Raw genomic sequence first — 167,407 nt, forward strand, 5'->3', positions numbered from 1 at the left:
CGAAGCGGGCAAAGGCCTGCTTCCGGCATCCAGATGTGCTCGAAGTCACGCGCGATCGGAGCTTGGCTGTGGCGATTCTGGAACGGATCGCCAACTTTGCCGTTTCCTGGGATGTTTCATCCTGTGACGGAGAACGCTCGCATGTCGCGCATCTTGTCCCTCGCCCTCGCGGGCACCACCGCCATCGGTCTCTCGGCCGGTTCCTTCACGGCCGCTCAGGCCGCACCGATGCCGGCGCTCAGCGCCGCTCAGGTCGGCGGCGGCGCGACCGTCGAGACCGTCCGCTATCGCGGCGGCTACGGCCGCGGCTATTACGGTGGCTACCGTCGCGGCCCCGGCGTCGGCGGTGCACTCGCGGCCGGTGCGGCCCTCGGCATCATCGGCGGCGCCATCGCGGCCAGCCAGGCCCCGCGCTACGGCTACTACGATCGCGGCTACGTGGGCACGGGTTACGGCTATGGCTACGGCGCACCCGCCTACGGGTACTACGCGGCCCCGTCCTACGGTTACGGGTACGGCTACCCGGCCTACGGCTACGGCTACTGAGGTCGCGGATCCCGGGCGCCGGCGCGCCCGGGTCCACCTTCCGAATTCCCGTCGACGGTCGAATCCGTCGGCGGGAATTTTCGTTTCGGCGTGGTAGGTCATCGGTCCGGGACGATGCCGCGCAGTGGGATGCGACGCCGATGACCGAGACGGACAGCGAGACGACGCATCTCGATCTCACCGGATTGAAGTGCCCCTTGCCGGCCCTGCGGACCCGCAAGGCCCTTCGCCGGATGTCGCCCGGCCAGGTCCTGGTCGTGACCTGCACCGATCCGATGGCGGTGATCGACATTCCGCACCTCGTGCGCGAAATGGGCGACATCCTCGTCGGACAGGAGCGCGGTCCCGACCGCCTGATCTTAACGATCCGCAGAAGCCTCACAATCCCGGGAACCGTTGCCGAAAACACGCGCTCCACGCCTCATTGATGCGCCAACCCCCTGTTAGGGCCGCACATCCGGTCGCCGCTGTCTCGGCGATCCGACGGGGGAGAGCAGTATGGCGCCGATTATCCGCGGCACCCGGATCGTGCATGACGGCTGGAGCCGGTTTCTCGTCGCGGAAGTGACGATGGCCGACGGCACACGCCTGGCGCGCGAGATCGAGGATCACGGACGGGCCGCCGCGGTACTGCCCTACGATCCGACGCGCCGGGTCGCCCTGCTGGTCGAGCAGTTTCGGACGCCGGCATTCTATGCCGCCGGGGTCACGTCCGTGCTCGAGGCTCCGGCCGGCCTTCTCGACGAATCGGAGCCCGAGGACGGGGCGCGCCGCGAGGCCTACGAGGAGACCGGGGTCCGCCTCGGCGCCCTCGAAGCCGTCGCCTGCGGCTGGAGCATGCCCGGGATCTCGACCGAGCAGATGGACCTGTTCCTCGCCCCCTACGAGGCACATGACCGGGTCGGACCCGGCGGCGGCCTGATCGGGGAGCACGAGGACATCACCGTCCGGGAGATGCCCCTCGGTGAACTCGCGGCCATGACGGATCGGGGCGAGGTCACCGACATCAAGACCCTGGCACTGATCCTCGCCCTCCGGGTGCGCCACCCGCACCTGTTCGCCACAGCCTGACCGGTGCGAAGGCCTCAGGGGGTGTCGGGCGCACGCCGTGCGTTCGAGGCGGGGCGGGGCGGGGTCGGATGCGGGCGCGGTCGGGTTTTCCGGCCCAGGGACCGGCGCAGGACGATGCCGAACAGGCCCCAGGAGCGCACGAAGTAGCGGCGGAATAGCCGGTGCGGGGCATGCCAGAACCGGAAGAACCATTCGAGGCCGACGCGCTGTATCAGGGCCGGCGCGCGGGGTACCAGCCCGGCCGCGACGTTGAGGGCTTCGCCGACCGCCAAGACCACCGGGCTGCCGAGCCTTGTCCCTTGGCGGTCGACCCAGATCTCCGAGCGCGGCGCACCGACGCCGAGGACGAGCAGCGTGGTGCCGTGGGTCCGCACCGCGGCGCAGAGGTCCGCGCTGTAGGCGTCGTCGTTCTCGAATCCGAAGGGCGGCACCGTGAAGGCGATCGATGCCCTCGGCGCGCCTTCGGAAACCAGGCGTTCGGTCAGGTGCAAGCCGACCGCTTCGGTGGAGCAGACGAGAAAGATCTGCCGGCCGGCCGGCCAGGGGTCGGCGAAGGCCGCCGCGATGAGGTCGTGGCCGGTCACCCTCTGCACCGTCGCGCCGCCACAGAGCCGCGCCATCCAGACGAGGGGCATGCCGTCCAGCGTATGGGCGACGGCGCCGTCATAGGCTTTTCGGAACGCCGCGTTCTCCGACAACGTGACGATGTGGTCGAGGTTGGCGGTGACGATCAGGCGCGGGCGCGTCGCGGGCTGCCGCACCGAGGTCGCGAGGATGTCGGCGGCCGTTCCGGGTGTGAACGTGATGTCGAACAAGCGAAGGCTCATGTCATCACCTGTGTGGCTCGTCGCGCGCCAGCCGGGCGAGGCGGAGCTCGAAACCCGGAGCCGCTCTGTTTCGGCTCGGCAGGAGTCTGCCCGGGAGCGGTTTGGGAAGATCGATCGAAGGTCTCGGGGCGAACGAAGGGGCTGTCAGGCATCGACGGCTCGGAAGCTGCGCGCGCCGGTCGACACGCTCGGCCGGAGACGCTGGGCGACGCGGCGGTCGCGACGGGCTCCGAGCCAGAGGGCGGCACCCGCACCGAGGCCGAGGCCGAGCAGCAGCGCGAGGGGCAGCACCAGCTTCGGGGAGGGCGGCCAGGTCCGGGTCCGCGGCGGCGTCGCCGTGGAGATGACGCGCACGTTGGAGCTGTTCAGCCGCTCCTGCTCGTTGGTCTCACGCGACCGGCGAAGGAAGGCCTCGTAGATCGACCGGCGTGCCTCGAGCTCCCGCTCGAGCTCGCGCAGGCCGACATTGGCGCGATCGTTTCCGGCCGTCTCGGTCTTGGCCCGGTCCAGACTCCGGCGAACGGCGGCCTCGCCGGCGACGGCGCGGTCGTAATCCTTCTGCGAGGTGTCGATGATGCGCTCCTTCTCGCGCTGGATCAGGCGCTGGAGGTCGCGCTGCTGGGCGTATTGGTCGGCCATGGCGGGATGGCGGTCGCCGAGCCGGGCCGCGAGTTCGGCGGTGTTGCGTGACAGCGTCGCGTATTGCTGCCGCAGGTTCTGCATCTCGAGGGATTGCAGCATCTCCGGCAGCGCGGTCCCGGCCTCGCCGGTGCGCATGTGGCGTGCCTGGTCCAGGCGCGCCTTCGCCTCCGCCGTCTTCAGGGTGGCGGTGACGAGTTGCTGGTTCAGATCGCTGAGCTGCTGGTCGCTGAGGAGGCGCCCGCTCGAGGTCACGAGTTTGTTCGTCACCCGGTACTGCAGGACTTTGCGCTCGGCCTCCTCGACCGCCTGACGCAGGGTCGTGAGGCGGCCGGTCAGGGCCTCCGAGGCCCGGCGCGCGGCGTCGGTGCGCGCCGCCGCGTCCTCGGCGAAATAGGCATCCGCGATGGCGTTGGCGATCCGGGCCGACTTTTCCGGGTCCTTGGTCTGGACGTAGACGTCGATGACGAAGGTCCGTTCGGCCCGCCGCACGCCGAGCTTCAGGCGAAGGTTGTCGAGGGCGAGGTTGACCGGATCGCGGCTCGCCGGCGGCGGGTCCATGCCGAGGAGCGCCTTGATGCGCAGGACCAGCGGGTTGGTCGACGGTTCGGGGACGAACTCGTCGTCCTGGGTCAGGTCCAGCCGTTCGATCACGCGCCGCAGGACGTTGTCGGACTGCATCACCCGCGTCTGGCTCTCCGCGATCGAGACGCCGCTGTCGGCCTGAGGCTGGCGATTGCTGAGGTCGTTGGCGATCACGGGAAGATCGGCCGGATCGACGAGGATCTGGGTGACTGCGGTGTAGGTCGGGGTCATCGCGCCGAGAAGTAAGACCGCGAGGACGACGGCCGCGAAGCCGCCGAGCAGGATCACGCCCGTGCCGCGCCAGAGGCGACGCAGGATCAAGCCGCCGTCGAGACCCTCTCGGCCCTTCGTCTCGATGATCACCGGCTCACCGTGGACCGGGCTTCCGAAGTCGAACATCTGTCTCGTCTCCCGACCTGGTCGCTGCCCCCGGCGGTTCTGTCTTGCCGCCGTGAGGCATCCCGTCCCATTTCAGCTTCGATCTGTGTCAGGGCGGGACAGACGCTTCATGGCACACCACCGATCTCGTCCCATGCGCAGTTCACGTGCCAGCGGGCTTCCGGTCGGGGGCGTTTCAAAGACGGACATCCACGTTGTTCCCGTAGAGGCCAGGATTCGAAAAGATATTGGAAAGATTAGGCCTACGGACAGGTTGAGATCTGCGTAGTCGGGCCGACTCGGATCGCTTCCCTGTGCACAACTCCTTCCGGATTCAGTCTGGCCCACCACTCCGGGGTGGCATGACCCTGTCCCGCGCCGCCTCATAGGCGGACGGTCCGACCGCGAGGAAACTCGCGAAACATGTCGCGTCGCCGGCGGCGAGACGGTTCCAGCGTGCGACGTTGACGCGCGAGGCACCCGGTACGGCCGTGAAGGCGGAACTACGAATCCACGATAGGATCGAGGCCGCGGACCCGTCGGGATCGGACGGTTCGATGTGCAGCCCCGAGCCGGCCAGGACCTCGGAGAAGACGGGCCCGCGCGGTGCCGCGACGGGGAGTCCGCCGTGCTGCGCTTCGAGCAGCGGCAGCCCGAGCCCTTCCGCCTTCGACGTCGAGAGGAGGAGGTGGCATCGGGCCGCGAGATTGCGGATCGCCCCATCGTCCAGGTAGCCATGCAGGGTCAGGAAGGGCGGCGGCGCAGCCAGGAAGGCGTGGTCGCCCCACCCGACACGGCCCACCAGGTGGAGTTCCGCCTGGACGCCCATTCCGTTCAGGGCCGCGACGATCGCGATCGACGCGGGGTAGTCCTTTCGCGGCTCGACGGTCCCGATGCAGAGGAGTCGGAGCGGTTCACCGGGATCGTGGATCCGGAGCGGTGGCAGGTCGGCGAGACCGAACACGTCGTGAACGGTGGGCCTGAGCAGGGCCACCAGCGCCTCGCGGGCACAGAGTGCGCGCACCGCTTCGCCGGTGGTGACCGAGTTGACGAGGAAGTAGCGTCCGTAGCGCAGGGCGAAGGCGAAGCTCGGCGCCATGTAGAGGCGGCTCCGCCAGTTGAGGTCCTGCGGCCGCGTCAGCAGGAAGGTGTCGTGGACATAGGTGATGCAGTGCCGGCGCCGCAGGACCGCGAGGGGACTCGGCGGAAACCCGGGAAACACGAACAGCGCCGAGGGATCTCGCAGGGCACGCAGCGGCAGGCCGATATGCTGGGCCGCGATCATCCCGGCGATGCCCTTCGCGCGGATCGCGGTGACGGCGTGCGGAGACAGGGTCTCGGGCGTGAACAGGTCGAGGGCGACGCGCTCGATCCCGGTGACGTGCCGGCGCAGATGCGTATGGTCGAGGTAGATGTGCCGTGGTGCGGTCGCGCGGCCGGTCATCGGGCGTCCCACCCCAGGCGCGTCCGGGTCACGGCCGCCGCGTAGAGCAGGCCGCGCAGCCATCGCGGCATGTCCCGACCGACGACGGCATGCTTGGCCCGGCGGGCGAAGCGAATGATCCCTGAGGCATCGCTCGGGATCAGGCCCGTCCGCCCCGGCGCCCGGTCCAGCGCCATGGCGAAGGCGGACAGCATCTCCGGTGCGAAGCGGATGCGTCGGGCAACCGTCGACGGTTGCAGCAGGCCCTGTGCGACGAGCACGTCGTTCAGGCGCATCGCGGCGGCGGCAGGACTGTTGCGGCTTTCCAGGGCGATCCGCCCGAGGGTGCCGAGCCGTCGGCGCTCGGGGGCGTCCGCGAGCAGGTCCAGCAACGCCGCCTCCAGCGCGCCGGGCTCGGTCGCCACGAGGCGGCCGGAGATCCCGTCGATCACCGCCGTCGCCAGTCCGGTCGCCCGGTAAGCGACGGTCGGGGTTCCGCAGAGGCCGGCTTCCACGGGCGTCTGGCCGAACGTCTCCTGGCGGCTCGCCGTGACATAGAGATCGCAGGCGCCGTACCAGGCGGCCAAGGTCTCCTCGTCCACGATGGACCCGGCCGCGATCAGGTTCGGGATTCCAAGGGAGGCCGGATCATCGAGACGTCCCACGGCGACGAAGCGAAGCCCCGGCCGGGCGATCCGGCGAAGGGTTTCGGTGAGTTCGGCCGTCCCTTTGCCGGGCGCATCCGCGATGACCGCAGCGAACAGGACGAGGGTCTCGTCGAGGGGCAGGCCGAGGGTGCGGCGCAGAGCTTCGCGCGGTTGAAGCCGGAACACACTGGTGGGGAAGGCGAGATCGATGCGGGCGACCGCCGTCCCGCGCGGTGACAGGGCACGCGCTGCCGCCTCGGTCCACTCGGATGCGGCGAGCAGGACCGGGCCGTCGGGACCGGCCAGGACCGCCCGCTTTTCCGCGAAGATTTCGGCGATCCGGCGAGACGCGAGCTGCGGATAGGCATCGGGCGTCGGGCAACGGGCGTCGCAACCCTCCGCGATGATCGGGCATCCATCGGGCGAGGCGCAGCGCCCCGTGACGGGGAACAGGTCGTGCAGCATGGCGGCGACGGGCACGGCACGTCCGAGGCGATGCAGGATCGTGGTGCGACGGGTCGCTCCGTGGAGATTGCCGGCCAGGACCAGATCGTAGCCGCCCTGTACCAAGGCTTCTTCCGTCCGTGGAAACGCCTCGACCCACTCCGCCGCGGCCGGCGGCGATTCTGCCGAGAGGCGATGCTCATCGACGCGATGGCCCGCCAGAACCAGGGCATCGGTCAGGCGTCGGTGGGCGATGCCGGCTCCGCCGATGTTGCCCCTGTCGGTCAGGCTGGCCACCGAGAGACCGGCCGGCATCGGCGGTGCGGCCCGGCCGGGCTGGTACTGCAGGAGAATCGGCCGGCCGACGCGGGCGAGCGTCGCGTCCTGGCCGACGAGCCGGGGCCAGAGCGCGGCGACGGGGTGGTCGGCCATGGGATCGAGACCGCCGGCGCGCTGGACGCAGGCACGCGCCAGCAGGACTTCGCCTCCGGTGAAGGGGGCCAGTGAACCGTCCGGCGGATCGGGATCGATCAGCCTTCCCGGCGCCGCCGCGGGCGCATCGAGGCCGAAGGGGGCGGTGTCGAAGACGACGCGCAGGCCGACGATCAGATCGGCCCCGCTGAGAACCCGCTGCAGGGCGAGGGCCGCCAGGGCATCGGGGGCCAGGAGATCGCCCGGGCGGAGCAGGATCAGGCCGTCGCAGCCCTCGTCCGAGACGATGGCGGCGAGCGAGGCCGTCGCGTCGATTCGCGAGATCAGGTCATGACGGAGGTTTGGATAGCCTTGGGCCGCGACGGAGGCGCGGGTGGCGGCGAGTTCGTCGGAGGCGCCCTCGACGAGCGTGAGGACCCGCAAGCACGGCCAGGAACGGCCCGGCAAAGGTTGGGCGGGCAGGACGGACGCTGCACGTTGGAACGGCCACGCGGCGATTCCGTGGGCGCGCGGTCCGAAGCGGTCCGCCGCCCGAACGGTGCCGGGGTTCGCGCCGGAGCTGTCGGGTGGTTCCGTCACACTGCGCCGATCATCGCTCACGCATGCGCCGCCGAAACCATCGGGGGCTCGTTGGGCCGAGGATGCGGTGGAGAGTTGAATCTTCCGTGAGCGCAAAGCCGGATCTCGGCGAGCATCGATCCGGCCCGCCTCACGAAGGTCGTCGCCCGCTCGCGCAGGTCCGGGTGGCTGACGCTGAAGATGGAAGTGGTCTTGCCGACAAGAATGCCGGCCGAAGGACCGTTCGCGCGCATCGGCATCGGACACATCCGGCCAGCATACGCCAGCGGGGATGGACGCGATCGTCTCTGAGGATCTCGGGAAAAGGCGAAGCCTTGGGAAATCAAACTGGTCGGAGTGGCAGGATTTGAACCTGCGACCCCCACGTCCCGAACGTGGGTACGTTCGGTGTCCGTCCCCGCGGGGGTTTCGGTTTCCCCTCTACACCGCGACTGGTTTCGCATTCGTTCATTCACGTTCATGCGCCGCAATCCGTGGCCGTCGGGACCAAACCTGTGGCCGACATGTGGCCCGAGAACGTTTGTGGACCGCCGCCGTGACAGTGCCAAGGCCCCTCCGCACCCGCCCGGGCTTGCCCTTGGGCTCCGACGGCGCGAGGTTCGGTGCATGCCTGATCGTCCCGGCCGCCCCGGTGAACGCGTTGCCGACCTCTACCCCATCGAGGACGGCCCCGGATCCGGGCGCCTCGTCGAGCTCACCGTGCGCGTGCTCGTGGGGACCGAGCGGTCGACCGTCATCGTGGCCGACCCGGTGACGGGGAGGGCCCTTGCCCACCAGGTCGTCCCGCACGGGGCGGAGGCTGACACGGCGGCCGCCGCGGTTGCGTCCCTAGTGGAGGACAGGATCGCAGGGGGAGCGCCGAGATGGCTGATACGACCGAAGCCCGCCCGTCCCGAGAGGAGCGCCTCGCGCGGCTGTCCCCCGAGGACCGCGCCGCCGTCGAGGTCTGGAGCCTCGGCCGCCGGGCACGGGACCTGGCCGCCGCCGGGGATCCGGACGCGCCCGCGGCGGAGGCGGCCTTCTGGGAGGCGGAGGCCGCCGCGATCGAGGCCGAGATCCTGATGCGGCGGGTCAACGTCGAGGACCTGAAGGCCCGGTACCCGGTGCTCGCCCGGGACGCCGAGGTCACCGTCGGCGTGGGCTGGCAGCCGATCCTGGAAGCCCTGTTCGATCGGCTCGCCGGCATGAGCGTCGTCGTCCCCCTCGTCCGGGAGAAGTTCGGCGGGCTCGACGCCAAGTTCTACCCGGTCGGTGCCTGGGTCCATGCGGAGTTCGACGCCATGGACGGGATCAAGGAACCGGTTAGGGAGGCGGCGCTTCGGACCTGCGAGGCCTGCGGGGCGCCGGGCACCATGCGGCGGGACGGCCGGTGGCGGACCCGGTGCGATCGGCATGCCGCCATGTGAAACCAGATTAAGACGGATCGCCGTTTCTGTCTTAATCCGGTTTCAAATGGGAGAGCCCCTCCGGCCTACTGTTGCTGGGCTACCCAAAGGTTGTCAGTGGGACGGGGGTATCTGACAGCGCTGAAGGCATTTGATGGCAGTTCCCTGTCAAATCAGGCTTTGCAGCGGATATGAGAGCATTGACGCGGACGCCTCGACGGCGATGCGGGCGGCTCAGGCCGCCGCCACAACCGGAAGCTCTTCGAGCCGGGTCGTGTACCGGGGGGAGCGCATCTCGAACTTTGTCGACCAGTCCCGCTTGGGCGCAAACCCTGCCGTGCCTGGTACGACCGCTCCCCGTCCGAAGCGGCGATTGCAGGCGTCGAGCGCCTCCATAAGAGCCGCGCCCATCTCGCGGTCGATCTGTCCTAGGCCGGGCATGGCTCGCTGCGACGAGACGAGAGGCGCCAAGTCGGTCGTCACGACCCCGGCCTTGGAATAGCGGTACCCGTCCCGCCACGTCTTCCGGACGCCGTGGGTCGCGGCCTTCACGAGCGCGAGCGAGTCGTTGGTCGCTTCCGGCAACGTGACGACGGTCGAGACCGAGCGCTGTGGCCGGCCCCGGTCGTGCTCCGAGGTGTGAAAGAAGACCGTGACGTGGTTGGTCGCCAACCCTTCGCGCCGGAGCTTCTCGCCGAGCCTGGACGCATGCGTCGCCACGGCCTGCTCCATGGTGGCCCGGTCCTCGACCCGTTCCGAGAAGGACCGGGTGACCGCGCAGCCCTTCCGGGTCGCCGCCAACGTCTCCAGGTCGAGGCAGGCCGTCCCGCGCAGCTCGTGCACAAGGCGCTCGCCCACGACAGTCATGGCCATGCGGGCGGCGCGCGGGTCGAGGTCGCGCACGTCCGCGGCGCTGTCGCATCCCAGCGCCTCCAGGCGCCGGGCGTTCGCCGGGCCCACCCCCCAGATGTCGGCCACCGGCACCCGGATGATCCAATGGTCGTACTGCTCGGGATCGGTCAGGTCGCACACGCCCCCCAGCGCGGGATTTTTTTTCGCGATGTGGTTGGCGAGCTTCGCGAGGGTCTTCGTGGAGCCGATCCCGACGCAGGTGGGGATCCCCGTCCAGGCCCTGACGGTCTCGCGCATGTCTCGGCAGAGGATCGCCCGCTCGGCAGGGCGCACATCCGAGATGTCCAAAAAACTCTCGTCGATGGAGTAGATTTCGATGCGGGGGGAGAACCCCTGGTAGACGGCGTTCACCCGGGCGGACATGTCGCCGTAGAGGGCGTAGTTCGAGGAGTAGACCCGCACGCCCTTCTGCCGGCACATGTGGCGGATCTTGAACCACGGCTCGCCCATGCCGATGCCGAGCGCCTTGGCCTCGTTGGTCCGGGCGATGGCGCAGCCGTCGTTGTTCGACAGCACGATCACCGGCAGCTTCGCCAGGCGCGCATCGAAGACCCGCTCGCACGAGCAGTAGAAGCTGTTGCCGTCCGAGAGGGCGTAGGCCCGGGCGCTCATTCCGAGCGGCGCCTCGGGCTCACCGAGCTGGAGACCACGCCCCAGACCTCGATGACGGCGTCGGGCGAGAGCCGGAACTCCGGGAAGCGCGGGTTGGCGAAATGCAGGGTCACCCGGGGGCCCTGGCGCTTCCAGACCTTGAAGGAGCGCTCGCCGTCGATGTCGACCACGACGACGTCGCCGTTGCGCGGGGTCAGCGAGCGGTCGACGACGGCGAGATCCCCGTCGTGCAGGCGGGCCAGCAGCATGCTGTCTCCGGCCACGCGCACCAGGAAGGTCGCCGGCCGGCTCACGATCAGCAGGCGCTGGAGGTCGATCTCCTCCTCGATGAAATCGTCGGCCGGGCTGGGGAAGCCGGCCCGCACGGGCGTCGCCAGGAGGGGGACCGGCATGGGGAAGCCGATAACGACGTCGTAGACCTGCATGCCCGCGCTCCGCGAATCCTTCGGAACAAAAGCAGAACACATTGGCCGGGTTCCGCACAAGCGGCCACGCTTGCGGCGACGGAAATAGGGGGCAACCTATGGACGGACCCTGGAACGGTCTACGTCACCCGGAGGGAGCCGTGCGCGTGTCCCGTGATACGGACCCACCCCGCACGCAGGCAGGCTCGGCGCCGCTCCATCGTGTCAAAGAAGACACACGAAGCGGGCGACGACCCGGGACGTACCGGTACGCTTAACCTAAGCGCCAACCCGCACGTCGAGCGCGCTGGCTGAAGCTTTCCAACGGGGGTATGCTAATCAGCGTATTCGTGAACGGCAAGGCATCATCCATGACCCCGGCGACCTTCGGGTCTTACATCGTCAGCCAACGCAAGGCGAAGGGCATAAGCCAGAAGGACCTTGCGGCCCGCATCGCGCGGGAGGAGGACGGCAAGCCCATTTCCGCGCAATACCTGAACGACATCGAGCGGGATCGCCGCAATCCCACTTCCGACCACATCATCACCCAGTTCGCGACCGCGCTGGACGTCTCGCCGGAGTACCTTTTCTATCTGGCCGGAACCCTGCCGAAGTATGCGCGCGATGCGGGCGTCAGTCCCGAGACGGCCACCCAGATCATCAGCGCGTTCAGGAAAAGCGGCGGGTAGGGGAGCGGCCATGGTGATGATGGTGCCGGACGAGACGAGGCGGTTCCGCAGGCGGCCGCACTTCAGGCAGGAGGAGATCGATCGCGAATGCGAGACGCTCGTGGCCGGTTTCCTCATGCGCCACAGGGGCAAGGTCGAGTACCCGATCTCGACCGATGACCTGACCGTGCTCATCGAGCAGCATGTCGACGTGTTGGACGTCTACGCCGACCTCACGCCGGACGGACACGACGTCGAGGGGGTGACCCGCTTCAAGAGCGGCGCGATCCCCGACATCGAGATCTCCAAGCCCCTGTCGACCGATACCCGCCGCGAGAACCGGTACAGGACGACGCTGGCGCACGAGCTTGGGCATGTCCGTCTCCACGACGGGCTTTTCCAGGCGGCCTTCACTCCCGGCGACATGTTCGAACATGCCCGCGAGCATCGCCTGGTCTGCAAGCGCGATACGATGCTCGATGCGCCGAAAGGCGACTGGCTCGAATGGCAGGCCTGCTACGCCTCGGGCAGCTACCTCATGCCCGTCGGCGCGATCCGGGGCCTGCTCGCACCCATCCTCGCCGCCCAGGACGCCCTGGCGCCGTACCAGGTCGGCGAGGGCGTATCCGATGCGATGATCGAGGCGCTGCGGGCTCGTTTCCAGGTCTCAAGGGACGCGGCACGCGTGCGCCTCCTGAAGCTGAACTACATCAGTTCCACGCCCAGGGTCCCGACGCTTTTCGGCTGACCCCGTTCGTTCGAACGGGGCTGTTGACTCCTTCCTCAGACCCGAACTACGCTGATCAGCATATCGGCGATTCGGCATAGCGAGATGCGGTCGTCGGAGCGGCGCGCCCCGATAGCGGCGGGCCTGGCCCCTCGTACCGAAAGAACGACATGAACCGCATGACGCCGAACTTCGAGACCGATCCCCTTGCGGAACCGCTCGATGCCCTCCTCATCGATATCGCCGTGCGCGTGCAGCTTCCGCCGGGATTGCACGAAAAGGCGTGCGGACGCGGCGAATCGGTCTGCAAGCACATGGAACGCGACGGGAGCTCCCTGAAGGACCGGGTCCGGCGCTTCTATCCGCAGGGGTCGATGGCCATCGACGCCACCATCTCCACGCGAGGGACGGACGAGGAGTACGACCTCGACTACGTCGCGGAACTCGACGTCCACCACGAGGCTCCCCCCGGGGCGGTCCTCGACCTCGTCCACGCGGCCCTGCGCGACTACCCGACCTCCAAACCGGTCGAGCGTCAGACCCGGTGCGTCACGGTCTTCTTCGCCGACGGCATGCACGTCGACGTCACCCCATCCTCGCTCCTGCCGCATGGGGCGGAACGGGAAAGCCACATTTTCCATAGCAGTCCCGACAGGCCCTCGCACGAAGGGCGGCACGTGCCGATGAACGCCTACGGGTTCGGCGGCTGGTACAACCAGCTCACGCCCGTCGAACGTCGCTTCGCCGATGCCGTCAACCGGCGGATCTACGAGGCCGCCGGCATCGAGATCCGTGCCGACGCCCAGTTCGACGAGGTCCCAGGCCAAGTGCCGCTGATCGTCAAAAGCGTGACCACCGTCGCGCTCCAGTTGCTCAAGAGGCATCGCAACGTAATCTACGCGGGCTTCGAGGGCCGCATCCCGCCGTCGGTGATGCTGAGCTGCATCGCCGGCCATTCGGCGAGCCCCGGCACACCGCTTTCCGACATAGTGATCCGGCTGTGCCGCACGATCGCGCGGATGATCCACGCCGCCTCGGCCAGGCGGGAGAAGGTCTCGGTCGTGAACCCCGTCTATGCCGACGACCGGTTCACCGATCGCTGGCCCGAGAACCTCGGGCAGCAGGACGGATACGCCGCACATCTCACCAGGCTCGCCGACGGTCTGGAAGCCATCCGCCGGGGGGCCTCCCTGGAGGATGCGCAGGATTGGCTGCGCCTTCAATTCGGGGACTCCGTCGTCTCCCGATCGATGAAGGCGTTCAACCTGCGGCTCGGCAGCGGCATCCGCCACTCCGCGCAGGCCTACACGCCCCGCGGCGCCCTCTACGTGCCGAGCGCACCCCGCATCATCGGAGCCGGGGCGGCTTCCGCTTCGATGCCGGCCGCGGCGCGCGCCCATACCTTCATGGGGGACCTCCGGCGGTGAAAGGCTTCCCGAGCATCGCCGACCAGGCCGCCGCTATGCTGCGGCTCTGGCCCTCCTTCCGCATGCACCGGATCGACGATCGGTCCGCGACTTGGAGCGGGCCGATGCGACCCCTCATGGCGCGCTACGAGATCGAGGTCCTCTACAGGGTTCCCCTCATCGTCGAGAGGTTCGCTCTCCTGCGCCAGCAGCCGAGGGTGCGTGTCGTCTCGCCGGAACTCAGGCGTCGGAACGGCGACCCCGAGGGAAAACTGCCCCACGTCTATTGGGACGCCCGGGACAATCCGAGCCTGTGCCTGTTCGACTTCGAGACCTCCCAGTGGACGCCCTTCGACCTGATCGCCGAGACGACGTTGCGTTGGTCCGTGGATTGGCTGGTTTGCTACGAGGGATGGAGAGCGACCGGCGAATGGACCGGCGGCGGACGTCACCTCCAACTCGCACGGGCAGGGAACTGACATGACTTACGTTCCGCCCCGGCGTTCCGACGACACCCACCAAGGCCGCCGGATCCGCCAACCATGGCCCGCCGACAGGCCCTTCCGCATCCTCTCGATCGATGGCGGGGGGATCTGCGGCATCCTTCCGGCCTCGGTCCTGGCCGAACTCGAACACCGCTTCCTCGGCGGCAGGTCGATCGCCGGCCATTTCGACATGATCGCCGGAACGAGCACCGGCGGCATCATCGCCCTTGGCCTCGCCCATGGCCGGACGGCCGGCGACGTGCGCGACATCTACGTCGAACGTGGATCGAACATCTTCCCGCCACCCACCCGGGTCGGCCGCATCGTGCGATCGCTGCGGCGAACCCATCGCTACGCATACGACCGCGCGCCGCTGGAGGAGGAGCTGCTCCGGATCTTCGGCGACGCCCCCTTCGGCGATGCACGGACGAGACTTTGCATCCCCTCGTTCGAAGGTCGGCATGGGGAGCCATGGATCTTCAAGACGCCGCATCATCCGGATTACCGGAAGGACCGCTTCGAACGCATGGTGAAGGTCGGCCTCTCGACCGCCGCCGCCCCAACCTACTTCGAGGCGCTTCCGAACAACGGCTACGTGATGGTCGACGGCGGTCTTTGGGCCAATAACCCGGTCATGAACGCGCTCGTCGACGCGCTCGCGTGCTACGATGTCGGGCGAGGCCAGATCGAGATCCTCAGCCTCGGCTGCGGCGAGACGGCGTTCACGGTCGACCAGGCGAAGGCGCGGGGCGGCCTCTTCCAGTGGAAGGGGGTCATCCTCGCGGCGATGCGGGCGCAGTCCCACAACGCCCTCGGCCAGGCCGGCCTCCTCGTCGGCAAGGACCGGGTCATGCGGATCGATGCGCCCGAGAGCTCGAACGCGATCGCCCTGGACGATCATCGCCGGGCCACCGCGGAGCTTCCGGCCATGGCCCGATCCCTCGTCGAGGCGTCGGGCCGCGAGATCGCGAGGGTCTTCCTCGGCGACGAGGCGGCTCCCTATACCCCCTGTCCCCTCCCTCTCTAGGAGGGCCCCCGGCCGAGGGTCGGCCATTCCGGGTCCGCGCGTCACGATGCGGGCGGTCGGCCATCCGGCAGGTCCAGCCGCCCGCGCAGCCGTCCCATCTCCGCCTCCGCCACGCCGAGCCGAGCCGGACCGGGCCGGGCCGGGCCGGGCCAGGGCCTCGTCCGACGCCCGCATCCGCGCGGCAATCGTTTCCCGCTGCCGGAATTAGAAAAGGCGGACCGAGCATTCAGGTTGGTGGTTGTCACGATCATGAAGGGCAGGCGAACAAGGCAGGGGAAGCGGTAGGATACGGGCGGAACCCCCGCGCGCTTCCGGCTGCGGCCGGACCCACCACCCATGCCGAAGTCGCCTCGCTCCTCGAGCGTGGACGGGCCAATGGATGAGACCGCGTTGCGCCTCCGGGCCTTTTTCGACCTGCACCGGGAGTGGCCCGAAACCGGTCAGGATCCAGCCGCGCACACCCGCAGGTCCGCATACCGGGCGAAGGCCTATGCCTGCCGGATGTTGATGCGACGGACGGCGCCGCAGGACGTGGGACGGGGCGACGACCTTTCGCGGGCGTGCCCGCAGCGCCTATGGCATGGGTTCACCAACGACGGGCGAACCTCGTCGTCGACCGTCGTCAGATTCTGATCTGGGACCCGATCTCCACGGCGCGGTCGACCGGGATGCGGAAATAGCGCGACGCGTCCGTGGCCGCCTGTGCCATCGCGATGTAGATCCGGTCCTGCCAGACCGGCATCCCGGTCTCCGACGACGCCACCAGGACGCGCCGGGTCAGGAAGTAGGATAGCTCGCCCCTGTCCAGGCCGGCCTGCGCCAACGCCGCCGGAAGGTCGGGGAGTTCCATGAACCCGAACCGGACGCTGGCCCGGCTGACGGTCTCAGACAACTGCTCGACCCGGACGCGCTCCCCGCCGACGATGCGCGGCGTATCCTCCGTCACGACCGTCACGATGATGTTCTCCGCGTGAAGTACGCGGTTGTGCCTTACGTTGTGCAGCAGGGCGCCGGGCGTGTCGCCGAGCGTGCCGGTCAGGAAGACGGCCGTTCCAGGCACGCGCTGGATCGTCCCGTTCGTGGCCGTCCCGATGAAGTCGGAGAGGGGGAGACGGTCGCGGTGGATCTCCCTGGTGATGAAGAGGGAGCCGGTGCGCCACGTCCACATCATCGTCACGAGCACAGCACCCACCAGCAGGGGAAGCCAGCCCCCGTCGAGGAGCTTGAGGGCGTTGCCCGTCAGGAACACGCCCTCGATGAGCAGGAACGGCGCCAGGACCAAGGCCGCGACCGCCGGCGACCACTTCCACGCCTTCCACGCCACGACGAAGACCAGCGCCGTCGTGATGACCATGTTGCCGGTGACCGCGATCCCGTAGGCCGCAGCCAGTGCGGTGGAGGACTTGAACAGCACCACCAGGAAGACGACCGCCACGAGCAGCCACCAATTCACCTGCGGGATGTAGATCTGGCCCCTCTCAGTCTCGGAGGTACGCAGGACCCGCATGCGCGGCAGCAGCCCCAGCTGCATCGCCTGCTGGGTGATGGAGAACGCCCCCGTGATGACCGCCTGGCTCGCGATGACGGTGGCCATCGTGGCCAGCAGCACCATCGGGACCAGGGCCCAGGATGGGTAGAGCAGGAAGAATGGGTTCTCCATGTTCTCCGGGTGGGCGAGCAGCATGGCGCCCTGTCCGAGGTAGTTGAGGGCGAGGGCCGGAAAGACGAGGCCGAACCATGCCGTCCGGATCGGCCCTCCGCCGAAATGGCCCATGTCCGCGTACAGCGCCTCTGCGCCGGTGACGGCGAGGAACACGGCGCCGAGGACCAGCAGGCTCGCGCTTCCGTGGCCTAGGAGGAAGCTCACGCCGTACGCCGGATTGAAGGCATGGAGGATGCCGGGTTCGCCGGCGAGATGGATCAAGCCGCCAACCGCCATGGCAAGGAACCAAAGGGCCGTGATGGGGCCAAAGAACGTGGCAACCCGGGCGGTCCCATGGCTCTGGACGACGAAGACGCCGATCAGGATGGCCAGGCTGAGTGGCAGCACGAAGGGTTCGAAGGTCGGCGTGACGAGCTTCAGGCCCTCGACCGCGGACAGGACGGAGATGGCCGGGGTGATGATGGCGTCGCCGTAGAACAAGGCTGCGCCGGCCATGCCGATCAGGATGACGGCCCCGCCCTGGTGGCCAAGTGCGCGTTGCGCCAGGGCGACGAGGGACAGCGTGCCGCCCTCGCCGTCGTTGTCCGCCCGCAGGACGATCAGCACGTACTTGACGGTCACGATGAGGATCAGCGCCCACAGGATCAGCGAGATCACGCCCAGGATGATCTCGCGGGTCAGCGCATGGTGCCCTGCGCCACCGGTGGCCGCATGGAGCGACTCCTTCAGAGCGTAGAGCGGGCTGGTGCCGATGTCGCCGTAGACCACCCCGACGGAACCGAGGGTGAGGGTCCAAAAGCCGGCTCCCGGCGCATGTCCAGTCCCGGCCTCCGATGGCCTCGGCGATGGGACGGGGGTCGTGACGCTGGTGGGCATGGGTCGTGTCCCTTGGCTTGGCCACCGGTCATCACCGCGGCCCGGCTATAACGGCCAAGCCTCCAGGATTGTTCGTCGCCCGCGCAAGCGCCGTCGCCCTGGCGGTCGAACCGAAATCCTTATGCGAATGTCCATCGGTCCATCTCGATCCCTTATGCGGGTTCGAGGATGTTCGCCTGCCTTATCCGCGGCGCAGGGTCGAACCATCTCCATGAACGTCTTCGTACGACGCCAAGCCCCGACGGAGCCGCTGCCGTCCCGGCAAGAGGCGCCACGTGACGAACGCCATTCCTTCGACCGGCAACCGACGCGGGACCGACTTCGCAACATCCGCTCGCAGTGCCGTACCTGCGGCGTGCGCTTCCACGGCTTCCACCTCGGCAACGACGGCGTCGTCCAGGCTGACCGCTCCGTATGGAGGGCGGCCTGTCCGAGATCCGTGCAAGCCGAGTGCCCCGTCGGCTGCCCGGAGCTTCGCCAGGCATTGCGCCGATCGACCCTGATTTCGGAATGAGCCGACGTCGGCTGTTTCCGCCGGGAATACCGAGGAAGGCGACGCGGCGGGTCATGGTCCCGGCGATCCTGATGAGATCCTTATAAGATCGCCCTCTCGTCCCTCTCGAACCCTAATGCGGTTCCGGGCCACATCAAGGTCATGAGCGCGACCGGTCATGGCACCGGTCCGCCGAACCGAAACGGACGCACCATGCTCGATCTGACCTTCATCGCCGTGGGGCTCGCCTTCTTCGGCCTGGCCGCCGGCTACGCCGCCCTTTGCGAACGCCTCTGAGGGACCTGCCATGACCCTCGACCTCACCCTCGGCGCCCTCGTGACCCTCGGGCTGCTCGGCTACCTAACCTACGCCCTCGTCCGCCCCGAGCGGTTCTGAAGGAACACCTCCCATGACCCTCAACGGCTGGTTCCAGATCGCGCTGTTCTGCGCGGTCGTCGTCGCGCTCGCACGCCCCCTCGGCGGCTACATGACCCGCGTGTTCACGGGTGAGCGAACCCTCCTGTCTCCCGTCCTCGCGCCCGTCGAGCGTGGGCTCTACCGCGTCGCCGGCATCAACGCCTCGCAGGAGCAGCACTGGCTGGCCTACGCCCTGACCATGCTGACCTTCCACGTCCTCGGCTTCCTCGCCCTGTACGGGCTTCTGCGCTTCCAGGCGGTGCTGCCGTTCAATCCGGACGGGCAGTCGGCGGTCGCGCCCGACCTCGCCTTCAACACGTCGACGAGCTTCGTCACCAACACCAACTGGCAGTCCTACGGCGGCGAGACGACGATGTCGTACCTCACCCAGATGCTGGGGCTGACCCACCAGAACTTCCTGTCGGCGGCCACCGGCATCGCGCTCGCCGTCGCCCTCGTGCGCGGCTTCTCCCGGGCCTCGGCCAAGACCGTGGGCTCGTTCTGGGTCGATCTGACCCGGACCACCCTCTACGTGCTGCTGCCGCTCTGCATGGTGCTGACCCTGTTCTACGTCTGGCAGGGCATTCCGCAGACGCTCGGCGGTGCCGTCGAGGCGACGACCCTGGAAGGCGCCAAGCAGACCCTGGCGGTCGGCCCGGTGGCGAGCCAGGTCGCGATCAAGATGCTCGGCACCAACGGCGGTGGCTTCTTCAACGTCAACGCCGCGCACCCGTTCGAGAACCCGACCACGCTGTCGAACTTCGTCCAGATGGTCTCGATCTTCGCCATCGGCGCGGCGATGACCAACGTCTTCGGCCGCATGGTCGGCGACGAGCGCCAGGGCTGGGCCATCCTGTCCGCCATGGGCGTGCTGTTCCTCGCCGGAACCGCGGTGGTCTATTGGGCTGAGAGCGCAGGCAGTCCCGTCCTCAATTCCTTCAGCCTCACCGGGGGAAACATGGAGGGCAAGGAGGTCCGCTTCGGCATCGTCGCGTCCGCCCTGTTCGCGGCGGTGACCACGGCGGCGTCCTGCGGCGCGGTCAATGCCATGCACGACAGCTTCACGGCGCTCGGCGGCATGATCCCGATGATCAACATGCAGCTCGGCGAGATCATCGTCGGCGGCGTCGGCGCCGGCCTCTACGGCATCCTGGTCTTCGTCATCGTGACGATCTTCGTGGCCGGGCTGATGGTCGGCCGGACCCCCGAGTATCTCGGCAAGAAGATCGAGGGCCGCGAGGTCAAGATGGCGATGCTCGCCATCCTATGCCTGCCGCTGATAATGCTCGGCTTCACCGCGCTGGCCACCGTGGTCGCCGCCGGCCTCGCCGGGCCCGCCAACGCCGGCCCGCACGGCTTCTCGGAGATCCTCTACGCCTTCACCTCGGCGGCGGCCAACAACGGCTCAGCCTTCGGCGGGCTCACGGCGAACACGGCTTTCTACAACACGACGCTGGGTATCGGCATGCTCTTCGGGCGGTTCTTCGTGATCGTCCCGGCGCTCGCCATCGCGGGGTCGTTGGCGGCCAAGAAGACGGTTCCGGCCTCCGCGGGGACGTTCCCGACCCACGGCGGCCTGTTCGTCGGGCTCCTCGTCGGCGTGATCCTCATCGTCGGCGGACTGACGTTCTTCCCCACCCTGGCCCTCGGGCCGATCGTCGAGCACCTCGCCGGCGGCCTTGGTCAGACCTTCGCGGCGGGAGGCTGAGATGCAACTCGCCATGCTGCCATCCCGCAACCGCGCCGCGATGCGGCGCGCCCTGGCCCGTCACAGGCCGCGGTCCCAGCCCTGGAGCCGGATCGAGCGCAACCGAAAGGACATTCGGCTTTCGGACGTCATCCTCGCCATGCTCGGCCTGGCCATGCTCGGCGCCCTCGGCCTGATGGCCGGGGTCGCCCTCGTCGGCGATGCGCTCGCACCTTGAACCCCGCTCCACGGCGCGGGACCGCGCCGACCCTGAAGACGTCTTCCAATCGGACACCCGCAATGGCCCGCCCAAATTCCACCAGCCTGTTCAGCGCCGCTCTCGTCGGTCCGGCGCTCATCGGCGCCCTGACCAAGCTCGACCCACGCAAGATGATCAAGAACCCGGTCATGTTCGTGGTCGAGGTCGTGGCCGCGCTGACCACCGTCCTGTTCATCCGTGACGTAGCGACCGGCGGGGCGAACCTCGCCTTCTCCGGCCAGATCATCCTCTGGCTGTGGTTCACCGTGCTGTTCGCCAACTTCGCCGAGGCCATCGCCGAGGGACGCGGCAAGGCCCAGGCCGACAGCCTCCGGCGCACCCGCACCGAGACCATGGCCAAGCGCCTGAAGGGCGCCGGCCGGGAGTTCGAGACCATCCCCGGCAACGACCTCAAGGTCGGCGACGTGGTGCTGGTCGAGGCCGGCGACATCATCCCGTCGGACGGCGAGGTGATCCTCGGCGTCGCCTCGGTCAACGAGGCCGCAATCACGGGTGAATCAGCACCGGTGATCCGGGAATCCGGCGGCGACCGCTCGGCGGTCACCGGTGGCACCCAGGTGCTCTCCGACGAGATCCGGGTGCGGATCACCGCCGCCGCCGGCTCGACCTTCGTCGACCGGATGATCGCCCTGGTGGAGGGTGCCTCGCGACAGAAGACCCCGAACGAGATCGCGCTCAACATCCTGCTCGCGGGCCTGACCATCATCTTCGTCTTCGCCGTCGCCTCGATCCCGAGCTTCGCCTCCTATGCCGGCGGATCGATCCCGCTCATCGTGCTCGTCGCACTGTTCGTCACCCTGATCCCCACCACCATCGGGGCGCTCCTGTCCGCCATCGGCATCGCCGGCATGGACCGCCTTGTGCGCTTCAACGTCCTTGCCATGTCGGGGCGCGCCGTCGAGGCGGCTGGCGACGTCGATACCCTGCTGCTGGATAAGACCGGCACGATCACGCTGGGCAACCGGCAGGCCATCGAGTTCCGTCCCGTCCGCGGCGTATCCGAGCAGGACCTCGCCGACGCCGCCCAGTTGGCATCGCTGGCCGACGAGACCCCGGAGGGTCGCTCCATCGTGGTGCTGGCCAAGGAGAAGTACGGCATCCGCGCCCGCGACATGGGAAGCCTCAACGCCACCTTCGTGCCGTTCACCGCCCAGACCCGGATGAGCGGCGTCGACCTCGACGGTTCCTCCATCCGCAAGGGCGCCGTCGATTCCATCATCGCGTCGGTGAGCCAGCAGCCGATGGCCACACGCGGATCGAGCGCGGCCCTGGCCTACAGCCCCGGCGTCGCCGACGAGGCCGTGCGCGAGATCCAGTCCATTGCCGAGGACGTGGCCAAGGCGGGCGGCACCCCGCTCGCCGTGACGCGGGACGGCCGGCTTCTCGGCGTCGTCTACCTCAAGGACATCGTGAAGGGCGGCATACGCGAGCGCTTCGCGGAGCTGCGCCAGATGGGCATCCGTACGGTGATGATCACCGGCGACAACCCCATGACCGCCGCCGCCATCGCGGCGGAGGCCGGCGTCGACGACTTCCTCGCCCAGGCCACCCCGGAGGACAAGCTCGCGCTGATCCGCAAGGAGCAGTCCCAGGGCAAGCTCGTCGCCATGTGCGGCGACGGCACCAACGACGCCCCGGCGCTGGCCCAGGCCGATGTCGGTGTCGCGATGAACACCGGCACGGTGGCGGCCCGCGAGGCCGGCAACATGGTCGACCTCGACAGCGACCCGACAAAGCTCATCGAGATCGTCGGCATCGGCAAGCAGCTCCTGATGACCCGCGGGGCACTGACCACCTTCTCCATCGCCAACGACGTGGCCAAGTATTTCGCCATCATCCCGGCCATGTTCCTGGTGCTCTACCCGCAGCTCCAGGCCCTCAACGTCATGGGCCTCGCCTCGCCCGAGAGCGCGATCCTCTCGGCCATCATCTTCAACGCCCTCATCATCGTCGTCCTGATCCCGCTGGCGCTGAAGGGCGTGTCCTACCGGGCGGTCGGCGCCGGGGCGCTGCTGCGCCGGAACCTCCTGATCTACGGGCTCGGCGGCATCCTCGTGCCCTTCGTCGGCATCAAGGCGATCGACCTCGCGGTCACCGCCCTGCACCTCGTCTGAGCCGTCCCCGCCGATCACCTCTTGGAGCATCGCCATGTTGAACCAGCTTCGCCCCGCCTTCGTCCTTCTGATCGCCCTGACGGCGATGACGGGCCTCGCCTACCCCCTCGCGATGACCGGCATCGCGGGGGCGATCTTCCCGGCCAAGGCCGCCGGCAGCCTGATCGAGCGCGACGGCAAAGTCGTCGGCTCCAGCCTGATCGGGCAGTCCTTCACGCAAGACGGATACTTCCACGGTCGTCCCTCGGCCACGAGCGCCGCCGATCCGGCCGACGCCACCAAGACCGTGCCGTCGCCCTACAACGCAGCGAACTCATCTGGCTCCAACCTCGGGCCGACGAGCGCGGCCCTGGCCGAGCGGGTCAAAGGCGACCTCGACGCCCTGAAGGCCGAGAACCCTAGTGCCACCGTGCCGGTCGACCTCGTGACGGCGAGCGGCTCGGGCCTCGATCCCGACATCTCGCCCGAGGCAGCCCTGTTCCAGGTTCCCCGGGTCGCCAAAGCGCGCAATCTGCCCGAGGATCGGGTGCGCTCCCTGGTGGGGGCCCAGGTCCAGGGTCGCTTCCTCGGTATCCTCGGAGAGCCCCGCGTGAACGTGCTCGCCCTGAACCTCGCCTTGGACGGTTCAGACTCGAAGTAAGCCAGCCTCATGACAGGCCGCCCCATGCCGACGCCCCTGCGCGAACCCGACCGTCCCTCGCCCGACGCCCTGCTGCAGGCCGCGCGTCGGGAGGAAGGCGGACGGGGTCGCCTCAAGATCTTCCTCGGGGCGGCCCCGGGGGTTGGCAAGACATACGAGATGCTCACCGTCGGCCGGGCGAGGCTGAAGGCCGGCACCGACGTGGTCGTCGGTGTGGTCGAGACCCACGGGCGCGCCGAGACCCTGGCGCTCGTCGAGGGGTTCGAGGTGCTCGGCCGGCGCTCGGTCGCGTACCACGGCACGGCGCTCGACGAGATGGACCTCGACGGATTGCTGGCCCGAAGGCCCGCCCTGGCGCTCGTGGACGAGCTCGCCCACACCAACGCGCCGGGCTCGCGCCACCCCAAGCGCTACCAGGACGTCGAGGAACTGCTGGACGCCGGCATCGACGTCTACACCACCCTCAACATCCAGCACGTCGAGAGTCTGAATGATGTCGTCGCGCAGATCACCCGCATCCGGGTGCGCGAGACCGTGCCCGACGGCGTCCTCGACCGGGCGGACGACATCGAGGTGGTGGACCTCAACCCGGACGACCTGATCCAGCGCCTGCGCGACGGCAAGGTCTACGTGAAGGGCAACGCCGAGCGCGCGCTCAAGCACTACTTTTCGCGGGGCAACCTGACGGCCCTGCGCGAACTCGCGTTACGCCGCACCGCCGACCGGGTCGACGACGAGCTCCTGAGCCACATGCGGGCCAACGCCATCGCGGGCCCGTGGGGCGCCGGCGAGCGCGTCCTGGTATGCGTCAGCGAGGATCCCCGCTCCGCCGGCCTCGTGCGCCATGCCAAGCGGCTCGCCGACCGGCTGCACGCGCCCTGGACCGCCATCACGGTCGAGGGTCCCCGCAGCCTGTCACTCGACGAGGCCGCCCGCGACCGCATCGCCGACACCCTCCGCCTCGCCGACCGCCTCGGCGGCGATGCCGTCACGCTTCCGGGCGGTCGACGCGTCGCCGACGACATCCTTGCCTACGCCCGTTCGACCAACGTCAACCACATCATCCTCGGCAAGGCCGACCGGTCGAAGCTGTTCGAGCTCCTCAACGGCTCGGTGGTGCACGACATCGTCCGGCACTCGGGCAACATCAGCATCCACGTCATCACCGGCGAAGCGGCGAAGGCCGATCCGGTCCCCCCGAAGACGGTCGCCACGGCTCCGGCCAAGCCGCCCTTCGCACCAGTGCCCTACGTCGTCGGTGTCCTCGCCACCGCCGTGGCCCTCGGGCTCGCCCTCTTGGTCGAACCGTATCTCGGCGTCGAGAACGCCGATCTCATCCTTCTCACCGCCATCGTCGCCGTCGCCGTACGGTTCGGCCTGGGACCGTCGCTGGCCGTCGTCGTCATCGCCTCGCTCTCCTACAACTTCTTCTTCCTGCCGCCGGTCTACACCCTCACCATCGCCGACCCGACCAACGTCGCCGCGTTCCTGCTGTTCACGGTGGTCGCCGTGGCGGTCTCGAACCTCGCGTCGCGGTCCCGCCGCGAGGCGGTGGTCTCGCATGGCCGGGCCCGGGCCACGGAACGCCTCTACGGCTTCAGCCGCAAGCTCTCCGGCTGCGGCACCCTCGACGACGTACTCTGGGCGACCTCCGCCCAGGTCGCCGCCATGCTTCGGGTCCGGGTTGTCGTCCTTCTCCCCGATCAGGGAGCGGTCTCCGTCCGGGCCGGCTTCCCACCCGAGGACACCCTCGACGCGGCCGACCTCGGCGCGGCCAAGTGGGCCTTCGACAACGAGCGACCCGCCGGCAGGGGCGCCGACACCCTGCCCGGCGCCAAGCGGCTGTTCCTGCCGATGCGGACGGGGCGCGGCATCGTCGGCGTGATCGGCCTCGACGCCGACGGCACGGGTCCCATCCTCTCGCCCGAGGACCGCCGCCTGTTCGACGCGCTCGCCGACATGGCGGCGCTCGCCGTCGAGCGGGTCCGGCTGGTGGAGGATCTCGACCGGGCCGAGCGCGCCGCCGAGACCGACCGCCTGCGCCAGGCCCTGCTCACCTCGATCAGCCACGACCTGCGCACCCCGCTGTCCTCGGTGCTGGGTGCGGCCACCACCCTGCGCGACCTCGACGAGGCGCTGCCCCGCGACGCCAAGGCCGAGCTGCTCGCCACCATCATCGCGGAATCGGAGCGGCTCAACCGCTTCATCGTCAACCTCCTCGACATGACCCGGCTGGAGGCGGGAGCGGTCGCGGCGAGCCTGACCCCGCAGGACGTCGGCGAGACCGTCGACACCGCCCTGCGCCGCTTAGGCTCCATCCTCGCCGGCCATCAGGTCGTGCTCGATCTTCCGGCCACCCTGCCGGCCCTGCGCCTCGATCCCGTCCTGTTCGAACAGGTCCTGGTCAACCTCCTCGACAACGCCGCCAAGTACGCTCCCGAGGGCTCGACCGTCACCGTCAGGGGCGCGGTCGAGCCCGGACAGGTCCGCCTCCAGATCCTCGACGAGGGCGACGGCGTGCCGGTGGCCGACGTGGAGCGCGTGTTCGACAAGTTCTACCGGGTCCGCAAGTCCGACAGTGTCCGGGCCGGGACGGGCCTCGGCCTCGCCATCGCCCGCGGCTTCATCGAGGCCATGGGCGGCACCCTGACCGCCGGCAACCGCCACGACCGCCTCGGCGCCGTCTTCACCATCATCCTGCCCGTCCCGGTTCCGGGACGCGGCGAAGCGGATATCGCCGCATGACCATGAACATCCTCGTCATCGACGACGAGCCGCCGATCAGGAAGCTCCTGCGCATGGGCTTGGCCACCCAGGGTTACGAGATCTTCGAGGCGCCGGACGCCCGCACCGCCCTCGATGTCCTGTCCCGCGAGACGGTCGACCTGACCATCCTCGACCTCGGGCTGCCGGACATGCGCGGGCACGACCTGTTGCGCCTCATCCGCATGGATTTTCGCGACCTGCCGGTGGTGGTCCTGTCGAGCCGCGACGACGAGGCTGGCAAGGTCGAGGCGCTCGACCTCGGGGCCGACGACTACGTCACCAAGCCCTTCGGTATGGGTGAGCTCCTGGCCCGTATCCGCGCGGCCCTGCGCCACCAACTCGCGGTCCAGGGCGAGCGAGCCCTGTTCGAGGTCGACGGCCTCAGCGTCGACCTGGTGCGCCGCCTCGTCCGGGTCCGCGGCACCGAGGTGAAGCTGACCCCACGCGAGTACGACTTCCTGCGCGTGCTGATCCAGCATGCCGGCAAGGCGCTGACACACGCCCAGCTCATGAGCGCGGTGTCGACCTCGTCCGACCCGCAATACCTGCGCGTCTACATGCGCCAGCTTCGCCTCAAGCTGGAAGAAGACCCCGAGCGCCCGCGCATCCTCCTGACCGAGACCGGCGTCGGCTATCGCCTACGTGCCCCCGAGGACGAGGCCCGGGCTTGATGGCGGGTTTAGCCGTGCATGAAGGCGAACCCTTCGAGATCCTTCCGGACCCGGGCGCTTGAGCGAGCCCCTCGACCCATACCGCAGTCCCGCGACCGAGCCGACCCGAATGACCATCGACGAGATCCTATCGCCCGACCAAGTCTCCGTCGGGGTCCGTGCGGCGAGCAAGGCCGCGCTCCTGGACGACCTGGCGCGCCGGGCCGCCCAGGCGCTCGGTCTCGATGCCGCGTCGCTGCGGACGGCGCTGGAGAAGCGCGAGGGCCTCGGTTCGACCGGGGTCGGGGACGGCATTGCGCTGCCGCACGCCCGGCTGGAGAGCGTCAGGCACCCGTTCGGATGCCTGGTACGCATGCGCGATGCGGTGGACTTCGACGCCATCGACGAACGGCCGGTGGACCTCGTCTTCCTTCTGCTGCTTCCGACCGATGCGCAGGGCTCGCAACCCAACGCTCTGGCCTGCGTCGCCCGCCGGATGCGGGATTCCAAGACGGTGGCGGCGATGCGGGGAGCCCGCGATGCCGGGGCGCTGTTCGCGACTATGAGGGGCAGCCGGACGTCACCGTGACGGCCTACAGGCTGTCGATCCAACGACACTGGATGCTGTGCACCCTGACCGTCCAGGATGGGTGGGAAGCAGCTTGGCTGCTTTCGGTCGCAAGACGTTCTTAAGCGGACCTAAGATGACCTGCCGACTCCGGATGGACGGTCCAACCCATCGCAGGGTCGAAGTTCGTTGAAGTGGGATGCCGACATCATCAGAGGCGATGCGACCGGCACGAAAGCGCTCTGCCTCGGGAGACAGCGTGATTCACGATTGCAAAGCCCCGGTCACGCGACATCTCGTGCTGGTCCGGCATGGCCAGAGCGTAGCCAACCGATCCGGCCTGTTCACGGGATTGCTGGACTCGCCCTTGACCGAGCAGGGCCGGATGGAAGCCGAGGCAGCCGGGCGGCGTTTGGCCGAGCGCAGCTGGCGCTTTTCCGCAGCCTTCACCTCGACGCTGACGCGGGCCGTCGTGAGCGGCCGGCTTATTCTCGATGCGCTCGGGCAACCCGGATTGGTCCCCCAACGCTTCGCCGCGCTCGACGAGCGAGACTACGGCGACCTCAGCGGGCTCGACAAGATCGCCGCCGATGCGCGCTGGGGGGCGGAGCGGATCGAGACCTGGCGCCGCTCCTACGCCGAGGCGCCGCCGAACGGTGAGAGCCTTCGCGATACCGTCGCCCGCATCGTGCCATGCTACCTCCGAACCATCCAGCCGGCGGTCATGGGCGGAGACGTGCTCGTCGTTGCCCACGGCAATTGCCTGCGGGCGCTTGTCATGGCGCTTGAAGACCTGAGCCCCGCGGAGGTCGAGCACCTCGAACTCGCGACGGGCTCCGTCAGGATCTATGAGCTTGCTGCGGACACGGCGATCAAGGCCCGTTGGATCGACGGGTGAATCCGCCTGTCGGCCCCACAAAATGGGTCTCCGCAAACTCTGAAGGGGTCATCATTCCATCTATTTCAGTGATGGGAAACATCTAATCATTCCGTTGGAGTGAATGAACGGGACCTGGGATCCTCCGGCATCACATCGGAGCCATCCATGTCCGCGCCCAGACTTTTCTCCCACTCTCGTTCGACGCGTGCCTTAGCCGGCACGAGAGCCATCCTTCCGGGACTGGGCCTCTGTGTGGCGGTCACCGCCGCAGCGATCGGCTTCGAAGCCGTCGAGACGCACCTGTTCGGTCGCGCTTGGCTCGAAGCCTTGGTGCTGGCGATCCTGCTCGGGAGCGCGATCCGCACCGCCTGGACCCCGTCGCAGCGTTTCTTTCCCGGCATCGCTTTCGGGGCCAAGACCGTGCTGGAGATCGCGGTCGTACTGCTCGGCGCGTCGCTCAGCCTCGCGACGATCCTCGCCGCCGGACCGGGCCTGCTCTTCGGCATCGCGGGCGTCGTCGTCGTGGCGATCCTGTCGAGTTACGGCATCGGCCGAGCGCTCGGGCTGCATCCGCGCATGGCGATCCTCGTGGCCTGCGGGAACTCGATCTGCGGCAACTCGGCGATCGCGGCCACGGCACCGGTGATCGGCGCCGATGGCGAGGACGTCGCCGCCTCCATCGCCTTCACCGCGGTGCTGGGCGTGCTGGTGGTGCTCGGCCTGCCGCTGCTGGTGCCGCTGCTCGGTCTGTCGCCGATGCAGTACGGCGTGCTCGCCGGCCTCACCGTCTACGCTGTTCCGCAGGTCCTCGCCGCCACCGCGCCGGTCGCGGCGCTCAGCGTCCAGGTCGGAACCCTGGTGAAGCTCGTCCGGGTGCTGATGCTAGGCCCGGTCGTCCTGATGCTCTCGCTCGGCGCAAGCCGGCTGCGCGAGGAGACCGACGAGGCCGCCCCCGGCGTCACCGCCGGCGACCGCCCTGCTCGCGCCGGCCTCGCGATCCACCGCCTGGTGCCGTGGTTCATCCTCGCCTTCCTGGCGCTCGCGGGCCTTCGCTCGGCCGGGCTGGTCCCGCAGGTCGCGCTCGCGCCGATGTCGGAGACTGCCAACGTGATGACCGTGGTTTCGATGGCGGCGCTCGGTCTCGGGGTCGATGTGCGCAGCGTCGCTAAGGCCGGAGCACGGGTGACCCTGGCGGTGGTCGCCTCGCTCGTCGCACTCGGCGCCGTCAGCCTCGGTCTGATCCGCGTGCTGGGCCTCGCTTGAACCGATCGGATGCGCCCGAGGCCCGGTCAGGCCCCGGCGAGGCAGGGCGAGACGAAGAGCTCCCCGCGATAGGCCCCGCGCAACGTGCGCACGGACACGATCAGCCAGAGTAGGGTCAGCAGGCCGACGAGGCCCGCTCCGAGCCAGGCGAACCCGCTGAGTGCCGTCACTTCGCCGATCCGCAGGGTGGCCAGGGCATAGACGCCGAGCGGGAAGATGTAGCCCCACCAGCCGAGGTTGAACGGAACGCCGGCGCGTAGGTAGCGCACGGTGACGGCGAGCGAGAGCAGAAACCACCAGGCGCCGTAGCCCCAGAGGATCAGCGCGCCGATCAGGCCCGTGATCCTGAGGATCTCGGGCGCGCCGGCAAAACCGCCTGCCGCGAGGATCGGGCCACCGGCCTGCCCCAGCACGAGCAGGCCGAGCGCCCCGGTTCCGAGCGGACCGAGGGAGAGCCAGCTCGATGCGGCCATCTCACGCGGTGGCAAGTTGTGCAGCGCCATGCGCAGCACCAGGATCGCCAGGATGCTCAGCGCCAGCGGGACCGAGACGCCCCAGAGTACGAAGCTCGTGACGATGACGGCGAGTTGTTGGCTCTCGCCGCTCAAGGCTGGAGCGAGCAGGCCACCGGAGACGGCGACGACCTCGGCTGTCACCACTGGCAGCAGCCATACGGCCGTCATCTGGTCGATGCGGTGCTCCTGACGGGTGAACATCAGGTAGGGGATCGCGACAGCACAGATCAGAGCGAGCGCCACGTCGAACCACCACAGCGGCAGTGCGATTCGGACGGTCTCTGCGCCGAGATAGGGCGGACCGAATATCAGCAGCCCGTTCAGAAGCGTCGCCAGTGCCATCGGGATCGCCCCGAAGAACATCGACACCGTCGAGTGTCCGAAGATCCGTCGGGCGCCGTCGAAGTAGAAGATCCAGCGCGCGCCGTAGACCAAGCAGAAGGTGGCGAAGAGCACGACGGAGGCGAGCCAGAGCCCGAGCGGCACAGGGGCCAGCAGGGCATGCGTCGCTGGCAGACGGTCGAGGGTCAAGGCGACCACGCCAGTGCCCATCACCACGGTGAACCAGTTCGGCGTGAATTGTCGGACCACGTCCCGCGGATGCTGGAGGCGCGAGAGCGGCTTTAGGCCTGTGCTGATCGCCAGCAGACTGGATTCGGACACGGGGCGCTCTTGGGCTTCGGAGGGTCAACGCACCGGCTCTAGCACGACCCCGCATCGCGCGCCGCCGCGATAGACAGCAACTCGCAAGCGGCGCTTAATCATCAAAACAATCGATTAAAACTAGCTAATCAAACCATTAGTACGAATGGTTTCCGGCCGCTACCTTCTTGTCATCACGAACCGGCGTGACGACCCCACCAGAAGGATATCGACCATGACCCGTACGATCGCCGCCGTCGCCCTCGCCGCCTCCGCGCTTGTCGGCATGACGGGCCTCTCGCAGGCCCAGGGCCTCCGCGCTCCGCAGGTCCGCTTCATCACCAGCCCATCCGCACCGATCTACGGCGACGCCGATGGCGCCAACGCCAAGAACCCGGCACTCCCGGCCTACGCCCGTGGCCGAGGCCAGGAGACCGGCGGCCCGGCGCGGGAACTGATCGGACGCTGACAGCGCCCCCTTGGCCGCCGGGCATCCGTCCGGCGGCGCGTGAAGCCTTCGACCACCCGAATGGCAGGGAGATCCGTCATGACCCGACCCACCATCGAGACCACCGACGAGGCCTAGCAGGGCGAGACCAGCGGTCATATGCGCTGGGTCCTATTCTGGACGGTCGCCCTGACTGTCGCCGCCGTCGGCACCGCTTGGCTGACGATCATCTGATCCGGCCGCCCGCCATTGATCGGAGATCGGAGATCTTCGGATGATCGCAATCGGAGATCGTTGAGATCTCGAACGATCATTGGATGGAATAATCGTCTCGCCGTAGCATCTCCTTCACGGAGAAGACGCCTCTTTGCCGGGATGCCTTGGATCGATGACCCGAGTTTCCGGCGGCGAGACCGAACCGTCTCGACCGACGCCAATGCCGTCCGCCGACGGCGACACCGAGATCTAGCGACCGGCCGACGCGGCCCAACAAACGATTCCAGGGAGACATCATGCGCCATCTGCACGAACCGTTGAACCGCCGCCTCGTCCTGGGTGGCCTAGGGGTCGGCAGCCTCGCCGCCGCCATGCCGGCCTGGGCCGCGGGCTCGGTGAAGCTTCCGCTGCCCGGCGGCCCGGACGAGCGGGCGCTGACCACCGCCTTTCCGGGCAAAGGCGAGATGATCCTCCAGCGCACCCATCCGCCGCTGCTGGAGACGCCGTTCTCGGTGTTCGACGAGGGCGTGTTCACGCCCAACGACCGCTTCTACGTGCGCTGGCACTGGGCCTCGATCCCGACCGAAGTCGATGCCGGCACCTTCCGGCTCAAGGTCCACGGCCACGTCGATAAGGAACTCTCGCTCTCGCTCGACGCCATCGCCGGCCTGCCGCGCTTCGAGATCGCCGCGGTGAACCAGTGCTCGGGCAATTCACGCGGGCTGTTCGAGCCGCGGGTGCCCGGGGCGCAATGGGCCAACGGCTCGATGGGCAACGCCCGCTGGACCGGGGTGCGCCTCAAGGACGTGCTCGAAAAGGCCGGGGTGAAGGCCGGTGCCGTGCAGGTGCGCTTCAACGGCCTCGACGAGCCGGTCGTCGACGACGCGCCGGACTTCAAGAAGTCCCTCGATCTCGACCACGCCAACAATGGTGAGGTGATGATCGCCTACGCGATGAACGGCGAGCAGCTCCCGTTGCTCAACGGTTTCCCGCTCCGCCTCGTGGTGCCGGGCTGGTACTCGACCTACTGGGTCAAGATGCTGTCCGACATCGAGGTGCTGGACAAGCCCGACGAGCAATACTGGATGAAGACCGCCTACCGCATTCCGGACGTGCCGGGCGCCAACATCAAACCAGGCCAGACCGGCTTCAAGACGGTGCCGATCAACAGGATGGTGCCGCGCTCGTTCATCACCAATTTGCAGGACGACGCCAAGGTGGCAGCCGGAACGCCGGTGGCCATCCGCGGCATCGCTTTCGGCGGCGATTGCGGGGTAAAGGCGGTCGAGTTCTCCAGAGACGGCGGGGCGACGTGGTTTCCGGCGCAACTCGGCGCGGACGAGGGCCCCTACAGCTTCCGCCGCTTCGACGGCAGCCTGCCGGCGCTGGCCGCCGGCACCCATGCGGTTAAGGTCCGCTGCACCAATACCAACGGCGTCGCCCAGGGCATGGACCAGGTCTGGAACGCCAACGGCTTCATGCAGAACGGCATAGAGACCGTGTCCTTCCAGGCCGCTTGAGGAGACCAGCCATGAACCCGATCCGCCCTGCGGCCCTCATCGCCGCGCTCGCCTTGTCTCCTCTGGTGGCGCTCGCCGCCCCGGCCCCCGAGCCGATGCGCTTCACCTCGCAATCCATTGCGATGCCGACCTCCGACCGGATCTTCCCCGACGGGCCGGGGGCCGAGGCCGTCAACAACAACTGCCTTGCCTGCCACTCGGCCGGGATGGTGCTGACCCAGCCCAAGCTCACCAAGGCGCAGTGGACCGAGACCGTGAACAAGATGGTTCACGTCTACAAGGCGCCGGTCGATCAGGCCGACGTGCAGACCATCATCGATTACCTCACGGCGTTGAAGCCGACGCCCTGAACCCCCGATTCCCGAGGCCGCCGCGCTTTTTTCGCCGGCCTCGGGGAATAGACCGCGCCTTCCGGCGTCTCCTCAGGGCGATGCACGGCCGGCCCGGCCTTGCACGACGGATTTCCGATTTCGAACCAGCCCTCACGGCAGGCCCCGGCCGCCGAACGAGCGCGCATGCCCGAGAGACACGCTTCATGACCCATATCCGCACCAGCCTGCGCGCCCTCGTCGCCGGAGCCGCCTTGCTCCTCGCCCAGGGCCAGCCCGGGTTCGCCGCCGGTTTCGACGGGGCGATCAAGAACAACGCGCTGGCGCTGAACGCCGCCGGTACGGTCGCCGCTGTGTCGAACAGCGAAGAGAGCGCCGTCATCGTCTACGACGTCGCCAAGGGCACGGTGCTGCGCCGCCTCGACGGCTTCGTGACCCCGCGCAACATCGTGTTCGCGCCGGACGGCGCCCGCTTCTACGTCTCCGACAGCGGCACCGGCCGGATCACGGTCTACGAGACCGCCACCGGCAAGGAAGCCGGCGTTCTCGCCGCGGGCCCCGGCGCGTTCGGCACGGTGCTCTCGGCCGACGGGACCAAGCTCTACGTCAATAACGAGGCCGCGAGCACGCTGACCGTGTTCGACACCAGGACCATGCTCGCCGAGGCTGTGATCCCCGGCTTCGCGCAGCCGCGCCAGGGCGTGAAGTTGTCGCCGGACGGCAAGACCGTGTTCGTGACGAACTTCCTCGGCGACAAGATCACGTTGGTCGATACCGCCACCAACAAGATCACCGGCGAGATCGCCGGGTTCGACAAGCTGCGCGCCATCTCGATCACCAAGGACGGTAAGACGCTGTTTGCCGCCAACAGCGGCCGCAACACGATCGGCGTGGTCGATGTCGCCGCCCGTAAGGTCACGTCCGAGGTGGCGGTGGGCAAGGACCCCTACGGCGCCGCGCTGACCCCGGACGGGCGCTTCGTCTATTCGGGCAATCTCAAGGACAACTCCTTGTCGGTGATCGACACCGGCACCCTCAAGGTCGTCGCCACGGTGACCGGCCTGAACGAGCCGCGCCAGGCGATCGCGTTCTCGGCCGACAACGCCCACGCCTACGTCCTCAACCGCGACCTTAGCGTCGCCGTGGTGGACCGGGCGAAGAACGCGGTCATCTCGACCATGAAGCCCTGAGGCGTCGCGCGCCGGGTGCCTTCTCGGCTCCCGGCGCGTTCCCGATGTCGACACGTCACGAACGCAGGACAAAGACCCCATGCTCGGCCTGTTCCAGCGCAAGGACCGCCTCATCGTCCACGGAAAGGCGCCCTACAACGCCGAGCCGCCGCTCGATCGCCTGCGCGCGGCCTTCCTGACTGATCAGGCCGACTTCTACGTCCGCAGCCACGGTGACATCCCGGACCTCGACGCCGACAGCTACCGCCTGATTATCGACGGGATGGTCGCGACGTCGCTCGACCTCTCGCTCGCCGATCTCAAGGAACGCTTCGCGCCCGTCACCGTCACGGCGGTGATGCAATGCGCCGGCAACCGCCGGGCCGACATGCTAGCGGTGGCGCCGGTCTCCGGCGACCCGTGGGCGCCCGGCGCCATCGGCAACGCGGAATGGACCGGCGTGCGCCTCGCCGAGGTGCTGCGCGCGGCCGGCCTCGACGCGGGGGGCGCACGTCACGTCGCCTTCGAGAGCCACGACCGGATCGCCCATACGGACACGCGCTTCGGCGCCTCGATCCCGCTCGCCAAGGCTCTCGCCCCCGAGACGCTGCTCGCCTTCGCGATGAACGGCGAGCTTCTCGCCCCCGAGCACGGTCACCCGCTGCGTGTTGTGGTGCCGGGCTTTGCCGGCATCCGCAGCCCGAAATGGCTCGCCCGCATCACGGTGCAGGATCACCCCTCCAACAACCCGATGCAGGCCGACGACTACAAGCTGTTTCCGCCCGACGTGACCGCCGAGACCGCGGACCCCGCCCACGGCATCACCATCGAGGCGATGCCGCTCAACAGCGCGATCTGCGAGCCCGCCCGCGGCGCGGCGTTGAAGGCCGGCCGGCACGCGATCCGCGGCTACGCCATCGCCAGTGACCGCGCGGTCGCCCGCGTCGATGTCTCGACGGATGGCGGTCGCAGCTGGGCGCAGGCCCGGATCGACCGCGACGCCGACGCACCCTACGCCTGGACGTTCTGGGAGATCGAGCGCGAGCTGACGACCGGCGAGCACGAACTCGCGGTACGGGCCTGGGATTCCGCCGGCCAGACCCAGCCTGCGGCGCCGGACGACACCTGGAACTACAAGGGCTACCTCAGCGCCGCCTGGCACCGGGTGCGGGTAACGGTGGCCTGACCGTCACGCCCAGAGCAGGGCGGTGGCAGCGAGGCCCGAGATCGCGATGAGCAGGGCCGCAACCCCGACGGTGAGGATGCGCGGCATCATCGGGATCTCGGCATGAGCGAGTCGCGCCCGGATCGCTCGGTCCCGCCATGCGGCGCCGGCGAACGAGGCGAGCGCACAGGCGATCAGCGTGAGCGACAGCACCTTCAGTGGCCAGACCGCCAGCACCTCTCGCAGGAAGCGCTGCGCGGCCAGGCCGACGCCGAGGAAGGCGAGCCCGGTGCGAAGCCACGCCACGAAGGTGCGCTCGGCTGCCAGCACCGTGCGGTCCTCGGCGAGCCTGACCCGCGGGTCGTCGGGGGGAACGGGTTTCGCGGGCTCGCTCATTCGGCATCCGCCGTTGCGATCAAATCGAGCAGCGCGTCGGCGGCCCGGCTGCGGTAGCGCTCCTTGTGGCGCAGTACCCGGAACGGCCGGCTCGGCAGGGCGAACGCCGCCCGTACCAGGGTCCCGGCTCGAAGCGCTGCGGCGACCACGGTCTCGGACAGCACGGCGGCCCCGCCCCCGGCCTCGACGGCGGCGCGGACCGCCTCGTTCGAGGGCAATTCGAGTGTGACTTGGAGTTGAGCCGCAGCGAGGCCGGCCGCACCCAGCGCCGCCTCAAAGGCCGAGCGGGTTCCCGATCCCCCCTCGCGCAGCACCCAGTCGGCCCCGGCGAGGTCCTTGGGTTCAAGGGCGGTCGCTCCGGCGAAGGGATGGCCTGGGGCGACCACGAGGACGAGCTGGTCATGAGCAATGGTGGTGCTCGCGAGCGTCGGGTCGTCCAGCGCCCCCTCGACGAAGCCGAGTTCGGCCTGCCCGGCGCGGACCGCATCGGCAGCGTCGGTGGTGTTGCCCACCGCCAGCCGGATGGCGATCTCAGGGTAGGCCCGGCGGAAGGCGACAAGGTGGCGCGGCAGCCAGTCGCTGGCGATGGTCTGGCTGGCGTAGAGGGCCAGCGTCCCGCGTCGCATGCCGCTGAGGTCGGCGAGCACCAGCTCGGCGGCCTCGGCCCGGGCGAGCACCGCGCGGGCCTCGACGAGGAACACGCGTCCCGCCTCGGTCAGCTCGATCCCGCGGCCGACCCGATGGAACAGCTTGGTCGCGTGTCGTCCCTCGATATTGGCGATCGCCGTGCTGACCGCCGACTGCACGAGGTTCAGCGCCTCGGCAGCCCGGGTTACGTGCTGCCGCTCGGCCACCGCCACGAAGATGCGGAGTTGGTCGAGGGTCATGGTTGCCGCGGCGGAACCGGCAATCCACGGACCTGCGCGTCAACCGCCTGCGCGACGGTCAAAAGCCGCGCTTCGTCGGTGCGACCGGTGACGACGTAGGACATGCCGCCATCGACCCAGGAGAAGGCGGCGACGTCGCCCTCGCGGGCGAAGCGGAACACCGTGCGGCCATCCGCATCGCCTACGCGGCTGTAGAGCGTCAGCCGGGTGCCGTGATCGTCATCGTACATCAGCATCGCGGCGGATTCGGAACCCGCCGGCAGCAGCCGGCCCCCCATCAGGCGGAAGCCGTAGGCCGTGAGGTCGGGGGTGGTCACCGCCCGGCCGAGGCGCTTCGAGAGCCACGTCACGAGGTGTGGCTTCTCATCGGCGCGCACCTCCACTGGATGCACCGCCTCGACCACGTAGGTGCGGAAGGCCGCCACCGCGTCGTCGGTCGCCGGCTCGGTTCGCGCGAGCGTGACCGTGGGTACCTGCCGCGCGGCATGGCCGAACCAGCCGGCGGCACCGCCAACCGCGAGGCAGAGCACGGCCGCAGCCGCGACCGGAAGCCAGCGCCCGGTTATCGGGCGATGTCGCGAGCGGATGTTGGCCACCCGGAGCCGCGCCGGGATCGCCTCCTCGGCGATCGGCGCGAGGCGGGCACGCAAGCGCTCGCGCAGGGCGCGATCCGCCGAGACCTCGGCCGCCCGCGCGGGGTTTCCCCTGAGCCATGCCTCGACCAGTGCCTGCCGCTCCGGTTCGAGACGACCGTCGATCAGGCCGTGCAGGTCGTCCTCGCCGACCGGGCGTGGATCCCCGCTCATTTCACCCTCCTCAACAAGCCGGTTCGGCCCGTTTCCAGAAAACTTCGCATCCGCTCCCGGGCTCGGCTTAACCGCGACATCACCGTGCCCAGCGGTACTCCGAGCACCTGCGCCGCTTCCGCATAAGACAGATCCTCGACCGCGACGAGCAGTAGCACTGAGCGCTGCTCCTCGGGCAGGGCGTCGAGTCCGGTGAGCACGTCGCGTGCCCCCATAACGGCCTCGGGGTCGGCACCCGGATCGGGCACCTGCTCCAAAGCCTCAGCGCCGACATCGATGCCGCGCCGGCCCCGGCGTCGAACAGTGCCGAGGAACAGGTTGCGCTCGATCGTGAACAGCCAGGCTCGCAGGTCGCCGTCGCGGCGACGTCCGGACCAGCCGGACAACGCCCGCTCCAGGGTGTCCTGGACGAGGTCATCCGCCGCTTCGCGGTCCCGCAACAGTGCGACTGCGTAGCGCCGCAACGCTGGGATCTGCGGTTCGATGAGGGCGGCGATCTCGTCCACGAGGCTTTACCGATCAGGGCTTGGCGATGTGCCACGCGTCGTTGAGGAATCCGTCGCCGGTGATGTCGCCGGGCTTCGTATCCTTGGCGAAGGTGTAGAGCGGCTTGCCCTTGTAGGCCCACTGCATCGTCCCGTCGTCCCGCGTCACCATCGTCCAGTCGCCACTAGCAGCCGAGCCGGAGGCGGCCATCAGTGCCGGCCAGTTGGCGGCGCAGGGGCCGTTGCACATCGACTTGCCGCCCATGTCCTTGTCGAAGGTGTAGAGGGTCATGCTCTTGGAATCGACGAGCGCCGGCCCCTTGGCAGTCTCGGCCGTCATCGCAGGCGCAGCGGCCTGGGCGGCGACGGCGGAGAAGGCGAAGGCCGCAAAGGCAGCGCGGATCAGCATGGTGTGCATGAGTGAGGTCTCCGGCGGTCGACCATGACCGCATCGGGAGAGATGCCGAACGGGCGCGTCTATTCCACTGACACACGAAAAAGATTGGTGACGTCAGCGTGACCGCCGACTCGTCCTCAACCACGGCATACGGCCGTCACCCAGGAGCAGTCAGAGGAATGATGCGGCGGCGTCACCACTCTGAAAGGCGGAGATCCGAGATCATGCCCTCGCACGGCGAGATCGACTGCAACGTCTGCTTTCAAGAGATACGTTGGCTTGCTCTTACGGCGTAGTTGGGTCGATTTCCGCCGTGTTGATGGGGTGGTGCCAACAATCAAATTGCTTCGAGCGGGCCCTTGCTTCGTAACACTCAGGTTCCGCGTGGTCCCAGCAGGATGACCGCGGCACCAATAAGACAGATCGCGGCGCCGCCGACGTCCCATCGGTCGGGCCGATGTCCCTCGGCCAGCCATGGCCACAGGATCGACGAGACGATGTAGACGCCGCCGTAGGCTGCGTATGCGCGTCCCGCGCTCTCGACGAGGGTCGGCAGGTAGGCGAAAAGGTCAAGCGAAGCCTTTCCAGGCGTCAGCCACCACGGCGAGCGTTCGAGGCGTAGCCAAGCCCAGAAGGCGAAGCATCCGGCAATCTCGGCGACGGCTGCGCCGACATAGGCGATAAGTGTCATCTCGCCGGCATCCGGTGCCCCGCGTCCACGGTCAAGCCTGGTTTAGAAGCGACCGGCCGGTCAGACGAGATCGAGGGAAACCGTCCCGAGATCCCCGAAGGATGCGCGGACGTTCTGGCCCGGGACGATCCGCACGAGGCCGGCGCAACTCCCCGTCGTGACGACCTCGCCGGCTTCCAGGCGGCGCTCGCGGCCGGCCAGCCACTGTGCCGTCCAGGCCACGGCGCCGATGGGTGCGCCGAGCGTATCCGACCCCCGGCCCCGGGTGACGGCATGGCCATCGAGGTCGATACGGACCTCTGCCGAGGCGAGGTCGACGGGACGTCCATCCCGCACCCAGGGCCCGAGCACATGGACGGCTTCGAGCCCAAGGTCGGCCGTGGCCGTCAACGCGTTCAGTGGGATGCCGTGGGGGACGCGACGTCCGACGATATGCAGTTCGAGATGGCACGCGAGGCAGGCATCGGCCGCCTCGTGCTCTCCGGTCGGACCTTCCAATACCTCTCCCAGGGGGTGCGCGAGGACGAAGCAGTATCTGGCCCCGACCCCGATGATCCCCCGCGGGAGGAGGAAGGCTGAGCCGTCGTCCAGAAGCGCTCCGCGACGCAGGGGGGTGATCACCCGTTCCGTGCATCCCAGGGGCTTGGCGGTCACCGGGCTGGTGGCGCACAGCGCGTAGCCGACGTGGCCGTCCGCCAGGATGCGCAACGTCGCCTCCCGGAAGTCCTCGGCCTCGTCCATTCCGGCCAGACGGTGGAGGCCTACGTCGAGGCTCTCACCGCCTGAGCGATGGGCCGACGCGGCGCTTTCGGCGATCCGCTCGATCTTGTCCCGTGTCAACGTCATGGCGCCCGGCTGCGGGCGAGCGTCACGCCCTGGTGGTGCCGCTGCCGGATCGGATGCCGTCGCATCTGACCATCCCTCCGGTGGCGGCCGTGCTCCTGCGCAACGAAACGGTGGATCAGCGCCATCACCGGCAATCCAATGCAGAGCGTCGCAACGGTGGCGGAGGCGGAGAGGCCCAGCCCCCAACCGGTGACAACCCAAAGGATGAAGGCGTACCCCGTCATGACGAACCGTGCGACGAGGCGGCGGGCATGGCGTGCCCGCAATCGTCGGGCCGCGTAACCCATCCTAGATCCTAAGCTCGATGCGGTCCGTCGCGATGACGACGGCGTCCGGTCGATGGCCAGTGAGGTCGACCGCGTAGTGGAGCGCATCATGCCGGGTGCGGAACAGGCCCCCGCCCAGGCCATGGACCTCCATGGCGACCCAGCGACCCTGGGGGTCCTGGCCGACGATGAACCGCATCGATTGGGATTGGACCGCCTCGGAGACGATGGTGGCGACCGGGATGGTGACGGGCATGGAACGACTGGGGTTCGCGCGATCCATCGGTGGACCGCCTCCTTAAGCTGGACCCAGGCGCATAACGGTTCGAGCGGGAGCCCCGGGCTTCGGCATAAGTGTCCCATCAGGATTTTCGTCGAAACGCGGATGGGGCGCCAAACTCACTCGCATCGGGGCCTGCGGCGGCCCACCTTTGCCTGGAAGGCAGAAGGCCGCGTGGGGGGATGTGCACTTGAGCGGAAAGCGTTCGCCGGCCTGGCGCGTGGCGTGGTTCTGCGCGCCGATCCTGGCATTGGCCGTCGCCGGCCTCGCCTATGCCTACCTGACGCACCCGACCACGCTCGTCGTCGCGGTCGCCCCCAACGGCGGCACCGAGCCGGCGCTGATGCGCGCCTACGCCGAGGCGCTGTCGAGGAGCAAGGCATCCATCCGGCTGAAGCTCGTTCCTTTCGGCGGGGTCCGCGAAAGTGCCGAGGCGCTGCGGGACGGCAAGGCCGACCTCGCTGTGGTCCGGCCGGACGTGTCGATGCCGCGAAACGGGCTCACGCTGGCGGTCCTACGCGAGCAGGCCACCCTGGTGGCCGCGCCCCGACGGGTCGGCATCGCGGATTTCGCAGCCCTCGCCGGAAAGAGGCTTGCCGTGTTGGCACCCCGCAAGGCGGACCATGCCCTGGTGCGGGGGCTCGTGGAGCGGCATGGACTGGAACTTCGGGACGGCGGTCCGGAGGGGGACGCATCGGCGAAGGCGGTCTCCCTGGTGCCGGTGGAGGAAGCCGAGCTTGCGACGGCCTTCGCCGCCGGGCGTATCGACGCCGTGATCCTTCTGACAACCCCGACCTCGGCGGCCGCCCAGCGCATCGTCGATCTCGTCCGCGACGCGGATCCCGACCACGAGGCGGCGCTGTTCGGGATCTCCAATGTCCCTGCCGCCCTTGCGAGGATGCCACTGCTCCAGTCGGTCACCGTCCCGGCCGGCCTCTTCGACGGCGACCCGCGCATGCCGGCCGATGACATCGTGACGGTGGGATCGTCCTATCGCCTGATGGCCCGCTCGACCCTGTCCCGGACCGTCGCCGCCGAAGCCACCCAGCACCTCTTCGAGATGCGTACCCTGCTCGCGGAAACGACCCCCGCCGCCAACGACGTCCTGCACCCGGCGTACGACACGACCGTCGGCGCCACCAGCGCGCGGCTGCCCATCCACCCGGGCGCCATCGACTATTACGAGCGTGAGCAGGAGAGCTTCATCGAGCGTTACGAGAGCTGGATCTACCTCGTGGCGATCTTCGGCGGCGGCCTCGGCTCGGTGGCGGCGTGGCTCCGCCAGCGGGTGGGACGCATCCGGCGTGAGCGCATCGAGGTCGCGACCCTACGATTGCTGGAAATCCGCTCCAGCGCCCGCGGTGAGACCGGGCCGGCGAAGCTTGAGGCCATGGCGGCCGAGACGGACGACTTGGCCGCCAGCATCGCCCGGCATGCGATGAGGCGGACGACGGAGCCGCGGACGCTTGCGGGCGCGACCCTGGCGGTGGATGCGGCGCGATCGACCATCGCGAGGCGGCTCGGACGACGAGGGCCGGAGGGGGCGACCGCCCCCCTCGATGGATTTTCAACGGAAGGTCGAGACGGAGGGGAGCGATGACGATTACGAACGAGGTTCGCTTCGAGCGGAAACGCGAGCGGGCCTACGAGCCTTGGGACCTCACCCACAGGCCCGAAGGGCTCGACATGCTGTTTTGGCTTCTCGCGAAGAGGGAACTCGGGGCGGCGGGAATGGACACGACCGAACGAGGCGGGCCATCGCGGGCCCATCACGAAGGAAACGCGGCATGAGCCTTGGTGCGACGACCTTGGACGGGACGGGCACCGCCCGATCGCCGTCGACATCCGTCGGGCATCTCATTCCCGAGGGTCCGCCGGCCGCCACCGGCGGTGGAGAGGTCCCGGGCGTCGTGGCCTCCGGGGTCTACGCCGGCGGACGCCGGATCGCGGACATCCGGATCGACGAGGCCGGGGAATGGTCGCGCCGGCCCGATCACGTCGTCTGGATCGGCCTCTACCAACCCTCGATGGAGCTCCTCGAACAGGTGCAGGCCCAGTTCGGGCTGCATCGGCTCGCCATCGAGGATGCCAGGCACGCCCACCAGCGTCCCAAGGTCGAGCGATACGGCGACGGCCTTTTCGTGGTGGTGCGGACCGCCCAGCTCGTTGAGGGACGCATCGCGCTCGGAGAGACCCAGATCTTCGTCGGACGAGGCTACATCGTCACCGTCCGCCACGGCGCCTCGGCTTCGTACGCGTCCGTGAGGGAGAAGACGGAGTCCTGCCCCAGGCAGCTCGCCCACGGGGAGGACTACATCCTCCATGCGGTGCTCGACTTCATCGTCGACAACTACCGGCCGGTCATGGAGACGGTCATGGCCGAGGTGGAGGCCATCGAGGACCGCGTCCTCAAGCGCGAGCTCCTCCCGGCCGAGGTGGAGCGCCTCTACCTGCTCCGACGCGACCTGCTGCGCCTGCGTTCCGCCGTGGTCCCGCTGGTGGAGGTCTGCCGCAAGCTCGAACACGGCGACATGGTCGCCATCGACGAGGAGATGCAGCCCCTGTTCCGGGACGTCTCCGACCACCTGCGGGGCGTTCAGGAAGAGATCGACGCGATGCGCGAGGTGCTCGCCTTCGCATTCGAGGCGAGCCTGATGCTGGGACAGGCCCAGCAGACGGTCATCACCCGGCGGCTCGCGGCCTGGGCGGCCATCCTGGCGGTCCCGACGGCCATCGCCGGCATCTACGGCATGAACTTCGAGGTCATGCCCGAACTGAAGTGGCGCTACGGCTACTTCGTCGTGCTCGGCGGCATCTTCACCGCCTGCGCCGTCCTGTACTGGCGGTTTCGTAAGAACGGCTGGCTGTGATGGGGTTCGGCACCGCGGATCGGCCATAGGGCTGCCGGGCGGAAGGGCGGCCGGCCATCGCCTTCCATGGTCCGGCCACCGCACGTTCGGGCCTTGTCGACGTCGCGTCCCAGGGAGACGACTAAGGCGGGTCTCGCCGAAGGCCTCCGGGGGCATGCGCGCCATCCGTGTCCGGCGCCGGCCTCAGTAGCGGATGGTGGCGCGCAGACCGAAGACGGCCGCGTTCCCGATCCGGGCTCCGGTCGGGTCGCGTGGGTTGGCCACCCCACCGTTCGGCCGGAACACATACTGGAAGTCCGGCTGCAGCGTCACGCCGGGTCCGAGCACCGCCTGGTAGGTCGCCTCCAGCACCGCCTCGCTGCTGCGCCGCGGTCCGGGGACTCCGCCCAGGAGAATGGCATCGGTGTCGAGGCCGCGCGCTCCGTCCGAGATCTTGCTGAGAGCGAAGGCGACGCCGATGGTGTCGTCGGAGCGCCCCGGGAACAGGCCTTTGTAGCCGATGCCGGCATCGAAGTAGACGTCGAGCAGGTTGCGGTCCGTCGGCGAGGACGACACGCGCACGAACACGCTGGCGCCGTCGTTCGGGTCGTCGGGCTCACGGTAGATCGTCTGGTCGATCATCCCGTAGATGCCGTTGTTGCCACGGAATCGCCGGGCGATGCCGGAGCTGGCGGGATCGGCCAGGGGCCGGCCTTCACGGTCGTCGCGCAGGCCGTCGAAGCGGCCGAAATGATACCAGCCGCCGAGCGTGACTGTGCCGGGCTCAAGGTTGTCGTCCGCCTCAAGGCCGTAGGCGTAGGCCGCCTCGGCGATCACCAGGGCAGGGTCGTTCGTCCGGAAGTTCGTGCCCGTGCGGTTGCGGCGCTGCGGGTCCGGGTCGTTGTCTTCCCGTGCCGCGCCGGAGGGATCGCCGTTGTAGACGCCCGCCTGCAGGGAGAGGTTCTTGTTCGGCACGTACTTGGCCCGGACGCCCGGCGTCGCCAGCGGGTAGATCGGGCCGCCGCTCGGCAGGATGACCGCCATGATGTTGGGCCATCCGAAGGTCGAGTTGACGAACAGCGTGCCGGTCTGGCTCACCGCGAACTCCGTGTCGCTGGCAAGCTGGCCGATGCGCAGGCTGAGCTGGTCGTCGAACAGCTTCTGCTCGAACCAGAGCTCGTACAGGCGCGAGGACGGCAGGGCCTCGATGGCGCTGACGGTGATGAAGTTGTTGACGTAGTAGCGCGACAGGCCCGTGCCGTGGATCTGGAACAGGTTCGCGTGGAAGCTCGCGCCCTGCCAGCCCAGAAGCCTGTCGAGGTCGGCGTCGAACTGGAAGTCCAGTCGCCCCTCGTAGATGCCGCCGCGGCGCGAGCCGCCGGTGACGTTTCCGAAGCTCTCGCCGATGAAGGTCAGGCTGTAGGAGATGCCCTTCCCCTGGAGGAAGCTGCGCATCCCATAGGGGTCACCATAGGATCCGAGTTGGTCCTGGATCGACGTCGTCAGGTTGGCCGAGGGCTTGGCGGAGGTGTCGGGCTGGGCGACCGAGGTTTGCGGATCGCCGCCCGCGCCACGCAGGTTGCGCAGGAACGGCGTTTCACGCGCGATCCGCGCCGCGTCACCGATGAGGTCCTGACCGGAAACGGCCTGGGAACCCATCGCAAGGGCGAGCCCGATGAGAAGGCGGCGATGGTAGCGTCGCAAGGAACCCGGCATCCTCCGCAAGCCTTCGGGGTTACCTGGCGCCCGTTCAGGTTTCGGAGGCGTCGGCGCCGCCGTCATGGGACGCATGTTCCACGCCGGACCGGTTATGGACCAACGAAGGCGGTCGCGATATGGGCCGGGCGAAAGGCGGCGTGGCTTCCGGACGGGAGGATCCCGCGTCGGGGTTTCGCCCGCGTCGGGGCGCATCCGTGCGTTTCCCCACCTGGATCAATCCTCGACGGATCCCATCAATTCACCGGTGACCAGCAACGTCGCGGCGATGGCGGAGCGCAGCTCGGCGATGCCCCGACCATGGGGCGACGTCCCTTGGCCCGGTTCATCGAACGCGGCGCAGGCTTCCGACAAGCGGACGAAGCCCATGAGGCCGGCCTCCGACTTCAGGCGGTGGATCGATGCCAGTCCCGCCGGCGATAGGAGCGAGGCATCCCCCAGCCCGGCCAGCATCATGACGAGGGATCGCAGCATCAGGAGCAGCGAACGGGTTCGGTCGCCCCCCAGGAGGGCCGTGACCTGTCCATGGATCGTCGGATCGAAGACGAGCGGGCCATCCGCTGCGGCATGTCCGTGATTGTGTCCGGGCATGGGTCACCGCGCATCGCAAGGTGGGTGGAGGCCCGCCCGGACGGCCTTTTGCCGCTCGCTGGAACCGGCCTCTTCCCACCCCGGTCCGGAGGACGCGTCCGGTACCACCGGCGAGGCGATCGGCCCATCCGTGGGCACCAGGCCCGGCGGCAGGGCCGGAGCGTCGGGCCCGGGGTAGGGACCGAGGCCGGCGGCGACCGGGGAATGTGGGATCGGGATGTGGACCATGGCGCTTCGGTTCGTTCGCATCGATGACCGCCATCGTCCACGGACGGACCCGCGCCGTCACCTCGTCCGGATGGGCGGCCCGATAGGCCGCACGGCCTAGCGAGCGATCCGGGACGCCCTCGGACGACCGAGGTTGGCGCCGCCCCAGGCGGCGGCCGCGGAGCGGTTCGGCACGCCCAGAACCCGGAGCAAGGTTGCCACGTGGATCTTCACCGTACCTTCCCCGAGGACGAGCGTGCGCGCGATCTCCTTGTTCGATCGGCCCGACACGATGAGGTCGAGGACCTGGCGCTGGCGCGGGGTCAGGTTCGCCATGGCGTCGGGGCGCCCCGCGATCCGGGCGGGGTCGCCGGGGAACGCCCCTCCCTCCCCGGTGCCCACATGCGTGACGAAGGAGGGCACGTAGACGAACCCGTCGAGCACCATGCGAAGCGCTTCGGCCAAGGCCTCGACGGTCGGCCCCTTCGGGACGAAGCCGTGGACGCCGGCCCGCAAGGCCATGAAGACGTCCTCGCGACGCGTCGAGCCCGACACGACGACGGTCAGGACCTCCGGATGGCATTCCCGGACCGCGGAGAGGCTTTCGGCACCCGCCATGCCCGGCATCGCCAGGTCGAACAGGGCGAACCGCACCATCGGCCTTTCGGCAAGGGCTTCCAGCGCCTCGTCGAGCGAGCCGGTCTCATGCACCGCCTCGAAGCCGAGCCGCGTCGTCAGGACGGCCGCCAGCGCGATCCGGAAGAAAGGGTCGTCGTCGGCGATGACGGCTTGCCCGGGAGATGACATCGGTTCCCCCGTACGCTGTCCGGTTGGGATGCGGGCGGCCCGGAGCCGCGACGATAGTCCGGATGGCCTATTCGCGGCATGATACCAGCTCGACCGGACTAATGGCCATGCGGCGAGGACTTCGTAGCATCGAATACGCATCACGGATCCGGGATTTCCCCGGGCCGCGGCGTGCCGAGCCGGAGACGCCTTCCATGAGCCAGCGTGCCAGACCCGCCGTCGTCGTCGTGGCCGAGGACGACCCGGTCGCCCGCAGCCTCGTGGTCGCGGAACTCGCCAGGGCGGGCTACCTGGCGATGCCGCACGGGGACGGGTTGTCGGCCCTGGAGTACCTCGCCCTTGGAGAACGGGCGGACGCCCTCGTCACCGACGTGCACATGCCCGGCTCCATCGACGGCCTCTTCCTGGCGGTCGAGGCGCGGGCGCAGCGCCCGTACCTGCCCGTCCTCTACATGTCGGCGCGGGCCCTCAGGGTGCAATCGATGGTGCCCGGGTCCCGCTTCCTGCCGAAGCCCTACCCGGTGGGCGGCCTCGTCGGCATGCTCCGGATCGCGATGGGCGCATCGGCCGCCCGGATGATGGCGGAGACCTGGTCGCTGCATGCCGAGATCGAGCGCAGGTTCGTCGTGACCGACGACGGCTGGATGGAGGCCGCGACCGGCTGGCGCCAACTCACCGACGGGATCCTCGGCGAACTCCACGGCATCAAGGTACGCGTGCGCCGGGCCGGCGAGCGCGCGTGGCTCACGGTGAAGGGACCGCGGGAAGGCATGCGGCGCTCGGAGTTCGAGTACGAGATCCCGTCGGCGCAGGCCGAGGTGCTTCTCGGCTCCGGGCTCGCGGGCGAACCGGTCGTCAAGGTCCGCCACCTCGTTCCCCATGGCGGCGTGACCTGGGAGGTGGACGTGTACGAGGGGCGTCTCGCCGGTCTCGTCCTCGCCGAGGTCGAGCTGCGCGACGAGGCGCAGGAACTCGACCTGCCGCCGTGGGTCGGACGCGAGGTCACCGGCGACCCGCGTTTCGGCCGGAAGGGCCTGAGGTCCCTGTCCTGGCAACGCGCCTGAGGGTGCGCGGGATATCGCGAGGACTTCCGTGCCCGTAACGCGTAGGGGACAAGGCGCGACCGGACGGATATCGGAACGCGTCCGGCGGGAGCCGGGCCTTCGGGGGATGAAGTTGATGACCGGGTCCGCGACGCCGCAGGCAGACGACACGGACGCGCCGGGTTCCACCTGGCATCCCGGCATGCGGACCGCGAGCCCGGCACCGGGCGTCGCCTTGGTTGCGCTGGTCGTCCTGGGCCTCGTCCTGGCTTGCGCGACCGCGGCCTGGAAGGAGGCGAGCAACGCCAGGGTCACCGCGGAGCGGCTGGACGTGGCCGTGCTCCGGGTGGCATCGGTGATCTCCGAACGCATGGCGAAGTACGAATACGGGCTCCGCGGCGCGCGGGGAGCCATCGTGGCCGCCGGCGAGGACGGGATCACACGGGGCCGCTTCAGGGACTACAGCCTGACCCGCGACATCGACCGCGAGTTCCCCGGGACCCGCGGCTTCGGCTTCATCCGCCGCGTCGATCCCGCACGGGAGGCCGCGTTCCTGGAAGCCGCGCGCCGCGACGGCGCACCGGACTTCGCCCTCCGCCAGATCACCCCGCACCCCGGCGAGCGCTACGTGATCCAGTACCTGGAGCCCGTGGAGCCCAACCGTCCCGCCATCGGCCTCGACGTCGCCTCCGAGGACCATCGCAGGGGCGCGGCGCTCGCCGCGATGGAGACCGGCCAGGCCACGCTGACCGCGCCCATCACCCTGGTGCAGGCCAGCGGCTTGCGCGAGCGAGGTCTCCTGCTCTACCTCCCGATCGCCCGGATGGACCCGAGGGGGGCGACGGTCGCCGAACGACGGGCCCGGACGATCGGATGGGCCTATGCGCCCCTCGTCATCGACGAGGTACTCGCCGGCCTGGACCTGAACCTCGTCGAGCTGGACCTGGCGATCTCGGACGCGACGCCCGAGGCGCTTACCCGGTTCTACGGCACGGGCGACGCGCTCGCCTCGGTCGACCCGGCCCTGGTCCGGCGCAGGACCGTCGCGGTGTTCGGGCGATCCTGGGACCTGGAGGTCCGGGCGCTGCCCCCGTTCGTATCCGGGCTGAACCTGACCTCACCGGCCACCGCCGGCGGCACCGTCCTGGTCGCCATGCTGATGTTCGCCGGCATCGCCCATCTCCGGTTGACCGGACGTCGGCGCGAGGTTCTCGCCGGGGTCGAGAGGAGCCGCCTGGCGGCCATCGTCGAGAACGCGGAGGACGCCATCGTCGGCAAGACGCTCGACGGGACCGTCACGGACTGGAACCCGGCGGCCGAGCGCCTCTTCGGCTTCACGGCCCCCGAGGCCATCGGACGCAACGCACGTGACCTCGTCGTGCCGCCGCACCTGCGGGCGGAGGAGCGCGAAACCCTGGATCGCGTGCGTCTCGGGAAGCCGGTCGCCCCGCTGTCCACGTTGCGGCTCCATCGCGACGGCAATGCCGTACCCGTCCTCGTCACGGTCTCGCCGATCCGTTCCCCGCGCGGGGAGACCGTCGGCGTCGCCACCGTCATCCGGGACATCGGCGCCCAACTCGCCGCGGAGGAGGAGATCCGCACGCTCAACGCGTCCCTGGAACGCCAGGTCGCGGAACGGACCTCGCAACTCCGGGCCGCCTCGGCCTGGCAGGACGCGATCCTCCGGCATGCCGGATACGCGGTCATCGCGACCGATCTGGACGGGACGATCAGCCTGTTCAACCCGGCGGCGGAACGGATGCTCGGCTATGCGGCCGGCGAACTCGTCGGAACCGCGACGCCCGGACTGTTCCACGACCCGCGCGAGGTCGCTGATCGCGCGGCCGAACTGTCCGCCGCCCTCGGGGAGCGGGTGGAGCCCGGCTTCGAGGTCTTCGTCGCCCGTGCCCGGCGAGGCATGCCGGAGACGGCGGAGTGGACCTACGTCACCAAGGCCGGGGAGCGACATCCCGTGCTCCTCAACGTCAGCCTGCTGAGGACGGCCGACGGCCGGGACCTCGGCTACCTGGGCATCGCGATGGACCTGTCCGAGCGGCGCCGCCACGAGGCCGAGATGAAGGCGGCCAACGCCGGCACCTGGAGCTACGACGTCGCGACCGGCCTCGTCCGTCTCTCCGCCGAATGCGCCCGCCAGCACGGCCTGCCGGACGCGGAGACCGAGATCGACGTGGAGCGCGGCTGGCGCCCGCTGGCGCACCCGGCCGACGTCGGGCACGTCCTCGCCGACCTCGGCGCGGCCGTCGAGACCGGCGGGAGCTACACGACCGAGTTCCGCATCCCGCTCCCCAACGGTGGCCTGCGCTGGATCTCGGCCATGGGTCGCGTCGAGACCGACGCCGACGGCAGGACGTCGAAGGTCCTCGGCCTGACGCTGGACGTGACGCCGCGCAAGCTCGCGGAGATCGCGCTGGGCGAAGCCAAGGCGCAGGCGGAGGCCGCGCGCTCCGATGCCGAGAGGGCCAACCAGGCCAAAACCGACTTCCTCGCCTCGATGAGCCACGAGATCCGTACGCCCCTCAACGCCATCATCGGCTTCACCGACCTGATGCTGGCATCGGACCGGCTCGCCCCAGACCTGCACCGGCACGCCGACCTCGTGCGCGCGTCCGGCGCGGCGCTCCTCGCCATCGTCAACGACATCCTCGACTTCTCCAAGGTCGAGGCCGGCGCGGTCGAGCTCGCTCCGAGGCCCTTCGCGCTGTCGAGCCTCCTGGATGCCTGCACGTCCATCGTCCGGGCACAGGCCGAGACCAAGGGCCTGCAACTCCGGACGAGCCTCGGCCCGGACCTGCCCGGTTGGGTTCTGGGCGACGAGGGCCGCCTGCGGCAGGTGCTGCTGAACCTGCTCAACAATGCCGTGAAGTTCACCAAGGCCGGCTCCGTCACCCTCGACGTGAGTTCGGAACCGGCGGGGCCGGCGGAGCGGGTGCTCCGCCTGCGGGTGACCGACACGGGCATCGGCATCCCGGAGGAGAAGCGCAAGCGCCTGTTCCAGCGCTTCAGCCAGGTCGACGGCTCCATCGGCCGGGACTACGGCGGCACGGGGCTCGGCCTCGCCATCAGCAGGAGCCTCGTCGAGCTCATGGGCGGCGAGATCGGCGTCGGCTCCGACACCGGGCGCGGATCGAGCTTCTGGTTCAGCGTCACGCTTCCGTTGGCGGACGCGCCCGACGGACAGGCGACGGTTCCCGCGGCATCGGTCGCCCGACGGAAGGGGCGCCTGCTCCTCGTCGACGACTCCCCCATCAACCTGGAGCTGGCCAAGGCCGTCCTGACCGGTGCGGGACATGACGTCGAGGTCGCGGGCGAAGGCGCGACGGCGGTCGCGGCGGTCGCGGCCGGCGGCTTCGACCTCGTCCTCATGGACGTGCAGATGCCCGGGATGGACGGGATGTCGGCGACGCGTGCGATCCGGCATTCCAAGCTCCCGACGGCGACGATCCCCGTAATCGCGATGACGGCGAACGTGCTGCCCGAGCAGGTCCGCGCCTTCCGCGAGGCCGGCATGGACGACCACGTCGGAAAGCCCTTCGAACGGGAGGCGCTCTTCGCCACCATCGAACGCTGGCTCGGCGCCGGCACCTCGGCATCGGGCGTTCCCGTCGAACGTCGGGTGCCCGCCTCGTTCGACCGCTCGATCTACGAGCAGATCGGCCGGTACCTCAAGCCGAACCGCCTTCACGAGGTCCTGCACCTGCTCATCGCGGAGCTCCGCACGAGCTTCCAGGGCGACGCAGCCATGTTCGACGCCCGGTCCTGGTTGCGCCATCGCGCCCACTCGCTCTCCTCGGCGACGGGGATGATGGGCTTCGTGGACCTGGCAACCGCCTGCCATGCGCTCGAATGCTGCGGCGAGGATCGGCTCGACCGCGAGGGCGTCGAGGTGTTCGGGCTGCTCCTGGAGCAGGTCCGGCGACTGTCCGACGATGCCGTCGTCCTCGCCGAGGAGCTCTCCCGTGGCATCGACGGGACTGATCGCCCCCACACGGCGGAGCATACCTCCGCATCCGCCCGGGAGGCGGCGGCAAGCTAGGATCGGGCGTGCTGTAGTAAATCTCCGGCCTTCGACCTGCCCGGCTCAGACCGCATCCTCCGGCCTGCGCCTGCGGTAGCGCCCGCCGCCTTCGCTCACGAACATGCGCCGCTTATACCTCCGCTCGTCGATGCCCCCCCTGACCGTCGCGACGTCCCAGACCTGCCTGTGCCTCTCGGCCTCCTGCACCAGGTCGGCACCGATCCGCATCGTGATCTCGTTGACGTGCAGCGAGCCCTGCTCCGGCAGGATCTCCCAGACCTCCTGAACCACCCGCAGCCAGAACTCCCGCGCGCGCACCGTGGCCACCTTCCTCCGCGACGCGTCGAGCTCGGCCGCATGCCGTGCGATCTCGGCACGAAGCCCCTCGATCACGGCCTCGCGCGCATCCACCATGCCGAGCGCCTCGTTCCGGAGCTCCCGTTCGGTCGCGACGGCCTCCGCCATCCGCCGCCGCTCGCCTTCCAGGACGGCCGCGGCCTCCGCCTGCGCCGCCTCCCACAACGCCACGCCGGCCTTCGCCAACATCGTCGAGACCGCGTCCGGCATGCACGCGAGCTCGATGATCGGGCTGTAGGCCCGCTCCTCGCACCAAGCCGAAAAGTGCTCGCCGACAACCAAGTTGCTCTCTGCCAATGCGGGCTGCAGCGCATACTTCGCGGCGTCCTGGACCATTCGGCTTCCGGCTCCGAGGCCGCAGATGGAACGGATTAGAGCGACCTCACTAGGGCTGTCCACACCCTGTTCGGAACGCCCATCGGAAGCCGGTTGCCCGCCCGGTCTGGCCAGGGCAGGGTGGCCTCTCACCTCCTGGGATCCCCGCCGTGAACGCTCGCTCGATCTTGAAACGGATAGCTCGCACCGCCTGAGCCCAGCTCAGCGCCCCTTCGCGCGCGCCCTCCGTTCGATCCTGTGAGCCCCCCCAATGTCCGAGAAGCTCTCCGCCGCCGCGGCTGCGTCCGTGCGCGCCGCCATGCTCGACCCCTCGAAGCTCGCCGGAGCGCGCAAGACGAAGGTGCCGCTCCCCCGGGTGCAGCGCCTCGCCGGCGGGGAGATGCAGTCGTGGTGCGTCGTCACCGACCTCCGCTCCGTTCTCAGGCCGCTGCTCCGCCATCGCCTCAGCCGGCCGTGCGCCCGCGCCATCGAGCGGGCGATCGTCGCCGCGAACGTCGTGACGACCACGAGGCTTGAGCGCATCCTCTACAAGGAGGCGCTGCGCCGGGACCTGCCCCGCGGGGCGTGCCCCGAGCTCCAGGCTGCGGCCGACGTCCTCCCGTTCCACCTTGCGGAGCTCGGATGCCGCGTGTCGGCGGCCCGGATCGCCTCGCAGGCGCTCGCGTCCGCACACCTCGCTGTGCAGACCGGGCGCCTCGACAGGGCGTTCCTCTACCTTAGGCACGCGCTGTTCCGGGCAGAGGAGGCCGAGCACGGTCGCGGGGATAACGCCGAGCTCGCGCAGGGACCCCTCTACCAGTTCCTGGAGGCCTTCGACGTCCGGGCTGGCCTCTGGCTGGCGGCGATGACGGCCTTCGAGACGGCAGACCGCATGGTGGAGGACGAGCACGACATCCTCAGGGGCGGCGTCGGGATGATCGCGCCGCCGCCGTCCGACCTTGCGGACCTCGACCTCATCCTGGGGCAGGCGAAGGCCAAGGCGGAGGAGGCGCCCGGCCGGACGCTCGTGGTCTTCCCGACGATGGACCACCTGCCCCAGCCCTCGAAGTCCGTCTCGGACCGGGGGGACTCCCCGCGCGCGATCGCGGAGCCTTGGGCCGGGAAGGGCATGCCCCTCACCCCGGCGCCGGACCCGGCCGCCTTCGCCGCTCGGCTGCGGGGCCTGTTCCCGTGGGCCGACGAAGTCGTCGACGTGTTCGCCAGCGACTTCGTCGGCTCGCCCTACGCCGCGCTGCGGCCGCGCATCCTCGTCAGCCCTCCCGGCTGCGGGAAGACGGCCTTCGCCCGTGCGGTGATCGAGACGGCCGGGCTGGACGTCACCGTCTTTGGGGCTGCTGGGACCATGGACGGAGGTGCCTGGGCGGGCACATCTCGTCAGTGGGGGTCGTGGCGCCCGTCGACGCCAGCGCAGGGCTGCCTTCGCCATGGGAAGGCGAGCCACGGCATCGTCATCGACGAGGTCGAGAAGGCGGGCAACGACCGGCGGTGGGGCAGGCTCGACGAGACGATCCTCCCCTTCCTCGAACGGGGATCCACCGCCCGGGCGATCCACGACCCGGCTTTCGAGACGGCACTGGACCTCAGCGCAGTCTCCTACGTCCTGACGGCGAACTCCCTCCGGGGCGTCTCCACGGCGCTGCTCGACAGGTGCCAGATCCTGGAATGGCCGGCCCCGCGGGCGGAGGACCTGCCGGTGGTGGCGGCCGGGATCCTCGCGGAGATCCGACGGGACCGGGGGCTGGATGCGGCCTGGTGCCCGGACCTCGACCCCGAGGAGCTCGGGATGATCCCCTGGGTAGGGGGGAGCATGCGGCCGCTGAGGAGGATGGTCGAGGCGGTCGTGGCCTCGCGCGAGGTCGAAGCTCGCCGCCTTCCGAACTGAGAGGGAGGGCGAGATGGAGACGTCGGACACCTTCGCCCTCATTGCGGCCCGGATCCGGGACGCGTGGGAAGCCGGCCGCATCTGCAGCCTGGTCGGCCGCGGCTGCCGGGCCCGCGTCATCCGGATCGGCCGCCTCGTCGCGGCCGGGCGGCTCGACCCCGCCATCGGCCTTCGCCTCGCGTCCGAGGTCGAGGGTGTCACCTACTTCTTCGCCCCCCTGCCTCCGGAGCCCGCCCCGTGATCGCGTCTGAATTCCTCACGATCGCCGGGCGCGCGTTGCAGGGTCACCGCGGCGCCGACAGCGTCACCGTCCGGGCCGTCGAGCCGACCGTCCACGGGCCCCGTGTCCGATGGGACGGCCCGCTCCTCTCCTGCGAGCGCGAGCGAACGCCAGCGCACGGTGGCGTCATCATGTGGCCGCCGGCCGGCCCGCTCCTCCTTGACGTCCTGTCGCTGGCCACGGCGTTCCGCTGGGCGGACGGGGCGCCGCGCTGCGCCAAGGACTGGAGCGAGCGCTTGGCGCGTCGGTACCGGCGTGTCTTCGGACCGACGGGGCCGGCTACGGGGCCGGGGTGGTCCTGGCTGTGGGAGGCGGGCGCTCAGGCGGTCAAGGACGCCGGGCTCCCCCGCGATTTCAGGACCGTCGACGCGAAGGAGAAGTACGGCTCGGCGCGCTGGTACGTCGAGGGCGACACGTCCGAAACCGTCGACGACATCATCGACGCGATCGAGCACCTGTCCGCCCACATCTGCGAGGACTGCGGGTCCCCGGGCAGGATCCGGAAGGGCGGGTGGCTCCGATGCCTCTGCGAGCGCCATGCCGGTGGGCGCCTGCCGACCGGTGACTGACGTCTACTGGAACAGGTCGCGACGTCTCTGGAGCGTCCGCGAGCGCGGCCGGGTCGTCGCCCACGCCCCGGCGATCGCCCTCTCGGGCGTGCGGTTCCGGGCGTCGGAGGCGTCCCGATTGCGGTGCCTGCGGACGGGGGCGAGGGACGTCCACGCCTGGGCAGCCGGCACGATCGAGGGTGTGTCCCGCACAGGGGACGCGAGCCGGCTCCGGTACCGGATCGAGGAGGCAGGTTTCAGGGTGGAGGGCCGGGTCGTCACGAGGGCGGCCGCGGTGTGGTTCGAGGCGGACGGGGCCGCGTGGTGCGAGGGAGGGTGGTGATGCCGACGATCTGGATCATGAGCGACATCCACGCCGACGCCTCCCCGTGGGTCCCGCCGCCGGGGCCGCGCGTCGACGTGGCGATCGTCGCCGGCGACGTGTCCGACGGGCTGTGCCGGAGGGCGCTGCCCTGGCTCGCGGAGCACGTCGTCCCGCGCGCCGGGGCCGTCATCTATGTGCCGGGAAACCACGACTTCTACGGGACGAGGATGCCCGACGAGATTGAGCGGGCTCGGGGGAACGCGATCGAAGCCGGGATCCGCCTTCTCGACCTCGGCCAGGTCCTGAACCTGGGTCGGGTCCAGATTATCGGGGCGACGCTGTGGTCCGATTACAGGATCGGCGGGGAGGGCACCCGGGCGGCGGCCATGGCGGCATGCGGCGACCGGCACACGGGGATGAGGGATCACCGGCGGATCCAAACGCGCGACGCGGCAGGGGTTCCCGCCGCGTTCCGTCCGCAGGAGGCGGCCGCGCTCCACGCCCGGCACCGCGCGAGGGTTGAGGAAGCCCTTGCGGCGGAGTGGGACGGCCCAAGGATCGTGGTCACCCACCATGCCCCGAACGCGCGCTCCCTCCTGCACGGGGAGGTCCGCGAGACGATCGACGCGGCCTACGCCAGCGACCTGTCGGCCCTCATGGAGGGGGCGGGCGCGCCCGACATCTGGATCCACGGGCACGTGCATCGGAGCGCCGACTACGTCGTGGGTCGGACCCGTGTCGTGGCCAACCCGAGAGGGCACGACACCTCTCACCAGCGGCGGGACGGCACGTGGGCCGACGGGCGGGAGAACCCTGCGTTCGACGGCGGCCTCGTGGTGGAGATCTAGGAACGGAAGAGGGCACCACCCTCGCGGATGGCGCCCTGATCTGCAGTGCAGGAAAAGCGAACTAAAATATGGTTCGCTTCTCTACCAGGGGGTAAACCCGTGATAGGATGAGGGGTCCGCACGGTGTGCGGACTTTTCGCAACTGAAATTTAAGCCCTGATCTTCGGGTCCGCTCGCGTCGAAGAGGTCCGGCTCGTGCCTCCCCTCGGCCTTCCGTGCTTGCTCGGCTGCCTACATAGGGAAGTCGACGAGGATCCTGTCGAGCCCCTTCGGGGTGATCAGGGGCTGCGGGTTCTGCTCAACCGTGCCGTTCGACCGCCGGATCGGAGCGAGGCGCACGTGCATGTACTTCTGCCCCACCTGAGGACGGAACGGCCGCTTCTTCACGGTGCTGGGCCGGACGTAGAGCTAAGACTCCAGGCGGTCGTTGTCCCGCAGGTTGAGTAATGAATCCAACGGGGCGGCGCCTGTCGAGCCGGCTAGCTATCCAACCCACTTACGGTTGTCTTGGCGCGACCTAGACACGGCCTTCGACGCAAATGGGCTTAACCCCGAGACCGACGCTTAACCGGATCGATAAGGCACGCGCGTCGTCACGGCGCGCGCTTCACGAACCCAATGTCCACCGCCACATCCTTCAGGCGCTCGGGCTCACGTTCCTTGCGCTCTGAATACCGGTCGACGAGGTAGGCTGACCGCTCGCGAGTCAGCAGCGTGAACTTCATCAACTCCTCGCAAACGTCAACCACCCGGTCGTAGAGCGGACCGGGCTTCATCCGACCTGCCTCGTCGAACTCCTTGTAGGCCATCGGGACCGAGGACTGATTTGGTATGGTGATCATCCGCATCCAGCGCCCGAGGATGCGCAGGTTGTTGACTGCGTTGAACGACTGCGAGCCGCCCGAGACCTGCATCACGGCCAGGGTCCGGCCTTGTGTTAGGCGTACAGAGCCCTCCGACAGGGGCAGCCAGTCGATTTGGCTCTTGATGACCCCGGTCATGGCGCCGTGGCGCTCGGGGCTGACCCAGACATGCCCCTCGGACCAGATCGAGAGGTTGCGCAGCTCCTGGACCTTGGGATGGTCGGCGGTCGCGTCATCAGGCAGCGGTAAGCTGTGCGCGTCGTAGATCCGCACCTCGCCGCCCATTGCCTCCAGCAGGCGCGCGGCCTCGTAGGCCAGGAAGCGGCTGAAAGAACGCTCTCGGAGCGAGCCGTACAGGATCAGGAAGCGTGGGGCGTGGGTGAACGGTGCCTGCACCTGCAGGTTGGTCGCCGTCGGAACCACGAAATGCTCCTCGCTGAGGTTGGGCAATCCGTCGGCGAAGAGCTGTTGGGGCTTGTCCAAGACGCTTCATTCCTCTACGTTTCAACGATGGTTGAGATATTGACATCATGATGGACGAACGGCAAGCCGTCGCTGCCTTCGCAGCCCTCGGACAGGAGCATCGGCTGCGCATCGTGCGCCAGCTCGTCACCGCTGGCCCCGAAGGGATGGCGGCCGGCGTACTGGCCGAGACGGTCGGTGTGTCGGGTACCAACCTGTCGTTCCACCTGAAGGAGCTCAGCCATGCGGGGCTGGTCACCTCCCGGCGAGAGGGACGCTCGATCATCTACAGCGCCGCCTACCCGGACCTGTCCGGGCTCATCCAATTCCTGATGCGCGATTGCTGTCAGGGGCGTCCCGAGGTCTGCGCCCCCGCCGTCGCGGCCCTGGCCGCCTGCTGCTTGCCCACCGGAGACACCGCCCATGCCTGATCGCGTCTACAACGTCCTGTTCCTCTGCACCGGCAACTCCGCTCGCTCGATCCTGGCGGAGGCCATGCTCAACAAGGAGGGCCAGGGACGCTTCCGGGCCTTCTCCGCCGGCAGCCAGCCCAAGACAGACGTGAACCCGCTCGCTGTTCAGGTTCTGAGCGAGACGGAGTACCCGACCGAGGGGCTGCGCTCGAAGTCCTGGGACGAGTTCGCCCGCCCCGACGCGCCGGTCATGGATTTCGTCTTCACGGTCTGTGACAACGCCGCCGGCGAGGCTTGCCCGTACTGGCCCGGCCAGCCGGTGACGGCGCACTGGGGCATCGAGGATCCCGCCTCGGTCGAGGGGACGGACCTGGAGTGCAAGACAGCCTTCGTAACTGCGCAGCGCTACCTCAAGAACCGGATCTCGGCCTTCGTAGCGTTGCCGCTGGCCAGTCTCAATGGAGTCGCCCTGTCCGCCAAGGTGCGCGAGATCGGCCAGCAGGCCGGCGCCACCTCGCCCCGCCCGGAGGTCGCGTGATGGACGTCGTCATCTATCACAACCCGGATTGCGGCACGTCGCGCAACACTCTGGCCCTCATCCGCAACGCCGGCATCGAGCCGCACGTGGTCGAGTACCTGAAGACGCCGCCGAACCGGGTGTTGCTGCACCAACTCGCAGACCGCGCCGGCATCAGGGTCCGCGACTTCCTCCGCGAGAAGGGCACGCCCTACGCCGAACTCGGCCTCGGCGACGAAAGCCTCACGGACGACCAGCTTCTGGATGCCATCGCCGAACACCCGATCCTGCTCAACCGTCCCTTGGTGGTCAGCCCGAGGGGCGTTGCCCTCTGCCGCCCCTCCGAGGCTGTGCTCGACCTCCTACCGGCCCAGCAAGGAGAGTTCGTCAAGGAAGACGGTGAGCGCGTCGTCGATGCGCACGGGCGCCGCGTCGCCACCGCCTGAGCCGTTCCAAGCCTCCAAGAACAAGAAACGGTCTCGATGCTTGCGCTTGCCATCTTCGTGGTCACCCTCGTCTTCGTCATCTGGCAGCCCAAGGGGTTCGGGATCGGGTGGAGCGCCCTCATCGGGGCCGCCGTGGCGCTCGCCACAGGGGTCATCAGCCCCGGTGACATCCCTGTGGTCTGGCACATCGTCTGGGACGCCACCTTCACCTTCGTCGCCCTCATCATCATCTCGCTGCTCCTCGACGAGGCCGGCTTCTTTCATTGGGCGGCGCTACACATCGCCCGCTGGGGCGGCGGCCGGGGACGTTTGCTATTCCCGCTGGTGATCCTGCTCGGCGCGGCCATCGCGGCGGTGTTCGCCAATGACGGGGCGGCCCTCCTGCTCACCCCCATCGTGCTCGCCATCCTGCTCCGGCTGAACTTCAAGCCGGCGGCGGCGCTGGCCTTCATCGTCGCCTGTGGGTTCGTGGCGGACTCGACCAGCCTGCCGCTGGTCATCTCGAACCTCGTCAACATCGTCTCAGCGAACTTCTTCGACATCTCCTTCAGCCGATACGCGGCGGTGATGGTGCCGGTGAACCTCGTCTCGCTGACCGCGACCTTGGTGGTGCTGTGGCTGTTCTACCGGCGCGACCTTCCGGCCACGTACCCCGTGGCCGAGCTCGAAGCGCCCCGCCACGCGATCAAAGACCCGCTGGTCTTCAGGGCGGCTTTCCCGCTCCTCGGGCTGCTGCTGGTCGCCTACTTCGTGACGGCACCGTTCGGCGTGCCGGTCTCGGTGGTCACTTGCGCCGGAGCACTGGTCTTGCTGGCGCTGGCCAACCGCAGCCGCGTCATTCCCATCCGCAAGGTCCTGACGGGGGCCCCCTGGCAGATCGTCCTGTTCAGCCTCGGCATGTACCTCGTGGTCTACGGCCTGAAGAACGTCGGCCTGACCGACTACTTGGCGCAGGGGCTCTTCTGGCTCTCGGGCCATGGTCCGTTCGTTGCCACCATCGGCACCGGGTTTGCCGCCGCCATCTTGTCCTCGGTCATGAACAACATGCCGAGCGTGCTCGTGGGTGCGCTCTCCATCCAGCAGGCTCCGGATCTCTCGCCCCTGATGCGCGAGCTCATGGTCTACGCCAACGTCATCGGCTGCGATCTCGGCCCGAAGTTCACCCCAATCGGCAGCCTGGCGACCCTGCTCTGGCTGCACGTCCTCGACACCAAAGGCCAGCACATCACCTGGGGCCAGTACATGCGGGTGGGTCTGGTCATCACGCCGCCGGTGCTGCTCGTCACCCTCGCCGCCCTGGCGCTCTGGCTCCCCGTGCTCGGGGCTGGGTAGCGGACCGATGGCTCCGACGCGCCGCTGGCCCGTGATCTCGGCCCTGGGGGTCGTCCAGATCCTGACCTGGGGCTCCTCGTTCTACCTGCTGTCGGTGCTCGCCGCCCCGATGTCGGAGGATACGGGATGGCCCTTGGCGTGGGTCATCGGTGGCCTGTCCCTGGGCCTCCTCGTCGCGGGTTTGGTCTCGCCGCGCGTGGGAGCCTTCATCGGGGAGCATGGAGGCCGGCCCGTCCTGGCCTTTGCGGCCCTGGTCCTCGCCGCGGGCCTCGCCATCCTCGGCCTGGCTCCGAACCTTCCGACCTACCTGGCGGGATGGCTTCTCATCGGTCTGGGCATGGGCACCGGACTCTACGATCCGGCCTTCGCCACCCTCGGGCGCCTCTACGGCTCCGAGGCACGGAGCGCCATCACGACGCTGACACTCTGGGGCGGCTTCGCCAGTACGGTATGCTGGCCACTCTCCGCCTTCCTGATCGAGCAGGTGGGCTGGCGCGGGACCTGCCTCGCCTATGCCGGGCTTCATCTCGCGGTCACGTTGCCCCTCGTCCTTCTCGTGATCCCCCAGCAGCCCGTACGTATTGTTTCGCGATCGGAAGGCGTGATCCCTGCCATCCGGCTTGAGGGACGAGAGCGTCGTGCCTTCCTCCTCATGGCGGGGGTGCTGACCCTTGGGGGCACGGTCATGGCGTTGGTCTCGGTGCACCTCATCACCCTGCTCCAGGCCCGTGGCGTGGCACTCACCTCGGCCGTCGCCTACGGCGCCCTGATCGGGCCGGCACAGGTCGGGGCGCGCATCGTCGAGATGGCTGGCAAGGGCCGGCATCACCCTCTCTTGACCCTCTCCGCGGCGATGATCCTGGTAGCCATCGGGGTCGCGATGCTGGCGGCCGGCCTACCCTTGGTCGGGCTGGCGCTGGTCCTCTACGGGGCTGGCAACGGGATCTATTCGATCGCCCGGGGAACGGTGCCCATGGCCCTGTTCGGTCCCGAGCGCTACGCCCCGCTCGTCGGCCGTCTCGCCCGTCCAGGGTTGGTAGCGCAGGCGCTTGCGCCCTCCGTCGGAGCCGTTGTCCTCACCCACGCGGGCGCGAACGCCACCTACGCCCTGCTCAGCGTGCTCGCCGTTGCGAACGTCGCGCTTGCCCTGTCCCTCTGGCGTGTTCGGCCCGGAGGATAGAAAAGCGACGGCCGCCGCGGACGTCCGCCGCGGTCCCCAATTCGATCCTTGCCTTCGACGGATCCCGAGCCTACTGACGCTTAAACGATTCCATAACGGTTTAAGTGTCGTGAAAGAAAAGCAAGCGCTCGATGGCTTCGCAGCCATCGCGCAGGAGACACGCCTGCGCATCATCCGCCTCCTGGTCACGGCCGGGGCGAAGGGCATGGCGGCCGGCGCCATCACTCAGGCGATCGCCGGGGCCTCCGCGCCGCGCATCTCGTTCCACCTCGGCCACCTTGAGAACGCCGGTCTTGTGGAGAGCCGCCGCGAGGGGCGCTCCATCATCTACAGCGCGATCTTTCCGGCCCTGTCCGACCTTGTCGCCTTCCTCATGCGCGATTGCTGCGAGGGGCATTGCGAGGTCTGCGACCGCGCCATCGACCTGTTCGCCAAATGCACCGGCCGGCCCCAGCGGGTCGAGCAAGCCCCCAAGATAGTCTGCGAGGAAGCATGACAAACCTGCGCGACACCCTCGAAGGCCACCAGATCGCGATCTACTTCGTGGCCATCGGCGTCGCCGCTCTTACCGCCCTGACGCTGCCCGGAACGACGGCCCTGGAGGTCGGCATCAACCCAGCCCTGGCGCTAATGCTCTTCGTCACCTTCCTCCAGGTGCCCCTGCCTGAACTTGGGCAAGCCTTCACGCGAGTCCGTTTCCTGGCGGCGCTCCTGGTCGCGAACTTCGTCGTGCTGCCGATCCTGGTGGCCGGCCTGATCCGGTTCGTGCCTGCCGATCCCATGCTGCGGCTAGGGGTGCTCATGGTCCTGCTCACGCCGTGCATCGACTACGTCGTGACCTTCGCACACCTCGGTCACGCGGACGCCAAGGTGCTGCTGGCGTCCACCCCGGCGCTCCTGATCGCGCAGATGCTCCTTCTGCCCGTCTACCTGAACATCTTCCTCGGCGAGGACGCCGCCAGGTTCGTCCAGGTCGGTCCATTCGTGCACGCGTTCGTCTGGCTGATCGCCGTCCCTCTCGGGCTTGCCGCGTCGGTTCAGCATTGGGCCGGACGCAGCCTAGCCGGGCAACGGGTGTCCACAGGCCTCGGACTCCTGCCGGTACCCGCAACGGCCCTCGTCCTGTTCGTGGTGATCGCGTCCGTCCTGCCCCAACTCGGGCCCGCGCTCGACGATGCCATCCGGGTGGTCCCGATCTACGTCGCCTTCGCCGTGGCGGCACCGCTTCTGGGTTGGACGGTCGGGCGCGCATTCCGCCTTGATGCGCCCACCGTCCGCACCCTCGCCTTCAGCGCGGCCACCCGCAACTCCCTTGTGGTTCTGCCACTGGCGTTTGCGGTTCCGGGTGCCGTGCCACTCCTGCCCGCCGTCATCGTCACACAGACGCTGGTCGAACTCCTCGCGGAACTCATCTACGTCCGCCTCATGCCCAGGTTCGATGCCCCGGCATCCTCGCCGGTCGCCGCCTAGGTCGACGGTCGTTCCACGGACGAGCGGCTGCGTGACCCCGCATCGCCACCCGCTTCCGGCCTCTTGGGACCAAGGCAAGGACGACCGGCGGTCCCGTTCCACTGCTGTGTGTCGGAGGGGCCGGCTTTCACATCGGTGCATCGAGCATGTCGAGAACCGGGCAGGCCGGCGTCGGGGCGCCGCTGCACCGCTCCACGGTGTCGCTCAGGATGCGCTCAAGCCGCGCGAGACGAGCGAGCTTGGCGCGGACCTCGGAAAGGTGGGCGGCGGCGACGTCCCGGACCTCGCCACAGGACCGGTGCCCGGGCGCGGCCAACGCCAGCAGGGTTCGGATGTCCTCGATCCCGAAGCCCAATGCGCGGGCCTGACGGATGAACGCCAGGCGCCGGACATGAGCAGGATCGTAGGCCCTGTGACCGCCTTCCGTGCGGGCGGGCGGCGGCATGAGCCCGATGCGCTCGTAGTAGCGGACGGTCTCCAGGTTGATCCCGGCCGCCGCCGCGATCTGGCCAATGGAGAGACCTCGCGAACCCTTCGCCATTTTTCGCTTGATCCCGTAGTGGCTACGGGATGCAGGGTGGCACGATGATGATCGACACACCATCCATGACGCCTTCCGCACGACCCGCCTCAGGTCCGCGGGACGGCCTGCCGGTTTCCTCGGGAAACTGGTTCGCAGGGCTGGGCACGGTCGCCGGGCTGGGTGCCCTGGCGGCTTCGTCCTGCTGCGCCCTCCCGGTGGCGCTTGCCGGTCTCGGCGCGACAGGGGCGGTGTTCGGAGGGTTGGCCATGTTGGCGAGCATCCGGCCGATCCTGCTCGGCGGGGCCGCCCTGGCCCTCCTCATGGGTTGGGCGCTGTTCTTCCGTCACCGGGCGACGGCATGCGACATGGCCGAACCATGTGCTCGCACGGGGCCGTCATGGCATACCCCTGGCCTTCTCGGGCTTGGGACGGCGCTGGTCGGTTTGGCGCTCGCGTGGGAACCATACCTTGAGCCTGTCGTGCTCAAGGCGATGCGGTGAGGCCGACGATGCAGCTTCGGTCCACCCTGACCTGCCCGCACTGCGGTCATCGAGCGACGGAGACGATGCCGACCGACGCCTGCCAATTCTTCTACGAGTGCACCAGCTGCGGCACGCTTCTGCGCCCGAAGGCGGGCGACTGCTGCGTCTTCTGCTCCTTCGGCGACGTGCCCTGTCCGCCCATCCAGGAAGCGCGCGAGAACGGCGGGTCCGCATCCTGCTGCTCGGGGTCCTCCTGAGCTGCGGACCGGACACGAAGCTTACCCGCTTGGTCCAAGTCCGGGCAGGGTGCCGTGCTGAACGATCCGACCCTCGATTTAGCGTGTCCGAAGCCGTCGGGTGCATGGCTTCGGAGGTCCGAGCGCGAGACGTCCTGCGCGTCCCGTACTCCAGTCCCTTCCTCGCCGGTCTACGATGTGGCATCGTCCAAAGGTGACCTTCTGGCTCGCCCTTCGCAGGCTGCTCCCGCTCCTGGCGGTCCTCAGCCTCGCCCTTGCGCCGGTGACCGCATCCGCGGCCGCCGCGGGCATGCGCGCGCCGACGGCCGTTCAAGGTCACGCCATGGCGATGCCCGACGAGGCCATGGACGACATGGCCGGGATGGCCATGGACGAGATGCCGTGCTGTCCCAAGGAGCGGCCGGGCATGCCCGACTGCTCGAAGGGTTGCCCCCTGATGGCGCTCTGCCTGGCGAAGGTCGCCACCGGGCTGCCGGTCGCCGTCGGACTTCCGGGCCGCGTCGCCGGCGTCGAGGGGCCGACCTGGGGCGTCACTGCCTCCTTCGACAGCCTGTCGCAAGGGCCGCCCACCGAGCCTCCCCAAGCCTGAACCCGATGCCGCCGGCGCCTGCGCCGGCCGATCCCGCGCGCCTGAAGGCCCGGGTCCCATCGTTTTCAGGAGATCATCGACCGTGTCCAAGACATCGTTTTCGCGCGCCCTCACGGCTGCGCTGCTCGGCCTCGTCCTCACCGCCGCGGCCCGGGCCGACACCAAGGACTACGAATTCCAGCTGGTGAAGGACGAAGCCAAGCAGGGCGAGGCCATCCTCGACGTCCGCCTCGTCGACAAGCGCACGTCCAAGCCCGTGCCGAACGCCGTCATCTTCGCCAAGCGCATCGACATGGCGCCCGACAGCATGGAGGAGATGACCTCCAAGATCGAGCAACTGCCCTCGCCGGAGCCGGGCCTTTACCGGTTCAAGGCGAAGCTGACGATGGCCGGCGGCTGGCGCCTCTCGCTCGGGGCCAAGGTCCAAGGCGAGACCGGCACCGTCGAGAACAGGCTGGTGTTCAAGGCCACCAAGTGAGCCGGTCGGCTTGGGCGGCCGGGACCCTCTCCGCGCTCGCGGCGGGGGTTTTGGGGTATGGCGCGGGGCATGAGGGCAGCCCCGTGCCGGCGCTCGTCCAGCAGGCGCGGACCGGGTTCGCCCATTGGCTGCCGGGAACCCGGCAGCCCTCTTCGGTGCCCGCTCGGGTCCCGGCCAAGGCGACGGGACCGGTCGTCTACTACCAGGACCCGGACGGAAAGCCGGACTACGCCTCCGAGCCCAAGCGCACGGCGGACGGTCGAGACTATCGCGCCGTCCACGCGAGCGAGGAGGTGCGCTTCGACGAACCCGACGAGACGGAGGCAATGCCCGACGCCGGGCACGGCGACATGGCCATGGCTCAGGCCACGATGCCGGAGACGAGTGCCCGCAAGGTGCGCTTCTACCGCAACCCGATGGGTCTTCCGGACACCTCGCCGATTCCGAAGAAGGACTCGATGGGAATGGATTACCTCCCCGTCTACGAGGGCGAGGACACCGACGACGGCACCGTGAAAATCTCGCCCGGCAAGCTCCAGCGCACCGGGGTCCGGACGGCGGTCGTCGAGCGACGCGTCCTGTCGATGCCGGTGCGCGCACCTGGCGCCATCGAGGAGGACGAGCGCCGGATCTCGGTCATCGCGATGCGTACCGACGCCTTCATCGAGAAGGTCGAGGCCGTCACCACCGGCGACCACGTGCACAAGGGCCAGCCCCTCCTGCGCCTGTTCTCGCCGGAGATGAACGCGGCCGCCGCGCAGTACCTAACCGGCATCGGCTACGAGGGCGCCCGCCGGCGTCTTGAGAACCTCGGCATCCCGCCCGAGGTCATCGACGAGATCGAGCGATCCCGAAAAGTGCCCTCGACCATCACGTGGTCGGCGCCCCGCGACGGCGTCGTGGTCGAGCGCAACGTCTCGGACGGGATGCGCGCCAAGTCCGGCGACACCCTGTTCAAGCTCGTCGACCATTCCCGGGTCTGGGTCTTGGCCGACGTGACCGAACGCGACCTGGCGGCCGTGGCGGAGGGCCAGACGGCGACCGTGCGCGCCCGGACGTTTCCTGATCGCGTCTTCACCGGCGCGGTGACCCGGATCTACCCGCACCTCGCCATGGGGACCCGGACCGCCCGCCTGCGCATCGAGTTGCCCAACCCGAACGGCGACCTGCGCCCGGGCATGTTCGCCGACGTCGCCATCGCCACGGGCAGTGACAAGCCGGTGGTCGCGGTGCCCGATGACGCCGTCATCGATACCGGCATCAGGCAGGTCGTCCTGCTAGACAAGGGAGAGGGTCGCTTCGAACCGCGACCGGTCAGGCTCGGCGTCCGCGGCGACGGCTACGTCGAGATCCGCGCCGGCATCGCCGCGGGCGACCGCGTGGTGACCTCGGCCAACTTCCTCATCGACGCCGAGAGCAACCTGAAGGCGGCCCTCCAAGGTCTTTCCGAGCCGAAGCCCGATCCCGGGCCGCAAGCCGCCGCCGAGGGGAAGGCGCCATGATCGCCCGCCTGATCGCCTGGTCGGCGCGGAATCTGGTGCTAGTCCTGATCGGGACCATCTTCGCGGTCGGAGCCGGGCTCTACGCCCTGAAGACCCTGCCGCTCGACGCGATCCCGGACCTCTCGGACGTGCAGACCATCGTCTACACTGAGTACCCGGGCCAAGCTCCCCAGGTCGTGGAAGACCAAATCACGTACGTCCTCTCGACTGCCATGCTGACGGTGCCGCGATCCAAGGTCGTTCGCGGGTTCTCGTTCTTCGGGGTCTCGTTCGTCTATGTCATCTTCGAGGACGGCACCGACCCGTACTGGGCTCGCAGCCGAGTGCTCGAATATCTCAACACCGTGGCCAAGCGCCTGCCGGCGGGAGTAACCCCGACCCTGGGCCCCGACGCCACCGGCGTCGGCTGGGTCTACCAGTACGTCGTGGTGGCTAAGGAACGGACGCTGGCCGAGCTCCGCTCGCTCCAGGACTGGGTCGTGCGCTTCGGGGCGTCGCGTGCCGAGGGCGTGGCGGAGGTCGCGGGCGTCGGCGGCTTCGTGAAACAGTACAACGTCGTGGTCGATCCCAACCGGCTCCGTGCGCAGGGCATCACCCTGTCCAAGCTCCGGGACGCGATCCGGTCGAGCAATGCCGACGTCGGCGGCCGCACCGTCGAGCTCTCCGAGTTCGAGTTCGTCGTCCGTGGCCGCGGGTATCTCAAGAGCGTCGCCGACATCGAGAGCATCGTCCTGAAGACCGAGGCGGGCACCCCGCTGCGGGTGAAGGAGGTGGCTCGGGTCGAGCTCGGTCCCGACGAGCGCCGCGGCATCACCGAGATGAACGGCGACGGCGAGGTCGCCGGCGGGATCGTCCTGCAGCGGTTCGGGGCGAACGCCCTGAACGTCATCGAGAACGTGAAGGTGCGCCTTTCCGAAGTCGCCGCCAGCCTGCCCAAGGGCACGGAGATCCTGCCGGTCTACGACCGCTCGCACCTGATCGAGGCGGCCATCGAGACCCTCAAGGGTACCCTGATCGAGGAGAGCGTCATCGTCGCCCTCGTCTGCGTCGTGTTCCTGCTCCACGTCCGCAGCGCGCTGGTCGCGATCCTGATGCTGCCGGTCGGCATCCTGATGGCGTTCGCGGGCATGAAGGCCCTCGGGCTCGGGGCCAACATCATGAGCCTCGGCGGCATCGCCATTGCGGTGGGCGCAATGATCGACGCCGCCATCGTCATGATCGAGAACGCCCACAAGCACTTGGAGCGGGCTGACCCCGGAAAGTCCCGGGTCGAGATCCTCATCGAGGCAGCGAGCGAGGTCGGCCCCTCGCTGTTCTTCTCGCTTCTCATCATCACCGTGAGCTTCCTGCCGATCTTCACCCTGGAGAGCCAGGAGGGGCGCCTCTTCGGGCCGTTGGCCTTCACCAAGACATTCGCCATGGCGGCGGCGGCGGTGCTGTCACTGACCCTCGTCCCGGCGCTGATGGTCCTGTTCGTCCGCGGCCGGATCATCCCAGAGCACCGCAACCCGGTGAACAGGCTCCTCATCTGGGTCTATCGGCCCCTTATCGCCGGCGTGCTCCGGGCGCGCGTGTTGACGGTCCTGCTGGCCATGGTCGTCCTGGCGGCGACGGCATGGCCGGCGAGCCGGCTCGGCTCGGAGTTCATGCCCGACCTCGACGAGGGCACGCTGATGTACATGCCGACGACCCTGCCGGGCATCTCGGTGACTAAGGCGGGGGACCTGCTGGCGACCCAGGACAGGATCATCAAGTCCTTCCCCGAGGTGGCATCGGTCTACGGCAAGGCCGGTCGCGCCAACACCGCGACCGATCCGGCGCCGAGCGAGATGTTCGAGACCATCGTCAACCTGAAGCCGAAGGCGGAGTGGCGCCCCGGGGTCACGACGGCGAGCCTGAAGGCCGAGATGGACGCTGCACTCCAGTTTCCCGGGGTCTCGAACGCTTGGACCCAACCGATCCGCGCGCGGATCGACATGCTCTCGACCGGCATCCGCACCCCTGTCGGGATCAAGGTGATGGGGACCGACCTCACCGAGATGGAGAAGGTCGCCCGCCAGGTCGAGGCGGTGGTGAAGGCGGTGCCGGGCACGTCGAGCGCCTATGCCGAGCGCGTCCAGGGCGGCTACTTCCTCGACATCACCCCCGACCGCGAGGTGCTGGGTCGGTACGGGCTGACGGTCGGGGACGTGCAGGACGTCATCGCCATGGCGCTCGGCGGCGAGAGTGTCACCAACACGGTCGAGGGCCGCGAGCGCTACACCGTCAACGTGCGCTACCCACGCGCCTTTCGCTCCGACCCACGATCCATCGGCTCCGAGGTCCAGGTGCCCATCGCAGGCGGGGGTACGGTGCCGCTCGGCGAGGTGGCCAAGGTGCAGTTGAACCGTGGTCCGACCCAGATCCGGACGGAGAACGGCCGGCTCGCGGTCTTCATCTACGTCGACGTCGCCGGTCGCGATCTCGGGGGCTACGTCGCCGAAGCCAGGGCGGCGGTGACCAACGAGGTCAGTCTGCCGCAGGGCACACTCGTGCAGTGGAGCGGGCAGGTCGAGTACCTCGACCGGGCGACGGCCCGGCTGAAGGTCGTGGTCCCGCTGACGCTGCTGATCGTGTTTCTGCTCCTTTACCTGAACTTCCGGCGGCTCACCGAGACGTTCATCGTCATGCTGTCGCTGCCCTTCGCTCTCGTCGGCGGGGTCTGGCTGATGTGGTGGATGGGCTTCAATGTGTCGGTGGCGGTGGCCGTCGGCTTCATCGCGCTCGCCGGCGTCGCGGCCGAGACCGGCGTGATCATGCTGGTCTACCTCGATCATGCGTTGATCGAGGCGCGGGCTGAATGCGGTCGCGCTGGCAGGGCCTTCACCCGCGAGGGCCTGCGGCGGGCGATCATGGTGGGCGCGGTCGAGCGGGTGCGTCCGAAGATGATGACGGTTGTCGCCATCATGGCCGGGCTACTGCCCATCCTGTGGAGCACCGGCTCTGGCTCCGAGGTTATGCAGCGGATCGCGGTTCCCATGATCGGCGGCATGGTCTCGTCGACCATGCTGACCCTGGTCGTCATCCCGGCGGTCTACGGTCTCGTGAAGGGATGGAGCCTGCCCGAACCCGAGATGCCGACCGAATCCGTTGAAGTCGCCGAATTGCCCTTAGCGGCAGAGTGAGAACGGGAGACCGACCATGAACGAGACGATCATGACGACCCGGCGTGCCGCGATCCTGGGACTAGCGGCTTTGGTCGTCCCCGGGCACCGCGCTCTGGCACAGGACCTGCCGACCCTGTCCGTGACCAAGGACCCAACCTGCGGCTGCTGCGAGAGGTGGGTCGCCCACCTGCGGGAAAGCGGTTTCCCGGTGACCGTCACCGAAGGAGCGGTGAACCCGCTTAAGGTCCGCCTCGGGGTGCCGCGTGACCTTTCAGCCTGCCATACCGCCCAGGTTGGCGGCTACGTCGTGGAGGGGCATGTCCCGGCCGGGGCGATCAAGCGGCTGCTGGCCGAGAAGCCCAAGGGCACCGGACTGGCTGTCCCTGGCATGCCGACGGGTTCCCCCGGGATGGAGGTCGAAGGCATGGAGCCGGACACCTACGACGTCGTCCTATTCGGGCCGACCGGGCGGAGCACCTTTGCGCGCTATCGAGGCGGCGCAATTATCTGAGACGAAGCCGTGACCTCCGGGAGGGAAGGGTAAGCGTGAGGCCAGGGCGCGCCCGATGCACCTCATGCTATGGAGGCCCATGCGCCGCTTCCCGCCCGAACGCATCGTCTGCCTGACCGAGGAAACAGTCGAGACCCTGTATTTGCTCGGGGAGCAGGACCGCATCGTCGGCGTCTCCGGCTATGCGGTCCGTCCTCCACAGGTCCGCCGCGAGAAGCCGCGGGTCTCCGCTTTCACCAGTGCGGACATTCCGAAGATCTTGGCACTCGCGCCCGACTTGGTGCTGACCTTTTCGGATCTTCAAGCCGGTATCGTCTCAGACCTCATACGGGCAGGCATTGCCGTGCATGCGTTCAATCATCGGGACGTCGCCGGTATCCTTGCCATGATCCGCACCGTCGGCGCCTTGGTCGATGCCCGAGACAAGGCGGAGGCGCTGGCGCTCGGCTACGAGAACCGGCTCGCGCGGGTGGCTGCCCAGGCCCGGGGACAGGCGCGATTGCGCGTGTACTTCGAGGAATGGGACGAGCCCCTCATTTCGGGCATCGGGTGGGTTTCTGACCTGATAGACATCGCTGGCGGCAACGATGTCTTCCCGAACCTCGCCCGGCAGCCGGCCGCTAAGGACCGTATCGTGGCGCCGGAGGCGGTGCTGGAAGCCGCTCCCGAGGTCATCCTGGCATCTTGGTGCGGGAAGAAGGTTGTGCCCTCGCGCATCGCCGGGCGGTCGGGCTGGTCGGCCATCCCCGCCGTCGTGAACGGACGCATCGTGGAGATCAAGTCGCCCCTGATCCTGCAGCCCGGTCCTGCAGCACTGACGGACGGCCTCGACGCCATCCTGCAGGCATTGGGTCATCCGCTCCTGGATGACGACCCTTATCCGCTGTCTCCGGCCTTGGGTATCGCCGCCGCGCCGTGGCGCCTCACCGAGAGGCACCGCACGCAGCTTCTCAAGGTCCCGGATGAGGGATGGATCGAGGGCACTCGCCTCGACGCACGCTCGCTGGAGGTCCTCGTCCGGCGCGGATGGATCCGACGCGCGCACGCCGACCCCCTCGGGCGGGCGCGCCGCGACGGATACCAGCGGACGGAGGCGGCTAGGCTCGCGCTGGGCATTACGACCGCGCCACCCTAAAGGGTGGGCGCCCCTCATGCGTGGCGCGCGATCCTAGAAATGGTGGTGATGCCGCCGATGATGATGATGGTGGTGGCCCCAGCCATGGTGGTGATGTGGCCGGAAGTGATGATGGTGTCCCCAGCCGTGATGGTGACCTCTGCCGTAGTAGCCCCCGCCGTGGTGATGGTGATGCCGGCGATGGTGATGGTGATGCTGAACGTGACGCATCAGGCCAGGGCCATCCTGCATCGCGATGACCCCGCTCGGTGTCACCGGAGCGGCGGAAGCGGCGGTGCCGAACGTCAGGACGGCGAGGATCGACAGAGCGATCAAGGAAAAGGTGCGCGTCATGGGCTTTCCTCCTCAATGAGGAACGAACGCCCGGCGAGGTCTCCTTAATCCCGCCCCCGGTCCTGAGCCAACGGTAATGGCGACGGAAAGGGGCCCCGAAGGGCCCCTGGACGATCACATGCGGTGGTGGCGATGGCCGTGACCGTGGCGCATCATGTGGCCACGGCGATGGTGGTGATGGCGCATGCCGTGCCCACGATGGTGGTGATGGCGCATGCCATGGCCGCGGTGGCCGTGGCTGTCGTGCATGCGAACATCGACGATGCTGGTCGGGGCATCGACGGCGCCGACCATACCGGGAGCGGCGGAGGCAGGTGCGGCGATGCCGATGGCACCGAGCGCGGCCAGGGCGGCGACGGCGAACAGGGACTTCCTCATAGGAGCTTCCTCGTTGGTTGTTGCTGGATCGTCTTGGCCCCGGGCCGGACCGGCGAACGGCCCATCGGGAGCGACGAGGAACGGCTTCGCTTCGAGGAGGGTTCCGCGGATGCGCAGTCTCCCGATGGTCATGGATAAGGAAGGCTTGTCCCTGACTTACCGCGATGTCGGCGTTGTTCGTCCGCGAGGCGGATCCCGGGTTCGAACGGAGTGGCCATGCGTCTGCGACCGTGTTACCTATTGGGTAACGTAGTGCGGAGCATTACCTTGCGGGTAACGGATTGGTGCGATGCAGATCCGTTTCCGGTCTAGGCGCCTGGGGAAGGCGCTGTCGGACCCGAAGGAGATGGCGAAGGCCTACGGGGACAGGGCGAAACCGATACGGAAGCGGCTGGACGTGTTGGGGCAGGCGGCCTGCCTCTCGGACGTTCCGACGGAGCCACCCGTCCGCCGGCATCAACTCGGCGGTAACCGGGACGGCCAACTCTCGGTCACGATCAAGGACAACTGGCGTATCGTCTTCGTGCCCGACCACGACCCGGTGCCCTGCCTGCCTGACGGCGGGCTCGACACGGGTCAGGTCACGGCGGTCGAGATCATCGAAATCGTCGACTACCATGGCAACTGAACGGCGGAGACCAAGGGGATGACGACGCAGGAAGCCTGGACGCCGCAATGGGCGACCCATCCCGGCGAACACCTCGAAGAGTACATCCAGGAGCGCGGCTGGTCCCAGGCCGAGTTCGCCCGCATCGCCGACATGACGCCCAAGCTAGTCAGCACGATCATCAACGGCTCCAACCCGGTCACGCCCGAGACCGCACTGAAGCTGGAGCACGTGCTCGGCCTCAAGGCCTACATCTGGACCGGCCTCCAGGCGAACTGGGACCTGTTCCAGGCTCGGCAGCGGGAGCAGGAGGCGGCCGTGCGGGAGGCCGAATGGCTCAAGGGGTTCCCTATCAGGGAACTGAAGGCCTGTGGTCGCCTTCCCCAGACCAACGACCCCGGCAGGATCATGGACGGTCTGCTGGGCCTCCTCGGGATCGGGGGACCGCACGCCTACGAGGCGAAGCTCGGTTCCCTGGCCGTGCACCACCGCAAGGCGAGGACCGGCACCACCTCGCCCCACCACATGCTGTGCTGGCTGATGCTGGGCGAGGAGAAGGCGCGCCGGCTCAGCCTGCCGGCCTACGATCCGGGGCGGTTCAAGCAGGGATGCGCAGAGATCCGTTCGCTGACCGTGGAAATGCCTGAGACCTTCGAGCCGCGCATGCTCGAAATCTGCCATGCGTCCGGCGTCGCCCTAGTGTTCCAGAAGCCCCTAAGCAAGACCTGCGTCTTCGGATCGGCGCGGTGGCTGAACGACGACCGTCCCATGATCCAGATGTCGCTGCGCATGAAGAGCAACGACCATTTCTGGTGGACCTTCTTCCACGAGGCGGCGCACATCAGCCTGCATCGCGGAATGAATTTCGTCGACGACAAGAACGGCGAGGACAACGACGTCGAGGCCGAGGCGGATGCCTGGGCCGAGGAGATGCTGGTCGGGCGCGAGCGGATCGATGCCTTCGCCACCACATGCCCACGGACGAAGCAGGAGGTCGTGACCTTCGCCGACGAGGTCGGGCTTCATCCGGGCATCGTGGTCGGCATGCTGCAACACCGACGCGTCCTCGCATTCAGCCACCTGAACGACCTGAAGGCACGTTTGGGATGGGCGGACGAGGTCGCCGCCGCCTGAGTGCGCGGGGCATCGGTCAGGCCGCCTCGGTCATGGGGGCGCTGATGGCCGACAGGCCCATCACCTCCGCCCGTCCCCCGCCGCGGCGAAGGTCTCAAGCAGGCGCCGACGCTCAGCCACGAGAATGCTAGTCCCCGGCGGCTTGGGCGCTGCCGTGCTCCGTACCGGCTCCCGCCTTCCGACGAGCGCGACCGGCCCCTGCGCTGGCATGTCCACCTCTCGCGGGCCTGATGCCAGGGCTTCGGGTCGGCTTACCTCGCCTAGTCCGTTGCCGGCAGCCATCATGGTCTCGCGGAACGCCCGGTGCTGACCGCCGTCCTCGTACACCAGCCGGACCGCCGACGTTCCGCTCGCCACGAGGGCGGCGACCTGCCGCTCGTCGTCCGCCTGCTTCCGGGCGACCGCGTCGGCGGCGGGGGCGTCAACGCCCGCATCGAACGCGTAGCGTCCGCCCGCCACGTCGACGGCCGGTTCCGCCCCCGTGACCTCGAACCGGTCCGACCCTTCCTTGAGGTTCCTCCAGAAGGCCATGTTCGGGTCCTGCCGGTGCCGGGCGAGGTTCTCCGGGGTCATGCGGAACGGGTAGGACTGGAACTGGACGGCTCGCTGCCCGCCCGCGAACGCCTCGCGGACGACGGCGTAAAGCTCCGAGATCGCCTCGTCCGTCATCGCGAAGCAGCCCTGGGACGAGCACGAGCCATGGACCATCAGGTGCGTCCCCGTGCGCCCCAGGGAGCGGTCGTACGCGTTCGGGTAGCCGAGGTTGAACGACAGGTAGAGGCTGGAATTCGCGTTCATGGACTCCGGCGTGATCGCGTAGAAGCCCTCGGGGGCCTGTCGGTCGCCCTCCCGGGTCTTGGGCCCGAGCTGACCCGACCACCGGCACATCGGATACGTCTTCAGCAAGGCGTACCTGCCGTCCGCTCCGCGCTTCCAAAGCTCGATCTCGGACTCCTTCTTGTAGGCCCGCATCAGGATCGGGTCGGCGGAAGACACACCCTTGGTGGACATCAAGGCCAGGGTCTCAGGCGGGATGGGCGCGAGGTGGCGGGTCGAGCCAGCGTACCGTCCGTCCTGGCAGGCGGACAGCGCCGACAGGAGAGCCAACCCGAGCGTGATCTTCTTCAGCATGTCGGCCTCGACGGTATCTGTGTCCGAGCCTGGGCCCGGGAGGGGCATGACGGGTTGCCGTGGCCACGGTTCGGCGGGATCGGGGCTATCATGAGGTCAATTCCCCGGCATCGGGATGCCGCCGGCGCGTTCGGAAGCCGTCGATGAGCAGCAGGACGACGCCCAGGGAGATCCAGGCATCCGCCAGGTTGAAGGTGAACCAGCGCATGCCGCCCATGTGCAGGTCGAGGTAGTCGGTCACGGTCCCATCCATGAACCGGTCGATGAGATTGCCCGCGGCGCCGCCTGCCATCGAGGCGAGCCCGAGGCGTTCGAGCCCGCTTCCCGCTGCCACGGCACAGCCGGCGATGAGGCAGGTAAGCGTGCCCTGGATGCCAAGAAGAAGGGTCAGGGAAGACGGATCGCGTGCCGGGAACAGGCTGAAGCTGATGCCGTGGTTGAACGACAGGCTCAGGTCGACGAAGGGCAGGAAGCCCTGGACCCCACCCTCGGCCAGCCAACTCTCGGCCGCCGCCTTCGCGGCGAGGTCGATGGCCGCGGCGGCCACCAGGATGGCGCCCACCGTCGCGACCCGGCGGGCCAGTCCCTCGGATGGGGTGGTCATCATGCCCTCAGAAGGCGGAGCGCGTTGGCCGTCACCAGGACGGTCGCACCGGTATCCGCCAGGATGGCCGGCCACAGCCCGGTGATGCCGGCGAGCGTGGTCACGAGGAACACCGCCTTCAGTCCGAGTGAGATGGCCACGTTCTGATGGATGTTGCCGAGCGTGGCCCGGGACAGCGCCACGAGGGCGGCGACGTCGGACACCCGGTCGTTGAGAACGGCGGCATCGGCAGTCTCCAGCGCGGCATCGGTACCGCCGCCCATGGCTATGCCGACGTTGGCTGCGGCAAGCGCGGGGGCGTCGTTGATGCCGTCGCCGACCATTGCCACAATCCCCAATTCCTTCAGGGCATTAACCTCGGCGAGCTTGTCCGCAGGTAGAAGATCGGCCCGGGCGGTGAGCCCGAGGCCCCTTGCGATGGCCTCGCCGGTACGGCGGTTGTCGCCCGTCAGCATCACGCACTCGACGCCGAGCCTGCGCAAGGACGCGATGGCGGCGGTCGCATCCTGTCTGGGCTCGTCCCGGACCGCTATGGCGCCGAGGGCCTCGCCGTCCCGGACCACGATGACCGCGGTCTTGCCTGCTTCCTCCAGCGCCGCCACGGTCCGCTCGGCCTCGTCTCCGAGGGGGGCCAGCGTCGCCGCGTGGCGGGGGGAAGCCACCACGACGAGCCGTCCTGCTACGGTGGCCTGGACGGCCTTACCGGGCACCGCCCTGGCGTCACGCACCGGCCGTAACGGGATGCCGTCCACCCCCGCGCGTTCGATAAGAGCTCGGGCGATGGGGTGGCTTGACCCCGCCTCCACCGCCGCTGCCAGCCCGAGAAGGGCCCGGTCCGTCATGCCCGTGGCGAACGGCAACACGTCCGTGACGAGCGGCCGACCGACCGTGAGCGTCCCGGTCTTGTCGAAGGCGACGGTTCGAACCCGCCCGATGGTCTCAAGGGCGGCGCCACCCTTCACCAGAAGTCCGCGACGAGCCCCGGCGGCCAGCCCGGAGGCGATGGCGGCGGGAGTCGAGAGGACGAGTGCGCAGGGGCAGGCGATGAGGAGCAGAGCCAATCCACGATAGATCCAGGTGCTCCAGTCGGCACCGAGCAGGAGGGGCGGCCCAAGCGCGGCCAGCGCGGCGAAGGCGAACGCCACCGGGGTGTAGACGGCGCTGAAGCGGTCGATGAAGCGCGCGGTCGGCGACTTCGACGCCTGCGCCTCCTCCACCATATGCAGGATGCGGGCGACGGTGTTGTCGGAGGGCATCCGGGTCACCCTGACCTGCAGGGCGCCGTCCGCGTTCACGCTGCCAGCGTAGACCGCGTCCCCGATTTCCTTTGGCCGGGGGACGGATTCCCCCGTGATGGGGGACTCGTCGAGGCTCGACGACCCGTCCGTGATCTCACCGTCGGCGGGCACGCGGTCGCCGGGGCGGACCAGCACGGTCTGCCCGATCCGAAGGGCGGCAGCCGGCACCTCGCGCACGATACCGTCCTCCTCGATCAGGCGCGCCGTCTTCGGCACGAGGCCTACGAGCGCCTTGATGCCGGCCCGGGATCGGCCTGCCGCGAAGCCTTCGAGCATCTCGCCGACCGTAAACAGCAGGACCACGACCGCGGCTTCCTCGGCGGCATGGATGGCGAGCGCGCCGACCGTCGCAACCGACATCAGCATCTCGATGGAGAAGGGCGAGCCATTGCGCGCCGCAGCGATGGCCCGGCGTCCGTAGAAGGCAAGCCCAAGGAGCGCCCCGGGCCAGTAGGCGTACTCGCCGACCAGCGCAGGCTGGGCTTGATCCAGTAGGAAGCCCACGGCGAACAAGGCTGCGATGGCAATGGCTAGGAGCCCCTTGCGGCTGCGCCAGGCGGGGGGCTCCGCCTTCTCGTCCTCGACCGAAAGGATATCGGTCCCGGACGAATGGGCATGGGCGAGGTCGGCTGCCGTGGGCAGGGAGGCGACGCCGTAGCCGAGGCCGGCGATCCGCTCCTCAAGCGCAGCCCGGGGCGTCGCGCCCTCATCAAGCACGAGGTCGAGGACCTGGGCCGTGTAGTTCACGCGCACGTCGCCGACGCCGGGGAGGCGGGTCACCGCCGTCTCGATCTTGGCCGCGCAACTCGGGCAATCCATGCCCTTCACGCGGTAGCGCAGTGCGGCGGCTGCGGGGATCTTCCCCATGGTTCCTGTCCCCGGCATGGCATGCTCCGTCGGCCCGGGCGTCGCGCCGGGCGGTGGGACCCCCTATGTGCACCCTGTAGCAACTACAGGGTCAAGACCGTGGCGAACGCATCCTCCATGACCATCGGCGACTTGGCGGCGGCGACGAACACCCGTGTCGAGACGGTCCGGTGGTACGAGAAGGTGAAGCTCCTGCCGAAACCCGCGCGGTCGGCGGGCAACTATCGCCTGTACGGCCCGGAGCACCTGCGTCGTCTGAGCTTCATACGGCGTGGCCGGGACCTCGGCTTCACCGTGGACCAGATCCGCGAGCTTCTGGCTTTGGCCGACGAACGCGGCCGGTCCTGCGCCGAAGTCGACACGATCGCGCGTGCGCACTTGGCGGAGGTCGAGCGGAAACTCTCGGACCTCACCAGGCTCGCCCGTGAGCTGAGCGACGTCATCGGTCAGTGCAAATGCGGCTCGGTCGCAGACTGCCGCATCATCGAGGCCTTGTCGCCTCACGGCGACCTGGCCTGAGCGGGGGACCGACCAAATCGGGGCACCGGCGGATGGAGACGGCCGAGCCGGCGTCAGCCCGATGGGGGTGATCGCCCATCGGTCCAGCGGCGCTCACGTCATGGAGCCAAGGAGATAGAGCAGGATCCAAACGCCAGGAACGAGGAGCAGCACCCAGGCGAAGGAGCGTAAAGCCGCCTTGCGAACGTGCGGCCGCACCCGCCGCCGACGCCGTGGATTGCCTCGCCCCCAAACATTCTCATTTCGCGCAGCCTTCTTGCCGGCCATTGGGCATTCCTAAGTCCGGGGACCTACCTGGCACTTCGAGGGCGGCCGTACCGCCCCGCCCCCTGTTGTCTCCCCACCGTGTCGATTCCGGAGCCTTGCTAGAGGGTCTGTTGCGTCCTCAGGTGCCGGTAAAGGGCATGCACGGCGTCCATGTAGTCGAGGGAGGGACTTTTCCGGCAAAACGCCCGGAGGAAGTTCGCCTGCGCGCTCAGTGGCATCGAGGCCGGCGCCAAGTCGAGGCCCTCGTCGATGCCTTCGGGTGCCCGTATCAGCGCCCCGCTCATGAACCCCTGGGCCCAGGCGAGGTAATCCCGCTCCCTCTCCGGCGCTTCCCCGATGTCATGGATGAAGCGCGCGCAGGTGGATGCGCCGATGCCCACGATCTTCGTGGCCGGCGCCTGCGCCAGGATCACGAAGACGCCCGAAAGCACAGCCGGCATCGCCATCATCGTCCGTTACCATCGGGATCGAGGAGCCTGGAAGCGTGCACGCCGGCCGGATGGCCGGTCATGGCCTCGTGGGTGGCCGAGCATCCCGCGTAGCGCCCGCCCTGGGAAACCATCAAGAGGCGCCGGTCCCCCGAAGCCGATGTCCGGACCGCCAGGAAAGTCCGAGCCGCAGGCCATGCGACGGTTCCCGGAGCGTCACCCTCCCGCGGCGTTCCATGGCGTTGAACGCCTTCCTGGAGGATGGCGGCGTAACGGGCCGGGAGTTCCACGTCGGAGAAGGGGCGGCTGAGCCAGATGACTTGCTGCAGGCCCTCGTCCTTGCAGACCTCCAGGACGACCCGGTCGGTGTCCCGTCCGGCCGAGGGGGGACGGTCATGGAAGTAGATCAGGGCGGTGATGTTGCCTTCCCGGTCCACCATCGAGGGTTTTGGTACCTCCGTCAGCGGCCCCCACGAGAGCCCGAACGGCGCTTCTTCCGGCTTGGCCGGCTCGGGGGTATCCATCGCCATGGTGCCCGGCTGTCCGACCTGGCAAGGACCGGCGTGCCCTAGGGAATAGCCGCAGGGTTCGGGCACGGAGACCGTCGGGGACGGCATGAAGCCGCTTCGCAAGGGAAAACGGCCGGGGATCACGCAGCTTTGGTCGCTCGCCGCGGAGGTTCCGCCCATTCCAAGGAAGCAGGCGAGGAGCAGCGCGGCGACGTTCATGGCAGGGCTCCGTCCGGTGGGGGCTGCCTCACTCCGCCGCGACCTCGACCTGGTGCCTCGCTTGGCCGGCACCAACCGGCCGGGCGCCCCCCGACGGCAGGACCGCTCCGGCAAAGCGTGCGTACAGGGCCGGCAGGACGACCAACGTCAGCAGGGTCGCGCTGATGAGGCCTCCGATCACCACGGTGGCGAGCGGCCGTTGGACCTCGGCCCCCGTCTCGGTCGCCAACGCCATCGGTACGAACCCGAGGGACGCCACCAAGGCGGTCATCGCCACCGGTCGGAGCCGGGTCATCGCGCCTTCGAGGATCGCCTCGCGCCGGGGCTTCCCCTCCGCGATGAGCTGCTTGATGTACGTCAGCATCACCAAGCCGTTGAGGACCGCCACCCCCGACAGGGCGATGAAACCCACCGCCGCGGGCACGGAGAACGGCATTCCCCGCAGCCACAGGGCGGCGATGCCGCCGGTGAGCGCCAGCGGCACCGCGCTGAACACGAGTAAGGCGTCCTTGGCCGAGTTCAGGGCCGAGAACAGAAGCAGGAAGATCAGGAAGAAGCAGACCGGCACGACCACCATCAGTCGCTGGCGGGCCGAGGCCAGGTTCTCGAATTGTCCGCCCCAGGTCACGTAGTAGCCGGCCGGAAGCTGCACCCCGGACGCGACCTTGGCCTGCGCCTCGGCGACGAGCGAGCCGATGTCGCGGCCCCGGACGTTGGCGGTGACCACGACGCGGCGCCGACCATTTTCCCGCGAGATCTGGTTCGGGCCCTCGGTGACAGAGAAGCTCGCCACCTGCTTCAGGAGCACGGAGGAGGCCCGCCCATTGGCGCCCGGGGGCAACGGAACAGGGATGTTCTCCAGGGCCTCGCGGTCCTCGCGAACCTTGTCGTTCAGCCGCACGACGATGGGGAAGCGGCGATCCCCCTCGAACACCATGCCGGCCTCGCGGCCGCCGATGGCCGCCCCGATGACGTCTTGGATTGCGGACGTGCTCAGGCCGAGGCGCGCGGCCTCGGTCTTGTTGATCTTGATCTCCAGGAACGGCAGGCCGGCCGTCTGCTCGACCTTGACGTCGTCGGCCCCCTCCGTCCCGCGCAGGATCGCGGCGACTTGGTTGGCGGTCTTGAGCATCGGCTCGAACTCCTCACCGAACACCTTTACGGCAAGGTCGCCGCGGGTGCCGGCCAGGAGCTCGTTGAAGCGAAGCTGGATGGGCTGGGAGAACTCGTAGACATTGCCGGCAAGCGACCCCAGGGCCTTCTCGATCTGCTCCTGCAAGTCCGCCTTGGACAGGTCGGGGTCGGGCCATTCCTCCTGCGGTTTCAGAATGACGAAGGTGTCGGACGAGCTCGGTGGCATGGGGTCCGAGGCGACCTCGGCGGTGCCGGTCTTCGAGAAGACGTAGGCGACCTGGGGGAACCGACTAACGGCCTGCTCGACCTTCAGCTGCATCGCCTGCGACTGGGTGAGCGAGGTCGACGGGATGCGCTGGGCGTTCAGCGCGATGCTCTTCTCGTCGAGCTGCGGGATGAACTCCTGCCCGAGCTTGGTGAACAGGAACCCGGCCCCGACGAGCAGCACCAGGGCAACCGCGACGAAAGTCATCGGGACCCGCAGGGCGGCACCGAGGACCGGACGGTAGGCGGCTTTGATCCCGCGGATGAGGACGTTGTCCTTCTCCGTCACCTTGCCGGTGATGACGATGGCGATCATCGCCGGCACGAAGGTCAGCGACAGGACGAAGGCCGAGAGAAGGGCGATGATGACGGTGAGTGCCATCGGCTCGAACATCTTGCCCTCGACACCAGTGAAGGTGAGGAGCGGCACGTAGACGAGGATGATGATAGCTTGCCCGTAGAGGGAGGGCTTGATCATCTCCTCGGCCGAGGCCCTCACCGTGACGAGGCGCTCCTCCAGTTCGAGCTTGCGCCCGAGCTCCCCCTGCCGCTCCGCCAGGTGGCGCAGGGCGTTCTCGGTGATGATGACGGCCCCGTCGACGATTAAGCCGAAGTCGAGGGCGCCGAGGCTCATCAGGTTGGCGCTGATGCGGCCCTGGACCATGCCGGTCATGGTCATCAGCATCGCGACCGGGATGACGAGGGCAGCGACGATGGCCGCGCGGATGTTGCCCAGCAACAGGAACAGGATGACGACGACGAGGGCCGCGCCCTCGGCTAGGTTCTTCGCGACGGTCCTGATGGTGGCCTCGACGAGGACCGTACGGTTGAGCACGGTCTGGACCTGGATGCCGGGCGGTAGCGTGCGCCGGACCTCGGTCATGCGAGCGTCGACGCCGGCCGCCACGGTCCGGCTGTTCTCGCCGATGAGCATCAGGGCGGTGCCGATCACCACCTCGCGCCCGTCCTCGCTGCCGGAGCCGGTGCGCAGGTCGCGCCCGATCCGAACCTCTGCGATGTCGGAGATGCGGACCGGCACGCCGCCGCGCGTCGTCACTACGACGGAGCCGATGTCCTCCATGGTCTCAAGGCGGCCGGCGGCGCGCACTACGTAGCCCTCGCCGTTGTCCTCAAGGTAACGTGCGCCTTGGTTGGCGTTGTTGGCCTCCAGCGCCCGGGCGATGTCGGCGAAGGACAGGTCGAGGGCGGTGAGCTTCATCGGGTCGGGCTGGACGTGGTACTGCTTGTCGAAGCCGCCGATGCTGTCGACGCCGGCGACCCCCGGCACGGTCTTCACCTGGGGGCGGATGATCCAGTCCTGAACGGTGCGCAGGTAGGCCGTGCGCTCCAGCTCGGTCGTGAGCCGCTGGCCCTCGGGGGTCAGGTAGCTTCCGTCCGACTGCCACCCGCCCTTGCCGTCCGGGGAGACCTTGCGCTCCTCGGGCTTGGCGTAGTGGATGGACCACATGTAGATCTCGCCCAGGCCGGTCGAGATCGGGCCCATGTGGGGCTCTGCCCCGGGCGGCAGGGTCGACTTCGCCTCGTTGATGCGCTCCGCCACCTGCTGCCGGGCGAAGTAGATGTCTAACTTCTCGGAAAAGACCGCGGTGACCTGGGAGAACCCGTTCCGCGAGAGCGAGCGGGTGTATTCCAGGCCCTTGATCCCGGCGAGGGCGGTCTCGACCGGATAGGTCACCTGCTTCTCGATATCGACCGGCGAGAGCGACGGCGCCGTGGTGTTAATCTGCACCTGGTTGTTGGTGATGTCGGGCACCGCGTCGATGGGGAGCTTGGTCAGCGAGAAGACGCCGAAGCCGGCGGCGAGAAGCGACAGGAGCACCACGAGCCAGCGCTGGTGGACCGAGAAGTCGAGGATCTTCGAGATCATGTCCGCGCCCGCCTTCAGTGGTCGTGGTCGGCTTCGGCCTTGCCGAGCTCGGCCTTCAGGACGAAGGAGTTGGCCACCGCGACCTCGTCGCCTGGGTTCAGACCCGAAAGGATCTCGTAGGCCTGGTCGTCGGCCTTGCCGATGGTCACGTCCCTTCTCTCGAACCCCGCCGGGGTCCGCGCGAACACCACCTTCTCGCCGCCGATGGTCTGGATTGCGGATTTCGGCAGTCGGACCTTGACGGGATCCTGGGCGATCTCGACTTCCGTCGTCACGAAGGTCCCCGGCCGCCAGGCCATGTCCTTGTTGGGCAAAGAGACGATGACACGGGCCGAGCGCGTCTCCGGGTTGAGGATCGGGCTCACGAAGACGACCTTGCCCTCTGCGCGAGGGCGGTCGTCCCCCGCGACGATGGCCACCCGGGCGCCCTCTCGCACCTTCGCCAGCTCGGTTGTCGGGACCGAGAGCTCGATCCACACGGAGGACAGGTCGGCCACGGTGTAGACGTCCGCGGGGTCGCCCTCGCTGCCGACCTTCGTGCCGACGTCGACCTTTCGCTCGACGACCCGTCCGGCGAGGGGGGACCTGAGCTCGTATCGTCGAAGGGTCGACAGGTTCGGGGTTGTCTCGTCCTTCTTGGCCGAGACTGCGACCTCGGCCGCGTTCAGCCCCAGGGCCGAAAGCTTCTGGCGGGCGAGGTCGACGCGAAGGGTCGCTTCCGAATAGGCCGCCTTCGCGTTGAGAAAGGCCGATTCCGCCGAGATTCGCTTGTCCCAGAGCGCTTGCTGGCGGTCGAAGTTGGTCTTCTCCAGGTCCGCCTTGACGGTCGCCGTCAGGAACTCGCTCTTGGCCTCTGCAACCTCGCGGCTATCGAGGACCGCTACGACCTCGCCCTTGGCTACGTCCTCGCCGAGACGCTTGCGCATTTCCGCCACCGTCCCGGCAACCCGGGCGGGCACGCGGGCGATCCGGTCGGCATCCTGGACGATGGAACCGGGAACGAGGAGATGGCGCGAGAGTATGCCGGCGTCGACGCGAGCCAGCTTGATGTCCTGCTCCGCGGCCTGTTCGGCCGTCATCTTGATCTTGCCCTCGCCCTCCTCGCCGTGCGCCTCGCCCTCGGCATGCGCGTGGCCGGGGGCCTTCGGCTTGGGCTTGGCCTCGTTATCCGAATGCCGATGTGCGGCCTCTCCATGCGCCGGCTCGCCCGCCGAATCCGGGCGCTCGTTGGAAGCATGCTCGTGATCCGGCTCGCCGTGTCCCTCGTCGCCCTTCCCGGACGCCGGCCTCGATACGGCGGCGTTCGTCGGTGGAGGCTTCGGGGCCGTTGAAAGACCGGCGGTCGCGAGGGCGCCCTGCACGATTTCGGACACACGCGGGAAGGCACCGCCGATGGCGATGCCTATGGCCAGGAAGGCCACGGACAGAAGTGCACGCATGGAAGGAGGCCGTTTGCCTGGAACACGAAGGCCCGTTCTCTGGGCTTCGGTGCTCCGTACTGTTCACGCTCTGTGGGGGCCGATCATCCGCTGGGATGGTCGGAGGACGCGCGCCACGGACGTGACGACGCCATCTCAGGCGCGGGGAGGCCTCGGAAGGCGGTCCGGCGAGACCGAAACCATAGTCGCGTCCACGAGGGCGTAGGTCGGCCGCTTGGTCATGGCGCTCAGCGCCAAAGCCGGTCCCTCGGGATTGATGGCTTGGTGGCATCCGCAGTTTGCGTGACAGGTCAGGCAGCCATCAGCATGGCTTGCCGGAGCCGCGTCGGAATAAGCCGACATCGACACTTCGGCACCGGCGAAGCGATGGACCTCTGCGGAATGGATGGTTCCGGGAGCGACAAGCGCCAGGGCGAGCACGAGCGAGAGCGCGCGGACGGCGATCGCCCACCAACCGCGCATTGCCTCGTAGGCCCTAATTGGGGATCCCGCGCTCATGGCTGCCTTATGAACGATTCCGGGCCACTCGTACATGCCGGATGGCCCCCGACGGGAGGCAAGCCTCAATAGTCGTGATGGTGATGATGGTGGTGGCGACGCTCGTAGTAGACCGGCCGCTCCTCGTAGTGGCGGCGATGACGATGCACGACGATGTCGTCGTGGTCGCCGTGATGGTAGCGGTCGACATGGACGTCGCGACCGCGCCTCTCGAAGTCGCCCCCGTAATACTGCGCCGATGCGGCGGCAGGGACGAGGATCAGGGTCGCGGCGAGAAGGGCTGGGATGCGGACTCGCATGGCTCTTTCCTCAAGGATTGATGCCGTGAGCATGGGTCCGGCGACTTGAACGGGGTCTGAAACCCGCGTTCATCTTGCCGGACCTGGGAGCGGCGAACCGCTCAGTGGCGCTCGATGACCGTGGTTCGGCGCTCGCTGCCATGGTTGTCATCGTGATGGTCGTCGTGGTGGTGATGCTCGCGGACGACCTCATGGTGGTCGTCATGGTGACGGTCGCCGTGGCGCTCGCCATGACTGTCGCCATGGACGCCGACGCCGCCCGGGCCGACGTCGATGTGCTGGGCGAGGGCCCCGACCGGCGCCAGGGCCAGGGTCGTGGCGGCGGCGTAAGCGAGAAGGTTGCGCTTCATCGTGGTGCTCCTAGAAACATTGTATGGCCAGCAACGCATTTCGTTCGGAAACCGATCCGAGATTATTTTGGTGTTTCAGACGTATCGCTTAGCCAAAGATGAGAAGCGCACGAGATAATCGCGTGTATTGTTCGGGGTTCAGCGGACGCGAAGGCGCCTCGTTGGTCCTTTCGCTGGCGAGGTCTAGGATCGTCATTGGTCCGGACTGGTCGACGTGCGCCGGATACGCACGCCTCGGCACGGCGAAAAGGGGCGGTCGTCAGCCGGAGATGGCTATTGGCCCCGAAGGACGAGCTTCCACGCATGGTCGGGGCTTACAGGCATGGACGGATCGGAGCATGCCGGGTCGTCAAGGTCATATCGGTTCATGGCCTGCACGTGGACGGAAATTGACGCCCATGGTCAGCCCCTTACGTTGAGAGCAAGGGATAGGCCGGGCGGGGGCCTGCACCAAGCTTGAGATCACGCCAAGACAAGCCGCTCCGAGGTATCCGTCTGCCGCCGGACAAGAAGCTCTTGACCTTCCCATCATGGGAAGCCCCATATCGCCGTGACGTCACTTCTAAGAGGAGAACCGTCATGATCCGGCTCAAGGTCACTCGAATGAACTGCGGCGGCTGCGCCAAGTCCGTTACGCGCGCGGTCCTGGGCGTCGATCCGAATGCCACCGTCGACATCGACCTGGGCGAAGGCATCGTCTCCATCGCGTCGTCCTCGGATGCGGCGCGGTTCACCGACGCGGTCAGTTCCGCGGGCTATGGCGTCGAACCGCTGACCGCCGCGGCTTGACCGACCGGCAAGCGGAAACAATATCGGCGCTCGGCCATTTGTGTCCCGGGGCGAGTATTCCTCGGCCCATCGAAACGGTGTAAGCAATCCCGATGAGACCCGACCGGCAACTCGTGCGCCTGATGGCGGCGATGATCGTGATGATCATCGCCTACGTCGCGCCGTCTGCCGTCCAGGCTCACGAAGGCCATCATCACGGTGGCCATGACCATGCCGCCATGACGCGGGCGCCCAAGGCGTCCGTCGCGCCGCTGGCGGCCCCCGCACCGCGCGACGTCGGTCGGTCGGCGGCTGCCGTCGATGCAACGCCCGTGCTGCTCAAGGCCGCGGTTCCCGCCCGGGTCGCCGTCCTCCAGTCCGAGGACGCGGGTCGGGGTTGCTGCCCCGGTCCCTGCAAGGGCGCATGCTGCGGGACGATGTCCTGCTGCGTTCCTGGCATCCTCTCGGCTCCGATGACAATGCCGACGCTCGCCTTCGGGCATGTCGTTCTGGTCACGCACGACATCGACGGCCGCTCCGGCCTCGGCCCCGAGGCCCTGCCCAGGCCCCCACGAACCCTCGCGTAACGAACGGCGCGCCAAGGGCGCGCAACGGTCGGATTCCGTCCGCAAGCCGCGGATGTGCGTCCGGTGTTCGAACGCGAGGATGCCTCTTCCATGTCTTTTCGTATTGCCGCCGCCCTTGGCGCGGCGTGGCTGGCCGTCGCTTCGCTGGCGGGTCCCGCACGTGCCCATGAGGGGCACGACCACGGCGCACCGCCCCCGCCCGTCTCGAAGTCCATCGCCCCGCGCGGCGAGGCCGCGTCGGACGCGTTCGAGCTGACCGCCATCCCACGGGACGGGAAGGTCACGTTCTACCTCGACCGCTTCCGGACCAACGAACCCGTCCGCGGCGCAGTCCTGGAGGTGGAGACGCCCGAGGGGCAGAGGACCGCCACCGAGACCGCCGAGGCGGCCTACGTGCTTCCCGCGCCCTGGCTCGCGCAGGCGGGATCGCACGACCTCCTGGTGACCGTCACCGCCGGGGAGGCGGTCGACGTCCTCACCGTCCCGCTGTCCATCCCGCAGACCCAGGCGCCCGTCGCCGCCCCGGCCGCAGCGCCGGGCGGCACCGCCATGGCCAAGGCGTCCGCCGCCGTCGCCGACCTGAAGGCCCGCCTCGCGGCCAAGGACCCCGTCCTGATGCTGACCGCGGCGGCCGCCTTCCTCCTCGGCATGCTGCTCACCGTGCTCATGCGGGGCCGGCGCAGCCTTCCCGCCGTGGCCGTCATGGCGGTCTTCGTGACCCTGGCGCTCGGGACCGTGGCCTTCGCCCATGGCGACGAGGACCACGGCACCCCGTCCAAGGGCGACCCGGTTCAAGGCGCGGCCCTGCTCGACCCCGCGCAGCCGTCGTCCGACCTTGCCCAGCGCCTGCCTGACGGCTCCGTGTTCGTGCCCAAGCCGACCCAGCGCCTCCTGGTCCTGCGCACCACCATGACGGAGCAGGCGACGTTCCACCGGACGGTCGAACTGCCGGGACGCGTGATCCCGGACCCGAACGCCAGCGGCGTCGTGCAATCCTCGGTCGGCGGCCGGCTCTCGCCGCCGTCCTCAGGCCTGTTCCCGCGCCTCGGGACGACGGTGAGGAAGGGCGACGTGCTGGCCTACGTGACGCCCCCGGTCCAGGCCATCGACGTCTCGGACATGCGCCAGCGCCAGGGCGAGCTCGACCAGCAGATCGACGTCGTCGAGCGCCGCGTGGAGCGCTATCGCAAGCTCGCGACCACCGGCGCCGTCGCCCAGACACAGCTCGACGACGCCCTCTCCGAGCTGAAGGGCCTGCAGGACCGCCGCACGGCCCTCGACAAGGCACGACAGCAGCCGGAAGCCCTGGTCGCGCCCGTCGACGGCGTTATCGCGCAGGCCTCCGCGGTGGCGGGCCAGATGGCGGCGGCCGGCGCCATGGTGTTCCAGATCGTCGACCCGACCCGTCTCTGGGTCGAGGCCCTGAGCTTCGACGCCCTCACGCCGGCTGGGAACGCCACGGCCCGCTTCGCCGACGGGCGCACCCTATCCCTCGTCTACCAGGGCGCCGGCCTCGCCGACCGCAACCAGGCCATCCCGGTCCAGTTCGCGATCAAGGGCAACACCGCCGGCCTGCGGGTCGGGCAGTTCCTCACGGTGCTCGCCGGCACGGACGCCGAGCAGTCCGGCCTCGCCCTGCCGCGTGCGGCGGTGGTCCGCTCCGGCAACGGGCAGGCCATCGTCTACGAGCACGTCGCCGCCGAGCGCTTCGAGGCCCGCCAGGTCCGGGTCGAGCCCCTCGACGGGACCAACGTGCTCGTCGCCGAGGGGGTAGGCGCGGGCAAGCGCGTCGTCACCGAGGGCGCCGAGCTCCTCGATCAGGTCCGCTGAGGAGGCACGCCCATGTTCAATTTCCTCGTCACGCAGTCACTGCGCAACCGCCTGCTCGTCCTCGCGGTCGCCGCCGTCCTGATCCTGTACGGCGCCTTCACCGCCACCAAGCTGCCGGTGGACGTGTTTCCCGACCTCAACAAGCCGACGGTCACCATCATGACCGAGGCCGAGGGGCTCGCGCCGCCCGAGGTGGAGCAGCTCGTCACCTATCCCATCGAGACCCGGATGAACGGCCTGCCCGGGGTCAGCCGGGTGCGCTCGGTCTCCGGCGTCGGGCTCTCCATCGTCTACGTCGAGTTCGACTGGGGCACCGACATCTACCGGAATCGGCAGCAGATCGCCGAGCGTCTGACCCTGGTCCGCGACCAGCTCCCGCCGAACGTCACGCCCCAGATGGGGCCGATCTCCTCCATCATGGGGCAGATCCTGCTGGTCGCGGTGACCGGAGACAACGCGACCCCGATGGAGGTGCGCGAGGCCGCCGACTTCATCCTGCGGCCTCGCCTGCTCACCATCCCGGGCGTCGCCCAGGTCATTCCCATCGGCGGCGAGGTGCGCCAGTTCCGGGTAAGCCCGAACGTGGCGGCCATGCGGGCGCTCGGCGTCACCAACGCCCAGCTTGAGGCGTCCCTGACCCAGTTCGGCACCAATGCCGGCGGCGGCTTCACCGACCAGTACGCCCGCGAGTACCTCATCCGGAACATCGGCCGGACCATGAGCCTCGACGACCTGCGCAGCGTCGTCGTCGCCAACGTCGCGGACGCGCCGGTCTACCTGCGCCAGGTGGCGGAAGTCTCCTTCGCCCCGAGGGTGAAGCGCGGCGACGGCGGCTACATGGGCAAGCCCGGCGTCATCGTCTCCGTCGAGAAGCAGCCCGACGTCGACACGGTCAAGCTCACCCGCGAGATCGAGGCGGCGCTGAAGGAGGTCACCGCGACCCTGCCGAACGGGATCAAGGCCGACCAGATCCTGTTCCGGCAGGCGAACTTCATCGAGACCTCCATCGCCAACGTCGAGCGCGTGCTCGTCGAGGCCATCGTGGTTGTGGCCATCGTGCTCTTCGCGTTCCTCCTGAACGTGCGCACCACGGCCATCTCGCTGACCGCCATCCCGGTCTCGATCCTGGCGACCGCGGTGGCCTTCCACCTCGCCGGCCTGTCGATCAACACCATGACCCTGGGCGGGCTCGCCATCGCCATCGGCGAGCTCGTCGACGACGCGGTGGTCGACGTCGAGAACATCTTTCGAAGGCTCGGCGAGAACCGGGCGGCCGGCTCGCCGCGCTCGACCTTCGAGGTGGTGGTTGCCGCCTCCTCGGAGGTGCGCTCCGGCATCGTCTACGCAACGATGATCATCGTCCTCGTGTTCGTGCCCCTGTTCGCCCTGTCGGGCATCGAGGGCCGCCTCTTCGCGCCCCTGGGCCAGGCCTACATCATCTCCATCCTGGCGAGCCTGCTGGTGTCCGTGACCCTGACGCCGGTGCTGGCCTACTACCTGCTGCCCGGCCTCAAGAGCCTGGCCGAGCACGACAGCGCCCTGCTGCGCTGGCTCAAGCGGGGTAACGCCCGGTTGCTCGGCGTCGCCTTCCGGCACCAGCGCCTGCTCGTCGCCACGGTGGCGCTGTCCGTCGTGGCGGCCGGGATCGCCGCCTGGAACCTGCCGCGCGCCTTCCTCCCGCCCTTCAACGAGGGCTCGTTCACCGTCAACACGACGTTCAACCCGGGGATTTCGCTCTCCGAGAGCAACCGCGTCGGCCTCATCGCCGAGAAGCTGCTCCTGGACATTCCGGAGGTCGCCTCGGTGGGTCGCCGCACCGGCCGGGCCGAGCTCGACGAGCATGCTGAGGGCGTCCACTCCTCCGAGATCGAGGTCGAGCTCAAGGGCGGCGGCCGGCCGAAGGACGCGGTCGTGGCGGACATCCGGCAGCGCCTGTCCCGGCTGCCGCTCTCGGTGAACGTCGGCCAGCCGATCTCGCACCGCCTCGACCACATGCTGTCCGGCGTCCGGGCCGAGCTTGCCCTGAAGATCTTCGGCGAGGATCTCGACGCCCTGCGCAGCGTGGCCAACGACCTGCGCGACCGCATGGCAAAAATCCCCGGCCTGGCCGACCTGCAGGTGGAGAAGCAGGTCCGCATCCCGCAGCTGGAGATCCGGGTCGATTACACCCGGGCCGCCCTCTACGGGGTCCAGCCCTCGGCCGTAGTCGAGCAGCTCAGCCGGCTGTCCAACGGGCGCGTCGTTTCGACGGTGGCCGATGGCTACAAGCGCTTCGACGTGCTCTTGCGCCTGCCCGAGCGCCAGCGCACGACCCAGGGGCTCAAGGACCTCCTGATCGAGACGCCGTCCGGCTGGGTGCCGGCGCGCCAGGTCGCCGACATCCGCGAGACGGACGGCCCCAACCAGATCCTGCGCGAGAACAGCCGGCGCCGTCTCGTCGTCCAGGCCAACACCAACGGGCAAAGCGACATGGCCACCATCGTGGCGGCCATCCGCAAGGAGGTGGCGGAAGCCAAGCTCCCGCCGGGCTTCTTCGCCAGCCTGGAGGGGACCTTCCAGGCGCAGGAGGAGGCGAGCCGGACCATCGCGGCCCTTTCGACCCTTTCCCTCGCCCTGGTCTTCGCCATCCTCTACAGCCGCTACCGCTCGGCCGTGCTGGCGCTGATCATCATGGGCAACGTGCCGCTCGCCCTCATCGGCAGCGTGATCGCGCTGTGGCTGGTGGGCCAGCCGCTCTCGGTGGCGTCGATGATCGGGTTCATCACGCTGACCGGCATCAGCGCCCGCAACGGCATCCTGAAGATCAGCCACTACCTGAACCTGTCGCTGCACGAGGGCATGCCGTTCGGGCGCGACCTCGTGGTGCGCGGCAGCCTGGAGCGCCTGACGCCGGTGCTGATGACCGCCCTGTCGGCGGGCGTCGCCCTGGTGCCGCTGCTCTACGACGCCGCGAACCCGGGCAAGGAGATCCTGCACCCGGTCGCGGTGACCATCTTCGGCGGCCTGATCAGCGCGACCCTGCTCGACACGGTCCTGACGCCCGTCCTGTTCCTGCGGTTCGGCAAGGCCCCGCTGGAGCGCTTGCGCGCCGTGCAGTCCGAGACACCCGATGCACCGCGTCCGGACGGCGCCAAGCCGCGTCCGGTCGAGGCGTTCTGAGCCCCCACCCAAAAAGGAGAAACCCGATGATTCCCTGGAGAATGGCCCTGATGGCGGGCGTGCTGCTCGCCCTGCCGGTCCACGCGCACGAGGTGTCCGGCCAGCACGGCGGCCGGGTGACGGATGCCGGCAAGTACCACGTCGAGCTCGTTGCCAAGGGCGAAAGCGTCGACGTGTTCGTCACGGACGGCAGCCAGAAACCGGTTCCGGCGACCGGCTTCAAGGGCACCGCCATCCTCGTCGTCGGCGGCAAGCCGGCTCGGGTGCCCCTCGAACCGGCCGACGCCAACCGCCTCTCGGGCAAGGCGTCCGTGGCGCTCGGTGAGAGCCCGAAGGGCGCCGTCCAGCTCACCGCCCCGGACGGCGCGACGACGAGCGGCAAGTTCAACTGACCAGCGGCCCTCCGGCCCCGGACGCGGGCCGGAGGGGACCGACCGATCCCGTGCAGGGATGCAGGAGGACCGCCGAAGGCTGTCCCTCCTGTTCGAGCCACCGGCCGGAAAACGCTTTGCCGGCCTGTCCAACACGACGAACCAAGGAGACCGAAGCCATGAAGACCATGACCGCCGCCGCCCTGCTGATCGCCCTCTCGGCGGCAACCCCGGCCCTCGCCGACGACCAGGGCAATGCCAACGCCGAGCAGCAGACCCAGCCGACGCCGAACCGTGGTGGCACCTCGGGTGGGCCGGCCCACGACGCGCGCCCCGGCGAGACGGGTTCGACGGGGTCGGGTGAACGCATGGACCACGCCCATCCCGATGGATCGGCCTCCAAGCCGTCCCGGAACCGCTGATCGGCCGCCCGGACCGGGAACCCTCATGCGTCCGTCCAGGGCGCAGGGCTCCCACTGCCCCACCACCAAGTTACGTCACGTAGGAATGGAAACGACCATGAAGACCATCGGCACGATTGCACTGGCCGCGCTGCTCGGCCTCGGAACGGCTGGGCCGAGCCTCGCCCAGTCGACCCATTCCCACGGCGGGCACGAGATGCCCGGCGACCCGAAGGCGTCGCATGACGAAGACATGATGAAGATGATAAACGACATGAAGCCGGACCCGAAGGACCCGGCCTCGACCAAGGACTTCAAGGCCGCCGACATGGCGATGATGCACGACATGCACGTGCCCTACACCGGCAACCCGGACGTGGATTTCCGCACCCACATGATCCCGCACCACAAGGGCGCGGTGGCCATGGCCAAGGTGGCCCTGAAGCACGCCAAGGACCCCGAGACCAAGGCGATGGCCCAGAAGATCATCGACGACCAGGAGAAGGAGATCGGCGAGATGGAAGGCTGGTTGAAGAAGAACGCGAAATAAGCCGTTCACCCGAGGGGCTGGAGGCCGGCACGGATCCGGCCTCCAGTCCCTCGATGATCGGGCAGTGGGGTCGTCCGTCCCCGTCGCAGGCGTCGGCCAGACCACGAAGGACGTCCGCCATTTCCTGAAGGTGGCGGGCCTTCTCTTCGAGTTCCTCGATGTGGGTCAAAGCGAGGGCCTTCACCTCGGCGCTGCTGCGTGTGGGATCGCCCCACAATCCCAGAAGGACCCGGATGCGTTCCAACGGGAAGCCGAGGTCCCGAGCCCGGCGGACGAAGCTGAGCCGGTGCACGTCCTCCGGGTCGTAGTCGCGGTAGCCGCTGTCCCGGCGGTCGGCCTGGGGCACCAAGCCGATGCTCTCGTAATGGCGGATCATCTTGGCTGAGACCCCCGATGCGTCCGCCGCCTGCCCGATGTTCATGACGATCCCCATGGTTGACCTTCCCATGATGGGAAGGCGCACACCGTTAGGCAACATCGACGAACGGGAACACGATCATGATCCACGGCACCGCAGCGAACGACCATGCAGACCCCCACGGTGCCCATGCCGGGCATGACCACGCGCATGGCCATCAGGTCGAGCCGCCCGCCGGCGCCGGGACGGTCAAGGATCCCGTCTGTGGGATGACGGTCGACCCTCACAGGGCGAAGCATCGGGCCGAGCATGCCGGGCACCCGTACTACTTCTGCTCGACAGGCTGCGGAACGAAGTTCGAGGCCGATCCGGTCCGGTACATCGACCCGGCCCAAGCCGCCGCGAAGTCCGATCCCGTGCCCGAAGGCACGATCTACACCTGCCCGATGCATCCGGAGGTGCGCCAGGTCGGCCCCGGCGCCTGCCCGATCTGCGGCATGGGGTTGGAGCCGGCCATGGTCGGCGCGGACGCTGGCCCGAGCGAGGAGCTCGTCGACATGACGCGCCGGTTCCGGGTCGGGCTCGTCCTGACGCTTCCGGTCTTCGTGCTGGAGATGGGCGGCCATCTTTTCGGCCTGACCGAGCGGCTCGGCCAGCAGGCCTCGAACTGGATACAGTTCGCGCTCGCGACGCCGGTCGTGCTCTGGGCCGGCTGGCCCTTTTTCGTGCGGGCCCTTCACTCCGTGCGCTCGCGCAACCTCAACATGTTCACCCTCGTCGCCCTCGGGACCGGGGTGGCCTGGGCCTACAGCGTCGTCGCCACCGTCGCTCCCGGCTTGTTCCCCGAGGCGCTGCGCGGTCACGGCGGGGCGGTGCCGGCCTACTTCGAGGCGGCGGCCGTCATCACCGTGCTGGTGCTTCTCGGCCAGGTCCTGGAACTGCGGGCGCGCGAGAGCACCAGCGGGGCCCTCAGGGCGCTCCTCGACCTGGCGCCGAAGACCGCCCGGCGCCTTCATCCGGACGGCACCGACGACGAGGTTCGCCTGGAGGACATCCGCGTCGGCGACCGCCTGCGGGTGCGCCCGGGCGAGAAGGTGCCGGTCGACGGAACCGTGAGCGAAGGTCGAAGCTCGGTCGACGAGAGCCTCGTGACCGGGGAATCGATGCCGGTCACGAAGGAGGCCGGCGCCACGGTCATCGGCGGCAGCCTCAACCAGTCCGGCTCGCTCGTCATCGAGGCGACCAAGGTTGGTCGGGACACCATGCTGGCCCGCATCGTCCAGATGGTGGCCGAGGCGCAGCGCAGCCGGGCCCCCATCCAGCGCCTCGCGGACCGGGTGGCGGGCTGGTTCGTGCCCGCCGTCATCGGCGTGGCGCTGCTGGCCTTCGTCGCCTGGATGGCGTTCGGCCCCGAGCCGCGCTTCACCTTCGCCCTCCTGGCCGCCGTGGCCGTTCTCATCATCGCCTGCCCCTGCGCGCTCGGGCTCGCCACCCCGATGTCCATCATGGTCGGCGTCGGCAGGGGCGCCGGGGCCGGGGTGCTCGTGAAGAACGCCGAGGCGCTGGAGCGGATGGAGCGGGTCACGACCCTCGTGGTCGACAAAACCGGTACCTTGACGGAGGGCAAGCCCACGGTCACCCGGATCGTGCCCGCGGCGGGCTTCGACGAGGCGGAGGTCCTGCGGCTTTCGGCAAGCGTGGAGCGCGCGAGCGAACACCCCTTGGCGGTCGCGGTCGTGGCGGCCGCCGAGAAGCGGGGGCTGGCCTTCGCCCCGGTCACCGGCTTCGACAGCCCGACGGGCAAGGGCGCGCTCGGCACCGTCGAGGGACGGCGTGTGGCGCTCGGCAACGCGAGCTTCCTGCGCGAGCAGGGCGTGGACGTCTCCGCCTACGCGGTCCAGGCCGATGACCTGAGGCGGGACGGGGCGACGGCCATCTTCGTCGGCGTCGACGGACGCGTGGGCGGCGTCCTCGCCATCGCCGACCCGGTCAAGGCGACGACGGCAGAGGCACTGGCCGCGCTCCGGGTCGAAGGCATCCGTGTCGTCATGCTCACGGGCGACAACCGGACCACCGCCGAGGCGGTGGCGCGTCGGCTCGGCATCGAGGAGGTCGAGGCGGAGGTGCTGCCCGACCAGAAGGCCGCCGTGGTCGAGAGGCACAAGTCGGCGGGGCAGGTGGTCGCCATGGCGGGCGACGGCGTCAACGACGCCCCGGCGCTCGCCGCGGCCGACGTCGGCATCGCCATGGGAACGGGGACCGACGTGGCCATCGAAAGCGCTGGGCTGACGCTGCTCAAGGGCGACCTCATGGGCATCGTGCGGGCACGGCGCCTGTCGCGGGCGGTGATGGGCAACATCCGCCAGAACCTGTTCTTCGCCTTCATCTACAATGCCGCGGGCGTGCCGGTGGCGGCCGGGGTGCTCTATCCGTTTCTTGGCATCCTGTTGTCCCCGGTCATCGCGGCCGCGGCGATGGCGCTCTCCTCGGTCAGCGTCATCGGGAACGCCCTGCGGCTGCGGGCGGTGCGGCTTTAGAAGACGCCGTGGCGGTACATCCTTCCGGAAGCGGTGCGTCATCGTGGAGGGGCGTGAAGGGGCAAGCTTCGCGGACGGCATCCAGCACAGGCCCCGGTCCAGAGCTAGGCGCCGAGGACCTCGCCGGTCTGATCGATCAGGCGGGTGGCCTCGTCCGCCAAACGGCCTTCCTCCTGCTCACGGGCTTCCTCGATGGCACGCCTGACCGACTGGGCCGTGACCGCCCGAGCGATGGCGATGCCCATGACGAGGACGAGTGCGACGAGCGTGAAGAGGGCGCCGAGCTGGGCGAGGTCGGTGATCATCGGCCAGGGCCCGTCCACGACGGCATCGAGGGCTACAAGCCGGACCATGAAAAGGGCGGCGAACAGCACAGTCAGGGCAGTGAGCCCCGCGAGCCAGGCGACGCAGGAAACGTCGCCTGCGCGTACGAACACCGCGATGCGGGTTCCCCGCCAGACGTTCCGCAGACCGTTCCCTAGGGCCTGCAGCTGCTTGTGGCAGGGCCGAAAGGTCCAGGGCGCAATGGAGTGGATGCTAATCAGCGTGTAGAGGGCGATGAGTGAGGGACGGGATTTTTCGTTCTTCTCAATGGCGGCTTGCGCCCGCTTCAACTGCTCGGAGGATTCCTCCCGGTTCTGGTACATCTCCCCGAATGCCTGCTGTGCCAGTCGTTGCGCGGCCTCGCTAAAGCGTTCCTGTGGTAGGGAGAGATACCCCACGGTGCAGGTGAGGGTGATGCCCCCGAGGGTGATGATGGTGCCGAAAATGACCTCAAGCGCCTTGCGGTTCTCATCGGCCGCAAGGCGCCTCAGGTCTGGGGTGTCGAACTTCGGGTGGAAGTGCTCCACCATAGCGGAGACCCCGGTCACCCCGAGCACGTGATAGACAGCAAGCCCGACCAGGACGCCGAGGGCGAGCAATCCGAACGCACGCATGGGGCGGGACCGTTCGCCTAGCGGGTCGCGGAGGCGCCGAGTTCCTGGGCGGTGACCGGTACCGCGGCATCCCAGAGCGACTTGAACTTGCGGGTTGCGGAACGCGCGACGACGGGGTCGCCGAAGACGACCGTGGCCTTTCGGGACTGGGTGTCGGTCTCGATCCGAACGTCGCGTTCGTCGGCGATGCCGAAATGCACCGTGGCCGGATGTTCGAGACGACGGACCCTCAGCTTTGGGTCGTCGCCGACCATGTATGCGCCGAGTTCGGACAGCGCGGAACGATGGGCAGCATCCGGCATGTGGTCCAGCAGGACCGACATCTGGGCGCCGGGACCGTCGAGGAACTCGCGGGTCTTCGAGGCATCGAAGATATCCGACGAGAAGTACCCGCACAGGAACGCGAGATGTCGCTCCGCGCTGGTAACGAGCACGTCGGTCACGGCGCGCGCATGCTCGGGCCCGCGATTGCTCACGACCCGGCGACTGCCGGTTGCCCGACTGGCACGAAGGGCGTTTTCCGCCATTGTGCGATACTCGGTCATGTCGACGGGACTGGCCATCAAAGGGGTTCGGCCTCACGCTGGAATGGATGCGGTTACCAGCGGGTGAATGGTACACCTCCGCCGGCCGTCTGCAACGGTGATATGGGGTGCCAACGGCTCCACCGCATCAACATGTGCCTTTAAGCGCACGTTCCAGCAGGCCGCAAGGATTTCCGGACACGAGGTAGTTCGCAAAGCCGCTCAACCAACCGAGCGACGACACGCTCGATCAAAGGGCTGCACGCGGCCGCTCAGTTCTTAATACCAGTACGCGACGGATGCGCCCGCCCGCGTCGAACTCGATCTCGTCCTCCTCCGATACCCCGAGAAGCTTCGACCCCAGGGGTGAGCTGATGGGAAGCTGTCCGTTCACCTCGTCGTGGGATCCATGCCCAAGCGTGAAGGTCGCCGTCCTATTGTCATCGAGGTAGCGCACCACGACCCGGTCGCCGGCACGTATCCCTTCTTTCGAAGGTACGCTTTTCGGGGTTCCGGCGCGCTCCAGCGGGTCGCATTCGGCGCGTGGTTCGAGGAGGTCCTGTGAAGCACCGGCCTCCGGCCGTCCTTCCGCTCGCTCCCGCGACGTCGGAGCCGTCCGGTGCGCGGTATAGGATGGCTGGCTCTCTGCAGCTCCTCCTGGCTCGATGCCGGACCGTTCGAGCGTCTCGAACAGGTCCAGCATGCATCCATCCGGGTCGAGGGTGAAGCTCGACGACCAGCAACGCCAGAAGCGCCAACCGACCCGTTCCAGAATGCGCTGGCGGCGCATGTCGTCCGCCCAGCGCTCCGGCCCATGGTACCTGTCGCCGTCGCATTCGACCGCGAGACGACGCCCGTTCACGCCCTCCACGACGAGATCGATCCGGTACCCGAGCGCGCCCACCTGCGGGGTCACGCGGTATCCGCGCTCGACGAGACGCCGAAGAACGTCGCGCTCGAAATCGGAATCGCAGTGTGCCTCCAGGTCTCCCGAGCGGGCCTCGGCGCCGGCCATGGGCTCGCGGAAGTGCCGGATCACGCGCGCCTTGAGGTCGTCGGGCTTGAGCTCGTCCTCCCGGACGGAGCGCACCAGGACCAGCCTGTCCCGGGCCCGGGACAGTGCCACGTTGAAGCGTTGCTCGAACTGGGTGGCGGTCTGGGCCTGCTTGCTGTCCGGATCGGCGATCATCGACAGGAAGACCACGTCGCGCTCGTTACCCTGGAAGGTGGCGCTGTCTCCGCAGGCGATGCGGTGTCGCCTCACGAGTTCCTCGCCGAGTTCGTCCAGGAGCATGCGGTTGATGAGGGCGGCCTGCTTCGCCCCGATCAGGGACACGACGCCGATGGTTCGCCAGCGGTCCAGGGCCTCCACGCGCGCAAGGCTCGGGTCGTCGACGAGCTTGCGGATCTCGTCGACGATCACCTCGGCCTCGCGGGGGTTCTGCTTGTCGCCCTTGCGGCGTCCGTCCGGCACGTAGATGTCGACGAGGGGAGGGTCGAGCCGCTCGTGCGCGGTGGGCACGCGAAGGGGGACCAGGGGTTCGGGATAGAACTGCATCGAGAACCGGATAATGGGTTCGACGCAGCGGAAGTGCTCCCGCAGCATGACCAGCTTGTCCGGGAACATCACCTTGGCGAGGTCGTAGAGCGAGGCTCCCGGCAGGAGGAGGGTTCGGAAGGGCTGGCCCTTGAGGAAGCCGTGTTCGAGCCGGTCGATCTTCGCGTTCTCGATGAACGCCGCGCTCGGGCTCACCTGCTTGTCGTCGCCGACCACGAGGATCTTCCTGCCGCGGAGCAGGGCCGGAAGCTCGCGGATGTCCGACTGCGAGGCCTCGTCCATGATCACGAGGTCGAAGGAACCGACCTCGCCGGGCAGCTGCTCGGCGACGCGCCAAGCCGGCATGATCCAGCATGGAATGGCGGCGTAGCATTGCGCCATGGCCAGGCGGGCGTCACGTCGGTGGCGCACGGCGCCCTTGCCGGTGCCCTTGCCCGTCTTGCGCAGGGCCGTGGCGAACATCATCAAGGCCGCACGCACCGTACCGGTCATCGAGCGACCGAGCTCGTAGAAGGTGCGCTCGCGGACGAGCCCTTCAAAGGTTTTCCGCACCTCGGCATCCAGCCGGACGCGTTCGTCCGCAAGCGACCTCAGCCTGTCCCGGTCATCGATCCGCCCCAGGTAGGCGGCCATCGCGCCCCATTCCCAGGCCTCGCGCCACTCCTTCGGCAGCAGCGGGTCGGCCAGGTCCTTGGCCGGTTCCCGTCGAAGGCGCGAAGCCCAGATCGGCGCGCCGCACGCGTGGACGGCTTCGGTGACCTCTCGAACGACATCGAAGTGGGCTCGGCTCTGCCCCAGGTCCTCGATCTGGCGACGCAGGGCCGACCAAAGATGCGAGACCTGCTCCCCTTCCACCCCCTGACGCCCGACTGCCTCCGACAGGAAGTTGCGGGCGAGCTGACCGATCTTTCCTGCCGTCTCCGGGAAAAAGGTCTGAAGCCGGCCGATCTCGCTCCGGGAGGCCGAGAGTTGCGCCGCGGCCGCGGCATTTCGAAAGGCTGCCTCGACGAGATCGAGCCGACGGCGATCCAGCCAAAGGTCGCGGACGGACCCGCCACCCGGAACAAGGGCGGCGAACGTAGCGCTGAGAACCTTCGTCGCGCGTTCCGCCTCAAACAGAACGGCATCGAGCGTGGCAACGAGCTGGTCGAGCTCGCGAGCCGTGGCGACGGAGGGAGCGCCGATCTCCTCCGCCAACGCCCGCCAGCGGATCGCGAGCGATGCGACCGCATCCCGCCAAGCCAGATGGTCACGAACATGTGCCCATTCCCCGGGTCCGGCCGGAGGGTGCCCCTGCACCCGGATGGCGTCGACGGTGGGACGCAGCGACCTCTCGCGGAATGCGAAGAAGCCGAACACCGGTTCGTCGGCAGCGAGGCGGCGGACGATGCCGGCGACCTCTTGGGATGCGGGGCCAAAGCCCTCGGGAAGCTCAACGGGAAGGCCGAGGTACCGCTCCCGCTCGCGAGCGACAGGTCGGGCATCCTCGGCGAAGCGCCTGACAAGGTCGACGAGGCGGTTCTCGCCGGTCGCGAACAGCATATCCTCAGCCAACGGCTGCAGCCAGGGAGCGCCATCGGAGAGGTGCTTGGCGCGGCGCAGGGCCCCCAGCTCGAAAGCTGCCTCAAGCGCTCGGGCCACGTCCTGCAGGGACGCGATCCGCACTCGGATCGAGGGTTCGCTCGCCGCAGCCTCGGCAAGGTGGACGGACCGGACCAGATCGTCGTGGAGCCTCGCGAGGACATCGCCGTCCGGCAGGTCGTGGACGGAGGGAAGGACGCAGTCGATGTGTTCGAGGCGGGTTCCCAAGGCGAGGCGGGCCGTGCGCAGGGCGGCGACGTCTTCGTCCCGCGGTGTCGCCTCGGAGGAGGCGTCGCCCGGACGGTCCTCGAACCAGCCATGCCGCGTGGCCGAGTGCGCAACCCGCCGCGCGAGCTCGGCGGGACGCTCGTCACCAAAGGCGGGGGAGAGTTGGCGGAGTGCGAACCGCTCGATCTCGGCGTCGACAGCTTCCAGCCGGCCCCGGAGCCCCACGACCGACGCTTCCAGGTCACGGATCAGCCGTGCCTGCTCCGACGGCTTGATGCTCTCGACCACCGACTGCAGGAGGCGAACCGCAGTTTCTAGTTGCCGAAAGCCCTCGCGCTCGGTCGCGGTAATGCTGATCGCCAGGTCGCGGACCCCGTCGGGTAGTTGGTCCCGTAGAACGGCCAGGGCCGGCTCCCCATGGGAGACGACCAGGATGCGCCGACCGGTCGCCATGTAGTGGCAGATGATGTTCGAGATGGTGTGGGTCTTGCCCGTTCCGGGCGGGCCCTGAACCACGATTCCGTCGGTGGCTTCGAGCCGCCGCACGATTTCCATCTGCTCGTCGTTGAACGGCTTGGGGAAGAAGAGGTCGCCTGCCTCGGATGCGCCTTCCGGCTCGGGCGCGCGCTCGGCCGTCCCGCCTACCCGGTCGCTCAAGGGTCTCCAGAAGTCCCGCGACGGCTCGTCGGCCGGCCCCATGACCAGCGTCCGCGCCGGACCCGGCAGACCGTGCTCCTGCGCAGCACGTTCGACGGAGCGCTTCAGGTTCTCGATGTCCGCGAGCAGGAAGCTGTCCGACCTGCGGCGGGCGAAAAGCACCCAGCGGTCGGACACCGACAGGTTCTCCCCTGCAGCCGGAACGGGTTCGCCGGGTGCGAGCGTCAGACGGTCGGGCAGGTATCCACCCTCGACGTCCAGCCTGGCCTGGCAGGACCGGAGGATCGGCTCGAAGCTGTCGCGCCGGTAGGGCGAGATGCCTTCGTCCGGATCGAGGATGGCGATGGCGCGCCGGGCCGCGTCGTGGGCCAGCGTCACGCCCTCGACGCCCAGCTCCTCGTAGGCCCGGAGGTTCACGGCGGCCGCGGCGGCACGGGGACGAACCCGGATCTCGGCGCCGCCGGCATCGTCGACCTCGATCTCGACCAGGCGTTCCACCAGGGGCAGGTCGATCTCCTGCGCGTCCTTTCGCCAGCGCGCGAGGCCGATGCCCCAGACGAGCTCGAACGGGCGCTCCCCGCCGCCGAGTTCGGACAGCTGCGCCACCTCGAACAGGCGTTGGTACAAGGCAAGGGAGCGACGGACGGGCCCCTCCGCCAGCGACCAGGGTAACCACCGCTCGGTGATCCAGGCCTCCGCGGCCGTCCTCAGGTCATCCCTGTCTTCGAGCCGGAGCCGCACGTCCCAGAGGCGGACGTCCTTGTCGGGTTGGGCGAGTGCCTCGGCGCAATCCTCGGCTCGTGCCAACCCATCGGAGACGAGGGCATCCTTCTCGCCGGCCGGGACCGTCCGGATCAGGAACGGGCGAAGCTGCGGCCGTCTCTCCGGATCGGGAGCCAGTTCAAGCCATTCCGCGGCCGTCTCGGGCGGTGCCGGCGGCCCGCTCCGCCGCAGCCGCTCGACCGCCAGCCAGATCGGACCCTCCTCGTCGACGAGGTCGTGCCTGACGCCCGGCAAGGCGTGGAGCTCATGCTGATGGAGGGTGAAAGCCTGGCCGGTCGGGAGACGATGCTCGCCGAGTCGCATGGTCGCCCGTTCGTCGAGCCTGACAACCTGCTCGACGTAGCCCAGCAGGCCGTGAAGCCGTTCGCCGGCGGGATCTAGCGTCACTTGCTTGGTCATTGCCCGGGAGCGCTACTCCGGCCGCGTGTCCTGGGCGAAGCTTCCGAGCGGGACAGTCCGACACGCCTCCGGGCGGCGTCAAGCGTCCCCGGCTTGTTCAAGGCAGATGCCCACCCCAATCCGTTTGCGTGCTCAGTGAGCCTCGTGAAGGCATTCCTCGTGGTCGGCGAGGACCTCGATGACCCGGCATTGGGCGATGCTGCCTCTCGCGCATTGGTCGACCATGGCCTGCACCTCGGTGCGGAGGGCGGTCAGGCGGGATAGGCGGTTATCGATGTCGGCGAGGTGCCGCCGGGCGATGACATCGGCATCGCCGCAGGGGCGGTCCGGCTGGTCCGCCAGATCGAGGAGCGTCCGTATGGCGTCCACCTCGAAGCCCAACTCCCTCGCATGACGGATGAACCTGAGACGTCGCACAGTCGCATCGTCGTAGGTCCGGCGGTTGGTGCCCGTCCGTTCCGCGACCGGAAGCAACCCGATGCCCTCATAATAGCGGATGGTCGGGATCTTCACGCCGGCCAGTTCGGAAAGGGCGCCAATCGGCAGGGGTTTCATATTTTCCGCTTGCTCCTCCAGCCACTAGAGGATTTACGGCATCGCCGGTCGATAAGGAAGACGTTCCGTGGTTGCCGAACCTTTCCAATTTCGTCCCGCCGAGCGGACGCAGGCCTTGGACGGGTGACCTCATGACCTGACTTGGCGGACGCACGAGCCGACCTCTCCCGCGACGTGGGCCGGAGGTTTTTTTCCCGACGGCCGACATACAACCGAACCCCCGTACCGGATCCGACCACATGGCAAGCGAGCACGACCACGACGGACATGACCACGGCGACGGGCACCAGGGCGGGCATTCCCATGCGGGACACCGGCATGGCCCCGGCCATGCGCACGCCCCGGCAAGCTTCGGACGAGCCTTCGCCATCGGCATCGCCCTCAACGTCGGCTTCGTCGCCATCGAGGCGACCTATGGCGTCCTTGCCAACTCCGTGGCCCTACTCGCCGATGCGGGACACAACCTGTCCGACGTGCTCGGCCTTCTGGTCGCCTGGGCCGCCACGGTCCTGGCCAAGCGTGCGCCGACCTCCCGCTACACTTACGGGATGAAGGGCTCGTCGATCCTGGCGGCGTTGTTCAACGGCGTCTTCCTGCTCGTCGCGGCCGGGGCCATCGCCTGGGAGGCGGTCCAGCGCTTCGGGCAGCCCGTGCCGGTCGCCGGAACGACTGTGATGGTCGTTGCGACCATCGGCATCGCCGTGAACGGCATCACCGCCTGGCTATTCGCCTCCGGTGCAAAGGGAGACATCAACATCAAGGGCGCCTTCCTTCACATGGCCGCGGACGCCGCCGTCTCCGCCGGCGTGGTCATCGCCGGCTTGGTGATCCTTTATACGGGGTGGACATGGATCGACCCGGTGGTGAGCCTGTGCATCGTGGCCGTCATCGTCTGGAGCACCTGGGGGCTCCTGAAAGACAGCCTCGTCATGTCCCTCGCCGCGGTGCCGCCGGGCATCGACCCCGAAGCGGTGCGCCGCCATCTCCTGTCCCTGCCCGGCGTCGTCGCCCTGCACGACCTTCATATCTGGCCGATGAGCACCACAGAGACCGCGCTGACCTCCCACCTCGTCATCCCCGCGGGACATCCCGGCGACGGGTTCCTGATGCAGGCCGCCAGTGAAATGAAGGACGAATTCGGGATCGGGCACACCACGCTCCAGGTCGAGACCAGCACGGACACCGCCTGCGCGCTCGCCTCCGACGCGGTCGTCTAGGCCGGCCATGCAGGCATGGACCTACACCCTGATCCCGGCTGCGGCGGCCATCGTCGGCGCCGCCGTCGCGGTCAACTTCCGGCCCGGCCCCGTCCTGGTCAGCGCCATCCAGCACTTCGCGGCGGGCGTCGTCTTCGCGGCCGCCGCCGGCGAGATCCTGCCGGACCTCAAGCACGCCGGCGCGCCATGGGCGACCCTGGCCGGCGGGGCCCTGGGCGTCGCCGCCATGCTGCTCGTCAAGAGCCTGGGCAGACGCGCGAAGGGGCCCGTCGGGTTGATGTCCGTCATGGCCATCGACATCCTGGTGGACGGCCTCGTCCTCGGCATCGCCTTCGCGGCGGGAGCCAAGGCGGGCCTCCTCCTTACGGTGGCGTTGACCATCGAGGTGCTCTTCCTCGGCCTGACTGTCGCCAACGAGCTCGGCGCCTCCGGCTCCTCGAAGGGCAAGGTGGTCGGCTTGACCGCGGGCATGGTGGTCCTGCTTCCGCTGGGGGCCTTGCTCGGTGGCCCCGTCGCCACCCTGTCGGCCACTGTCCAGGCCGGCTTCCTCGCCTTCGGGCTGATCGCACTGCTCTACCTTGTCACCGAGGAACTCCTGGTCGAGGCACATGAGGTCGAGGATCGCCCCTGGGTCACGGCGATGTTCTTCGCGGGCTTCCTGCTCCTGCTCCTGCTCGACCAGACCATGGGCTGACCTGAGGAATCGATGGTTCTCCAACCCGGCGAAAGCCCGCTTGGCGGTGATACCGGCCACATCGTGCTCGTCGAGGACGATGACGGCCTGCGCATGCTCGTGACCCGCCTTCTCCGGGAGGCCGGCTATCGCGTCACCGGCTGCAGGAGCGCCATTGAGTTCTGGCGCGTCCTTCCAGCCGGTGGCATCGACCTTGTCCTGCTCGACGTGATGCTTCCGGGCGCCTCCGGCCTCGACCTGCTCCGGGCGTTGCGGGCCAAAAACACGGTTCCGGTGATCATGGTCAGCGCCCGAAACGAGGAGGCCGACCGGGTGCTCGGACTGGAACTCGGCGCCGACGACTACGTGGCCAAACCCTTCGGCCGCCCGGAACTGTTGGCCCGTGTCCGGGCCGTGCTTCGCCGCGCGGCAATCGCGGCGACATCGCCCTCGGCCCCGACATCGGAGACCCTCGCCTTCGCTGGCTGGAGGCTCGACCTGCGCAGCCGATCGCTCCTGGATCCCGAGGGGGCGGCCGTCGACCTGTCCGGCGCGGAGTACGACCTCCTCTTGGTCTTCCTGGAGCACCCGGGACGTGTGCTGGGCCGCGAGATGATCCTCGAACTCTCCCGCGCCCGGCTCGGATCGCCCTCGGACCGCAGCGTCGATACCCTTGTCAGCCGCCTGCGACGCAAGCTCGAACCGCCCGAGGGGCTGCCCGCGGTCATCAAGACCATCCGCGGTGCCGGCTACATGCTCGCCTCCAAGGTAGAGCGCGCGTGAGCCGCCTCGCTCTGCTGGCCCGTAGCCTCGAAGCCCGAACGGTCGCCGTCCTGCTCCTGGCCATACTCACCGTCCACGGCGGGGCCTTGCTGCTCTACCGCCAGTCCGCGGCGGCCGCGGCGGACGATGCGTTCGCGCGCCAGGTCGCCAACCAACTCACCCTGGCGCGCGAGGCGGTGCTGAGGCGTCCTTCGTCCGAACGTGACGCCGAAGCGAAGGCTCTCTCGTCCCCACATTTCGAGCTGGGCTGGTCCAAAACCTCGCCGCTGCGCCAGGACCAAGCCGGAGACCCGGCGATGTGGTCGCTGAGATCCCGGATGGTCGCATCGGAGCCGAGCCTCGGACCCGGGCTCGCCCTGGCCATGGGCGGCGGCGGCGAGGCCATCCACGAGGAGGATCTCGCTGGTGCGCTGGCGCTCGTTGACGGAAGCTTCCTGACCTTCCACTCGGCCCATGCACCGAGCCTCGCCAGGCTTGGATCGTGGGCCTATCTTGCGACGGCGATGGCCATCCTCGTCGGCGTCGCCGCCGTCGTCCTGATCCACCGGATCGCAGGACCACTGCGCGACCTAACCCGCGCCACGGGGGAGATCGGACATGGCAAAGTCGTCCCCGTCCGGGAGGCCGGCCCCGACGAGACCCGCGAGATCGCCCGGGCCCTCAACGCGATGCAGGAGCGCATCCATCGCTTGGTGACGGAACGGACCCAGGCCCTGGCGGCCGTCTCCCATGACCTTCGCACGCCGATCGCTCGGCTTCGCCTGCGCCTCGACGGACTGCCTGAGGGACAGGAATTCCGGGGGATGGGCTCGGACCTCGACGAGATGCAGGCCATGGTCGATTCGACCTTGGCGTACCTCCGGGGCGACGCAGATCCCGAGCCGCGCCAGGTCACCAACGTCGCGAGCATCCTGATGAGCATCGCCGACGCGTCCTCGGATGCCGGACGCGACGTTTCCTATACCGGGCCTGGTCGCGCCCTCGCGACCGTGCGCCCAGTCGCCTTGCGGCGCGCACTCGACAACGTCGTCGACAACGCGGTGCGTTACGGTACCCGTGCCTGCGTCTCGCTCGCGGTGGACGTGGGGGAACTCCTGCTGACCGTCGAGGACGACGGTCCTGGCATCGCGCCCGACGAGGTTGCGAAAGCCTTCGAGCCGTTCACACGGCTTGAGGCGTCCAGGAACCGCAATACCGGCGGCACGGGGCTCGGCCTCACCATCGCCCGCCGGATCGTCGAGGCGGAGGGAGGTCGCATCGTTCTGGGTAACCGGGCGGAGGGCGGGCTACGGGTGCAGATCTCCCTACCGCGCAGCAATCGCTGACACACTTCGTCACGAACCAGGCGACCGGCAGACAAACGGGGTCGCTATCTCAAGTCTCGAAGCGGCCCGTTCGGCCGTCGGACCCCGGAGACAAGCACCATGAAGCGTACCGTCGTCGCCATTCTCACCGCTGGCCTGCTGGCAGGCCTCTCGGCTCCCGCCTTTGCCGCCGAGGACGGACATGGGAATGCGTCCAATCCCGAACGCGCCGTTCCGAACACCGGCGGCGTCTCAGGAGGGCCCGCCCATCGGGACGATCCGCGCGTGAGCGAGGCCCGCGAGATCGGCAAGGACGGCAAGCCGGTCCACTCCGACAAGGACGGGCACGCCCACGGTCATTCCCACGACAAGAAATAACAACGGCGGCAAGCCAGAGCGACCGTGAGGACGCGCCAATGCGAATGTTACCCCTCCTGGTCGTGTTCGCGTTGTTGGCCACCGGTATCGGCTGTGCCCTTGCGGCGAACGGCCGATCCGTTCCCGCCCACAACCTTCGCGGTGCGATAGTGCCCCCTCTCGTACCGTGAAGCGCCCGTCCCGATGGAACCGTCGGGGCGGGCACCGCCAACCTTCGGATGCCGGCCGGATCCCGAGGAGGCGATGACACGCTGCGCCCGAACCCAAGATGTGGTATCGACTTCAAGCCATGGCCTTCACCTCGCTTCCTTCGCGGCTGCTCACCATGATCCTCCGGATCATGGTTCTCGTCGCCTTGGCGCCGGTCGTGGGCCTCGGGCACTCCGGGCACGACCACTCAACCGAGCGAAGCGCTCCCGCGGAATACGCCGCGGTTCCGGACCACGCTGCGACCGAGATGCCGGCCGGTAAGGCGCACGACGACCAAGCCGCCGCTACGGATGCATGTTCGGGCTGCGGCTCCTGCCAAGCCTTCGTGACGCAAGCCTCCGACACTGCGCGCGGCGTCTGGGGAAAAGCCGGGTGCGTGGCGTCGGGACCGGATCTGGCCCTTCCGAGCGTGGTCCCGGAGACGCTACCCGAGCCTCCTCGATCCTTCGCATGAGACGCGCGCGCCGACGCGCCTGACGCCGCCTCCCACTCGGATGCGGCGAATGTCCCATACGAGAAGGCTTGCATCGCGATGAAGACCCGGCTTCCGGCTGCCCTTGCGGCGGCGGTCCTTACGTTCGGTTTGTGGTCGGTGGCGCCCCGGGCGCACGAAGGCCACGACCATGGCGACGAGGCCAAGTCCGCCCCCGCCGCCAACGCCCCAAGAGGCACGTCGTCGACGGATACGCTCGAATTGGTCGCCGTCGCCCGCAACGGCACCGTGTCGGTGTTCGTCGACCGGGTTGGCACCAATGAACCGGTGACGGACGCGGCCGTGACCGCGGAAACGCCAGAGGGGACCACGGAGGTCGCGGTGGCGCCCGACGGCAGCTACCGTCTCGACGCCCATTGGAGCGAGAAGCCGGGCGAGTACGACGTCCTGTTCACCGTCAAGACGGGCGGAACCTCCGACGTTTTCCCAGTCACACTGAACGTTCCCGACCTGCCCGCGCCCGAGGCCAGCGGAGGGGCCTCGGCATGGGCGACCGGGCTGGCCGTCGCCCATGACTTCCGGCAGCACCTCGGACAGGCCGACCCGCTCCCGATGATCATCGGCGGCGTCGGCTTCCTGCTGGGAGTGGCGGTGACGCTGCTGATCCGAGGTCGGCGGCTCGTTCCCGCCCTCGGAATCCTGGTCCTCGCCGCCGCGCTGCTGTTCGGGCCGCCCGCCTTCGCCCATGAAGGGCACGACCACGGCGGCGAGGGCTCACAGAAGGGAGCGGGCACGCCGATGGCGACAATGGGCGCCCAGGATTTGGCCCAGCGCATGCCGGATGGCTCGGTGTTCGTGCCTAAGCCGACCCAACGCATTCTGACCGTCCGGACCATCGTCACGGCGTCCGACGTGCTGGCCCGCACCACGGAGTTGCCGGGCCGGATCATCGCCGACCCCAACGGAAGCGGAGTGGTCCAGTCCTCCGTCGGCGGGCGCCTCTCGCCGCCGCCGTCCAACGCATTTCCGCGTCTTGGGACGCGGGTGAAGAAGGGTGAGGTGCTAGCGACCGTAACCCCGCCCGTCCAGGCGGTGGACGTCTCCGACATGCGACAGCGCCAGGGGGAGCTGGACCAGCAGATCACCATCATGGAACGCCGCGTCGAACGCTTCCGGAAGCTGGCGCCGGGCGGCTCGGTCTCGCAGGTCCAGCTGGACGACGCGCAGGCCGAGCTGAAGGGTCTGATGGACCGTCGTGCCGCCCTGGATGGCGTCCGCCAGCAGCCCGAGGCCCTGGTCGCGCCCGTCTCCGGCGTCGTCGCCGAGGCCAACGCGGTGGCCGGGCAGATGGCGAACCCGGGTGCGATGGTCTTCCACATCGTCGACCCCGCCCGGCTCTGGATCGAGGCGCTGAGCTTCGACGCACTCGCGAGCACCCAGGACGCCACGGCCCGCCTCGCCGACGGCCGGATGCTGACGCTGAAGTACATGGGTGCGGGCCTCGCCGACCGAAGCCAGGCGGTTCCGATGCACTTCGCCGTGCAGAACGCACCGGCCGAACTGCGCACGGGTCAGTTCGTCACGGTGCTGGCGGCGACCGACACCCAGCAGAAGGGCTTGGCCCTGCCGCGCGTCAGCGTGGTCCGCGGCTCGAACGGGCAGAACATCGTCTACGAGCACACGCAGCCCGAGCGCTTCGAACCGCGCGAGGTGCAGGTCGAGCCCCTCGATGCCGCCCGCGTGCTGGTCGTGTCGGGGGTTGGCCCAGGCAAGCGCATCGTGACCCAGGGCGCCGAACTCCTCAACCAGGTCCGCTGAGGGAACCGGCGCCATGTTCACCTTCCTCGTCACGCAATCCCTGCGGAACCGCCTCGTCGTCCTCGCCATCGCCGCCGTGCTTGTCGTCTACGGAGCGTTCACCGCGGTCCGGCTACCTGTCGACGTCTTCCCGGACCTAAACCGGCCCACCGTCACCATCATGACCGAGGCGGAAGGCCTCGCCCCGCAGGAAGTCGAGCAGCTCGTCACCTTCCCGCTGGAGACGCAGATGAACGGGCTGCCGGGCGTGGCCCGTGTCCGCTCCGTCTCCGGGGTCGGCTTGTCGGTCATCTACGTCGAGTTCGATTGGAACACGGAGATCTACCGCAACCGCCAGCAGGTCTCCGAACGCCTCGCGATGGCCCGCTCGCAGCTGCCCCCCACGGTCAGCCCGATGATGGGCCCGATCTCCTCAATCATGGGGCAGATCGTGATGGTGGCGGTGACTGGCGACACCGTGTCGGCCATGCAACTGCGCGAGATCGCGGACTTCACGATCCGGCCGCGCATCCTCTCCATCCCCGGCGTCGCCCAGGTCATCCCCATGGGCGGCGAGGTGCGCCAGTTCCGGGTGGCGCCCCAGCCGACGGCCCTGCGTGCACTTGGGGTCACCCATGGCCAGCTGGAGACGGCGTTGGCGCAGTTCGGCGTCAACACCGGCGGCGGCTTCACGGACCAGTACGCCCGGGAGTACCTCATCCGGAACCTCAGCCGGACGATGAACCTCGACGATTTACGCAACATGGTCGTGGCGACGGTCGAGAAGAAGCCGGTCTTCCTCCGCCAGGTCGCCGAGGTGTCGTTCGCGGCCAAGGTCAAGCGCGGCGACGCCGGTTACATGGGCGCGCCCGCCGTCGTGGTCTCGGTCGAGAAGCAGCCGGGCGTCGACACCGTGCAGCTCACCGCCGCGGTGGAGAGCGCGCTCAAGGACATCACCGCCTCCCTGCCGAAGGGCGTACGGGCCGACCGGCTGATCTTCCGGCAGGCGAACTTCATCGAGACCTCGATCCGCAACGTGGAGACGGTCCTGATGGAGGCTATCGTCGTGGTGGCGGTGGTGCTGTTCGCCTTCCTGCTCAACGTCCGGACCACCGCCATATCGCTCACCGCGATCCCCGTCTCGATCCTTGCCACCGCCGTAATCTTCCACTTCGCCGGGCTGTCAATCAACACGATGACCCTGGGCGGCCTGGCCATCGCCATCGGCGAGCTCGTCGACGATGCCGTGGTCGACGTCGAGAACATCTTCCGGCGGCTTCGGGAGAACCGGGCCGAGGGCAACCCGCGCTCGGTCTTCGACGTGGTGGTCGCGGCCTCCCAGGAGGTGCGCTCGGGCATCGTCTACGCGACCATGGTCATCGTTCTGGTGTTCGTGCCGCTGTTCGCCCTGTCGGGCATCGAGGGGCGCCTCTTCGCGCCGCTCGGCCAAGCCTACATCATCTCGATCCTGGCGAGCCTCGTCGTCTCGATCACCCTGACCCCCGTGATGGCCTACTATCTCCTCCCGGGCCTCAAGCGCCTCGACGAGCACGAGAGCGGCCTGATCCGGGTGCTCAAGCGGGGCGTGGCCGCGATGCTGCGCCCGGCCCTACGCCACGGTCGCCCGATCATGTTTCTGGCCGCCCTGGCAGTGGCCTGCGCCGGCCTGGCGGCGACGTTCCTCCCGCGGGCGTTCCTGCCCCCGTTCAACGAGGGCTCGTTCACGGTCAACATGACCTTCAATCCGGGCATCTCGCTCAGCGAAAGCAACCGGGTCGGGCTGGCGGCGGAGCGGATGCTGCTGGACATCCCCGACGTGCTCTCCATCGGACGCCGCACCGGCCGGGCCGAGCTCGACGAGCATGCCGAGGGCGTCCATTCCTCGGACCTGGAGATCGACCTGAAGGCGGGTGCTCGTTCGAAGGCTGAGCTCGTCGCCGATATCCGGAGCCGGCTGGCGGTGCTGCCTGTCAACGTCAACGTGGGCCAGCCGATCTCGCACCGCCTCGACCACATGCTCTCGGGCGTTCGGGCCGAGATCGCCCTCAAGGTCTTCGGGGAGGACCTCGACACCCTGCGCACCATTGCCGAGGACCTGCGCCGGCGCATGGCCGGCATCCCCGGGATCGCCGACCTGCAGGTCGAGAAGCAGGTGCTGATCCCGCAGCTGGAGATCCGGGTCGACTACGCCCGGGCCGCCCTTTACGGGGTGCAGCCCGCGGCCTTGGTGGAGCAGCTGAGCCGCCTCTCGAACGGCCAGGTCGTCTCTCGGGTCGTCGACGGCTATCGTCGCTTCGACGTCGTCATGCGACTGTCCGATGCGCAGCGAACCACCCAGCGCCTTGGCGACCTTCTCATCGAGACACCGTCCGGCTGGGTTCCGGCGCGGCAGATCGCCGACATCCGGGAGACGGACGGACCGAACCAAATCCTGCGCGAGAACGCGCGGCGCCGGATCGTTGTGCAGGCCAACACCGCGGCGGGCGCCGACATGGGCAAGGTCGTGGCCGGCATCAGGGAGCAACTCGCTGCCGCCAACCTGCCAAACGGCTACGTCGCGAGCCTGGAAGGCTCGTTCCAGGCCCAGGCCGAGGCCGGCCGCACCATCGGGTTGCTCTCGCTGCTGTCGCTGGCGCTGGTGTTCACGCTCCTGTTCAGCCGCTACCGCTCGGTGGTCCTCACCCTGATCATCCTGGGCAGCATCCCGCTCGCCCTGATCGGCTCCGTGGCGGCGCTCTGGATCGCCGGGCAGCCCCTTTCGGTCGCCTCGATGATCGGGTTCATCACCCTGACCGGCATCGCGACGCGCAACGGCATCCTAAAGATCAGCCACTGGCTCAACCTCGCCATCCAGGAAGGGCTGCCCTTCGGACCCGAACTTGTCATCCGCGGCAGCCTTGAGCGGCTGACACCGGTCCTGATGACCGCACTTTCAGCCGGGGTCGCGCTCGCACCGCTGCTGATCGGCGCGGACGCGCCGGGCAAGGAGATCCTGCACCCGGTCGCGGTGACGATCTTCGGCGGCCTGATCAGCGCCACCCTGCTCGATACGGTCCTTACGCCGATCCTGTTCCTGACCTTCGGCCACAAGCCCCTGGAGCGCCTGCGCGCCGAGGCCATCGCAGCTCCTCCCTCCGAAGGCATCCGCCGCACCACCCCGGTGGAAGCTTTCTGAGCCCGAACCCTCAACCCGAAGGAAAGGATTTTTCCGATGCGTACGATTCCCGCCATAGTCCTCGCCGCGTTCCTGGCCGTCTCCCATCCCGCGCAGGCCGCCGGGCCGAACGGGGGCTTGACCACCGTCGCGGACGGTCATCCCATTGAGCTGGTCAGCACCGATAAGGACCTGACGTTCTTCGTCATCGGCGAGGACGGCAAGCCCGTGGACACCGCGGGCATGACGGCCAAGGCCTTCGTGCAGGTGGGCGGCAAGACCGAGACGGTGGCGCTGAAAGGCGCCGCGCCGAACAAGCTCTCGGGAACGCTGCCGGCTCCGCTCGCCGCCGGTGCGAAGGTGGTCCTGTCCACAAAGATGCACGGTCACAACATCCAGGCACGGTTCGAGAAATAGCCGGGGGTCGGACCTTGATGCGGTCCGGCCGAGCCCAGGCTGTCGGCCTCCTCTAGGGGGCCGTAACCGGCGGGACCAAACCGCCATGTCACAAAGGATACCGACAATGATCAATTCGACCGGGATCAAGGCGGCCCTCGGGGCCGTCGCACTTGCCGCCAGCCTCATCCTAGGCGCGGGTTCTGCTATCGCCCAGCATCACGACGGCGGCCACGGTGGCAGCCGCGGAGGGTATGGCCATGGCGGCGGCTACCGTGAGGGCCATGGCGGCGGGCATGGCTACGGCCACGGCGGTGGTTACCGGAGAAGCCACGGCGGCGGGCATGGCTACGGCCACGGTGGGGGGCACCGTCGTGGTCACGGCGGCTACGGGCACGGTGGTGGCCATGGCGGTCACCGCGGTGGCCATTACTAAGGCCCGTACTCTCGGTCGTCCGGCGGAGCCTGCTTAGGCGCAGGATCTGCCGGAGGACATAGCGAGCCTCGATAAAACTTCGCGGTCTTGGCCTCGCCGGGAAGGCGCGCTCTGCTCCGCCCCCGGGAAGGCTGGTCGGCCGATGCGGATATCAGTCGTTCCAACCGTAGCAAGCGAAGTGCCCTCGGCCGTGACCATGGTGCTCGCAATCATGGCTGTGGCGGATCGAGTGATGGTCGAGGTGATTGTCCTCGTGCGCGATGTGGTCGCATTCGGCGTCGGACCGAACACATCCGAGGTACCTTCGATGAACGTGATGGTGATGATGCTGGATCAGAGTCAATCCCGGCATCATTTGCTTCTGATTTCCTGCTCCGTGCGTTCAGAAATCAGTCCTTCCAAACTCGCTGGAAAGGGCGGGACCCATGAAGCCAATTGCGATGAGACACCCAAGGACAGAATAACGAAGCTTCATTGCGTAACCTCGTGATGGCAGCGCCAGAATGAGACTATGGTTTAGATGCCACAAGGGGTTTTTCTTGTAAATTGCTTCGAGCTATGCTGGCTCGTAGGGACCGAACCCAAAAGGTCGAACCGGGTAACGGACCGTGGGAACAGCCCCCCCGGAGCGATGGGGAGTTACCATATATCACCTTCTGTGCTGCCACATATCCATCGCCTACTAACAACCTTTGAGGTGCCCAGCGCGTCCACTACCGGGGACAAATCCTGCACACTTACGGGGCTAAGCTCACAAGGATGGCTTCATCGTTGTCGAGGGGCACTGCCTCTAAGACAGGATTGCCAAGGCTCAAAAGGGTATCTCGCAGCAGAACCATCCACATGATGTGCCCCTCGATAACGGGCATGCGCTCGTGCCCCGAGGCGATGATGTCGAACGACTCCTGGATCGTCCGGTCCCTCAGGGATTCCGGGATGCAGCCCGAGCGCATCCACATGGGCGGGATGCGATCGGGGCAGCCGGGGTGCTTACAAATCGCCCGCAGGATACCCTGGATTACAGGCCGGGCAGCTTCAGCGTGCTGTTCAAGCACGAGCCGGCGCCGCGCGCCCTTTGCCGGGATCGGCAGCATCAGGCGGCCATTGTTGTGCTCCTCGTAGATCCTGTCTGTCGTGGGGATCCAGAAGCGCCGATCTTTTCCCCTGCCGGCCGTGCCGAGACATCCGTACAAAAGAGCACCGCGCGCATGACAGGCTGCCTGGAGAGCCTTGCTGGCGTCTCGGACGCTGTAGCCCACGCTCCGCAAGGCCCGCCAGGACATCCACCCGTCTATAAATTCGGGGATGTCCATCTGCCCCTGCCGGCGTCCTTGGCCTCCGAAGATCTCGCGCACGTCGAGTTCGATTAGAAACGGCGACGTCAGGCGGGGCTCGATCTTCGTCCACCCGTACTCGAAGATCTCGATTGCCTCGTCACTGTTGATGCGCCTGCGTGCCATAGCAGCCTCGGGCCTTGGGTTGGGACAGAGCGACGGTGGGGACGACGCTTGCGAGCGTCGGAATGCCGTACGCTGTCCAGATGGCTAAGCCGCGCAGAATGCTCGACATCGAGCGCGCATCGAGAACATAGCGGCGGGGCGATCGAGCCCGTCCTGCAGGGCATGGACACAAGGTCGTCCTCAACAGCGTGGAGGTTCTTAACGAAGCCAGACGGTGGGGTCCTAAGCAGAGCCATGCTTTCGAGGATTCAAGTGGCTTCAGGCGAACAGGCGTCCTCAAGCAGTCCGCGGCTTTGTGAGGCGTTCGATTGGTGAGACAAGCAAAGCAGGCTCGGCAGTCGTAGTAAATTCTTGATCGCTTTGCCCGAGAGGACGCCCGGAACTAGGAGAAGGCGAACTTACGGCCGTATGGTCAACTTACAGTTGAGGAAGGAGAGCCATTGCGAGAGGCCAACTGGATGACGAATGAGCATGTCAGGCACCGAACCATTTTGACGAACTCTATTTGAACCGAGTGGTGCGTGGGCATGCCCCTGGGCCCGGCGTGGGTCTCGTTCGAGGGCGACATCTCGCATAGAATACAAAAGTACGGCTTAAGATCTAGAACATGAGCGATTGCAGGGCCTCAGCATCGTCGTCACGCACTGGTTCGACGCGAAAACCGACGCCCACAACCATTTCTCGAAGAGCCTTAAATAGAGACGGCTTTTTCTCAAAAAAGCAGCCTTTATTTCCAGCTAGGATTGAAACTTGTTGAGCACAAGCCCAGTCACCACCTCGCCACTTTAACGTTGGCAAATAAACACCGCCGACCGTCAAAACTAAGCCAACGCTCTCTCCCTCGGGCGTCACTCCGGGAATTCGACAATCCCATGCCATTTCGATTTTTTTCAATATGAATCGCTTTGAATCGATCGAAAATCTAGAATTGATAAAGAGCGGATGGCGCTCGACTCGCTCGACCCCGTGCTGCCAATACGACAATCTACCGCCTAGCCTGGGTTCAACGTTGTAGATCAGATGGCCAGACTCAATGCAGACTTTTGGGAGTGGGATACCAGTGATTTGATCAGGGTCTTCCAGGTCTGTCTGCTCAACTCTGTATTTTCTATAATTAATAGGTCGAAGTGCAGGCGCGCGTTTAATCATGAATATCGCATCATTCAGTGCACTACGGAACGAACATGCTGCGGATTCGCGGCAATGTACGCTCGTCCATAAGGAGTTGCTGCCTGCCGCATGTTTTCGACAGCTTGTTTCCCACCATCATTCTGCTGTTCCCTCCTGTGATGTCGGGATGCGGCCGAGTCCCCGAAAGCGATATCTAAGAAGCGCGCATCCATGTATGAAGCAACGAAGAAAGCAGTTAATCTTAGTGTTCTCTGCAGTACCACCGGCTTCTCATTTTTGGAGCTGCCATCCGTCTCCACAACCTTCAAATCAAACCCCGATCCATCAAGGACAGGAGCTCCTGTAATGACATACAGAGCGCCTTGATGTGGTGCATCATCAGAAGGAACGATCGCAAAAACAGCATCGTTGTGTCTAATCTTACTATTGATAAACTTAACTTGCTGAGCAGGACCCAAAGCAGACAAAGCTACCTCGTTCTCACGAGCCTTTTCTATCATGTCTAAGGTGAAATCTTCGATCTTATTGGCCATTGGGTCCGTGGGAGGCTGAGTCAAAGCTGATGCTAAAAAAGTTTTTAGCACAAATGCCGGCTCGCGATAGGGGCCAAAAAAATATATCCACAGGCTTGCGTGTCTGCCTGTCCATGCCAGTCGCATGCGATTAAGACCTTGGAGAAGCTACAACACTCACCCAAAGCATCCTAAATAGACGTGCCGCAGAAAATTAGGTTGCTGGATATAAATGATCTAGGCACGTGAATAATATTGTATTTGTGTAGAAGTGATAGCCGTTCACAGATTAGGCATGCGAAATAGCAAACCCGAACCAAACTTCAGGTATTGGATCCAATTTATATGAGCTCAAACCGCCCCTTACCCGGTAGTGTCGAAGCGAAAATTAGACGAGCACCTAAAGTTAATATATCTAATCTCAACGATGAACAGCGCATACTTCGAGAGCACGTGTTGAGCCTTGGGAAGCAAGCTTTTGGAGAGCGCTGGCTCTCTCCAATGGCCGCTGCTTTGTCGAAAGAGACCGGCCGCCGCATTTCGGTGTCTCAGGTTGCTCAGTGGCAAAGTGGCGAGAGGCCAGTGCCGATTGTTTTGGTTCCAAGCTTAAACGTCATCGCACACGATGCAGTAAGGCATCTATTGCACCGAGCGGATGAAATAAAAACTCGGTGGCTTGATGCAAATGATTGGGATATTAGTCTTGATATGAAACCTCTTGTTGTCCATCTTCAAAACAAAGGGGGAAAATAGCAGATCGATCCTACGATGTAGTTTTAATTCTTATTGAAGTTGCCTTACTCTATGAATAGATTACAGGTCTCAGCAACTAAATGCTTACGTAACGACTAGCCGCGCTCGCTTTGTAGCGTAAGTCATTCTCGTAGTCTGGCTTTATGGGGCGGCTGAGACACGAGGATCTGTCGCACGCGGGGCAACCGGCTTTCCACGTCCCTACGGGGCTTGGCTAGGACTTGCAGGCGCTTGCCGGCAGCGCGGAGGAGGTTCGAACCGAACGAGAAACCTGAGGAGGATGCAGGCAGTTGTTCCTGTCTTCCATATGCGCGTCGCAGGCGCGAACGGGCGGAACATACACCGTCCGGCATCGTGGCCGATAAGGCCTCAGCTATTTCCTGGGCCGGACGACCCTCCGCGGGCACAGGCTTCCATTACCGGGACGCAGTGTTGTGAACCGCACCGGGTTTCCCGGAGGCTCCAACTCTTGAGAGGATGGAGCCATGACGAAGCGAACCCCACCCTATTCCCCCGAGGTCCGTGCCCGCGCGGTGCGGATGGTGCTGGACCACCAAGGCGAGCATGCCTCGCAATGGGCGGCGATCAATTCGATCGCGGCCAAGATCGGCTGTTCGGGCGAGACGCTCCGGAACTGGATCCGGCAGTCCGAGCGTGACACGAGACAGCGGGGCGGCCCGAGCACGGACGAGCGCGAGCAGATCAAGGCACTGGAGCGCGAGAACCGCGAGCTGCGACAGGCCAACGAGATCCTCCGGAAGGCCAGTGCGTATTTTGCGATGGCGGAGCTCGACCGCCCTTTCAAGCGATGAAGGCGTTCATCGACGAGCACCGCGATGCCTACGGGGTCGAGCCGATCTGCAAGGTCCTGCCGATCGCCCCGTCGACGTACCATGCCCATGCCGCGCGGCGAGCCGATCCCGGTAAGCTACCGGCACGAGCGAGGAGTGACGCGGCGCTGATGGTCGAGATTCGGCGTGTGTTCGAGGCGAACTTCCACGTCTACGGCGTGCGCAAGGTCTGGCGGCAGCTCGGCCGGGAAGGGATCGTGGTGGCTCGGTGCACCGTGGCGTGGCTGATGCGGGCGATGGGACTGAAGGGTGTCGTGCGGGGCAAGACGGTCCGGACGACGATCCCCGATCCGGCAGCGAAGTGCCCGCTCGACCGGGTCAACCGACGGTTCAAGGCACCGCGCCCCAACGCCCTATGGGTCAGCGACTTCACCTACGTGGCGACCTGGTCCGGCTTCGTCTACGTGGCCTTCGTGATCGACGTCTTCGCCCGCCGCATCGTCGGCTGGCGGGTCTCTCGGACGGCTCACGCTGCCTTCGTGCTGGATGCCTTGGAGCAAGCCCTGCACGAGCGTCGTCCCGTCCAGGGCGGCGGGCTCGTGCACCACAGCGACAGGGACTCGCAATACCTTGCGCTGCGCTACACCGAGCGGCTCGCCCAGGCTGGTGTCGAGCCGTCCGTCGGCAGCGTTGGCGACTCCTACGATAATGCCCTCGCGGAGACGATCAACGGCCTGTTCAAAGCCGAGGTAATCCATCGGCGTGGACCATGGCGGTCGTTCGAGGCCGTCGAGTTCGCCACCCTCGAATGGGTCGACTGGTTCAACACCCGTCGTCTGCTCGAACCGATCGGGAATATCCCTCCCGCCGAGGCCGAAGCACGCTACTATGCCCAGGCAGAGGTGCAAACCTTGGCAGCCTGAATCAAACCCAATAGCCTCCGGGAAACCCGGTGCGGTTCATCTGGGGCGTATAGGTTCCGTGTGTCGCGGTGACGCACCGCTCAGGTCAGTCCGCTTTTTTGGCTTGTAGCCGCCACGGAAGCCTTCTGGCGCACGCACGATGCCCAAGGCGCCTTTACGCTTCTCCTCCGTAGCCAGCCGGGCAGCATCGACGATCGCCCGTCAACGTTCGGCGTGACCTGCGTTCGGAGGGACCGCGGCGCGGAATTACGACCTCCTGGCAGGCAGGGCCGCCGCGCCCTTCGCGCCCTGCCCACACGTGACGACCGGATGGGATCGATCCGGCGTCTCCGAGGGGTTTCTCGAAGGCGCCGGCCGATCGTTCAGAAGCCCGGTCCCGTGAGATCATCGTCCTCAAGCGGCACCGAAGCCGTCTTCATGGTCGAGCTTCGTTTGACGGGTCGGCGCCTCACAAAGCGGGGCTGCGGAGCCCGCGCGACGAACCCCACGTCCAGGCCGAAGGCACTGCCGATGCGTCGAAGGGTCTCGACGGTCGGGTTGGCTTCCCCGCGCTCGATCTCCGCCAGTTGCCGCCGGGTCAATCGCACCATGCCAGCGAACTCCTCCTGGGAGAGGCCGAGCGCATGTCGCATCTCCCCAACCGCACCGGGTAGCGCCAGCGTTCCGTTCCTGACGCGTTCGGCCAACTCGGCCCTCCGCTTCCGGATCTCCTCCGAGGTCGGCCGTCTCAATCCGCCCACGTCGCTACCTCGGGGTTCTGCCAAGTGGCGGGATCGCCGCGATGGTGTCGGCGATCCCGGCGGGGCGATCCCCGATCGCCCTCGAAACCACGGCCTCGGGGACCCCGTGCTCGCGTGCCGTCCGGGGCAAGGCCCTAACGCGCTCCTCGGCTTCCCTGAGGATTGCCAGCAGCGCACCGGGGTCGAGGTCGTTCCCGGCCGCCGCCTCGCAGACGATCGTCCAGTCAGGAGCGTGGTCCCGTCCCGAGGCCCGCATGCAAGCCCATTTCGTCGGCCGCCCCGTATCGGCCGGCGCGAGACGCATGGGCGCGAAGTCGAAGAGCGGCGTCAGCCGAACTTGGCCGGATGCGTCCTTGGCCAGGGCGGTGTTGCGGCCGTGGTTGTCGGGGTTACCCATGGCCTGGTTGAGCACCTCGCGCTTCAGGTACTCAGCCACATCCGCCATAGGGTCGGCCGATACGGCGCGGATCATGTCCAGGTATGTCTCGTGTGCCTCCACATGGCCGAACGCCGAGACCCCGATGGCGGAGACGATGCTTTCCTGCCCCCGGCGAACCAAGCCGTCCGGGGCGATTCGCCGGTCGAACCTCGGGATGACGAGCACGCCATTCCTGTGCACCAGGGGAAGACCGACCCTGACGCCGAATGCCTTGGCGACGGCCGCATAGGCGGCCTCGCCCTCCAGGATCAGCCTGTCGCTCTCCTCGTTGCTCCGGAGAAGCTTGACGATGACGTGCGCCACGGCTTGGGTGTCGGGGACTACGGGGTCCGGATACCAGCGGCCGTCCCTCGCCCTCGTCATCGCGATCTTCGGCCACTCCCCCTGCAGGCCCGAGGATCCGGAGGCGACCATCGCGAAGCGATCCGCGACCTCCAGGAACACCTCGGACTTGTCGAGGATATCGTCCCTGGTGACCCCCTGCCGCGGGGCGTCGTGCAACCTCTCCGCCTCGGCTTCCGCCGCTTCCTTGATGCGAAGGTTGCCGACCGGTGCACCTGCGCCCCTGAGAAGCAACCGGACCTCGGAGCTCGGCGCATCTGGGTTGATGCCGAGATGCTCGGACAGCTTACGGCGGGCGTGTCCCTGCGGCATGAGGTCGAGAAGGAACGGAGGCCACCCCGGGTAAGACCGATCCTCAAGGTCGACGGGGCTCATGACGGAGACCGCCCGGGCGTCGGTCAGCGGCTGCCCTTCGGAGAGCGGGATGGCTCCGTGCTCCAGGAAATAGTTTGCCTCGTAGGACACGACGCTGGAACCGGCCACCCCCGCGTCGGCATCGGCGAGCGTCAGCGTGGCCGCATCGTGCCAGGTGCCGCCATGATGAAGTTGAATCGTCAGTCTCATCGATTGACCCATTTTCATGGATCATTTTGCCATGGTTGCGGTGTTTGACAACCCTTATAATGGGTCACTGATGGCTGAACGTATCGAACAAGTAGGCCGATGCAGGGTTGGGGAGAAAAGGGGCGCCTGAGATATGACCCATCATAAGGATCATAAAGCACCAGCACAAAGCCATATGTGACCCATTGAAGGGGTCGGTCATCCCGATTTCCAGGTATGGACAAGCGTGAATGGGTTCGTGGGCATGGCGGGATACCGGGCGCCCCGATCAAGGCCGATGACGCCGTCGAACATCACGAACAAGGGACACTCGGTCGGGGCTTCATGCCGGAGCGGATCGCCGACACGGTGTTCGGGGTCGAGCACCGCTCCCGGAACGCTCAAGGTCAGCCATGGACCAAAGGCCCGCCAGATCGCCTGCGGGTCCAGAAACGGAAAATGGGGCGGCGCGGGCCTTGCCGACTTCGGACATGCAGGAGCTTTCGTCCCGCCCGCCGTATAAGATCCCGGATCGATTACAGTGGCTGGTTGCAGGTCAGAGTTCGGTTAACCTAATAACGGCCAAGCCCGGACATACTGGGCGGCCTCGACGAATGTGCAACCGCCGCAGGGTTGCGTTCGACCGTCGATCGCGAGGACGGACAGGGCAAGCCGGAGGAACGCCACTTGGTCGATTTTAAGAAACGCCTCGGCGGCAAGGGGGCAGTCAAGGCGACGAACCCCGTCGAGATCTACGACAGGCTCGACCGCGCGCACGACAAGGGTCCCCTCCGGCCGGCCCAGGAGGCCGTGCTCGGCGAGTGGTTCAAGGACCATCAGGCGACGCGGGACATCATCGTCAAGCTGCACACCGGGCAGGGCAAGACGCTCGTCGGACTGCTCATGCTGCAGTCAAGGCTGAACGCGGGCCACGGGCCGGTGGTGTACCTTTGCCCAGACCATTTCCTCATCGACCAGACCTGCGAGCAAGCGAGGCAGTTCGGCATCCGCGTCTGCAAGGCCGAAGATGCGCTGCCCGACGAGTTCATCAATTCCGGCGCGATCCTCGTGACCTCGGTCCAGAAGCTCTTCAACGGGATGACCAAGTTCGGCCTGCATCGCCAGTCGATCGGCGTCGACACGGTCCTGATGGACGACGCGCACGCCTGCGCCGACCGGATCCGGGAGGCCTGCCACATCCGGATCCCGAACGATGAGCCGGCCTACGCCACCCTCAGGACGTTGTTCGCCGACGATCTCGAACGCCAGGGCGTGGGGACTTTCGCAGACATCGAGAACGGAAAGCGCGATGCCATCCTGCCGGTGCCGTACTGGGCTTGGCAGGACCGTGAGAGGGAGGTCGCCGGCATCCTGTCCGCGAACGCCGAGCGGCGCTCGATCAAGTTCGCCTGGCCCTTACTGAAGGACATCCTCGGCCACTGCCAGTGCGTCGTCTCGGGGGCGGCAATCGAGATCGAGCCCTATGTCGCGCCCTTGAACGCCTTCGGGTCGTACTGGGACGCCAAGCATCGCATCTTCATGTCGGCTACGGTGACCGATGACGCGTTCCTGGTGAAGGGCCTGCAACTGAAGCCGGGCACGATCGCCCGCCCCCTGACCTATGACAAGGAGACCTGGTCCGGCGAGAAGATGGTCCTCCTGCCCTCGCTGTTCAACGAGACGCTCGACCGCGAGTGGGTGGTGAAGGCCTTCGGCGAGCCGGACGCCAAGCGCCCCTACGGCGTGGTGGCTCTCGTGCCGAGCTTCGCGAGGACGAAGGATTGGGCGGGGTACGGGAGCAAGGTCGCGGACAAGACCTCCCTGGGAACCATCGTCGACGATTTGCGCCGGCGGGAGTTCGAGCAGACGGTCGTCCTCGCGAACCGGTACGACGGGATCGACCTGCCGGACGAGACCTGCCGGATCCTGGTCTTCGATTCCCGTCCGTATTCGGAGAGCCTGATCGACCTGCACGAGGAGCATTGCCGTCCGAGGAGCGAGGCGACGCTGATGCGCACGCTCCGGTCGGTCGAGCAGGGCATGGGTCGCAGCGTCAGGGGCGAGAAGGACTACTCGGTCATCGTGGTGACGGGGGCCGACCTCGTTCGGCTGCTTCGCGAAAAGGCATCGCGGCATCACCTTTCCCCTCAGGTCTCGACCCAGATCGAAATCGGCCTGGAGATCGCCGAGCTCGCGCGGGAGGAAATCGAGAACGAGAGCAAGTCCCCGGAGGACGCCTTCGGCGGGCTCGTGCGCCAGTGCATCCGGCGCGACGAGGGCTGGAAGCAGTTCTATGCCGAGGAGATGGCGGGGGTGACGCCGGGCAGGGCGAACGCGAAGGTGCTTGGCGTCTATGCGGCCGAACTCGCGGCGGAGCAGGCTTACGTGGACGGGGATTATGCCCGTGCATCCGAGACCATCCAGGCGCTCCTCGACGACGGGTCGGTGGGAGAGGACGACAAGGGTTGGTACCTCCAGGAACGGGCCCGCTACGAGCATCAGTCGCGCCGTGCGGACGCCCAGGTTCTCCAAGTCTCCGCCCACCGTAAGAACCGTCTGCTGCTTAAGCCGCCGACGGGTGTCACGGTCTCCAAGCTCACGATCGTGAGCCAGGGCCGGATGGAGCGCATCGCGGACTGGGTCCGAGGCTTCGGCAGCTACGTGGAAATGGATGTCACGGTGAGCGACATCCTCGGGCGGCTCGTGTTCGGCACCAAGGCGGACAACTTCGAAAAGGCGCTCGACGAGTTGAGCCGCGCGCTCGGGTTCGCGGGCGAGCGCCCGGACAAGGAATGGAAGGAAGGGCCGGACAATCTCTGGGCCCTCGACGACAGGCGCTATCTCCTCATCGAGTGCAAGAGCGAGGTCGACGTCGCCCGCACCGAGATCGACAAGCGCGAGGCCGACCAGATGAACCGGTCAAGCACCTGGTTCAAGAAGCACTACGAGGGCATGTCGGCGACGCGCTTCATCATCCATCCCGCAGGCAAGATCCAGAGCGCGGCGGGCTTCAACGACCATGTCGAGGGGGTCAGGGTGAACGAGCTTCGACGGCTGGTGAAGGCCTGCCGCGGCTTCTTCAAGTCGTTCGAGGCCCAGGACTTCGCCGACCTGTCCGTCCGACAGATCCAGAAGTCGATCGACGCGCACAAACTGTCGGCCGACGACCTCTCGATCTCTTATTCGGTGAAGCTGAAGAGCCTGAAATGAAACTGTGGACGCGTTTCACGCCGACCACCGGCGGTCGGTGCGGGACGTGTTCGCCCAAGGGCTTCAGCATCAGATGATGAGGCTTCCGTCGAAGCCGGAGGTCTCCTCGGCGTGGCCGCGCGGGTTGCAGACGATCCGGGTCGGTCCGACCGTTTGATCGGCCGTTGCACAGATGTGCCCATGAACCCAGAGGTCGGGACCCCCGGCGTGAATGAGGTCGCGCAGGTCCGACGCGTAGCACCAGGGCAGGTCCGTATGCGGGTCGGGCAGACTGTTGGGGAGCGGCGCATGATGAGTGACGACCACGGTCGGCCCCGGATGGGGCTCGCTGAGGGTCGCCTCAAGGAAGGCCCGGGTCCGTTGGTGCAGGCCGAGGACTTCGCCCGGCTCGATCTGGTGGCGCGAGCTCGGGCCGGTGCGGATGCGCCGGTAGTCGGCCATCCCGAAGCGTTCTTGCGCGGTGCGCCTGGCGTGGCTCAGGCTGAACGAGCCGAAGCGAAAATCGGTCCAGAGGATGCTGCCGACGAAGCGCGTGTCGCCGATCAAGACGGCGTCGTCCATCAGCAGGCGGATGCCGAGCCGCGCGGCAATGTCCCGCCCCCGGGACATCTGGTCGCCGAGGGTGTAGCGCTCCTCGCCCCGATCCCACCAGAAATCGTGGTCGCCCGGAACGTAGAAGACGACTGCGGGTCACAGGACAAACGGCCGGGCCTTGGTGCGCTTCAGCCCGACGGCGACTGGCAGCTAGTAAGCGTGCTCAATCGGGATGGCGTTGTCGTAGTAGCCCTCCCACAAGCGCCAGTGCGCCCGCGGGCTCCACTTGCTCACCCCGGCGGAACGGAGGAGCTTGGGCTCCTTTTCGGCTTATAGTCGCCACGGAAGCCTCCGGGCGCCCGCTCGATGCCCACGGCGCCTTTCCGCTTCTGCTCCGTAGCCAGCCGGGCAGCATCGACGATCGCCTGGTGACGGGCACGGTCGCGCTCGTAAACGGATCGGTTACCCGCGATCTTCGCGGCAGGATCCTGCGACGAGCCGTTCATGACGGAGAGGGGCCAAGCACGTGCCAGGATGGCGACGTAGTGGGAGAAGTTGTCGTCCTGTTCTCTCCACGTCGAGCCGGGGATGTTCTCGCGTGACCCCCTCACCAGGGGCCCCAGGCTGAGGATGTAAACGTCCTTCATGGCAGCATCGGCCGCCGCGAGGGTCGGGTACTCCGTCGGGAAGGCCGCCTTGATGCGTCGGGCCGTATCGCCCGCATGGGCGAACGGAAGGTCGTAACCGATCTGCCACTCGCGGTAGAGACGACCCGCCTCCTCCTTGGCTTCCGGTGTCGCAAGCATTCCGGCCCCATCGACAGCCCGAGGCTCGACCACAGACGGCGGGCCCATGACAGGAATGGAGGCGACCTCGGCGGCCTTCGTCGGCGATTCGGTCATGCGCGTCCTTTTTCTGGCGGGAGCGATCGTACCTTCCTCCCGAGGTTCCCGCACGGCCTTCCGGCTCGCCTTTGCGCGCGTGCCCTTCTCGGCGGCGAACCGGGCCTTGCGGGCGTCCTCGCCCTCGCGCAGGAGGCGGAATTGTTCGTGCAGTCGCGGTCCCAGGTCAGGGGCATCCGCCTCCTCGTGGGAGAACGCCCAGAACGCCTTGTCGGCCCCCTCCGTCGCGATGAGGTCCAGGAGGCGCTGCCCGCGGGTCGCCCGCGTCTCGAAGGCCGGCGTCAGGGTCGCGCCCGTGAGCGCCTCGTGGATCGCAGACAGCCACAACCCGTAGCGTCCCTGCATCTCGGATGCGAGCAAGGGGCGGGCTGCTCCCGACTTCTTCCGGTTCCCGATCTGAGACGGCAAGCTCGTGCCCAGGCGAACGAGCGTCTCGGGGCGGATCGCGTAGGGGGCGCCGTCGCCGCGCTCGGCGAGCCATTTGAAGTCGGGCTTGTCGATCGCCCGCACGGCCGCCGTCTCCAGCCTTTCCGGTGGGCGCAGGCGGACAGTGAGGAGAAGCATCGAGATCGCGCGCGCCTCGGTGGGCTTACCCCCGTCCATGACGATCTCTCCGGCCTTGCGGCGAGGCTCATGCTTCTCGGTGACGGACACGACTTCGAAGGACCGGACGTGCTCCGCGATTTCGGCTAGGGCCGGGGCGAGATAGTTCAAACGGAGCTGTCCGACGTGGACGGGCTCCGCCATGCCGAGCACACGGGCGAGACCGGCGGGGGAATAGGCGAGGACGGTGGGCTTCGCGCCCGGCTCGTAGCGCAGGCCCTCGGATGCGACGTGCCCAACGATGTCTCGGTATAGCAGGGTCGACGACCGGCGCCGGAACCGGGCAAGGACGGCAAGGTCAAGGTAGCCATAGCGCGTGCCAGGCTTTTGCAGGTCGATCATCCAGGCAGGCAGGTGGAAGGTGAAGGCAGCGCTCCGCTTAAGGGGCGTGCGCTCCCGGCCGAAGAGCCGGTGCAGGGCATCGACGAGCTCGCGGGGCTGGGCGGTGCGCCCGCCGACGGAGAGCACGGTCAGGGCATGCTTCACCGGGCAGAGACGGGCGGCGCGGATCGTGTCGACCGTCTCCTCGCTCGTAACGTAGCGCGCCACGAGGGTCTCGAACAGCGCGATGTCCCGCGCGGTCAGAGCCGACAGGGACGAGAGCGTCCGGTCACTTAGCCATGCTGTGGAACGGGGCACGGCAGGGGCGATGCCCACGAAGGTCTCGGGCGACTGCAAGGCAGAGCCGAGGTCACCCCGGATCCGGGCGACGAAGGCAGCCCGACGCCGAGGTGGGACGGGGTTGGGGTCGGAGATGGAGGCGGTGGCCATGAGCCGGGACCGATCTGCAAACTTTCAACGGGGCGTCGGGGGGGGCGATAGCACTCGGCCCAGCAAGAACAAGGGCTTGGCGGCCCAAAGGGAAAGGATCGTGCATGCAATACTGAGAAGATAGAGCGGAGAAGCCTCAAACGGGCTCAAAGGCCCTTCCAGCTCCTCAAGGCGAGGAAGGCAGGTTACAGCTCATTAGTATTGCAAACGCGTCCACGCCCATTCTCGCGGCTCCTCGGGTCGTTTCCCCCAGGCAGAGGCGCTTCATGGACTGCCTCCAACGCTGAAACCCCGTTGAATGTTTGCAGAAATAGCGTTGAAAAGATGCATGTGTGGTTGAGGGTCATGGGGTGCATTCCTTCATCGCCCTCGCCCTTGTGTCCTTCGCTCCCTGGGGCACCGCCAGCGTCCTCTGACCCCATGGCGGCGCCACCCTCCCGGGCCCGCCGGTGTGTTGTCCGTCGCACGGCCGCACCCGAGCCTACCCTCCAAGCATGGAACGACTGAACGCCCGGCCGGCTCGCACGGACCGGGCGTCTTCTTTCCCGACATCGGACCGGACGCAGTGGGCTACAGGCACATCCCCGTCATCGTGAGGCCCTCGGACCCGAGCGCGACCCTGCGCGGGCGGAAGTGGGCGCTATTCTCCTTCGAGCACCCGGACGGCACGCTCTACCCCGTGGCCCGCATGAAGCGCCGGCCCCGCGTGCAGGGGTCCCGCGACGGCGAGTCCACGATCACCTTCGACGCCGGGCTGCTCTCGAACTGGAAAGACCTGCGCGACCAGGGCCTCGCCGCCCTGAAGCGGCTGATCGGTTTCCACCCCGTCTTCGTCTCGCCCCGGCGCCATAATGATCCGATGGAGATCCTGGATGGTCACCGGCGCATCGGGCATTTCAACCGCGTGACCGGGGCCTACACGACGCCTAAGCTCCTCGGCGAAGGTCTGCACATGCGGACCTTCCGGCCGGACGATTGGATCGGGTGGAACGCCGGCGGAGGCATCAACATCTCGGAAGCCGGGCAGGCCCTGCGCGGGGTTCAGGTCACGTGCACGGCGTCGTGGATGCAGCTGCTCCAGGGCATGCTCGACCTGTCGGCTGCGATCCGGCCCCTGTTCCCCGAGCTCAACGTGGGGCCCGCGTCCGACCCGAAGTCCCTGTTCGGCGGCTACGACCCCAGCGTCGTCATCGCGTCCGGCCGCGTCGCGACGCTGACGCCGGACGAGTTCGAGCGCGGCTTCCCGCAGGCAGGCGCCTCGATCGCCGGCGGCTCCGGCTACACGGTCGTGAAGTCCGTCGTGACGAAGGTCGACCCGAAGCGGTTCGCTGAAGGCCCGCAGCCCAAGAGCGTCGGTTCCGTGCACGGGACGAAGGGGAAGCACGTCTACGTCCGGAAGGAGGGGGAGCCGAAACCCGATCCCGCCGATGCATATGCCGTCAACCTCGACGTGACGTACTACGACGTCGAGCTCGTCCTGGCCTACGTGGCGCAGCAGAAGCGAGAGGAGACCGTCAGCTTCCTCGTCCTCAACGCCACGTGCTCGGACCCGGACGCGCCGATCAAGACCTTGGACATGCGGACCGAGGACCCGTCGATCGACCAGACGACCGTGCCCTGGCTGCCCCGGACCCACTACGTCCCGGCCGACGTCCGGCGCGTCGGCTGGAACTGCTGGCTCTGCGCCAAGGAACACGTGAGCGCGTCCTTCGCCGGCGACGTCCAGGCCGGGCGCTGGACCCTGGCGCTGGCGCTGGCGCTGGCGAACCAGAGCTACACCGGGGGGGGCGGGGGCCGGACGTTCTGGCACCTGCCGTCCGGGATCAACGCCCTGTTCACGGTCGTCCTCAAGGCGACCAAGATGCTCGCCCTCGCGCAGAGGAGGAATCCGTACGAGTTTTCGGTGCCCTTCGAGGACATCGTGGCGGACGGGTTCTCGACGGCGTGGAAGGCCCGCATCGAGGCCGACAACCTCGACCTGCCGGGCGGCCGGGCCGAGGGGAAGGTCGTGTCCCTGACGGTCCGGGACGAGGCGGGGCCGGGGGGGCTTTGCCAAGGCGACGATCCGGATCGCGGCCTGCGACGGGGCCGGGCTCGCCAGCGACACTGGCTCCCTCACCGTGGGCTACACGGACCAGGACTGGGGCCGCGTCTCGATCGCCAAGTTCGCGGGCTACCCGCCTTCGCCGGAGCCGGTCGCGGGCGGGGAGGCGTACCTGGAGAACTCCGTCGCGGGCCAGATCCTCTACGTCCGGGAGGACGACTACCAGCGCGGCGTCGCGGGCCGGTCCGACGCCTTGGCCAACGATCCAGAACAGCTGCTCCGGAAGGTGCCGACGAAGATCATCTTCGCCATGGTGTGGAGGCGGCCTCAACCAGGCGCTTCCGGGCGGACGCGGCGAGGTAGAGCACGGCGTCGTCGAGCGCCGCTCGCATCTCCTTGGCCTTCGTGACCCCAGCGCGCTTGAACGCGGTGGTGTCGACCTTCACTCGGCTCGTCGTCGTCATGGGTTTAGGCTCGCGCCACTTAATGCGACGGCCAACACACGGCCCGCCGTCGGGCGCACGGCGGCCCATTTCAGGCGCACGTCGGGCGCACGTAGCCCTTCAAACTGAATACTCGTTCAGGGAGCCGTCACATGTGACGTAACTTGCTAGCCCCGGGTGTAGTCTCCCTTCATGCGCGAGACATCCTACGCCCCAGTCCATTCCTACCTCGAAACAGGCGCACGCCGCATCGGGAGGATACGCCGCCAGACGGCCGGCCGCATGCGCGACTTGCGGCAGCGCTGGCGCGACGTCGGCCGCCCGGATCCGGCGACCCTCGACCGGGCCGTGGTCGACGCCCTGCGCGACGCCATCCACGCCCTCGTCGTGGACGGCGCCGTGGTGGGCACGCTCGATCCCGCGGACATCATCCGGCGCACGGCCCATCAGCTCGTGGAGCGGACGCAGCGGGCCAAGGAGGCCGGCAAGGAAGGCGTCGTCTACGACCGGAACGAAGTCGCGGACGCGCTGCGCCTGCGCCTGCTCTCTCCCCCGAAAGCCGGCGTCATCGTGTGACGGCAATCCCCGTTTCTCCCGATAGGAGTAACGGGAGGACAGACCTCGACCTCTCCGAACGACCTCTCGTAACTGTGCGGTAACCACGGCCTGTGGAAACCCGAAAATCCGCTGGACAGCGATTCGCGCCCAGGTGCCTCATAGGGACGTGAGATCGCCCCGCACCGGAGACGCCCGATGTCCCACTTCGCCCACCTCTCGATCGAAGCCGGATCGCGCGTCATCCAGGGTGCCGCCCTCACCACCATGGCCGTCGACACCTTCTTCAGCGAGCTCGACAGTCAGCGCCGGGCCGGCGTGTCGTCCGTGGAGTGCCTCGTCGCCGAGCTCGCTCGCACGCGTCAGTCCGCTGCAGCTGCGCACGCCGAGATCGTCCGTCTCCGCTCTGAGCTCGCCTCGTGCGCGGGCGCCCTCGGGGCGGAGCGGGCCCGGGCGGAGAGTGCCGAGCGCGACCTTGCCAAGGTCTTCAAGGCCATTGGCTTCCGCCGATGAAAAAACCTGCCGGAGGACCGGCGGGCTTGGTGGCGGGTAGGGCGGGCTGATCAGCGACGGGGCGCGCCGTAGGTGTATTGGGGCGCGAACCCGAGTTCGGCCAACGCCTCCGTCAAGTCGACCGAGCGGGGCGAGGCGTTCGTCCCGCCCGTGGCGCCCTTGCTCGCGACATGGCGAACCGGCTCGGGGGAGATTGCCGGCAGGTGGAAGGGTCCCTCGGCGTTCGAGCCGCCGAGGCCGGCGTTGATGTGGCGCTGGAGCCGCTCGCTCGGGCACCCGATGACGTGCCCTAGCTGCGTCGGCGACAGGCCCGCGATCCACGACGCGAGGGGCGCCGGCAGGGGGACTGGAAGGTCGTGGCGCTGGTGCGTGTAGAGCCGCGCGCGGGCGTGCTGGCGGACGAGCTCAGCGACCGGGTGGGTGTCGGAGCGGATCTCCGCCGCCGGTGCGACGGGATTGGCGCGCACGACGTCGAGGGCGGCGGTGGCCACGCTCTCCGCCGTGGGGCGGCCGCGCAGGCCGAAGAGTTCGAAGGGCAAGCGCAGGATCCCGAGGATGGCGGCGATCAAGGCGGCGAAGAACCTGGCAAACATGGGGACCTCCTGAAGGCGGGGAGCGTCCCCGCCGGTGATGGGATGATGCCTCGGGACGTAGAAAGTCAGAGGGCGAGGGCGGGCTGATCGTCCGTCTCGCGACGCCGGCGACGCGTCGGGATCTCACCGAACAGCGTCAGGTTCGCCTCGTCGGAGAGCTGCCTCCTATGCCCATGGAGGAGAGCCAAGGCGTGCGTGGTCTCGCCCTGATCCAGGCTCTCGCGCTCGCTGAGGAGATGCCCGGTCCAGCACGTGGCCTGGCTCCAGCCAGCTCCGTTCTGAACGGCTGCCCAATCGGTATCGAGCTCGCTCAGGAACCGGCAGGCGGCCAAGGCGGCTGCCTGGACAGCCGGGTCCGCGGCCCGGGCGAACCAAACCGCGGGGGGCGTCCTTCCGAGGTGCTCCTCCGCGCGGGCAGCGTTGGCCTCCGCGTTCGACAGGAAGCGCTGGGCTGACCGGAGGCCGTAAGATGTCCATGCCTCCTCGGCCGCGAGATCGCGCGCCTCCGTTAGAGACCGCTGCAACGCCCACGGACGCTCTGCGAGAAGTCTGATGAGCTCGGCGCGGACCGGGACGGCTAGCGGCGCGGTGTCGGCAAGGTCACGCTGGTGGCGCTCCTCCTCCGCACGGGCGCGCTTCTCACGGACAGCGGCCGCCTCGGCGACCACGCGATCGACCTCGGCGCGGAGGGCGGGCTCGTCGAACGCGATGCCGGTATCCCACCAGCAGGGCTGCATCGTGCCGGTGGCGTTGGCCCGGTCGGTCCACGAATACCCGGCCGCGGTCATGACGCCCCGCGCGTGGCGGTAGGCGTCGTGCCAGGCCTGCGGGGCGTCCGGGCAGATCCAAAGGGAGAGCTCGTGGCCGTAGCGGCGGTGGACGCCGACGGGGGTCCAGACGGCGCCGAAGGTGAGAGGGGGCGTGGCCATAGCGGAGAGGTTCCGGTGGGGTGGGTGGCCGCGTCAGCAAATACGCTGACTGACTGAATGTACTCCCGGCCAAGCCTCCCACAAGAGAACAACGTGATCAAAAAGCGGGCATCGCTCCAACAAATCCGACGCCTATCACAACAGCCGTCACAACAGCCTGTTGTGGCAAGCTGTTGTGGCAAGAGTAGCGCCCCGTTGTGGCAAGCGATTTCCGTCCAATTACCTGAAAAGAGGGCTTGACCGGGCGTGCGATATACCCCGATCATCGCTTAGCAGGCACGCTGATCGGCGGTCTGCTTCCTCACAGGAGTACCCGTTATGGCAAGGAGCGCGGGGGCGCAGGCCCCTTTGCGGGCGCTGGAACGCGCCATCAGGAGAGCCGGGTCGGCCAGGTCGTGGGCGACCAAGGCCGGTGTGTCCGAGGCGTATGTCAGCGACGTTCGCCTCGGACGCCGCGACCCCGGTCCGGCCGTCCTCGCCGCCCTCGGGATGCAGCGCATCGTGCGCTACGGCCGCATCGAGGAGGCCCGCTCGTGATCAAGTGGACGCCCGAGGCGAAGAATTTTGTCCTCACTCTATGTGACACGCAGAAGCTCAGCGGGTCTCAGATCGCCGACCGGTTGGCCGCCGAGCACGACCTCGTCGTGACGAAGAGCGCCGTCATCGGTGTCGCCTTCCGTGCGGGACGGAGCTTCTCCGGCCCGCGCTCCACGGCATGCCTCGCCGCCGCCCGGGCCGCCCGGGCCGCGCGCGTCGGCCGCACTGATGAACAGCGCCGCCGGGACCGCGAGCGCAAAGCCGCCAAAGCCGCGACGGCAGTCCCCAAGCCCGCCTCGGCGCCCAAGCAGACGCCGCGGCCAGCCATCCCCGCCGGGATCCCCACGTCCCTGCGGATCCCCCTGACGCAGATCGGCGAGGCGCAGTGCCGGTTCATCGCCGACGACCCGCTCGCCGGGCCGGCTACGTGCTGCGGGCATGCGACCCAGCACGGCTCGCCCTGGTGCCCGGGACACTACGCGCTCTGCACCGTGCCCGTCCGCAAGGCCGTCTCGCTCTGGCAGCCTGAACACAGGAGGGCGGCATGAGCGACATCGGCTACGACTACGAAGGGGACGACGACAGCGCGGCCGGGGACGCCGAGCTCGACCTGATCCACCGCGCGGCGATCGAGACTTGCCTCGCGGCCGGTCTCGACCTGCGCGGGGTGCGGTTCACCGATCTCGGTCAGGTGGCCGAGGACATCGCCGAGGGCGAGCCCTGGTGCCTGACTGAACTCGCTGGCCTGCAGTTCTACAAGTACGGCCTGTGGGACGGGTTTCTGGAAGAGCGTGTCATGCCGAAGGACGGCGACCGCCTCTCCCTCAAACGGGCGCCGGAGAACGAGCACGACGCGAACGCCGTCGAGGTCTGGTGGCGGAACGGGCTGAGGCTCGGGCACCTGCCGCGCGCCGTGGCCGCCGTCGTCGCCGGCCCCCTCGACATCGGGTTGCGGTGCCGAGCCTTCATCGCCGACGGCGGCACGGGGGAGGCGTGGACGGCCAAGGCACTCCTCGTCGGCGAGGCGGTGCGGGGGCTCCACGAGAAGCGGATCGCCCACGTCATCGCGGACGCCATCCGAGAGCACGAGGGGCGAGAGCTAGATCAGGCTGCACGGCGACGCAGCCTGGGTCTTCACAACGGCATCCGCTTCGACATGGAGCAGGACGAGCGTCGGAAGCGTCGCATCGTCCAGGCCGTTAACGCCCTCCTGCCGGGCGAGGCCTTCGAGATCGAGCCGCCGGCTCTTGGGTGGTGCGATCTCTTCACGATCGAGCGGATCCTCGACGTGTCCCGCTCGACCGCCCGCCGCCTTGCGGAGCGGGCCGGGTCGAAGATCGAGGTCCACCGGCGGGGCTGGTACGCGACCGGCACTCACGTCGAGGTCACGTCCCGCCTACAGGACGCGATGCGGGACTGGGCCGCCCATCCAGTCCGGAGGATCACGCACGAGGACGTCCGGCTCGGTACTGGCAGCATCGTCGCCCCGGCGCCGCGGTCCGCCGACGACATCCCCTTCTGAGGAGACAGAGCATGGCTATCGACCCCCACCGCATCGCCTGCCGCGACGGCGTTGTCTTCTTCGTTCGGGAGCGCGCAACCGGCACGATCGTCGTCTCCGCGCTCCACGACGACGCCGTTTCCCTCTCCTGCGGCCTCTCCCGGTACCGCGCGCCCCATCGCCCCGGAGAGGCCTACGCCGAGCACACGAGTATGCCAGTCGAGCGTGTGCGCGCCTACGCGATCGGCCATGTCGGCGTCGCGGAGGGCGGGCCCGTTGCGGTCGCCCTTCTGAAGCGGCTGCCCTCCGAGGCCTCCAAGGGCGCCGAGGGGGTCGCCCCCTCCGCGAGCTTTCCCGCAGCGGGGGGATCCGGTGTGGCCGGGCGGCCCGAGGCCTCGGCTGTCCCCGGGGCACCTGATCAACGCCTCGGCGCAGGACTTCCGCAGGTGGAGGTCGACGTCCTGACGCCGGAGATCATCGACGCGCGGCGGTTCCTCGCCGTGCTCGACGGGCCGCATCTCCTCGACGGCTAGGAGCCTGCGACGGACGCAGAGGCTCTGCGCGTCTGGCAGAACCGCGGCTCGATCGCCCTACGAGCGTACACGAGCCTCGCCGTCCGGCTCGGGCCTGGGTCCGAGCGGCACCCTCTCTACCGCGAGGCGGTCGCCCTGAGGGACAGGGCGCTGTCCCACGTGCGGGACACGATCCCACACACCAACACCTACACCCCGCACCGACAGGCCGGCTGAATTTTCAGCCGCCCCCCACCCCGAGCTTGACTTCGCTAACCTTGTCCATATATTGATGGACATGAGCTGGCCATGCCGGCTCATTCACGAAGGGAAACCTCGATCATGACGAAATCTTACAACCGCGGCGCCATCCTGCGCGCTGCCTGGTCCCAGGCCAAGTGGATCGCCGCGCTCATCGGCAGGCCTGTGCGCCAGTTCATCGGTGCCGCCATGCGGAAGGCCTGGTCGCTGGCGGAGGAGACCCCCGCCGCCCCGGCCATGGTCCCGCAGCCGGTCCAGCAGCAGCAGGCGTGCGCGGCCCCGTCCTCCTCAACTGACGCGTCCCAGCCGGTTTCCTCGGCCGTTACGTCGGAGCCTCCCGCCGTTGAGCCCTGCGCGACGTACCGCTTCGGCCGGATGGACAGCCGATGCCGCGGTTGGGAGCAGGTCCTACGCGAGGGCACGCCGCTGCCCGCCCCCGAGGACATCACCGGCGCAGGCGACCTCCCGGGGCGGTACGCGCCCGACCGCGGGGAGGAGGAGCTCTTCGGGACCGACGCGGTCCTGCTGGGGGAGGAGAGGCACCATCGCAAGTCGCGGGGGTGGACGTATAGGCTCCACGTTCGCAACCCCGCCACGGGCGAGATCGTGGAGATGATCCCAACGGCGGAGCACAAGGCTCAGATCAAGGCGTGGATCCTAACGGGGCATCTCGACCTGCCTGTCGAGATCCTGAAGGGCGCCGGGGAGATCGCCGGGATGGTGCGCATCCTCGCCGCGATCCGGGCCGGCGCCTCGATCGAAGTCCTCGCTTCCTGCGGTTGACCGCCCTCGGCTGGGTCCGACTCCCGGTCTCCATCCCCATCCGAAATCCGAGCAGGCCTAGGCCGCTTCTCCGCGAAGGATCCCGCCGTGAACATACATACCCCCACCGCCACTGCGATCCCCGCCCTCAACCGGGGCATGCTGGACGAGGAAGTCGCCGTCATCGTCCGCGAGATGTGGGGCGCCACCGAGCCGCGTGAGGTCACGGAGGAGGCCTGGTACAATGCCGCCTCAGACATCGAGCGGGCCGCCCAGGCCGCTCACAAGGAGACGATTGCCTGGCTCGCGCTCCACGAGCGTCAGCTTGCCGGAGAGCACGTCGAGTACGGCGTAGCGTTTGACGCCCGGGAGCGGCTGCAGGACGCCCACAAGTACCACGCGGACTTGGTCAGCATTGCCGCCATCGGGAACATCGGAGAGAGCTGGCACCTGCGCCCGCACTCCGAATTTCAGTACGGGCTCGCCGAGGACGGCGACGACGACGCCCTGATGACGGTGCCGCGCGGGCTTCCGGCCGGCGGCTACCGGGCGATCGCTCGGGCCTACCGCACCGGATCGGAGCACGGACGTCGCGATCTGCAGCGCGACCTGCGCGCCCTCCTTGGAGCGGCCGCCTAGTGAGCATGGACAAGATCGTTCTGGAGGAGGCCGCGCGCCTACTCCTCGGGCCGGAGTGGAAGAGGCCACTCGCGAAGCTCCTCGGGCCGCATCACCCGGCCGGCCCGAGGGACAGCCTCGACCCCCGTCTCGCATTCCGCTGGGCGAGCGGCGAGAGGCCGATCCCCGGCTGGGTGCCAGGGGTCCTGGCCGACATGCTGATCCACCGCGCCGAACTACTCGCGCATCAATCCGAGCAAGCCCTCGCTTTGTCTGCCCGTCTTATGAAGGAGGAACGCGATGCCGTGGGTTGAACGCCCCATCATGCCCCGGTTCCCGCCGTTCCACCCTGAGAGGGGGGGCACGTACGACCCTGGCCTCCGCGTCGAGACTGAGAAATTCGTGGATAGCCTGAAGTTGGTCACGTGCCCGATCTGGCAGCTGGCCCCGCTCACGAAGCGCGGCCGTGAGGCTGTCCTCCGACCGGCAGGGGGCACGCTCCGGGCTGCGCTCGTGGCCGGCTGGCGCGTGCGTCGGCTTGGAGAGGAGGATCCGTTCGCGCTCGTGCTGCGGCTGAAAGACCACCTCATGCACGACCGCCTCGTGTCCGCCTCGCCTGAGCGCATGCCCCTTGAGTTCATGGACCGGTGCCTCGTCGTGACGCCCGCCCAGGTCATCGCCGTTCACGGCTCCGACGAGACTTGGGCGCTGAGCCAACTGGGAGACATCATGGTCGGGACTTATCCCGCCCCCCGCCGGCGAGCGCGGCGGCTGCCCGCCGAGGACGCCGAAGCGCTGGGGTGGCTCCAGGCAGAGCCGCCCCGATCCCCCGAAGCCAGCCCCATCCAGGAGTGAGCCCGATGTCTACCGTCACCGATGCCCACCGGGAGTGGATCGCCGAAGCCCTCGCGGCACCCTTCGAAACGCCGCGCCGCATCCCTACGCTGGGCAGGGTGAAGGTCCGCACAGAGCCGCTGCCCGACCTCTTTCGGGACATCCTCGACGCGTTGGACGCCCCGTCCGAGCCGGAGACCCCGACCCCGGTTGGGATGTCGCCAGGCGAGCTCCTGAGGTCGCATTTCGGAGAGGCGCTCCCCGGCCCGTCCGCGCACACGCTGAAGCGGCGGGCCCTCAAGCGCCAGAGGGTGGAGGCCGAGGCCAAGGTCCAGCCCGAACCGGTCGCCGCGGCACCGGACCCGGCCCCCCGCCGAGGATCCGATGGCCCGCCTCGTAGCGTCCGGGATCGCGAACGAGTACATCGCCGGCCTCGGCGCGCTTCGGGATCCGGACAATCGGGCTCCCTACTCCCCCCGCTCCATCGGCTTTCCGGTGAGGCTCCACCGGGTTGGCGGCCCCTTCCAGCCGCCGACGGCCCCTAGGATCTGGGAGCTCCACCTCTCCACCCCCGCGTGCGGCGACCTCCCGTTCGTCCGCAGGGTCGAGGAGGTCACCGGGCTGAGGGCGATCTGGGCCTCAGGTCCCGGCACGCTCGGGCAATGGCATCACGCCGTGGACCTCGCCAACGACGATGGGTGGGAGCGGCTCGCCTCCTCAATGGAGCACACAGAGCCCCGCATGGTTGCCAACGCGATCAGGATGCATGTCGCCGTTGGCAGCCTAAGCGCGGCAAACGGCCGCCGGCTCCTTCTGGCCGTCGGCGTCGCCGAGCCTGAGACGCGGGCATGCCTGAACCCTGACAGCAGCATGCAGTCATCCCTCGGCGGATGGCAGGCGATCCACGCCGTAGAGGACGGCCTCGTCGCCCCGGGCAACCCGAAGCGAAACACGTACGCTCGGGTCACAGACGCCGGGTGGCGCAGCGTCGGGAGGGAGCCGCCCACGAACGCTGAGCCCAAGGCCCGTCGGAAGGCGGTTTGATCGGCGGGGTCTCCTCAACCCTGAGGAGACCCCCACCCTCACGCTGCCTGCGCCATCGAGCCCGCAAGGGCGTCCCCTGCTTGCCGGGCGGCCACGTCCGCGAGGAGCTCTTGGATCTCAGGCACGGTCACTGGGCGGAATTGCCAGCAATCCACGCCGACATCGCACGCCCGCGCCGTCGGGGGGATGGCCCCGTGGGAGTGCCCGTAGAAATGGAGGCGGCCCCTGTGGATGTCCCTCCACGTGACGTGCGCGTAATGCGAGAGCCACACCGGGACGGCATTCGCCATGCCGCTGTCCTGGATCGAGATCGCCACCACATCGTGGATCCCGCCCTCCCAGCCGAGCCGCTCGCCTCTGGCCTCGTGATTGCCCCTGAGGAGCGTCTTGTGGCCTGCGAGGCGTGAGAAGATCGCCTCGGCGTGCTTCATCGAGCAGCCATAGGCAAAATCGCCGACATGGAAGACCCTGTCGCCGGGGCGCACGCGGTTGTTCCAGGCGGACACGAGGTGCTCGTCATGCTCCTCCCGGGAGCCGAAAGGACGGGGCCTGCCCATGCGATCGCTGAGCATGCCAGCATGCCCGAAGTGGGTGTCGGAGGTGAAGTAGGTCGTCACGGGGGGATCCCCTCTCAGCATAGGAACGCAGGCGTCCGGAGGCCCGGACGGGATGGCTGGCTTCAGGCCAACAGGCGTTTCGATATGCGGAGGAGGGCGGTCTTCATCGGAATAGCCTCGCCGATCGCGGCCGCCCCGGCAAGCCCTGGTTCGTCCGAGGGTTAGGCGATCCCTGGCCGGATCGCCGGAGCCCAGGCGGTCAGCCCAGGGCGCCGTTAACCGACAACCCACGCACCGCTTCCCACGGCCACGTTTTCCGGCGAGTCTTTTCGGATGAGCGATTCGACCGATCCCCTGTCCTACCCCTTGATCGCCGACGTGCACTCGATGTCCGAGGGTGCGTACGGACGCGCGGAGCACGCCGGCGACGACGTGCCCTTGAACCTGGAGACGGCGATGTGGGCCCCCGAGCTTCGGGGTCTCGGGCACCTGCCGCTCTATTCGACCGCCGACCTGCGGGGAGCGATCCTCCGCAGGGAACTGATCGTGGGGCGACGCGGCCGCCTGATCGAAGTCACGCGCCGGCAGCTGCGCGAATGGAGGGAACGATGCCACCTCGGTCTGGGGCCGAACCAAAGCCCCGCAAGCCCCGGGCAGCCAAGCCCAAGTCCCTCGGCAAGACCGGACGCGGCAACCCCTACCTCTGGTGGCGCCCCGGACGCGTCGATGCCGACGGCGTCGACCGTAACGGCAGGTGGTGGATCGTCCACCGCGGCAAGCAGGTCCGAAGCACTGGCTGCGGTGCTGGCAAGGACGAGGAACGCCGCGCGCTCCAGGCCCTAGACGACTATACCGCGACCCTCCACGTCATCGCGCCTGAGGAAGCCGGCGGCCCGCGGAAGAACCGGCCGGCCAACGAGGTCCTCGTGGCCGAGGTCCTCGACCGGTACCGGGACGCGAAGAAGGGGCGGGTCGATCCCGCGACCGGCGAGGTGAAGGGCGGCGTCGCCCGGCACCACGAGCTGGCGCAGCGCATCGCCACCCTCCTCGACTGGTGGGGGACCCGGACCCTCGACGAGGTCGATAGCGCGACCTGCGCCGAATACGTGACCTCGCGCGTCGGCACGCCGTGGAAGGCGCACGCACGGGCTGGTCTCGATCGCAACGGCGAGCCGCGAAAGGGCGACGGGAAGCCGATGCGGCGCGGCCACTCCAAGCCGACGAAGGCCCGGGTCGTCACCGAGGGCGGGGCCCGGCGGGAGCTTGAGGACCTGCGCGCCGCCATCAACGCAGCGATCGGCGACGGCCTGACGCGCGACACCGTCCGGGTGACCCTGCCGGCCAAGGGCGAGGAGCGGGACCGCTGGCTGACCAGCGCAGAGGCCGCCCGGATCCTCCTCGGTGCCTGGCGCAAGAGGGAGGTGCAGACCGTCCACTCCGGCCCCCGGAAGGGTGAGCGTGTCGTCGGCCGTCTCGTGTGCAAGCACCTGGCGCGCTTCGTCCTCGTCGCGCTGCGCACAGGCACCCGGTCGGGACCCGTCTGCAACGCCAGCTTCGAGAAGGTCGTCGGCAAGCCGTGGATGGAGCTCAAGACCGAGCGGTCCGTCGAGGACCGGGTCGAGCGGGTCGTGGTCGACGGCGCCGAGTACGAGCGCCGTGTCCAGGTCCCCGTGGTCAAGCGCGTGGCGATCTTCCACCGCAAGGCGCTCGGCACCAAGGAGAAGGAGAATAAGAAGGCCCCCACCGTTCGGATGCCGGACAGCCTCGTCGCGCATCTCTGGCGCTGGCGCCACGTCCTCGGACAGACCTACGTCGTCGAGTGGCAGGGCAAGCCGGTCGGGTCGACCAAGCGGAGCTTCGCCAACCTTTGCTACGACCTCGGCTTCGGGGACGACGTCGTCCGGCACTCGCTCCGGCACACGGCCGTGACCTGGGGCATGCAGGCCGGCGTCGATATCTGGGAGCTTGCCGGGTACGTCGGCATGACGGTCGAGATGATCGAACGTCGGTATGGCCACCACTCGCCAGCCCACATGGAAGGGGCGCGCGCTGCCCTTGGCGGGAGGGGGCGGAAGCGGGCCGCCTAGCCCGCTCGGTTCTTCATCAGGAGGTCGATCTCTGCGGCGATCGAGCGCTGGCAGATGCCCAGAAGCCTGTGGAATTTCTCGCGCTCGGAATAGGAGAGCCGGGTCTTGCCGCTGTGCACGATCTCCGACCGAACGGAATAGAGCCCTCGGAAGTCGGCGAGGACCTTCTCCCGGTCGGCCTGGCTCTCGCCGATCAGGTAGGCGCAGCGGTTGCTCAGGAGCTCGCCGATCCCGACCATGTCCGAGGTCTTCTTGTCCCCGAGCAGGATTTCCATGGCGACCATGGCCTGGACGAACGACAGGGTTTCGTTCCGGCTCGCGTAGCTGCCCGCCAGCCACTGCCCCGCCCGCAGGATCCGTCCAGCCTCCCGCGGATGGGAGAAGCACGACCCCATCGTCCGAAGCACCGTCCCGGCGAACCGCACGTAGTTCTGGTTGCCGGCGAGGCCGGTGCAGTCGAACCCCTCCAACCCCATGACGACCGTCGCCTCCATGTCGACGCTGGTGTCGTAGGCCCACGCCCCGTCGACCTGCCGGTGGACATGGTACGAGCTGCGGGGCGGACCGAAGGGGGTCGAGTTCGAGGACGGGCTGTAGCGGAACAGGTGCAGCGCGATGCCGAGGCCGAGGAATGTCTGAAGGGTCTCGACCGCCCGAAGCACCGTGCCGGTGGTGCCGTACCGGTCGGCGTATCCGGAGCCCGGCACCTGCAGGTAGACGGCGTCCGTCTCCCAGGCCCCCTTGGCGCCGAGGGTCATGAGCAGGGAGGATGCGTAGGGGAGGGGGAACTGCGCCTGCAGCGCATCGCTCGTCCGGACCAGCGAGATGCCGCCGCCGATGTCCATCGGCCCCGTCGCGTCCATCAGGGTCGCCAGCACCGTCCCGATCGAGCGCGGGAGCCGAAGGCTGAAGACATAGTCCCAGGGAAGGGACGCGAACTCCCCGACGATCCGCTGCGCGATCGGCGCCGGATCCGCGAAGGGCGCGAGGCTGACGAGCTGCTCCGGCAGCGGGATCGCCATGTCCTGGAAGGTGCCAAGGTTGGACAGGAGCCGGCCGATCCGGTCGGCGGCGAAGTCCGAGACTGGCCGCTCGTCGATCATGGCCGTCAGCGGAACCGGGAGACGGTCCTGTTTCGGGACGACGTCATTCAGGGGGATGAGGGCGTCGAGGGTCTGCCACGCCAGGATGGTGCCGTAGATGACGCGGAGCTTCCGCATCCCGGCGGTCAGCACCTCTTCGAGGCGGGCGGTGCAGTTGGCGTGGAGGTTCAGGGGCACGTTCGGCCTGTCGATCGGGCAGAGTTTTAAATGACCGAATGAGCGGTTCTTGCACCAACCTGTGGCCGAACCTGTGGCCGGACCGATGCTCTCTGAGCCGGGAAGACCGTTCCCCTAGGGAAAACTGGTCGGAGTGGCAGGATTTGAACCTGCGACCCCCACGTCCCGAACGTGGTGCGCTACCAGACTGCGCTACACTCCGACAAAGCCGGCTGTCTCGGCCGGCGAGCGGACGTATAGCGAGCCCTCTTCGGTGTCGCAAGCGCTTCCTCGCGGGAATCGTGCGGCGAAGGCCCGCTCATGCAAGCGCGGCCCAATGCGCGGGAAGGCGAAACAGCCGGCACGGATGATCGGGCCGCGGAATTGCAACGGCTCCGACGACATCCGTTTCGATGTCGAGGTCGATCAAGGACCAGCCGTCCGATGCCGGGTCCTCGCCGTCCCAGCGGATGGTGGCGGGGGACGGGCCGTCGACGCTGAAACCATCGAGCGGCAGGGCGAGGCCCGTGCCGAGGGCTTTGACGACCGCTTCCTTGCGCGTCCAGCAGCGGAAGAAGAGTGGCGTCTGCCGGTCGTGCGGTGCCCGGGCGAGGGCAGCGATCTCAACGGGATGGAAATGCGCCCGGACGATCGCGAGCGGATCGCCGACCGGGCGGATCGCCTCCACATCGACGCCGATCGGAGCGCAATGCGAGACGCCGATCAGGGCGTGAGACCCCGAGTGGGAGAGATTGAAGTGAAGGCCCGCCCGCTGCGCCGGGACCAGGACCGGCTTCCCGCCGGTTTCCTGCTCGAAGGCCACGTCGCCCGGCGGCAGATCGCGGTAGCGGCCGAGGATCAGCCGAAGCGCGGCGTGGCTCTCGATGAAGCGCGCCCGGTCCTCGTGACGATAAAACCGCTCGGCCCGCGCACGCTCTTCCGGGGAGAGCCACGCCGCCAACTCAGTCCGATCGGCTGCGCCGAGGGTGAGGTCCACGCGCCAGACCGCAGTCCCGGTGTCGGGCGCAGGAGGGACGCTCGGCCAATCGTGCGACGAACGAAGGTCGGGCTGTTGCGGATCCTCCGCCCTGGTTCGGCCCATCTTGAAACGCCCGAGCCTCCTGCACCGCCCGTGAACGCATCCACGGGTCCGCCGGAGAGCCTACCATGACGTTTCGGGAGACACGATCAGGCGACGGCGTGATCACGACGGAAACGAAATCTCGGTCGTTCAGGCGTAGACGTTGCCGCCGGTCTGCGGAAACCGTTCGGCGAGAGCGCGACGCAGCTTTTCGAGGGCACGGTTCTCGATCTGGCGCACCCGCTCCTTCGAGATGCCGAGCCGGTGTCCCAAGGCTTCGAGGGTGGCCTGATCCTCGGCGAGGCGGCGCTCCTTGAGGATGCGCAGCTCGCGCTCGGACAACACCGTCAGAGCTTCGTTGAGCCAGATCAGGCGGCGCTCGCCATCGACCGTCGCCGATACCGTTTCGTCGGGCAAAGCGGCGCCGTCGACGAGGAAATCCATGCGCTCGGACGAGGCTTCGCTCTCCTCGCCCACGGGCGCGTTGAGCGACATGTCGGGCCCGGAAAGGCGCGCATCCATCAGCGCGACGTCCTCTCGCGAGACGCCGATAGCCGTGGCGATGCGGCGGTGAATCTCGTCGCCGACATGCTCCTCGGTGGACTGCATCAGCTTGGCGCGCAGGCGGCGCAGATTGAAGAACAGGGCCTTCTGCGCCGAACTCGTTCCGCCGCGGACGATGGACCAGTTCCGGAGGATGTAGTCTTGGATCGACGCGCGGATCCACCAGGTGGCGTAGGTGGAGAAGCGGACCTCGCGCTCGGGTTCGAAGCGCGCCGCCGCCTCCATCAGCCCGACATGGCCTTCCTGAACGAGGTCGGCCATCGGCAGTCCATAATGCCGGAAGCGTCCGGCGATGGCGATGACGAGACGCATGTGGGCCGAGATCAGCCCGTGGAGGGCGCGCTCGTCCCGATCGTCCTTCCAGCGGACGGCGAGTCCGCGTTCCTCGTCCCGCGCAAGGAAAGGCGCCTCCATCGCCGTGCGTATGAATTGCCGCCGGATCCCTGCGATATCCGCCATCCCCGCCTCCGTCTCGATGGAACGTCTGCTTCTCACCACGGGTCGATCGCGCCGATCGAAATCGGACCGGAGACCTGTGCCTGGCAACGCGACAACACGAGGTGGTTGGGATGGTTCCGCGGATCGGGTGCTTCACACGGTCTCGTGAGCAAGGCACGGAACTGGGGCTGCGCAACGAAAAAGCCCGGCGCGATGCGCCGGGCTCGAAATGCGTGTTTCCGGACCTCTGCCGGGATGCGCGAGGCTGCCGATCAGGCGGCTTCTTCCTGCAGGTCGTCGCTCTCGGCTTCGCCTTCCGCCTCGGCTTCGCCCTTGGCGCGGCGCGGGGACTTGGCGAGGCTCTGCTCGATGAGCTTGAGAGCCTCGGTCTCCGTGATGCGGTTCACGGACGAGATCTCGCGCACGACCCGGTCGAGCGCCGACTCGTAGAGCTGACGCTCGCTGTAGGACTGCTCGGGCTGCGCCTCGGAGCGGTAGAGGTCCCGCACCACCTCGGTCACCGACAGGAGGTCGCCCGAGTTGATCTTGGCCTCGTATTCCTGGGCGCGGCGGGACCACATGGTCCGCTTGATCCGGGCGCGCCCGGTGAGGAGGTCCAGGGCCTTCTTCACGAGTTCCGGCTCGGCGAGCTTGCGCATGCCGACGCTGTTGGCCTTCGCGGTGGGGACGCGCAGGACCATCTTGTCCTTCTCGAAAGACACGACGAACAGCTCAAGCTTGTAGCCGGCGATCTCCTGCTCCTCGATGGCGGTGATGCGACCGACACCGTGGGCTGGGTACACGACCGCTTCGCCGGTCTTGAAGCCTTGGCGGCCTGCCGTCGTCTTCTTGGCTGTGGTCATGCGAGAAGCGCCTCCAGAACATTGCGCGGCCTTGAACGCCGCGCCGAACCCTGTAATCCGGGGTGGGTGACCCGGCTCCAGCCCCTTGTCCGAAGGATCTGCATCGGCGATGCACAACCTGCCGGTTCCCGGGCAAGCCGATGATCGCGCAACGAGGGAGCGGTCGCCGAAGGCAGCAGGGCCTTCAGCGATCGATCGCGTGCGACCCCAATCCACAACTGAGTGTGAGACCCATCAGGTGATGGCTGGAGGCAGCACGTCGGGCACGAACGACGGCAGGACTTTGTAATAACACAAACCAGCCGACGAATCAAAGGATTGCCGGCCCATGGTCGTGTGATCGGCCCTGGCTCCCGAGCCCTCCACAGCCTCTTTGCAAGGTCCGGGGCTCGCTCGATGTCTTCGTCTAGACGGCGGCGTCGCGGCGATCAGTCGCCCGTGCCGGGATTGGCGGAGAAGTGCGCCTCGAACTTGCCGGCGACCCCGTCCCAGGTCTTGGCGTCGGACGGAGCGTCCTTCTTCTGGGTGATGTTCGGCCAGGTGCGAGCGTAGTCGGCGTTCACCTTCAGCCAGGTCTCGAGGCTCGGCTCGGTATCGGGCTTGATCGCCTCGGCCGGACATTCCGGCTCGCAGACGCCGCAGTCGATGCACTCGTCCGGGTGGATGACGAGCATGTTCTCGCCTTCGTAGAAGCAGTCCACCGGACAGACCTCGACGCAGTCCATGTACTTGCACTTGATGCAGTTGTCGGTGACGACGTAGGTCATGGGGCCTTCAGTCCTTGATCCGGCCTTCCGGGAGCGTCCCGATGCCGATGCATGGTCGCTCGCGCAGATCGTTGCACGGATGCCTTAATGCGGGGTGGCGTGGATGCGGGTTCGCACGGGCAAGAGGGAGTCGCGCTGGCTCTAGACCCTGTCCGGGGGGCTGACAAGCATGCCGACGGGCCGAGCGCACGACCGCCCCGCCGGTGTCGCGCCGGTGACACGCGAGCCCGGCCTATTCGGGCGCATGTCCCACCACCTCGTAGAGGCGCTGGGCGTCCGGCGCCGGGCCGCGGCGCTCGCCGAGGTCGAGGACCCGGGCGATCACGGTGGCATGGGCCGCCGCGACGGTCACGACATCCCCGAGGGCGACGGCGGTCGCGGAAGCATCGACCCGCTTGCCGTTGACCCGGACATAGCCGTCGGCGACCAGGCGTGCCGCGAGCGGCCGGGTTCGCGCGAAGCGAGCGAACCACAGCCATTTGTCGAGCCGCTGGCGTCCCGGCTTCATCCCACCTCAGCGCTTGCGGTCATTCCCCGCCTCGAGCTGCGCCTTCAGGGCCGCGAGCTTGGCGAAGGGCGAATCCGGGTCCGGCGCCCGCTCGCGGCGCTGCGGACGGGGCTCGTCGCGGGGCGCGGCCCGCGGCTCGTCCCGACGCTCCGGCCGGGTCCGGCCCGGCTCGAAGCGCTCGCGGCGCTGCGGGCGGCCTCCCTCCGGGCGTCCCTCGCCGGGGCCGCCGCGGCGACCGCCCTCCGGGCGCTCCCCCGGCGCACCGCGCGGACGGTCGCGACCCTCGCCGCCGGGCGCGCCCGGCCGGCGGTGATCGGGCCGTGCCTCGCCGGCCGCCCGGGGGGCGCCGCCGTCACGACCCTGGCCGCGCGGACGGTTCTGGCGCGGATTGGCGTTGCGCTGGTGACGCCAAACCTCGACGGTCGCGACCTCGGCCGGAGCCTCGGCGGCGGACGCCTCGCCGTCGGTAGCGTCGGCCGGAGTCTCGATTCCGGTGGCCTCGGCCGATGCGTCGGTAGCGGTGGCCTCCGGCTCGGCCGTCTCGGCGCCCTCCGTCGGATGTTCCGCGGACTCGGCAACGGCCACCGCGTCGGCGATGGGCTGCGGAGCGGCCTCCTCGACGGCCTCGGACGACGCGACGGGCGCCTCGGCTGGGCTGTCCTCCCGGGCCGCCGGACTCGCCTCGGCGACGGCGCCCTCCGCAACGGCCTCCTCGGCAGCAGGCACTTCGCCGGCGGCCTCGTCATGAGAGGCGACGGCGACGGAATCCTCCGTCGAGCCGGGCGCGATCTCGGTCTCGGCAGTCTCGGCCGATGCGTCGCCGTCGCCGGCCGGCACCGCCTCGACGTCGCTCTCGGGGGCCGCTTCGCCCGCCGCCTCGGCCGGGGCATGCTCGTCGGACGCCGCCTCGCTGCTCGCGGCGGCGGCCGGAACGACCGGCTGCGTCGGGGCGGCCGGGATCAGCGGTACGGTGATGGCCGGCCCCGGGCGGGTCTCGGGGGCATAGCCGAGGGATTTCAGGATCGAGGCGAAGTCCTCGCCCGAGCAGCCGACGAGGGAGGTCATGCCCACGGTCGCCACGAAGGCGTCGCCATCGGCCGCGCCCACGGGGGCCTCGCCCGGCGTCGTGCCGGGGCGGTAGGCGATGGCCGGGCGAATCAGGTCGGCGAGGCGCTCCAGGATGTCGACGCGCACCGCGCGCTCGCCGCAGACGCGGAAGCCGGCCGCGCGGTACAGGCCCTTGGCGATCTCCGGGTCGACCTTGATCGACGTGCGGCCGGAGCTGGCGAGATGCGCGATCTCGTCGAGGCCGCGCTGGTCGAGCCCGCCGTTCTTCAGGGCCCAGAGCTGGGCCGCGAGGGTGCGGGGCGCCGGCTTCAGCAGGGCCGGCAGGAAGATGTGATAGGCGCCGAAGCGGACGCCGTGGCGGCGCAGCGCGCCACGGCCTTCCTGGTCGAGGGTGCGCATCTCCTGCATCACCTTGGCGCGCTCCAGCACGCCCAGGGCCTCCACCACCTGGAAGCCGATGCCCTTGGCGAGCCCCGTGAGGTCCGCCGCGGTCTCGATCTCCATCAGCGGGCCGAGAAGGCGCACCACGTAGGCCTTGAGCCAGGCCACGAGCCGGGCCTCGACCTTGTCGCGGGCCGGACCGGTCAGCTGCTCGTCGGCGAGCAGGCGGACATGCGGCTCGAACAGCTTGTCGCCGGGCGTCAGCTTGGCGACCGGGTCGCCGGTCCACCGGATGACACCGTCATGGCTCAGCACCAGAGAGGCATCGGCAGCCGACGAGAACCGCTCGGCGCGGGCCTCGATCTCACCGCCGAGCGCCTTTTCGGCCGCCGAGCGCAGGGTCTTCGCCTCATGTCCTTCCGCACCGGGATCCGGAACGAACTGGAAGCCATGCAGATGGCCGACATGCTGGCCCTCGACGGTGACGTCCCCGCCGGCGGTGATCTCAGCTTCCAACATCGTATTCTCTCTCAGGCGCCGCATCAGGACGCTGGTGCGCCGATCGACGAAACGGCTCGCGAGGCGTTCGTGCAGGGCGTCGGACAACCTGTCCTCTACCCGACGCGTCTCGCCCTGCCAATGCACCGGATCAATGAGCCAATCCGGACGGTTCGCCACGAAGGTCCAGGTCCGCCCCTGCGCGATGCGCTGGGAGAGCGCGTCGATGTCGCCGTCGGTGCGGTCGATCATGGCGACGTGCTTGGCAAACCAGTCGTCGGGGATGCGCCCCGCCATACCGCGCATGAGGAAGCGGTAGAGCTGGGCGACGAGGTCGGCGTGGGTCTGCGGATGCACCTTGCGGTAGTCCGGCACGCCGCAGACGTCCCAGAGCCGGCGGACATGGGCCGGCCGGTTCGCGAGGTCGCGGATGTCGTCCTCGCGCATCAGAATTTCGAGAGCCGACTGGTCCTCACCCATGGGCGCGCGGGTCAGGCCCTTCTCGCGCGGGTGCTCGTCCAGGCTCTCCTGCAGCGCCTTCAGGGAGGCGAAGTCGAGGTCGGGGTTGCGCCACTGCAGCACGCGCAGGGGCTCGAAGTCGTGGGTCTCCAGGGCCTCGATCATCTCGGGCTCGAAGGGGGCGCAGCGTCCCGTCGACCCGAAGGTGCCGTCCGAGAGGTGGCGCCCGGCGCGGCCGGCGATCTGTCCCATCTCTGGCGGGGTCAGCTTGCGGAAACGGGTGCCGTCGTATTTCCAGTTCGCCGCGAAGGCGACGTGGTCCACGTCGAGGTTGAGGCCCATGCCCACCGCATCGGTGGCGATGAGGTAGTCGACGTCGCCGGACTGGTAGAGCTCCACCTGGGCGTTGCGGGTCCGCGGCGAGAGCGCGCCGAGCACCACCGCGGCCCCCCCGCGCTGGCGCCGGATCAGCTCCGCGATGGCGTAGACCTCCTCGGCCGAGAAAGCGACGATGGCCGAGCGCCGGGGCAGGCGACCGAGCTTCTTCTCGCCCGCGAAGGTGAGCTGCGAAAGGCGCGGCCGCGTCGTGGTGTGGACGCCGGGAATCAGCGACTGCACGAGGGGCAACATGGTCGAGGAGCCGATGAGCAGGGTCTCTTCGCGCCCACGCTGGTGCAGCAGGCGGTCCGTGAAGACGTGGCCCCGGTCCATGTCGGCAGCGAGCTGGATTTCGTCGATCGCCACGAAGGCGACGTCGAGGTCGCGCGGCATCGCCTCGATGGTGGAGATCCAGTAGCGCGGCCGGTCCGGCTTGATCTTCTCCTCGCCGGTGACGAGGGCGACCTTGTCGACCCCCACCTTCGCGACCACCCGAAGGTAGACCTCCCGCGCCAGGAGCCGGAGGGGGAGGCCGATCATGCCCGTCGGATGGGCGAGCATGCGCTCGATGGCCAGATGAGTCTTGCCGGTATTGGTCGGCCCGAGCACCGCCGTGACGCCGCGTGCGCGGGCCTGCGGAGAGAGGGAGGGGCGGATCATGAGGTGGGGGCGGTCCCTTCGGCGAGGCCGGCAGGCTCAGGAACGGGGGAGACCGCCGCGGCGCCTTCAGGGGCGGCGCTGCCGTGGCGGCTGCGCCCCATATGGGTCGCCATAGCCCTGCCTGCCATCCCGTGGCGGCACGCCGGACGTGCCGAGGCTCGGGTAGATTCCGATCTCCACGGGCGGCCGCGCGCCCTGCGGTGCGACATCGGCGCAGAGAGTGTCGGGCATGGCCGTGAGGGGGCCGCGACGGGGCGGACGGTTCTCGATGACCTGAGCCGACGAATAGGCGTCGCCTCCGCAATCCGGCCCGGTCGAGAGGGTCGATTGCGCCGGAGCCTGCCCGGCCGCCAGGGTGAACAGCGCGGCGAGCGCCACGCGCAGGCCGGTCCGCTTGCCGGTGGAGGATCTCACTGCGCGAGGCTGGCCTGCGTGACGGGGTTACCGGGGGCCGACACCGTGGTGCTTCCCTGCTGGCCGCCGGTCTGGGTCCACCGGGTCGCCTCGATGATGTTGGTGCCGACGGTGGTCCGGACCGCGATGCGCACCGGCAGGAGCACGCGGGTGCCCTCGACCGGAGCGAGCCAGACCGACATCTCGCGATTGTCCTCCATGAACTTCACGCCCGGCCGGTCCGGACGGTGGCCGGCGATGGGCGTGTAGCGCGCGTTGCAGACGAGGACGGGACCGCTGTAGCCGGGCTTGGCCACGCTGCGGGTCTCGCCGTAGCTCAACACGACGTCGAACCGCGTCGCCCCGTCGAAGATCGGCAGGGTCCGGTTGCAGTTGGCCGGGTCCATGGGATCGGCGCGTCCCTGCACGGGCATCATCAGGGCGCTCGCCGGATCGATGACCCCGCGCTTGTTGGCGGAGGTGATCGGCACCCGGTCGCCCATGTCGATCAGGGGCGGGGTGATCTCCGCCTGGGTGACGGTGCCGCGGGCCAGGGCCATGCGCACGGCGATGCCGGAATTGGTGGTCTTGGTGGCGATCGCGAAGGTGTTGGGCTGCGGCGCCGCCGCGATGGCGCCGCTGGCGCGGGCCGAGCCCATGCCACCGGTGACGACGCCCGCGAGGCCGGTCAGCCGGGCCGAGACGTCCATCCGGTAGCCCGAGCCCTCGAAGGCGCCGGCCACCTGGGCGTTCCCGATGGTCAGCCCCGCCAGGGCGATGTCGTAATCGACGGTGACGGTCGCGGCCGCCTTCGCGGCTTTGGGCCGCGCCTGCGCCGCGGGTGCGGCGGCGAGGCCGGCCGCGAGCGTCAGCAGGCTGGCGCCGAGGAGGAAGAGCGGGGCGGGGCGCTTGCGGGTGCCGCACATGGCTGGGGACTCGGGGTTGGCTGTCGGTCGCCGGTCGAACGGACCGGGGACATCTCGCCGGCATCGTCCGCGCTCATGGTTAACACATCGTTGGAGGCGATACAGTCGCGCTTGAAATCGCGGGGTCCGGATCGCATGCGTCGCCACCGGCGAATTGGCGCGAAAGATCGTCCCGCACCTTGACGCCAAGGGGCACTGTCCCCTATAGGCTCGCGCCTTCAATGAGAACGCCGCTCCACCGGGCCTGGCGTGCGAGAAGCCGTTTTCCGCGACGCGGTCTTGGTTTCCCGCCAGCCTGTCGGACATGCGGAACGAGACGGGAAATAGAACAATGTCGCGCCGTTGCGAACTCACGGGCAAAGCCGTGCAGACCGGCCACCTCGTGAGCCACTCGAACCGCAAGACCAAGTGCCGGTTCCTGCCGAACCTGTGTCAGGTCACGCTGCAGTCGGACGCCCTCAAGCGTCGGGTGCGCCTGCGCGTCACGGCCCACGCCCTGCGCTCGGTCGAGCACCGCGGCGGCCTCGATGCCTTCCTCATCAAGGCCCGCGAGATCGAGCTGTCGCAGACGGCCCGTCTCCTGAAGCGCGAGCTGCACAAGAAGCTCGCCGAGGTCGAGACGCCCGTCGCCGCCTGAGGCGTCGAACGGACCGGTTCGCGTCGGCGCGAGTCGCCCTCGAATCGGACGAAAAGCTCATCGGGTTCCCGAACGGCCGCCGCACGCTGAGCGCGTACGGTGGCCGTTCGCGTTGGAAGGACCGGCTCGACTTCGATGACTGTCCTGTCGCTCGTCGCCCCGATCTTCGGCCTCATCCTGGTCGGCTGGATCGCGGCCCTGGCCGGCTTCCTGTCCGACAAGGTCAGCGACGGCCTCTCGGAATACGTCTTCTCCATCGCCGTCCCGGCCCTCATCGTCGCCACCCTGACGCGGCCCGGACTGACGGGAGAGATCACCCCGTCCTACTGGTTCAGCTACTTCGGCGGCGCCGGCCTCTCCTGGCTGATCGGCTCGGTCCTCAGCCTGCGCCGCAAGGGGGTGGAGCGGCGCGGCGCGATCCTGCACGGCTTCGCCGCGAGCCAGTCGAACACGGTCTTCATCGGCGTCCCGATGATTCTCCAAGCCTATGGCGAGGAGGGGGCCTTCCCGCTCTTCATGCTGCTGGCGGTGCACCTCCCCCTGATGATGGGATGCGCCACCTTCCTGATCGAGGCGGACGGGCAGACCTCGATCCTGAAGCGCCTGCGGGGCCTCGCCCTCGTCCTGCTGCGCAATCCGATCTTCCTGGCCCTGATCGCCGGCCTCGCCATGAAGGGGCTCGGGCTCGCACCCACCGGCATGGTCAAGGCGCTGGTCGATTCGCTCGCGGGCACCGCCTCGACCTGCGCGTTGATCGCCCTCGGGGCCGGTCTCGTGCGCTACCGGGTCCTCCACGACCTGCCGAGCGCCATGGTCATCACCGGACTGAAGCTGGTGATCCATCCCCTGGCCGTCTGGGTCCTGGCCTTCCACGTCTTCACCATGCCGCCGGCCTATGCCGGCGTGGCGACCCTGTTCGCGGCGATGCCGGTGGGAATCAACGCGTACCTGCTCGCCTCGCGCTACAAGACCGAGACCGGCGTAGTCGCCGCCGCCGTGATGCTCTCGACCCTGCTGGCGATCGTCACGACCATCGCCTGGCTGACATTGCTCGGGCACGCTTGACGTTTCGAAGTCGCGTTTGTACCGATCGGTACAAACGCGGTCGCGTCGATCGTGGGCCGGGGAGTTTCCGTCATGTCCGAATCGCGTCCACCGCTGCCGCCCTTCACGCTGGAGACCGCGATCCGGAAGGTGCGGGCCGCCGAGAACGGCTGGAACGGCTGCGACCCCGAGAAGGTCGCGCTCGCCTACACGCCGGACAGCCGCTGGCGGAACCGGGCGGAATTCTTCTCCGGGCGGCCCGCCATCGTGGCCTTCCTGCAGCGCAAATGGGCGCGCGAGCTGGACTATCGCCTGATCAAGGAGATCTGGGCGCACGGCGAGGACCGGATCGCCGTGCGGTTCGCCTACGAGTTCCGGGATGCGTCCGGGCAATGGTTCCGCGCCTACGGCAACGAGAACTGGGCCTTCGATGCGAATGGGCTGATGCGCGAGCGCCATGCCAGCATCAACGACCTCGCCATCACGGAGGCCGAGCGCAGGTTCCACTGGGACCGCTCCGCACCGCGGCCGGAGGATCACCCGGGACTGACGGAGCTCGGACTCTAGGGGCCTCGGCATGGGACAGGGGGAGGGCGCCCGGGCAGCGGCGATTCCCGTCCTGGCCGAGGTCTTCCGCGAACACGGCTACGAGGGCGCCAGCCTCGCGCTCCTCGGCGCGCGCACGGGACTCGGCAAGGGCAGCCTCTATCACGCCTTCCCGGGGGGCAAGGCGGAGATGGCGGAGGCCGTTCTCGCCGCGATCGAAGGGTGGTTCGAGACCCGGATCTACGCGCCCCTTCGGACGGATGCCGACCCGCGCGCGGCGATCGCCCGGATGCTGTCAGAGACCGATGTCTATTTCCGCTCGGGCGGACGGGTCTGCCTCGTCGGTGCTTTTGCCCTGACGGATGGGCGAGATCGCTTTGCCGCGCGCATCGCCGGGTACTTCACGGCCTGGCGCGAAGCCCTCGCCCAGGCCTTGCTGCGGGTCGGACACGGGCCGGAGGCAGCGGACGACCTCGCCGAGGAGGCCGTCGCGGCGATCCAGGGCGGGCTCGTCCTGGCCCGCGCCCTCGACGAGCCCGCGGCCTTCGGGCGGATGCTGGGGCGGCTCCGGCCCCGCCTGCTTCCCGATCCCTGAAGCCGGCGGCCGGGCCGCCCGGCCGCCGGTCGAGGTCGGGCGCTCAGCTGCCGGGGGTCAGCTTCAGGATCTTGCCGTCCGCTCCCTCGGTCACCGCGTAGACCGCACCGTCGCTGCCCACCCGGACGTCACGGATGCGGGCCTGGAGAGGAATCCGCTCCTCGGTCACCACCTTGTCGCCGTCGAGCTTCACCGCGACGATGCCCTCGCTGACGAGGCCGCCGATGAGGAAGGTATCCTTCCAGCCCGGGAAGGCGTCGCCGGTATAGAGGGCCATGCCCGAGGGGCCGATCACCGGATCCCAATAATAGACCGGCTGCGCGGTCCCGCCCGCCTGGGTCTTACCCTCGCCGATCTTCTCGCCGCTGTATTCGAGGCCGTAGGTGACCTCGGGCCAGCCGTAATTCACGCCGGGGCGGGGCCGGTTCAGCTCGTCGCCGCCCCTGGGGCCATGCTCGGCGGTCCAGAGCCGGCCCTGCGGGTCGAGGGCGGCCGCCTGCACGTTGCGGTGTCCATAGGACCAGATCTCGGGCTTGGCCTTCTCGCCACCGGAGAACGGGTTGTCCTTGGGCGCATTCCCGTCCGTGTCGATGCGGAAGACCTTGCCGAGGCCGCTGGTGAGGTCCTGCGCCTGGACGCGAGTGACCTTGTCGGAGCGCTCCCCCACCGTGACGAACAGCTTGCCGTCCGGTGCGAACACCAGCCGCGAACCGAAATGCTTGTCGCCGTCATAGGTCGGCATCTGCCGGAAGATCACCTTGACCTCGTCGAGGCGGGCGGCGCCGTTCTCCTCGATCAGCTTGGCGCGGAGCACGCTGGTGCCGTTGCCCTTCTCGCGCGGCTCGGAATAGCTCAGGTAGATCCGCCGGTCGGCCGGGAAGCTCGGGCTGAGGGCGACGTCCAGGAGGCCGCCCTGGCCGCGGGCGTCCACCTTCGGCACCCCCGGGATCGCCGGACCGGGCGTGCCGTCCTTGGCGACGATCCGGAGCTTGCCGGCCTTCTCGGTCACGAGCATCCGGCCGTCCGGCAGGAACTCCATCGCCCAGGGGCTGTCGAGGCCCTTGGCCACCACCTCGGTCTTCACCTTCGTGGCGGCCTCCGGCTTCGGCGCCCGGGTCTGGTTCGGCAGGAGCGGCTTGTAGGGCGCGTTCGGCGCTTCCGTCTCGGCCGGGCTGTTGCCGGTGGCCGGGCTGGTCGGGGCCGCGAAGGCCTCGCCGCCGACCCGGGGCTGCCTCGGTTCGGCGCTCGCCGGCTCCTGCGCATGGACGGCCGTGCCGAGGCTGAGGAGGGCTGCGGTAGCGAGCAGGCTGTACGGGTTGCGCTTCACGTCGGGTGTTCCTCCATGCCGGTCCCAGGACCGGCTTCGGGTCGAGCTCCATAGGCCGGCCGGGCGGCCACCGGAGCAGGGACGACAGGGACATGGGGCGACCGACACGCTTTGACGAGGCCCGATCTGCGACGAGGCCGGATCGATCGCCGCGGCGCGCAGGCGTGGACAATCCGCGTTCCTGGGCGATGTCAGCCCTGCTTGCGGCGCAGGATGCCTTGACCGTTCCCCCCGCCATCGCCAACTCTCGCCGACAGCGCACGGTCTCGCAGCGCGACGACAGCGAAGAGGTGGTTCCGCAGGCGCGGAACCGGAAAGGAAGTTTCCCCATGGCGACGGTGAAAGTGACCGACGCGAGCTTCGAGCAGGACGTCCTTCAGTCCGCGGAGCCGGTCGTAGTGGATTTCTGGGCCGAGTGGTGCGGCCCCTGCCGCCAGATCGGCCCGGCCCTCGAAGAGATTTCCGCGGATCTCCAGGGCAAGGTGAAGATCGCCAAGGTCAATGTCGACGAGAATCCCGGGATCGCCGCCCAGTACGGCATCCGCTCGATCCCGACGCTGCTGATCTTCAAGGACGGCCAGCTCGCGAGCCAGAAGGTCGGTGCGGCGCCGAAGGGCGATCTGTCCCGCTGGATCCAGGCCAGCGCCTGAGAATGTGACTGCAGGCGGCTTCGAGGGAGGCCCGACATCGAAAAGCCCGGCGTCGAGCCGGGCTTTTTCATTGGGCGTTTCCCCGGCACGTCCGCGCAGGATCACCGCGCGGCGGGGATCCGCAAACGGAAGAAGCCCGGCCTTGCGGCCGGGCTTCCCCGTTTCGAGCCCCGAAATGTCGGCTTAGTACGAGCCGAACTTGTAGTTCAGGCCGGCGCGGACGACGGCGAACTCGGTCGAGTTGTTGCGGGTAATGCCGGACGTGGTCGTGGCGTAGGGCGTGCCAGTGCGGAACTGGAGGCCGGTGCTGTTGGAGACAGCGAACACATCGCTGGCGTTGTTACGATCCAGATTCACGTACAGACCTTCGACCTTCAGCGTGACGGCCGAAGAACGGAAGAAGTTCAGGAACGAGTCGGTCGGGAGAGCGTATTCGATGCCACCACCAGCAGCGTAGCCGGTGCGGAAGCTGTCGTTGCCGCGGAAGCCGCCGAATGAACGGTCGCTGCTGCCAGCGCCGTAGGCGAAGCCGCCGGTGCCGTAGAACAGGACGCGATCGAAGGCGTAACCGATGCGGCCGCGCACGGTGCCGAAGTAGTCGAGGCTGGCCAAGCCATTCGGATTGACGAAGGTCAGATCGGGATTCGGCGTACCGATGAAGTTCGCTGAGCGTCCACGGTTGCGACCGAAGTCGACATACTGGGCGTCCGCCTCAATACCGACCACCACGCCGGAGCCTGGCGTGAACTGATAGTTGTAACCAATCTGACCGCCGCCCGTGAAACCTTCCATCGAGCTGCGATCGCTGTAGATCACAGCGCCGTTGCCGCCGACCAAGCCGGGGTTACGGAAGATGCCCGACGCGCCAGAGGCAACGACCGAGGTCACACCAGAGTTGTCGCTGGCGTCGAAGCCGTAGCCGGCGTTGAAACCGGCGTAGAAGCCGGTCCAGGTGAACACCGGCACCGGCACGAAGACCGGCGGCGCAGCGCGGCGCGGCAGGTCGGCGGCCGAAGCGGCAGCGGTGAGGGCCGTGAAGGCCGCGAAAGACGTAAGAAGCTTTTTCATTATTTGATCCCCAGCGATATGCCCGATCGACCGAGAACCTACTGCAGTTTCCACAGCCAAGATGTAGCGCCAGGGTCACACAGCAGACTTGACGTGGTCGTGAACGAAGCTGGAAAAGTTAAGAAAATCAGGTGGGCGGCGTACCGTTGGCGGTGAGGACAGCACCCACCAAGTAGAGCGAACCGCAGATCAGGATGCGCGGCGGCTGCTCGAAGGCGATGCTCGCCAAGCTCTCCAGGGCGGCCTCGACGCTGGGCGCGGTTTGGGCGTTCAAGCCGACCTCCGCGGCGATGCTCGCGACCTCGTCGGCCGGCCGGGCGGCCATCTGCCCGGCGATCGGGACCGCGACCAGCACGCGCGCCAGACCGATGAAATTGCGCAGGAAGCCTTCCGCGTCCTTGGTACCCAGCAGGCCGACGATGAGGACGAGCGGAACGTCCGAGCGCTCGCCGAGATCCGCCATGGCGGCGGCGAGGATGCGGCCGCCGTCGATGTTGTGGCCGCCGTCGAGCCAGAGTTCGGCGCCCTTCGGCACGAGCTCGGACAGGCGTCCCCGGTTCAGGCGCTGCAGGCGCCCGGGCCACTCGACGCTGTTGAGCCCGGCCTCGATGGCGGCGGTGCCGATGTCGCCGAAGCCGGCCGCCCGCAGGGCCGCGATCGCGGTGCCCGCATTGGTGAACTGGTGGCGACCGTTGAGGCGGGGTTTCGGCAGATCGAACAGGTCGACGTCGTCCTGGTAGACGAGCCGCCCGCGCTCGGCATGGACCGAGAAATCCTGGTTGCCGACCCGGATCGGCGTGGCGCCCACGGATTCGGCGAGACGGCACAGGACCGAATCGGCCTCGGCGTAATCCTGCGCGGCGATGATCGCCGGGCAGCCCTTCTTGAAGATGCCGGCCTTCTCGGTGGCGACGGCTTCGACGGTGTCGCCGAGATACTCGGCATGGTCGCGCCCGATGGGCGTGACCACGGCGGCGGCAGGCCGGTCGATCACGTTCGTGGCGTCGACCCGGCCGCCGAGGCCGACTTCCAGCAGCAGCACGTCGGCCGGCTCCTCGGAGAAGAGCAGGAGGGCCGCCGCCGTGGTGATCTCGAACACGGTGATCGGTTCGCCCTCATTGGCCGCTTCGCAGCGCGCGAAGGCATCGGCGAGCTGGTCCTCGGGGACGAACTGGCCACCGCCGACGGCCCCGATCCGGATGCGCTCGTGGAAGCGCACGAGGTGCGGCGAGGTATAGACGTGGGCCGCGAGCCCCGCCGCCTCGAGGATCGCCCGCATGAAGGCGATGGTCGAGCCCTTCCCGTTGGTGCCGGCGACGTGGATCACCGGCGGGAGCTTGCGCTCGGGATGGCCGAGACGGGCGAGGAGGCGCTCGATCCGCCCCAGCGACAGGTCGATCGTGCGGGGGTGGAGGGCAAGGAAGCGCGCCATCAGCGCGTCGGAGGAATCCATGGTCGAACGTCGCGTCGCGGAGGGAAGGGGGTTCGGCGGGCGGGGGGCCTCAGGCGGGCTCCTGAACCGGAGCGGCGGCCGTTCGGGCCGGCTGCATCCCCGGCGCCTGATTCGTGAGGAGGCCGCACAGGTTGGCGATCGTGTCCTTGAGGGCGTGCCGGTGCACCACCTGATCGACCATGCCGTGGTCGCGCAGGTACTCCGCGCGCTGGAACCCGTCGGGCAGCTTCTCGCGAATGGTCTGCTCGATCACGCGCGGTCCGGCAAAGCAGATCAGCGCGCCGGGCTCGGCGAGATGGACGTCGCCGAGCATCGCGTACGATGCGGTCACGCCGCCGGTGGTCGGGTTCGAGAGCACCACGATGTAGGGCAGCTTCGCCGCGTTGAGCCGGCGCACCGCCACGGTGGTGCGGGGCATCTGCATGAGCGAGAGGATCCCCTCCTGCATGCGCGCGCCGCCGGAGGCCGAGAACAGGATGTAGGGGGTGCGCTTGTCGAGGGCGGTCTCGGCGCCGCGCACGAAGGCCTCGCCGGCCGCCATGCCCAGGGAGCCGGCCATGAAGGCGAAGTCCTGCACCGCCAGGGTCATCGGGAGGCCCGAGACCCGGCCGAAGCCGACCTTGAAGGCGTCGTTCATCCCGGTCTTGGCCCGGGCGTCCTTCAGGCGGTCGACGTAGCGCTTCTCGTCCCGGAACTTCAGGGGATCGATGGCCACATCCGGAAGGGGCACGTCGATCCAGGTGCCCTCGTCGAACATCATCTTCAGGCGCGCCTGGGCGCTCATCTTGAGATGGTGCTCGGAGCCGGGGATGACCCAGTGGTTGCTCTCCACCTCCTTGTGGAAGACCATCTGGCCCGTGTCGGGACACTTGACCCAGAGGTTCTCCGGGGTCTCGCGCTTGAACAGGGTCTTGATCTTGGGGCGCACGACCTCCGAGATCCAGTTCATCGGTTCAACCATCATCCGACGGCGTCCTTGTGCGAGCTCGAAGCGAGCGAGCCGGAAAGTCTCGTGAAATTGCGTCAGGCGCGGGGCGAGGAGCGAACGCCCTCGGCGAGCTCGCGGACCAGGGCGCTGACGGCGTCGACCGTGCCGCCCTTCGACACGCCCTCCGTATCGAGGGTCGCCCGCATGGCGTCGACCAGGGCCGAGCCGACCACGACCCCGTCGGCACCGCGGGCGATGGCGGCGGCATCGGCGCCGGTGCGCACGCCGAAGCCCACGACGATCGGCAGGTCGGTGTGTCGGCGGATCCGCTCCACCGCCTCGGCGACACGGTCGAAGTTCGGCGTCGCCGTGCCGGTGATGCCGGTGATCGAGACGTAGTAGACGAAGCCGGCCGTGTTCGCGAGGACGGCGGGGAGCCGCTTCTCGTCGGTGGTCGGCGTGGCGAGGCGGATGAAGGCGAGGCCCTTGGCCAGAGCCGGCAGGCAGAGCTCGTCGTCCTCCTCCGGCGGCAAGTCGACGATGATCAGCCCATCGATGCCGGCCGCGAGGGCATCGTCGAGGAAGCGCTCGACCCCGTAGGCGTGGATCGGGTTGAAGTATCCCATCAGGATCACCGGCGTCCTGTCGTTCCCCTGGCGAAAGCGCCGGACGAGGTCGAGGGTCCGCACCACGCCCTGCCCGTGCTTGAGCGCCCGCAGGCCGGCCGCCTGGATCGCCGGGCCGTCGGCCATCGGGTCGGTGAAGGGCAGGCCGAACTCGACGATGTCGGCGCCCGAGGCGGGCAGGGCCTCCAGCACCTTCAGGGACGTCTCGGCATCCGGGTCGCCGGCCATGACGTAGGTCACCAGGGCCGCCCGCTTCTCGGCGCGGCAACGTGCGAAGGCGGCGGCGATGCGCGCCTGACCGGGATTTGCCGAACTCGTAGCCGTCATGACACTCACGTCTCACGTTCCCCGGGGCCGCCCCTGGCGCGGCCCGGGATCAAGCCGCCGCGCCTACACCATCGCGAACGGCCCGTGAAGCGGGCCGCGCGTCGCGTCGACGGCGATGCGCCGCGGCTACCAATCCTTAACGGCCTTTCGAAAGCCGGCCTTCAGGCTCGGGCGGCATGGTCGGACCCGGCAGGCCCTCGACCTGCCGGAGGCTGGCTTCATGACTCTGCAGGACGTCGTCCTCGTCCTCCTCCCGTCCGGACTCGCCTTCCTGGCGGGCTGGGTCCTGCGTGCCCGCACCCACCAGGCCGCCGACAGCCATCGGCCCGTGGACATCCATCGGCCCGTCTTGCAGGACGGCGCCGGGACCGAGCTGCTCGAAGACCGGATCTGGCGCCTCTCCGAAAGCGAGGAGCGCTATCGCGCCCTGGTCGAGGCGACGACGGAGATCATCGTCCAGCGCGATTCCAAGGGGCGGATCACCTTCGCCAATGCGGGGTTCGGCCGCCTCGTCGGCGCCGAGCCCCTATCGCTCCTCGGCACGACCCGCCAGCCCGACGTGCTGGAGACGGGGCCCGTCGTCCGGCACGCGGACGGCGTCCGCTTCGTCGAGATGCAGCTCGCACCCGTCTCGGGGGCACCGCGCTGGTACGCCTTCACCGAGATGCCGGTCCCGGGCAGCACCGGCGAGACGCAATGGCTCCGCGCCGGGGCCGACATCACCGAGCGAGTCGAATCCGCACGCTCCCTCGACGAGGCGCTGACCCGGGCCGAGGCGGCCAACGTGGCCAAATCGCGCTTCCTCGCCACCGTCAGCCACGAGTTCCGCACGCCGCTCAACGGGATTCTCGGCATGGCCGACCTCGTCCTGGAGACCGGCCTCGATCCCGAGCAGCGCACCTACGTCGAAGCCATCGGAACCTCCGGCAAGGCCCTGCTGACCCTGATCGACGGCATCCTCGACTTCTCGCGCATCGAGGCGGGTCGCCTCGATCTGGCCGCGGAGCCCTTCGATCCGGCGGAGATCGCCGAGGCCGTGGTGGAACTGCTCGCGCCGCGCGCCCAGGACAAGGGCATCGAGATCGCCGTCGACATCGCCGACGAGGTGCCGCGCCTGGTGGTCGGCGACGCGGACCGGGTCCGCCAGATCCTGATCAACCTCGCCGGCAACGCCATCAAGTTCACCGCCTCCGGCGGCGTCGGCGTCGAACTCGGCTACGGCGACGGCCACCTGCGGATCGCCATCGCGGATACCGGCCCGGGCATCCCCGAGGAGCGCATCCCGCGCCTGTTCGAGGAGTTCGAGCAGGGCGACGACAGCGCCAGCCGGCGGCACGAGGGAACCGGGCTCGGCCTCGCCATCACCCGCCGCCTCGTCACGCGGATGGGCGGGCGCATCGACGCCACCTCGCAGCCCGGGGCAGGCAGCGTCTTCGGCGTTGCCCTGCCCCTCGGCATCGCCGAGGCGGAGCGTGAACCGCCCCCGCGCCTCGATGGCCGCCGGGTTCTCATCGTCGCGAGTTCCCCGTTCCAGGCCCCCTATCTCGTCCGCCGGCTCACCCGCTCGGGCGCCGTCGCGCAGGTGGTGCCCGACCTCGAGGCGGGCCTCGCTGCCCTGACCGATGCGGCCTTCGACGCGGTCCTGGCCGATCGAACCCTGGGGGACGGCGCGGTGCGGACGCTGTCCGGCGAGGCCGGGCGCCGGGGCGTGCGCTGCTGCCTCGTGCTGCTGTCGCCCTTCGACCGGCGCGATTTCGGGGCCCCGGCGGCCTCGGGCTTCGACAGCTACCTCGTGAAGCCGGTTCGCGCCCGGTCGCTGTTCGACCGGTTGCTGGCACCCGCCTCGTCGCGGATGGACGGCGTCGCGGCTGCGAGGACGACCTTTCTGCAGGAGGCCGAGCACCCTGAGCGGGAGCCCCGGGGCGTTCCGGTCACCGGCGGCCCACGCGTGCTCCTCGCCGAGGACAATCCGATCAACGCCCTCCTGGCCACCAAGGCGCTCCAGCGTCTCGGGGCCGTGGTCGTCGTGGCCCGGGACGGCGAGGAGGCGCTCGCCCGCATCCGGGAGGCTTCGGAGGAAGCGCCCTTCGATCTCGCCCTCCTCGACATCCGCATGCCCGGTCTCGACGGCCTGGAGACCGCCCGGCGCATCCGCGCGGGCGAGACCGAGCAGCGGTCGCCGGCCCTGCGGCTCGTCGCCCTCACGGCCAATGCCGGTCGCGACGACGAGCGCGAGGCGCGGGCGGCCGGCTTCGATCATTTTCTCGCCAAGCCGCTGGACCTGCGCGCCCTGCCGGACCTGCTGGCACGCCGTGCGGCCGCCGCTTGAGCGTTGACACGTCGCGCCTCCCGCGCGAACACCGCGCCATGGCCGATGACCTCACCTCCGACGCGCCGACGCGCAGCCACGACCGCCGCGTCGCCTGGAGCGTCGTCGCCCTCACCGCCGCGACGGTCCTGATCGGGGCCGCGGTGCCGGCGCCCTCGCACCCGCGCGCCCAGGCCGAGCCGAGCGCCGATACGGCCTGCGCCGAATGGGGCGACGGCTGCCGTGTCTGCCAGCGCGGCGCGGACGGCATCGCCTGCTCGCTGCCGGGCATCGCCTGCGTGCCGAAGGAATCAAGCTGCCTGCGCCGCGCCGGCGGCTGACGGGCGACGATCGGAGGGACCCGTCCGTGAACGCCCCGGTGTTCCGCTTCGCACCGAGCCCGAACGGACGGCTGCATCTCGGACACGCCTTCTCCGCCCTCCTCAACGAAGCCCTGGCGGACGGGACCGGCGGCCGCCTGATCCTGCGCATCGAGGACATCGATCCGGTGCGGTCGCGGCCCGAACTGGTCCAGGCCATTCGCGACGACCTGGCCTGGCTCGGGTTGCGGTTCGCGCCGCCCGAGCGTCGCCAGTCGGAGCACCTCGCGGGCTATCGCCGGCAGGTGCTGTCCCTCGCCGAACGCGGTCTCGCCTATCCGTGCTTCTGCTCCCGCGGCGCGATCGCGGCGGCGGTGGAGGCCGGGGCCGTCGCCAGCGGGGCGGCCGCGCCGCGCGATCCCGACGGCGCTCCGCTCTATCCGGGCACCTGCCGCGTTCTGCCGAGGGTCATCTCGGATCGCCGCCGCGCCGCCGGTGAGCCGCATGCCTGGCGCCTCGACGGGGCGGCTGCCGCTGCGGCCTCACCCGGGCCGCAGGTCGTGCGGACCTTCGCGGTCGAGGCGGGGGAGGGGAGGGGGGGCGTCCGCCGCCCCGGGGCGGAACGGGTCGAGGCCGCCGACCCGAGGCGCTGGGGCGATCCGGTGATCGCCCGCCGCGACGTGCCGACGAGCTACCACCTCGCGGTGGTGATGGACGATGCCGAGCAGGGGGTCACCCACGTGGTCCGCGGCGCCGATCTGCGTGCCAGCACCGACCTGCACGTGCTGCTGCAGGCGCTGATCGGGGCGCCGTCGCCGCGCTACCATCACCACGACCTGCTCCTGGATCGCTCCGGCGAGAAGCTGGCGAAATCCCGCGGCTCCCAGACCCTCGCCGACCTGCGTGCCGCCGGCGCCACCGGTCCGGACATTCGCGACCGGCTCGGCTTTCGCTGAACCGGACCTTCGGGCCTCGACGGAGTCGGGGACTGCCGGTCAGCGCATCACGTCGCGCTGGGCCACGGCGGAGGCCGTGCGCGACTTCTGCATCGTGCCCTCGATCTGCTCGCGCTGGCGGGTGAACTCGGCGAGCATCCGCCCGTCGAGTTCGCGCCCGCGCGGCACGCGGATCTTCATCGGGTCCACGAAGTGGCCGTTGATGATGACCTCGTAATGGAGGTGGGCGCCGGTGGAGAGGCCGGTGGAGCCGACATAGCCGATCACCTGGCCCTGGCGCACCTTGGCGCCCGCGGTGATGCCGCGGGCGAAGCGGGACATGTGGTTGTAGGTGGTGACGTATCCGTTGATGTGCTGCAGCTCGATCCGGCGCCCGTAGCCCGAATCCCACTCCGCCTTCAGCACCGTCGCGTTGCCGGCGGCGACGATGGGGGTGCCGATCGGGTTCGCCCAGTCGACGCCGGTATGGAGCTTGGCGTAGCCGAGAACGGGATGGCGGCGGTAGCCGAAGCCCGAGCGCATGATGCCGTCGGCGATGGGCTTGCGGATGAGGAACTTCTTGAGCGAGCGGCCCTGCTCGTCGAGATAATCGATGGTCCCGTCGTCGGGGGACTGGAACCGGTAGACCTTCCGGGCCTCGCCGCCGAGATTGAGCGCGGCGTAGAGCAGCTCCGGACGGTCGGTGGAACCCTGCGCGCCCTCGTCGTCGAAGGTGTAGAAGATGTCGAGGCTGTCGCCCTGCGAGATCCGGCGCTGGAAGTCGACGTCGTAGCCGAAGATCTTGACGAGGTCGTCGACGGCGCCGCGCGGCAGGTCGTGCCGGGCCGCGGTTTCGTAGAGGCTCTGGTACAGGCGAGGCCCTGTGCCGCCTTCCTCCTCGCCATCGTCCGATGCCTCGGCCACGACGGGAGCCGCGCGCGAGGGGGCATCCTCCGTCGGCGGCGCCACCGACACGAAGCCGCCGCGGTCGTTGATGGCGGCGATGCCCTCGATCCCGTTCTCGCCGTAGAGCACCACGCGGGTGACCTGCCGGGGATCACCGGGCCTGGGGCCCGGGGCGACCTGCAGCCGGAACTGCTGGCCTTCTGACAGGTCCGCCGTCCGGGTGCGGCCGCCGAGGGCCGCCACGATGCCGCGGATCTGCTCGTCGCTGGCGCGGGCGGTGTTCCGGAGTGCGGCCTCGAGGGTCTCGCCGCGCTTGAGCGCGAGGTCGCGCTCCTCCACGAGGGGCGGCTCGGCCCCGGCGCCGCTCTTGGCGAGGCTGGTCACGTTCTCGGGCACCACCAGCACGTCGATGGACTTGAAGGGCGAGCCCTCGTCGCCGAGGCGCGCGGCCGTGTCGAAGGCGGAGGTCGCCATGCCCTGCTGCAGGGTTCGGGACAGCATGATCTGCGGCGCGATCGGGATCGCGGCGCGGCGTCCCGCCTCGGCCGAGAGGCGCCGCTCCTCCTCGATCTGCGCCGCCACGTCGTCGTCGGAGAGGGCGGGCGCGCCCGGCTCGACCTCGATCCCGGCGAGATCGCGCTTGATCACCGAGACTTCCGCCCCCGGCGCGTCGCCGAGGCCCGGCTCCGGCGCGCGCTCCAGCGGCTCGTCGGTGCTGAGCTTCATGGGGTCGAAGCGGGGCATCTCGGTGGCGAAGACGCCCGTCGTCATCGAGAGCGCGGTCGAGACCCGCATGAAGGGACGGACCTTGATGATCTCGCGGTCGCCCAGCCGCACGGTCACCGGCGAGCGGAAGCTCTGCTTGGCGGAGGCGATCATCAGGTTGCGCACGAGGCGGTCGCTCTTGCGCGCGACGTTGGCGGTGCCGTCGCTCACGGTCGGCCGCACGGCGTTCGACGCGCGCTCCGGGATCGCCGCGAAGGAGACCTCGCTCTGGAGGGAGACGTGGATCGCCGCGCCGATCAGGGCCGCACCGGTCAGGCCCGTGAGGGCGCTGGCGCAGAGCCAGCGCAGGTTGACGTCGCGCCGGTCGATCCGCGTCGCGTCCGGGCCGAGGAGATCGAGGGGGGGCAGGTTGCCCACGGGAAGGCGCGCGGCCGCCCGGGCCTCGCCGGCGCCGGCCTGGCCCGGGCCGTCCTGCTCCGCGATCTTCAGACGGCCGCGCTTCAATGGAGTGGTTCCTGATCTTCGGTTCGCCGGTCCGGCATCGAGGCCCGGAGCGCCGCAGTGCGGCCGGCCAACGATGTCGTGGCCCAGCATGTCGAGATTGAGGCACGTTTCGAACCCGCCGTCACCGGCGCCGGGAGAACGCTGGCCGCGGCGGGTGCGAAAATTTCTTCACAAAGGTGTTGACGGGCTCGGGCGTGGTCCGTATACCCCGGTTCATCGGCGGGCGGCCAACGGGGTTGGCGGCTTGCTTTTGCATCTCCTGAGACGAGCGCGGGGTTTGGCCTGGATTTCTGGGCGGGCTTTGCTGTTTGGTTTGGGCTGGTGATTTGTGTTCTTTGACAAGTGAATCTGAGAAAGAGAAGCGTGGGCGGCGATTTTGCTCTTGCGGATCCCCTGTTGTGGGGG

The 167,407-nt window shown here is 68.5% G+C and carries 161 protein-coding genes, 2 tRNA genes, 1 pseudogene and 1 other annotated feature; of the genes and pseudogenes, 95 read left to right on the forward strand and 69 right to left on the reverse strand.

Annotated features, from left to right (window positions below; all coding sequences use genetic code 11):
* Nucleotides 1–141: 141 nt before the first annotated feature.
* The 3 genes from AC0IWM_RS10085 to AC0IWM_RS10095 all read left to right on the forward strand — a co-directional run bounded on the left by AC0IWM_RS10085 (nucleotide 142) and on the right by AC0IWM_RS10095 (nucleotide 1,617).
* On the forward strand, nucleotides 142–546 hold the full coding sequence (locus AC0IWM_RS10085; protein ID WP_463774520.1) for a hypothetical protein: 405 nt from the start codon (nucleotides 142–144) through the stop codon (nucleotides 544–546).
* Nucleotides 547–686: 140 nt separating this feature from the next.
* A complete protein-coding gene (locus tag AC0IWM_RS10090; protein ID WP_471754807.1) occupies nucleotides 687–974 on the forward strand; it encodes a sulfurtransferase TusA family protein in 288 nt (95 codons plus the stop codon).
* Between the two features lie 70 nt (nucleotides 975–1,044).
* Nucleotides 1,045–1,617: an NUDIX domain-containing protein gene (locus AC0IWM_RS10095; RefSeq protein ID WP_471754809.1), complete on the forward strand. Its 573-nt coding sequence runs from the start codon at nucleotides 1,045–1,047 to the stop codon at nucleotides 1,615–1,617.
* Nucleotides 1,618–1,631: 14 nt separating this feature from the next.
* On the opposite strand, the gene AC0IWM_RS10100 is transcribed toward AC0IWM_RS10095, so the two are convergent.
* The 6 genes from AC0IWM_RS10100 to AC0IWM_RS10125 form a co-directional block, all read right to left on the reverse strand.
* Nucleotides 1,632–2,444: a WecB/TagA/CpsF family glycosyltransferase gene (locus AC0IWM_RS10100; protein WP_471754811.1), complete on the reverse strand. Its 813-nt coding sequence runs from the start codon at nucleotides 2,442–2,444 to the stop codon at nucleotides 1,632–1,634.
* A gap of 144 nt (nucleotides 2,445–2,588) precedes the next feature.
* Nucleotides 2,589–4,067 (reverse strand): GumC family protein, encoded by a 1,479-nt coding sequence (locus AC0IWM_RS10105; protein ID WP_471754813.1) that lies wholly within the window; start codon nucleotides 4,065–4,067, stop codon nucleotides 2,589–2,591.
* A 313-nt stretch (nucleotides 4,068–4,380) separates the two neighbouring features.
* A complete protein-coding gene (locus AC0IWM_RS10110; RefSeq protein WP_471754815.1) occupies nucleotides 4,381–5,490 on the reverse strand; it encodes a glycosyltransferase in 1,110 nt (369 codons plus the stop codon).
* Nucleotides 5,487–7,415: a glycosyltransferase gene (locus AC0IWM_RS10115; RefSeq protein WP_471754817.1), complete on the reverse strand. Its 1,929-nt coding sequence runs from the start codon at nucleotides 7,413–7,415 to the stop codon at nucleotides 5,487–5,489. Before AC0IWM_RS10115 ends, AC0IWM_RS10110 begins: the two co-directional genes overlap by 4 nt.
* Nucleotides 7,416–7,588: 173 nt before the next feature.
* Nucleotides 7,589–7,810 (reverse strand): hypothetical protein, encoded by a 222-nt coding sequence (locus AC0IWM_RS10120; RefSeq protein WP_471754819.1) that lies wholly within the window; start codon nucleotides 7,808–7,810, stop codon nucleotides 7,589–7,591.
* Between the two features lie 89 nt (nucleotides 7,811–7,899).
* Nucleotides 7,900–8,001: transfer RNA gene (locus tag AC0IWM_RS10125), tRNA-Leu, on the reverse strand.
* Nucleotides 8,002–8,434: 433 nt separating this feature from the next.
* Here AC0IWM_RS10125 and AC0IWM_RS10130 point away from each other — a divergent pair.
* Complete coding sequence (locus tag AC0IWM_RS10130; protein WP_056354917.1) at nucleotides 8,435–8,977, forward strand: hypothetical protein; 543 nt, start codon at nucleotides 8,435–8,437, stop codon at nucleotides 8,975–8,977.
* 213 nt (nucleotides 8,978–9,190) lie between these two features.
* Here AC0IWM_RS10130 and AC0IWM_RS10135 read toward each other — a convergent pair whose 3' ends face one another.
* Both AC0IWM_RS10135 and AC0IWM_RS10140 read right to left on the reverse strand, forming a co-directional pair.
* Nucleotides 9,191–10,480, reverse strand: coding sequence for a Y-family DNA polymerase (locus AC0IWM_RS10135; protein ID WP_056354919.1), 1,290 nt, complete (start codon nucleotides 10,478–10,480; stop codon nucleotides 9,191–9,193).
* Entirely contained in the window at nucleotides 10,477–10,905 is a 429-nt protein-coding gene (locus tag AC0IWM_RS10140) for a LexA family protein (RefSeq protein ID WP_056354922.1), read from the reverse strand. Before AC0IWM_RS10140 ends, AC0IWM_RS10135 begins: the two co-directional genes overlap by 4 nt.
* Nucleotides 10,906–11,255: 350 nt before the next feature.
* Here AC0IWM_RS10140 and AC0IWM_RS10145 point away from each other — a divergent pair, with 350 nt between their 5' ends.
* The 5 genes from AC0IWM_RS10145 to AC0IWM_RS10165 all read left to right on the forward strand — a co-directional run bounded on the left by AC0IWM_RS10145 (nucleotide 11,256) and on the right by AC0IWM_RS10165 (nucleotide 15,197).
* Nucleotides 11,256–11,573: a helix-turn-helix domain-containing protein gene (locus AC0IWM_RS10145; protein WP_056355282.1), complete on the forward strand. Its 318-nt coding sequence runs from the start codon at nucleotides 11,256–11,258 to the stop codon at nucleotides 11,571–11,573.
* Nucleotides 11,574–11,583: 10 nt separating this feature from the next.
* A complete protein-coding gene (locus tag AC0IWM_RS10150; RefSeq protein WP_056354925.1) occupies nucleotides 11,584–12,300 on the forward strand; it encodes an ImmA/IrrE family metallo-endopeptidase in 717 nt (238 codons plus the stop codon).
* Nucleotides 12,301–12,458: 158 nt separating this feature from the next.
* Nucleotides 12,459–13,706, forward strand: a complete 1,248-nt coding sequence (locus AC0IWM_RS10155) for a nucleotidyltransferase domain-containing protein (protein WP_471754869.1) — start codon at nucleotides 12,459–12,461, stop codon at nucleotides 13,704–13,706.
* Between the two features lie 35 nt (nucleotides 13,707–13,741).
* Entirely contained in the window at nucleotides 13,742–14,164 is a 423-nt protein-coding gene (locus tag AC0IWM_RS10160; protein WP_056355285.1) for a type II CBASS E2 protein, read from the forward strand.
* A gap of 1 nt (nucleotide 14,165) precedes the next feature.
* Entirely contained in the window at nucleotides 14,166–15,197 is a 1,032-nt protein-coding gene (locus AC0IWM_RS10165) for a CBASS cGAMP-activated phospholipase (protein ID WP_056354931.1), read from the forward strand.
* A gap of 622 nt (nucleotides 15,198–15,819) precedes the next feature.
* Here the strand turns inward: AC0IWM_RS10165 and AC0IWM_RS10170 are convergent.
* On the reverse strand, nucleotides 15,820–17,736 hold the full coding sequence (locus AC0IWM_RS10170) for a potassium transporter Kup (protein WP_056354937.1): 1,917 nt from the start codon (nucleotides 17,734–17,736) through the stop codon (nucleotides 15,820–15,822).
* A 655-nt stretch (nucleotides 17,737–18,391) separates the two neighbouring features.
* Here AC0IWM_RS10170 and AC0IWM_RS10175 point away from each other — a divergent pair.
* The 11 genes from AC0IWM_RS10175 to AC0IWM_RS10225 all read left to right on the forward strand — a co-directional run bounded on the left by AC0IWM_RS10175 (nucleotide 18,392) and on the right by AC0IWM_RS10225 (nucleotide 29,495).
* Complete coding sequence (locus tag AC0IWM_RS10175; RefSeq protein ID WP_264051079.1) at nucleotides 18,392–18,526, forward strand: hypothetical protein; 135 nt, start codon at nucleotides 18,392–18,394, stop codon at nucleotides 18,524–18,526.
* A 10-nt stretch (nucleotides 18,527–18,536) separates the two neighbouring features.
* The gene (locus tag AC0IWM_RS10180; RefSeq protein ID WP_036267122.1) at nucleotides 18,537–18,626 is read left to right on the forward strand and encodes a K(+)-transporting ATPase subunit F; all 90 of its coding nucleotides are present in this window, start codon (nucleotides 18,537–18,539) and stop codon (nucleotides 18,624–18,626) included.
* A gap of 13 nt (nucleotides 18,627–18,639) precedes the next feature.
* On the forward strand, nucleotides 18,640–20,355 hold the full coding sequence (gene kdpA / locus AC0IWM_RS10185; RefSeq protein WP_056354940.1) for a potassium-transporting ATPase subunit KdpA: 1,716 nt from the start codon (nucleotides 18,640–18,642) through the stop codon (nucleotides 20,353–20,355).
* A 1-nt stretch (nucleotide 20,356) separates the two neighbouring features.
* Nucleotides 20,357–20,572 (forward strand): hypothetical protein, encoded by a 216-nt coding sequence (locus AC0IWM_RS10190; protein ID WP_056354942.1) that lies wholly within the window; start codon nucleotides 20,357–20,359, stop codon nucleotides 20,570–20,572.
* A 62-nt stretch (nucleotides 20,573–20,634) separates the two neighbouring features.
* Nucleotides 20,635–22,728: a potassium-transporting ATPase subunit KdpB gene (gene kdpB, locus AC0IWM_RS10195; protein ID WP_056354945.1), complete on the forward strand. Its 2,094-nt coding sequence runs from the start codon at nucleotides 20,635–20,637 to the stop codon at nucleotides 22,726–22,728.
* A gap of 34 nt (nucleotides 22,729–22,762) precedes the next feature.
* A complete protein-coding gene (locus AC0IWM_RS10200; protein ID WP_056354948.1) occupies nucleotides 22,763–23,368 on the forward strand; it encodes a K(+)-transporting ATPase subunit C in 606 nt (201 codons plus the stop codon).
* 24 nt (nucleotides 23,369–23,392) lie between these two features.
* Complete coding sequence (locus AC0IWM_RS10205; RefSeq protein ID WP_056354951.1) at nucleotides 23,393–26,113, forward strand: sensor histidine kinase; 2,721 nt, start codon at nucleotides 23,393–23,395, stop codon at nucleotides 26,111–26,113.
* Complete coding sequence (locus AC0IWM_RS10210; protein ID WP_056354953.1) at nucleotides 26,110–26,805, forward strand: response regulator; 696 nt, start codon at nucleotides 26,110–26,112, stop codon at nucleotides 26,803–26,805. Before AC0IWM_RS10205 ends, AC0IWM_RS10210 begins: the two co-directional genes overlap by 4 nt.
* 58 nt (nucleotides 26,806–26,863) lie before the next feature.
* The gene (locus tag AC0IWM_RS10215; RefSeq protein ID WP_244472793.1) at nucleotides 26,864–27,373 is read left to right on the forward strand and encodes a PTS sugar transporter subunit IIA; all 510 of its coding nucleotides are present in this window, start codon (nucleotides 26,864–26,866) and stop codon (nucleotides 27,371–27,373) included.
* Between the two features lie 238 nt (nucleotides 27,374–27,611).
* Nucleotides 27,612–28,250, forward strand: coding sequence for a 2,3-bisphosphoglycerate-dependent phosphoglycerate mutase (locus tag AC0IWM_RS10220; RefSeq protein WP_056186057.1), 639 nt, complete (start codon nucleotides 27,612–27,614; stop codon nucleotides 28,248–28,250).
* A gap of 147 nt (nucleotides 28,251–28,397) precedes the next feature.
* Entirely contained in the window at nucleotides 28,398–29,495 is a 1,098-nt protein-coding gene (locus AC0IWM_RS10225; RefSeq protein ID WP_056186060.1) for a YeiH family protein, read from the forward strand.
* 26 nt (nucleotides 29,496–29,521) lie between these two features.
* On the opposite strand, the gene AC0IWM_RS10230 is transcribed toward AC0IWM_RS10225, so the two are convergent.
* Nucleotides 29,522–30,673 carry a TDT family transporter gene (locus AC0IWM_RS10230; protein ID WP_056186063.1) on the reverse strand — a complete coding sequence of 384 codons (1,152 nt, stop codon included), beginning with the start codon at nucleotides 30,671–30,673 and terminating at the stop codon, nucleotides 29,522–29,524.
* Nucleotides 30,674–30,887: 214 nt separating this feature from the next.
* Here AC0IWM_RS10230 and AC0IWM_RS10235 point away from each other — a divergent pair, with 214 nt between their 5' ends.
* The 5 genes from AC0IWM_RS10235 to AC0IWM_RS10255 all read left to right on the forward strand — a co-directional run bounded on the left by AC0IWM_RS10235 (nucleotide 30,888) and on the right by AC0IWM_RS10255 (nucleotide 35,520).
* Nucleotides 30,888–31,121 carry a hypothetical protein gene (locus AC0IWM_RS10235; protein WP_018044302.1) on the forward strand — a complete coding sequence of 78 codons (234 nt, stop codon included), beginning with the start codon at nucleotides 30,888–30,890 and terminating at the stop codon, nucleotides 31,119–31,121.
* A gap of 491 nt (nucleotides 31,122–31,612) precedes the next feature.
* Entirely contained in the window at nucleotides 31,613–32,836 is a 1,224-nt protein-coding gene (locus AC0IWM_RS10240; RefSeq protein ID WP_471754821.1) for a molybdopterin-dependent oxidoreductase, read from the forward strand.
* A gap of 11 nt (nucleotides 32,837–32,847) precedes the next feature.
* A complete protein-coding gene (locus AC0IWM_RS10245) occupies nucleotides 32,848–33,186 on the forward strand; it encodes a c-type cytochrome (protein ID WP_018044299.1) in 339 nt (112 codons plus the stop codon).
* A gap of 185 nt (nucleotides 33,187–33,371) precedes the next feature.
* Nucleotides 33,372–34,355, forward strand: a complete 984-nt coding sequence (locus tag AC0IWM_RS10250; protein ID WP_018044298.1) for a beta-propeller fold lactonase family protein — start codon at nucleotides 33,372–33,374, stop codon at nucleotides 34,353–34,355.
* 79 nt (nucleotides 34,356–34,434) lie between these two features.
* The gene (locus AC0IWM_RS10255) at nucleotides 34,435–35,520 is read left to right on the forward strand and encodes a sulfite oxidase (RefSeq protein ID WP_018044297.1); all 1,086 of its coding nucleotides are present in this window, start codon (nucleotides 34,435–34,437) and stop codon (nucleotides 35,518–35,520) included.
* Nucleotides 35,521–35,523: 3 nt separating this feature from the next.
* Here the strand turns inward: AC0IWM_RS10255 and AC0IWM_RS10260 are convergent, their stop codons facing one another.
* From AC0IWM_RS10260 to AC0IWM_RS10300, 9 genes are all read right to left on the reverse strand, one after another.
* Nucleotides 35,524–35,895 (reverse strand): YidH family protein, encoded by a 372-nt coding sequence (locus AC0IWM_RS10260; protein ID WP_018044296.1) that lies wholly within the window; start codon nucleotides 35,893–35,895, stop codon nucleotides 35,524–35,526.
* The gene (locus tag AC0IWM_RS10265; RefSeq protein ID WP_018044295.1) at nucleotides 35,892–36,782 is read right to left on the reverse strand and encodes a LysR family transcriptional regulator; all 891 of its coding nucleotides are present in this window, start codon (nucleotides 36,780–36,782) and stop codon (nucleotides 35,892–35,894) included. The genes AC0IWM_RS10260 and AC0IWM_RS10265 overlap by 4 nt, the downstream gene beginning before the upstream one ends.
* Nucleotides 36,779–37,588: an anti-sigma factor family protein gene (locus AC0IWM_RS10270; RefSeq protein WP_018044294.1), complete on the reverse strand. Its 810-nt coding sequence runs from the start codon at nucleotides 37,586–37,588 to the stop codon at nucleotides 36,779–36,781. Before AC0IWM_RS10270 ends, AC0IWM_RS10265 begins: the two co-directional genes overlap by 4 nt.
* The gene (locus tag AC0IWM_RS10275; RefSeq protein ID WP_018044293.1) at nucleotides 37,585–38,094 is read right to left on the reverse strand and encodes an RNA polymerase sigma factor; all 510 of its coding nucleotides are present in this window, start codon (nucleotides 38,092–38,094) and stop codon (nucleotides 37,585–37,587) included. Before AC0IWM_RS10275 ends, AC0IWM_RS10270 begins: the two co-directional genes overlap by 4 nt.
* 13 nt (nucleotides 38,095–38,107) lie before the next feature.
* Nucleotides 38,108–38,491 (reverse strand): COG4315 family predicted lipoprotein, encoded by a 384-nt coding sequence (locus AC0IWM_RS10280; protein WP_056186085.1) that lies wholly within the window; start codon nucleotides 38,489–38,491, stop codon nucleotides 38,108–38,110.
* 352 nt (nucleotides 38,492–38,843) lie between these two features.
* Complete coding sequence (locus AC0IWM_RS10285; RefSeq protein ID WP_264051082.1) at nucleotides 38,844–39,161, reverse strand: YnfA family protein; 318 nt, start codon at nucleotides 39,159–39,161, stop codon at nucleotides 38,844–38,846.
* A 60-nt stretch (nucleotides 39,162–39,221) separates the two neighbouring features.
* Nucleotides 39,222–39,902 carry a 2-keto-4-pentenoate hydratase gene (locus AC0IWM_RS10290; protein WP_471754823.1) on the reverse strand — a complete coding sequence of 227 codons (681 nt, stop codon included), beginning with the start codon at nucleotides 39,900–39,902 and terminating at the stop codon, nucleotides 39,222–39,224.
* Between the two features lie 101 nt (nucleotides 39,903–40,003).
* Entirely contained in the window at nucleotides 40,004–40,294 is a 291-nt protein-coding gene (locus AC0IWM_RS10295; protein ID WP_056354964.1) for a hypothetical protein, read from the reverse strand.
* Between the two features lies 1 nt (nucleotide 40,295).
* Nucleotides 40,296–40,529 (reverse strand): hypothetical protein, encoded by a 234-nt coding sequence (locus AC0IWM_RS10300; RefSeq protein WP_056354967.1) that lies wholly within the window; start codon nucleotides 40,527–40,529, stop codon nucleotides 40,296–40,298.
* 214 nt (nucleotides 40,530–40,743) lie between these two features.
* Here AC0IWM_RS10300 and AC0IWM_RS10305 point away from each other — a divergent pair, with 214 nt between their 5' ends.
* From AC0IWM_RS10305 to AC0IWM_RS10315, 3 genes are read left to right on the forward strand one after another with little or no spacing between them, the layout of a single operon-like run.
* Nucleotides 40,744–42,153, forward strand: a complete 1,410-nt coding sequence (locus AC0IWM_RS10305) for a TAXI family TRAP transporter solute-binding subunit (RefSeq protein ID WP_404810580.1) — start codon at nucleotides 40,744–40,746, stop codon at nucleotides 42,151–42,153.
* Nucleotides 42,150–42,344, forward strand: a complete 195-nt coding sequence (locus tag AC0IWM_RS10310; RefSeq protein ID WP_082487844.1) for a DUF2934 domain-containing protein — start codon at nucleotides 42,150–42,152, stop codon at nucleotides 42,342–42,344. Before AC0IWM_RS10305 ends, AC0IWM_RS10310 begins: the two co-directional genes overlap by 4 nt.
* Nucleotides 42,341–43,423 (forward strand): magnesium and cobalt transport protein CorA, encoded by a 1,083-nt coding sequence (locus tag AC0IWM_RS10315; RefSeq protein ID WP_082487846.1) that lies wholly within the window; start codon nucleotides 42,341–42,343, stop codon nucleotides 43,421–43,423. The genes AC0IWM_RS10310 and AC0IWM_RS10315 overlap by 4 nt, the downstream gene beginning before the upstream one ends.
* Nucleotides 43,424–43,606: 183 nt before the next feature.
* On the opposite strand, the gene AC0IWM_RS10320 is transcribed toward AC0IWM_RS10315, so the two are convergent.
* The 3 genes from AC0IWM_RS10320 to AC0IWM_RS10330 all read right to left on the reverse strand — a co-directional run bounded on the left by AC0IWM_RS10320 (nucleotide 43,607) and on the right by AC0IWM_RS10330 (nucleotide 46,723).
* The gene (locus AC0IWM_RS10320; RefSeq protein WP_082487869.1) at nucleotides 43,607–45,061 is read right to left on the reverse strand and encodes a carbohydrate porin; all 1,455 of its coding nucleotides are present in this window, start codon (nucleotides 45,059–45,061) and stop codon (nucleotides 43,607–43,609) included.
* 273 nt (nucleotides 45,062–45,334) lie between these two features.
* Nucleotides 45,335–45,709 (reverse strand): hypothetical protein, encoded by a 375-nt coding sequence (locus AC0IWM_RS10325; RefSeq protein ID WP_056354972.1) that lies wholly within the window; start codon nucleotides 45,707–45,709, stop codon nucleotides 45,335–45,337.
* 324 nt (nucleotides 45,710–46,033) lie between these two features.
* A complete protein-coding gene (locus tag AC0IWM_RS10330; RefSeq protein WP_056354975.1) occupies nucleotides 46,034–46,723 on the reverse strand; it encodes a response regulator in 690 nt (229 codons plus the stop codon).
* A 194-nt stretch (nucleotides 46,724–46,917) separates the two neighbouring features.
* Here AC0IWM_RS10330 and AC0IWM_RS10335 point away from each other — a divergent pair, with 194 nt between their 5' ends.
* Nucleotides 46,918–47,787 carry a response regulator gene (locus AC0IWM_RS10335; RefSeq protein ID WP_162239187.1) on the forward strand — a complete coding sequence of 290 codons (870 nt, stop codon included), beginning with the start codon at nucleotides 46,918–46,920 and terminating at the stop codon, nucleotides 47,785–47,787.
* Nucleotides 47,788–47,902: 115 nt separating this feature from the next.
* On the forward strand, nucleotides 47,903–51,820 hold the full coding sequence (locus tag AC0IWM_RS10340) for a CHASE domain-containing protein (protein ID WP_264051083.1): 3,918 nt from the start codon (nucleotides 47,903–47,905) through the stop codon (nucleotides 51,818–51,820).
* A gap of 45 nt (nucleotides 51,821–51,865) precedes the next feature.
* Here AC0IWM_RS10340 and AC0IWM_RS10345 read toward each other — a convergent pair whose 3' ends face one another.
* The gene (locus tag AC0IWM_RS10345; protein WP_056354980.1) at nucleotides 51,866–52,495 is read right to left on the reverse strand and encodes a hypothetical protein; all 630 of its coding nucleotides are present in this window, start codon (nucleotides 52,493–52,495) and stop codon (nucleotides 51,866–51,868) included.
* Nucleotides 52,496–52,745: 250 nt separating this feature from the next.
* Here AC0IWM_RS10345 and AC0IWM_RS10350 point away from each other — a divergent pair, with 250 nt between their 5' ends.
* From AC0IWM_RS10350 to AC0IWM_RS10370, 5 genes are read left to right on the forward strand one after another with little or no spacing between them, the layout of a single operon-like run.
* Nucleotides 52,746–54,377, forward strand: a complete 1,632-nt coding sequence (locus AC0IWM_RS10350; protein ID WP_264051084.1) for an AAA family ATPase — start codon at nucleotides 52,746–52,748, stop codon at nucleotides 54,375–54,377.
* Between the two features lie 13 nt (nucleotides 54,378–54,390).
* Nucleotides 54,391–54,618 (forward strand): hypothetical protein, encoded by a 228-nt coding sequence (locus tag AC0IWM_RS10355; RefSeq protein WP_264051085.1) that lies wholly within the window; start codon nucleotides 54,391–54,393, stop codon nucleotides 54,616–54,618.
* Nucleotides 54,615–55,226 (forward strand): hypothetical protein, encoded by a 612-nt coding sequence (locus AC0IWM_RS10360; RefSeq protein WP_264051086.1) that lies wholly within the window; start codon nucleotides 54,615–54,617, stop codon nucleotides 55,224–55,226. Before AC0IWM_RS10355 ends, AC0IWM_RS10360 begins: the two co-directional genes overlap by 4 nt.
* The gene (locus AC0IWM_RS10365) at nucleotides 55,195–55,548 is read left to right on the forward strand and encodes a hypothetical protein (protein WP_449818601.1); all 354 of its coding nucleotides are present in this window, start codon (nucleotides 55,195–55,197) and stop codon (nucleotides 55,546–55,548) included. Before AC0IWM_RS10360 ends, AC0IWM_RS10365 begins: the two co-directional genes overlap by 32 nt.
* On the forward strand, nucleotides 55,548–56,378 hold the full coding sequence (locus tag AC0IWM_RS10370) for a metallophosphoesterase (protein WP_264051087.1): 831 nt from the start codon (nucleotides 55,548–55,550) through the stop codon (nucleotides 56,376–56,378). The genes AC0IWM_RS10365 and AC0IWM_RS10370 overlap by 1 nt, the downstream gene beginning before the upstream one ends.
* A gap of 231 nt (nucleotides 56,379–56,609) precedes the next feature.
* Here AC0IWM_RS10370 and AC0IWM_RS10375 read toward each other — a convergent pair whose 3' ends face one another.
* A complete protein-coding gene (locus AC0IWM_RS10375; protein ID WP_471754825.1) occupies nucleotides 56,610–56,765 on the reverse strand; it encodes a phage antirepressor KilAC domain-containing protein in 156 nt (51 codons plus the stop codon).
* 206 nt (nucleotides 56,766–56,971) lie between these two features.
* Nucleotides 56,972–57,724, reverse strand: a complete 753-nt coding sequence (gene arsH / locus AC0IWM_RS10380) for an arsenical resistance protein ArsH (protein WP_318784649.1) — start codon at nucleotides 57,722–57,724, stop codon at nucleotides 56,972–56,974.
* A 50-nt stretch (nucleotides 57,725–57,774) separates the two neighbouring features.
* Between arsH and AC0IWM_RS10385 the strand changes: the two genes are divergently transcribed.
* The 7 genes from AC0IWM_RS10385 (at nucleotide 57,775) to AC0IWM_RS10415 (ending at nucleotide 63,061) form a co-directional block, all read left to right on the forward strand.
* On the forward strand, nucleotides 57,775–58,134 hold the full coding sequence (locus AC0IWM_RS10385; RefSeq protein WP_264051310.1) for an ArsR/SmtB family transcription factor: 360 nt from the start codon (nucleotides 57,775–57,777) through the stop codon (nucleotides 58,132–58,134).
* Entirely contained in the window at nucleotides 58,127–58,654 is a 528-nt protein-coding gene (locus tag AC0IWM_RS10390; RefSeq protein WP_264051088.1) for an arsenate reductase ArsC, read from the forward strand. Before AC0IWM_RS10385 ends, AC0IWM_RS10390 begins: the two co-directional genes overlap by 8 nt.
* The gene (arsC, locus tag AC0IWM_RS10395) at nucleotides 58,654–59,079 is read left to right on the forward strand and encodes an arsenate reductase (glutaredoxin) (protein WP_264051089.1); all 426 of its coding nucleotides are present in this window, start codon (nucleotides 58,654–58,656) and stop codon (nucleotides 59,077–59,079) included. Before AC0IWM_RS10390 ends, arsC begins: the two co-directional genes overlap by 1 nt.
* A gap of 36 nt (nucleotides 59,080–59,115) precedes the next feature.
* On the forward strand, nucleotides 59,116–60,411 hold the full coding sequence (locus AC0IWM_RS10400) for an arsenic transporter (protein ID WP_264051090.1): 1,296 nt from the start codon (nucleotides 59,116–59,118) through the stop codon (nucleotides 60,409–60,411).
* A 7-nt stretch (nucleotides 60,412–60,418) separates the two neighbouring features.
* Nucleotides 60,419–61,591 (forward strand): MFS transporter, encoded by a 1,173-nt coding sequence (locus tag AC0IWM_RS10405; protein WP_056355007.1) that lies wholly within the window; start codon nucleotides 60,419–60,421, stop codon nucleotides 61,589–61,591.
* A gap of 109 nt (nucleotides 61,592–61,700) precedes the next feature.
* Nucleotides 61,701–62,087 carry an ArsR/SmtB family transcription factor gene (locus AC0IWM_RS10410; RefSeq protein WP_056355010.1) on the forward strand — a complete coding sequence of 129 codons (387 nt, stop codon included), beginning with the start codon at nucleotides 61,701–61,703 and terminating at the stop codon, nucleotides 62,085–62,087.
* On the forward strand, nucleotides 62,084–63,061 hold the full coding sequence (locus AC0IWM_RS10415) for an arsenic resistance protein (RefSeq protein ID WP_056355013.1): 978 nt from the start codon (nucleotides 62,084–62,086) through the stop codon (nucleotides 63,059–63,061). The genes AC0IWM_RS10410 and AC0IWM_RS10415 overlap by 4 nt, the downstream gene beginning before the upstream one ends.
* A 127-nt stretch (nucleotides 63,062–63,188) precedes the next feature.
* Here the strand turns inward: AC0IWM_RS10415 and AC0IWM_RS10420 are convergent, their stop codons facing one another.
* Complete coding sequence (locus AC0IWM_RS10420; protein ID WP_056355016.1) at nucleotides 63,189–63,602, reverse strand: MerR family transcriptional regulator; 414 nt, start codon at nucleotides 63,600–63,602, stop codon at nucleotides 63,189–63,191.
* 44 nt (nucleotides 63,603–63,646) lie between these two features.
* Here AC0IWM_RS10420 and AC0IWM_RS10425 point away from each other — a divergent pair, with 44 nt between their 5' ends.
* The 9 genes and pseudogenes from AC0IWM_RS10425 (at nucleotide 63,647) to AC0IWM_RS10465 (ending at nucleotide 72,065) form a co-directional block, all read left to right on the forward strand.
* The gene (locus tag AC0IWM_RS10425) at nucleotides 63,647–64,084 is read left to right on the forward strand and encodes a mercury transporter MerT (protein WP_162239188.1); all 438 of its coding nucleotides are present in this window, start codon (nucleotides 63,647–63,649) and stop codon (nucleotides 64,082–64,084) included.
* Between the two features lie 8 nt (nucleotides 64,085–64,092).
* A complete protein-coding gene (locus AC0IWM_RS10430; protein WP_056355022.1) occupies nucleotides 64,093–64,323 on the forward strand; it encodes a GDCCVxC domain-containing (seleno)protein in 231 nt (76 codons plus the stop codon).
* Between the two features lie 193 nt (nucleotides 64,324–64,516).
* Nucleotides 64,517–64,912, forward strand: a complete 396-nt coding sequence (locus AC0IWM_RS10435) for a hypothetical protein (protein ID WP_056355025.1) — start codon at nucleotides 64,517–64,519, stop codon at nucleotides 64,910–64,912.
* 82 nt (nucleotides 64,913–64,994) lie between these two features.
* On the forward strand, nucleotides 64,995–65,390 hold the full coding sequence (locus tag AC0IWM_RS10440) for a FixH family protein (protein WP_056355028.1): 396 nt from the start codon (nucleotides 64,995–64,997) through the stop codon (nucleotides 65,388–65,390).
* Nucleotides 65,387–66,892 (forward strand): efflux RND transporter periplasmic adaptor subunit, encoded by a 1,506-nt coding sequence (locus AC0IWM_RS10445; protein WP_056355031.1) that lies wholly within the window; start codon nucleotides 65,387–65,389, stop codon nucleotides 66,890–66,892. The genes AC0IWM_RS10440 and AC0IWM_RS10445 overlap by 4 nt, the downstream gene beginning before the upstream one ends.
* Nucleotides 66,889–70,056, forward strand: coding sequence for an efflux RND transporter permease subunit (locus AC0IWM_RS10450; protein WP_056355035.1), 3,168 nt, complete (start codon nucleotides 66,889–66,891; stop codon nucleotides 70,054–70,056). Before AC0IWM_RS10445 ends, AC0IWM_RS10450 begins: the two co-directional genes overlap by 4 nt.
* Before the next feature lie 16 nt (nucleotides 70,057–70,072).
* Nucleotides 70,073–70,549: a DUF411 domain-containing protein gene (locus AC0IWM_RS10455; protein ID WP_056355038.1), complete on the forward strand. Its 477-nt coding sequence runs from the start codon at nucleotides 70,073–70,075 to the stop codon at nucleotides 70,547–70,549.
* A gap of 79 nt (nucleotides 70,550–70,628) precedes the next feature.
* Nucleotides 70,629–71,399, forward strand: a pseudogene (locus tag AC0IWM_RS10460) (cobalamin-binding protein); the annotation flags it as partial.
* Nucleotides 71,400–71,723: 324 nt separating this feature from the next.
* Complete coding sequence (locus tag AC0IWM_RS10465) at nucleotides 71,724–72,065, forward strand: hypothetical protein (RefSeq protein WP_056355041.1); 342 nt, start codon at nucleotides 71,724–71,726, stop codon at nucleotides 72,063–72,065.
* Between the two features lie 66 nt (nucleotides 72,066–72,131).
* On the opposite strand, the gene AC0IWM_RS10470 is transcribed toward AC0IWM_RS10465, so the two are convergent.
* A complete protein-coding gene (locus tag AC0IWM_RS10470) occupies nucleotides 72,132–72,395 on the reverse strand; it encodes a hypothetical protein (RefSeq protein ID WP_082487871.1) in 264 nt (87 codons plus the stop codon).
* Between the two features lie 346 nt (nucleotides 72,396–72,741).
* On the opposite strand from AC0IWM_RS10470, the gene AC0IWM_RS10475 reads away from it, so the two are divergent.
* Together AC0IWM_RS10475 and AC0IWM_RS10480 are read left to right on the forward strand one after the other, a co-directional pair.
* Nucleotides 72,742–73,023, forward strand: a complete 282-nt coding sequence (locus AC0IWM_RS10475; protein ID WP_471754827.1) for a type II toxin-antitoxin system RelE/ParE family toxin — start codon at nucleotides 72,742–72,744, stop codon at nucleotides 73,021–73,023.
* A gap of 18 nt (nucleotides 73,024–73,041) precedes the next feature.
* Nucleotides 73,042–74,136, forward strand: coding sequence for a HigA family addiction module antitoxin (locus tag AC0IWM_RS10480; RefSeq protein ID WP_056355050.1), 1,095 nt, complete (start codon nucleotides 73,042–73,044; stop codon nucleotides 74,134–74,136).
* A 60-nt stretch (nucleotides 74,137–74,196) separates the two neighbouring features.
* Here AC0IWM_RS10480 and AC0IWM_RS10485 read toward each other — a convergent pair whose 3' ends face one another.
* The 3 genes from AC0IWM_RS10485 to AC0IWM_RS10495 form a co-directional block, all read right to left on the reverse strand.
* Nucleotides 74,197–75,267: a L,D-transpeptidase family protein gene (locus AC0IWM_RS10485; protein WP_056355301.1), complete on the reverse strand. Its 1,071-nt coding sequence runs from the start codon at nucleotides 75,265–75,267 to the stop codon at nucleotides 74,197–74,199.
* Between the two features lie 88 nt (nucleotides 75,268–75,355).
* Nucleotides 75,356–75,874, reverse strand: coding sequence for a signal peptidase II (lspA, locus tag AC0IWM_RS10490; RefSeq protein WP_177232401.1), 519 nt, complete (start codon nucleotides 75,872–75,874; stop codon nucleotides 75,356–75,358).
* Nucleotides 75,871–78,036 carry a heavy metal translocating P-type ATPase gene (locus tag AC0IWM_RS10495; protein ID WP_056355056.1) on the reverse strand — a complete coding sequence of 722 codons (2,166 nt, stop codon included), beginning with the start codon at nucleotides 78,034–78,036 and terminating at the stop codon, nucleotides 75,871–75,873. The genes lspA and AC0IWM_RS10495 overlap by 4 nt, the downstream gene beginning before the upstream one ends.
* Nucleotides 78,037–78,153: 117 nt before the next feature.
* On the opposite strand from AC0IWM_RS10495, the gene AC0IWM_RS10500 reads away from it, so the two are divergent.
* Nucleotides 78,154–78,555 (forward strand): MerR family transcriptional regulator, encoded by a 402-nt coding sequence (locus AC0IWM_RS10500; protein ID WP_056355059.1) that lies wholly within the window; start codon nucleotides 78,154–78,156, stop codon nucleotides 78,553–78,555.
* Nucleotides 78,556–78,920: 365 nt separating this feature from the next.
* Here AC0IWM_RS10500 and AC0IWM_RS10505 read toward each other — a convergent pair whose 3' ends face one another.
* The 7 genes from AC0IWM_RS10505 to AC0IWM_RS10535 all read right to left on the reverse strand — a co-directional run bounded on the left by AC0IWM_RS10505 (nucleotide 78,921) and on the right by AC0IWM_RS10535 (nucleotide 85,850).
* Nucleotides 78,921–79,262: a hypothetical protein gene (locus AC0IWM_RS10505; protein WP_056355304.1), complete on the reverse strand. Its 342-nt coding sequence runs from the start codon at nucleotides 79,260–79,262 to the stop codon at nucleotides 78,921–78,923.
* Nucleotides 79,263–79,267: 5 nt separating this feature from the next.
* On the reverse strand, nucleotides 79,268–79,978 hold the full coding sequence (locus AC0IWM_RS10510) for a hypothetical protein (protein ID WP_056355062.1): 711 nt from the start codon (nucleotides 79,976–79,978) through the stop codon (nucleotides 79,268–79,270).
* A gap of 28 nt (nucleotides 79,979–80,006) precedes the next feature.
* Nucleotides 80,007–83,264: an efflux RND transporter permease subunit gene (locus AC0IWM_RS10515; protein WP_056355065.1), complete on the reverse strand. Its 3,258-nt coding sequence runs from the start codon at nucleotides 83,262–83,264 to the stop codon at nucleotides 80,007–80,009.
* Nucleotides 83,265–83,278: 14 nt separating this feature from the next.
* Entirely contained in the window at nucleotides 83,279–84,703 is a 1,425-nt protein-coding gene (locus AC0IWM_RS10520; RefSeq protein WP_264051095.1) for an efflux RND transporter periplasmic adaptor subunit, read from the reverse strand.
* Nucleotides 84,704–84,838: 135 nt separating this feature from the next.
* Nucleotides 84,839–85,237, reverse strand: a complete 399-nt coding sequence (locus AC0IWM_RS10525) for a hypothetical protein (protein WP_292498922.1) — start codon at nucleotides 85,235–85,237, stop codon at nucleotides 84,839–84,841.
* Nucleotides 85,238–85,266: 29 nt separating this feature from the next.
* Nucleotides 85,267–85,500, reverse strand: coding sequence for a hypothetical protein (locus AC0IWM_RS10530; RefSeq protein WP_082487856.1), 234 nt, complete (start codon nucleotides 85,498–85,500; stop codon nucleotides 85,267–85,269).
* A 101-nt stretch (nucleotides 85,501–85,601) separates the two neighbouring features.
* Nucleotides 85,602–85,850, reverse strand: coding sequence for a hypothetical protein (locus tag AC0IWM_RS10535; RefSeq protein WP_056355073.1), 249 nt, complete (start codon nucleotides 85,848–85,850; stop codon nucleotides 85,602–85,604).
* A 579-nt stretch (nucleotides 85,851–86,429) separates the two neighbouring features.
* On the opposite strand from AC0IWM_RS10535, the gene AC0IWM_RS10540 reads away from it, so the two are divergent.
* The 7 genes from AC0IWM_RS10540 (at nucleotide 86,430) to copM (ending at nucleotide 93,516) form a co-directional block, all read left to right on the forward strand.
* On the forward strand, nucleotides 86,430–86,639 hold the full coding sequence (locus AC0IWM_RS10540; protein WP_056355076.1) for a heavy-metal-associated domain-containing protein: 210 nt from the start codon (nucleotides 86,430–86,432) through the stop codon (nucleotides 86,637–86,639).
* 92 nt (nucleotides 86,640–86,731) lie between these two features.
* Nucleotides 86,732–87,205: a hypothetical protein gene (locus tag AC0IWM_RS10545; RefSeq protein WP_056355079.1), complete on the forward strand. Its 474-nt coding sequence runs from the start codon at nucleotides 86,732–86,734 to the stop codon at nucleotides 87,203–87,205.
* Between the two features lie 90 nt (nucleotides 87,206–87,295).
* Nucleotides 87,296–89,035, forward strand: coding sequence for an efflux RND transporter periplasmic adaptor subunit (locus tag AC0IWM_RS10550; RefSeq protein ID WP_056355308.1), 1,740 nt, complete (start codon nucleotides 87,296–87,298; stop codon nucleotides 89,033–89,035).
* Nucleotides 89,036–89,047: 12 nt separating this feature from the next.
* Complete coding sequence (locus AC0IWM_RS10555) at nucleotides 89,048–92,194, forward strand: efflux RND transporter permease subunit (protein ID WP_056355082.1); 3,147 nt, start codon at nucleotides 89,048–89,050, stop codon at nucleotides 92,192–92,194.
* A gap of 26 nt (nucleotides 92,195–92,220) precedes the next feature.
* Complete coding sequence (locus AC0IWM_RS10560) at nucleotides 92,221–92,586, forward strand: hypothetical protein (protein WP_264051096.1); 366 nt, start codon at nucleotides 92,221–92,223, stop codon at nucleotides 92,584–92,586.
* 158 nt (nucleotides 92,587–92,744) lie between these two features.
* Nucleotides 92,745–92,987 carry a hypothetical protein gene (locus AC0IWM_RS10565; protein ID WP_056355088.1) on the forward strand — a complete coding sequence of 81 codons (243 nt, stop codon included), beginning with the start codon at nucleotides 92,745–92,747 and terminating at the stop codon, nucleotides 92,985–92,987.
* 97 nt (nucleotides 92,988–93,084) lie between these two features.
* On the forward strand, nucleotides 93,085–93,516 hold the full coding sequence (gene copM, locus AC0IWM_RS10570; protein ID WP_056355092.1) for a CopM family metallochaperone: 432 nt from the start codon (nucleotides 93,085–93,087) through the stop codon (nucleotides 93,514–93,516).
* On the opposite strand, the gene cueR is transcribed toward copM, so the two are convergent.
* On the reverse strand, nucleotides 93,452–93,937 hold the full coding sequence (gene cueR / locus AC0IWM_RS10575) for a Cu(I)-responsive transcriptional regulator (protein ID WP_082487872.1): 486 nt from the start codon (nucleotides 93,935–93,937) through the stop codon (nucleotides 93,452–93,454). The genes copM and cueR overlap by 65 nt on opposite strands.
* Before the next feature lie 77 nt (nucleotides 93,938–94,014).
* On the opposite strand from cueR, the gene AC0IWM_RS10580 reads away from it, so the two are divergent.
* Nucleotides 94,015–96,411 (forward strand): heavy metal translocating P-type ATPase, encoded by a 2,397-nt coding sequence (locus AC0IWM_RS10580; protein WP_056355099.1) that lies wholly within the window; start codon nucleotides 94,015–94,017, stop codon nucleotides 96,409–96,411.
* Nucleotides 96,412–96,515: 104 nt separating this feature from the next.
* On the opposite strand, the gene AC0IWM_RS10585 is transcribed toward AC0IWM_RS10580, so the two are convergent.
* The 4 genes from AC0IWM_RS10585 to AC0IWM_RS10600 all read right to left on the reverse strand — a co-directional run bounded on the left by AC0IWM_RS10585 (nucleotide 96,516) and on the right by AC0IWM_RS10600 (nucleotide 103,634).
* On the reverse strand, nucleotides 96,516–97,349 hold the full coding sequence (locus AC0IWM_RS10585; RefSeq protein ID WP_056355102.1) for a hypothetical protein: 834 nt from the start codon (nucleotides 97,347–97,349) through the stop codon (nucleotides 96,516–96,518).
* Nucleotides 97,350–97,366: 17 nt separating this feature from the next.
* Nucleotides 97,367–97,912, reverse strand: coding sequence for a hypothetical protein (locus AC0IWM_RS10590; RefSeq protein ID WP_056355105.1), 546 nt, complete (start codon nucleotides 97,910–97,912; stop codon nucleotides 97,367–97,369).
* A 211-nt stretch (nucleotides 97,913–98,123) separates the two neighbouring features.
* Nucleotides 98,124–103,079, reverse strand: coding sequence for an AAA domain-containing protein (locus tag AC0IWM_RS10595; RefSeq protein ID WP_264051098.1), 4,956 nt, complete (start codon nucleotides 103,077–103,079; stop codon nucleotides 98,124–98,126).
* Between the two features lie 132 nt (nucleotides 103,080–103,211).
* Nucleotides 103,212–103,634: a MerR family transcriptional regulator gene (locus AC0IWM_RS10600; RefSeq protein ID WP_056355111.1), complete on the reverse strand. Its 423-nt coding sequence runs from the start codon at nucleotides 103,632–103,634 to the stop codon at nucleotides 103,212–103,214.
* Between the two features lie 239 nt (nucleotides 103,635–103,873).
* Here AC0IWM_RS10600 and AC0IWM_RS10605 point away from each other — a divergent pair, with 239 nt between their 5' ends.
* The 8 genes from AC0IWM_RS10605 (at nucleotide 103,874) to AC0IWM_RS10640 (ending at nucleotide 114,000) form a co-directional block, all read left to right on the forward strand.
* Nucleotides 103,874–104,851, forward strand: a complete 978-nt coding sequence (locus AC0IWM_RS10605) for a cation diffusion facilitator family transporter (protein WP_056355113.1) — start codon at nucleotides 103,874–103,876, stop codon at nucleotides 104,849–104,851.
* A gap of 7 nt (nucleotides 104,852–104,858) precedes the next feature.
* Nucleotides 104,859–105,545, forward strand: coding sequence for a ZIP family metal transporter (locus tag AC0IWM_RS10610; protein WP_056355116.1), 687 nt, complete (start codon nucleotides 104,859–104,861; stop codon nucleotides 105,543–105,545).
* 12 nt (nucleotides 105,546–105,557) lie between these two features.
* Nucleotides 105,558–106,307 (forward strand): response regulator transcription factor, encoded by a 750-nt coding sequence (locus AC0IWM_RS10615; protein ID WP_056355119.1) that lies wholly within the window; start codon nucleotides 105,558–105,560, stop codon nucleotides 106,305–106,307.
* Nucleotides 106,304–107,632, forward strand: a complete 1,329-nt coding sequence (locus AC0IWM_RS10620) for an ATP-binding protein (protein ID WP_056355122.1) — start codon at nucleotides 106,304–106,306, stop codon at nucleotides 107,630–107,632. The genes AC0IWM_RS10615 and AC0IWM_RS10620 overlap by 4 nt, the downstream gene beginning before the upstream one ends.
* A gap of 99 nt (nucleotides 107,633–107,731) precedes the next feature.
* Entirely contained in the window at nucleotides 107,732–107,989 is a 258-nt protein-coding gene (locus AC0IWM_RS10625) for a hypothetical protein (protein WP_056355125.1), read from the forward strand.
* A gap of 742 nt (nucleotides 107,990–108,731) precedes the next feature.
* Nucleotides 108,732–110,450: an efflux RND transporter periplasmic adaptor subunit gene (locus AC0IWM_RS10630; protein ID WP_056355134.1), complete on the forward strand. Its 1,719-nt coding sequence runs from the start codon at nucleotides 108,732–108,734 to the stop codon at nucleotides 110,448–110,450.
* Nucleotides 110,451–110,463: 13 nt separating this feature from the next.
* Nucleotides 110,464–113,604, forward strand: coding sequence for an efflux RND transporter permease subunit (locus AC0IWM_RS10635; RefSeq protein WP_056355137.1), 3,141 nt, complete (start codon nucleotides 110,464–110,466; stop codon nucleotides 113,602–113,604).
* A gap of 36 nt (nucleotides 113,605–113,640) precedes the next feature.
* Entirely contained in the window at nucleotides 113,641–114,000 is a 360-nt protein-coding gene (locus AC0IWM_RS10640; protein ID WP_056355141.1) for a hypothetical protein, read from the forward strand.
* A gap of 169 nt (nucleotides 114,001–114,169) precedes the next feature.
* Here the strand turns inward: AC0IWM_RS10640 and AC0IWM_RS10645 are convergent, their stop codons facing one another.
* The gene (locus AC0IWM_RS10645; protein ID WP_292496356.1) at nucleotides 114,170–114,388 is read right to left on the reverse strand and encodes a hypothetical protein; all 219 of its coding nucleotides are present in this window, start codon (nucleotides 114,386–114,388) and stop codon (nucleotides 114,170–114,172) included.
* A gap of 217 nt (nucleotides 114,389–114,605) precedes the next feature.
* On the opposite strand from AC0IWM_RS10645, the gene AC0IWM_RS10650 reads away from it, so the two are divergent.
* On the forward strand, nucleotides 114,606–114,905 hold the full coding sequence (locus tag AC0IWM_RS10650) for a hypothetical protein (protein ID WP_143103754.1): 300 nt from the start codon (nucleotides 114,606–114,608) through the stop codon (nucleotides 114,903–114,905).
* 247 nt (nucleotides 114,906–115,152) lie between these two features.
* Here the strand turns inward: AC0IWM_RS10650 and AC0IWM_RS10655 are convergent, their stop codons facing one another.
* The 3 genes from AC0IWM_RS10655 to AC0IWM_RS10665 all read right to left on the reverse strand — a co-directional run bounded on the left by AC0IWM_RS10655 (nucleotide 115,153) and on the right by AC0IWM_RS10665 (nucleotide 117,539).
* On the reverse strand, nucleotides 115,153–115,875 hold the full coding sequence (locus tag AC0IWM_RS10655) for a hypothetical protein (protein WP_056355145.1): 723 nt from the start codon (nucleotides 115,873–115,875) through the stop codon (nucleotides 115,153–115,155).
* Between the two features lie 600 nt (nucleotides 115,876–116,475).
* The gene (locus tag AC0IWM_RS10660) at nucleotides 116,476–117,024 is read right to left on the reverse strand and encodes a hypothetical protein (protein ID WP_143103753.1); all 549 of its coding nucleotides are present in this window, start codon (nucleotides 117,022–117,024) and stop codon (nucleotides 116,476–116,478) included.
* A gap of 14 nt (nucleotides 117,025–117,038) precedes the next feature.
* On the reverse strand, nucleotides 117,039–117,539 hold the full coding sequence (locus AC0IWM_RS10665; protein WP_143103752.1) for a hypothetical protein: 501 nt from the start codon (nucleotides 117,537–117,539) through the stop codon (nucleotides 117,039–117,041).
* Nucleotides 117,540–117,863: 324 nt separating this feature from the next.
* Between AC0IWM_RS10665 and AC0IWM_RS10670 the strand changes: the two genes are divergently transcribed.
* Nucleotides 117,864–118,271, forward strand: a complete 408-nt coding sequence (locus tag AC0IWM_RS10670) for a hypothetical protein (protein WP_156650069.1) — start codon at nucleotides 117,864–117,866, stop codon at nucleotides 118,269–118,271.
* Between the two features lie 485 nt (nucleotides 118,272–118,756).
* Nucleotides 118,757–119,985, forward strand: a protein-coding gene (locus tag AC0IWM_RS10675; protein ID WP_156650071.1) for an IS3 family transposase whose coding sequence is annotated in 2 segments (ribosomal slippage) — nucleotides 118,757–119,045 and nucleotides 119,045–119,985 — 1,230 coding nt in all. Because the reading frame shifts where the segments join, the coding sequence is not laid out codon by codon here.
* Nucleotides 119,038–119,154 (forward strand) — a sequence feature (AL1L pseudoknot). (Overlaps the previous gene by 117 nt.)
* Before the next feature lie 362 nt (nucleotides 119,986–120,347).
* Here AC0IWM_RS10675 and AC0IWM_RS10680 read toward each other — a convergent pair.
* Together AC0IWM_RS10680 and AC0IWM_RS10685 are read right to left on the reverse strand one after the other, a co-directional pair.
* Nucleotides 120,348–120,671, reverse strand: a complete 324-nt coding sequence (locus AC0IWM_RS10680; protein ID WP_318784659.1) for a helix-turn-helix transcriptional regulator — start codon at nucleotides 120,669–120,671, stop codon at nucleotides 120,348–120,350.
* Between the two features lie 58 nt (nucleotides 120,672–120,729).
* Nucleotides 120,730–121,881 carry a type II toxin-antitoxin system HipA family toxin gene (locus tag AC0IWM_RS10685; RefSeq protein WP_244472799.1) on the reverse strand — a complete coding sequence of 384 codons (1,152 nt, stop codon included), beginning with the start codon at nucleotides 121,879–121,881 and terminating at the stop codon, nucleotides 120,730–120,732.
* An 855-nt stretch (nucleotides 121,882–122,736) separates the two neighbouring features.
* On the opposite strand from AC0IWM_RS10685, the gene AC0IWM_RS10690 reads away from it, so the two are divergent.
* The gene (locus AC0IWM_RS10690) at nucleotides 122,737–125,259 is read left to right on the forward strand and encodes a DEAD/DEAH box helicase family protein (RefSeq protein ID WP_056355310.1); all 2,523 of its coding nucleotides are present in this window, start codon (nucleotides 122,737–122,739) and stop codon (nucleotides 125,257–125,259) included.
* Nucleotides 125,260–125,328: 69 nt separating this feature from the next.
* Here the strand turns inward: AC0IWM_RS10690 and AC0IWM_RS10695 are convergent, their stop codons facing one another.
* Entirely contained in the window at nucleotides 125,329–125,868 is a 540-nt protein-coding gene (locus tag AC0IWM_RS10695; RefSeq protein WP_264051102.1) for a metallophosphoesterase family protein, read from the reverse strand.
* A 215-nt stretch (nucleotides 125,869–126,083) separates the two neighbouring features.
* Nucleotides 126,084–127,784 (reverse strand): hypothetical protein, encoded by a 1,701-nt coding sequence (locus tag AC0IWM_RS10700; protein ID WP_471754829.1) that lies wholly within the window; start codon nucleotides 127,782–127,784, stop codon nucleotides 126,084–126,086.
* 850 nt (nucleotides 127,785–128,634) lie between these two features.
* Here AC0IWM_RS10700 and AC0IWM_RS10705 point away from each other — a divergent pair.
* The 3 genes from AC0IWM_RS10705 (at nucleotide 128,635) to AC0IWM_RS10715 (ending at nucleotide 131,624) form a co-directional block, all read left to right on the forward strand.
* The gene (locus tag AC0IWM_RS10705; RefSeq protein ID WP_471754831.1) at nucleotides 128,635–130,476 is read left to right on the forward strand and encodes a hypothetical protein; all 1,842 of its coding nucleotides are present in this window, start codon (nucleotides 128,635–128,637) and stop codon (nucleotides 130,474–130,476) included.
* A 362-nt stretch (nucleotides 130,477–130,838) separates the two neighbouring features.
* Nucleotides 130,839–131,132, forward strand: coding sequence for a hypothetical protein (locus tag AC0IWM_RS10710; RefSeq protein ID WP_056355163.1), 294 nt, complete (start codon nucleotides 130,839–130,841; stop codon nucleotides 131,130–131,132).
* Between the two features lie 177 nt (nucleotides 131,133–131,309).
* Complete coding sequence (locus AC0IWM_RS10715; RefSeq protein WP_056355165.1) at nucleotides 131,310–131,624, forward strand: hypothetical protein; 315 nt, start codon at nucleotides 131,310–131,312, stop codon at nucleotides 131,622–131,624.
* A gap of 50 nt (nucleotides 131,625–131,674) precedes the next feature.
* Here AC0IWM_RS10715 and AC0IWM_RS10720 read toward each other — a convergent pair whose 3' ends face one another.
* Entirely contained in the window at nucleotides 131,675–132,217 is a 543-nt protein-coding gene (locus AC0IWM_RS10720) for a hypothetical protein (RefSeq protein ID WP_056355167.1), read from the reverse strand.
* A 65-nt stretch (nucleotides 132,218–132,282) separates the two neighbouring features.
* Nucleotides 132,283–133,146: a hypothetical protein gene (locus AC0IWM_RS10725; RefSeq protein ID WP_056355168.1), complete on the reverse strand. Its 864-nt coding sequence runs from the start codon at nucleotides 133,144–133,146 to the stop codon at nucleotides 132,283–132,285.
* A gap of 318 nt (nucleotides 133,147–133,464) precedes the next feature.
* On the opposite strand from AC0IWM_RS10725, the gene AC0IWM_RS10730 reads away from it, so the two are divergent.
* From AC0IWM_RS10730 to AC0IWM_RS10770, 9 genes are all read left to right on the forward strand, one after another.
* Entirely contained in the window at nucleotides 133,465–133,683 is a 219-nt protein-coding gene (locus tag AC0IWM_RS10730; RefSeq protein ID WP_056355171.1) for a hypothetical protein, read from the forward strand.
* Complete coding sequence (locus tag AC0IWM_RS10735) at nucleotides 133,680–134,231, forward strand: GcrA family cell cycle regulator (protein WP_056355174.1); 552 nt, start codon at nucleotides 133,680–133,682, stop codon at nucleotides 134,229–134,231. The genes AC0IWM_RS10730 and AC0IWM_RS10735 overlap by 4 nt, the downstream gene beginning before the upstream one ends.
* Complete coding sequence (locus AC0IWM_RS10740; protein ID WP_056355177.1) at nucleotides 134,228–135,205, forward strand: HIRAN domain-containing protein; 978 nt, start codon at nucleotides 134,228–134,230, stop codon at nucleotides 135,203–135,205. Before AC0IWM_RS10735 ends, AC0IWM_RS10740 begins: the two co-directional genes overlap by 4 nt.
* A gap of 11 nt (nucleotides 135,206–135,216) precedes the next feature.
* Entirely contained in the window at nucleotides 135,217–135,717 is a 501-nt protein-coding gene (locus AC0IWM_RS10745) for a hypothetical protein (RefSeq protein ID WP_056355179.1), read from the forward strand.
* A gap of 321 nt (nucleotides 135,718–136,038) precedes the next feature.
* On the forward strand, nucleotides 136,039–136,740 hold the full coding sequence (locus tag AC0IWM_RS10750; RefSeq protein WP_056355187.1) for a hypothetical protein: 702 nt from the start codon (nucleotides 136,039–136,041) through the stop codon (nucleotides 136,738–136,740).
* Nucleotides 136,741–136,827: 87 nt separating this feature from the next.
* Nucleotides 136,828–137,358, forward strand: coding sequence for a hypothetical protein (locus AC0IWM_RS10755; RefSeq protein WP_056355191.1), 531 nt, complete (start codon nucleotides 136,828–136,830; stop codon nucleotides 137,356–137,358).
* Nucleotides 137,359–137,363: 5 nt separating this feature from the next.
* Nucleotides 137,364–137,651 carry a hypothetical protein gene (locus tag AC0IWM_RS10760; RefSeq protein ID WP_056355314.1) on the forward strand — a complete coding sequence of 96 codons (288 nt, stop codon included), beginning with the start codon at nucleotides 137,364–137,366 and terminating at the stop codon, nucleotides 137,649–137,651.
* Between the two features lie 88 nt (nucleotides 137,652–137,739).
* Nucleotides 137,740–138,192, forward strand: coding sequence for a hypothetical protein (locus AC0IWM_RS10765; RefSeq protein WP_156650075.1), 453 nt, complete (start codon nucleotides 137,740–137,742; stop codon nucleotides 138,190–138,192).
* Nucleotides 138,193–138,555: 363 nt separating this feature from the next.
* Complete coding sequence (locus tag AC0IWM_RS10770) at nucleotides 138,556–139,215, forward strand: hypothetical protein (protein ID WP_056355197.1); 660 nt, start codon at nucleotides 138,556–138,558, stop codon at nucleotides 139,213–139,215.
* A 38-nt stretch (nucleotides 139,216–139,253) separates the two neighbouring features.
* On the opposite strand, the gene AC0IWM_RS10775 is transcribed toward AC0IWM_RS10770, so the two are convergent.
* Nucleotides 139,254–139,832: a metallophosphoesterase gene (locus AC0IWM_RS10775; RefSeq protein ID WP_200917671.1), complete on the reverse strand. Its 579-nt coding sequence runs from the start codon at nucleotides 139,830–139,832 to the stop codon at nucleotides 139,254–139,256.
* A 548-nt stretch (nucleotides 139,833–140,380) separates the two neighbouring features.
* On the opposite strand from AC0IWM_RS10775, the gene AC0IWM_RS10780 reads away from it, so the two are divergent.
* Complete coding sequence (locus tag AC0IWM_RS10780; protein ID WP_156650077.1) at nucleotides 140,381–141,859, forward strand: site-specific integrase; 1,479 nt, start codon at nucleotides 140,381–140,383, stop codon at nucleotides 141,857–141,859.
* On the opposite strand, the gene AC0IWM_RS10785 is transcribed toward AC0IWM_RS10780, so the two are convergent.
* The 10 genes from AC0IWM_RS10785 to AC0IWM_RS10830 all read right to left on the reverse strand — a co-directional run bounded on the left by AC0IWM_RS10785 (nucleotide 141,856) and on the right by AC0IWM_RS10830 (nucleotide 152,102).
* Nucleotides 141,856–143,139 (reverse strand): HEPN domain-containing protein, encoded by a 1,284-nt coding sequence (locus AC0IWM_RS10785; RefSeq protein WP_056355206.1) that lies wholly within the window; start codon nucleotides 143,137–143,139, stop codon nucleotides 141,856–141,858. The two genes, AC0IWM_RS10780 and AC0IWM_RS10785, sit on opposite strands and share 4 nt — an antisense overlap.
* Before the next feature lie 125 nt (nucleotides 143,140–143,264).
* Nucleotides 143,265–143,341 (reverse strand) — tRNA-Pro (locus AC0IWM_RS10790).
* 96 nt (nucleotides 143,342–143,437) lie between these two features.
* On the reverse strand, nucleotides 143,438–144,115 hold the full coding sequence (locus AC0IWM_RS10795; RefSeq protein WP_471754833.1) for a 4'-phosphopantetheinyl transferase family protein: 678 nt from the start codon (nucleotides 144,113–144,115) through the stop codon (nucleotides 143,438–143,440).
* Nucleotides 144,116–144,349: 234 nt separating this feature from the next.
* The gene (locus AC0IWM_RS10800) at nucleotides 144,350–145,222 is read right to left on the reverse strand and encodes an RNA polymerase factor sigma-32 (RefSeq protein WP_056477170.1); all 873 of its coding nucleotides are present in this window, start codon (nucleotides 145,220–145,222) and stop codon (nucleotides 144,350–144,352) included.
* 251 nt (nucleotides 145,223–145,473) lie between these two features.
* The gene (locus AC0IWM_RS10805) at nucleotides 145,474–146,064 is read right to left on the reverse strand and encodes a CarD family transcriptional regulator (RefSeq protein ID WP_056477167.1); all 591 of its coding nucleotides are present in this window, start codon (nucleotides 146,062–146,064) and stop codon (nucleotides 145,474–145,476) included.
* Nucleotides 146,065–146,492: 428 nt separating this feature from the next.
* Nucleotides 146,493–146,831 (reverse strand): ferredoxin FdxA, encoded by a 339-nt coding sequence (fdxA, locus tag AC0IWM_RS10810; protein ID WP_471754835.1) that lies wholly within the window; start codon nucleotides 146,829–146,831, stop codon nucleotides 146,493–146,495.
* Nucleotides 146,832–147,063: 232 nt separating this feature from the next.
* Entirely contained in the window at nucleotides 147,064–147,339 is a 276-nt protein-coding gene (locus AC0IWM_RS10815) for an RNA-binding S4 domain-containing protein (RefSeq protein WP_471754837.1), read from the reverse strand.
* A 6-nt stretch (nucleotides 147,340–147,345) separates the two neighbouring features.
* Nucleotides 147,346–150,783, reverse strand: a complete 3,438-nt coding sequence (locus tag AC0IWM_RS10820; protein ID WP_471754839.1) for a helicase-related protein — start codon at nucleotides 150,781–150,783, stop codon at nucleotides 147,346–147,348.
* Between the two features lie 66 nt (nucleotides 150,784–150,849).
* A complete protein-coding gene (locus tag AC0IWM_RS10825; RefSeq protein ID WP_471754841.1) occupies nucleotides 150,850–151,197 on the reverse strand; it encodes a hypothetical protein in 348 nt (115 codons plus the stop codon).
* Complete coding sequence (locus tag AC0IWM_RS10830; RefSeq protein WP_471754843.1) at nucleotides 151,194–152,102, reverse strand: DUF3108 domain-containing protein; 909 nt, start codon at nucleotides 152,100–152,102, stop codon at nucleotides 151,194–151,196. The genes AC0IWM_RS10825 and AC0IWM_RS10830 overlap by 4 nt, the downstream gene beginning before the upstream one ends.
* Before the next feature lie 331 nt (nucleotides 152,103–152,433).
* Between AC0IWM_RS10830 and rpmB the strand changes: the two genes are divergently transcribed.
* The 4 genes from rpmB (at nucleotide 152,434) to AC0IWM_RS10850 (ending at nucleotide 154,924) form a co-directional block, all read left to right on the forward strand.
* Nucleotides 152,434–152,739: a 50S ribosomal protein L28 gene (gene rpmB, locus AC0IWM_RS10835; RefSeq protein WP_056185141.1), complete on the forward strand. Its 306-nt coding sequence runs from the start codon at nucleotides 152,434–152,436 to the stop codon at nucleotides 152,737–152,739.
* Nucleotides 152,740–152,874: 135 nt separating this feature from the next.
* Nucleotides 152,875–153,804 carry an AEC family transporter gene (locus AC0IWM_RS10840; RefSeq protein ID WP_056477153.1) on the forward strand — a complete coding sequence of 310 codons (930 nt, stop codon included), beginning with the start codon at nucleotides 152,875–152,877 and terminating at the stop codon, nucleotides 153,802–153,804.
* A 72-nt stretch (nucleotides 153,805–153,876) separates the two neighbouring features.
* A complete protein-coding gene (locus tag AC0IWM_RS10845) occupies nucleotides 153,877–154,350 on the forward strand; it encodes a nuclear transport factor 2 family protein (protein ID WP_471754845.1) in 474 nt (157 codons plus the stop codon).
* A 10-nt stretch (nucleotides 154,351–154,360) separates the two neighbouring features.
* Entirely contained in the window at nucleotides 154,361–154,924 is a 564-nt protein-coding gene (locus AC0IWM_RS10850; protein WP_471754847.1) for a TetR/AcrR family transcriptional regulator, read from the forward strand.
* A gap of 43 nt (nucleotides 154,925–154,967) precedes the next feature.
* Here the strand turns inward: AC0IWM_RS10850 and AC0IWM_RS10855 are convergent, their stop codons facing one another.
* Nucleotides 154,968–156,251, reverse strand: a complete 1,284-nt coding sequence (locus AC0IWM_RS10855) for a PQQ-dependent sugar dehydrogenase (protein ID WP_471754849.1) — start codon at nucleotides 156,249–156,251, stop codon at nucleotides 154,968–154,970.
* A gap of 329 nt (nucleotides 156,252–156,580) precedes the next feature.
* Between AC0IWM_RS10855 and trxA the strand changes: the two genes are divergently transcribed.
* The gene (gene trxA / locus AC0IWM_RS10860; RefSeq protein ID WP_055956782.1) at nucleotides 156,581–156,901 is read left to right on the forward strand and encodes a thioredoxin; all 321 of its coding nucleotides are present in this window, start codon (nucleotides 156,581–156,583) and stop codon (nucleotides 156,899–156,901) included.
* Between the two features lie 183 nt (nucleotides 156,902–157,084).
* On the opposite strand, the gene AC0IWM_RS10865 is transcribed toward trxA, so the two are convergent.
* From AC0IWM_RS10865 to trpA, 4 genes are all read right to left on the reverse strand, one after another.
* Nucleotides 157,085–157,969 (reverse strand): outer membrane protein, encoded by an 885-nt coding sequence (locus AC0IWM_RS10865; RefSeq protein ID WP_471754851.1) that lies wholly within the window; start codon nucleotides 157,967–157,969, stop codon nucleotides 157,085–157,087.
* A 127-nt stretch (nucleotides 157,970–158,096) separates the two neighbouring features.
* Nucleotides 158,097–159,422: a bifunctional folylpolyglutamate synthase/dihydrofolate synthase gene (locus tag AC0IWM_RS10870; RefSeq protein ID WP_471754853.1), complete on the reverse strand. Its 1,326-nt coding sequence runs from the start codon at nucleotides 159,420–159,422 to the stop codon at nucleotides 158,097–158,099.
* A gap of 49 nt (nucleotides 159,423–159,471) precedes the next feature.
* Nucleotides 159,472–160,383 carry an acetyl-CoA carboxylase, carboxyltransferase subunit beta gene (gene accD, locus AC0IWM_RS10875; protein ID WP_471754871.1) on the reverse strand — a complete coding sequence of 304 codons (912 nt, stop codon included), beginning with the start codon at nucleotides 160,381–160,383 and terminating at the stop codon, nucleotides 159,472–159,474.
* Between the two features lie 62 nt (nucleotides 160,384–160,445).
* Entirely contained in the window at nucleotides 160,446–161,303 is an 858-nt protein-coding gene (gene trpA / locus AC0IWM_RS10880) for a tryptophan synthase subunit alpha (RefSeq protein WP_471754855.1), read from the reverse strand.
* A 220-nt stretch (nucleotides 161,304–161,523) separates the two neighbouring features.
* Between trpA and AC0IWM_RS10885 the strand changes: the two genes are divergently transcribed.
* From AC0IWM_RS10885 to gluQRS, 3 genes are read left to right on the forward strand one after another with little or no spacing between them, the layout of a single operon-like run.
* A complete protein-coding gene (locus tag AC0IWM_RS10885; protein ID WP_471754857.1) occupies nucleotides 161,524–163,632 on the forward strand; it encodes an ATP-binding protein in 2,109 nt (702 codons plus the stop codon).
* A 38-nt stretch (nucleotides 163,633–163,670) separates the two neighbouring features.
* Nucleotides 163,671–163,952, forward strand: coding sequence for a hypothetical protein (locus AC0IWM_RS10890; protein ID WP_471754859.1), 282 nt, complete (start codon nucleotides 163,671–163,673; stop codon nucleotides 163,950–163,952).
* Between the two features lie 26 nt (nucleotides 163,953–163,978).
* On the forward strand, nucleotides 163,979–164,887 hold the full coding sequence (gluQRS, locus tag AC0IWM_RS10895; RefSeq protein ID WP_471754861.1) for a tRNA glutamyl-Q(34) synthetase GluQRS: 909 nt from the start codon (nucleotides 163,979–163,981) through the stop codon (nucleotides 164,885–164,887).
* Between the two features lie 39 nt (nucleotides 164,888–164,926).
* Here the strand turns inward: gluQRS and AC0IWM_RS10900 are convergent, their stop codons facing one another.
* The gene (locus AC0IWM_RS10900) at nucleotides 164,927–167,002 is read right to left on the reverse strand and encodes a M23 family metallopeptidase (RefSeq protein WP_471754863.1); all 2,076 of its coding nucleotides are present in this window, start codon (nucleotides 167,000–167,002) and stop codon (nucleotides 164,927–164,929) included.
* Between the last annotated feature and the right edge of the window lie 405 nt (nucleotides 167,003–167,407).

It is taken from the genome of Methylobacterium sp. AC433 (assembly GCF_979253015.1).

Excerpts from the sequence above, each read along its gene's own strand:
- AC0IWM_RS10740 (WP_056355177.1), top strand. The coding sequence starts at position 134,228 with ATGAGCGACATCGGCTACGACTACGAAGGGGACGACGACAGCGCGGCC.
- AC0IWM_RS10300 (WP_056354967.1), bottom strand. The coding sequence starts at position 40,529 with ATGCCCGTCACCATCCCGGTCGCCACCATCGTCTCCGAGGCGGTCCAA.
- AC0IWM_RS10355 (WP_264051085.1), top strand. The coding sequence starts at position 54,391 with ATGGAGACGTCGGACACCTTCGCCCTCATTGCGGCCCGGATCCGGGAC.
- AC0IWM_RS10715 (WP_056355165.1), top strand. The coding sequence starts at position 131,310 with ATGTCCCACTTCGCCCACCTCTCGATCGAAGCCGGATCGCGCGTCATC.
- AC0IWM_RS10545 (WP_056355079.1), top strand. The coding sequence starts at position 86,732 with ATGAGACCCGACCGGCAACTCGTGCGCCTGATGGCGGCGATGATCGTG.
- fdxA (WP_471754835.1), bottom strand. The coding sequence starts at position 146,831 with ATGACCTACGTCGTCACCGACAACTGCATCAAGTGCAAGTACATGGAC.
- AC0IWM_RS10630 (WP_056355134.1), top strand. The coding sequence starts at position 108,732 with ATGAAGACCCGGCTTCCGGCTGCCCTTGCGGCGGCGGTCCTTACGTTC.
- AC0IWM_RS10890 (WP_471754859.1), top strand. The coding sequence starts at position 163,671 with ATGGCCGATGACCTCACCTCCGACGCGCCGACGCGCAGCCACGACCGC.
- AC0IWM_RS10565 (WP_056355088.1), top strand. The coding sequence starts at position 92,745 with ATGAAGACCATGACCGCCGCCGCCCTGCTGATCGCCCTCTCGGCGGCA.
- AC0IWM_RS10685 (WP_244472799.1), bottom strand. The coding sequence starts at position 121,881 with ATGAGCCCCGTCGACCTTGAGGATCGGTCTTACCCGGGGTGGCCTCCG.
- AC0IWM_RS10155 (WP_471754869.1), top strand. The coding sequence starts at position 12,459 with ATGACGCCGAACTTCGAGACCGATCCCCTTGCGGAACCGCTCGATGCC.
- AC0IWM_RS10110 (WP_471754815.1), bottom strand. The coding sequence starts at position 5,490 with ATGACCGGCCGCGCGACCGCACCACGGCACATCTACCTCGACCATACG.
- AC0IWM_RS10840 (WP_056477153.1), top strand. The coding sequence starts at position 152,875 with ATGACTGTCCTGTCGCTCGTCGCCCCGATCTTCGGCCTCATCCTGGTC.
- AC0IWM_RS10805 (WP_056477167.1), bottom strand. The coding sequence starts at position 146,064 with ATGACCACAGCCAAGAAGACGACGGCAGGCCGCCAAGGCTTCAAGACC.
- AC0IWM_RS10555 (WP_056355082.1), top strand. The coding sequence starts at position 89,048 with ATGTTCAATTTCCTCGTCACGCAGTCACTGCGCAACCGCCTGCTCGTC.
- AC0IWM_RS10370 (WP_264051087.1), top strand. The coding sequence starts at position 55,548 with ATGCCGACGATCTGGATCATGAGCGACATCCACGCCGACGCCTCCCCG.
- AC0IWM_RS10210 (WP_056354953.1), top strand. The coding sequence starts at position 26,110 with ATGACCATGAACATCCTCGTCATCGACGACGAGCCGCCGATCAGGAAG.
- cueR (WP_082487872.1), bottom strand. The coding sequence starts at position 93,937 with ATGAACATCGGGCAGGCGGCGGACGCATCGGGGGTCTCAGCCAAGATG.
- AC0IWM_RS10495 (WP_056355056.1), bottom strand. The coding sequence starts at position 78,036 with ATGGGGAAGATCCCCGCAGCCGCCGCACTGCGCTACCGCGTGAAGGGC.
- AC0IWM_RS10340 (WP_264051083.1), top strand. The coding sequence starts at position 47,903 with ATGACCGGGTCCGCGACGCCGCAGGCAGACGACACGGACGCGCCGGGT.
- AC0IWM_RS10820 (WP_471754839.1), bottom strand. The coding sequence starts at position 150,783 with ATGATCCGCCCCTCCCTCTCTCCGCAGGCCCGCGCACGCGGCGTCACG.
- AC0IWM_RS10245 (WP_018044299.1), top strand. The coding sequence starts at position 32,848 with ATGAACCCGATCCGCCCTGCGGCCCTCATCGCCGCGCTCGCCTTGTCT.
- AC0IWM_RS10205 (WP_056354951.1), top strand. The coding sequence starts at position 23,393 with ATGCCGACGCCCCTGCGCGAACCCGACCGTCCCTCGCCCGACGCCCTG.
- AC0IWM_RS10485 (WP_056355301.1), bottom strand. The coding sequence starts at position 75,267 with ATGCTGAAGAAGATCACGCTCGGGTTGGCTCTCCTGTCGGCGCTGTCC.
- AC0IWM_RS10510 (WP_056355062.1), bottom strand. The coding sequence starts at position 79,978 with ATGAACGTCGCCGCGCTGCTCCTCGCCTGCTTCCTTGGAATGGGCGGA.
- AC0IWM_RS10505 (WP_056355304.1), bottom strand. The coding sequence starts at position 79,262 with ATGCCGGCTGTGCTTTCGGGCGTCTTCGTGATCCTGGCGCAGGCGCCG.
- AC0IWM_RS10640 (WP_056355141.1), top strand. The coding sequence starts at position 113,641 with ATGCGTACGATTCCCGCCATAGTCCTCGCCGCGTTCCTGGCCGTCTCC.
- AC0IWM_RS10645 (WP_292496356.1), bottom strand. The coding sequence starts at position 114,388 with ATGGCCACCACCGTGCCCGTAGCCGCCGTGACCACGACGGTGCCCCCC.
- AC0IWM_RS10665 (WP_143103752.1), bottom strand. The coding sequence starts at position 117,539 with ATGGCCAATAAGATCGAAGATTTCACCTTAGACATGATAGAAAAGGCT.
- AC0IWM_RS10660 (WP_143103753.1), bottom strand. The coding sequence starts at position 117,024 with ATGATTAAACGCGCGCCTGCACTTCGACCTATTAATTATAGAAAATAC.
- AC0IWM_RS10190 (WP_056354942.1), top strand. The coding sequence starts at position 20,357 with ATGCAACTCGCCATGCTGCCATCCCGCAACCGCGCCGCGATGCGGCGC.
- AC0IWM_RS10095 (WP_471754809.1), top strand. The coding sequence starts at position 1,045 with ATGGCGCCGATTATCCGCGGCACCCGGATCGTGCATGACGGCTGGAGC.
- AC0IWM_RS10390 (WP_264051088.1), top strand. The coding sequence starts at position 58,127 with ATGCCTGATCGCGTCTACAACGTCCTGTTCCTCTGCACCGGCAACTCC.
- AC0IWM_RS10325 (WP_056354972.1), bottom strand. The coding sequence starts at position 45,709 with ATGCCCGGACACAATCACGGACATGCCGCAGCGGATGGCCCGCTCGTC.
- AC0IWM_RS10475 (WP_471754827.1), top strand. The coding sequence starts at position 72,742 with ATGGCGAAGGCCTACGGGGACAGGGCGAAACCGATACGGAAGCGGCTG.
- AC0IWM_RS10635 (WP_056355137.1), top strand. The coding sequence starts at position 110,464 with ATGTTCACCTTCCTCGTCACGCAATCCCTGCGGAACCGCCTCGTCGTC.
- AC0IWM_RS10780 (WP_156650077.1), top strand. The coding sequence starts at position 140,381 with ATGCCACCTCGGTCTGGGGCCGAACCAAAGCCCCGCAAGCCCCGGGCA.
- AC0IWM_RS10885 (WP_471754857.1), top strand. The coding sequence starts at position 161,524 with ATGACTCTGCAGGACGTCGTCCTCGTCCTCCTCCCGTCCGGACTCGCC.
- trpA (WP_471754855.1), bottom strand. The coding sequence starts at position 161,303 with ATGACGGCTACGAGTTCGGCAAATCCCGGTCAGGCGCGCATCGCCGCC.
- AC0IWM_RS10290 (WP_471754823.1), bottom strand. The coding sequence starts at position 39,902 with ATGGACGAGGCCGAGGACTTCCGGGAGGCGACGTTGCGCATCCTGGCG.
- AC0IWM_RS10180 (WP_036267122.1), top strand. The coding sequence starts at position 18,537 with ATGACCCTCGACCTCACCCTCGGCGCCCTCGTGACCCTCGGGCTGCTC.
- AC0IWM_RS10865 (WP_471754851.1), bottom strand. The coding sequence starts at position 157,969 with ATGAAAAAGCTTCTTACGTCTTTCGCGGCCTTCACGGCCCTCACCGCT.
- AC0IWM_RS10500 (WP_056355059.1), top strand. The coding sequence starts at position 78,154 with ATGACCATCGGCGACTTGGCGGCGGCGACGAACACCCGTGTCGAGACG.
- AC0IWM_RS10430 (WP_056355022.1), top strand. The coding sequence starts at position 64,093 with ATGCAGCTTCGGTCCACCCTGACCTGCCCGCACTGCGGTCATCGAGCG.
- AC0IWM_RS10420 (WP_056355016.1), bottom strand. The coding sequence starts at position 63,602 with ATGGCGAAGGGTTCGCGAGGTCTCTCCATTGGCCAGATCGCGGCGGCG.
- AC0IWM_RS10085 (WP_463774520.1), top strand. The coding sequence starts at position 142 with ATGTCGCGCATCTTGTCCCTCGCCCTCGCGGGCACCACCGCCATCGGT.
- AC0IWM_RS10550 (WP_056355308.1), top strand. The coding sequence starts at position 87,296 with ATGTCTTTTCGTATTGCCGCCGCCCTTGGCGCGGCGTGGCTGGCCGTC.
- AC0IWM_RS10175 (WP_264051079.1), top strand. The coding sequence starts at position 18,392 with ATGAGCGCGACCGGTCATGGCACCGGTCCGCCGAACCGAAACGGACGC.
- AC0IWM_RS10200 (WP_056354948.1), top strand. The coding sequence starts at position 22,763 with ATGTTGAACCAGCTTCGCCCCGCCTTCGTCCTTCTGATCGCCCTGACG.
- AC0IWM_RS10535 (WP_056355073.1), bottom strand. The coding sequence starts at position 85,850 with ATGAAGCGCAACCTTCTCGCTTACGCCGCCGCCACGACCCTGGCCCTG.
- AC0IWM_RS10100 (WP_471754811.1), bottom strand. The coding sequence starts at position 2,444 with ATGAGCCTTCGCTTGTTCGACATCACGTTCACACCCGGAACGGCCGCC.
- AC0IWM_RS10725 (WP_056355168.1), bottom strand. The coding sequence starts at position 133,146 with ATGGCCACGCCCCCTCTCACCTTCGGCGCCGTCTGGACCCCCGTCGGC.
- AC0IWM_RS10150 (WP_056354925.1), top strand. The coding sequence starts at position 11,584 with ATGGTGATGATGGTGCCGGACGAGACGAGGCGGTTCCGCAGGCGGCCG.
- AC0IWM_RS10590 (WP_056355105.1), bottom strand. The coding sequence starts at position 97,912 with ATGGCCAGTCCCGTCGACATGACCGAGTATCGCACAATGGCGGAAAAC.
- AC0IWM_RS10090 (WP_471754807.1), top strand. The coding sequence starts at position 687 with ATGACCGAGACGGACAGCGAGACGACGCATCTCGATCTCACCGGATTG.
- AC0IWM_RS10595 (WP_264051098.1), bottom strand. The coding sequence starts at position 103,079 with ATGACCAAGCAAGTGACGCTAGATCCCGCCGGCGAACGGCTTCACGGC.
- AC0IWM_RS10815 (WP_471754837.1), bottom strand. The coding sequence starts at position 147,339 with ATGAAGCCGGGACGCCAGCGGCTCGACAAATGGCTGTGGTTCGCTCGC.
- kdpB (WP_056354945.1), top strand. The coding sequence starts at position 20,635 with ATGGCCCGCCCAAATTCCACCAGCCTGTTCAGCGCCGCTCTCGTCGGT.
- AC0IWM_RS10520 (WP_264051095.1), bottom strand. The coding sequence starts at position 84,703 with ATGCGTGCACTTCTGTCCGTGGCCTTCCTGGCCATAGGCATCGCCATC.
- AC0IWM_RS10480 (WP_056355050.1), top strand. The coding sequence starts at position 73,042 with ATGACGACGCAGGAAGCCTGGACGCCGCAATGGGCGACCCATCCCGGC.
- arsC (WP_264051089.1), top strand. The coding sequence starts at position 58,654 with ATGGACGTCGTCATCTATCACAACCCGGATTGCGGCACGTCGCGCAAC.
- rpmB (WP_056185141.1), top strand. The coding sequence starts at position 152,434 with ATGTCGCGCCGTTGCGAACTCACGGGCAAAGCCGTGCAGACCGGCCAC.
- AC0IWM_RS10695 (WP_264051102.1), bottom strand. The coding sequence starts at position 125,868 with ATGTCCCGGGGGCGGGACATTGCCGCGCGGCTCGGCATCCGCCTGCTG.
- trxA (WP_055956782.1), top strand. The coding sequence starts at position 156,581 with ATGGCGACGGTGAAAGTGACCGACGCGAGCTTCGAGCAGGACGTCCTT.
- AC0IWM_RS10525 (WP_292498922.1), bottom strand. The coding sequence starts at position 85,237 with ATGTACGAGTGGCCCGGAATCGTTCATAAGGCAGCCATGAGCGCGGGA.
- AC0IWM_RS10670 (WP_156650069.1), top strand. The coding sequence starts at position 117,864 with ATGAGCTCAAACCGCCCCTTACCCGGTAGTGTCGAAGCGAAAATTAGA.
- AC0IWM_RS10285 (WP_264051082.1), bottom strand. The coding sequence starts at position 39,161 with ATGACACTTATCGCCTATGTCGGCGCAGCCGTCGCCGAGATTGCCGGA.
- AC0IWM_RS10365 (WP_449818601.1), top strand. The coding sequence starts at position 55,195 with ATGCCGGTGGGCGCCTGCCGACCGGTGACTGACGTCTACTGGAACAGG.
- AC0IWM_RS10425 (WP_162239188.1), top strand. The coding sequence starts at position 63,647 with ATGATGATCGACACACCATCCATGACGCCTTCCGCACGACCCGCCTCA.
- AC0IWM_RS10240 (WP_471754821.1), top strand. The coding sequence starts at position 31,613 with ATGCGCCATCTGCACGAACCGTTGAACCGCCGCCTCGTCCTGGGTGGC.
- AC0IWM_RS10385 (WP_264051310.1), top strand. The coding sequence starts at position 57,775 with ATGGACGAACGGCAAGCCGTCGCTGCCTTCGCAGCCCTCGGACAGGAG.
- AC0IWM_RS10615 (WP_056355119.1), top strand. The coding sequence starts at position 105,558 with ATGGTTCTCCAACCCGGCGAAAGCCCGCTTGGCGGTGATACCGGCCAC.
- AC0IWM_RS10255 (WP_018044297.1), top strand. The coding sequence starts at position 34,435 with ATGCTCGGCCTGTTCCAGCGCAAGGACCGCCTCATCGTCCACGGAAAG.
- AC0IWM_RS10450 (WP_056355035.1), top strand. The coding sequence starts at position 66,889 with ATGATCGCCCGCCTGATCGCCTGGTCGGCGCGGAATCTGGTGCTAGTC.
- AC0IWM_RS10270 (WP_018044294.1), bottom strand. The coding sequence starts at position 37,588 with ATGAGCGGGGATCCACGCCCGGTCGGCGAGGACGACCTGCACGGCCTG.
- AC0IWM_RS10320 (WP_082487869.1), bottom strand. The coding sequence starts at position 45,061 with ATGGGTTCCCAGGCCGTTTCCGGTCAGGACCTCATCGGTGACGCGGCG.
- AC0IWM_RS10315 (WP_082487846.1), top strand. The coding sequence starts at position 42,341 with ATGAGCCTTGGTGCGACGACCTTGGACGGGACGGGCACCGCCCGATCG.
- AC0IWM_RS10870 (WP_471754853.1), bottom strand. The coding sequence starts at position 159,422 with ATGGATTCCTCCGACGCGCTGATGGCGCGCTTCCTTGCCCTCCACCCC.
- AC0IWM_RS10770 (WP_056355197.1), top strand. The coding sequence starts at position 138,556 with ATGGCCCGCCTCGTAGCGTCCGGGATCGCGAACGAGTACATCGCCGGC.
- AC0IWM_RS10585 (WP_056355102.1), bottom strand. The coding sequence starts at position 97,349 with ATGCGTGCGTTCGGATTGCTCGCCCTCGGCGTCCTGGTCGGGCTTGCT.
- AC0IWM_RS10720 (WP_056355167.1), bottom strand. The coding sequence starts at position 132,217 with ATGTTTGCCAGGTTCTTCGCCGCCTTGATCGCCGCCATCCTCGGGATC.
- AC0IWM_RS10330 (WP_056354975.1), bottom strand. The coding sequence starts at position 46,723 with ATGTCATCTCCCGGGCAAGCCGTCATCGCCGACGACGACCCTTTCTTC.
- AC0IWM_RS10730 (WP_056355171.1), top strand. The coding sequence starts at position 133,465 with ATGGCAAGGAGCGCGGGGGCGCAGGCCCCTTTGCGGGCGCTGGAACGC.
- AC0IWM_RS10260 (WP_018044296.1), bottom strand. The coding sequence starts at position 35,895 with ATGAGCGAGCCCGCGAAACCCGTTCCCCCCGACGACCCGCGGGTCAGG.
- lspA (WP_177232401.1), bottom strand. The coding sequence starts at position 75,874 with ATGATGACCACCCCATCCGAGGGACTGGCCCGCCGGGTCGCGACGGTG.
- AC0IWM_RS10540 (WP_056355076.1), top strand. The coding sequence starts at position 86,430 with ATGATCCGGCTCAAGGTCACTCGAATGAACTGCGGCGGCTGCGCCAAG.
- AC0IWM_RS10655 (WP_056355145.1), bottom strand. The coding sequence starts at position 115,875 with ATGGCACGCAGGCGCATCAACAGTGACGAGGCAATCGAGATCTTCGAG.
- AC0IWM_RS10830 (WP_471754843.1), bottom strand. The coding sequence starts at position 152,102 with ATGTGCGGCACCCGCAAGCGCCCCGCCCCGCTCTTCCTCCTCGGCGCC.
- AC0IWM_RS10415 (WP_056355013.1), top strand. The coding sequence starts at position 62,084 with ATGACAAACCTGCGCGACACCCTCGAAGGCCACCAGATCGCGATCTAC.
- kdpA (WP_056354940.1), top strand. The coding sequence starts at position 18,640 with ATGACCCTCAACGGCTGGTTCCAGATCGCGCTGTTCTGCGCGGTCGTC.
- AC0IWM_RS10750 (WP_056355187.1), top strand. The coding sequence starts at position 136,039 with ATGACGAAATCTTACAACCGCGGCGCCATCCTGCGCGCTGCCTGGTCC.
- AC0IWM_RS10515 (WP_056355065.1), bottom strand. The coding sequence starts at position 83,264 with ATGATCTCGAAGATCCTCGACTTCTCGGTCCACCAGCGCTGGCTCGTG.
- AC0IWM_RS10120 (WP_471754819.1), bottom strand. The coding sequence starts at position 7,810 with ATGCCGATGCGCGCGAACGGTCCTTCGGCCGGCATTCTTGTCGGCAAG.
- AC0IWM_RS10530 (WP_082487856.1), bottom strand. The coding sequence starts at position 85,500 with ATGCGAGTCCGCATCCCAGCCCTTCTCGCCGCGACCCTGATCCTCGTC.
- AC0IWM_RS10610 (WP_056355116.1), top strand. The coding sequence starts at position 104,859 with ATGCAGGCATGGACCTACACCCTGATCCCGGCTGCGGCGGCCATCGTC.
- AC0IWM_RS10580 (WP_056355099.1), top strand. The coding sequence starts at position 94,015 with ATGATCCACGGCACCGCAGCGAACGACCATGCAGACCCCCACGGTGCC.
- AC0IWM_RS10170 (WP_056354937.1), bottom strand. The coding sequence starts at position 17,736 with ATGCCCACCAGCGTCACGACCCCCGTCCCATCGCCGAGGCCATCGGAG.
- AC0IWM_RS10140 (WP_056354922.1), bottom strand. The coding sequence starts at position 10,905 with ATGCAGGTCTACGACGTCGTTATCGGCTTCCCCATGCCGGTCCCCCTC.
- AC0IWM_RS10350 (WP_264051084.1), top strand. The coding sequence starts at position 52,746 with ATGTCCGAGAAGCTCTCCGCCGCCGCGGCTGCGTCCGTGCGCGCCGCC.
- AC0IWM_RS10160 (WP_056355285.1), top strand. The coding sequence starts at position 13,742 with ATGCTGCGGCTCTGGCCCTCCTTCCGCATGCACCGGATCGACGATCGG.
- copM (WP_056355092.1), top strand. The coding sequence starts at position 93,085 with ATGAAGACCATCGGCACGATTGCACTGGCCGCGCTGCTCGGCCTCGGA.
- AC0IWM_RS10250 (WP_018044298.1), top strand. The coding sequence starts at position 33,372 with ATGACCCATATCCGCACCAGCCTGCGCGCCCTCGTCGCCGGAGCCGCC.
- AC0IWM_RS10310 (WP_082487844.1), top strand. The coding sequence starts at position 42,150 with ATGACGATTACGAACGAGGTTCGCTTCGAGCGGAAACGCGAGCGGGCC.
- AC0IWM_RS10145 (WP_056355282.1), top strand. The coding sequence starts at position 11,256 with ATGACCCCGGCGACCTTCGGGTCTTACATCGTCAGCCAACGCAAGGCG.
- AC0IWM_RS10850 (WP_471754847.1), top strand. The coding sequence starts at position 154,361 with ATGGGACAGGGGGAGGGCGCCCGGGCAGCGGCGATTCCCGTCCTGGCC.
- AC0IWM_RS10265 (WP_018044295.1), bottom strand. The coding sequence starts at position 36,782 with ATGACCCTCGACCAACTCCGCATCTTCGTGGCGGTGGCCGAGCGGCAG.
- AC0IWM_RS10165 (WP_056354931.1), top strand. The coding sequence starts at position 14,166 with ATGACTTACGTTCCGCCCCGGCGTTCCGACGACACCCACCAAGGCCGC.
- AC0IWM_RS10105 (WP_471754813.1), bottom strand. The coding sequence starts at position 4,067 with ATGTTCGACTTCGGAAGCCCGGTCCACGGTGAGCCGGTGATCATCGAG.
- AC0IWM_RS10625 (WP_056355125.1), top strand. The coding sequence starts at position 107,732 with ATGAAGCGTACCGTCGTCGCCATTCTCACCGCTGGCCTGCTGGCAGGC.
- AC0IWM_RS10295 (WP_056354964.1), bottom strand. The coding sequence starts at position 40,294 with ATGGGTTACGCGGCCCGACGATTGCGGGCACGCCATGCCCGCCGCCTC.
- AC0IWM_RS10400 (WP_264051090.1), top strand. The coding sequence starts at position 59,116 with ATGCTTGCGCTTGCCATCTTCGTGGTCACCCTCGTCTTCGTCATCTGG.
- AC0IWM_RS10710 (WP_056355163.1), top strand. The coding sequence starts at position 130,839 with ATGCGCGACTTGCGGCAGCGCTGGCGCGACGTCGGCCGCCCGGATCCG.
- AC0IWM_RS10225 (WP_056186060.1), top strand. The coding sequence starts at position 28,398 with ATGTCCGCGCCCAGACTTTTCTCCCACTCTCGTTCGACGCGTGCCTTA.
- AC0IWM_RS10605 (WP_056355113.1), top strand. The coding sequence starts at position 103,874 with ATGGCAAGCGAGCACGACCACGACGGACATGACCACGGCGACGGGCAC.
- AC0IWM_RS10130 (WP_056354917.1), top strand. The coding sequence starts at position 8,435 with ATGGCTGATACGACCGAAGCCCGCCCGTCCCGAGAGGAGCGCCTCGCG.
- AC0IWM_RS10235 (WP_018044302.1), top strand. The coding sequence starts at position 30,888 with ATGACCCGTACGATCGCCGCCGTCGCCCTCGCCGCCTCCGCGCTTGTC.
- AC0IWM_RS10335 (WP_162239187.1), top strand. The coding sequence starts at position 46,918 with ATGAGCCAGCGTGCCAGACCCGCCGTCGTCGTCGTGGCCGAGGACGAC.
- AC0IWM_RS10135 (WP_056354919.1), bottom strand. The coding sequence starts at position 10,480 with ATGAGCGCCCGGGCCTACGCCCTCTCGGACGGCAACAGCTTCTACTGC.
- AC0IWM_RS10560 (WP_264051096.1), top strand. The coding sequence starts at position 92,221 with ATGATTCCCTGGAGAATGGCCCTGATGGCGGGCGTGCTGCTCGCCCTG.
- AC0IWM_RS10465 (WP_056355041.1), top strand. The coding sequence starts at position 71,724 with ATGGTGGTGATGCCGCCGATGATGATGATGGTGGTGGCCCCAGCCATG.
- accD (WP_471754871.1), bottom strand. The coding sequence starts at position 160,383 with ATGGTTGAACCGATGAACTGGATCTCGGAGGTCGTGCGCCCCAAGATC.
- AC0IWM_RS10800 (WP_056477170.1), bottom strand. The coding sequence starts at position 145,222 with ATGGCGGATATCGCAGGGATCCGGCGGCAATTCATACGCACGGCGATG.
- AC0IWM_RS10470 (WP_082487871.1), bottom strand. The coding sequence starts at position 72,395 with ATGAGGAAGTCCCTGTTCGCCGTCGCCGCCCTGGCCGCGCTCGGTGCC.
- AC0IWM_RS10455 (WP_056355038.1), top strand. The coding sequence starts at position 70,073 with ATGAACGAGACGATCATGACGACCCGGCGTGCCGCGATCCTGGGACTA.
- AC0IWM_RS10405 (WP_056355007.1), top strand. The coding sequence starts at position 60,419 with ATGGCTCCGACGCGCCGCTGGCCCGTGATCTCGGCCCTGGGGGTCGTC.
- AC0IWM_RS10345 (WP_056354980.1), bottom strand. The coding sequence starts at position 52,495 with ATGGTCCAGGACGCCGCGAAGTATGCGCTGCAGCCCGCATTGGCAGAG.
- AC0IWM_RS10760 (WP_056355314.1), top strand. The coding sequence starts at position 137,364 with ATGGACAAGATCGTTCTGGAGGAGGCCGCGCGCCTACTCCTCGGGCCG.
- AC0IWM_RS10600 (WP_056355111.1), bottom strand. The coding sequence starts at position 103,634 with ATGAAACCCCTGCCGATTGGCGCCCTTTCCGAACTGGCCGGCGTGAAG.
- AC0IWM_RS10280 (WP_056186085.1), bottom strand. The coding sequence starts at position 38,491 with ATGCACACCATGCTGATCCGCGCTGCCTTTGCGGCCTTCGCCTTCTCC.
- AC0IWM_RS10745 (WP_056355179.1), top strand. The coding sequence starts at position 135,217 with ATGGCTATCGACCCCCACCGCATCGCCTGCCGCGACGGCGTTGTCTTC.
- AC0IWM_RS10845 (WP_471754845.1), top strand. The coding sequence starts at position 153,877 with ATGTCCGAATCGCGTCCACCGCTGCCGCCCTTCACGCTGGAGACCGCG.